This is a genomic window from Stenotrophomonas sp. 59, from assembly GCF_030291095.1.
Taxonomy (GTDB): Bacteria; Pseudomonadota; Gammaproteobacteria; order Xanthomonadales; family Xanthomonadaceae; genus Stenotrophomonas; species Stenotrophomonas maltophilia_Q.
Window position 1 is genome coordinate 4,059,227 of the sequence record NZ_CP127408.1, and the last position, 226,084, is coordinate 4,285,310.

At 66.7% G+C, this 226,084-nt stretch carries 207 protein-coding genes, 3 tRNA genes and 1 pseudogene (2 of these 211 cut by a window edge); 96 read left to right on the forward strand and 115 right to left on the reverse strand.

What is annotated here, in order from left to right; genetic code table 11:
- Together QP552_RS18630 and QP552_RS18635 are read left to right on the forward strand one after the other, a co-directional pair.
- Positions 1-2,186, forward strand: partial view of a multidrug efflux RND transporter permease subunit gene (locus QP552_RS18630; protein ID WP_286074327.1) — the 3' portion only. Its footprint begins 913 nt before the window's first position; the window shows 2,186 of its 3,099 coding nt (coding positions 914-3,099); the start codon falls outside the window, past its left edge; the stop codon is at positions 2,184-2,186.
- Entirely contained in the window at positions 2,183-5,248 is a 3,066-nt protein-coding gene (locus QP552_RS18635) for an efflux RND transporter permease subunit (RefSeq protein ID WP_286074328.1), read from the forward strand. Before QP552_RS18630 ends, QP552_RS18635 begins: the two co-directional genes overlap by 4 nt.
- A gap of 250 nt (positions 5,249-5,498) precedes the next feature.
- On the opposite strand, the gene QP552_RS18640 is transcribed toward QP552_RS18635, so the two are convergent.
- From QP552_RS18640 to QP552_RS18670, 7 genes and pseudogenes are all read right to left on the reverse strand, one after another.
- Entirely contained in the window at positions 5,499-6,572 is a 1,074-nt protein-coding gene (locus tag QP552_RS18640) for a 3-deoxy-7-phosphoheptulonate synthase (RefSeq protein ID WP_053509967.1), read from the reverse strand.
- A gap of 295 nt (positions 6,573-6,867) precedes the next feature.
- Positions 6,868-7,125 (reverse strand): hypothetical protein, encoded by a 258-nt coding sequence (locus QP552_RS18645; RefSeq protein WP_049426991.1) that lies wholly within the window; start codon positions 7,123-7,125, stop codon positions 6,868-6,870.
- Between the two features lie 90 nt (positions 7,126-7,215).
- Complete coding sequence (locus QP552_RS18650) at positions 7,216-7,554, reverse strand: DUF6616 family protein (RefSeq protein WP_286074329.1); 339 nt, start codon at positions 7,552-7,554, stop codon at positions 7,216-7,218.
- Between the two features lie 40 nt (positions 7,555-7,594).
- The gene (locus tag QP552_RS18655; RefSeq protein ID WP_286074330.1) at positions 7,595-8,341 is read right to left on the reverse strand and encodes a DNA alkylation repair protein; all 747 of its coding nucleotides are present in this window, start codon (positions 8,339-8,341) and stop codon (positions 7,595-7,597) included.
- Positions 8,338-8,832, reverse strand: coding sequence for a MarR family transcriptional regulator (locus QP552_RS18660; protein ID WP_106548917.1), 495 nt, complete (start codon positions 8,830-8,832; stop codon positions 8,338-8,340). The genes QP552_RS18655 and QP552_RS18660 overlap by 4 nt, the downstream gene beginning before the upstream one ends.
- Positions 8,833-8,904: 72 nt before the next feature.
- On the reverse strand, positions 8,905-10,203 hold the full coding sequence (locus QP552_RS18665) for a HAMP domain-containing sensor histidine kinase (protein WP_111113009.1): 1,299 nt from the start codon (positions 10,201-10,203) through the stop codon (positions 8,905-8,907).
- 32 nt (positions 10,204-10,235) lie between these two features.
- A pseudogene (locus tag QP552_RS18670) lies at positions 10,236-10,943 on the reverse strand (response regulator transcription factor).
- 106 nt (positions 10,944-11,049) lie between these two features.
- Here QP552_RS18670 and QP552_RS18675 point away from each other — a divergent pair.
- A complete protein-coding gene (locus QP552_RS18675) occupies positions 11,050-11,979 on the forward strand; it encodes an aspartyl protease family protein (protein WP_286074331.1) in 930 nt (309 codons plus the stop codon).
- 70 nt (positions 11,980-12,049) lie between these two features.
- On the forward strand, positions 12,050-13,213 hold the full coding sequence (locus QP552_RS18680) for a serine hydrolase domain-containing protein (protein ID WP_286074332.1): 1,164 nt from the start codon (positions 12,050-12,052) through the stop codon (positions 13,211-13,213).
- A 28-nt stretch (positions 13,214-13,241) separates the two neighbouring features.
- Here the strand turns inward: QP552_RS18680 and QP552_RS18685 are convergent, their stop codons facing one another.
- The 3 genes from QP552_RS18685 to QP552_RS18695 form a co-directional block, all read right to left on the reverse strand.
- Complete coding sequence (locus QP552_RS18685) at positions 13,242-13,853, reverse strand: DUF6445 family protein (RefSeq protein ID WP_111113006.1); 612 nt, start codon at positions 13,851-13,853, stop codon at positions 13,242-13,244.
- Positions 13,854-13,986: 133 nt separating this feature from the next.
- Complete coding sequence (gene groL / locus QP552_RS18690; protein ID WP_111113005.1) at positions 13,987-15,636, reverse strand: chaperonin GroEL; 1,650 nt, start codon at positions 15,634-15,636, stop codon at positions 13,987-13,989.
- An 83-nt stretch (positions 15,637-15,719) separates the two neighbouring features.
- Positions 15,720-16,007: a co-chaperone GroES gene (locus QP552_RS18695; protein WP_019338944.1), complete on the reverse strand. Its 288-nt coding sequence runs from the start codon at positions 16,005-16,007 to the stop codon at positions 15,720-15,722.
- Positions 16,008-16,365: 358 nt separating this feature from the next.
- Here QP552_RS18695 and QP552_RS18700 point away from each other — a divergent pair, with 358 nt between their 5' ends.
- From QP552_RS18700 to QP552_RS18720, 5 genes are all read left to right on the forward strand, one after another.
- A complete protein-coding gene (locus QP552_RS18700) occupies positions 16,366-18,156 on the forward strand; it encodes an endonuclease (protein WP_106548921.1) in 1,791 nt (596 codons plus the stop codon).
- 68 nt (positions 18,157-18,224) lie between these two features.
- On the forward strand, positions 18,225-18,563 hold the full coding sequence (gene cutA / locus QP552_RS18705; protein ID WP_286074333.1) for a divalent-cation tolerance protein CutA: 339 nt from the start codon (positions 18,225-18,227) through the stop codon (positions 18,561-18,563).
- A complete protein-coding gene (locus QP552_RS18710; protein WP_111113003.1) occupies positions 18,560-20,932 on the forward strand; it encodes a protein-disulfide reductase DsbD in 2,373 nt (790 codons plus the stop codon). Before cutA ends, QP552_RS18710 begins: the two co-directional genes overlap by 4 nt.
- Positions 20,929-21,492, forward strand: a complete 564-nt coding sequence (locus QP552_RS18715; protein ID WP_286074334.1) for a TlpA disulfide reductase family protein — start codon at positions 20,929-20,931, stop codon at positions 21,490-21,492. The genes QP552_RS18710 and QP552_RS18715 overlap by 4 nt, the downstream gene beginning before the upstream one ends.
- A 639-nt stretch (positions 21,493-22,131) precedes the next feature.
- Positions 22,132-24,654, forward strand: a complete 2,523-nt coding sequence (locus QP552_RS18720; protein ID WP_286074335.1) for a sulfite reductase flavoprotein subunit alpha — start codon at positions 22,132-22,134, stop codon at positions 24,652-24,654.
- A gap of 125 nt (positions 24,655-24,779) precedes the next feature.
- Here the strand turns inward: QP552_RS18720 and QP552_RS18725 are convergent, their stop codons facing one another.
- Entirely contained in the window at positions 24,780-27,320 is a 2,541-nt protein-coding gene (locus QP552_RS18725) for a methyl-accepting chemotaxis protein (protein WP_286074337.1), read from the reverse strand.
- 204 nt (positions 27,321-27,524) lie between these two features.
- On the opposite strand from QP552_RS18725, the gene QP552_RS18730 reads away from it, so the two are divergent.
- Positions 27,525-28,364 (forward strand): arylamine N-acetyltransferase, encoded by an 840-nt coding sequence (locus tag QP552_RS18730; RefSeq protein ID WP_111112998.1) that lies wholly within the window; start codon positions 27,525-27,527, stop codon positions 28,362-28,364.
- A gap of 65 nt (positions 28,365-28,429) precedes the next feature.
- On the opposite strand, the gene QP552_RS18735 is transcribed toward QP552_RS18730, so the two are convergent.
- The 3 genes from QP552_RS18735 to QP552_RS18745 are packed head-to-tail and all read right to left on the reverse strand — an operon-like array spanning position 28,430 to position 30,559.
- Positions 28,430-28,801, reverse strand: a complete 372-nt coding sequence (locus QP552_RS18735) for a VOC family protein (RefSeq protein ID WP_286074339.1) — start codon at positions 28,799-28,801, stop codon at positions 28,430-28,432.
- A gap of 22 nt (positions 28,802-28,823) precedes the next feature.
- The gene (locus tag QP552_RS18740) at positions 28,824-29,462 is read right to left on the reverse strand and encodes a response regulator transcription factor (protein ID WP_049429006.1); all 639 of its coding nucleotides are present in this window, start codon (positions 29,460-29,462) and stop codon (positions 28,824-28,826) included.
- Positions 29,459-30,559, reverse strand: a complete 1,101-nt coding sequence (locus tag QP552_RS18745; protein WP_286074340.1) for a histidine kinase — start codon at positions 30,557-30,559, stop codon at positions 29,459-29,461. Before QP552_RS18745 ends, QP552_RS18740 begins: the two co-directional genes overlap by 4 nt.
- Positions 30,560-30,720: 161 nt before the next feature.
- Here QP552_RS18745 and QP552_RS18750 point away from each other — a divergent pair, with 161 nt between their 5' ends.
- From QP552_RS18750 to QP552_RS18760, 3 genes are all read left to right on the forward strand, one after another.
- Positions 30,721-31,143: a DUF2141 domain-containing protein gene (locus QP552_RS18750; protein WP_286074341.1), complete on the forward strand. Its 423-nt coding sequence runs from the start codon at positions 30,721-30,723 to the stop codon at positions 31,141-31,143.
- Positions 31,144-31,169: 26 nt separating this feature from the next.
- Entirely contained in the window at positions 31,170-32,693 is a 1,524-nt protein-coding gene (locus QP552_RS18755) for a carotenoid oxygenase family protein (RefSeq protein WP_286074342.1), read from the forward strand.
- Positions 32,694-32,754: 61 nt separating this feature from the next.
- Positions 32,755-33,471: an ABC transporter substrate-binding protein gene (locus tag QP552_RS18760; protein WP_286074343.1), complete on the forward strand. Its 717-nt coding sequence runs from the start codon at positions 32,755-32,757 to the stop codon at positions 33,469-33,471.
- Between the two features lie 60 nt (positions 33,472-33,531).
- Here the strand turns inward: QP552_RS18760 and QP552_RS18765 are convergent, their stop codons facing one another.
- A complete protein-coding gene (locus QP552_RS18765; protein WP_286074344.1) occupies positions 33,532-34,431 on the reverse strand; it encodes a LysR substrate-binding domain-containing protein in 900 nt (299 codons plus the stop codon).
- 98 nt (positions 34,432-34,529) lie between these two features.
- On the opposite strand from QP552_RS18765, the gene QP552_RS18770 reads away from it, so the two are divergent.
- A complete protein-coding gene (locus QP552_RS18770) occupies positions 34,530-34,715 on the forward strand; it encodes a hypothetical protein (RefSeq protein ID WP_286074345.1) in 186 nt (61 codons plus the stop codon).
- Here QP552_RS18770 and QP552_RS18775 read toward each other — a convergent pair.
- Positions 34,712-36,259, reverse strand: a complete 1,548-nt coding sequence (locus QP552_RS18775; protein WP_286074346.1) for an alkaline phosphatase — start codon at positions 36,257-36,259, stop codon at positions 34,712-34,714. The genes QP552_RS18770 and QP552_RS18775 overlap by 4 nt on opposite strands.
- A 118-nt stretch (positions 36,260-36,377) precedes the next feature.
- Here QP552_RS18775 and QP552_RS18780 point away from each other — a divergent pair, with 118 nt between their 5' ends.
- On the forward strand, positions 36,378-37,172 hold the full coding sequence (locus QP552_RS18780; RefSeq protein WP_286074347.1) for a D-alanyl-D-alanine carboxypeptidase family protein: 795 nt from the start codon (positions 36,378-36,380) through the stop codon (positions 37,170-37,172).
- A gap of 6 nt (positions 37,173-37,178) precedes the next feature.
- Here QP552_RS18780 and QP552_RS18785 read toward each other — a convergent pair whose 3' ends face one another.
- Together QP552_RS18785 and QP552_RS18790 are read right to left on the reverse strand one after the other, a co-directional pair.
- On the reverse strand, positions 37,179-37,772 hold the full coding sequence (locus QP552_RS18785; protein WP_286074348.1) for a TetR/AcrR family transcriptional regulator: 594 nt from the start codon (positions 37,770-37,772) through the stop codon (positions 37,179-37,181).
- A 16-nt stretch (positions 37,773-37,788) separates the two neighbouring features.
- The gene (locus QP552_RS18790; RefSeq protein ID WP_111112989.1) at positions 37,789-38,385 is read right to left on the reverse strand and encodes an NAD(P)H-dependent oxidoreductase; all 597 of its coding nucleotides are present in this window, start codon (positions 38,383-38,385) and stop codon (positions 37,789-37,791) included.
- Positions 38,386-38,511: 126 nt separating this feature from the next.
- Between QP552_RS18790 and QP552_RS18795 the strand changes: the two genes are divergently transcribed.
- The gene (locus QP552_RS18795) at positions 38,512-39,045 is read left to right on the forward strand and encodes a hypothetical protein (protein WP_111112988.1); all 534 of its coding nucleotides are present in this window, start codon (positions 38,512-38,514) and stop codon (positions 39,043-39,045) included.
- 182 nt (positions 39,046-39,227) lie between these two features.
- Here QP552_RS18795 and QP552_RS18800 read toward each other — a convergent pair whose 3' ends face one another.
- Positions 39,228-40,055 carry an isocitrate lyase/phosphoenolpyruvate mutase family protein gene (locus QP552_RS18800; RefSeq protein WP_286074349.1) on the reverse strand — a complete coding sequence of 276 codons (828 nt, stop codon included), beginning with the start codon at positions 40,053-40,055 and terminating at the stop codon, positions 39,228-39,230.
- A 166-nt stretch (positions 40,056-40,221) separates the two neighbouring features.
- On the opposite strand from QP552_RS18800, the gene QP552_RS18805 reads away from it, so the two are divergent.
- The 5 genes from QP552_RS18805 to accC all read left to right on the forward strand — a co-directional run bounded on the left by QP552_RS18805 (position 40,222) and on the right by accC (position 44,206).
- Positions 40,222-40,950, forward strand: a complete 729-nt coding sequence (locus QP552_RS18805; RefSeq protein ID WP_286074350.1) for a DOPA 4,5-dioxygenase family protein — start codon at positions 40,222-40,224, stop codon at positions 40,948-40,950.
- A gap of 473 nt (positions 40,951-41,423) precedes the next feature.
- Complete coding sequence (aroQ, locus tag QP552_RS18810) at positions 41,424-41,873, forward strand: type II 3-dehydroquinate dehydratase (protein WP_111112985.1); 450 nt, start codon at positions 41,424-41,426, stop codon at positions 41,871-41,873.
- Positions 41,870-42,295 carry a lysozyme inhibitor LprI family protein gene (locus tag QP552_RS18815; RefSeq protein ID WP_111112984.1) on the forward strand — a complete coding sequence of 142 codons (426 nt, stop codon included), beginning with the start codon at positions 41,870-41,872 and terminating at the stop codon, positions 42,293-42,295. Before aroQ ends, QP552_RS18815 begins: the two co-directional genes overlap by 4 nt.
- Before the next feature lie 53 nt (positions 42,296-42,348).
- Complete coding sequence (accB, locus tag QP552_RS18820; RefSeq protein ID WP_010481080.1) at positions 42,349-42,828, forward strand: acetyl-CoA carboxylase biotin carboxyl carrier protein; 480 nt, start codon at positions 42,349-42,351, stop codon at positions 42,826-42,828.
- Positions 42,829-42,838: 10 nt separating this feature from the next.
- Complete coding sequence (gene accC / locus QP552_RS18825; protein WP_111197519.1) at positions 42,839-44,206, forward strand: acetyl-CoA carboxylase biotin carboxylase subunit; 1,368 nt, start codon at positions 42,839-42,841, stop codon at positions 44,204-44,206.
- Between the two features lie 141 nt (positions 44,207-44,347).
- Here accC and QP552_RS18830 read toward each other — a convergent pair whose 3' ends face one another.
- Both QP552_RS18830 and QP552_RS18835 read right to left on the reverse strand, forming a co-directional pair.
- Positions 44,348-44,722 (reverse strand): hypothetical protein, encoded by a 375-nt coding sequence (locus QP552_RS18830; protein ID WP_106551428.1) that lies wholly within the window; start codon positions 44,720-44,722, stop codon positions 44,348-44,350.
- Positions 44,719-45,684: a hypothetical protein gene (locus QP552_RS18835; protein ID WP_286075948.1), complete on the reverse strand. Its 966-nt coding sequence runs from the start codon at positions 45,682-45,684 to the stop codon at positions 44,719-44,721. The genes QP552_RS18830 and QP552_RS18835 overlap by 4 nt, the downstream gene beginning before the upstream one ends.
- Positions 45,685-45,848: 164 nt before the next feature.
- Between QP552_RS18835 and prmA the strand changes: the two genes are divergently transcribed.
- From prmA to fis, 3 genes are all read left to right on the forward strand, one after another.
- On the forward strand, positions 45,849-46,769 hold the full coding sequence (gene prmA, locus QP552_RS18840; protein WP_010481075.1) for a 50S ribosomal protein L11 methyltransferase: 921 nt from the start codon (positions 45,849-45,851) through the stop codon (positions 46,767-46,769).
- A gap of 42 nt (positions 46,770-46,811) precedes the next feature.
- Positions 46,812-47,582, forward strand: a complete 771-nt coding sequence (locus QP552_RS18845) for a DUF3426 domain-containing protein (RefSeq protein WP_286074351.1) — start codon at positions 46,812-46,814, stop codon at positions 47,580-47,582.
- A gap of 114 nt (positions 47,583-47,696) precedes the next feature.
- Positions 47,697-47,972 (forward strand): DNA-binding transcriptional regulator Fis, encoded by a 276-nt coding sequence (gene fis, locus QP552_RS18850; protein WP_005419706.1) that lies wholly within the window; start codon positions 47,697-47,699, stop codon positions 47,970-47,972.
- A 309-nt stretch (positions 47,973-48,281) separates the two neighbouring features.
- Here the strand turns inward: fis and QP552_RS18855 are convergent, their stop codons facing one another.
- Genes QP552_RS18855 through QP552_RS18880 form a run of 6 tightly spaced genes read right to left on the reverse strand, consistent with a single transcriptional unit; the run spans position 48,282 to position 54,082 of the window.
- Positions 48,282-49,277: a phosphatidate cytidylyltransferase gene (locus QP552_RS18855; protein WP_099474013.1), complete on the reverse strand. Its 996-nt coding sequence runs from the start codon at positions 49,275-49,277 to the stop codon at positions 48,282-48,284.
- Positions 49,274-49,903 (reverse strand): lysophospholipid acyltransferase family protein, encoded by a 630-nt coding sequence (locus QP552_RS18860; RefSeq protein WP_286074352.1) that lies wholly within the window; start codon positions 49,901-49,903, stop codon positions 49,274-49,276. Before QP552_RS18860 ends, QP552_RS18855 begins: the two co-directional genes overlap by 4 nt.
- A 13-nt stretch (positions 49,904-49,916) precedes the next feature.
- Positions 49,917-50,354, reverse strand: a complete 438-nt coding sequence (locus QP552_RS18865; protein WP_286074353.1) for a hypothetical protein — start codon at positions 50,352-50,354, stop codon at positions 49,917-49,919.
- A complete protein-coding gene (locus QP552_RS18870) occupies positions 50,351-51,655 on the reverse strand; it encodes a phosphatase PAP2/dual specificity phosphatase family protein (protein ID WP_286075949.1) in 1,305 nt (434 codons plus the stop codon). Before QP552_RS18870 ends, QP552_RS18865 begins: the two co-directional genes overlap by 4 nt.
- Positions 51,656-51,678: 23 nt before the next feature.
- The gene (locus tag QP552_RS18875) at positions 51,679-53,430 is read right to left on the reverse strand and encodes a bifunctional alpha/beta hydrolase/class I SAM-dependent methyltransferase (RefSeq protein ID WP_286074354.1); all 1,752 of its coding nucleotides are present in this window, start codon (positions 53,428-53,430) and stop codon (positions 51,679-51,681) included.
- A gap of 34 nt (positions 53,431-53,464) precedes the next feature.
- Positions 53,465-54,082, reverse strand: a complete 618-nt coding sequence (locus QP552_RS18880) for a CDP-alcohol phosphatidyltransferase family protein (protein ID WP_286074355.1) — start codon at positions 54,080-54,082, stop codon at positions 53,465-53,467.
- 223 nt (positions 54,083-54,305) lie between these two features.
- Between QP552_RS18880 and purH the strand changes: the two genes are divergently transcribed.
- Genes purH through purD form a run of 3 tightly spaced genes read left to right on the forward strand, consistent with a single transcriptional unit; the run spans position 54,306 to position 58,126 of the window.
- Complete coding sequence (gene purH, locus QP552_RS18885; RefSeq protein WP_106551183.1) at positions 54,306-55,889, forward strand: bifunctional phosphoribosylaminoimidazolecarboxamide formyltransferase/IMP cyclohydrolase; 1,584 nt, start codon at positions 54,306-54,308, stop codon at positions 55,887-55,889.
- A gap of 16 nt (positions 55,890-55,905) precedes the next feature.
- Positions 55,906-56,784, forward strand: a complete 879-nt coding sequence (locus QP552_RS18890; RefSeq protein ID WP_286074356.1) for a hypothetical protein — start codon at positions 55,906-55,908, stop codon at positions 56,782-56,784.
- Between the two features lie 58 nt (positions 56,785-56,842).
- The gene (gene purD, locus QP552_RS18895) at positions 56,843-58,126 is read left to right on the forward strand and encodes a phosphoribosylamine--glycine ligase (protein ID WP_286074357.1); all 1,284 of its coding nucleotides are present in this window, start codon (positions 56,843-56,845) and stop codon (positions 58,124-58,126) included.
- 145 nt (positions 58,127-58,271) lie between these two features.
- Here the strand turns inward: purD and rpoH are convergent, their stop codons facing one another.
- The 6 genes from rpoH to rhlB form a co-directional block, all read right to left on the reverse strand.
- Positions 58,272-59,147 (reverse strand): RNA polymerase sigma factor RpoH, encoded by an 876-nt coding sequence (rpoH, locus tag QP552_RS18900; protein WP_049428989.1) that lies wholly within the window; start codon positions 59,145-59,147, stop codon positions 58,272-58,274.
- Positions 59,148-59,425: 278 nt separating this feature from the next.
- Positions 59,426-60,139 carry a uracil-DNA glycosylase gene (ung, locus tag QP552_RS18905; protein WP_111203668.1) on the reverse strand — a complete coding sequence of 238 codons (714 nt, stop codon included), beginning with the start codon at positions 60,137-60,139 and terminating at the stop codon, positions 59,426-59,428.
- Between the two features lie 9 nt (positions 60,140-60,148).
- Positions 60,149-60,991, reverse strand: a complete 843-nt coding sequence (locus QP552_RS18910) for a response regulator (protein ID WP_106551188.1) — start codon at positions 60,989-60,991, stop codon at positions 60,149-60,151.
- Between the two features lie 7 nt (positions 60,992-60,998).
- Positions 60,999-61,946: a permease-like cell division protein FtsX gene (gene ftsX, locus QP552_RS18915; RefSeq protein ID WP_286074358.1), complete on the reverse strand. Its 948-nt coding sequence runs from the start codon at positions 61,944-61,946 to the stop codon at positions 60,999-61,001.
- A 3-nt stretch (positions 61,947-61,949) separates the two neighbouring features.
- Entirely contained in the window at positions 61,950-62,636 is a 687-nt protein-coding gene (gene ftsE / locus QP552_RS18920) for a cell division ATP-binding protein FtsE (protein WP_111112972.1), read from the reverse strand.
- A gap of 126 nt (positions 62,637-62,762) precedes the next feature.
- Complete coding sequence (gene rhlB, locus QP552_RS18925) at positions 62,763-64,487, reverse strand: ATP-dependent RNA helicase RhlB (RefSeq protein ID WP_106551110.1); 1,725 nt, start codon at positions 64,485-64,487, stop codon at positions 62,763-62,765.
- A 511-nt stretch (positions 64,488-64,998) separates the two neighbouring features.
- On the opposite strand from rhlB, the gene trxA reads away from it, so the two are divergent.
- The 3 genes from trxA to QP552_RS18940 all read left to right on the forward strand — a co-directional run bounded on the left by trxA (position 64,999) and on the right by QP552_RS18940 (position 69,089).
- Positions 64,999-65,328: a thioredoxin gene (gene trxA, locus QP552_RS18930; protein WP_005411275.1), complete on the forward strand. Its 330-nt coding sequence runs from the start codon at positions 64,999-65,001 to the stop codon at positions 65,326-65,328.
- 228 nt (positions 65,329-65,556) lie between these two features.
- The gene (rho, locus tag QP552_RS18935; protein WP_142806871.1) at positions 65,557-67,305 is read left to right on the forward strand and encodes a transcription termination factor Rho; all 1,749 of its coding nucleotides are present in this window, start codon (positions 65,557-65,559) and stop codon (positions 67,303-67,305) included.
- A 209-nt stretch (positions 67,306-67,514) separates the two neighbouring features.
- Positions 67,515-69,089, forward strand: coding sequence for a sensor domain-containing diguanylate cyclase (locus tag QP552_RS18940; protein ID WP_286074361.1), 1,575 nt, complete (start codon positions 67,515-67,517; stop codon positions 69,087-69,089).
- Positions 69,090-69,123: 34 nt separating this feature from the next.
- Here the strand turns inward: QP552_RS18940 and QP552_RS18945 are convergent, their stop codons facing one another.
- Together QP552_RS18945 and aceK are read right to left on the reverse strand one after the other, a co-directional pair.
- The gene (locus tag QP552_RS18945) at positions 69,124-70,011 is read right to left on the reverse strand and encodes an energy transducer TonB (protein WP_286074362.1); all 888 of its coding nucleotides are present in this window, start codon (positions 70,009-70,011) and stop codon (positions 69,124-69,126) included.
- A 66-nt stretch (positions 70,012-70,077) separates the two neighbouring features.
- Entirely contained in the window at positions 70,078-71,808 is a 1,731-nt protein-coding gene (aceK, locus tag QP552_RS18950) for a bifunctional isocitrate dehydrogenase kinase/phosphatase (RefSeq protein WP_106551117.1), read from the reverse strand.
- Positions 71,809-72,049: 241 nt separating this feature from the next.
- Here aceK and QP552_RS18955 point away from each other — a divergent pair, with 241 nt between their 5' ends.
- Both QP552_RS18955 and QP552_RS18960 read left to right on the forward strand, forming a co-directional pair.
- Positions 72,050-72,787: a KilA-N domain-containing protein gene (locus tag QP552_RS18955; RefSeq protein ID WP_286074364.1), complete on the forward strand. Its 738-nt coding sequence runs from the start codon at positions 72,050-72,052 to the stop codon at positions 72,785-72,787.
- 248 nt (positions 72,788-73,035) lie between these two features.
- Entirely contained in the window at positions 73,036-73,998 is a 963-nt protein-coding gene (locus tag QP552_RS18960) for a transposase (RefSeq protein ID WP_286074365.1), read from the forward strand.
- A gap of 214 nt (positions 73,999-74,212) precedes the next feature.
- Here QP552_RS18960 and QP552_RS18965 read toward each other — a convergent pair whose 3' ends face one another.
- From QP552_RS18965 to QP552_RS19005, 9 genes are all read right to left on the reverse strand, one after another.
- The gene (locus QP552_RS18965) at positions 74,213-74,572 is read right to left on the reverse strand and encodes a hypothetical protein (RefSeq protein WP_049424080.1); all 360 of its coding nucleotides are present in this window, start codon (positions 74,570-74,572) and stop codon (positions 74,213-74,215) included.
- A gap of 53 nt (positions 74,573-74,625) precedes the next feature.
- A complete protein-coding gene (locus QP552_RS18970; protein WP_049429000.1) occupies positions 74,626-75,042 on the reverse strand; it encodes a roadblock/LC7 domain-containing protein in 417 nt (138 codons plus the stop codon).
- Entirely contained in the window at positions 75,035-75,583 is a 549-nt protein-coding gene (locus QP552_RS18975) for an ATP/GTP-binding protein (RefSeq protein WP_049429001.1), read from the reverse strand. The genes QP552_RS18970 and QP552_RS18975 overlap by 8 nt, the downstream gene beginning before the upstream one ends.
- A complete protein-coding gene (locus QP552_RS18980) occupies positions 75,576-76,541 on the reverse strand; it encodes a hypothetical protein (RefSeq protein WP_106551114.1) in 966 nt (321 codons plus the stop codon). The genes QP552_RS18975 and QP552_RS18980 overlap by 8 nt, the downstream gene beginning before the upstream one ends.
- Before the next feature lie 365 nt (positions 76,542-76,906).
- Entirely contained in the window at positions 76,907-79,129 is a 2,223-nt protein-coding gene (locus tag QP552_RS18985; RefSeq protein ID WP_286074366.1) for an NADP-dependent isocitrate dehydrogenase, read from the reverse strand.
- Positions 79,130-79,686: 557 nt separating this feature from the next.
- Positions 79,687-80,199 carry a hypothetical protein gene (locus QP552_RS18990; RefSeq protein ID WP_099555121.1) on the reverse strand — a complete coding sequence of 171 codons (513 nt, stop codon included), beginning with the start codon at positions 80,197-80,199 and terminating at the stop codon, positions 79,687-79,689.
- Between the two features lie 45 nt (positions 80,200-80,244).
- Entirely contained in the window at positions 80,245-80,538 is a 294-nt protein-coding gene (locus tag QP552_RS18995; RefSeq protein ID WP_005411287.1) for a LysM peptidoglycan-binding domain-containing protein, read from the reverse strand.
- A gap of 171 nt (positions 80,539-80,709) precedes the next feature.
- Positions 80,710-81,528, reverse strand: a complete 819-nt coding sequence (queF, locus tag QP552_RS19000; RefSeq protein ID WP_111111623.1) for an NADPH-dependent 7-cyano-7-deazaguanine reductase QueF — start codon at positions 81,526-81,528, stop codon at positions 80,710-80,712.
- A 537-nt stretch (positions 81,529-82,065) separates the two neighbouring features.
- The gene (locus tag QP552_RS19005; RefSeq protein ID WP_286074367.1) at positions 82,066-83,385 is read right to left on the reverse strand and encodes a M20 family metallopeptidase; all 1,320 of its coding nucleotides are present in this window, start codon (positions 83,383-83,385) and stop codon (positions 82,066-82,068) included.
- Positions 83,386-83,572: 187 nt separating this feature from the next.
- Here QP552_RS19005 and QP552_RS19010 point away from each other — a divergent pair, with 187 nt between their 5' ends.
- The 10 genes from QP552_RS19010 (at position 83,573) to QP552_RS19055 (ending at position 100,222) form a co-directional block, all read left to right on the forward strand.
- The gene (locus tag QP552_RS19010) at positions 83,573-84,817 is read left to right on the forward strand and encodes an efflux RND transporter periplasmic adaptor subunit (protein WP_111113241.1); all 1,245 of its coding nucleotides are present in this window, start codon (positions 83,573-83,575) and stop codon (positions 84,815-84,817) included.
- A 74-nt stretch (positions 84,818-84,891) separates the two neighbouring features.
- On the forward strand, positions 84,892-88,125 hold the full coding sequence (locus tag QP552_RS19015; RefSeq protein WP_111113242.1) for an efflux RND transporter permease subunit: 3,234 nt from the start codon (positions 84,892-84,894) through the stop codon (positions 88,123-88,125).
- A 31-nt stretch (positions 88,126-88,156) separates the two neighbouring features.
- Positions 88,157-91,279: an efflux RND transporter permease subunit gene (locus tag QP552_RS19020; protein WP_286074369.1), complete on the forward strand. Its 3,123-nt coding sequence runs from the start codon at positions 88,157-88,159 to the stop codon at positions 91,277-91,279.
- Between the two features lie 271 nt (positions 91,280-91,550).
- Positions 91,551-93,614, forward strand: a complete 2,064-nt coding sequence (locus tag QP552_RS19025) for a TonB-dependent receptor (RefSeq protein WP_286074370.1) — start codon at positions 91,551-91,553, stop codon at positions 93,612-93,614.
- A gap of 186 nt (positions 93,615-93,800) precedes the next feature.
- Complete coding sequence (gene yccS / locus QP552_RS19030; RefSeq protein WP_106551069.1) at positions 93,801-95,978, forward strand: YccS family putative transporter; 2,178 nt, start codon at positions 93,801-93,803, stop codon at positions 95,976-95,978.
- A gap of 169 nt (positions 95,979-96,147) precedes the next feature.
- Positions 96,148-96,942, forward strand: a complete 795-nt coding sequence (locus tag QP552_RS19035; RefSeq protein ID WP_106551068.1) for an SDR family oxidoreductase — start codon at positions 96,148-96,150, stop codon at positions 96,940-96,942.
- Positions 96,943-97,081: 139 nt separating this feature from the next.
- The gene (locus tag QP552_RS19040) at positions 97,082-98,971 is read left to right on the forward strand and encodes an MFS transporter (protein ID WP_286074371.1); all 1,890 of its coding nucleotides are present in this window, start codon (positions 97,082-97,084) and stop codon (positions 98,969-98,971) included.
- Between the two features lie 181 nt (positions 98,972-99,152).
- A complete protein-coding gene (locus tag QP552_RS19045) occupies positions 99,153-99,440 on the forward strand; it encodes a CD225/dispanin family protein (RefSeq protein WP_005419784.1) in 288 nt (95 codons plus the stop codon).
- Between the two features lie 34 nt (positions 99,441-99,474).
- Positions 99,475-99,753: a CD225/dispanin family protein gene (locus QP552_RS19050; RefSeq protein ID WP_005411298.1), complete on the forward strand. Its 279-nt coding sequence runs from the start codon at positions 99,475-99,477 to the stop codon at positions 99,751-99,753.
- A gap of 43 nt (positions 99,754-99,796) precedes the next feature.
- A complete protein-coding gene (locus tag QP552_RS19055) occupies positions 99,797-100,222 on the forward strand; it encodes a DUF2752 domain-containing protein (RefSeq protein ID WP_106551066.1) in 426 nt (141 codons plus the stop codon).
- 491 nt (positions 100,223-100,713) lie between these two features.
- Here QP552_RS19055 and ampE read toward each other — a convergent pair whose 3' ends face one another.
- From ampE to QP552_RS19080, 5 genes are all read right to left on the reverse strand, one after another.
- Complete coding sequence (ampE, locus tag QP552_RS19060; RefSeq protein ID WP_099554100.1) at positions 100,714-101,601, reverse strand: regulatory signaling modulator protein AmpE; 888 nt, start codon at positions 101,599-101,601, stop codon at positions 100,714-100,716.
- Between the two features lie 134 nt (positions 101,602-101,735).
- On the reverse strand, positions 101,736-102,641 hold the full coding sequence (gene nudC, locus QP552_RS19065) for an NAD(+) diphosphatase (protein ID WP_111113247.1): 906 nt from the start codon (positions 102,639-102,641) through the stop codon (positions 101,736-101,738).
- Positions 102,642-102,801: 160 nt separating this feature from the next.
- Positions 102,802-103,194: an iron-sulfur cluster insertion protein ErpA gene (erpA, locus tag QP552_RS19070; protein WP_106550933.1), complete on the reverse strand. Its 393-nt coding sequence runs from the start codon at positions 103,192-103,194 to the stop codon at positions 102,802-102,804.
- Positions 103,195-103,225: 31 nt separating this feature from the next.
- Entirely contained in the window at positions 103,226-103,690 is a 465-nt protein-coding gene (locus tag QP552_RS19075) for a polymer-forming cytoskeletal protein (RefSeq protein ID WP_099554096.1), read from the reverse strand.
- Between the two features lie 4 nt (positions 103,691-103,694).
- Positions 103,695-104,438 (reverse strand): DUF6776 family protein, encoded by a 744-nt coding sequence (locus QP552_RS19080; RefSeq protein WP_100442148.1) that lies wholly within the window; start codon positions 104,436-104,438, stop codon positions 103,695-103,697.
- Positions 104,439-104,617: 179 nt separating this feature from the next.
- Between QP552_RS19080 and QP552_RS19085 the strand changes: the two genes are divergently transcribed.
- The 3 genes from QP552_RS19085 to QP552_RS19095 are packed head-to-tail and all read left to right on the forward strand — an operon-like array spanning position 104,618 to position 109,420.
- Positions 104,618-105,235 carry a DUF4126 domain-containing protein gene (locus QP552_RS19085; RefSeq protein WP_286074372.1) on the forward strand — a complete coding sequence of 206 codons (618 nt, stop codon included), beginning with the start codon at positions 104,618-104,620 and terminating at the stop codon, positions 105,233-105,235.
- Between the two features lie 44 nt (positions 105,236-105,279).
- Positions 105,280-107,172, forward strand: coding sequence for an EAL domain-containing protein (locus tag QP552_RS19090; protein WP_286074373.1), 1,893 nt, complete (start codon positions 105,280-105,282; stop codon positions 107,170-107,172).
- Position 107,173: 1 nt separating this feature from the next.
- Positions 107,174-109,420: a hybrid sensor histidine kinase/response regulator gene (locus QP552_RS19095; protein ID WP_286074374.1), complete on the forward strand. Its 2,247-nt coding sequence runs from the start codon at positions 107,174-107,176 to the stop codon at positions 109,418-109,420.
- 1 nt (position 109,421) lies between these two features.
- Here the strand turns inward: QP552_RS19095 and bfr are convergent, their stop codons facing one another.
- The 3 genes from bfr to QP552_RS19110 all read right to left on the reverse strand — a co-directional run bounded on the left by bfr (position 109,422) and on the right by QP552_RS19110 (position 110,973).
- Positions 109,422-109,892: a bacterioferritin gene (bfr, locus tag QP552_RS19100; RefSeq protein ID WP_005419804.1), complete on the reverse strand. Its 471-nt coding sequence runs from the start codon at positions 109,890-109,892 to the stop codon at positions 109,422-109,424.
- Positions 109,893-110,034: 142 nt separating this feature from the next.
- Positions 110,035-110,244 carry a bacterioferritin-associated ferredoxin gene (locus QP552_RS19105; RefSeq protein WP_049426881.1) on the reverse strand — a complete coding sequence of 70 codons (210 nt, stop codon included), beginning with the start codon at positions 110,242-110,244 and terminating at the stop codon, positions 110,035-110,037.
- A gap of 108 nt (positions 110,245-110,352) precedes the next feature.
- Positions 110,353-110,973 (reverse strand): RNA pyrophosphohydrolase, encoded by a 621-nt coding sequence (locus tag QP552_RS19110; RefSeq protein WP_005411310.1) that lies wholly within the window; start codon positions 110,971-110,973, stop codon positions 110,353-110,355.
- A 121-nt stretch (positions 110,974-111,094) separates the two neighbouring features.
- Here QP552_RS19110 and QP552_RS19115 point away from each other — a divergent pair.
- Both QP552_RS19115 and QP552_RS19120 read left to right on the forward strand, forming a co-directional pair.
- Positions 111,095-111,171, forward strand: a tRNA-Met gene (locus tag QP552_RS19115).
- Between the two features lie 55 nt (positions 111,172-111,226).
- Positions 111,227-111,301 (forward strand) — tRNA-Gln (locus tag QP552_RS19120).
- 322 nt (positions 111,302-111,623) lie between these two features.
- Here QP552_RS19120 and rpsI read toward each other — a convergent pair.
- Both rpsI and rplM read right to left on the reverse strand, forming a co-directional pair.
- Complete coding sequence (gene rpsI, locus QP552_RS19125; protein WP_005411311.1) at positions 111,624-112,016, reverse strand: 30S ribosomal protein S9; 393 nt, start codon at positions 112,014-112,016, stop codon at positions 111,624-111,626.
- Positions 112,017-112,018: 2 nt separating this feature from the next.
- On the reverse strand, positions 112,019-112,447 hold the full coding sequence (gene rplM / locus QP552_RS19130; RefSeq protein ID WP_005414692.1) for a 50S ribosomal protein L13: 429 nt from the start codon (positions 112,445-112,447) through the stop codon (positions 112,019-112,021).
- 198 nt (positions 112,448-112,645) lie between these two features.
- Between rplM and coq7 the strand changes: the two genes are divergently transcribed.
- Positions 112,646-113,290, forward strand: a complete 645-nt coding sequence (gene coq7 / locus QP552_RS19135) for a 2-polyprenyl-3-methyl-6-methoxy-1,4-benzoquinone monooxygenase (protein ID WP_286074376.1) — start codon at positions 112,646-112,648, stop codon at positions 113,288-113,290.
- A 56-nt stretch (positions 113,291-113,346) separates the two neighbouring features.
- On the opposite strand, the gene sugE is transcribed toward coq7, so the two are convergent.
- Both sugE and speD read right to left on the reverse strand, forming a co-directional pair.
- Positions 113,347-113,667 carry a quaternary ammonium compound efflux SMR transporter SugE gene (sugE, locus tag QP552_RS19140; protein ID WP_049435688.1) on the reverse strand — a complete coding sequence of 107 codons (321 nt, stop codon included), beginning with the start codon at positions 113,665-113,667 and terminating at the stop codon, positions 113,347-113,349.
- Positions 113,668-113,835: 168 nt separating this feature from the next.
- Complete coding sequence (speD, locus tag QP552_RS19145) at positions 113,836-114,630, reverse strand: adenosylmethionine decarboxylase (protein ID WP_005411315.1); 795 nt, start codon at positions 114,628-114,630, stop codon at positions 113,836-113,838.
- A gap of 149 nt (positions 114,631-114,779) precedes the next feature.
- On the opposite strand from speD, the gene crp reads away from it, so the two are divergent.
- The gene (gene crp / locus QP552_RS19150) at positions 114,780-115,469 is read left to right on the forward strand and encodes a cAMP-activated global transcriptional regulator CRP (protein WP_012481435.1); all 690 of its coding nucleotides are present in this window, start codon (positions 114,780-114,782) and stop codon (positions 115,467-115,469) included.
- Between the two features lie 54 nt (positions 115,470-115,523).
- Positions 115,524-116,285: a sulfite exporter TauE/SafE family protein gene (locus QP552_RS19155; RefSeq protein ID WP_054172646.1), complete on the forward strand. Its 762-nt coding sequence runs from the start codon at positions 115,524-115,526 to the stop codon at positions 116,283-116,285.
- 118 nt (positions 116,286-116,403) lie between these two features.
- On the opposite strand, the gene QP552_RS19160 is transcribed toward QP552_RS19155, so the two are convergent.
- The 6 genes from QP552_RS19160 to trpE all read right to left on the reverse strand — a co-directional run bounded on the left by QP552_RS19160 (position 116,404) and on the right by trpE (position 121,961).
- The gene (locus tag QP552_RS19160; protein ID WP_111113251.1) at positions 116,404-117,120 is read right to left on the reverse strand and encodes a haloacid dehalogenase-like hydrolase; all 717 of its coding nucleotides are present in this window, start codon (positions 117,118-117,120) and stop codon (positions 116,404-116,406) included.
- Positions 117,117-117,911: an indole-3-glycerol phosphate synthase TrpC gene (gene trpC, locus QP552_RS19165; RefSeq protein ID WP_049426871.1), complete on the reverse strand. Its 795-nt coding sequence runs from the start codon at positions 117,909-117,911 to the stop codon at positions 117,117-117,119. The genes QP552_RS19160 and trpC overlap by 4 nt, the downstream gene beginning before the upstream one ends.
- Positions 117,912-117,985: 74 nt before the next feature.
- Positions 117,986-119,017: an anthranilate phosphoribosyltransferase gene (gene trpD / locus QP552_RS19170; RefSeq protein ID WP_111113252.1), complete on the reverse strand. Its 1,032-nt coding sequence runs from the start codon at positions 119,015-119,017 to the stop codon at positions 117,986-117,988.
- A gap of 16 nt (positions 119,018-119,033) precedes the next feature.
- Entirely contained in the window at positions 119,034-119,621 is a 588-nt protein-coding gene (locus QP552_RS19175) for an aminodeoxychorismate/anthranilate synthase component II (RefSeq protein WP_012481439.1), read from the reverse strand.
- Between the two features lie 2 nt (positions 119,622-119,623).
- Entirely contained in the window at positions 119,624-120,418 is a 795-nt protein-coding gene (locus QP552_RS19180) for an SIMPL domain-containing protein (RefSeq protein WP_286074377.1), read from the reverse strand.
- Positions 120,419-120,485: 67 nt separating this feature from the next.
- The gene (gene trpE / locus QP552_RS19185; RefSeq protein WP_111113254.1) at positions 120,486-121,961 is read right to left on the reverse strand and encodes an anthranilate synthase component I; all 1,476 of its coding nucleotides are present in this window, start codon (positions 121,959-121,961) and stop codon (positions 120,486-120,488) included.
- Between the two features lie 462 nt (positions 121,962-122,423).
- Here trpE and QP552_RS19190 point away from each other — a divergent pair, with 462 nt between their 5' ends.
- Positions 122,424-123,368, forward strand: a complete 945-nt coding sequence (locus QP552_RS19190) for an IS481 family transposase (RefSeq protein ID WP_286074378.1) — start codon at positions 122,424-122,426, stop codon at positions 123,366-123,368.
- A 48-nt stretch (positions 123,369-123,416) separates the two neighbouring features.
- Here the strand turns inward: QP552_RS19190 and yegS are convergent, their stop codons facing one another.
- The 4 genes from yegS to QP552_RS19210 all read right to left on the reverse strand — a co-directional run bounded on the left by yegS (position 123,417) and on the right by QP552_RS19210 (position 126,160).
- Positions 123,417-124,352, reverse strand: coding sequence for a lipid kinase YegS (gene yegS, locus QP552_RS19195; RefSeq protein ID WP_286074379.1), 936 nt, complete (start codon positions 124,350-124,352; stop codon positions 123,417-123,419).
- Positions 124,353-124,600: 248 nt separating this feature from the next.
- Positions 124,601-125,083, reverse strand: a complete 483-nt coding sequence (locus QP552_RS19200) for a GNAT family N-acetyltransferase (protein WP_065178874.1) — start codon at positions 125,081-125,083, stop codon at positions 124,601-124,603.
- A gap of 12 nt (positions 125,084-125,095) precedes the next feature.
- Positions 125,096-125,773 carry a ribulose-phosphate 3-epimerase gene (rpe, locus tag QP552_RS19205; protein WP_010482664.1) on the reverse strand — a complete coding sequence of 226 codons (678 nt, stop codon included), beginning with the start codon at positions 125,771-125,773 and terminating at the stop codon, positions 125,096-125,098.
- A 57-nt stretch (positions 125,774-125,830) separates the two neighbouring features.
- Positions 125,831-126,160 carry a DnaJ domain-containing protein gene (locus QP552_RS19210; RefSeq protein ID WP_005411327.1) on the reverse strand — a complete coding sequence of 110 codons (330 nt, stop codon included), beginning with the start codon at positions 126,158-126,160 and terminating at the stop codon, positions 125,831-125,833.
- A gap of 141 nt (positions 126,161-126,301) precedes the next feature.
- Here QP552_RS19210 and QP552_RS19215 point away from each other — a divergent pair, with 141 nt between their 5' ends.
- From QP552_RS19215 to QP552_RS19250, 8 genes are all read left to right on the forward strand, one after another.
- Complete coding sequence (locus QP552_RS19215; RefSeq protein ID WP_029379835.1) at positions 126,302-127,228, forward strand: phosphoribosylaminoimidazolesuccinocarboxamide synthase; 927 nt, start codon at positions 126,302-126,304, stop codon at positions 127,226-127,228.
- Positions 127,229-127,670: 442 nt separating this feature from the next.
- Positions 127,671-128,156, forward strand: coding sequence for an Mpo1-like protein (locus QP552_RS19220; RefSeq protein WP_286074382.1), 486 nt, complete (start codon positions 127,671-127,673; stop codon positions 128,154-128,156).
- A 333-nt stretch (positions 128,157-128,489) separates the two neighbouring features.
- The gene (locus QP552_RS19225) at positions 128,490-131,321 is read left to right on the forward strand and encodes a monovalent cation/H+ antiporter subunit A (RefSeq protein ID WP_286074383.1); all 2,832 of its coding nucleotides are present in this window, start codon (positions 128,490-128,492) and stop codon (positions 131,319-131,321) included.
- A complete protein-coding gene (locus QP552_RS19230) occupies positions 131,321-131,713 on the forward strand; it encodes a Na+/H+ antiporter subunit C (RefSeq protein WP_049428077.1) in 393 nt (130 codons plus the stop codon). The genes QP552_RS19225 and QP552_RS19230 overlap by 1 nt, the downstream gene beginning before the upstream one ends.
- On the forward strand, positions 131,710-133,245 hold the full coding sequence (locus tag QP552_RS19235; RefSeq protein ID WP_111113273.1) for a monovalent cation/H+ antiporter subunit D: 1,536 nt from the start codon (positions 131,710-131,712) through the stop codon (positions 133,243-133,245). Before QP552_RS19230 ends, QP552_RS19235 begins: the two co-directional genes overlap by 4 nt.
- The gene (locus tag QP552_RS19240; protein ID WP_106551318.1) at positions 133,242-133,748 is read left to right on the forward strand and encodes a Na+/H+ antiporter subunit E; all 507 of its coding nucleotides are present in this window, start codon (positions 133,242-133,244) and stop codon (positions 133,746-133,748) included. Before QP552_RS19235 ends, QP552_RS19240 begins: the two co-directional genes overlap by 4 nt.
- Positions 133,745-134,029, forward strand: a complete 285-nt coding sequence (locus QP552_RS19245) for a K+/H+ antiporter subunit F (protein WP_005411334.1) — start codon at positions 133,745-133,747, stop codon at positions 134,027-134,029. Before QP552_RS19240 ends, QP552_RS19245 begins: the two co-directional genes overlap by 4 nt.
- On the forward strand, positions 134,026-134,418 hold the full coding sequence (locus QP552_RS19250; protein WP_106551319.1) for a Na+/H+ antiporter subunit G: 393 nt from the start codon (positions 134,026-134,028) through the stop codon (positions 134,416-134,418). Before QP552_RS19245 ends, QP552_RS19250 begins: the two co-directional genes overlap by 4 nt.
- A 66-nt stretch (positions 134,419-134,484) precedes the next feature.
- Here QP552_RS19250 and QP552_RS19255 read toward each other — a convergent pair whose 3' ends face one another.
- Both QP552_RS19255 and QP552_RS19260 read right to left on the reverse strand, forming a co-directional pair.
- Entirely contained in the window at positions 134,485-135,450 is a 966-nt protein-coding gene (locus QP552_RS19255; RefSeq protein WP_286074385.1) for a sodium:calcium antiporter, read from the reverse strand.
- A 75-nt stretch (positions 135,451-135,525) separates the two neighbouring features.
- Positions 135,526-136,152 carry a hypothetical protein gene (locus QP552_RS19260; protein WP_286074387.1) on the reverse strand — a complete coding sequence of 209 codons (627 nt, stop codon included), beginning with the start codon at positions 136,150-136,152 and terminating at the stop codon, positions 135,526-135,528.
- A gap of 125 nt (positions 136,153-136,277) precedes the next feature.
- Here QP552_RS19260 and QP552_RS19265 point away from each other — a divergent pair, with 125 nt between their 5' ends.
- Positions 136,278-136,817 (forward strand): hypothetical protein, encoded by a 540-nt coding sequence (locus QP552_RS19265; RefSeq protein WP_286074389.1) that lies wholly within the window; start codon positions 136,278-136,280, stop codon positions 136,815-136,817.
- 209 nt (positions 136,818-137,026) lie between these two features.
- Here QP552_RS19265 and hmgA read toward each other — a convergent pair whose 3' ends face one another.
- Together hmgA and hppD are read right to left on the reverse strand one after the other, a co-directional pair.
- A complete protein-coding gene (gene hmgA, locus QP552_RS19270; RefSeq protein WP_286074390.1) occupies positions 137,027-138,334 on the reverse strand; it encodes a homogentisate 1,2-dioxygenase in 1,308 nt (435 codons plus the stop codon).
- A 104-nt stretch (positions 138,335-138,438) separates the two neighbouring features.
- Positions 138,439-139,551 carry a 4-hydroxyphenylpyruvate dioxygenase gene (gene hppD, locus QP552_RS19275; protein WP_180836308.1) on the reverse strand — a complete coding sequence of 371 codons (1,113 nt, stop codon included), beginning with the start codon at positions 139,549-139,551 and terminating at the stop codon, positions 138,439-138,441.
- Positions 139,552-139,680: 129 nt separating this feature from the next.
- Here hppD and QP552_RS19280 point away from each other — a divergent pair, with 129 nt between their 5' ends.
- Positions 139,681-140,175, forward strand: coding sequence for a MarR family winged helix-turn-helix transcriptional regulator (locus QP552_RS19280; protein ID WP_010482680.1), 495 nt, complete (start codon positions 139,681-139,683; stop codon positions 140,173-140,175).
- A gap of 121 nt (positions 140,176-140,296) precedes the next feature.
- Here QP552_RS19280 and QP552_RS19285 read toward each other — a convergent pair whose 3' ends face one another.
- The 4 genes from QP552_RS19285 to QP552_RS19300 form a co-directional block, all read right to left on the reverse strand.
- On the reverse strand, positions 140,297-141,436 hold the full coding sequence (locus QP552_RS19285) for a hypothetical protein (RefSeq protein ID WP_106551205.1): 1,140 nt from the start codon (positions 141,434-141,436) through the stop codon (positions 140,297-140,299).
- A 180-nt stretch (positions 141,437-141,616) separates the two neighbouring features.
- The gene (locus tag QP552_RS19290) at positions 141,617-142,216 is read right to left on the reverse strand and encodes a thioredoxin family protein (RefSeq protein WP_286074393.1); all 600 of its coding nucleotides are present in this window, start codon (positions 142,214-142,216) and stop codon (positions 141,617-141,619) included.
- 19 nt (positions 142,217-142,235) lie between these two features.
- The gene (locus QP552_RS19295) at positions 142,236-143,735 is read right to left on the reverse strand and encodes an oligopeptide:H+ symporter (RefSeq protein WP_286074394.1); all 1,500 of its coding nucleotides are present in this window, start codon (positions 143,733-143,735) and stop codon (positions 142,236-142,238) included.
- Positions 143,736-143,916: 181 nt separating this feature from the next.
- Entirely contained in the window at positions 143,917-144,792 is an 876-nt protein-coding gene (locus QP552_RS19300; protein ID WP_106551202.1) for a tryptophan 2,3-dioxygenase family protein, read from the reverse strand.
- A gap of 335 nt (positions 144,793-145,127) precedes the next feature.
- Between QP552_RS19300 and pdhA the strand changes: the two genes are divergently transcribed.
- Genes pdhA through QP552_RS19320 form a run of 4 tightly spaced genes read left to right on the forward strand, consistent with a single transcriptional unit; the run spans position 145,128 to position 149,013 of the window.
- A complete protein-coding gene (gene pdhA, locus QP552_RS19305) occupies positions 145,128-146,210 on the forward strand; it encodes a pyruvate dehydrogenase (acetyl-transferring) E1 component subunit alpha (protein WP_286074395.1) in 1,083 nt (360 codons plus the stop codon).
- Complete coding sequence (locus tag QP552_RS19310) at positions 146,203-147,270, forward strand: alpha-ketoacid dehydrogenase subunit beta (protein ID WP_019338598.1); 1,068 nt, start codon at positions 146,203-146,205, stop codon at positions 147,268-147,270. The genes pdhA and QP552_RS19310 overlap by 8 nt, the downstream gene beginning before the upstream one ends.
- A 1-nt stretch (position 147,271) precedes the next feature.
- Positions 147,272-147,625 carry an SH3 domain-containing protein gene (locus QP552_RS19315; RefSeq protein ID WP_008265756.1) on the forward strand — a complete coding sequence of 118 codons (354 nt, stop codon included), beginning with the start codon at positions 147,272-147,274 and terminating at the stop codon, positions 147,623-147,625.
- The gene (locus tag QP552_RS19320) at positions 147,622-149,013 is read left to right on the forward strand and encodes a dihydrolipoamide acetyltransferase family protein (protein WP_286074396.1); all 1,392 of its coding nucleotides are present in this window, start codon (positions 147,622-147,624) and stop codon (positions 149,011-149,013) included. The genes QP552_RS19315 and QP552_RS19320 overlap by 4 nt, the downstream gene beginning before the upstream one ends.
- Before the next feature lie 111 nt (positions 149,014-149,124).
- Here the strand turns inward: QP552_RS19320 and QP552_RS19325 are convergent, their stop codons facing one another.
- The 3 genes from QP552_RS19325 to QP552_RS19335 all read right to left on the reverse strand — a co-directional run bounded on the left by QP552_RS19325 (position 149,125) and on the right by QP552_RS19335 (position 151,121).
- Positions 149,125-149,511: a VOC family protein gene (locus QP552_RS19325; RefSeq protein WP_286074397.1), complete on the reverse strand. Its 387-nt coding sequence runs from the start codon at positions 149,509-149,511 to the stop codon at positions 149,125-149,127.
- Between the two features lie 267 nt (positions 149,512-149,778).
- Entirely contained in the window at positions 149,779-150,486 is a 708-nt protein-coding gene (locus QP552_RS19330; RefSeq protein ID WP_049402781.1) for a YafY family protein, read from the reverse strand.
- Positions 150,486-151,121, reverse strand: coding sequence for an NAD-dependent dehydratase (locus QP552_RS19335; RefSeq protein WP_286074398.1), 636 nt, complete (start codon positions 151,119-151,121; stop codon positions 150,486-150,488). Before QP552_RS19335 ends, QP552_RS19330 begins: the two co-directional genes overlap by 1 nt.
- Positions 151,122-151,226: 105 nt before the next feature.
- Between QP552_RS19335 and QP552_RS19340 the strand changes: the two genes are divergently transcribed.
- A complete protein-coding gene (locus QP552_RS19340) occupies positions 151,227-152,765 on the forward strand; it encodes a GGDEF domain-containing protein (RefSeq protein WP_111113260.1) in 1,539 nt (512 codons plus the stop codon).
- A 64-nt stretch (positions 152,766-152,829) separates the two neighbouring features.
- Here the strand turns inward: QP552_RS19340 and QP552_RS19345 are convergent, their stop codons facing one another.
- Complete coding sequence (locus QP552_RS19345) at positions 152,830-153,756, reverse strand: DUF808 domain-containing protein (RefSeq protein ID WP_286074399.1); 927 nt, start codon at positions 153,754-153,756, stop codon at positions 152,830-152,832.
- A 165-nt stretch (positions 153,757-153,921) separates the two neighbouring features.
- Between QP552_RS19345 and QP552_RS19350 the strand changes: the two genes are divergently transcribed.
- Both QP552_RS19350 and QP552_RS19355 read left to right on the forward strand, forming a co-directional pair.
- Positions 153,922-155,613 carry an AarF/UbiB family protein gene (locus QP552_RS19350; protein ID WP_111113259.1) on the forward strand — a complete coding sequence of 564 codons (1,692 nt, stop codon included), beginning with the start codon at positions 153,922-153,924 and terminating at the stop codon, positions 155,611-155,613.
- Between the two features lie 244 nt (positions 155,614-155,857).
- Positions 155,858-157,963, forward strand: a complete 2,106-nt coding sequence (locus QP552_RS19355; RefSeq protein ID WP_286074401.1) for a phosphoglycerol transferase I — start codon at positions 155,858-155,860, stop codon at positions 157,961-157,963.
- A 229-nt stretch (positions 157,964-158,192) separates the two neighbouring features.
- On the opposite strand, the gene QP552_RS19360 is transcribed toward QP552_RS19355, so the two are convergent.
- Positions 158,193-159,107: an IS110 family transposase gene (locus QP552_RS19360; RefSeq protein ID WP_286074402.1), complete on the reverse strand. Its 915-nt coding sequence runs from the start codon at positions 159,105-159,107 to the stop codon at positions 158,193-158,195.
- A gap of 648 nt (positions 159,108-159,755) precedes the next feature.
- Positions 159,756-162,185 (reverse strand): DUF3772 domain-containing protein, encoded by a 2,430-nt coding sequence (locus QP552_RS19365; protein ID WP_286074403.1) that lies wholly within the window; start codon positions 162,183-162,185, stop codon positions 159,756-159,758.
- A 348-nt stretch (positions 162,186-162,533) separates the two neighbouring features.
- Between QP552_RS19365 and QP552_RS19370 the strand changes: the two genes are divergently transcribed.
- Entirely contained in the window at positions 162,534-163,478 is a 945-nt protein-coding gene (locus tag QP552_RS19370) for an IS481 family transposase (protein WP_286074405.1), read from the forward strand.
- Positions 163,479-163,895: 417 nt separating this feature from the next.
- Here the strand turns inward: QP552_RS19370 and QP552_RS19375 are convergent, their stop codons facing one another.
- Positions 163,896-164,144, reverse strand: a complete 249-nt coding sequence (locus tag QP552_RS19375; RefSeq protein WP_087923860.1) for a hypothetical protein — start codon at positions 164,142-164,144, stop codon at positions 163,896-163,898.
- Positions 164,145-164,326: 182 nt separating this feature from the next.
- Here QP552_RS19375 and QP552_RS19380 point away from each other — a divergent pair, with 182 nt between their 5' ends.
- From QP552_RS19380 to QP552_RS19390, 3 genes are all read left to right on the forward strand, one after another.
- Positions 164,327-164,821, forward strand: a complete 495-nt coding sequence (locus QP552_RS19380; protein ID WP_049460278.1) for a lipocalin family protein — start codon at positions 164,327-164,329, stop codon at positions 164,819-164,821.
- Positions 164,822-164,834: 13 nt separating this feature from the next.
- On the forward strand, positions 164,835-166,043 hold the full coding sequence (locus QP552_RS19385; protein ID WP_111111470.1) for an FAD-dependent oxidoreductase: 1,209 nt from the start codon (positions 164,835-164,837) through the stop codon (positions 166,041-166,043).
- A 126-nt stretch (positions 166,044-166,169) separates the two neighbouring features.
- Positions 166,170-166,652, forward strand: coding sequence for a hypothetical protein (locus tag QP552_RS19390; RefSeq protein ID WP_043034272.1), 483 nt, complete (start codon positions 166,170-166,172; stop codon positions 166,650-166,652).
- A gap of 84 nt (positions 166,653-166,736) precedes the next feature.
- Here the strand turns inward: QP552_RS19390 and QP552_RS19395 are convergent, their stop codons facing one another.
- Positions 166,737-167,171, reverse strand: coding sequence for a PepSY domain-containing protein (locus tag QP552_RS19395; RefSeq protein WP_043034271.1), 435 nt, complete (start codon positions 167,169-167,171; stop codon positions 166,737-166,739).
- Positions 167,172-167,321: 150 nt separating this feature from the next.
- On the opposite strand from QP552_RS19395, the gene QP552_RS19400 reads away from it, so the two are divergent.
- The 3 genes from QP552_RS19400 to QP552_RS19410 are packed head-to-tail and all read left to right on the forward strand — an operon-like array spanning position 167,322 to position 169,587.
- Positions 167,322-167,612, forward strand: coding sequence for a PepSY domain-containing protein (locus QP552_RS19400; protein WP_111111471.1), 291 nt, complete (start codon positions 167,322-167,324; stop codon positions 167,610-167,612).
- The gene (locus QP552_RS19405; protein ID WP_111111472.1) at positions 167,612-168,271 is read left to right on the forward strand and encodes a response regulator transcription factor; all 660 of its coding nucleotides are present in this window, start codon (positions 167,612-167,614) and stop codon (positions 168,269-168,271) included. The genes QP552_RS19400 and QP552_RS19405 overlap by 1 nt, the downstream gene beginning before the upstream one ends.
- Entirely contained in the window at positions 168,268-169,587 is a 1,320-nt protein-coding gene (locus QP552_RS19410; RefSeq protein ID WP_286074407.1) for a HAMP domain-containing sensor histidine kinase, read from the forward strand. Before QP552_RS19405 ends, QP552_RS19410 begins: the two co-directional genes overlap by 4 nt.
- Positions 169,588-169,675: 88 nt before the next feature.
- On the opposite strand, the gene QP552_RS19415 is transcribed toward QP552_RS19410, so the two are convergent.
- Positions 169,676-169,996 carry a DUF6122 family protein gene (locus tag QP552_RS19415; protein WP_005411369.1) on the reverse strand — a complete coding sequence of 107 codons (321 nt, stop codon included), beginning with the start codon at positions 169,994-169,996 and terminating at the stop codon, positions 169,676-169,678.
- A gap of 37 nt (positions 169,997-170,033) precedes the next feature.
- On the reverse strand, positions 170,034-171,923 hold the full coding sequence (gene speA / locus QP552_RS19420; RefSeq protein ID WP_106550827.1) for an arginine decarboxylase: 1,890 nt from the start codon (positions 171,921-171,923) through the stop codon (positions 170,034-170,036).
- Positions 171,924-172,113: 190 nt separating this feature from the next.
- Between speA and speE the strand changes: the two genes are divergently transcribed.
- Positions 172,114-172,965 carry a polyamine aminopropyltransferase gene (gene speE / locus QP552_RS19425; RefSeq protein WP_005414731.1) on the forward strand — a complete coding sequence of 284 codons (852 nt, stop codon included), beginning with the start codon at positions 172,114-172,116 and terminating at the stop codon, positions 172,963-172,965.
- 119 nt (positions 172,966-173,084) lie between these two features.
- Here the strand turns inward: speE and QP552_RS19430 are convergent, their stop codons facing one another.
- Entirely contained in the window at positions 173,085-173,993 is a 909-nt protein-coding gene (locus tag QP552_RS19430; RefSeq protein ID WP_111111473.1) for an aspartyl/asparaginyl beta-hydroxylase domain-containing protein, read from the reverse strand.
- A gap of 224 nt (positions 173,994-174,217) precedes the next feature.
- Between QP552_RS19430 and QP552_RS19435 the strand changes: the two genes are divergently transcribed.
- Entirely contained in the window at positions 174,218-175,168 is a 951-nt protein-coding gene (locus QP552_RS19435) for an alpha/beta hydrolase (protein WP_286074409.1), read from the forward strand.
- Between the two features lie 198 nt (positions 175,169-175,366).
- A complete protein-coding gene (locus QP552_RS19440; RefSeq protein ID WP_286074410.1) occupies positions 175,367-176,026 on the forward strand; it encodes an RIO1 family regulatory kinase/ATPase in 660 nt (219 codons plus the stop codon).
- A gap of 485 nt (positions 176,027-176,511) precedes the next feature.
- Here the strand turns inward: QP552_RS19440 and QP552_RS19445 are convergent, their stop codons facing one another.
- Positions 176,512-176,850 (reverse strand): P-II family nitrogen regulator, encoded by a 339-nt coding sequence (locus QP552_RS19445; protein ID WP_005411374.1) that lies wholly within the window; start codon positions 176,848-176,850, stop codon positions 176,512-176,514.
- A gap of 155 nt (positions 176,851-177,005) precedes the next feature.
- Between QP552_RS19445 and QP552_RS19450 the strand changes: the two genes are divergently transcribed.
- Positions 177,006-177,257 carry an accessory factor UbiK family protein gene (locus QP552_RS19450; protein ID WP_089237467.1) on the forward strand — a complete coding sequence of 84 codons (252 nt, stop codon included), beginning with the start codon at positions 177,006-177,008 and terminating at the stop codon, positions 177,255-177,257.
- A gap of 122 nt (positions 177,258-177,379) precedes the next feature.
- A complete protein-coding gene (arr, locus tag QP552_RS19455) occupies positions 177,380-177,814 on the forward strand; it encodes an NAD(+)--rifampin ADP-ribosyltransferase (protein ID WP_286074411.1) in 435 nt (144 codons plus the stop codon).
- Positions 177,815-177,818: 4 nt separating this feature from the next.
- On the opposite strand, the gene QP552_RS19460 is transcribed toward arr, so the two are convergent.
- The 5 genes from QP552_RS19460 to QP552_RS19480 form a co-directional block, all read right to left on the reverse strand.
- Entirely contained in the window at positions 177,819-178,253 is a 435-nt protein-coding gene (locus tag QP552_RS19460; protein ID WP_286074412.1) for a DUF4279 domain-containing protein, read from the reverse strand.
- 95 nt (positions 178,254-178,348) lie between these two features.
- A complete protein-coding gene (locus tag QP552_RS19465) occupies positions 178,349-179,062 on the reverse strand; it encodes a hypothetical protein (RefSeq protein ID WP_286074413.1) in 714 nt (237 codons plus the stop codon).
- Between the two features lie 81 nt (positions 179,063-179,143).
- On the reverse strand, positions 179,144-180,355 hold the full coding sequence (locus tag QP552_RS19470) for a hypothetical protein (protein ID WP_286074414.1): 1,212 nt from the start codon (positions 180,353-180,355) through the stop codon (positions 179,144-179,146).
- A gap of 358 nt (positions 180,356-180,713) precedes the next feature.
- A complete protein-coding gene (locus QP552_RS19475; RefSeq protein ID WP_286074415.1) occupies positions 180,714-181,043 on the reverse strand; it encodes a hypothetical protein in 330 nt (109 codons plus the stop codon).
- 213 nt (positions 181,044-181,256) lie between these two features.
- Positions 181,257-181,859 carry a DUF998 domain-containing protein gene (locus QP552_RS19480; protein WP_286074416.1) on the reverse strand — a complete coding sequence of 201 codons (603 nt, stop codon included), beginning with the start codon at positions 181,857-181,859 and terminating at the stop codon, positions 181,257-181,259.
- A 644-nt stretch (positions 181,860-182,503) separates the two neighbouring features.
- Between QP552_RS19480 and QP552_RS19485 the strand changes: the two genes are divergently transcribed.
- A complete protein-coding gene (locus QP552_RS19485; protein ID WP_286074417.1) occupies positions 182,504-182,860 on the forward strand; it encodes a hypothetical protein in 357 nt (118 codons plus the stop codon).
- Positions 182,861-182,907: 47 nt separating this feature from the next.
- Positions 182,908-183,384: a cold-shock protein gene (locus QP552_RS19490; protein WP_111113872.1), complete on the forward strand. Its 477-nt coding sequence runs from the start codon at positions 182,908-182,910 to the stop codon at positions 183,382-183,384.
- 156 nt (positions 183,385-183,540) lie between these two features.
- On the opposite strand, the gene QP552_RS19495 is transcribed toward QP552_RS19490, so the two are convergent.
- A complete protein-coding gene (locus QP552_RS19495; protein WP_111113873.1) occupies positions 183,541-184,356 on the reverse strand; it encodes a hypothetical protein in 816 nt (271 codons plus the stop codon).
- A gap of 234 nt (positions 184,357-184,590) precedes the next feature.
- Between QP552_RS19495 and QP552_RS19500 the strand changes: the two genes are divergently transcribed.
- Both QP552_RS19500 and QP552_RS19505 read left to right on the forward strand, forming a co-directional pair.
- Positions 184,591-186,090 (forward strand): YifB family Mg chelatase-like AAA ATPase, encoded by a 1,500-nt coding sequence (locus QP552_RS19500; RefSeq protein ID WP_286074418.1) that lies wholly within the window; start codon positions 184,591-184,593, stop codon positions 186,088-186,090.
- Between the two features lie 377 nt (positions 186,091-186,467).
- Positions 186,468-187,133 carry an Abi family protein gene (locus tag QP552_RS19505; protein WP_106550815.1) on the forward strand — a complete coding sequence of 222 codons (666 nt, stop codon included), beginning with the start codon at positions 186,468-186,470 and terminating at the stop codon, positions 187,131-187,133.
- Positions 187,134-187,238: 105 nt separating this feature from the next.
- On the opposite strand, the gene QP552_RS19510 is transcribed toward QP552_RS19505, so the two are convergent.
- The 3 genes from QP552_RS19510 to yidA form a co-directional block, all read right to left on the reverse strand.
- A complete protein-coding gene (locus QP552_RS19510) occupies positions 187,239-187,625 on the reverse strand; it encodes a hypothetical protein (RefSeq protein WP_345782968.1) in 387 nt (128 codons plus the stop codon).
- Positions 187,626-187,725: 100 nt separating this feature from the next.
- Positions 187,726-190,044 carry a TonB-dependent receptor gene (locus QP552_RS19515; RefSeq protein WP_286074419.1) on the reverse strand — a complete coding sequence of 773 codons (2,319 nt, stop codon included), beginning with the start codon at positions 190,042-190,044 and terminating at the stop codon, positions 187,726-187,728.
- 581 nt (positions 190,045-190,625) lie between these two features.
- Positions 190,626-191,459 carry a sugar-phosphatase gene (gene yidA / locus QP552_RS19520; protein WP_286074420.1) on the reverse strand — a complete coding sequence of 278 codons (834 nt, stop codon included), beginning with the start codon at positions 191,457-191,459 and terminating at the stop codon, positions 190,626-190,628.
- Between the two features lie 149 nt (positions 191,460-191,608).
- On the opposite strand from yidA, the gene QP552_RS19525 reads away from it, so the two are divergent.
- Complete coding sequence (locus tag QP552_RS19525) at positions 191,609-192,259, forward strand: exopolysaccharide biosynthesis protein (RefSeq protein WP_286074422.1); 651 nt, start codon at positions 191,609-191,611, stop codon at positions 192,257-192,259.
- 232 nt (positions 192,260-192,491) lie between these two features.
- Here QP552_RS19525 and QP552_RS19530 read toward each other — a convergent pair whose 3' ends face one another.
- The 3 genes from QP552_RS19530 to QP552_RS19540 form a co-directional block, all read right to left on the reverse strand.
- Positions 192,492-193,802: a sorbosone dehydrogenase family protein gene (locus QP552_RS19530; protein ID WP_286074423.1), complete on the reverse strand. Its 1,311-nt coding sequence runs from the start codon at positions 193,800-193,802 to the stop codon at positions 192,492-192,494.
- Positions 193,795-194,235 (reverse strand): DUF2231 domain-containing protein, encoded by a 441-nt coding sequence (locus QP552_RS19535; RefSeq protein ID WP_286074424.1) that lies wholly within the window; start codon positions 194,233-194,235, stop codon positions 193,795-193,797. The genes QP552_RS19530 and QP552_RS19535 overlap by 8 nt, the downstream gene beginning before the upstream one ends.
- Before the next feature lie 108 nt (positions 194,236-194,343).
- On the reverse strand, positions 194,344-194,754 hold the full coding sequence (locus QP552_RS19540) for a hypothetical protein (protein ID WP_286074425.1): 411 nt from the start codon (positions 194,752-194,754) through the stop codon (positions 194,344-194,346).
- 251 nt (positions 194,755-195,005) lie between these two features.
- Here QP552_RS19540 and QP552_RS19545 point away from each other — a divergent pair, with 251 nt between their 5' ends.
- Both QP552_RS19545 and QP552_RS19550 read left to right on the forward strand, forming a co-directional pair.
- Entirely contained in the window at positions 195,006-196,784 is a 1,779-nt protein-coding gene (locus QP552_RS19545) for a S8 family serine peptidase (protein WP_286074426.1), read from the forward strand.
- A complete protein-coding gene (locus tag QP552_RS19550) occupies positions 196,784-197,377 on the forward strand; it encodes a DNA breaking-rejoining protein (protein ID WP_345782969.1) in 594 nt (197 codons plus the stop codon). The genes QP552_RS19545 and QP552_RS19550 overlap by 1 nt, the downstream gene beginning before the upstream one ends.
- A gap of 221 nt (positions 197,378-197,598) precedes the next feature.
- Here QP552_RS19550 and QP552_RS19555 read toward each other — a convergent pair whose 3' ends face one another.
- The 5 genes from QP552_RS19555 to cyoA form a co-directional block, all read right to left on the reverse strand.
- A complete protein-coding gene (locus QP552_RS19555; RefSeq protein WP_286074428.1) occupies positions 197,599-198,297 on the reverse strand; it encodes an SCO family protein in 699 nt (232 codons plus the stop codon).
- A gap of 116 nt (positions 198,298-198,413) precedes the next feature.
- The gene (gene cyoD / locus QP552_RS19560; protein WP_005411473.1) at positions 198,414-198,746 is read right to left on the reverse strand and encodes a cytochrome o ubiquinol oxidase subunit IV; all 333 of its coding nucleotides are present in this window, start codon (positions 198,744-198,746) and stop codon (positions 198,414-198,416) included.
- Between the two features lies 1 nt (position 198,747).
- Positions 198,748-199,383 carry a cytochrome o ubiquinol oxidase subunit III gene (gene cyoC, locus QP552_RS19565; protein ID WP_286074430.1) on the reverse strand — a complete coding sequence of 212 codons (636 nt, stop codon included), beginning with the start codon at positions 199,381-199,383 and terminating at the stop codon, positions 198,748-198,750.
- Entirely contained in the window at positions 199,380-201,356 is a 1,977-nt protein-coding gene (gene cyoB / locus QP552_RS19570) for a cytochrome o ubiquinol oxidase subunit I (RefSeq protein ID WP_006474876.1), read from the reverse strand. Before cyoB ends, cyoC begins: the two co-directional genes overlap by 4 nt.
- A gap of 5 nt (positions 201,357-201,361) precedes the next feature.
- Positions 201,362-202,267, reverse strand: coding sequence for a ubiquinol oxidase subunit II (cyoA, locus tag QP552_RS19575; protein WP_010482114.1), 906 nt, complete (start codon positions 202,265-202,267; stop codon positions 201,362-201,364).
- 183 nt (positions 202,268-202,450) lie between these two features.
- Between cyoA and QP552_RS19580 the strand changes: the two genes are divergently transcribed.
- From QP552_RS19580 to QP552_RS19595, 4 genes are read left to right on the forward strand one after another with little or no spacing between them, the layout of a single operon-like run.
- Complete coding sequence (locus QP552_RS19580; protein ID WP_111112159.1) at positions 202,451-203,866, forward strand: PLP-dependent aminotransferase family protein; 1,416 nt, start codon at positions 202,451-202,453, stop codon at positions 203,864-203,866.
- Between the two features lie 55 nt (positions 203,867-203,921).
- Positions 203,922-204,200 (forward strand): hypothetical protein, encoded by a 279-nt coding sequence (locus tag QP552_RS19585; protein WP_005414763.1) that lies wholly within the window; start codon positions 203,922-203,924, stop codon positions 204,198-204,200.
- On the forward strand, positions 204,200-204,799 hold the full coding sequence (locus QP552_RS19590) for a DUF6436 domain-containing protein (RefSeq protein WP_286074431.1): 600 nt from the start codon (positions 204,200-204,202) through the stop codon (positions 204,797-204,799). The genes QP552_RS19585 and QP552_RS19590 overlap by 1 nt, the downstream gene beginning before the upstream one ends.
- A gap of 9 nt (positions 204,800-204,808) precedes the next feature.
- A complete protein-coding gene (locus QP552_RS19595) occupies positions 204,809-206,323 on the forward strand; it encodes a PLP-dependent aminotransferase family protein (RefSeq protein WP_286074432.1) in 1,515 nt (504 codons plus the stop codon).
- 189 nt (positions 206,324-206,512) lie between these two features.
- Here QP552_RS19595 and QP552_RS19600 read toward each other — a convergent pair whose 3' ends face one another.
- The 3 genes from QP552_RS19600 to QP552_RS19610 all read right to left on the reverse strand — a co-directional run bounded on the left by QP552_RS19600 (position 206,513) and on the right by QP552_RS19610 (position 210,859).
- On the reverse strand, positions 206,513-207,814 hold the full coding sequence (locus QP552_RS19600; protein WP_286074433.1) for an aminotransferase class V-fold PLP-dependent enzyme: 1,302 nt from the start codon (positions 207,812-207,814) through the stop codon (positions 206,513-206,515).
- The gene (locus tag QP552_RS19605; protein ID WP_286074434.1) at positions 207,814-210,216 is read right to left on the reverse strand and encodes a TonB-dependent receptor; all 2,403 of its coding nucleotides are present in this window, start codon (positions 210,214-210,216) and stop codon (positions 207,814-207,816) included. The genes QP552_RS19600 and QP552_RS19605 overlap by 1 nt, the downstream gene beginning before the upstream one ends.
- A 256-nt stretch (positions 210,217-210,472) precedes the next feature.
- The gene (locus QP552_RS19610; protein WP_111112164.1) at positions 210,473-210,859 is read right to left on the reverse strand and encodes a hypothetical protein; all 387 of its coding nucleotides are present in this window, start codon (positions 210,857-210,859) and stop codon (positions 210,473-210,475) included.
- Positions 210,860-211,048: 189 nt separating this feature from the next.
- On the opposite strand from QP552_RS19610, the gene QP552_RS19615 reads away from it, so the two are divergent.
- Genes QP552_RS19615 through QP552_RS19625 form a run of 3 tightly spaced genes read left to right on the forward strand, consistent with a single transcriptional unit; the run spans position 211,049 to position 213,695 of the window.
- The gene (locus tag QP552_RS19615) at positions 211,049-211,876 is read left to right on the forward strand and encodes an AraC family transcriptional regulator (RefSeq protein ID WP_286074435.1); all 828 of its coding nucleotides are present in this window, start codon (positions 211,049-211,051) and stop codon (positions 211,874-211,876) included.
- 13 nt (positions 211,877-211,889) lie between these two features.
- Positions 211,890-212,969, forward strand: a complete 1,080-nt coding sequence (locus QP552_RS19620) for an alpha/beta fold hydrolase (protein ID WP_286074436.1) — start codon at positions 211,890-211,892, stop codon at positions 212,967-212,969.
- 54 nt (positions 212,970-213,023) lie between these two features.
- The gene (locus QP552_RS19625) at positions 213,024-213,695 is read left to right on the forward strand and encodes a VOC family protein (protein ID WP_286074437.1); all 672 of its coding nucleotides are present in this window, start codon (positions 213,024-213,026) and stop codon (positions 213,693-213,695) included.
- Between the two features lie 9 nt (positions 213,696-213,704).
- On the opposite strand, the gene QP552_RS19630 is transcribed toward QP552_RS19625, so the two are convergent.
- Positions 213,705-215,549 (reverse strand): M3 family metallopeptidase, encoded by a 1,845-nt coding sequence (locus tag QP552_RS19630; protein WP_286074438.1) that lies wholly within the window; start codon positions 215,547-215,549, stop codon positions 213,705-213,707.
- 73 nt (positions 215,550-215,622) lie between these two features.
- Positions 215,623-216,135 (reverse strand): hypothetical protein, encoded by a 513-nt coding sequence (locus QP552_RS19635; protein WP_286074439.1) that lies wholly within the window; start codon positions 216,133-216,135, stop codon positions 215,623-215,625.
- Between the two features lie 81 nt (positions 216,136-216,216).
- Here QP552_RS19635 and QP552_RS19640 point away from each other — a divergent pair, with 81 nt between their 5' ends.
- The gene (locus QP552_RS19640) at positions 216,217-216,843 is read left to right on the forward strand and encodes a YiiX/YebB-like N1pC/P60 family cysteine hydrolase (RefSeq protein WP_111112169.1); all 627 of its coding nucleotides are present in this window, start codon (positions 216,217-216,219) and stop codon (positions 216,841-216,843) included.
- 54 nt (positions 216,844-216,897) lie between these two features.
- Here QP552_RS19640 and QP552_RS19645 read toward each other — a convergent pair whose 3' ends face one another.
- The 3 genes from QP552_RS19645 to ubiA form a co-directional block, all read right to left on the reverse strand.
- Positions 216,898-217,056, reverse strand: coding sequence for a hypothetical protein (locus tag QP552_RS19645; protein ID WP_014038817.1), 159 nt, complete (start codon positions 217,054-217,056; stop codon positions 216,898-216,900).
- A 274-nt stretch (positions 217,057-217,330) separates the two neighbouring features.
- Positions 217,331-218,755 carry a TIGR00366 family protein gene (locus QP552_RS19650; protein WP_180852542.1) on the reverse strand — a complete coding sequence of 475 codons (1,425 nt, stop codon included), beginning with the start codon at positions 218,753-218,755 and terminating at the stop codon, positions 217,331-217,333.
- 168 nt (positions 218,756-218,923) lie between these two features.
- Entirely contained in the window at positions 218,924-219,817 is an 894-nt protein-coding gene (ubiA, locus tag QP552_RS19655; RefSeq protein WP_106550626.1) for a 4-hydroxybenzoate octaprenyltransferase, read from the reverse strand.
- A 149-nt stretch (positions 219,818-219,966) separates the two neighbouring features.
- Here ubiA and QP552_RS19660 point away from each other — a divergent pair.
- Positions 219,967-220,043, forward strand: a tRNA-Arg gene (locus tag QP552_RS19660).
- 29 nt (positions 220,044-220,072) lie between these two features.
- On the opposite strand, the gene QP552_RS19665 is transcribed toward QP552_RS19660, so the two are convergent.
- The 4 genes from QP552_RS19665 to QP552_RS19680 all read right to left on the reverse strand — a co-directional run.
- A complete protein-coding gene (locus QP552_RS19665; protein WP_286074442.1) occupies positions 220,073-220,429 on the reverse strand; it encodes a hypothetical protein in 357 nt (118 codons plus the stop codon).
- Between the two features lie 94 nt (positions 220,430-220,523).
- On the reverse strand, positions 220,524-221,879 hold the full coding sequence (locus tag QP552_RS19670; RefSeq protein WP_286074444.1) for a Gfo/Idh/MocA family oxidoreductase: 1,356 nt from the start codon (positions 221,877-221,879) through the stop codon (positions 220,524-220,526).
- Between the two features lie 65 nt (positions 221,880-221,944).
- Positions 221,945-224,920, reverse strand: coding sequence for a TonB-dependent receptor (locus QP552_RS19675; RefSeq protein ID WP_286074445.1), 2,976 nt, complete (start codon positions 224,918-224,920; stop codon positions 221,945-221,947).
- 133 nt (positions 224,921-225,053) lie between these two features.
- Positions 225,054-226,084, reverse strand: the final stretch of a protein-coding gene (locus QP552_RS19680; RefSeq protein WP_286074446.1) for a TIM-barrel domain-containing protein. Its footprint extends 2,329 nt past the window's final position; the window shows 1,031 of its 3,360 coding nt (coding positions 2,330-3,360); the start codon falls outside the window, past its right edge; the stop codon is at positions 225,054-225,056.

Consider the following 226,084-nt stretch of genomic DNA (forward strand, 5'->3'; position numbering starts at 1 on the left):
CGCAGCTGCAGGCCACGCTACCCGCTGGCGTGCAGATGGCCGTGCTGAGCGACCGCACCGAATCGATCCGCGCGTCGGTGCGCGGCGTGCAGAAGGAACTGGTGCTGGCCATCGGCCTGGTGGTGCTGGTCACCTGGGTATTCCTGCGCAACCTGCCGGCCACACTCATTCCCAGCGTGGCGGTACCACTGTCGCTCATCGGCACCTTCGCGGTGATGCTGCTGGCCGGCTATTCGCTCAACAACCTGACGCTGATGGCGCTGACCATCGCCACCGGCTTCGTGGTGGACGATGCCATCGTGATGCTGGAGAACATTGCCCGCCATCTGGAAGAAGGTGAAAGCCCACGCGAGGCCGCACTGAAGGGTGCGGCCGAGATCGGCTTCACCCTGGTGTCGCTGACCGTTTCACTGATCGCGGTGCTGATCCCGCTGCTGTTCATGGCCGACCTGGTGGGCGCGCTGTTCCATGAGTTCGCGGTGACACTGGCGGTGGCCATCGGCATTTCGCTGCTGGTCTCGCTGACGCTGACGCCGATGCTGTGCGCGCGTTTCCTCAAGTCGCATGCAAAGGGGTCCGATCCCGCCAGGGCTCCGACCCCGAAACAGGATGTCTTCGACCGCATCATCGTCCTCTACGACCGCCAGCTGCGCTGGGTACTTCAGCGCCAGCCGCTGATGCTGCTGGCTACGGTCGCCACGCTGGCGCTCACGGTTGCGCTGTACTTCGCGGTGCCCAAGGGCTTCTTCCCGGTGCAGGATGCCGGCCTGGTCCAGGGCATCAGCGAAGCGCCCCAGGCCATCTCGTTCCAGGCCATGCGCGAGCGCCAGCAGGCGTTGGCCGCCGCCATCGAAGCGGACCCTGCCGTGGCCAGCGTCTCCTCCTACATCGGCGTGGACGGCAACAACGCCACGCTCAATACCGGCCGCCTGCTGATCGAGCTGAAGCCACACGGCGACCGGGATGGCGCGGCGGTGGTGATGGCACGCCTGCAGCAGCGCGTATCGAAGATTCCCGGCATCACCCTGTACCTGCAACCGGTACAGGAGCTGGGCATCGAAGACCGCATCAGCCGCACCCAGTACCAGTTCACCCTGACCACGCCGGATCTGGAAACACTGGAACGCTGGACCCCGGAACTGCTGCAGGCGCTGCGCCAGCAACCGGCGCTGCGCGATGTCGCCAGCGATCTGCAGATGCAGGGACGGCAGGCACGGGTGAACATCGACCGTGATGCCGCGGCGCGCCTGGGCGTAAGCATTGAAGCGGTAGCAGACGCGCTGTACGACGCCTACGGGCAGCGTCAGATCTCCACCATCTTCACCCAGGCCAGCCAGTACCGCGTGGTGCTGGAAGCCGACCCATCGCGGCAGCCGGGACCGGAAGCCATCAGTGGCCTGCGCGTGCGCAGCAGCGGCGGACAGACCGTGCCGCTGGGTGCGGTGGCACAGGTGGAACTGGGCCCGACCGCCCTGCTGCGCAACCATGTCGGCCAGTTCCCGGCTGCCACCCTGTCGTTCAATCTCGCACCGGACGCATCGCTGGGCGAGGCGATCGATGCCGTGCAGGCCGCACGCACGCAGATCAGCCTGCCCGGAAGCATCGAACTGCGCCTGCAGGGCGCCGCAGCAGCGTTCAGCAGTTCGCTGTCCTCCACGCTGTGGCTGATCCTGGCCGCGGTGGTGGTGATGTACATCGTGCTGGGTGTGCTCTACGAGAGCTTCATCCATCCGGTCACCATCCTGTCTACCCTGCCCTCGGCCACGGTGGGGGCGCTGGCGGCATTGTGGGTGAGCGGGCGCAGCCTGGACCTGATCGCGGTGATCGGCATCGTGCTGCTGATCGGCCTGGTGAAGAAGAACGCGATCATGATGATCGACTTCGCACTGGACGCGCAGCGCACGCGCGGCATGACCCCGCGCGAGGCGATCCACCAGGCCGCGCTGCTGCGCTTCCGGCCGATCCTGATGACCACGCTGGCCGCGCTGTTCGGTGCCGTGCCGCTGATGCTGGCCAGTGGTTCCGGTGCCGAACTGCGGCAACCGTTGGGCTGGGTGATGGTGGGCGGGTTGCTGGTCAGCCAGGTACTGACCCTGTTCACCACGCCGGTGATCTACCTCGCCTTCGACCGCTTGCAGCGCGGCCGCGCGGCAGCAACCACCGCCGCTGAAGAGGCCAGCGCGTGACCCCTGTGGAGCGCCTGGCACAGGCCTGCGTGCAGCGGCCGGTGGCCACGATCCTGTTGGCGGTCGCGCTGGTGCTGGCAGGCCTGCTGGCGCTGCGGCTGCTGCCCGTGGCACCGCTGCCACAGGTGGACTACCCGGCCATCGAAGTCAGTGCCAGCCTGCCCGGTGCTTCGCCCGAATCGATGGCGGCCACCGTCGCCACGCCGCTCGAACGTGCGCTCGGCAGCCTGCCCGGCATCTCGCGCATCGATTCGGCCAGCACCCAGGGCCAGACCTCGGTGGAGCTGAAGTTCGTGCTCGGCCGCGATGTCGACGAAGCCGCGCGCGAAGTGCAGGCCGCCATCAACCTCGCACGTGGGCAGCTGCCCAGTGGCATGCCCGGCATGCCGCAGTACCGCAAGGTCAATCCCTCACAGGCACCGATCCTGGCGCTGGCGCTGACCTCGGACACCTTGTCGCCCGGGCAGCTGTATGACCTGGCCTCCACCGTGCTGGCGCAGAAACTGTCGCAGGTACCGGGCGTGGGCGAAGTACAGGTCGGTGGCAGCGCGCTGCCGGCGGTGCGCGTGTCATTGGATCCAAACGCACTGAACCATGCTGGATTGGCACTGGAAGACGTGGCGCGGGCCATCGCACGCGCCAACGCAGTGCGCCCGCTGGGTGCGGTGGGCGATGAACGCCAGCAATGGCAGCTGGAAGCACCGCTGCAGCTGCGCCAGGCCACCCAGTACCGCGAACTGGCGTTGAAGGTGAGCGACGACCGCACGCTGCGGCTGGGCGATGTCGCCGCCGTCGCCGATGGCGTGGAGGACCGCTACGCCAGCGGCTTCCACAACGACCGCCCTGCCGTGCTGCTGATCGTCAGCCGCCAGCCCAATGCCAACATCATCGCCACCGTCGATGCCATCCAGGCGCAGCTGCCGCAGTTGCATGCACTGCTGCCTTCCAGCGTTGACATGCGCCTGGTGATGGACCGCTCGCCGGTGATCCGCGCCACGCTGCACGAAGCGGAGATGACGCTGGTACTGGCCATCGTGCTGGTGGTACTTGTGGTGCTGGGCTTCCTCGGCCACTGGCGTGCGGCGCTGGTGCCCAGCGTAGCGATACCAGTGGTGCTGTTCGGTACGCTGGCGCTGATCGCGCTGATGGGCTTCTCGCTCAACACGCTCTCGCTGATGGCACTGATCGTTGCCGCCGTGCTGGTGGTGGACGATGCGATCGTGGTGCTGGAGAACATCGCGCGCCACCGCGAACTGGGCGCCGACCGCTGGCAGGCGGCCGTGCGCGGTGCCTCGGAAGTGGGCGCGACGCTGATTTCGATGAACCTCGCCCTGGCGGTGGTGTTCGTCTCCATCCTGCTCCTGGATGACTTCGTCGAGCGCCTGTTCCGCGAGTTCTCGCTGACCCTGGTGACTGCGATGGCGGTATCGGTGCTGATCGCGCTGAGCCTGGTACCGATGCTGTGCGCGCGGTTGTTCGTCGATACCGCACAACAGCCTTCGCGCTGGCGGCGTGGTGGCAATGCACTGTTCGAACGCGTGCGCAGAGCTTACCTGCGCACCCTGCAGGCCAGCCTGCGCCGGTTGCGCTGGCCGTTGCTGGCCTTCGTTGCGGTCATCGCACTCAATGCCTGGCTGTTCCAGCAGGTACCCAAGGGCATCGTGCCCAAGCAGGACACCGCACAGCTGCGCGGTTTCGCCCGCGGCGACGATGGGCTCTCCTTCCAGGCCATGCAGCCGAAGATCGACGCGTACCGGAAACTGCTGCTGTCCGACCCGGCCATCGAGGACATCATCGGCTACATCGGCGGCAGCAACGGCGTGAACAACGCCTTCATCATGATCAAGATGAAGCCGCTGGCCGAGCGCAGGGTCTCCAGCCAGCAGGTGATCGACCGCCTGCGCGCGCGGCTGCCCAAGCTGCCCGGCGGCAATCTCTATCTGTGGGTGGACCAGGACATCCGCCTGGAAGGCGCCGGCAGCAGCGGCAAGTACGAATTCCAGCTGCTCTCGGCCGATACCGCGCCCCTGCGCGAATGGGCACCGAAGGTCGCCGCCGCACTGCGCGGCCTGCCCGAGCTGGTGGACGTGGAAGCACAGGGCGAAGCAGGCATGCGCCAGGTGGTGCTGGACATCGATCGCGAAGCGGCCGCGCGGCATGGCGTGGACCTGCGCACCGTCGCCAACATGCTCAACAACTCCTTCAGCCAGCGCCAGGTCGCCACCCTGTACGACAGCCTCAACCAGTACCGGGTGGTGATGGAGCTGGACCCGGAACACACCCAGGACCCGGGCACGCTGGCGCGGTTGCAGGTGATCGATGGCGATGGCCGGCGCATTCCGCTGTCGAGTATTGCCAGCTGGCGCTACGGCATGGCGCCGGACCGCGTGTACCACAGCGAACAGTTCGCCTCCATCTGGATAGAGTTCGCGCTGGCACCGGGGGTGGGCCTTGAGCAGGCCACGCGTGCCATCGACGACGCGATGGCGAAGCTGATGCTGCCACGTTCGGTGCAGGGCAAGCTGTCCGGCGAGGCCGGCGGCCTGGAGCAACTGCGTTCGCGCCAGCTGTGGCTGGTGCTGGGCGCCACGCTGGCGGTGTACCTGGTGCTGGGCATTCTCTACGAGAGCTTCCTGCAGCCGCTGGTGATCCTGTCGACGCTGCCGTCGGCGGGTGTTGGCGCGCTGCTGGCACTGTGGTTGTTCGGCAACGAACTGAACCTGATCGCCTTGCTCGGCCTGTTCCTGCTGGTGGGGGTGGTGATGAAGAACACCATCCTGCTGGTGGACTTCGCGCTGGCCGGTGAGCGGCGCGGCCTGACTGCGCAGGACGCCGTGATGGACGCGGCGCGGTTGCGCCTGCGGCCGATCCTGATGACCTCGCTGGCGGCGCTGCTGGGCACGTTGCCGCTGATGCTGGCCAACGGTGAGGGCTGGGAACTGCGGCAGCCGCTGGGCATCGCGATCGTGGGGGGGCTGCTGGTCAGCCAATGGCTGACGCTGTACACGACCCCGGCGATGTATCTGGCGTTGGCGAGGTTGCGCGCGAAAAAGGCCATGTAGCGTCGAGCCATGCTCGACTGCGCGTTGCAGGAATCCAACGCGCTTCGCGCGCAAGTCGAGCATGGCTCGACTCTGCAAAAACCGGCATCACCACCCCGGCGATGTACCTGGCGCTGTCGCACATACGCAGCGCCAGGCGCATCGCCGGTGCGGACGGATCGGCCTCCAACTCCGACCGACCCTGATCGCGGCCGCACCCCCGCAGGCGCTGGCCGCCATCCACACACGTGCCGCACTCAAGCGGCTTCCATCAGGCGGCTTCGGACACCTTCACTTCACGACGGGCGCGCACGGCCGCGGCCAGTCGCTCCAGCACCGTCACGGTGGTGTCCCAGTCGATGCAGCCGTCGGTGATGCTCTGGCCGTAGACCAGCGGCTGGCCTTCCACCAGTTCCTGGCGGCCGCCGACCAGATGGCTCTCGATCATCACACCGACGATGCGCTGTTCACCGTCTTCCAACTGAACGGCGATGTCCTCGATCACCTTCGGCTGGTTGTCCGGGTTCTTCAGGCTGTTGGCATGGCTGGCGTCGATCATCAGGCGGGTCGGCAGCTTGGCCTTGGCCAGCGCCTGGCAGGCCTCGGCAACGCTGCCCGCATCGTAGTTCGGCTGCTTGCCGCCGCGCAGGATCACATGGCAATCCGGGTTGCCGGTGGTCGACACGATGGCGGTGCCGCCCTGCTTGGTGACCGACAGGAAGTGATGCGGATTGGAGGCCGCACCCACCGCGTCGGCGGCGATCTTCACGTTGCCATCGGTGCCGTTCTTGAAGCCGACCGGGCACGACAGTCCCGAGGCCAGTTCGCGGTGCACCTGGCTTTCGGTGGTGCGCGCACCAATGGCGCCCCAGGCCACCAGATCGGCAATGTACTGCGGCGAGATCACGTCGAGGAACTCGACGCCGGCCGGCAGGCCCAGCTTGTTGATGTCGCGCAGCAGGCCACGGGCGATGCGCAGGCCCTTGTCGATCCTGAAACTGCCATCCAGGTCCGGATCGTTGATCAGGCCCTTCCAGCCCACCGTGGTACGCGGCTTCTCGAAGTACACGCGCATGACGATTTCCAGCTCGCCGGCCAGTGCGTCACGCAGCGGCTTCAGGCGCTGGGCGTACTCGATGGCGGCGTGCGGGTCGTGGATCGAGCACGGGCCGACCACCACCGCCAGGCGGTCGTCACGGCCATGCAGGATCTGGTGCAGGGCCGCGCGCGAGGCGCTGACGGTGTCGGAGGCTTCATCGTCACACGGCAGCATCGCCAGCAGCTGGGCAGGCGGTGTCAGCGGTTCGATGGTGCGGATACGCAGGTCGTCGGTGTGCGGGGGCATTGCGGGGGTTCTCCGGAACGTTGGGGGTCCCCAGCGTGGCGGCATGAAAAAAGCCGCCAGGTTCGCTGGCGGCTTTCGGGAATGCGTCTGAAGCTTTCTTCAGGGTGAGCGCAGTCCTTCCTCCGCCAGTGGCTTCGGAAAGTAATACCAGTAAAAGCTGGTGGGGGCCGCGTTCATGGGTTCTATTGATAGCACAGCTTCTGCGCAGTGCAAAATGTTTCATCCGCAACTGGGGGCGCGGTTCAGCGAGTCGCGCACCTGGGCCATCCATGCGGCGCCAGGCACGCGAAGTCGCTCATCTGCCATGCACTTCCACGTCCAGCAGCAGGCCTTCATGGATGTCGGCCCAGCGCTCCAGCACGCGCCCCAGTTCCTGCCGGGCCTCATCCAGCTGCTCGGGATTGAGCAGGGAACGGGCGGTGTAAAGGTCGGACACCAGCCGCCGCAGGAGCGGTTCCGGGATCGCCACCGACGGCCCTTCCACCTGCGGCAGCTGCAGCGCCGGGGTGTCGCCAAGCGGGCCGTACAGCGTTACCTGGAGCGTGCTCTGCATGATCGACTTCCGTGCGGATGGACAGGGGCAATGCACTGTTTACCGCGTCCGGGTGACAGGCGCATGTGCCATGCGCGTCCGGAGGCGCCGCTACAGGGCAGCCAGATCGGCCAGGTGCTGCCCCATCCCATCGTCCGCGCCGACGACATTGGTGGTGGCGAAGTAATGATGCCAACCGGTGGCGGCAATGCCTTCCACAAGGGCGTCGGCGTCCTCCTGGCTGGCGCACCTCCAGACAGCGTGGAACTGCTCGCTGCCGCCGTGCGCTGCATCCGCGGCCACGCGGCCCATCGCCACCGGCGTGATGCGGGCCGGATCGAACTGCTGCATGCCGGCACCGATGCGGGCGAAGAAAGCGGTGCGCTGGTCAGGCGGGAGCGCAGTCCAGGCAGGGGTGGCTGTGTAGAGTTCGATGAGGATGTGGGACATGGGGTTCTTCCTTGAGATGTCCGCCGGGCACGGCCCGGCGCTACCGGGGTTGGAGTGAGCGCAGTGCGCGCCTGCGGATGTAGGCGTTGGCGCTGCCGTCGTGTTCACGCTGCCAGCGCGCGCACAGATCGCGCAGCCAGCCCGGCTGGGTCTTGCCGGCATCGTTGAGCCAGTTGCCCACGGAGTCCTGCACGTAGCGCTGCGGGTCGTTGGCCAGTGCTTCAAGCAGCGGCGATGCAAGTTCCGGGTGCTGCTTGAACAGCGCGATATGGGTCGCCCAGACGCCGCGCGGGCGCAGCGCCTCGCAGGCGAAACGACGCAGATAGGGTGATGCGTGCTGCGTCCATGGCTGCAGGCACTCCAGCGCCTGCAACGGTGCAGCGACGATATCTGCACGCAGCGCGAGCCACGCCCACTCACGCACGCCGAAGTGCGGATCATCGGCCAGCGGACGCATCGCACGCAGCTTGGCCGGTAGCGTTGCGCTGGCATCGCTGCCAATCAGGTAGCAGGCCCAGCCACGCACGGTATCGGACGCATGATCCTGCCATTGCGCAGGATCGCCCTGCCCGCTTTCGCGCAGCAACCGGGCAGCCAGGGCCATGCGCTGGGTGATGCCCTTGCCTTCAGCATCGCGCATGCGGTGCAGCGCGTCATGTCCTAGTGCGGGTGCCACCGCCTGCAGCAGCGCAGCGAAATCTACCGCCAGGCATTCGGCCAGATGGCTGGCGGCGACGCTGCCGGTGTTGAGCGCATTCAATCGCTCAGCCGTCAGGGTCCCGCTCATGCCCCACGACCTGTATCGGTGTGCTGCCAGACCTTGTGCAGCAGCTGCGACAACTGCTGCTGTTCTTCCGCGTCCAATCCGCTGAACAAGCCGCCTATCCATTGCGTGTGCTGGTTGAACAGCGCCTCGGCCAGGCGTTTCCCCTGCGTGGTCAGAACGATCTGCAGGCGCCTGCCATCTTCGGCGTCACTGCGCCGCTGCAGCAGCCCTTCGCGCTGCAGGCCATCGATCAGGCCACTGATCGTGGCGCGGGTGACACCTGCGCGCTCGGCCAGTTCATGCGGTGGCAGCGTGCCACCGGCACCGTGCAGCAGGAAAAGCACGATGAATCGCCCTTCACTGAGCCCGTGCGGCGCCAGGCGTGTGGCGCAGTCGCGATCGATGGCCGATGACAGCGATAGCAGCTGGAAACACAGGCGCAGCTGCGCGACGCCGGTATGGCCGCGCCGTTGCGCTTCATCCAGAAGGGCACTGTGCTTGGCTTCCAGCATGGCTCCATCCAACATGATTAGGCGCCTAATCATATGCTAGCGCATAGGCGTTACGTCAATATCCCGGTGATATCAGGAAACCGGCCCCAGCAGCAGGCGTGCGATCAGTCCGCCGCCATCACGCTGCAGCAGCAGAAGCTCGCCACCATGCCGTCGTGCGACGTTGGCCGCCACCGCCAGGCCCAGGCCGGTCCCACCCGTGGCGCGGCTGCGCGAGCTCTCGCTGCGCTGGAAGGGTTGCAGCAGGCGTGCGCGGTCGTCCTCGGCGATGCCCGGGCCGCGGTCCATCACATCCAGCTGCATCCGATTGCCTGCCATGGCGGCGTGCAGGTCTACCGCACCGGCGTAGCGGTCTGCGTTGTCGATGAGGTTGTCGATCGCCCGCCGCAGCAGGAGCGCGTCACCCTGCCACGGCAGGGCATCCGGTCCCTCGATGGAGATTTCGATGCCGCGCAGCAGGGCACTGTGCACGCATTCCTCCAGCAACGCGGCCAGATCCAGCGGCCGCAACTGCAGTGGTTGCAGTTCGCCGCGTGCGTAATCGAGCACCTGCTCGATCATCGTATCCATGCGTTCGATGTCAGCCACCATCCGCGCGGCTTGTGCCGGCGGTGCGAACTCCGCACGCAGACGCAGGCCGGTCAACGGCGTGCGCAGGTCGTGCGCTACTGCGGCCAGCATGCGCGTCATGTCCTGGGCCTGTTCGCGCAGGCGCTCGCGCCCGGTGCTGATCGCTGCGGCCAGCATCTGTACTTCGCGTGGGCCGTCGTCCGGCAGTGGTGTGCCGTCCTGCAGTTCGACCTGTGCACTGGCCTCGGCCAGCCGCCGCAGCGGCCGTCCCAGGCGGACCGATGCCCAGGCGGCAAGGGGTGCCAACAGCACGGTCCCCGCTACCAGCGCCAGCACGACCTGCCGGCGCCACGCCGCCAGATCGCTGTGGTCGCTGCCGACCACCTGCCATCGGCCATCGGCTTGGCGCACCGCCAGTTCAAAGGGTGACCACTGCATCTTGGTCAGCACTGACACCTGCGCCTGCAACGCGTCCGTCCGTGCATTTCCATCGAGCTCCATGCCGCCTTCGATGACCTTCACATCAGGCGCCTTGCCGCGGCCACTCCAGACTAACCGCACGTGTTCCAGCGGCAGGCCCATCTGCGATGCAACCAGGTGGGTGAGCCAGCCATTGCTGCTGCCCTGCGGCGGCGACGCACGGGTTTCGAGATGCAGCCCCAGCGGCATGGCGGGCCGTTCGCCACGAACGACCTGCATGGCCTGGTCCAGCCGCATGGGGGGCGGTGCGGGTCGTGGCATCCAGCCCACCACCGCGACGCTGACCAGCGTGGCCAGCAGCAGGCTGGCCAGGGCCACCATCGCGATCCAGCGTGCAGTGGACCAACGAGCCCTCACAGCACATGTACCTCGGCGCCGAAGCGATAGCCTTCGCCGCGCAGCGTCTGCACAAGCGCTTCCGCGCCGGGAGCCGCCTGGCCCAGCTTGCGGCGCAGCCGGCTGATCGCCAGATCGACGGCGCGGTCGACGCTGTCGCTGTCTTCGCCATGGGTCAACTGCAGCAGCTGCTCCCGTCCCAGCACGCGTCCGGGGCGCTCGGCCAACGCCAGCATCAGGGCGAACTCCCCCCGGCTGAGCGCGAGTTCACGGCCATCGGGTGTGAACAGGCGGCGCTGATCGGGTAGCAATCGCCAGCCGGCAAACCGCAGCTCGCTGGCAACCTGGGCGCGCAGCTTGTCCTGCCGGCGCAGCAGGGCACGCACCCGCGCCAGCAGTTCGCGTGGATCGAAGGGCTTGGCCAGATAGTCGTCCGCTCCCATTTCCAGGCCGATCACGCGGTCCGGTGTGGCCCCCATCGCCGACAGCATCAGGATCGGGATGGCCCGCGCCTGCAGCCGGCGGCACACCGACAGGCCGTCCTCGCCGGGCATCATTCAGTCCAGGATGATGGCGTCCGGACGCTCGTTCAGCAGCAGGAGATCCAGGCCTGCAGCGTCGGCTGCTACGCGCACCTGGTAGCCATGCAGCAGCAGGCAGTCGGCGATGGCGTCACGGATGCTGGCATCGTCATCGACAACGATGACCCGGGCAGGAGTGTTCATGCGGCCAGTATCCCGCAGGCGTGTATCAGGACGGTATCAATGCCGATATTCCCGGGATACGCCGATGCGCGCCAATAGGCCTCCACTTCTACTCCGGAGATCCAACGTGCGCCTGTCCGTTCTGCCCCTGCTTGCCGCTGCATTCCCCGCGCTGGCCGCCGCCCCGCCTGTACACGTGCTGCCGATGTGGATGCAGGGCAACCATCCGGCAGTGGCCGTCTCACTGAACGGAAGCGCCGAACCGCTGCGCTTCGTGGTCGACAGCGCGGCTGGGGTCACCCTCGTCGACGGTCGGGTAGCCCGCCGCCACGGGCTGGAGGATCCCCGGTCCGCCACCACGCATGCGCAGGGGGCCAACGCCCAGAGCGCGCCACTGCAGCGCATGCACACGACCTCCTGGCGGATTGGCGGATGGCAGCTGCGCGTCAGCGGTGTGCAGGCCGACCTTTCCAATCTGCAGAAGGACGATGACCCCGCCGTCGACGGCCTGATCGGCAACGACCTGACCGGCCGTTGGGATACCCGCTGGGACTTCAGCCGTGGTGAGCTGGCGCTGTGGAAGCCCGGGCAGCTTGGCGTCGATGGTCGCCAGTGCCAGGCCAATGCACTGCCTGATCGGCGCGACGGCCTGGAACACTTCGCCTTCATTACCGTGAAACTGGGTGAGGCGGGAGTGGAAGCCATCGCGGTGGTCGACACCGGTGCCGCGCAGACCGTGCTCAATGCCGAAGCCGCCCGCGCACTGGGCCTGCGCATCGACGGCAGCGATGAGCGCCTGCGGGTCCGCGAGAAAGGCACGCAGGGACTTGGGGGCCAGCCGCAGGCGACGTGGTTGTACACCCTGTCCGGCATGTCCGGCACCGGTTGGCAGCACCCGGCGATGGAGGTCAGGATCAGCGAACTGTCGGTGTTCAGGTCCATCGGGCTGGAGGCTCGCCCCGCACTGATCCTCGGCGCCGACGCCATGGTCGCCAGCCAGGTGGACATCAGCGCCGGCGCCGCCCGGATCTGCCTGCGCCAGCCGGCGGTGACGTGACCCCGGCGTGCCATGACGCGGACCGCGGGCTGGCGTAGCATCGCGCCACGTCCCGCCAGGAGGTCCACGCATGCGCCGTGCTGCCCTGTTGTTGCTGACGCTGTTCCCGCTGGCCGTGCTGGCCGCACCACCCCCGGTACCCTCGCCGGCCCGCATCGATGCCGAAGTGCAGCGGCTGATGCGGGCCGCACAGGCGCGTGGCCTGGCGCTGGCGGTGATCGATGGCGGCAAGGTGGTGCACGTGGCTGCCTACGGCGAACGCAACGCCGCAGGCGAGCCGCTGCGCACCGATACGGTGATGTATGCCGCCTCGCTGACCAAGATGGCATTCGGCCATCTGGTCGCGCAGCTGGCGCAGGACCGCAGGATCGATCTGGATGCCAGCATCGCCACAGCGCTCGACAAGCCGCTGCCGGACTATCCGCCCGAAACGAAGAAGTACGCCGACTACAGCGTGCTGGCCGATGATGCACGCTGGCGCCAGCTCACCCCTCGCCTGCTGCTCAACCACGCCAGTGGCTTTGCCAACTTCGGGTTCCTCGAACCGGACGGCCGGCTGAAGTTCCACTTCGATCCGGGCAGCCGCTACGGATATTCCGGCGAAGGGTTGATCCTGCTGCAGTTCGTGATCGAGCGCGGGCGGCTGGGCGAGGATGTGGGCACGTTGATGCAGCAGCGGGTGTTCGACCGCTTCGGCATGACCCGCACCAGCATGATGTGGCGCGAGGACTTCGCCACCAACCTGGCAGACGGCTGGACCGTGGAGGGCACCGCCGAGCCGCACGATGAGCGCAGCCGCGTGCGTGCGGCCGGTTCGATGGATACCACCATCGCCGACATGGCCCGTTTCGCCGCTGGCTACGTGCGCGGCGATGGACTGTCAGCGGCGATGCGCAGGGAGCTGGTGCGGCCACAGCTGCCGATCACCACCGCCAGCCAGTTCCCCACCCTGCAACCGGAGCTGCCGAAGGCGCAGCAGCGCAAGGACCTGGCGGCGGGCCTGGGCGTGGTGACGTTCCGTGGCCCGCAAGGCGCGGGCTTCTACAAGGGCGGCCACGATGATGCGGTGGGCAACACGCTGGTGTGCGTAGAGCGGCAGCAGCGCTGCGTGGTGATCCTGGGCAACGATGTGCGCGCCGAAGCGACCTTCCCGGCGCTGGTGGCCTTCGTGCTGGGCGACACCGGCGTGCCCTGGCGGTGGGAATACGGCGCAGGAAAGGTGTTCGTGAAGTAGATCCATGCCATGCGTGGATGGCTTCTGCTCAACTCGCCTGCTCGAAGAACATCAGGTAGACCAGCCGCCCATTCTCCGGGCGGTCGCCGAAGGCCGGGCCAGCGGTATGCCAGAACCACGGGCGCAGGAGCACCAGCCGGTTGAAACGCATCGGGATGCGCATGGTCATCTCCCACTGGCTGTCGTCAATACTGTCGCGCTCGATGATGTCGCGATGCATGTCGCCGCCATTGGCGTAGCCCAGCGCGGCCAGCTCGTGGGCGTTCAGCGCCATGCGCTCGGTGTTGGTGCGGCGATGGCGGAAGAATTCGGTGCCGCCTTCGCAGTGCTCCGGAGCGCTGAGGTAGAGGATGCCGGACCAGTGCGAATGATCGGTGTGCACCTTGGCGCGACCGACATCGCTGGCCAGGGTCAGCCGGAACTTGCCGTGCGACTGCAGCGGATTGACCGGCCGCAGCGGCTCGTTGACCAGCCGCGATGCGGCCTCGGACAGGCCGTCCAGCTCCAGCCGTTCGAGCGAATTACGGCCGGGGAACGCGCCCTCCTGCGCCGGGTAGGTCAGGCCCAGGCCGGCCTGGCGCAGGCCGTGCGCATCGGCCGGAGAGAGGAAGTCGTCGACGACGATGAACGAGGTAGGCATGGTCGCCGAGCGTAGCGACGCGGCGCCATGGCGGCAACCGTGCAACAAAAAACCCCGCCTCGCGGCGGGGTTTTCCTTTGCATCGGGGAGACGCGCCGGCCAGGGCCGGCAACGTCCGACGCGGGCGTGGACCTTAGAAGTCCATGCCGCCCATGCCACCCATGCCGCCCATGCCACCGGCGCCACCCATGGCCGGCTCGTCCTTCTTCGGAGCTTCGGCAACCATGGCTTCGGTGGTGATCATCAGGCCAGCGATCGAAGCAGCGTTCTGCAGCGCCGAACGGGTCACCTTGGTCGGGTCCAGGATGCCGAACTGCAGCATGTCGCCGAACTCGCCGGTGGCGGCGTTGTAGCCGAAGCTGCCAGTGCCTTCCTTGACCTTGTTGATGATGACCGACGGCTCTTCACCGGCGTTGGCAACGATTTCGCGCAGCGGAGCTTCCATCGCGCGCAGGGCGATCTGGATGCCGTGGTTCTGGTCTTCGTTGGCACCCTTCAGGCCGGCCAGCGCGGTGACCGCACGGACCAGGGCAACGCCGCCGCCCGGGACCACGCCTTCTTCAACGGCTGCACGGGTCGCGTGCAGGGCGTCGTCGACGCGATCCTTCTTTTCCTTCATTTCGATTTCGGTCGAGGCACCGACCTTGATCACGGCAACGCCGCCGGCCAGCTTGGCCACGCGTTCCTGCAGCTTCTCGCGGTCGTAATCGGAGGAGGTGTCCTGGATCTGGGTCTTGATCTGGCCGACGCGTGCGTCGACGGCGACCTTGTCACCCACGCCATCGATGATGGTGGTGTTTTCCTTGGAAACCTGCACCTTCTTGGCGCGGCCCAGGTCCTTGATGGTGGCCTTTTCCAGCGACAGGCCAACTTCTTCGGAGATCACGGTGCCGCCGGTCAGCACGGCCATGTCTTCCAGCATCGCCTTGCGACGGTCGCCGAAGCCCGGTGCCTTGACGGCCACGACCTTGACGATGCCACGGATGGTGTTGACCACCAGGGTGGCCAGCGCTTCGCCTTCGACTTCTTCGGCAACGATCAGCAGCGGCTTGCCGGCCTTGGCGACGCCTTCCAGCACCGGCAGCAGGTCACGGACGTTGGAGATCTTCTTGTCGTGCAGCAGGATGAACGGGTCATCCAGGTCAGCGGTCTGCGACTGCTGGTTGTTGATGAAGTACGGGGACAGGTAGCCGCGGTCGAACTGCATGCCCTTGACCACGTCCAGCTCGTTGTCCAGGCCCGAGCCTTCCTCAACGGTGATCACGCCTTCCTTGCCGACTTCCTTCATCGCGTCGGCGATGATCTGGCCGATCGACTCGTCCGAGTTGGCCGAGATGGTACCGACCTGGGCAATCGCCTTGTCGTCGGCGGTCGGCTTGGAGATGCTCTTCAGCTCGGCAACAGCGGCCACGACGGCCTTGTCGATACCGCGCTTGAGGTCCATCGGGTTCATGCCGGCGGCAACAGCCTTGGCGCCTTCGCGGATCAGGGCCTGGGCCAGCACGGTGGCGGTGGTGGTGCCGTCGCCAGCGTCGTCGTTGGTGCGCGAAGCGACTTCCTTCACCATCTGCGCGCCCATGTTCTCGAACTTGTCAGCCAGTTCGATTTCCTTGGCGACGGAGACGCCGTCCTTGGTGATGGTCGGGGCGCCGAAGCTCTTTTCCAGCACGACGTTGCGGCCCTTCGGGCCCAGGGTGGCCTTGACGGCATTGGCGAGAACGTTGACGCCGCGCACCATGCGCGAACGGGCGTCTTCACCGAAACGAATATCCTTGGCAGCCATTGCAGTTACCTCATTGGTAGCGCCGGGCCATGCCCGGCGGCTGGGTGTTTGGAATCAGGGGATGAAGCAGGTCGCGCCGGGGCTCAGCCGATGATGGCGAGCACGTCGTCTTCGCGCAGGACCTTGTACTCGACGCCTTCGCTCTTGTACGAGCTGCCGGCGTACTGGCCGTAGATGACCTTGTCGCCAACCTTCAGCGACGGCGCGCGCACGTTGCCGTTGTCCAGCGGCTTGCCCGGGCCGACGGCCACGACTTCACCCTTGGTGGACTTTTCCTTGGCCGAATCCGGAATGACGATGCCACCGGCGGAGATTTCGTCGGCTTCGATCGGCTTGACCACAACGCGGTCGTGCAGCGGCTTGATGCTCATGAGAGACCTCTTAAGTTATTGATTGGTCTGAAAAAGTCTGGCGATGTTAGCACTCACCCCAGGTGACTGCCAGCATTGCTCGCGAAAAAGCCCGACGAATCGGGAGCAGGACAGAGATGGAGCTGCCCCCGGGCCTTTCAAGGCCGTCCCCGGAAAAAATTTCGGCGCGGCCAGGCCCGCACAGCGCGCCCCTGCATGAAGACGTTCAGCCCGGTGAAACGCATCCATTCGCTTCTCAGCGCCCTCGACTTTTGGTGATCCGCGTCGCACTGTCAGATATCTGACGTTCATTTACGACAAAGTGTCACTGGATCGGCCTTAGGCTCGGCCGCGCATTCCCAATCACAAGGAGTTGTCGATGCGATTGCTGTCCCCGCTTGCCGCCGCCTGCCTGCTGGCGCTGGCCGCCGCGCCGGCCCAGGCCGAGGTCTTCATCAACGAACTGCACTACGACGACAGCACCGCCGCCGGTGACGTCGGCGAAGCGATCGAGGTCGTAGCCACCGCCGGAGAGGACCTGTCCGGCTATCGGCTTTACCTCTACAACGGCAGCAATCCTTCGGCTGCCGCGGTCTACGCCAACAACCCGGTCCCGGCCGGCACCGCCGCAGGCTGCGGCAGCGCGACCATCGCCGTGGTCAACTACCCGACCAACGGCATCCAGAACGGCCCGAACGATGGCATCGCCCTGGTCGATGCCAGCGGCAAGGTGGTCCAGTTCCTCAGCTACGAGGGCGCCATCACCGCCTCCGGTGGCCCTGCCGCCGGCATGACCAGCCAGAACATTCCGGTGGCCGAGACCAACAGCACGGCCCCGGGCACCTCGCTGCAGCTGACCGGCAGCGGCAGCCAGTACGCGCACTTCACCTGGGCCGAGTCGGCCAGGCAGACCTTCGGCAGCTGCAACAACGGCCAGACCTTCAGCGGCGGCGGCACCCCGGGCCCGAACACGCCGCCGTCGGTGTCCACCACCACCCCGGCACAGGGCAGCAGCACCTTCCCGGCCGCGGCCGATCTGGAAGTGGTGTTCAGCGAGACGGTGAACCTGGCCAGTGGCGCCTTCGCGCTGAGCTGCGGCACCTCCGGCAGCGTGCCGCTGACCTTCCCGGCCAGCGGCCGCAGCGTGAAACTGTCCACCAACACTGCCCTGGTGGCCGGTGAAGCCTGCCGCTTCGACATCCGCGCCGCGCGCATCACCGACCTGCAGGGCGCGCATCCGGCGGCCGACAGCCGCATCGCGTTCACCGTGGCCAGCACCGGCGGCAATCCGGACCCGGGCAACCCGGGCGTGCCGGCCGGCTACTACTCCAAGGTGAACACCTCCAGCCCGAGCCAGCTGCGCTGCTCGCTGCACGCCACCATCAAGGGCCACACCGCCTACCCGTACAGCGGCTCGGGCACCAGCACCTGGACCATCCTGGAGATCGCCGACGAGGACCCGAACAACCCGAACCGCATCCTCGACGCGTATCGCAACCGCAGCTACGCCAAGGTGACCGATCGCGCCGGCAGCGGCAGTGGCCTGAAGTACAACCGCGAACATACCTGGCCGAACTCGCTGGGCTTTGCCAGCACCACCGGTGACAAGGGCCTGCCGTACGCGCCGTACACCGACACCCACATGCTGTACCTGACCGATGCACAGTGGAACGCCGACCGTGGCAACAAGCCGTTCGCCAAGTGCGACGCCAACTGCGGCGAGCGCGCCACCGAGGCCAACAACGGCCAGGGCGGCGGCAGCGGTGGCTATCCGGGCAATTCCAACTGGGTGCGCACGCCGGACGGCAACACCGGCACGTTCGAGGTGTGGGGCAAGCGCAAGGGCGACATGGCGCGTGCGGTGATGTACATGGCCATCCGCTACGAGGGCGGCAAGGATGCGGCCACCGGCCAGTCCGAGCCGGACCTGGAGCTGACCGACGACCGCAGCAAGATCGTCAAGACCAGCAGTTCGCCGGCCTACATGGGCCTGCTGTCCACGCTGATCGACTGGCACCTGTCCGACCCGCCGGATGATGCCGAACGTGCGCGCAATGACGTGATCTACAGCTTCCAGGGCAACCGCAACCCGTTCATCGACCACCCCGAGTGGGCGACCCCGGGCCTGTTCACCTCGGCCAAGCCGGCGACCTGCCAGCTGGCCAACTGACCGCGCAACGCAGCGGTCCACTGCCGCCGCCGGGCCCTGACCCGGCGGCGGCCCTATACTCGACGGCCATGTCGACCGTCGATCCCGTCCTGCTGCTGTTGACCACCTGCCCGGACCGGGCCAGTGCCGAGCGCGTCGCGCACGCGCTGGTCGGCGAGCGCCTGGCCGCGTGCGTGACCCGCCTCGATGGCGCACAGTCGACCTACCGCTGGCAGGGCGAGGTGACCACCGACGCCGAGCTGCAGCTGCTGGTGAAGACCACCGCAAGCCGCGTCGATGACGCGATTGCCCGGATCGTCGAACTGCATCCGTATGAACTCCCGGAGTGCATCGCGGTCGAAACCCGGGCCGGCCTGCCGGCGTATCTGGATTGGATCCGGGCACAGACCCGGGAGGACACTGATTGAAGACTCTGTTTGCGCGTGGCGCCGCCCTGTGCGCCCTGTTGTGGCTCTCGCTGCCAGCGTTCGCGCTGGATGAGAAGGACCTGCTGCCGGTGGACCAGGCGTTCGCGCTGACCGCCACCGCCCCCGAGCGCGGCCAGGTGCAACTGCAGTTCAAGATCGCCCCCGGCTACTACCTGTATCGCCACCGCACCAGCGTCAAGGCCGATCCGGCGTTCAATGCCGGCGCGCTGCAGATGCCCAAGGGCGACAAGCACCACGACGATTTCTTCGGCGAAGTCGAAACCTATCGCGAACGCCTGCAGGCCACCCTGCCCGGCACGCCGACCGACGCCGCCGGCACCATCAGCCTGGAAGTACGCTACCAGGGCTGCGCCGACGCCGGTGTCTGCTACCCGCCGCAGAAGCGCGTGGTGCAGGTCACCCTGCCCGGTGCCGGCGCACAGGCCGCGGCCCCTGCCGCGCGTGCCGGTGCCGCCAGCCCGTTCAACAATCCGCTGGCAGGTGCCGGCAACAGCGGCGGGCTGCGCCTGCCGGGTGCCGCCAGCAACAGCCAGGCGCTGCCGCTTCCGTCCGAGCAGGCGTTCGGCTTCGATGCCATCGCCAGCGACGGCAACACCCTGCTGCTGCGCTTCAGCCCGGCCCCGGGCTACTACCTGTATCGCGACCGCACCTCGCTGAAGCTGGAAGGCAGCACCGGCGTGCAGGCCGGCACGCCGCGCTGGCCGGCTGCGCAGTCGCATCGTGATGAACACTTCGGCGATGTATCGGTCTACTTCAACCAGGTGGAAGTACCGCTGCCGCTGCGCCGCTCCGTTGCCGACGCGGTTGACGGCACCCTGGTGGTGACCTTCCAGGGCTGCCAGACCGATGGCATCTGCTACCCGCCGATGACCCGCCGGGTGAAGCTGTCGATCCCGGCCGGCAAGGTCAGCGCCAGCGCCGACCAGGCGCCCCCGCGCAGCGAGGTGATCAGCCCGCTGGCCGGTGCACCGCGCGAAGCCGCCAACGGTGCACCGCTGCGCCTGCTGCCGACCGTGCCCAACACCGATGCGGCGGCAACCACTGCGGGTGACGTTGCCTCCGGCAATGAGTTCGCCGCCGATGCGCAGGGTGACAACGCACTGCGTACGCGCCCGCCGGCAACCACGCCGAACCCGGACCGCTCGTTCGTCTGGGTGCTGTTGTTGGCCTTGGCCGGTGGCCTGGTATTGAACCTGATGCCGTGCGTGCTGCCGATCCTGTCGCTGAAGGTGCTGAGCCTGGCGCAGAGCGGCGAGAGCCCGCAGCGCGCGCGCAGCCACGCGCTCTGGTACACGCTGGGCGTGCTGGTCGCCTTCGCGGTGATCGGCGCCTTGATGGTCGGTCTGCGCGCGATCGGCAACGCCGTCGGCATCGGCTTCCAGCTGCAGCATCCGGGCGTGGTGGCGGCACTGGCCTACATCATGTTCGCGGTGGGGCTGAGCCTGTCCGGTGTGTTCACCCTCGGCGGTGGCATCGGCAACCTTGGCCAGTCTCTGGCCAGCCGCAGCGGCCCGGCCGGTGACTTCTTCACCGGTGCGCTGGCCTGCGTGGTCGGCAGTGCCTGCGTCGGCCCGTTCATGGGTGGCGCGATTGCCTACGCCTTCATTGCCCCGCCGCTGAAAGCGATGACCGTCTTCCTGTTCCTCGGCCTGGGCCTGGCGCTACCGTTCCTGCTGATCGGCTTCGTGCCGGCGCTGGCGCGCCGCCTGCCCAAGCCGGGCCCGTGGATGGAAACGCTCAAGCACGTGCTGGCCTTCCCGATGTATGCCACCGCGCTGTGGCTGCTGTGGGTGCTGGGCAAGCAGCGTGGCGTGGACGGCATGGCGCTGGTGCTGGGTGGCCTGCTGCTGTTCGCCTTCGGCCTGTGGCTGTTCGAGCGCAACCGCTGGACCGGCTCGCGTGCAGTGACCCTGCTCGGCGTGCTGCTGGCGATCGGTGCATTGGTACCGGCCTGGGGCGTGACCCAGCTGGCACCGCCGGCACGCGCCGCACAGGCGGCCAGCGACAACGTGGTGGAATACTCGCCGCAGCTGCTGGACCGCCTGCGCGCCGACAACCGCGTGGTGTTCGTCAACATGACCGCCGACTGGTGCGTGAGCTGCAAGGCCAACGAACGCGCGGTGCTGTCACGCCCGGAGTTCAAGGACCTGCTCAAGCGCACCAACGCGGTGTACATGCGCGGTGACTACACCAACGTCGATCCGCAGATCACCACGTTCCTGGAAGAACACAAAGCCGTCGGCGTGCCGCTGTACGTGGTGTACGGCCCCGGTGCACCGCCGACCGTGCTGCCGACGCTGCTGACCCAGGCCGTGGTCGAGGAAGCGCTGCTGCGCACCGCACGATGAAGTGGCAACGGCCAGCGCTGCTGTGGACAGCGGTGCTGGCCGCCGGCCTTGGCCTGTGGGCCGGCCATCGATTGGCACCGGCGCCGGTGACGCCTGGGGCCGTGCCGGCGGCGCCTGCCGTTGCAGCTGCGGCGCCGGTCCTGCAGGTGGGCGACCGCCTGCCCGCGTTGTCGCTGCCCGATCTTGAAGGCCAACCGCTGGACCTGCGCCGGCGCTTCGCCGGCCGCCCGCTGCTGGTCAATGTCTGGGCCAGCTGGTGCGCACCCTGCGTGGAAGAAATGCCCGAACTGGCGCGTTTCGCGCATGTCCAGGGCGAGGACGGTGTGCAGGTGCTGGGTCTGGCACTGGATACCCCGGAAGACGTCCGCCGTTTCCTGCAGCAGGTGCCGGTGGATTACCCGATCGTGATCGAGACACCGGGCCCGCGCGACGCGAGCGTGCAGCTGGGCAACGCGCAGGGCCTGCTGCCCTACAGCGTGCTGTTCGATGCGCAGGGGCGGATGGTCAAGGCGAAGCTGGGGCCGTTCGCCCACGGCGAGATCGAACGCTGGGTGAAGTGAGGGTGTTTTTTGCAGGGCTTGCAGCCCTGCACCCGCTTCAGGCCAGAGCAACAGCCGAAGCAACAGCTACAGCGGGCTTTCCGTGGGATGGCGGGGCGATGTCGGAGTGCGGGGACGCTGCAAGTACGTCCCCGTAAGCTTGGCAGCCGCATCCATGCGGCTGACACCCCGCACTCCGACACCGCCCCACCTCTGACAGATTCCGATGGCTGTTGGTAGATGTCGACCTTGGTCGACACGGTAGATCCACGCCATGCGTGGATGGATCTCCATCGAAATCGAATATTCCGACAATTGAACGAAGAGCATCCACGCATGGCGTGGATCTACAGATCGCGGAGATCTGTCGAAGGCGGGGTGGGTCCGGTGGCGGGGGTGTCCGCGGCATGGATGCCGCGGCCAAGCCCCCAAGGACGGGTTTACGGCGTCCCCCGCCATCGGACCCACCCTGCCATCCCACGGAATGCACGCTGTTGCTGTTGCTGTTGCTGTTGCCCTAGCCTGAAGCGGGTGCCGGGCGCCGCCCGGCCGATACCCCCTGCTTGACCGCAGGCAGGGCGCCCCGGAGAATTCCGCGACTAATTCTCATTTGCTGTTGCGCAGGATGCGGGCGGCAGCCTTCCGGGCCCTCCTCCTCCGATGTTCAAGAACGTCCTGTTCCAACTGCACTGGCTGCTGGGCATCACTGCCGGTGCCGTCCTGGCCGTGATGGGCCTCAGCGGCGCCGTGCTGTCCTTCGAGGACGAACTGCTGCGTGCCGCCAACCCCGGCTTCGCCGAAATCGCCGAACACCACTCCGAAGGCCAGCATCCGCTGGCGCTCACTGAACTGGTGCCGCTGCTGCAGGCCGGCAGCGAGCGACCACTGCAACGCCTGCGCATCGATGCCACCGGACAGCGACCGTCAGTCGCACGGTTCGCCGGCGGCAAAGAGCACTGGGTGTACTTCGACCCGTACAGCGGCGAACGCTTCAGCGCGCTGCGCGGGCAGGCCTTCTTCGATTTCGTCGAAGACCTGCATCGCCACCTCGCTGCGGGCGAGCGCGGCAAATGGATCACCGGCAGCTGTGCCATCGCCCTGCTGTTCTTCACCCTGTCCGGCCTCTATCTGCGCTGGCCGCGGCGCTGGTGGCACTGGCGCAGCTGGTTGGCGGTGGAGTGGAAGCGCAGCGGCCGCGGGTTCCTGTGGAGCCTTCACTCGGTGGTTGGCACCTGGGTGCTGTTGATCTACCTGATGAGTGCGCTGACCGGCCTGTGGTGGTCGTTCGACTGGTACCGCAGCGCCGCCAACACCCTGCTGGGCGTCGCGCCGGCGGCCAAGCACAAGGTCGCCACCGACACGACGCTGGACCTGCGCCGCGTGGAAACCACCTTGTATGCGTTGCCCGGCGTGCGCACCGGTTTCATCGACCTGCGCCTGCCGGAAAAGCCCGGCCAGGTACTCAACGTGCGGGTGATGGCCGGTGATCCGTCTCAGCGCGGCGGCCACCATGACCGTGCACATGATCTGCTGCAACTGGATCCGGCCAGCGGGGCAATCCTCGATTCGCGCCTCTACGCGCGCCAGGGCACCGGCGGCCAGCTGGCCACCAGCGTGTTCGCGTTGCACTCGGGCAGCTACTTCGGCATACCCGGGCGCGTGGTGGTGATGCTCAGCAGCCTGGGCATGAGCCTGTTCTTCATCACCGGCTGGATGCTGTACCTGGACCGTCGCCGCAGCCAGCGCGCCGCGCGCGGGCTGCGCCAGTCGCTTCCGGTTGCCGCCGCCGATGATGGCCGCGCACCTTGGCTGGTCGTGCATGCCAGCCAGAGCGGGCTGGGCGAACAACTGGCCTGGCGTGCTGCCGCGCAACTGCAGGCCGCTGGCCATGCTGTGCAGGTACTGCCATTGGCCCGGGTCGATGCCACGCAGCTCGCGCGCACTGCGCAGGCCTTGTTCGTGCTGAGCACCTTTGGCGATGGCGAACCTCCGGATGCGGCGCGGGGCGCTGCGCGACGGCTGCTGGCACAAGCGCCCGATCTGTCGGGCCTGCAGTTCGGCCTGCTCGCCCTGGGTGACCGCCAGTACCCGCATTACTGCGGCTTTGGCCGCCAATTCGATGGCTGGCTGCTGGGCAACGGTGCACGTGCGCTGTTCGGGCGCATCGATGTCGATGCCGCTGCGGTACCGGCGCTGCGCCAGTGGCAGCAACAGCTGGGCGCGCTGACCGGCATCGCCACCGATGACAGCGTGCTGCCGGCCGCCACGCAGATGCACGAGTGGCGCCTGCTCGCCCGCGACCGCCTCAATCCAGGCAGCATCGGCGGTGCGATCTGGCGCATCCGTCTTGCGGCACCGGCCGAGGTGCAGTGGCAGGCGGGCGACATCCTGCATGTCGCGCCCCGCCACAACGCGCGGCACGCCGGTGCGGTACTGAAGGCACATGGGCTGGATCCCCTGCAGCCGCTGCTGATCGACGGCCAGCCGCGCACGCTGCTGGCGCTGGCCAGCGAGCGCGAGCTGCCCGATGCCGATGCTGCGCTGGCGGTGCAGGATGCGTGCCTGTGGCTGGCAGGGCTGTCACTGCTGCCGGGGCGGGAGTACTCCATCGCGTCCTGTACGGATGACGGTGCGGTCGAGCTGGTGGTACGGCTGGTCCATGACGAAGCCGGACGTACCGGCCTGGGCTCGGGCTGGCTGTCAGTGCATGCGCCGATAGGCGCCAGCATCGCCTCCCGCGTGCACCGCAATCCGGGTTTCCATCGAGTGACCGGTGCACCCATGGTATTGATCGGCAACGGCACCGGCATCGCCGGCCTGCGCAGCCTGCTGCGCGAAGCCGCCCATGCGGGAGAACATGGGCACTGGCTGCTGTTTGGTGAACGCCAGCGTGCGCACGATTTCCTGTTCGCCGACGAGATCGAGGCCTGGCAGGCCAACGGTCATCTTGTGCGGGTGGACCTGGCGTTCTCGCGCGATGGCGACGGCGGCTATGTACAGGATCGCCTGCGTGTGGCGGCCGATGCCCTGCGCGACTGGATGCAGCGTGGTGCCGTCATCCACGTGTGCGGTTCGCTGCAGGGCATGGCCGAAGGCGTGGACCGGGTGCTGCGTGAAGCGCTCGGTGATGAGGCGGTGGAAACACTGCTGGAGAGCGGGCGCTACCGTCGCGACGTGTATTGATTCCTGCCACCGCGCATTGGCGTGAGCCGAGCATGGGCTCGGCTCTACAGTGTTTCCCGGACCCGATGATGTAGAGCCGAGCCTGCACTCGGCTGATTCCCCGCCGGCCCACGGAACAGCACCGCCTAGGCCGCCGCGCGTGCCGCCCGCTGTTCCGGCTGCAGCCGGAACGCGCCCACCGCTTCGGCCAGCGTGTGTACCTGCGCCTGCATCTGCGCGGTGGAGGCACCGGCTTCTTCCACCAGGCTGGCGTTGCGCTGGGTGCTGGCTTCCATCTGCACGATGGTCTGGTTCACCTGCGCGATGCCGGCATGCTGGTCCTGCGATGCACTGCGGATACCGGCCAGCAGCTCGGCCAGCTGCTGCACGCTGCCAACGATCTCGCCCATGGTGGTGCCCGCCTGCTCGGCCTGCTGGTTGCCTTGCCCGACCCGCGCCACCGAATCCTCGATCAATCCCTTGATCTGCTTCGCCGCCTCGGCACTGCGCTGGGCCAGCAGGCGTACTTCTGCCGCCACCACGGCAAAGCTGCGGCCCTGCTCGCCCGCACGTGCCGCCTCCACGGCCGCGTTGAGCGCAAGGATGTTGGTCTGGAACGCGATGCCATCAATCAGCTGGGTGATATCGCCGATCCGGCGCGACGCCTCGCTGATGCCCTGCATGGTCGCCACCACCTGGCCCACCGCCTCACCACCGCGCTGTGCCACCGCAGCGGCACCCTTGACCAGCGCGTCCGCACGCCCTGCGGCATCCGCGTTGCGGCCGACGGTGTCGGTCAGCTCATGCATCGATGCGGCGGTCTCTTCCAGGTTGGCTGCCTGTTGTTCGGTGCGCTGCGACAGGTCGTGATGGCCGGCGACGATCTCGCCAACACCGGTATCGAGGCTGGCGGTAGCATGCTGGATGCGGGTGACGATGCGGCCCAGCTGCGCGACCGTCGCATTGGCATCGTCGCGCATGCGCGCGAACACCCCCTGCAGTTCACCCTCCATGCGCACGCTGAGGTCACCGCGGGCCAGCGCGGCAAGCAGTGCCTGCAGGTCGCCGAGATTGGTTTCAAAGGTCGCCAGCAGGCGATTGATGCTGGTCGACAGCGTGCGCACGAAGCCCTGCTTGCCCTCCAGCGCGATGCGCCCATGCAGGTCACCGTGAGCGGCGGCGTCGACCAGCGCGGCCACTTCGGTTTCCAACAGGGTTTCCAGCGCACGGCTGCGCCATTCCACCGCCACGCCAAGGAACTGGCCTTCGTCGATGATGGCGTTGGCAATCAGCTGGTAGCGCACCCCTGCATGGCCGATCTCGCGCTCCTCGCGCTGGCGCACGCTGACCAGGCTGCCCAGCGCTGGATGCAGGCGCACCGCGTCGCTGCCCACCAGCTCTTCGACCTGGCGCTCGAGCTGCAGCAGCAGTGCCGGGTTGGCGTAGGCAACCTGCCCTTCCGCATCGATCACCATCAGGCCGGTCTGCGCGCTGTCCAATGCCTGGCGCACGCGGGTGTTGCCGCGCGCCACCGCCCGCTCGGTCTCAATGCGCGCGCGCAGGCGCTGCTGCATGTCGACCAGGCGCTGGGCCAGCAGGCCGATCTCGTCGTTGGCGTTGTAGACGCGCAGGGTGGTGTCCAGGCGGTCGTCAGCGATGTCGCTGGCGAAACGCAGGGTGTCCTGGATCGGCTGGCGCACCGCGCGCAGGACCAGCACCAGGCTGGTGATCAATACACCGGCAACCAGCAGCAGCGTGAGTGCGAACAGCACGCTCATGGCGCGTGCGCCGGCCTGCTGGCGTGCCTGTGCACTGGCCAGCGCCGCGACCTGTGCCTGCTGGAATGCGGCCAGCGCCGGTGCCACGCCAGCGGCGGTTTCCAGCAGTGACTGTGCTTCCACATCCAGCCCGACACGCGCGGCGGTGTAGCCCAGCAACGCGACCTGGTAGCCCTCCATTCCGCTGCGCAGGGCGTCCTGCACATCGGCAGGCAGACCAGCCAGCGCCAGATCGAATGGCAGTTTTTCTTCGCTCGCACGATCGGCGTGCGTGGAATCACCATCGAGCAGCAACAGCGCCTCCTGACGGCGCATCTTCTGCAGGGACAGCGCCAGCGACGGCCGCTGCTGGGCGTCCACCTGGGTCTGCAGGGCATCGGCCGCCTGCTGCAGCTGCGCGGCAAGGCCAGCGTCGCCGCGACCCATTTCATCGACACGTTCGAACAGCGCCACCACACCCTGCGAGAACGCGTCAGCGGCCTCGGTCAGCGCCTGCAGGGCCTTGCGCCGGCTGGCATCCATCGGCATCGCACGCAGCGCCTGCAGATCGGCCTGCAGGGCTTTCTGGGTCACCAGCAACTGGTTGCGGTCGGCATCATCGAAACTGCGTGCATACTGGGTCTGCAGGCGGCGCGCTTCGGCCACCCGCGTGGCCAGGCTCGCAGCCAGATCGCTGCCGCGCTGGTAGCTGGCCTGGCTGCGTGCAGCCTGTGCGCTGGCGTGGCCGGTCCAGGCGTAGACGGCAGCGATCGCGACCAGGCCAAGCCCACAGACCCACAGGGTCGCCTTGAGCTTGTTGGCCACGCTGAGCCGATGCGGCTGCAGCCAGCGCAGCAGGCCGGGGGACGCCGAGCGCAACGTGCCAAGGCGCGCGCGCAGGGACCTGAGGTGGGGGACAACGGCCGACATGACAGACTCCAGGCGGAAGGACGCACCTGTATCGGCCGGATCTGACGCAACTTTAGGGATTTTTTTCGTTCGCCCACGCCGATCGCTGACGGACGCGGCCTTTGTACCGGGCACAGGCGACGGGGGGATGACATCGCCGCCGCGCTTGACCTCAACCCCGGTTGGGGGAGCACAGTGGACCTCCCTCCCCCGACCGGTGCCGCCATGACCACGCTCGATGTCCCCCGCTATCTGCAACGCCTGCAGCTGGATGCGCCACCACCGCTGACGCTGGACGGACTGACCCTGCTGCAGCAGCGCCACAACGCGCTGCTGCCATTCGAGACGCTCAGCTGCCTGCTGCGCGACGCGGTGCCGATCGACCTGGACAGCGTGCAGCGCAAGCTGCTCGACGAGCGCCGGGGTGGCTACTGCTTCGAACTCAATGGCGGACTGCTGGCCCTGCTGCAGGCACTGGGCTTCGATGCGCAGCCGCTGAGTGCGCGCGTCCTGCTGGCCGCACAGGACGGCGAGCTGACTGCACGGACCCACCTGCTGCTGCGCGTGCATGTGGAGGGCGATGATTGGCTGGTGGATGCCGGTTTCGGCAGCCTGACCCCGACCGTGCCGCTGTGCCTGCACGATGCGCAGCCGCAGGTCACGCCGCATGAGCGCTATCTGCTGCAGCGCCTGCCCGAGCAGGGCGACTTCGTGCTGTCAGCCGAATCCAGCGACGGCTGGCGGGCGATGTACCGCTTCGATCTGCAGGCACCTGCACCGATCGACAACGTGGTGGGCAACTGGTACGTATGCACCCACCCCGATTCCAGCTTTCCGGGCCAGCTGCGCGCCTCGCTGACCGGGCCCGACTGGCGCCGCACCATCGGCAGCGGCAACTACACCGAGTACCGCCCCGGGCAGGCGCCGGACAAGCGCCCGCTGCACGATGTCGGCGATGTCCGCGAGGTGCTGCAGCAGCGTTTCGGCATGCAACTGCCCGACGACCCGCGACTGGACCCGGCGATCAACGATTGGCTGCAGCGCTCGCGTGCCGCGACCCTGTAGAGCCGAGCCCATGCTCGGCTGAGCTTGGGCGGCTGGGCCAACAGCAGCCGAGCGTGGGCCCGGCTCTACAGAACTGCCCGGGCCTGCAGCGCGATGCGGTTGCCTTCACTGTCGCGGATCTCGGCCACGCGCCAGTCGCCGGCATCGGCCGGACCGAAGCGCAGTTCGGCACCTGCCTGCAGCGCGCGCGAGAGGCTGGCATCCAGATCATCCACGCCGATATAGATGCGCGCGCCCTGCTCGGAGGGCCGGTAGTCCGCACCTTGCACCAGCGCCATGCTGGCACCCTCCGCGTCATCCGAAAACGGCAGGTACGCCATCTGGCAGTCATGCAGCAGGATCGGCGCATCCACGTCCACCCGCAGCCATTGCTGGTAGAACGCGATGGCACGGGCCAGGTCACTGGCGGGGATTTCAACGTGCAGGATCGGGTTCATGCTTTTTCCTGGTGCCGGCAGCTCAGATGATGCGCAGGGTAATCGCCTTCAGCACCGCGCGGGTGCGGTCGCGGGTGCCGAGCTTGTCGAGGATGGCCGAGACATAGTTCTTCACCGTGCCCTCGGCCAGGAACAGGCTGCGCGCGATCTCCTTGTTGCTGTAGCCACCGGCCAGCAGGCGCAGGATCGCTACTTCGCGCTCACCGAAGGTATCGGTGGGCGGCGCTTCATCATGGAAGCGGTAGCGGGCGCGTACCGGCTCGGTGCTGACCGGCAGCAGCAGGGTCTCACCGGTGGCAACGCGCTCGATCGCCTCGCGCAGGTCGGCCGGTGCTGCGTCCTTGAGCAGGAATCCCTGCGCTCCTGCCTCGCTGGCGCGCAGCAGCAGATCACTTTCATCGAAGGTGGTCAGCAGCAGCAGCGGGGTGGCGTCACCGCGTGCACGCAGCTGGCGCAGCGCTTCGATGCCGTCCATCCCGGGCATGCGGATGTCACTGAGCACCACGTCCACCGGCTGGGTGGCCAGCGCATCCAGCAGCGCCTGGCCGTCTTCGGCCTCCAGCACCACCTCCACGCCCAGCCCCTGCAACAGCGCGCGCAGGCCGGCACGGACCAGCGCCTGGTCGTCGGCCAGGGCAACACGGATCGCGCCGCCGCTCATGCCGGCACCCACGCGGTCAGGTGCATGCCACCCTGTGCGGTGCGGGCCAGTTCCAGCTGGCCGCGCACTGCGGCCAGGCGCTCACGCATGCCGGCGATGCCGTTGCCCTCGCGGATGCGCTCGGCGCGCTGGCCGTCATCACGGATGTCGATACGCAACCGGGAATCCTCTTCGTTGATCGTCAGCCATACGGTGTCTGCGTTGCCATGCCGGGCGGCATTGGTCAGCGCTTCCTGTACCAGGCGCAGCACAGTCTCTGCCATCAGCGGGTCAGCCACGCGCACGCTCTCGCCGATCTGCAGCTGCAGCTTCGGGCGCGGGAACGGCGCGGCCAGCGCGTGCAGCGCAGTGGCCAGATCGAGGCCGCGATCATCGCGCATCGATTGCACCACCTGGCGGATGTCGGCCAGCAACTCGCCGGACAGCTGCTCGGCCAGCACCAGTCCTTCGCGCCCGGCCAGCACAGGGTCGGCCGCAAGGGCGCGCAGGTTCAAGCGCATCGCGGTGAGCTTGTGCCCGGCCACATCGTGCAGTTCGCGGGCCAGGCGCAGGCGCTCGGCATCGCGTGCACTGTCGGCCAGCAGTGCACGTGTCGCCAGAAGATCGGCATTGACGCGGGCCAGGTCATCGCGGGCCAACGCAGTGCTGCGCGCGTAGTGTGCGGTCAGTGCGGCAAATGCCTGGAAGCCGCCATACAGCAGCACCACCAGCAACGGCTGGGTGAAACCACTGTGGCGCAGCACGAGATACATGGCGAGGTTGGCCAGCAGTGCAACACCCAGCACGAAGCGCGGTGGCCAATGCTCGGCCAGCTGCGCCACCAGCACCACCAGCAGTACCGGCGCGGTTCCGGTGCGCGGCTGCAGGGCAACCAGTGTGATCGCCAGCACGGCCTGCAGCACCGCGGCCAGTGCACGCACGCGGATCGGCATTGCCGCCCATCCGTGCACCACGAACAGCAGCAGGAACGCGCCAAGCGACGCCTGGCTGAGGCCGGCACCGGCGCCCTGCACGCCGAATGACAGGCCCACCACCAGCACGGTGACCAGGCCGGCGAGGCTGAGGGGACGCAACAGGTGGCGGAACAGGCTGGGCATGACCTGATGCTGACGGCCGCGGCAGCAACCGGCAATGGGTCCAACGCAGAAAGTGACTTCTGGCACGTCGGATCGATGACCACTGGCCCTGAACCCACCAACGCGCCCCGCGCAGACTGGCTCCACACCGCAACACACCACCCACCTCCGGAGCCACCGCCATGATCCGCACCGCCCTGCTCAGCACCGCCCTGACTGCCCTGGCCCTGGCCAGTGGTGCCCACGCTGCCGATCTGGCAGTGACCGTACACGATGTCCGCGTGCAGACCGGCACCCTGCGCGTTGCACTGGTCGACAGCGCTGCCGCCTGGGACGGCAAGGCCAAGCCGGTGCAGGCGCAGCAGGTGACGCCCAGCGGCGACAGCGCCCACTTCACATTCAAGAACCTGCCGGCCGGCCGTTATGCCGTACTGCTCACCCACGACGAGAACGACAACGGCAAGCTCGACACCAACCTGGTCGGCATGCCGGTGGAAGGCTATGGCTTCAGCAACAACCCGCAGGTGATGCGCAAGCCGACCTTCGACGAGGCACGCGTCGACGTGCCGGCTGCCGGCGCTGCCATCGACATCACCCTGCGCTGATTCCTGCATCCAGACCCGAGGCCACCATGGACCGTCGCCGCTTCCTCCGTACCCTGCTCAGCAGTAGCGCCTGCCTGGCCCTGGGCACCACCGCACTGCGCAGCGCGCCCGCCTTCGCCGGTGACCCGGCCCGTTTCGCGCAGGGCCTGCAGGAGCACCCGTGGCTGCTGGGCTGGCGCGGCGTCACCAGCGAGAGCCTCGGCCCGGCCACCGTGCAGCTGCAGGGCCGGCTGCCGGCCGGCCTCGCCGGAACGCTGTACCGCAATGGCCCGGCCTGGACCGAGCGCGATGGCTTCCGCTACGACCACTGGTTCGACGGCGACGGCATGGTGCATGGCTGGCGCTTCAACGGCGATGGCAGCCTGACCCACCACGGCCGCATGGTGGCCACGCCGAAGTTCAGCCGTGAAAAGAAGGCCGGCCGCTTCCAGTACCCGGCGGCCGGCACAAGCGTCCCCGGTGCCCTGGCGGTGCGCAACAACGATGACGCCAACGTGGCCAACACCTCGGTGACGATGATCAATGGCCGGCTGTTCGCGCTGTGCGAGTCCGGCTCGGCGTTCGAAGTGGACCCCGATTCGCTGCAGACCCTCGGGCCGGTCACCTGGCGCCCGGATCTGGCCGCGCTACCGTTCTCCGCGCATCCGCTGCCGGACCGCGATGGCAGCGTGTGGAACTTCGGTTCGATCAGCCTGATGGGAGGCCACGGCCTGCTGGTCTGGCACATCGGCAAGGACGGCCAGCTGCGCGGTGCCAATGTGATTGAAACGCCGGAACATGGCTACCTGCATGCCTTTGCGATGACCGAGCAGCACCTGGTGTTCGTGCTGATGCCGTTCGACTTCAGCGGCACCGGCGGCAGCTTCTTCGAGCGCATGCAGTTCGCACCGCAGCGCCCCGCGCGCATCGCAGTGGTCGCCAAGGATGCGCCGGACAAGGCGCAATGGTTCCAGGCACCATTCGCGGCGATCTATCACTTCGGCGATGCCTTCAACCGCGACGGCGGCATCGTGCTGCGCGCGGTGCGCCACGACGACATCAGCGAAGCGCGCTCGCCAATGAAGGAAGCGATGGCCGGGGACGGCGCGCACGCTGCGAACAGTGGCGCCAGCCTGGTCGAGTTGCACCTGGACCTGCGCCGCGGACAGGCTCGCTGGGAAACCCTGGGCATCAGCGCGGTGGAGTTCCCGCTGTTCGATCCGCGTTCGGCCAACACCCGGGGGGCGCGCCTGTACGCGCCGACCATCGATGGCCCGGCCACGGCGCCGTACTTCAACGCAGTGGCTGCATTCGATATCGAGCGCGGGCGTCGCCAGCTGTGGCACTACGGGCCGGACATCATGGCCGAGGAGCACGTCTTCGTACCGCGCCCGGGCAGCCGCAACGCCGACGACGGCTGGTTGATCGGCACCCTGCTCGATCCGGTGAACAAGCGCAGCGGCCTGGCGGTGCTGGATGCGCGCCACCTGGACGACGGCCCGCTGGCACAGGCATGGCTGCCCTACGCGGTGCCGCTGGGCTTCCACGGCACGTTCGCCGCGCGCGGCTGATTCCACGCCGCGCGGACACCGGCGCTGGCATGCTGGGGCTCCCCTTCCTGCGGAGCCCTGCATGTCCCTGGCCGACCATCGAAGTGCGCTGGCACCACAGGGCTTCCTGCGCGTGGCGATCAACCTCGGTAATCCCGTGCTGGCACAGGGCGATGCACGCTCACCGCGCGGGCCGTCGCTGGAACTGGCCACCGCATTGGCGCAGCGCTTGGGCGTGCAGGCCCGCTTCACCTGCCACGACGCAGCGGCCTCGGTGGTTACTGCGGCCGCCGAAGATGCCTGGGACCTGGCCTTCCTGGCGATCGATCCCGCGCGCGCCGACCGCATCGCCTTCAGCGCGCCCTATGTGGAAATCGAAGGCACTTATCTGGTGCGCGAGGACAGCCCGGCGCAGCAGGTGGGCGATCTTGACCGCGACGGCCTGCGCATCGCGGTCGGCCGTGGCGCAGCCTACGACCTGTTCCTGAGCCGGGAGCTTCGCCACGCCACGATCGAGCGTGCGGACACGTCTGCGGCGGCGATCGACCTGTTCGACCAGCAGCACCTGGATGCGGCCGCCGGCGTGCGCCAGCCATTGGCGGCTTGGGCGCAGGCGCATCCCGGCCATCGCGTGCTGCCCGATCGCTTCACCGCCATCCAGCAGGCGGTGGCCGCACCGGCCTCGCGACCCGCCGATGCGCTGCGGGCGCTGTTCGAGGAAGTGGATGCGATCAAGGCCGGACCGTTGCTGGGCGAAGCGTTCGCCCGTGCCGGGCAGGCGGTCACGCTGGTGCGGTGACTGTAGCGTCGAGCCATGCTCGACTGCTTCTTCGAAAGACCAGTCGAGCATGGCGCGACGCTACAGATGCGCGTCTGCCATGTGCCGCACATGCTCGGCGGCCTGCGCGTGCAGCCAGTCGCGGAAAGCAAGGAAGCCGCGATGGCGGGCCGAGCGCTGCGGGTACACCAGCCAGTGCGGCCAGTCGGTCTTCAGGCGCTGGCTGGACAGCGCGACCAGCTGGCCGGAGTCCAGCAGCAGGCGCGCACGGGTGACCCGCCCAAGCGCCACGCCCACCCCGTCCAGTGCGGCCCTGTGGTGTGCCTCCGAATCATCCAGCACCGCCACGAAGCGCGACGGCGGCCTCTGCCCACTCAACGCAAACCAAGCCCCCCACGCCCCGTCCGGGTCACCGAGCAGCGGCCATTGGTCCAGCGGTACGCGGTCGATACCGCCCATGCGCTCGATCAACGCGGGGCTGGCCATCGGCAACAGCCACTCGTCGAACAGCGGCTCCACCACCAGCCCCGGCCAGTTTCCGGTGCCCAGCCGCAGTGCCGCGTCGAACTGCCGCTGGCGCTCGAAGTCGACCAGGCGTTCACTGGATTGCAGGTTGATCTCGATCTGCGGGTGCGCGGCGACGAAATGCCCCAAGCGCGGCACCAGCCAGGCCGAGGCCATCGACGGCACCGCGCTGATCGTCAGTACGTGCTCGGCGCGCGCCGCATAGGGTTGGAACGCCTCGTTGATCGCATCCAGGTGCGGGCCAACCTGGTCGAGCAGGCGCTGCCCCTCCAGAGTGAGGGTGACACCACGTGCCTGCCGGATCAGCAACGGCTGCCCGAGGCGCTCCTCCAGCTGGCGCATCTGATGGCTCAGCGCACTGACGGTGAGGTTCATCGACGCAGCTGCGCGCGACAGGTTGCCGAGGCGGGCAGCAGCCACGAAGCCCTGCAGTGCGTGGAGGGGCGGACGGGACATCAGACTTGAATCCTTCTCAAGGCCACCTTGCGGAAATGTCGCTTTTTGCCACCCCATGCTGCCCGTATCGTGCAATCCACTCAAGTGGAGGCACGCTCATGAACATCTTCGGCGGCTTGTTGTTCCTGCACGGCCACGTGGCCAGCGCCGAGCTGGCGCGCCAGCTGGCCAGCCCTTCCCCGACGCCGTCGCTCAGCGGCACCCCTGGTAGTGCCGGCCGCTGGGCGACAATCTCGCCGGCCAAGCATCCCGCAGCTGCCGGCCAGCGGCCGGCACGACCCTAGCGTTGCAGCGCTTGCTGCACGGCCGACGCGACATCGGTGTTGTCGATGTAGCTGCCGTCGTTCCAGCGCACATGCTGGCGGTAGCCGGCATCGACGCCCCGCACGCGCTGGCCCAGCAGCTCCGACCCCGCGCCCTTGGCCCACAACGGCACCAGCGCGTTGGAGTGGTTACCGGTGGGACGGAAGCTGATTCCCGGCATGCGTCCACGGCCGTTGTTGCGTACCGGCTGGAAGGCCACGGTCTGCGCGTCCGGGCCCATCGGCATGCTGTTGTCGTGGTCGGTGGTGACGATCAGCAGGTTGTGTTCCCAGCCGCCGTTGCGTTCGACCCAGTCGATCACCGCCGCCACCGCGTCGTTGAACTCCACGGTTTCCTCGATCAGGCGGCCGTACTGCGGCTGGTCAGTGCATTGGCCGTAGTGCCATTCGGTACCGCAGGCACTGGTATGGGCAGCCCAGTCGGTGGCACCGCCTTCCACCATCAGGAACAGGCCGCGGGAGGAACGCTGCTGCAGGAACTGCAGCGCGCCACGGGTCATCGTCGCCAGGTCAGGCACGCTGTCGATCTTCCGCACGCCGGAAGGGGTGCTCGCGTCCTTGCCCAGCACCTGCAGCTGGCGTGCCTGCTGCAGCGTATTGGCCACACGCGGCACGCCGATCAACGGACGATCAGCCGGCAGCCGGCCCTGCGCCAGTGCGGCGAACTCCTCCTTGCTGCGGATCAGGCGCCACGGGCCAGCCGGGTTTGCGCCGATCGTGCTGCCCGCTTCCAGCTGCCGCCAATCCTGCTGCGACACCCATTCCCACGGATTCGCGCAGCCCTCGGCCTTCGCGGCACCCCTGCCCTCGTCGCAGGCGTGGCCATCGACGCTGTACCCCGGGCCACCGGTGCCCATCACCAGGTCCATGTGACCCTGCGACAGCATCTGGTGGGCGATGGCGTGGTAGTTGTTACGCGATGCGTTCTGCGCCGCAAACGCAGCGGGCGTGGCGTGCGCGAACGGCACCGAGGTGACCACGCCGGTGGCCATGCCCAGGCGCTTGGCGCGCAGCGTGTTGAATTCAACAGCGTTGCCATCGTTGTCCACATTGATGGCGTTGTTGTAGGTCTTGATGCCCGAAGACAGCGCCGTGCCTGCTGCGGCGCTGTCGGTCGCCACCGCGGCCAGGTACTGGTAGCCGGCGAACGGCAGGTCCTGCGCCGGCACCGGCTCGGTATCCCAGGCCTTGCCCGCGTCGTAGCCGAGGGTCTGCGCGTTGTCGCCGGTCGGCTGGCTGCTGGCGTTCAACGGGAACGTGGTGACCGCCAGGCGCTGCGGGAAATCCGCATAGGGGGCGCCTTCGCGGCTGCCGTACTGCCAGTAGGCAGCGGCATCCCAGGTACCCCAACCCGCGCCGTCATTGATCATCACGATCACGTTGTACGGACGGACGTCACCGGAAGGAACGGCCTCGGCACGCAGAGCGGGCTGGCAGCCGCCAAGCCCGGCCAGCGCAAGCAGCAGCGAGGAATGGAGCCAGCGGCGTGGCGTACGTGCAGTCATTGAACAGTCCCCAGGCCATGGGCGGCCGAAATTACGGTACGTTATATCGTTTCAATATTGCAGCTTCATGCAGCCGCCGCGGACTATCCTGCATGCCTCCTTCGCCATCGCCGCATGCATGCCGTCTCCCACCTCCGCGCGCGACCCGCTCTCGTCCATCACCCTCGATGCGGCAACCCTCACGGTGATCCACCAGCACAACGCCGACATCGCACGACAGCCGGCGTCGCTGACCAAGCTGATGACCGCCTACGCGGCCTATGCATGCGTCGGGGAGTACGGCCACTCGTGGGACGAAACGATCACCATCGCTGACGACGATGTGCATGCCGTGGCCGACGACGAAACGCGCATGGGGCTTGTCCCCGGAGAGACCGTCACCCTGGGGCGTCTGCTGGAAGGCCTGATGATCGTCTCCGGCAATGACGCGGCACTGGCCATGGCACGCCATCTGGGCGGATCGCAGCCTGCATTCCTGGAACGCATGAACCAGCACGCGCGCCAGCTGGGCCTTCGCAGCACGTGGTTCGCCAGCGTGTCCGGCATCACCACGCCGCATCATGCGTCCAGTGCGCGTGACATGGCGGTGCTGGCCGCCTGCCTGCTGAACGATCATCCGCAGATCCTGGCGATCACCGCGCAGCGCGCGTTTGAACATGGCAGCTTCAGCCGCAACAACCAGAACGCCCTGCTGGGCGATGACGGCGTGGATGGATTGAAGACCGGCTATACCCGGGCTGCAGGCTTCTGCCTGGCGGCGACCGCGTGCCGGCCGGTACCCGGGCGTGCGCAGCCTGTGCGGCTGATCACCGTGACCCTGGGTTCTGAAAGCCGCGAGGCACGCGATGCACGGGTACGTGAGTTGTTGGCCGACGGTTTCGCTGCGCTGGCCGGCACCGCCATCGATGCCTGAGGCCGATCAGCGGCGCTTGACCGTAGCCACGATCAGGCGCTGCAATTCGGCTTCGGCGTCACCCTTGTCCAGCGCCCCGGCAACCACAGCTTCGGACAGGGCTTCGGCTGCACCGAGAATCGCCCAACGCCCCGCCAGCGGCACCGAGCCGTCAGCGGCGAACGGGCCCAGCCAGGCGTCGCAGTTGTCGATGAAGTCCTGCTGGTAGCGCCGGCGCACCTCATGCAGCTCCGGCGCGCCCACCAGCGCGGCGAGGATGCCCTGCACTTCACTGCCCTGGCTGAGGATGCAGTCGATGTAACCGGAGGCGATGGCGGCCGCACGATCAGCCAGCTGTGCCCTGGCGCGGCCGATACGCTCGTGGAAGACCACCGTCTGCCGTCCGTCGTAGTCATCGTAGAGCGCGGCCAGCAGACCGTTGCGGGTCACGAAGTGGTCGTAGGCCACCGGCTTGGTCACGCCCGCCGCTTCGGCCAGCCGCCCCAGCGTCAACGCATCGGTGCCCTCCTCGCCGACCAGCGTCCAAGCCACCTCCAGCAGCTGGCGGGCGCGTTGCTCTCGGGTCAGGCGGCGGCGCGTGGGAGCGACGTTGGCAGGCATCGGCGGAACACGGCGATCAGTTCATCGGAGTACCGATTTTACGGCCGATTTCCACCGCGGTCTGCAGGTGAGCCTGCGCGGCGCCACTATCGGCGTCGAGCAGCAGTTGCGATGACAATACGCGTGCACCGCAGTAGTCGAAGATGCCCATGTCGATCTGCGCCTTCATTGCGGCACCATAGCCACGCCGTTCGATCATCTCCGCGCCCGCACCACCGACGCCGACCAGGTGCACGCGCAGGCGCTGCAGCTTCTTCTGCACCTTGCCATCGGCGCCGTCCTGGTAGGCCCAGCCCTGGGTGAACACGCGATCGATCCATCCCTTCAGCAGCGCGGGGAACGACCACCAGTACAGCGGATAGACCAGCACCAGCGTGTCGGTGGCGCCCAGCCGTGCATGCTCGGCGGCCACATCGGCCGGCACCGCGCCGGTGCCACGGAACAGCGCCTGGTCCTGCGCGGTGAAGCGCGGGTCGAAGCCCTCGGCCATCAGGTCGGCGTGGGCCACGGTGTTGCCGGCATCGGTCGCAGCGATGGCCTCGCTGATGCGCTGGGCGATGGCGTGGGTGAGCGAACCGGGTTCGGGATGGGCGGTGACGATGAGGCTATGCATGCGGGGACGTTCCGGAATTCACTACCTACCAATGGTAAGTATCAATTCCCGGGATACCAGCGCCACCGGTGGGACGCTGTTTTCGCACCCCGTATAGTGCCGAGGTTGCCCGTGAGATGCCCGACGATGCGCCGATACCTGCTTGCTTCATTGATGTACCTGTTGCTGGCCACGACGGCACCGCCTGCCCTGGCCGGCGAGCTCACCGCGGCCGAATCGGCCGGCCTGCGCCAGGACGTACAGGCGATGTTGACCGCATTCGCCAAGGGCGATGCCGAGCTGATCATCGCCCGCACACATCCCAGCCTGAAACGTCTGGCCGGTGGCGATGAGACCTACGCCCGGTCGACCCGCGATACCGTCAAGGCATTGCACAAGGCTGGCGTCGTCATCATCAGTGACGAGGCCGGAGTACCCGGCCGCACCTATGCCGCCGGTGACGAAGAAGTCTGCTTCGTACCGCGGCAGTCACTGCTGCGTGTGCGCGAAACCGCTATCCGCAGCACCTCGTTCATGGTCGCTGTGCGCCACGTCGGCACTTCGCAGTGGCGCTACCTTGATGGCGCCGGGCTGATCGACAATCCAGCGATGCTCCGGCAGCTGTTGCCGGCACTGGAACCGGGCGTGATCCTGCCCAAGGGCGGAGTGGAAACGCTGTAGCGCACTTGCAGGGCGACGGTACTCTCCGGCGCATCCACCCACGCATGGCGTGGATCCATCGGCATGCGGGCGCTGCTCCTCGGTGGGTGCGTAGCTTGCTGCGCACCGGGCATCCTGCATCCACGCATGGCGTGGATCTACCGATGGCCTCCCATCCACGCATGGCGTGGATCTACTGTCCGCTAGCGGAACAACGCGTTCAATGCCGCGCCCGAGGCCGCCTGCTGCAGGCCGTCGAAACGGCCGTCGTGCACGATCGGCTGTGTCGCCTGCATCAAACCTCCCCACGCGGCGCGCGCCAGCGCCCCCCCCAGGCTGACCCGGCGCACGCCAAGCGCGGCGATGTCCTGCAGGCGCATCGGTGTCGGTCCACCGACCAGCAGGTTCACCGGCTTCGACCCCGCAGCGGCAACCACCGCGCTGATCTGCTCGCGCGTGCTGATGCCAGGTGCATACAGCACATCGGCACCGGCTTCGGCATAGGCGCGCAGGCGCTGCAGCGTGTCCTGCAGGTCGGGCACACCCACGAAGAAGTTCTCGGCACGGCCGACCAGCAGCACCTCGCCACCCGCACGGTCGATGGCCGCACGCGCCGCACGCAGGCGTTCGACCGCCTGGTCGATCGGGCGCAGCGGTGCATCGGCCACGCCACTGGCGTCCTCGATCGACAGCGCCGCGATGCCGGTATCGATCGCCGCGGCCACCGCCTCCCCCACCGCCTGCGGCGTGGCGCCGAAGCCATCACCGAAATCGGCATTCAATGGAAGTGCTGTCGCCGCCGCCATCAGCCTCAGGTGCTCCAAGGTGGCCTGCAGTGAGACCGCGCCGTCCGGTCGCCCTTCGCTCCAGGCGCAGCCGGCACTGGTGGTGGCCAATGCCAGGAAGCCCTGCCGCTGCAGGTAGCGCGCACTGCCCACGTCCCACGGATTGGGCAGCACGAAGCACCCCTGCGCGTGCAGCTGGCGGAAAGACGCACGCTTTTGCTGTGTGTCGGCATCGGGCGAGGTCATGGCAGGGCTCCGGGGCGGCAGACCTGCACCGTAGCCCGCCGTGCGGTCGCGCTCAATGGCATCCAAGCCGGCCTTGCATGAGGTGATGCTGCCTGCTTATTGGACGCCACCGGCCACACTACCCGAGCGTGCGTGCTTGCCCACACCTGCCGCCACGGAGCCCTTCATGCAGCCTGACCCGCATATCCTCATCGATGACGGCGACGATGACGCCCACTGGGCCGACCTGCTCTCGCCGGCACGGCGGCGCCTGATCGCCTCGGCCGGGCTGGCCGCCGGAGGCCTGGCCAGTGCCTCGACAGCCTCCGCATCGCCCCATGGCGGCGTTGCAGCGAACACCACCGAGCCCGGCCGTCCCGGCTTCCGTGCCATCGTGCCGCCGGCGCCGAAGGGGCGCAGTCCCTGGGGCCAGGCCACGGCCAGCGAACCCACCCCGCGGCCAGCCAGCGTGCGCCCCGGCGAAGCCACGCTGCCCACCACCCCGCGCGCCTATACCGACATCAAGAGCTATCACGCACATATCTACTTCGATGAAGACAGCTTCGAGAAGGCCGCCCTGCTGCGGCGCTGGGCGGCCGAACGTTTCCCGGTGGAACTGGGCAACTGGAACCTGGAGCCGCGCGGCCCGCATGTAACACCGTCGTTCTACTTCGGCTTCAACAACGACCTGCTGCCGGTGCTGGTGCCGTGGCTGCAGCTCAACAGCCTGGGGCTGACCATCCTGATCCACCCCAACACCGGCGATGGCCGCGCCGACCATCTGTACTACGCCCTGTGGGTGAACCGCGCGCAGCCGGTGAACGCCTACAACTGGCCGGTGCCCAAGCCGGGCGAGCTGGAGGCATTGGAAGAAGTGTTCCCGAATGTGGTGCCGACGGTGCCGCTGGAGACGTGACCCGCCTTTCCGGTGGGTGCGTAGCTTGCTGCGCACCTTGGGCCGCCCCTCCGGTGGGTGCGTAGCTTGCTGCGCACCTTGGGCCGCCCTTCCGGTGGGTGCGTAGCTTGCTGCGCACCGAACTTCCTTCATCCACGCATGGCGTGGATCTACCGAACTGCGGCCTGTCATCCACGCATCGCGTGGGTCTACCGACCGGTGGCCCATCATCCACGCATGGCGTGGATCTACCAGTGGCCCCCATCCACGCATGGCGCGGCAACCCCGGCAAGGCTCCTGCCGCCATCGTCGGCCTACGTGCACGCATCCCCCGCCCGGACGGCGTTCAGCGCGCCTTGATCTGCCGCCCCGCATAGGGCCACAAGCGCTTCGGCAGATTTCAAACAAACGATTGAAACGCAGCAAACTTCGCCGAACTGGACAGCATCCGCCGGTTCCGCCAGACTGCCGCCCTTTCCCGTCTTCCGGATCCCATGGCGAAGCTGCTGGTCCTGCACGGCCCCAACCTCAACCTGCTCGGCACCCGCGAGCCGGAGGTGTACGGCCATACCACGCTGGCCGACATCGACCAGGCGCTGGCCGCGCAGGCCGCCGCCGCCGGGCACGCCGTGGAGAGCCTGCAGTCCAACGCCGAGCATGTGCTGGTGGATCGCGTGCAGGCTGCGCGCAACGACGGAACCGCTTTCATCCTGATCAACCCCGCCGCCTTCACCCACACCTCGGTGGCCCTGCGTGACGCGCTGGCGGCGGTGGCGGTGCCGTTCATCGAGATCCACCTGTCCAATCCGCATACCCGCGAACCGTTCCGCCAGCACAGCTACTTCAGTGACAAGGCGGTGGGCGTGGTGTGTGGTTTCGGTGCCGACAGCTATCGCTACGCGATGGATGCGGCGCTGCTGCGCGTACAGGCGGCCGTCGCGTGAAGGTGCTGCCGCACGTGCTTGCCAGCATCCTGCTGTGGGCCGGCCTGTGCGGTGCCGCCGCGGCATTCGACCGCAAGGACGAAGGCATCGACTGTGCGCATCCGACCACCACGATGGAGAGCGACCTGTGCGCCTCGGACGTGGCCGCGGCCGCAGACGCCGAACTCAATACCGTATACGCCCTGGCGCGCAAGCAACTGCGCACGCCGGCCAAAGGCGGCAGCTGCAGTTACTGCGGCGATGCCGAGCAGCAGCTGGTGCTGGCGCAGCGCGCCTGGGTGCAGCTGCGCGACCACGACTGCAACGCGGTCTATGCCCTCAATTCCGATGGCACGGCACGCAACGGCGCACAGATGCGCTGCCTGATCACCCTCGCGCGCGATCGTACGCGTCAGCTGCGCGAGTTCTACGAACTGCTTTGACCCGAGCGCGCTGCGCTCCCCACCACACTGACATCAAGAGCAAAGAGGCCACCATGGATCTCCGCAAAATCAAGAAGCTGATCGACCTGCTGGAAGAGTCGAACCTGGCTGAAATCGAAATCAAGGAAGGCGAAGAGTCGGTGCGCCTGTCGCGCGCCCCGGTGGCCGGCTATGCCGCCCCGGTCGCCGCCCCGGTGTACGCCGCTCCGGCCGCCCCGGCACCGCAGGCGATGCCGATGCAGTCGCCGACCGAAGCCTCCACCGGCGGCACCGCCAAGCCGGGCCCGGCGCTGCCGGAAGGCCACGTGCTGCGCTCGCCGATGGTCGGCACCTTCTACGCTTCGTCCGCCCCGGACAAGCCGGCCTTCGTCACCGTTGGCCAGCAGGTCAAGGAAGGCGAGACCCTGGCCATCATCGAAGCAATGAAGATGTTCAACCCGATCGAGGCCGACAAGTCCGGCACCATCGTCGCCATCCTCGGCGAGAACGGCCAGCCGGTGGAATTCGACCAGCCGCTGTTCGTGATCGGCTGAGGGGCACGCCATGCTCGACAAAGTCGTCATCGCCAACCGAGGGGAAATCGCGCTGCGCATCCTGCGCGCGTGCCACACCCTCGGCATCCGCACGGTGGCCGTGCATTCCACGGTCGACCGCAACCTCAAGCACGTGGCCATGGCCGACGAGTCGGTCTGCATCGGCCCGGCGCCGTCGCCGCAGAGCTACCTCAACATCCCGGCGCTGATCGCCGCTGCTGAAGTCACCGACGCGCAGGCGATCCATCCGGGTTACGGCTTCCTGTCGGAGAACGCCGACTTCGCCGAACGCGTGGAAGAGTCCGGTTTCATCTTCATCGGCCCCAAGGCCGACACCATCCGCATGATGGGCGACAAGGTCGAAGCCATCCGCGCGATGAAGTCGGCCGGCGTGCCGTGCGTGCCCGGTTCGGGCGGCCCGCTGGGCGAGGACATCGTCGCCAACACCAAGATCGCCCGTGAGATCGGTTACCCGGTCATCATCAAGGCAGCCGGTGGCGGTGGCGGTCGCGGCATGCGCGTGGTGCATGCCGAAGCCTCGTTGAAGACCTCGATCGAAACCACCAAGAGCGAGGCCAAGGCCGCGTTCGGCAATGGCGAGGTCTACATGGAGAAGTTCCTGGAGAATCCGCGCCACGTGGAAATCCAGGTGCTGGCCGACGGCCAGGGCAACGCCATCCACCTGGGTGAGCGCGACTGCTCGATGCAGCGCCGCCACCAGAAGGTGGTGGAAGAAGCCCCGGCACCGGGCATCACCGCCGAACAGCGCGAGCAGATCGGCAAGGTCTGCACCGAAGCCTGCGTGCGCATCGGCTACCGCGGCGCCGGCACCTTCGAGTTCCTGTACGAGGACGGCCGCTTCTACTTCATCGAGATGAACACCCGCATCCAGGTGGAGCATCCGGTCACCGAAATGGTCACCGGCATCGACCTGGTGGCCGAGCAGCTGAAGATCGCCGCCGGCCAGAAGCTGTCGATCAAGCAGAGCGACGTGGTGCTGACCGGCCACGCGATCGAGTGCCGCATCAACGCCGAAGACGCCGAGACCTTCGTGCCGAGCCCGGGCACCATCACCGGCTTCCATCCGCCGGGCGGCCCCGGCGTGCGCGTGGATACCCACATCTACAGTGGCTACCGCGTGCCGTCGAACTACGACTCGATGATCGGCAAGCTGATCGTGCACGGCCCGGACCGCGAAACCGCCATCGCCCGCATGCGGGTGGCGCTGAGCGAGATGGTGGTCGACGGCATCAAGACCAACATCGCCCTGCAGCAGCGGATCATGCGCGACAAGGGCTTCCAGGCCGGTGGCCAGAACATCCATTACCTGGAAAAGCGCCTTGCCGAGCGCAAGAACAAGCCGATCGCACTGACCTGATCGGCAGCAGGTGCTGGACATGAAAAGGGCGGGGATATCCCCGCCCTTTTCGCGTTCTTGCGGTAGCGCCGGGCCATGCCCGGCGGCTTTCCATTGCCACCGTCCACCCGCCGGGCATGGCCCGGCGCTACCGGTGTGGCATCAGCGCTTGCCGGCAGCTTCGGCCGGGATCTGCGAATTCGCCAGCGGGCGAACACCATTGGGCGAGCTCGGGTCGACGATCACCATCGTCTCGGTGGACCCATCGGGCCATACCACCTGGAAGGTACTGCCTGCCGGCAACGAAGCAAACGGCATGCCGCTCTGCGCGCGATAGACCGCAGCGACCTGGCTGGCACCCACGCGGCGCACATCTTCCTGCGCCTTCACCGTGGTCAGTTCCACTTTTGACAGATGCCGGTAACGATCTTCATAGGTGTCGATCATCAACAGCCCGACCGCGCCGGCCGAATAGGCCACGAACAGCGCCACCCAGAACCAGAACTTGGCTCCATGCAGGAATCGACGGTAGTTCATTGCCCGCCCCTCTTTCCAACCAATCGCTTGATCCACTGCTTCATTTTCCCCGCACCTTGCCGCGAAACCGCAGCGTCATACACGAAATCCCGGAAATCCTGCGTCCCATCCTGCGAACAGATCCCTCCATTCGCACAAAAACTGTTGACCAGCACACTGTCGGCACCACACGGTAGACCGAGCTCGCAGGCCGCAACCCGCCATGCCAGTTCACTGAGCTGTTCTCCCGCCACCAGGCCAGTGAGCGCCTGGTCCCCCGCCGCGCGCACGCCCATGCCCGGTGCAATGGCCATGAAGGCCTCCGGATCGCGCGATGTACGCACCCGCTCGACCAGGTCACGGCGGTACTCGGGGCTGTCATGCAGCGGCTCGCCTTCGGCAAACAGCGATGCTTCCGCTGCGAGGTTGCCCTGCGTGGCCGCCTTGCGACGCTCGGCCAGCACCAGCGCAGACCCCAGCTTGTCGCCCGGCACGAAGCCGCCACAGCGCTGCGCCACGCGCTCGCGCGCCTGCACCATCGCCGGTGCAGCGGTCAGGCCCAGCCCGGCCAGCACATTGTTGTCCAACCGATAACCGCCCGGATCGATGGCGTACTGCGCGCAGTAGTCGTAGACCCGGCTGAGCATCCAGCGGGCTTCGTGGTTGCCGTCGTCGGCCTGCACGCGCAGGCGCTGCGCGTAGGCGTACAGATCGGTCGCATCCTCGATGTCCGCGCGCAGGTCCAGCGGCAGGCCCGAAGGCAGCGCGTTGCCGCGCTCGAACGCAGCCAGGCGACGCGCCAACGCTTCCGGCACAACCGGCAGGGGCGCCGCATCGTCCGCCGCAACCCGGGCCGTCGGCAGCTCGCCTGCGGTCACCGGCACCGTTCCGGCATGGCCGCTGGCCCGATACCCGGCCACGCCCAGCACGGCCACCGCCGGCAGCACGAGCAACCAGGTTTTCAGGGTCGGAGCAAAGGCCATTGGCGGCAGTGAGCGTTCACGGCGCACAGGAAAGCACCAAGTTTAACAAGGCCCGACAGGCCTGTCTGAACCGGTTCCGTTCATCTCCGAGCGGCATCTCAGGCAATACGGAGACGCTCCGATGGTCTAGCATGGCCCCCTTTCCCGCGATTGCCCCCACCGCCATGCCGTTCCTGGAACTGACCCTGCGTTGCACCGAAGCTACCCAGCCCCGCTATGAGAATGCGCTGGAGGACGTCGGCGCACTGGCCGTCACGCTGCTTGATGCCGAGGCCGATACCAGCAACGAACAGGCCATCCTCGAGCCGGGCGTGGGCGAGACCCCGCTGTGGGACACCCTGGTGCTGAGCGCGCTGTTCCCGGCCGACAGCAATGCGCTGCTGCTGTTGGCCGCACTGGAGTCCTTCGACCCGGAGCTGGACTGGAGCAGCGGAAGCTTCCGCGCGGTCGAGGATGAAGACTGGGAACGCGCCTGGATCGACCAGTTCCAGCCGATGGACTTCGGCAGCCGTACCTGGATCGTGCCGTGGAACCATGAACTGCCCGATGCCGCGCAGGCCGCCGATGCCGCCGTGGTGCGGCTGGACCCAGGCCTGGCGTTCGGTTCGGGCACCCACCCGACCACCGCACTGTGCCTGCGCTGGCTGGACCAGTTGGCAGTCGATGGCCTGCTGCAGGGCCAGCGCGTGCTCGACTTCGGTTGCGGCTCGGGCATCCTTGCGCTTGCCGCGCTGAAGCTGGGCGCCGCTGAGGCCATCGGCGTGGACAACGATCCGCAGGCGCTGGTCGCCACCGCCGACAATGCCGAGCGCAACGGCGAGCAGGCGCGCATGCACGTCTACCTGCCGCAGGACGAACCAGTCGCCACCTACCCGATCGTCGTCGCCAACATCCTTGCCTCGGCACTGGACGCGTTGGCCGAGCTGCTGGCCGCGCGCGTCGCTGCCGGTGGCCGCATTGCCCTGTCCGGCATCCTGCACGGCCAGGAAGGTGAACTGCTGCAGCGCTATGCCGCATGGTTCGATGACCTGCAGGCCACCCAGGATGGCGACTGGATGCGCATCACCGGCGTGCGCCGCGCCTGATCGTGGTTGAATGACTGCTGGATCCGAGCCCGCACCCTGAGCATGTCCGAGCCGAACCCACCGCGACGCCCCCTGGCGACCTTCCTGCGCACCGCGCCGGAAGGTGAGCCTGTGCCTGCGACCGATGCGCGCACGCAGGCCCCGGACGAACACGCGCCGCCTGCCATGCAGGTGCCAACCGGGCCTGCCGAAGCGGCGCATGTGGCGGCGGCAGAGATGCGGCACGACGATGCGCCTGTCATCGTTGATGAAACTGCGGCCGTCGCGCCGGCACAGGTTGCAGTGCCGGCAACGGTGGCTGCCGCTGATGCGCCGAGTTTCCTTGGCAGTGCGCGTCCCCGCAACCTGCCGGCACCCCGCTGGCACTGTCTGCTGGTTGCGGGGCTGGCGCTGCTGCTGCTGTTGCAGAGCGTGCTTGCCGACCGTGCGCGGCTGGCCGCCGACGCCGGCAACCGTGCATGGCTGGGCACGCTCTGCGGCGTCCTGCACTGCAGCCTGCCGGCCTGGCATGAACCCACCGCCTTCACCATGACCAGCCGCGAGATCCGGCCGCTGCCCGGGCAGGCCGGTGTGCTGCAGGTCCAGGCCAGCATCCGCAACGACGCACGCTGGGCACAGGCCTGGCCGGACCTGCGCCTGTCACTGTCCGATGCTGATGGGCGGGTGATCGGCAGCGGTGTGTTCACGCCTGCGCAGTACCTGGGCGAGAACCCCGGTGCGGCCCTGCTGGAACCGGGCCAGAGCGCGCGCGTTGCCTTCCGTGTGCAGGAGCCCGCCGCATCCACCGTCGCATTCACCTTCGACTTCCTCTGACCGTGAAAAGGCGACCGGCCGTGGCAGGCCGCGCACGCTCGCGCTAGACTGGCCGCCACCACCTCGTCCGGCCGCGCGCCCCGCGCGCACGGGCCAACCGAATCGGGAACCCCCTTGAACGCTGTCCTTTCTCGTCCTGACAACAGTCGTGGCGCTCCCCGGCCACCGCTGCGTGAACATGTCGCCCAGTCCGTGCGCCGTTACCTGCGTGACCTCGATGGCTGCGACGCGGACGATGTCTACGAGATCGTACTGCGCGAGATGGAAATTCCGCTGTTCGTGGAAGTGCTCAACCACTGCGAAGGCAATCAGAGCCGCGCTGCGGCGATGCTGGGCATCCACCGCGCCACCCTGCGCAAGAAGCTGAAGGAATACGGCATCAGCGCGTAAGCGCCGCCCGCCGGGCATGGCCCGGCGCTACCGATGCCGGGTCCACCCGGTTCCGGTGGATCCACGCCATGCGTGGATGAAGGCCCGGCGGGATCAGCCGCCCCCGCCCGTAGATCCACGCCATGCGTGGATGAAGGCCCGGCGGAATCAACCGCCCTCGCCCGTAGATCCACGCCATGCGTGGATGGAAGCCCGGCGGAATCAACCGCCCCCGCCCGTAGATCCACGCCATGCGTGGATGAAGGCCCAGCGGAATCAACCGCCCTCGCCCGTAGATCCACGCCATGCGTGGATGAAGGCCCAGCGCAGTCAGCCTCCCCCGCCCGCCTTCCAGTAATACCGCACCACATGGAAGAACACCGGTGCGGCGAAGCACACCGAATCCAGCCGGTCGAGCATGCCGCCATGGCCCTCGATCATGTGGCCCCAGTCCTTGATGCCACGGTCGCGCTTGATCGCCGACATCACCAGGCCACCCCAGAATCCCATCAGGTTGATCAGCAGCGACAGGCCGAACGCCTGCAGCGGCGTGAACGGGGTGATCCACCACAGCGCCGCGCCCAGTGCGCTCGCACTGAGCACACCGCCGACGAAGCCCTCCACCGTTTTCGACGGTGACAGCTTCGGTGCGATCAGGTGCTTGCCCAGCAGCTTGCCCCAGATGTACTGCAGCACGTCCGAGGACTGCACCACGATCACCAGGAAAGCAAACAGCAGCACGTTGCGCGACGGGTCGTGCCCGGGCACGTGCAGGTTCAGCAGCAGCGGTACGTGCGAGATGCAGAACACGCAGATCATCAGCCCCCACTGCACCTTCGCCGTGCGCTCCAGGTAGTGCGTGGTGTCGCCGCCGATGGTCGACAGGATCGGCAGGAACAGGAACGCATAGACCGGAATCAGCAGCGTGTACATGCCGTACCAGTCGATCCACACCAGGTAGTACTGCCACGGCAGCACGATGTAGAACGCGGCCAGCAGCGCGTAGTAGTCACCCGAGCGCGTCGGTGCCAGGGTGATGAACTCACGCAGCGCGAACAGCGAGATGATCGCGAACAGCACGATCACCCCGGCACGGCCGAAGAACAGCGCCAGCCCGACCACGATCGCCATCACCCACCACGCGCGGATGCGCGACACCAGGTTGGCGATCACTGCGCTGGGCCGGCCGCGCTGGCGCCATCGCAGCGTTTCGGCCACCAGCGTGGCCAGCACCAGCACCGCGCCGACGCCAGCGAACAGCAGGCCGGTCTGCTGGCCCACGCTCTGCGTTGCCAGGTCGCCTGACACATCGATCAGGAAACTCATGGGCGCCCCCCGTTCGGCGCCAGGTCCAGCAGCGCCTGCCGGCTGCGCGCCAGGAACGCAGCCTTGTCCTCGTCGGCCTGCAACCGCAACGGCGTGCCGAAGGTGGCCGTGCACAGCAAGGGCAGCGGCAGGAAGCGGCCCTTGGGCATCACCCGCTTCAGGTTGTCGATCCACACCGGTACGAATTCCAGCTCCGGGCGTTGCCGTGCCAGGTGATAGATGCCGCTCTTGAACGGCAGCAGCGGCTCATCGCCCACGTTGCGGGTGCCTTCCGGGAACAGGATCAGCGAGCAGTCTTCGTCCACCGCGTCGCGCAGCACCTGTAGAGGATCCTGCTGTCGATGGCCGGCCTCGCGCTCGACCAGCACGCCGTTGAACACCGCATCGATCAGGTAGCGACGCAGGCCGTCGCGCTGCCAGTATTCGGCGGCAGCAACTGGCCGCACCTGGCGCCGCAACGCAGGCGGCATCGACGACCAGATCAGCACGAAGTCACCATGGCTGGCGTGGTTGCCGTAGTACACGCGGCGCTCGCTGGACGGCGCGCAACCGATCCACAGCGCGCGTGCACCGGTTACTACATGGATCGCACCACTGCAGGCGCGGGCAATCAGTTCGGCGAACATTGGTCCCTCCCGTTCACATCTGCGGCCACAACACGGCCAGCACCAGCAGTGCGAACTGCGCCGCGGTCAGCAGGTACTGGCGCAGCAGCAGGCGACGCATGCCGGCCCAGCGCGCGTCCCAGCCCCGCAGGGGCACATCGGGCGACGCTGGGCGCAGGCCACTGTCCTGCAGCAGCTGATCGGTGCGGCGCGCAGCGGCATCGCCGTCCAGGCCCTCATCGCGCAGCAGCTGCAGCAGGCTGGCGTCCAGCGCCACCCGCCACGCGTGGTACGTCTGCGCCGCCCCCGCAAACATGCTGGCCAGCAACAACCCTGCGGCGATCATCGCCAGGCCCGGCTCGGTGCCGAGCAGTAGCAATGCCACCAGCAGCAGCCCCAGCGACAGGCATGCCGGCCAGCGCCCCTGCCGCAGCAGCAGCTGCATGGTCGCCAGATCGGGAACCGTACTCATGTGCGCGCTCCTGCCGCATCGGTGATGGCACGCAGATGGGCCGTACCCAGCACGATGCCAGGGCGCGCAGAACGCACGATCGCCACCGCCGTATCAGCGTCAGCCGCGCGACCACTGCGCAGCAGCCAGGCCGCCACGCTGGCAGCACTGCGCGAGTAGCCCAGCGCACAGCACACCAGCAACGGCCCCTGCGCACGCAGGCACTCGATGGCCTCGGCCGCCTCGCGCAGCTGTTCCGGCGTGGGCACCACCAGGTCCAGCATCGGCACACCGGCGTGCGCCGCACCCGGCGCGCAGCAGGACAGCTCGGCGCAGGCATCGACCACGCCCACCAAAGGTGCCGGCAATGCCGTGCAGGGAATCCGGCCCAGCCACACGCCGTCCAGCACCGGCACCGGCTGCGGCGCACGTCGCGTCCACAGCCGCGAGTTGATCCAGGCGGCGCCCAGGTATGGTGCCAGCAGCCAGCGTGCGGCCATCGTCAAGCGACCATCGGCGCGTTTCTGGAACACCGCCGTACCCAGCCCGGCATAGGCAAGCGCCACCAGCAGCAGCGACACCACCGGCCACAGCAGCCACAACGCCGCGCCACGCAGAAGCACCACCGGCACCAGCAATGCAGCGGCCCCCAGCAGGTACAGCGCAGCCAATCGCCAACGTCTGGCATCACGCGCAGTGCGCCAGGCGCGCAGCGGTGGCGTGCCCTGCTCCGGCCACAGCCACACGCACAACCAGCCGGCCAGCAGCCCGGTCGGGATGTCGATGAAATGGTGCTGGAACGTCGTCAGTACCGAGACACCGATCAGCAGCGCCCACACATGCAGCACCCAACGCCACACGCCGTGCAGGTACTGCGCGAACTTCACCCACAGCACGATCAGCAGCACGATGTGCAGCGACGGCGCCTGGTTGAACGGCTTGTCGAAGCCCAGCAGCACATCGAACAGCCAACCGAACACGCCGCCGATCTCCGGCCGCTCGAAGCTGAAGCGCAGCGGCCACAGCAGGAAGCAGGTCACCGCGATCAGCTGCGCACTGAACAGCCGCAGCGCATGCCGGTCCAGTTCCAACCGTTGCCGGCACAGGAAGAAGGAGACCGCATAGAACAGGTCGATCGACCAGTACGGCACGATCGTCCACGGCACGAACGGAATGCGCGTCTCCCAGGCGAACGCCATCACCGGCAGTTCGGCATGGCGTCCAGCCATCCAGTTGGCGAAGCCGTAGCTGGCGAAGAAGAACGGACCCAGCAGGGCCAGCCACAACAGGGCGCGCCGCCAGGGGCGCCCTGTTGTGGCCAGCGGTGTTGCGGCCAGCGTCACCATCACGCGGTCCGGCGTGCCAGCGACACGGTGAAGATGCCGAATTCGTCGATGCGCTGCGCCACCTTCGCGAAACCAGCCAGGCGCACCAGCTCATCCATCTCCTGCTGGGTACGGCGGCGCATCACCCACGCTGCGCCACCGCGGTGGCTGGTCAGCGCGCGCGCGATGAATTCCAGCTGCGGGTGCCACGGCTGACCGGTGTAGGCCAGGTAGCCTCCCACCGGCACCGTTGCGGCAATGCCCTGCAGCGAGCGCAGCACGGCGTCGTTGTCGGGGAACAGTTCGTACAGGCCCGACACCACCGCCAGTGTCGGTGCTGGATCGACCTTGGCCAGTTGCGCCGGATCGAACGCATCGCCCTGCTCGAAGCGGGCGATGTCGGCCGCACCGAGGCGCTCGATCAATGCTTGGCCCTGGGTCACGTTCAGATCGCTGAAATCACGCAGCACGATGCGGTCGGCGCGCTGTTCTCCCTGGCCCAGCGCTTCCAGCACATACCGGCCATGGCCGGCGGCCACGTCCAGCACACGCACCGGCGTGCCCTGCCCGCGCAGGCGCTGGGCAGCGTCGCGCAGCAGTTCCTGCAGGTGCTGGCCACGGATGCGGATGCCGCGCCAGCCGATCGCGTCCAGATAATTGCGGTCGACCATGCGGCCGAACGGCCCCTTGCCGCGCGCTTCGTCGCGATAGATGTAGTCGAGCGTGCTGCCGGAATCAAAACCGGTCTGCAGGCCCAGCGCGATGCCTTCGGACAGCGTGCCGCCGAAGCGCAGGCCGCCACGCACCACGCGCCAGCGCAGGTCGGCCAGGCTGTTGCGCTCCGGCGGCCAGGCCAGGATTTCAGACTCTTCAAACGTCGGCCCATGCCGATGCGCATCGCGTCGCGACAGCTCGCGCAGCGGCTCGGCGAAACGTGCCTGGATGAAACTGCGGATGCGCGCCAGTGCCGGCGCGCGATCACGCTCGCCCAGCGTGTCGTGGAAGAAGCCTGGCAGGTGCACGCGCTCCTTGATCGGGCTGGACAGGCGCTCGTAGAAGCGGTCCTGCGGGCCACGGTGCACGACGAAGTCCGAGCCGGACACCAGCAGCTGCACCGGCACGCTGATCGCCTGCGCATCGGCCACGATGCGGTCAGCCGCTTCGTACAGGCCCAGCAGTACGCGCACCGAGATCGGGCGGGTGATCAGCGGGTCGGTGCGGTAGCTTTCCACCCGCGCCGGGTCATGGGTCAGCCACTGCGGCTTGACGTAGCTGTTGACGAAGAAGTTTCCGCGCAGCTTCTGCATCAGGGTCAGCCCCGCACGTGCGAACGGCACGTACAGCTTCACCTTGAACGCCGGCGAGGCCATCACCAGCGCACGCAGGCGCGGTGCGTAATCGTGCACCCACGTAGCAGCAACCACGGCGCCCACGCTCTGCGCGATCACCACGATGTCTTCCACCGCGATACCGTGCTCGGCGCCGATGTGGGCAATGAAGCTGTCCAGGTCACGCACCAGCGCCGGGAAGCCCGGTGCATCGCCACGTGCACCCGGCGAGCGGCCATTGCCGCGCGCATCCCAGGCGAAGAAGGCGGTGTCGGGCAGGTCCAGCTCGTCGACCAGGTGAGTGACGCGGCCGGAGTGCTCGTGGCCGCGGTGCAGCAGCACGATGGCCTTGCTGGCCGGGGCTGCGGTGGTGCCCGGCCAGTACCGGTAAAACAGCGGTACCTGGTCGAAGCTGTGGAATTCCCGTTCCTGCGCCTGACGCATGCAATCTCCTGATTGTCTTTTTGTATCTGCTTGATTAATTCGGCGAAACCGCCGCTTCCCGCAGCCCGCGCCGTACGCGATTGATCATCGTCAGCATGCACAGCACTGCCATGGCTGCGGCCACGCCGCTGACCGTCATCGCACCACCCCAGCCGAACGCCAGCAGCAGGCCCAGCACGCCGATCAGGAAGGCGCGGTCGCTCTTCCCCATGGGGCCGTCATAGCGACGGCTGGCCCCGACCATCAGCCCCAGCACGCCGGCGTATTCGCTCAGCGCCGCGGTCCAGGCCAGCAGCCACAGTGCCTCCGGGCGCACGGCGGGGACGCTGAGCAGGCTCAGGTACAGCGCTGCATCAGCGATCACATCGCACAATTCGTTCAGATAGGCGCCCAGCCGCGATTGCTGGCCGAATTCGCGCGCCAGCATGCCGTCCACGGCGTTGAGCGCCATGCGCAGCAGCATCCACAACGGCAGCAGCAGGTACAGCAGAGGCTGGGCAGGCGCGCAGCACCACACGGCCGCGGCCACCAGCAGCGAGACCACGGCAGCGGCCACGGTCACCGTATTGGCGGTGATGCCGAGGCGGTAGAGCCCGCGCACGGCCGGACGCAACAGGTCCTGGAAACGTCCTTTCAATGCATAGATCGACATGATCCGTACCCGCTGATCCTTGGCAGTGCGGGCACAGCCTACCCCATCGTCGGCTGATTCCGACAACCCGGCGCCGGTCCGTGGCCCAGCCCCCTGATCGGGCCGGATCAATGTGCCCAACCCGGTCCTGGGCCGATTGCTGCGGCAAATTACCCCTTCCGGCACCCGCCACCGGCCCCCACCGCCTACAATATCGGCCCCGCTCCGCTGCCGATTCTGTCCCATGACTGCTGATCTGTTGCCCGTCCGCCGGGCCCTCCTCTCCGTTTCCGACAAGACCGGTCTGGTCGAGCTGGCCACTGCGCTGGCGGCACGCGGCGTGGAGCTGCTGTCCACCGGCGGCACTGCCAAGGCGATCCGCGATGCGGGCCTGGCCGTGAAGGACGTGGCCGACGTCACCGGCTTCCCGGAAATGATGGACGGCCGGGTCAAGACCCTGCACCCGATGGTGCACGGCGGCCTGCTGGGCCGCTCCGGCCTGGATGACGCAGTGATGGCAGAGCACGGCATCGGTGCCATCGACCTGCTGGTGCTGAACCTGTACCCGTTCGAATCGGTTACCGCCAAGGCCGACTGCACCCTGGCCGACGCGGTCGAGAACATCGACATCGGCGGCCCGGCCATGCTGCGTTCGGCAGCCAAGAACTTCGCCCGCGTGGCGGTGGCCACCGATCCGTCGCAGTACGCCGAGCTGCTCGCCTCGCTGGACGCCAACGACGGCCAGCTGACGGCTGCCACCCGCTTCGCGTTCTCGGTGGCCGCGTTCAACCGCGTTGCCCAGTACGATGCGGCGATCAGCAACTACCTGTCGGCGGTCACCGCCACCGACGCCGCCGTGCCGGCCCGCGCCGAGTACCCGGCGCAGATGAACTCCACCTTCGTGAAGGTGATGGACCTGCGCTACGGCGAGAACCCGCACCAGAGCGGCGCCTTCTACCGCGACCTGTACCCGGTGCCGGGCACGCTGGCCACCTTCCAGCAGCTGCAGGGCAAGGAACTGAGCTACAACAACCTGGCCGACGCCGATGCGGCGTGGGAATGCGTGCGCCAGTTCGATGCGCCGGCCTGCGTGATCGTCAAGCACGCCAACCCGTGCGGCGTGGCCGTCGGTGCCGGCAACGGCGATGCCTACGAGCTGGCCTACGCCACCGACCCGACCAGCGCCTTCGGCGGCATCATCGCCTTCAACAAACCGCTGGACGCCGCCACTGCCAAGGTGATCCTGGACCGCCAGTTCGTCGAAGTGCTGATCGCCCCGGACTACGAGCCGGCCGCGCTGGAATACGCACAGAAGAAGGCCAACGTGCGCGTGCTGCGCATCCCGCACGGCGACGGCCTGAACAACTTCGACAGCAAGCGCGTCGGCTCGGGCCTGCTGCTGCAGTCGTCGGACAACCGCGGCATGACCCGCGACGAACTGAAGGTGGTCAGCAAGCTGGCGCCGACCGACAAACAGTTCACCGACCTGCTGTTCGCCTGGAAGGTGGCCAAGTTCGTGAAGTCCAACGCGATTGTGTACGCCAAGGACAACCGCACGATTGGCGTGGGCGCCGGGCAGATGAGCCGCGTCTATTCCGCGCGCATCGCCGGCATCAAGGCGGCCGATGCAAACCTGGTAGTCGAGGGTTCGGTGATGGCCTCCGATGCGTTCTTCCCGTTCCGCGATGGCATCGATGCCGCAGCGGCCGCCGGCATCAAGGCGGTCATCCAGCCGGGCGGCTCGATGCGCGATGCCGAAGTGATCGCCGCCGCCGACGAACATGGCCTGGCCATGGTGTTCACCGGCGTGCGCCACTTCCGTCATTGATCCTGGAGCGACACGGATGTCCACAGTTTCGATGAAATCGCTGGCCATGCTCGCCCTCGCGGGCGCGGCCGTGCTGGCCGGCTGCAAGCCTGCGGCCGCCCCGGTGCCTGCGTCGTCGCAACAGGCCGCCACGTCGGCCCCTTCCGAGCCGACGGCGCACGTGAGCCGCACCGCACGACTGCAGGCCTTCCTGGTCCAGCGCTACGGCAAGAACGCCAGGCTCTCCGGTGAATGGCACGGCAGCTGGAACGACGACGGCGAAACCCGCCCAATGGACTGGCACGTCTGCGCCGAGCAACCGGTGGTGAGCGGTGACAGCTGGCAGCAGTTGCTGGCGGTCTGCGGTGCTTTGTCCGAAGGCGCGCACATCGACGCAGGCACGATCGACTTCTTCGTGCTGCGTCCGAAGGGCGATGGCTTCGACGTGACCAGCGAGCTGACCGGCGAACGCTTCGGCAGCGGTGGCCAGCCCGGCACGGTCAGCGTCATCCGCGCCGGTAGCGACTTCCATGGCTTCCGCGTCGAGGACGGCTGGTTCGGGCAGGGCTTCTCGCTGCTCTCGCAGTCGCTGATCCTGCCAGGTCCGAACGGCCTGGTGGCCAGCGGCAGCGTCCGCAGCCATATCGACAATGATGCCCAGTACGAGTGCGACAACCTGGGGGCCAGCAGCGACCCGGAGACCGTCGAGGACTGCCGTACCCGCCGCTTCAGCATCGATTTCGCACTGCGCTTCGACGACAGCGATCGCAGCGCGCGCATCTGGCCGCTGCTGATCGAGGAAACCGGCACCACCTGTGGCGGCAAGCAGGTCCGGCAGGAACACCGCTTTACCCTGGACCCGAAGACCTGGGCCTATTCCTTCCCCGAATCGCTGCGACGCGAAGGCTGCGAGTGAGACACGCCCGCCGCCGGGGATATCGATCTTCCCTTCCCACGCAATCTGGAATCTCGTGATGAACGTACTTGTCATCGGCTCTGGCGGCCGCGAACACGCCCTGGCATGGAAGCTGGCCCAGTCCTCCCGTGTCACCGAAGTGATCGTGGCACCCGGCAACGCCGGCACCGCCAGCGAAGACAAGTGCCGCAACGTGGCGGTGAAGGTGACCGACATCGACGGCCTGCTGGCGCTGGCCCAGGCTGAAGGCGTGGCGCTGACCGTGGTCGGCCCGGAAGTACCGCTGGTGGCCGGCGTGGTCGACCGCTTCCGCGCCGCCGGCCTGCGCATCTTCGGGCCGACCGCCGCTGCCGCGCAGCTGGAAGGCAGCAAGGCCTACGCCAAGGACTTCCTGGCCCGCCACAACATCCCCACCGCGTTCTACGCCGTGCACACCGACGTGGACGCCGCCCTGTCCTACATCCGCGAGAAGGGCGCACCGATCGTGGTCAAGGCCGATGGCCTGGCCGCCGGCAAGGGCGTGATCGTGGCAATGACCCTGGCCGAAGCCGAGGACGCGGTGCGTGACATGCTCTCGGGCAATGCCTTCGGCGATGCCGGCGCCCGCGTGGTGATCGAAGAGTTCCTCGATGGTGAGGAAGCCAGCTTCATTTCGATGGTGGACGGCGTGCATGCGCTGCCGATGGCCACCTCGCAGGACCACAAGCGCGTCGGCGACGGCGACACCGGCCCGAACACCGGCGGCATGGGTGCCTATTCACCGGCCCCGGTGGTGACGCCGGAGGTGCATGCACGCGTGATGCGCGACGTGGTGAACCCGACCGTGCAGGGCATGATCGCCGACGGGATCCCGTTCACCGGCTTCCTCTATGCCGGCCTGATGATCGACGCCAGCGGCGCGCCGAAGGTGATCGAGTTCAACGTGCGCTTCGGCGATCCAGAAACCCAGCCGGTGATGCTGCGCCTGCAGTCGGATCTGGTCGAACTGGTGGAAGCGGCCATCGACGGCCGCCTGGACCAGATCGACGCACAGTGGGATCCGCGGCCGTCGTTGGGCGTGGTGCTGGCGGCGAAGCCGTACCCGGAAGCGCCGATCACCGGTGACGTGATTTCCGGCCTGGATGAAGTGCCGGCCACTGCCAAGGTATTCCACGCCGGTACGGCATTGGATGCACAGGGCCAGGTGCTCAGTGCCGGCGGCCGCGTGCTGTGCGTGGCAGCGCTGGGCGACAGCGTGCGTGATGCGCAGGCCAATGCCTACGCCGGCGTAGCCAAGGTGACGTGGGCAAACGAGTTCCACCGCAACGACATTGGTTGGCGCGCGATCGCACGCGAAGGGTGAGGCCCACGCGGCATCAGGGCATCCACGCATGGCGTGGATCTACCCAGCGTCAGTAGATCCATGCCATGCGTGGATGAGAACGCCGCGAAAAACAAAAAAGGCCCGGGAATGCCGGGCCTTTTCATTGCTTCAACGCCATCCCGCCTTACGCGGTGAACAGCGCCTTCATCTTCTTCAGCGCGTTCGCTTCAACCTGGCGGATGCGCTCGGCCGACACGCCGTACTCGTCGGCCAGCTCCTGCAGCGTCACCTTGCTGTCGGCATCCAGCCAGCGGCGGCGGATGATGTCGCGCGAACGGGCATCCAGCTCAGCCAGGCCTTCGCGCAGCAGCTGCATCTGGTTGTCTTCGCTGTCGGCACGCTCGTACGCCATCGACGGATCTTCGTCATTGGCGACCAGGAACGCGGCCGGCGACGGCGGTGCGTGTTCGTTGTCTTCGTCGGTCGGCGCATCGAAACCGATATCGCGACCGGACAGGCGCGACTCCATTTCCATGACCTCGCGCTCGGACACGTTCAGGTCCTTGGCCACCGCGCTGACCTCAGCCGCGTTCATCCAGCCCAGGCGCGTCTTCGACTTGCGCAGGTTGAAGAACAGCTTGCGCTGCGCCTTGGTGGTGGCGACCTTCACGATGCGCCAGTTCTTCAGGATGAACTCGTGCATCTCGGCACGGATCCAGTGCACGGCGAAGGAGACCAGGCGCACGCCCATCTCCGGGTCGAAGCGCTTGACCGCCTTCATCAGGCCGATGTTGCCTTCCTGGATCAGGTCGCCCAGGGCAAGGCCGTAGCCGTTGTAGCCGCGGGCCACGTGCACCACGAAGCGCAGGTGCGAATGCACCAGCTCGCGGGCGGCGTCCAGATCGTTGCCGTCGCGGAAGCGACGGGCCAGGTCCTGTTCGTCATCGACCGACAGCACCGGGATCTGGTGCACGGCACCGATGTAGGCGTCCAGCGAACCGAGCGCACTGGGAATCGGGAGATTGTTTGCCACAAGGGCAGTAGAGGTGTTCTGGCTCATAGGCACCCATCTTAGCAGTCCGGGATTTGGACTGCTAAAGGAGGAAAAAGTTCCAGCATCCTATTGATGCAACACTGGTCCCAAACAGAGCCCTACCGTAGCGCGATTTGATGACAGTGGCGAGCACGCTTTTCGGGATTCACAATCCCTTGGAATTCAAGCAATTACCCACCGGAAACCGGCCGATTCCGGTCAAGCGGAGCTGAACGGGTAGGCCAGGAGGCCCATTCAGGGCCGAAAACGTTGCCCGGTGTTCAGCCCCGGACCGGCACCGGCGCTCAGAGTGCCGAACGCGGCGGCAGCGACCAGTCGATCGGGGCCTGGCCGCGGCGCTGCAGGTACTCGTTGGCCATCGAGAAATGCCGGCAACCCAGGAAGCCACGGTGTGCCGACAACGGCGACGGGTGCGGCGACTTCAGCACGCGATGGCGACGGGTATCGATGACCTTGCCCTTCTGCTGCGCATAGGCACCCCAGAGCATGAACACCAGGCCTTCGCGTTCGCGGTTGAGCACGTCCACCACGTGGTCGGTGAAGCCCTCCCAGCCACGGCCCTGGTGCGCGCCGGCCTTGCCCTCTTCCACGGTCAGCACGGCATTGAGCAGCAGCACGCCACGTTGTGCCCACGGAATCAGGCAGCCGTGGTCCGGGCGCGGGAGGCCGAGATCGCTCTCGATCTCCTTGTAGATGTTCAGCAGCGACGGCGGCACCGGTACGCCCGGCGCCACCGAGAAACTCAGGCCATGCGCCTGGCCGCGGCCGTGGTACGGGTCCTGGCCGAGGATCACCACCTTCACCTGCTCGAACGGCGTGGCATCGAACGCGGCGAAGATCTGCGGGCCGGGCGGGAACACCGCCGCGCCACCGGCCTTGCGCTGGCGCAGGAAGCTGGACAACTCGCGCATCTGCGGCTGCAACAGGTAATCGCCGACATGCTGCTTCCAGCTCGGTTCCAGCTGGATCGTCGGGGTGTCCGCTACTTCATCAATCATTGCGCCACTTCATCGAATCAGGGGTCCATCGTTCAACCGGGCCAGCCGCAGCTGGAACAGCACCTTGGTGACCAGCAGCCGTTCTTCGATCGGCTTGAGCACCAGGTCGTTGGCACCGGACTGCAGCAGCCCGGTCTGGTTGTGCGGGTTGCCGTCGCCGGTCATCACCAGCACCGGCAGGCGGCGCTTGCCGTAGCCGAAGTCCACGCGCACGCGCTGCACCACGTCGCGGCCGCTCAGTTCACCCTTCAGGGTGACGTCGGTCAGCACCAGGTCGATGCGGTGGCGGCTGCGGCCCAGCGACTCGGCAGTGAGCAGGGTGAACGCCTCTTCGGCGCTGACCACGTGCAGCACGTTCAACTGCTGGCGTTCCAGCATGCGCTTGGTGGCCTCGGCCACCACGCGGCTGTCCTCGATGTAGAGGATGGTGGCGCCGGGAATGGTCTGCGGCTGCACATAACCGCGGATGAAGGTCGCCAGCGCCTCGTGGCCGAGCGATTTGTCGAAATAGTCGGTGACGTACTCGGTGAAGCGACGCTGCTCCAGGTGCTGCTGTGCATCGCCGGACACCACGATCACCGGCACATAGGCCTGCCCCGCGGCTTCGCGCACCATCCGCGCCAGTGCCAGGCCGTCGCCATCGCGCAGGGTCAGCGAGGTGGTCACCAGGTCCACCGGACCCTGCGCCAGCGCCTGCTGCGCGTCCTCGATGCTGTCGCAGCCGATCACCTCCACGCCGGGCAGGTCGCGCTTCAGGACATCGGCGATCAGCTTGCGCACCAGCTTCGAGCCATCGACCACCATCACCCGCGTCGCGGGCCCTTCCAGGTGCTTCAGCGCTTGCGGTTGCATGCCGGTCTCAGGTGTCGGTCGGGCGCGTCTGGCGCAGGAAGTGGCCGGTCACCAGCCACGCGCCCAGCCAGCCCAGCAGCAGTGTGCCGAGCAGGACCAGGCCGCCATGCAGCAGGTCCAGGCCGTGCAGCACGAACGGGCTGCCGTAGCTGCGGGAAAGTTCAGCCAGCGGCAAGCGCAGCGCGGCACCGGCGGCGCCGATCAGGGCCAGCGCCACCGCACCGGCACCCAGGCCGTACCACGCGCCCAGGTACAGGAACGGGCGGCGGATGAAGCCGTCACTGGCACCGAGCAGCTGCAGCACGCCGATCTCCTCGCGGCGGGCCTGGATGTCCAGGCGCACGGTGTTGCCGACCACCAGCGCGGCGCCGACGCCGAGCAGCACCGACAGCACCTGCACCAGCCGCGCACCGAACGCCAGCCAGGCATCCAGGCGCTGGCGCCACAGTGCATCGTGCTGCACCAGGTCGGCCTCGGGCAGGCTCTCCAGCGCGCGTGCCAGGCGTGCATCGTCCTTGCCCTGGCCGGGGGTGATCACCAGCAGCGAGGGCAGCGGGTTGTCATTGAGTGCGTCGATCGCCTCGCCGAGGCCGGCATCGCGCAGTTCCTGCAGGCCCTGCTCGGGCGTGCGCACGTTCACTTCGGCCACGTCATCGCGGTCGCGCAGCTGGCCGGCCAGGCGCAGCGCGCCGGGGCCATCGACATTGCCCTTCAGGAACACGTTGATGTCGCGCGACTGCTGCACGCTGCCGGCGAACTGCTTGAGGTTGTCCAGCGCGATCGACAGGCCCAGCGGCAGGGCCAGCGCCAGCGCCATGACCATCACCGTCAGCAGGGTCGCCCACGGCTTGCGGAAAGCACGGCCGAGGCTGAACACCACGCTGTGCACGTGGTGCTGGAACCAGACGCCCACGCGCGAGGGGGCGGCGGCTTCGCTGTTTTCGTTCTTCGCCATGGGTTACTCCGCCAGGTCCTGCGGCGAGATGTCATCCACCAGCCGGCCGTGGTCGAGGATCAGCACGCGCTTGCGCATGCGGCGCAGCAGCGGCAGGTCGTGGCTGACCACCAGTACGCTGGTGCCGCGCGAGGGCAGTTCGGCGAACAGGGCCATGATCTCCGCCGCCAGGGTCGGGTCGAGGTTGCCGGTCGGCTCGTCGGCCACCAGCAGCTTGGGTTCGCCGACGATGGCGCGGGCGATGCCGACGCGCTGCTGCTCGCCGGCCGACAGCTGCGAAGGCAGCGCCTTCTCGCGATGGCCCAGGCCCATCCGCTCCAGCACCGAACGCACGCGCTTGCCGATATCGCCACGGCGGGTGCCGCGCAGGATCAATGGCAGCGCCACGTTCTCGGCGATGGAACGGTCCATCAGCAGGCGGTGGTCCTGGTAGACCGCGCCGACCGCACGCCGATGGCGTGGGATGTCGCCGCCGCGCACCTTCAGCAGGTTGCGCTCGTCGAACACCACCGCGCCGCGGCTGGGCCGCTCGTCGAGGTGGATCAACTTGAGCAGGGTGCTCTTGCCCGCACCGGAATGGCCGGTGACGAACAGCATCTCGCCCGGCGCGACCTCGAAGCTGACATCGGTCAACGCCTCGTGGCCACCGGCGTACTGTTTGCTGACATTGTCGAAGCGCAGGACACTCATGCCCCGATTATGCAGGAGCGGCGCGACGGATCGGTAGCGCCGGGCCATGCCCGGTGAAAACCTTCCGGCATCGCGGCCCCGGACGGAGGCCGCTTCGCTCGCCGGGCATGGCCCGGCGCTACCGGCTTAGTTGCCCGACAGCATCCGGCGGATCTTGCGGCCGATGCGGGTCAGGAACGAATCGCCGGTATCAGCGGCCGTGCGCACCGGCTTGGCCACCACCTGCACCGGGGTGACCGGGCTGGCGCCGTTGCCGGTATTGGCCTGCACGCCCTCGGCACCCTCGACCGGACGGCCGTGGCGACGACGACGGCGCTTGCGCGGCTTGTGCTCGCCGTCCACCGCACCTTCCGGTGCGCCTTCGGCACGCGGCGGGCGCGGCGGGCGCGGAGCCTGGGCGGTGGCGCCTTCGACGCCGGCGGCCGGGGCGGCAGCGCCCTGCTCGCCTTCCACGCGTGGCTTGCGCGGGCCACGCGAACGGCGTTCGCCGCTGCGCTCACCGTCACGGCCACCACGGCCACCACCGCCGCCGGAACGGCCGCCACTACGGCCGCCACCCCGACGCTCTTCCTCGGCGGCACGGGCTTCGCGCGCTTCGCGGAAGATCTGGCCGACGCTTTCGTTGTCCTCGCCTTCCTCGCCTGCAGCCGGTGCCGGGCGTTCCGGGCGCGGCAGCGGCGTCAGCAGTTCCTTGGTGACCGGCTCGGACGGAATCTTCTGCTCGATATAGGCCTCGATGTCCGGCAGGCCCATGGCGTAGCGCTCGCAGGCGAAGCTGATCGCGTCGCCCTCTTCACCCAGGCGCGCGGTACGACCGATGCGGTGCACGTAGTCTTCGGCATCGAACGGCAGGTCGTAGTTGTAGACGTACTTGATGCCGTCGATGTGCAGGCCGCGCGCAGCCACGTCGGTGGCCACCAGGATTTCCAGCTGGCCCTTCTGGAAGCGGTTGAGCAGGCTCTCGCGCTTCTTCTGCGGCACGTCGCCGGACAGCACGCCCACGCGGTAGCCGGCCTTTTCCAGCGAACGCGCCACGCGCTCGACGAACACCTTGGTGTTGACGAAGACCATGGTGCGCGCGCCTTCGCTGCGCGACAGCAGGCCGAGCAGCAGCGGGATCTTCTCGTCGTCGGCCGGGAAGTAGATGCGCTGGCGCACGCGGGCAGCGGTGATGGTCTCGGCTTCGACCACCAGCTTCTGCGGCTCGTTCATGTGCTCGTAGGCCAGCTCCAGCACGCGATGGCTGAGGGTGGCACTGAACAGCAGGGTCTGGCGGGTGGTGCGCTCCGGCATGCGGCGCAGCAGGAAGCGGATGTCCTTGATGAAGCCCAGGTCGAACATGCGGTCGGCTTCGTCCAGCACGCAGATCTCGCAGGCGTGCAGCGAGACCACCTTGTGCTGCTTGACGTAGTCGATCAGGCGGCCCGGGGTGGCGATGATCACGTCCACGCCCTGCTGCAGCAGTTCGCGCTGCTTGTCGTAATCCACGCCGCCGTAGACCAGGGCGAAGCGCAGGCCCAGGTCGGAACCGAACTTCACCGCATCCTTGTGGATCTGGATGGCCAGTTCGCGGGTCGGGGCGAGGATCAGCGCGCGCGGATCTTCCGGCTTGCGGTCGGCCAGCGCCGGACGCGTCAGCAGGCGGTTCACGACAGCGACCAGGAAGGCCAGGGTCTTGCCGGTGCCGGTCTGGGCCTGGCCGGCAACATCACCGCCGGGCAGCGCGACCGGCAGGGTCAGCGCCTGGATCGGGGTGCAGCGGGTGAATCCGGCTCCTTCAAGCCCGGCCTGCAGGGCCGGATGCAGCTCGAAGGAGGAAAAGGTCAAATCGGTCAGCGGTTTGTCGCTCATGAGTCCGTCTTGGTATGGCCGCCGGCCCGTGGGGCGGCTGGCACTTCATCGTCTAGGGGCACCGTCGCAAACTGCGGCCCCTGCGGCGGGTTGGCAGGCTGGGACCACCCGGTCCGTGCGCCGCACAATGGCCCAGTTTAACGCACTCGGGCCGGCAAACCGGAATGCCCTGTCTCACCAACCAGAGAGACGGCAAACCTTCACCCAGCCACACGGGACTTGAACGCCCCCGCCGGGCCCGCTGGTGTCGCCCGCTGCCACCCCCATCTCCAGGAAGACAGTGAAATCCGACACATACCGAGCTTCGAAGCGATCACGATACGCTGGGTTCCAGCCGGCGCCTGTCCCCGCCCTGCGATAGGGGTACACTGCCGGCCGTGAGCGTCCAGGCATCCCGCCGAACGCACCGCGGCAGTGCGCCGCGAGGCAACGACGAGGGTCGCGCCACCGGGCATGGCCCAGTTCACCCACCTCCGGCATGGCCGGGTGCAATCCAAGACGAGAAACCAAGATGAGCGACAAGGTTGTACATGTCGGCGACGCCGACTTTGATAGCGCAGTGCTGAATTCCAAGGAACCGGTGCTGGTCGATTTCTGGGCCGAATGGTGTGGCCCGTGCAAGATGATCGCCCCGGCGCTGGACGAACTGGCCGACGCCTACCAGGGCCGCGCCAAGATCGCCAAGGTCAACGTCGACCACAACCGTGCGCTGGCCGCCAAGTACCACGTGCGTTCGATTCCGTACCTGGTCGTTTTCAAGGACGGCGAGAAGGTCGGCGAGCAGATCGGTGCGGTGGGCAAGGCCCAGCTGGCCGGCCTGCTGGACAAGGCCCTGGCCTGATCCTGCTGTTTTCCGGCAGCCGCCGCCCGCGGCTGCCGGCGGGCGCCCCGCGTCCATGATGAATGCTGTTCCCGGCAGCCCTTGCACGGCGCCGCAGGCCGATGATAGTGTCGGCACATCCGGCCGCGTTCGCGTGCCGCACCCTCTGGACGCAGTTTCTTCCAGACCCATTCCCAACGTTCGCCGCCCCAGCCGGGCGCTCGCACCTTCAAGCGAGGAATAACGCTCTTGTCCGATAACACTTCCGAAACCGGCAGCGCCGATGCGCCCGCCGAAAAGCGCGTGCGCAAGCCCCGCGTGAGCAAGGCCGCCGCTCCGGCAGCCGCCGAAACCAGCGCCGCTCCGGCGCAGCCGACCCTGCCGCTGGCCGCCGCGCCCGAGGCACCGGCCCCCGCCCCCGCACCGAGCGCGCCCGCCGCCGAGGCCCCTGCCAGCAGTGGCGGTGGCGAAGGTGGTGAGGGTCGCGAATCCGGCCAGCCGCGGCAGCAGAACCACCAGGGGGGTGGCCAGAACCAGGGCCAGAACCCGTACAACCAGAACGGCCAGCAGGGCCAGGGGCAAGGCCAGGGCAACCGCCGTGACCGCTTCCGCAACCGCCGCGACCGTGACCGCAACAACAACAACCGCTTCCGCGACGACGGCATGCCCAATGACGGCGGCGAGCAGCAGCCCTTCGTGCCGCGCCCGCATGCGAACGTACCGGAAGGCTTCCCGGTCTATTCGCTGAGCGACCTCAAGCGCATGCCGGCACAGAAGCTGCTGGAAATCGCCGAGCAGCTGCAGATCTCCGAAGGCGTGGCGCGCGCCCGCAAGCAGGACGTGATCTTCGCCCTGCTGAAGGTGCTGACCCGCCATGGTGACGGCGTCGCCGCCGACGGCGTGCTGGAAATCCTGCCGGACGGCTTCGGCTTCCTGCGCGCGGCCGAAGCCAGCTACCTGGCCGGCCCGGACGACACCTACATCTCGCCCAGCCAGATCCGCCGCTTCAACCTGCGCACCGGCGACCACATCTCCGGCCGCATCCGCTTCCCGAAGGACGGCGAGCGCTACTTCGCGCTGAACATCGTCGACACCATCAACGGCGAGCCGATCGAAGCGTCGAAGAACAAGGTGCTGTTCGAGAACCTGACCGCGCTGTTCCCGCGCCGCCGCTTCACCCTGGAGCGTGGCAACGGTTCGTCGGAAGACATCACCGGCCGCATCCTCGACCTGATGGCACCGCAGGGCAAGGGCCAGCGCTCGCTCATCGTGTCCCAGCCGAAGGCCGGCAAGACGATGATGATGCAGCAGGTCGCCACCGCCATCACCACCAACCATCCGGACGTGCACCTGATCGTGCTGCTGATCGACGAGCGCCCGGAAGAAGTGACCGAAATGCAGCGCACCGTGCGCGGCGAGGTCATCAGCTCGACCTTCGACGAGCCGGCCGCGCGCCACGTGCAGGTGGCCGAAATGGTCATCGAGCGCGCCAAGCGCCTGGTCGAGCACAAGAAGGACGTGGTGATCCTGCTGGACTCGATCACCCGCCTGGCCCGCGCCTACAACAACGTGGTGCCGAGCTCGGGCAAGGTGCTGACCGGTGGTGTGGACGCCAACGCCCTGCACCGCCCGAAGCGCTTCTTCGGTGCCGCGCGCAACGTGGAAGAAGGCGGCAGCCTGACCATCATCGCCACCGCGCTGGTCGATACCGGCTCGAAGATGGACGAGGTGATCTACGAAGAGTTCAAGGGCACCGGCAACAGCGAAGTGCACCTGAGCCGTCGTATCGCTGAAAAGCGCGTGTTCCCGGCCATCGACATCAACCGTTCGGGCACCCGCCGCGAAGACCTGCTGATCGAGCCGGAGCTGCTGCAGAAGATCTGGATCCTGCGCAAGCTGCTGCATCCGATGGATGAAATGGCCGCGATGGAATTCCTGCTCGACAAGATGAAGAACACCAAGTCCAACGACGAGTTCTTCGGTTCGATGAAGCGCTGATCCACGGCATTGCATCGAAAAGAACCTGCCGCTCGCTGCGGCAGGTTTTTTTTTGCCTGCAGGGCGACCCACTTCACTTCACCGCCGCCCGGTTTTGGCGATAATCCGCCCGATGCCCTGCCCGGCCCCGAGGGCGTGGCCACCGATTCCCGCTGTCGCCCCTTCCGGAGAACCGGTCGGGTCCAGCCTCCTGCCGGATCCGTCGACGCATGCGAACGCTGTCTCCCCGCCTCAACCTGGGCAAGCTGATCCTCGCCCTGGCCCTGCTCAGTGCGGTCATCGCGCTGGCCAACACCCTGCTGGCCAGCTACCGGGTGCAGCGCGACCAGCTGGTCGGCAACACTCTGGAAGCCAACCGCGTCTACGCCACCAAGCTCGCCGAGACGACCCAGAACTTCCTGCTGGCCGCCCAGCAGGAACTGGCCTACGCCGCCACCCGGCTCGGCCAGGGCAATCTCGATCCGGCGCAGGCCCAGGACGAAGCCAGCCGCCTGCAGCTGCAGACCAACAGCTTCAACTCTTCGCTGGTGGTGGATGCCGACGGCCTGGTGATCGCCACCTCACCGCAGACCCTGCAGCTGCAGGGCGAAGTGCTGCACAGCGTCGGCAACAACGCCGCACTGGCCGCGCGCCAGCCGATGATCAGCGACCCGTACCAGTCGGCCACCGGCAAGCTGCTGGTCTCGCTGTCGCACCCGATCTTCGATCGCCAGGGCCACTACCGTGGTTACGTCAGCGGCACCCTGTACCTGCGCCAGCGCAGCGCGCTGCACACGCTTCTGGGCAAGCACTACTACCGTGATGGTTCCTACCTGTACGTGGTCGACCGTCATGGCCGCCTGCTGTACCACGCCGACGGCAAGCGGGTGGGCGACTACGTGGTCGGCAACCCCGCGGTGAAGGCCGTGGTGCGTGGCGAGCGCGGCGCGCAGCAGGTGCGCAACAACCTGGGCGTGTCGATGCTGGCCGGCTACGCACCGGTGGCGGCCACCGGCTGGGGCATCATCGCCCAGCGCCCGACCGAGGCCACGCTGCAGCCGCTGTCGCGGCTGATGACCGCGGTGATCTGGAACGCGATCCCGCTGGGCCTGCTGTCGCTGCTGATCACCTGGTGGTTCGCGCGCCGCATCTCGATGCCGCTGTGGCAGCTCGCGCGCAACGTGCAGGGCGGCGAAGACACCGGCAACGCGATCAACCACGTCAGCGGCATCCGCGCGTGGTACTTCGAGGTCGCCCAGCTGAAGCAGGCGGTACTGCACAGCTTCAATGCGCTGCAGGACCGCATCGGCACGCTCAACCGCGCCAGCCGCACCGATCCGCTGACCGGCCTGCTCAACCGCCGCGGCCTGCAGCAGGCACTGGATGCCCTGCAGGTACAGGGCATCCCGTTCGCGATCCTGGCGCTGGACATCGATCGCTTCAAATCGATCAATGACAACCACGGCCATGATGTCGGCGACGCCGCCATCGTCCACATCGCCGACCAGATGCGCCGCTACTCGCGCGACAGCGACATCCTCTGCCGCGCCGGTGGCGAGGAGTTCCTGCTGCTGTTGCCGGGCATCAGCGCCGAGTCAGCGCGACAGGCTGGCGAGCGTCTGCGCCAGCACATTGCCGACCATCCGTTTGAACCGGTCGGCACCATCACCGTCTCGCTGGGCGTGGCCCATTTCCCAAGCTTCCACATCGACGCCGAGCAGGCCCTGCGGCTGGCCGACAAGGCGCTGTACCTGGCCAAGGAGCAGGGCCGCAACCGGGTGGTGGTCTACCCCTACGCCGATTGACGCGGAGCCGGTCTGGCCGGCTCCGCAGTGATCGTCAGCCCTGCTCCAGCGGAGTCAGCAGGCGCAGGCCGCGCTTGGCGCCGTCCACCATGTAGATGCCACCCTCGGGCAGCAGATCGCCACCGGCCTGCTCGATCGGGTCCGCCTTGCGCCACGGCACGGTCTGCCGCGGGCCCGGGATGAAGGCACGCCAGCGGCCATAGCGCTCCGCTCCATTGGGATCATCGTTCAGGCCGAAATTCACCGGTATGCGTACCGTCCAGCTGTCGCGGGTGCTGGCTTCGCCGGTGGTCGGCGGGTTGAACGTCCACTTGCGGGCACTGCTGACGGCGGCCCTGGCCAGGATCTCGCGCATCTTGGCAAGGGTGCGCTCGCGTCCGACCAGGGTCATGTTCACCTGCTCGGCAACGACATCGGCCACCGTGCCGTCACGCGCGATCCTGACCACCAGCAGCACTTCACCCTGCCCACCGCTCCGATAGACCTCTTCCGGATAACGCGGGGGTGTCATGCGCCCTTGGGTCACCGAATCGGTGGCCTTCTCATCGTACTCGCTGAAATTGACACTGGTCATGCTGACTTCGTAGCCACCATCGGCCATCGCCTTGCCCCGCAGGCGCACCCGCAATGGCGCACGTGCGGCCACCGCCTTGCCATCGCGCAGGGTGGGTTCGAAGCGCCAGCCTCCGATGGTGCCCTCCACGAAGGACGCGATGCTCGGAGACAGCATCGACTTCTGGTCCAGTACCAGCGAGCTGACCGCGCCCTCGGGCGTGACCTCGATCTGGCCAGAGAGCACCATGCTCATCTCCGCGGTCGCACGCACCGCGCGCGTGGTCTGTGCGCTGGCATCGCCAGCAAGCAGGGGAGCGCCGGCACCGATGGCCAACGCGAGAGCGAGGAACAGGGGGGGACGCATCATTGCCGGATCCTTGGTGATGAGTGCCGAGCGTAGCGCAGTCTTCACATCCGCGACAGTTCGGCCTGGCTACGCCAACCGGTGCGCGCCAGCATAGGGCGGTGTATCCGGATAGTCACCGCGGGCGAAGCGCTCCTGCAGGCCCTGCCACCACGCCGGATCGAACAGATGCCGGTAGTGCTCGCGGACCGCGGCCAGTTCACCCGCCGGCAGGCCCATGAACGGGCCGAAGCGTTCGGGGAACACATCGCGCGGCCCCACATGGAACCAGGGTTCGTCAGCCAGTGCTTCCTCCGGTGTGCGCGGCTGCGGCCAGGCGCGGAACACGCAGTCGCTGACCAGGCACAGTTCGTCGTAGTCGTAGAACACGGCCCGGCCGTGCCGCGACACACCGAAGTTCTTCGGCAGCATGTCACCGGGGAAGATGTTGTTGCGTGCCATGTCGGTGATCGCCTGCGCGTAGTCGAGCACCGCTGCACGCACCGCCTCCCCGCCCTGCTCGCGCAGGTACAGGTTCAATGGACGGAAACGGCGCTGCACGTAGCACAGTGCGATCTCCACCTCGTCGCCATCGACGCGCACGCTCTGTGCACACTGCTGCAGCAGTTCGTCCAGCAGTGCAGGAGCGAAGCGGTCGCGCGGGAAGCGCAGGTGGCGATAGGGCTGCGCGTCGAGCAGGCGGCCGACGCGATCGAGGTTGAACACCAGCGCGTACTTCTCTTCCACCTGCTGCCGCGACATCGCCTTGGGCCATGCGAAACGGTCGCGGATCAGCTTGAAAACCAGCGGATAGCTGGGCAGGGTGAACACCGCCATCACCATGCCCGGCGTGCCTTCGGCATGCACCAGCCGCTCCTGCGGATGCTCGTTGAAGTGGCGGAAGAAGGTGCGGTAGCGCTCGGTCTTGCCCTGCTTGGCACGGCCCAGCACGGTGTAGATCTCATCAATGGGCTTGCCCGGCAGCAGACTGCGCAGGAACACCACGGCATCACCTACCGTGGCCAGGTTGGCCTGGAAATAGCTGCGCGATACGCCGAACAGGTGGGCCACGTCCCGGCGCCGGGTCAGCACCGCATCGGCGCGCAGGCCACGTTCGTCGTTGACCAGCGCGATCACGCACGGCGAGAACCGATGCTCGCCGAACACGCGGCCGACCAGGTAGGCGCGGCGCTCGCGATAGAACACGGTGTCGAGCAGCTCGATGCTGCGCACCGGTGTATCGCCCCAATGGGCAAGGTCATCCTGCAGGCGCACCGCGATCGCCGCCGCACAGCGCAGCTGATGTACGTAGGGAATGTCGAACCGGTAGTCGGCCAGCACGCGCTGCAGCGCCTCCACCGGCCGCGTCGGCGAAACCGCGTAGGTATGTCGCGCGACCGGATGGGTGATGGCATCGGAGGGCTCCACATCGAATGCGATGAACTCCAGCGCCGGATCCACGCCGCGGGTGGCGAACATGCGTCGCGACAACGTGTTGTAGAAGGTCTTGTACAGCTCGGCGTCGATCAGCCCCTGCAGCAGCGCGCTGTACTGCGCATGCACCTGCAGCCATAGCGCACGTTCGCCGATCGCCTCGCCGGCAAGGCGGCGCAGTGCATCCATCTGCTCGGCCACGCACAGGTCGTACAGCGCAATGCGCTCGACCGCATCCTGCCGGGCACCGGCCCAGTCGCGCTGCTCGAAGCGCTGCCGCGCGCGGGCGGTCACGCCTGCGAATCGAGCGTGGTAATCCTCGAAGCCATCGCGGATGGCCACCGCGATGCGCGGTGCCAGCTCGGCAGCAATGTGAGGCTCGGACATGCAGGACTCACCCGGTGGGACCGGCTTCACCATACGCTGGCGTGGGGTTGCTTGTGTAGAGCCGGGCCCATGCCCGGCCCGGTTCACCGCAATCTGCCCGAAGCACAGCCGAGCGTCGGCCCGGCTCTGCAGGGGCAGGCCCATTGCGTCCCACGAAAACGCAACGATTCCTACAGACCCCGGTCCACCGCGTTGCCTACCCTTCCAGGCTCACAACGGCACGAGGTGACGCATGCAGCAAATGACCCTGATCCCACGCATGGAGGAAGGCAACGTAATCCCGCAGCGGGTGCGAGACGGCTACATCAGCGCCACCGCGCTGTGCCAGTCCGTGAACAAGCGCTGGTCCGACTACCGGGCACTGAAATCGACGGAGGAGTTCCTGCAGGAGCTCACCCTCCAGACCGGGCTGGCCGAGCACGAACTCATCCACGTGGTCTCCGGCGGAATCCCGACCATGCAGGGCACCTGGATCCATCCCTATCTGGCCATCAACCTGGGCCAGTGGCTGTCCCGCAAGTTCGCGGTGAAGGTGGCGCAGTGGGTGGTGGAATGGCAGCAGGGTCGCGCCAACGCGGTGATGCCCGCGCATATCGAGCGCTACATGCAGAACCGGGCCAGGGTGCCGTACACCCACTTCTCGATGCTCAACGAGCTGACGTTGAACCTGATTGCACCGCTTGAACAGGCTGGCTACACCCTGCCGCAGGCGCTGGTGCCGGACATTTCCGAAGGGCGCCTGTTCTGCAAGTGGCTGAGGGACCAACGGGGTGTCGACACCGATGCACTGCCGACGTATGACCACACCTACCCGGATGGGCGCACGGTGCCGGCCAAGCTGTACCCCAACGAGTTCTACGAGGACTTCCGCCGCCACTTCAATGAAGTATGGCTCCCCGAGAAAGCACCGGCGTACTTTGCAGCGCGCGACAGCAAGGCGCTTTCGTTCGTGACCGCGCTGCTGCTTCCGGCGCCGTGACTACGGCTGGAAGCAGCCGAGCATGGCTTGTATGTTCCTCCCGGCTCCTACGAGGTATGTAGGAACCAGGGTGGAGGGACCGTCAACATGATATCTGCGGGTACCAGCCGACAGACGAGCCGAGCGATCCCCATCCCGCACCTTAACGTCGATAAAGGATCTAGCGGCCTTTGAGGACCGCCGATGTAGGCAAGCCAACGTGGTGCGGTACCACCCCAGCCCCTCAACAATAGCTGGGAGTTGCGCAGATGTCAGATCGTTTGGCTGTCGGTATCGATGCCGACTCAAAGAGCTTTGTGGTGGCACGCCATGGCACCAAGGGCAGCACTCGAATCGCCAATTCAGCATCGGCCATCGATAAGTGGCTGTCTGGCCTGCCGACCAGGTCTCGCATTGGGGTGGAGGCGACCAATCGCTACCATGAGCTTGTGGCTCAATCTGCCCAGAAGGCCGGCCACGCCGTCTTTGTGCTTAATCCGCGCGACATCAAGCATTACGCCAAAGGGGTGGCTTGCCGCGGCAAGACCGACTCTGGCGACGCACAGGTTATCGCGCGCTACATCGCGAAGGAGGCCGACAATCTGCACGAGCATGTCGCCCGTTCGCCTGCGCAGGAGCGGCTGCATGTACTGCTCCAGCAACGTGACAGCCTGGTCCGGAGCAAGGCGAAGCTCACTCTATCGCTGGGTCCGGATGCACCACGGTCTGCCAGCTTCGCGCATATTTTCAGCGCTCTGAAAGAGGCCATCGCCTCGCTGGACCAGCAGATCCAGCAGCTGTGCCGCACGGGTGAACAGTGCGACCTGTATCGGCGGATCATGACCATCCCGGGGATCGGACCGACGGTGGCCGCCTTCATCACCCATCACATCACACGCTGGCCCTTGGCCAGCGCAGATGCCTGGATTGCCTGCACCGGCCTGGATCCGCGACCCAACGAGTCCGGCGCCCGCATCGGCAGACGGCGTCTGTCCAAGCGTGGCAGCGCCAGCCTGCGCCAGATTCTTTACATGGCAGCCATGGGCCTGACCCGCTCGAAAGGGGGCAAACCTCTTTACACCGCCATCCGCGAGCGCGGCCATAGCAGCACCGCCAGCTTCAACATCCTGGCCAGAAAGCTGGCCAAGATTGCGTGGGGCGTCTTCAAAAGTGGTCGGGATTTCGATCCAGCCATGCTGAAAGTGGGTCAAGCCTGCTTCCAGCGGGCTTGACCGCGAACATAGGATCTCGGCTCTACAGATGCAAAGTGCAGCCGAGCATGGCCCGGCTCTACAGATGCGAAGCACAACCGAGCATGGCTCGGCTCTACAGATGCGAAGCACAACCGAGCATGGCTCGGCTCTACAGATGCGAAGCGCAGCCGAGCATGACGTTTCGTTCTCCTGTGGAGCCGAGCCCATGCTCGGCTCCACAGAAGCCGGCGGTTCAGATCGCCAGATCGGCCTCCACGTCCTGCACCTTGCGCCGGGCCAGGGCCAGGTTGGACTTGGTACGGTCGAGCACGATGTAGAAGAACAGCCCCTTCTTCTTCGCCACCGGGCGCATGATGTGGTACGCCTTGCCCAGCGAGATCAGGATGTCCTCGATGCTGTCGTTGAGATTCAGCGATGCGGCGGTCTTCATCTTGGCGCGGATCACTTCGGTGTTGCCGGCGGCGGCCACTTCCATGTCCATGCCGGCACCGGCCTCGCCCAGCAACATGCCGCTTTCGTAGTCGACCAGCGCCACTGCCTGCGCGCCGTCGATGCCCATCAGTGCGTTCAACGATTCATTCAATCCAGCCACGTCGCACCCCTTGTCGATGTTGGTTCGAGCCCCTCGTTCCCCTGCGGCCGGGCTCACGATCCGCCGAGTTCAGCCAGGATCGCCTGGCCACATTCCCTGCTCTGCCACAGCACCTGGCCGATCACGCTGCGCTGGTCGCAGGCCGCCATCAGCAGCAGCGGCGCGCGCCCTTCGGCCTGGATCGCCAGCATCAGCACCTTGCCGCCCGCGGCCTCCAGCATCAGCGTCTGCAGATCACCCAGCACCAGTTCGCGCCCCACCGCTGCGGCCAGCGCCAGCATCGCGCTGGTCATCGCTGCCAGGCGTTCACCACGCCCTTCGGCACCGGCACTGACCAGGGCGAAGCCATCGACACTGGCCAGCACCACCGTGCGTACGCCTTCCACCCGCTGCCGCAGGTCCTGCAGCAGCGGCTGCAGGCGCTCACGCTGGCCGGCATCGGGCAGTACCGCCACCTGCCCGTCAGCCATGCGCGGCCACCAGTGCATGCGCTTCCATCTCGCCCATCAATACATCCATCAGCAGCAATCCCTGTTCGCGGTCGCGGGCATCCACTGCCAGCAAGGGCAGCGGTTGATCATCGAGGCTGGCGCGTGCGGCCCAGTCGTCCAGCGCGGCATGCGGTGCCTGGTCGAGATGGGTGACGGCCACCACCAGCGCCAATGACGATGCGAACGGCCGCAGCACCTGCAGGTAATCCTCCAGTTCGGCAACCACGCCCGCGCGCCGCGCATCCAGCAGCAGCACGGCGCCGCGGGCGCCCTGCAGCAGGATCGGCCAGAGGAAATCGAAACGCTGCTGGCCCGGCGTGCCGTACAGGCGCAGGCGCTCGCCATTGGGCAGGTCGATATCGGCATAGTCCAGGGCGACGGTGGTGGACGCCTTGTCGGCACCGACGCGGTCACTGTTGGCCACATCGGTATCGATCACCGCCCCGGCCGCGATGCTGCGCACCAGGGTCGACTTGCCACTGCCCATGCCACCGAGCACCACCACCTTGTGCTCACGCATTGCGCTCGCTCCCGCGCAGGTGCCGCCACAGGCGGGCGAGCAGGCCATTGTCGGTCGCGCCGGCCGCACGCGCCGCTACCGGTGCCGCGGCGGATGCCTGCAGCTGCGCGTAGCCGCACAGGTAGGCGGCATGGATGAAGTCGCGCACGGCAGCGGCTGGCAGCTCGAGCAGCATCGCGCACTCGTCCACCGTGCACGCGCGCTTGAGCAGCAGCGAGCACAGCCGGAAGCCATCGTGGTCATGGCCCAGCACACGGAAGTCGGGCCAGCGCAGCAGCTTCACCGAAGCACCACGCAAGCGCTCGTCCAGCGCCTGCCAATGGCGGCTGCGCTGTGCCCACTGCCACAGCAGGGGCCGCAGCGGCTGCCGCGGCCGATCAGCGGCCAGGGCCTGCAGGCGCGCCGGCGTGAGCGCATCCAGCTGCAGGCGTTCGAAGGCATCGGCCAGGCGTTCGACCAGCGCAGCGGCAGGCTCCTGCAGCAGCACCGCCTGGTCGTGCTCCAGGTCCATCAGCAGTACCGGCTCTCCGGCATCGCAGAGCAGGGCCTGGCCCTGGCGCAACGGCAGCCGCTCGCGCAGGAGGCGGGTGATGGCGTGTGCACCATCGGCCAGGCGGATCGGTGCGGGTGCGTGCATGGCCAGGGGCTCCACTGCCAACTGCATCCCGCGCAGCGCGCGGCCGATGGCTCCGTCATCAAGTACGTCCTGGTGGCCATCGCCGTCGCGCAGCTGGCCCCCCAGATCCTCTATCCAGCACTGCAGTCGCGGGCGTTGCTGGCGCATGCGCAGGGCTGCATTGCGCAGCGCCGGCGTATCGCGGATGACCAGCAGGTCGCAGTCGTCCAGGTCCTGGCTGCGACGGATCTGGCCATCAGGCAGGGCCGAGGCCAGGCGCAGACGCTGCAGCAGAGCCTGTTCGCCCTGGATGTCGGTTCCCACTACCAGCACGCGTGCCATCGGTGTTCCCCGTGCGACCACCTCCCCGGTGGTCTCGCGTCGCCAAGGCTAGGGCATCGCTGGAGGCAACCGTCGTGATCGATTGCTCAGATTGAAGGCGGCTGCAAACCCGTGCCGATCCATTCTGCGACCGCCATCGTGGGCAAGTTTCATGCCCTCTTGACGACATTACGCCGGTTGACGGATTTCACGGTTCTGGCCGCTGGGGGGATGGGGTCGGAGCCCTCTGCGGGCAGAGGGATCCGCCCCCCAAAGCAGATTGGGGTCAGATCCCTCTGCGCGCAAAAGGGATCTGACCCCGGAGGAGGCAAAAAGAAACCCGCGCCGAGGCGCGGGTTCCGGTGTCACGACCAGGCGGCGATGGATCAGCCGCGCAGCTGCTCCAGCGCGGCGTTGAAGGTCGCGCTCGGGCGCATCGCCTTGCTCGCCTTGGCCACGTCCGGGCGGTAGTAGCCGCCAATGTCCACGGCCTTGCCCTGCACAGCGATCAGCTCTTCGACAATCTTCTGCTCGTTGTCGGTCAGCGCCTTGGCCAGCGGTGCGAAGCGTGCCTTCAGGGCAGCATCTTCGTCCTGTGCGGCCAGTGCCTGGGCCCAGTACAGCGCGATGTAGAAATGGCTGCCACGGTTGTCGATGCCACCCAGCTTGCGCGACGGCGACTTGTCGTTGTCCAGGAACTGGCCGTTGGCTTCGTCCAGCGCCTTGGCCAGCACACGGGCGGCAGCGTTGTCGTAGCGGTTGCCCAGGTGTTCCAGCGACGCGGCCAGGGCCAGGAACTCACCCAGCGAATCCCAGCGCAGGTAGTCCTCTTCGACGAACTGCTGCACGTGCTTCGGGGCCGAACCACCGGCGCCGGTCTCGAACAGGCCGCCACCGGCCATCAGCGGCACGATCGACAGCATCTTGGCGCTGGTGCCCAGTTCCATGATCGGGAACAGGTCGGTCAGGTAGTCGCGCAGCACGTTGCCGGTCACCGAAATGGTGTCCTCACCCTTGCGGATGCGGTCCAGCGAGAACGCGGTCGCTTCCACCGGCGGCAGGATGCGGATGTCCAGGCCGTTGGTGTCGTGGTCCTTCAGGTACTGCTCGACCTTGGCGATGACCTGTGCGTCGTGGGCACGGGCGGCATCCAGCCAGAACACGGCCGGGGTGCTGCTCAGGCGGGCGCGTTCGACGGCCAGCTTCACCCAGTCCTGGATCGGCGCGTCCTTGGTCTGGCACATGCGCCAGATGTCACCGGCTTCCACGGCGTGTTCGAACACCACGTTGCCGGCATCGTCGGTGACCTTGACCACGCCATCGGCGGCGATCTGGAAGGTCTTGTCGTGCGAACCGTATTCTTCGGCCTTCTGCGCCATCAGGCCGACGTTCGGCACCGAGCCCATGGTGGCCGGATCGAAGGCGCCGTGCGCCTTGCAGTCGTCGATGACGGCCTGGTACACGCCAGCGTAGCAGCGGTCTGGAATGACCGCCTTGGTGTCCTGCAGCTTGCCTTCGGCGTTCCACATCTTGCCGGAGTCGCGGATCATCGCCGGCATCGAGGCGTCGACGATCACGTCGCTCGGCACGTGCAGGTTGGTGATGCCCTTGTCCGAATTGACCATGGCCACGCCCGGACGCTGTGCGTACTCGGCGGCCAGGTCGGCTTCGATCGCGGCGCGGGTGGCTTCCGGCAGCGACGGCAGGCGCGCGGCCAGGTCACCGATGCCGTTGTTGGCGTCGAAACCGGCCTGCTTGAGCACGTCGGCGTGCTTGGCCAGCACGTCCTTGTAGAACTCGTTGACCGCCACGCCGAACATGATCGGGTCGGAGACCTTCATCATGGTCGCCTTCAGGTGCAGCGAGAACAGCACGCCCTGGGCCTTGGCATCGGCGATCTGCTCACCGATGAAGGCGGCCAGTGCCTTGCGGCTCATCACCGCGGCATCGACGATCTCGCCGGCCTTGACCGCGGTCTTTTCCTTCAGCACGACGGTGCTGCCGTCCTTGCCGTGGAAGGTGATCTTCAGCGAACCGGCATTGGCCAGGGTGGCCGACTTCTCGCTGCCGTAGAAATCGCCGGCGGCCATGTGCGCGACATGCGACTTCGAATCCGACGCCCAGGCGCCCATGCGATGTGGGTGCTTGCGCGCGTAGTTCTTCACCGACAGCGGTGCGCGGCGGTCGGAGTTGCCTTCGCGCAGCACCGGGTTCACTGCACTGCCCTTGACCTTGTCGTAGCGTACCTTGTAGTCGCGCTGCTGGTCGTCAGCCGGGGTTTCCGGGTAATCCGGCAGCGGGTAACCCTGATCCTGCAGTTCCTTGATGGCCGCCTTCAGCTGCGGCACCGAGGCGGAGATGTTCGGCAGCTTGATGATGTTGGCGTCCGGGGTGGTCGCCAGCTGGCCCAGCTCGGCCAGGTCATCGCTGACCTTCTGCGCATCGGACAGCAGTTCCGGGAACTGCGACAGGATGCGGCCGGACAGCGAGATGTCACGGGTTTCCACCACGATGCCGGCGGTGGCGGTGTAGGCGTCGACGATCGGCAGCAGCGACTGGGTCGCCAGGAACGGGGCTTCGTCGGTCAGCGTGTAGAGAATCTTGGACATGGGGGACTTGGACTCTGTAGCAATGCTCAGGGGAAGGCCGGCGCCAGCGCCGGGCCACGTGCAACCGTGTCGCTTTCCCCCGTCGCCGTCAGGGTGGGCGCGCGGCGGGGAAACCCCTGCATTGTCGCGTTTTCAGCCGCGCGGGGCAAAGCCGCGCCATACGCGGCGGTACTGCACGGCGGCAACGCTGTGATCCATCCACGCATGGCGTGGATCTACGCAGACGCCACCGTCAACAGATCCACGCCACGCGTGGATGAAACCCAGCCCCAGCATCAGTAGATCCACGCCACGCGTGGATGAAGCCCGGCCCCAGCATCGATAGATCCACGCCACGCGTGGATGAAACCCGGCCCCAGCATCAGTAGATCCACGCCATGCGTGGATGAAACCCGGCCCCAGCATCAGTAGATCCACGCCATGCGTGGATGAAGCCCGGCTCCAGCATCGGTAGATCCACGCCATGCGTGGATGAAGCCAACCATCGCCCAATAAAAAAGGACGCAGCCTCGCGGCTGCGTCCATCGTGAGTCCTGTCGGGAGAGAGTCGGCAGGACTTACTTGACCTCGAACTCCTGCGGCGTTCCGGCCGCCTTGCCATCGACCATGACCTCGGCGCGGTACTTGCCGGCCGGCCAGCCCTTTGCATTCTTGAACGTGACGTTGGTGGTCTCCGCGCCGCTGGCATTCAGGGTCGCGGTCTGTTCGCCGGCCACCTGGCCGTCCTGGAAGGTCAGCTTGGCGCCGACATTGACGTTGTTGGCAGCGCCATCGGTCTTGACCGAGACGATGACGTCATCCTTCGGCGAGAACAGTGCAGCCGGGGCGACCGACTTGTCGGCGGCAGCGGTCTTGCCCACGGTGACGGTGGAAACGCTGACCGCAGCAGCTTCCGCCATCGGCGGCGGTGCACCGGTCATCGGCGCCGGCGCTGCCGGCTCGGCCGGAGCCGTGGCGGCCGGAGCGGCGTTGGTGTCGGTCGACTCTTCCTTCTTCTTGCAACCGACCAGGGCGACGCTGCCCAGCAGGGCGGCGATCAGGGCGGTCTGGAGCGGGGTGGTCTTGATCATTCGGGGTTCCTCCCAGGGATTGTCGGACGGCGTTCGATCGCCGGCTTACTTCGGCGGCAGCTTCAGGGTCTGGCCCGGGAAAATCTTGTCCGGGTCGTCAAGCACATCGCGGTTGGCTTCGAAGATCTTCTTCCAGGCGTTGGCGTCGCCCAGATGCTGCTTGGCGATCTTCGACAGCGAGTCGCCCTTCTGCACGGTGTAGGTGCCGCCGCTGACGATCTCGGCGGTACTGTCCACCGAAGCGCTGACGCCGGAGAAGTCCGCCTTCGGCACCTGCTCGGCGGTACTGTCGACGCTGGCACTGACGCCGGAGAAATCGGCTTTCTTCTCGGTACTCATCCACAACTCCCGTCTGCATGACTACGTGGCTCGCACGGTGCCATGGCGGTTGTTAAACGGGGATGGTGCAGATGTGAAGCCGCCCCGGGGGGCGGCTGAACAAACGGGGCGGAAGGTGGCCGCTGCGCTCGCCGGGCGTGGCCCGGCGCCACCCGTAACCGCCTGCGGCGGTTACTGGCGCAGTTCGCGGTAGGTCGCGGCCGGGGCAGCGATGCCGGGGCTGGCGCGCCACGGGTTGATGTCCAGGCCGCCACGGCGGGTGTAGCGGGCTTCCACTTCCAGCCATTGCGGCTGGCAGCGCGCAGACACCTCGCTGAAGATTCGCTCAACGCATTGTTCGTGGAACTCGGCATGCTCGCGGTAGCTGACCAGATAGCGCAGCAGGCCGGCACGGTCGATCTTCGGCCCGTAGTAGCGCAGGCTGACCGTGGCCCAGTCCGGCTGGCCGGTGACGGGGCAGTTGGACTTCAGCAGTGCCGAGACCAGGGTCTCCTCCACCACCTCATCGGCATTGGCCGAGAGGAAGTCTGCCTGCGGCGGGCCGTAGCAGTCGATCTCCAGTTCCAGCCCGTCGATGGACTCGCCGAGCGGCGTCTCGCGCAGGCCCGGCAGGCCGAACTCGACCTGGACCGGCGCACCGGCACAATCCGACAGATCCGCCACGATGCGCGCGCGCAGTGCCTCGGCGCTGTCGATGCGGGTGCTGTTGAGGGAGTTGAGGTACAGCTTGAACGACTTCGATTCGATCAACCGCGGCGAAGTGCACGGCACCTGCACGGTGGCCACGGCCACCTGCGGCTTGCCGCGCGGGTCGAGCCAGCTCAGCTCGAAGGCATGCCAGCGGTCATGGCCGACGAACGGCAGCGCGGCGTCATCGAGACCGATCTCGGCGCGAGCGCCGCTGCGGGGGATGGGAAACAGCAGGCCGGGATCGTACTGCGATGGGTAACTGACCTCGCGACCGAGGCTGGAATCCTGTGGGGTGTTCATGGTGGGCATTGTATCGCGCGGACGGCGGGCCTTCGGCCGGGCCGGCCAACGGCGGAGCCCCTCCGTGGTGGTTGTGTTGCCGGATGCCGGGGTTGGCCGGGAGGGTGGCTTGGCTGGGGGACGCCGTGAATCCGTCCATGGAGGCTCGGTCGCCGCATCCATGCGGCTCACGCCCCCAGCCAAGCCACCCTCCCGGCCACGGACAATTTCCCGCGCCACCACGGGAAAGATCAGAAAATCAAAATCAAAATCAAAATCAAAAGCCGATCCTTCAGACGTTCATGACGTCCGCCGTGTCGACCAAGGTCGACACCCACCAAAGCAGGATGTCGTTCCGGCAGCCCGCGGGAAACTGTCGAAGGCGGGGTGGGTCCGGTTGAGGGGGTGTCCGCGGCATGGATGCCGCGGCCAAGCCCCCAAGGACGGGTTTACGGCGTCCCCCTCAACCGGACCCACCCCGCCATCCCACGGAATGCCCACTTTTGACGTTGACGTTGATTTAGGCGGGTGCAGGGCTGCAAGCCCTGCCGGCACCCCTCACCCCGCAGGAGTGCCGGTACCGTGCAGGTAATCCAGGCTCACCTGCAGCAACGCCCGCAATCCCACATCCAGCGCCTTCTCATCCAGCAGGAACTTCGGCGAATGATTCGCCGGCGCCGTCGCCGGGTCGATGCCCACACTGGTGGAACCGACGAAGAAGAACATGCCCGGCACTTCCTTCGCGTACAGCGAGAAATCCTCCGCGCCCATCTGCAACGGCGGCTCGTACACGTTGTCCTTGCCCACCACCGCCTGCAGGCTCGGCAGCATCTTCGCGGTCAGCGCCGGGTCGTTCACCGTGGCCGGGTTGCCTTCCGACTCGTAGATGTCGGTTACCGCCTTGGCACCGTGCGCGGCGGCGGTGTGCTCGGCCACGTTGCGCAGGTCGGCGAAGATCTGCTGGCGCATGCCCTCGTCGAAAGTGCGGATGGTGCCGACCATCTCCACCTCATCGGGAATGATGTTGTAGCGGATGCCGCCGTTGATCGCGCCAAAGGTCAGCACCGCCGGTTGCTTGGACAGGTTGGCGCGGCGGCTGACGATGGTCTGCGCGGTGCCGACCAGATCGGCGGTGGCCACGATCGGGTCAACGCCGTTCCACGGCGCCGAGCCGTGCGTCTGGCGACCGATCACCTTGATCCCGAAGCGGTCCGAGGCAGCCATCAACGGGCCACCGCGCACCGCGATCTGCCCGGCCTGCACACTGGAGAACACGTGCAGGCCGAACACCGCCTCCGGCTTGAAGTCGGCGAACAGGCCTTCCTTCAGCATCAACGCGGCGCCACCCTCTTCCGGCGGCGGCGCGCCTTCCTCGGCTGGCTGGAAGATCAGCATCACCTGGCCCGGCAGGTCCTTCTTCATCGACACCAGCGCTTCAGCCACGCCCAGCAGGGTGGCGGTATGCGCGTCATGGCCACAGGCATGCATCACGCCCACGGTCTGGCCGCGGTACTGGTCGGTGGCCTTGGAGGCGAACGGCAGGCCGGTCTGCTCGGTCACCGGCAGCGCGTCCATGTCCGCACGCAGGGCGATCTTCGGGCCAGGCTTGCCGCCCTCGATGATCGCCACCACGCCGTGATGGGCGATGCCGGTCTTCGGCTTCAGGCCCATCGCACGCAGGCGCTTGGCGACCTCGGCCGAAGTGCGCGCCTCGCGGTTGGACAGTTCCGGGTGCTGGTGGAAATCACGGCGCCATTCGACCACCCGGGCCTGCAATCGCTGTGCGGCGGCGGTCACTTCCGGGCGCTGCCCGTCCTGGGCGTTGGCAAGGGCCGGCAGGGCCAGCAGCAGGGCGGACAGCAGCAGCGAACGGCGCATCGCAATCTCCACGGCAAAGGGTTCCAGCTGAATGTAGGGCAACACCGGCGCCACGGGAACCTCCCGCTCTGGATCCGGTCTTAGCGCCCGTCCCATCCGTAATGCAGGAAACGTGATGTGGCACAGGTATGCTTTGCGCATTGCCAACCGGGGTCGCGCCCCGTCCAGCCCTCTTGGAGTCCTCGTAATGTCACGTGTTTGGAAGATCGTGCTGCTGGTCGTGGCGGTTCTGGTGCTGGCCGTGGTCGGCCTGCGCGTCATCGGCGGGGGCAAGGACAAGGCTGGAAAGCCGGCGGCGGGAGCGCGCCAGGGTGGCGAAGACCCGGATGCCGGCCCGGTGCCGGTGACCGTGGTCGAGGCCACGCGCCAGGACGTACCGGTGTATGCCAGCGCGCTGGGCACGGTGACGGCAATGAACACCGTCACCGTCAGCCCGCAGGTCGGTGGCCAGCTGATGAGCCTGAACTTCCGCGAAGGCCAGGAAGTGAAGAAGGGCGACGTGCTGGCAGTGATCGATCCACGCACCGCCCAGGCCAGCTACGACCAGGCGGCGGCGGCCAAGCGCCAGAACGAGGCGCTGCTGGCCACCGCGCGCTCCAACTACCAGCGCTCGAATGCGCCGGAGTATCGCCAGTTCGTCGCCAAGACCGATCTGGATACACAACGAAACCAAGTGGCACAGTACGAGAGCGCAGTCGCGGCGAACGATGCCAGCATGCGCTCGGCACAGGTGCAGCTGCAGTACACCCGGGTCACCGCTCCGATCTCCGGCATCGCCGGCATCCGTGCGGTCGACGCGGGCAACGTGGTCAGCGCCGGTACCGCCCTGGTCACGCTGACCCAGGTCCACCCGATCCATGTGCTGTTCAACCTGCCCGAACGCCAGCTCGGCGACGTGCGCCAGGCGCAGGCCGCCGGTGCGGTGCCGGTGGCAGCGCTGGACCGCGCCGATTCGCACGTGCTGTCCGGTGACGGCAAGCTGGACGTGGTCGACAACCTGATCAGTGCCGACAGCGGCACGTTCAAGGCGCGCGCGCTGTTCGACAACACCGACAACGGCCTGTGGCCGGGCCAGTTCGTCAACGTGCGCATGCAGCTGCGCACCATCGGCGGTGGCGTGGTCATTCCGACCCAGGCCGTGCTGCGTGGGCCGGACGGCGAGTACGTCTACGTCGTGCAGGGCGACAACACGGTGAAGATGCAGACCGTGCGCAGTGGCGTGGAAGTGGGCGACAGCCAGGTGCAGATCGCTGAAGGCCTGAAGGGCGGCGAGCGGGTGGTCAGCGAAGGCCAGTTCCGCCTGAAGCCGGGCAGCAAGGTCACCGCGCTGAAGCCGGGCGAAACCCCGGCCGCACCGACCGAGGCCGAGCTGAAGGCGGCCGAGCAGAAGAACGGTGGCGGCGGTGGCCGTCGCGGTGGTGGTCCGCGCTGAGCGCAGGCCACGGTTCTCCCTCGCGCCGGCGGACCTGCCGGCGCCGACATTGAAGTGCCAGCAAGGATCAGTCCGTGGGCTTTTCGACGATCTTCATCCGCCGCCCGATCGCTACCTCGCTGTTGATGGCGGGCCTGTTGCTGCTGGGCATTCTCGGTTACCGCAAGCTGCCGGTGTCGGCGCTGCCGGAAATCGATGCGCCCAGCCTGGTGGTCACCACCCAGTACCCCGGCGCCAACGCCACCACCATGGCCTCGCTGGTCACCACGCCACTGGAGCGCCAGTTCGGGCAGATCTCCGGGCTGGAACTGATGACGTCGGACTCGTCGGCCGGGTTGTCGACGATCATCCTGCAGTTCTCGATGGACCGCGACATCGACATCGCCGCGCAGGACGTGCAGGCGGCGATCCGCCAGGCCACTCTGCCCTCGTCGCTGCCCTACCAGCCGGTCTACAACCGGGTGAACCCGGCCGACGCGGCCATCGTCACCCTGAAACTGACCTCCGACACGCGCCCGCTGCGTGACGTCAACAACTACGCCGACTCGATCCTGGCCCAGCGCCTGTCGCAGGTGCAGGGCGTGGGCCTGGTCTCGATTGCCGGCAACGTGCGTCCGGCCGTGCGCATCCAGGTCAATCCGGCCCAATTGTCGAACATGGGCCTGACCCTGGAGCAGCTGCGCAGCGCGCTCACCCAGGCCAACGTCAATGCGCCGAAGGGCTCGTTGAACGGCAAGACCCAGTCCTACAGCATCGGCACCAACGACCAGCTGGCCAGCGCTGCCGAGTACCGCGACACCATCATCAGCTACAAGAACGGCCGCCCGGTGCGGTTGTCCGACGTGGCCGAGGTGGTCGATGGCGTGGAGAACGACCAGCTGGCGGCCTGGGCCGATGGCAAGCCGGCGGTGCTGCTGGAAGTGCGTCGCCAGCCGGGCGCCAACATCGTGCAGACCGTCGAGCGCATCCGTGCGATCCTGCCGCAGCTGCAGGGCGTGCTGCCGGCTGACGTGCACCTGGAGATCTTCAACGATCGCACCGAGACCATCCGCGCCTCGGTGCATGAAGTGCAGTTCACCCTGATCCTCACCATCGGGCTGGTGGTGGCGGTGATCTTCGTGTTCCTGCGCCGGCTGTGGGCCACGATCATTCCTTCGGTGGCGGTACCGCTGTCGCTGGCCGGCACCTTCGCGGTGATGGCCTTTGCCGGCATGTCGCTGGACAACCTGTCGCTGATGGCGCTGGTGGTGGCCACCGGCTTCGTGGTCGACGATGCGATCGTGATGATCGAGAACATCGTGCGTTACATCGAGCAGGGCAAGAGTGGCAAGGAAGCGGCCGAGATCGGCGCACGCCAGATCGGCTTCACCGTGCTGTCGCTGACGGTCTCGCTGGTGGCGGTGTTCCTGCCGCTGTTGCTGATGCCCGGCGTCACCGGCCGCCTGTTCCACGAATTCGCCTGGGTGCTGAGCATCGCGGTGGTGCTGTCGATGCTGATCTCGCTGACGCTCACCCCGATGATGTGCGCCTACCTGCTCAAGCCCGACGCCCTGCCCGAGGGTGAGGACGCGCACGAACGCGCAGCGGCGGCCGGCAAGCAGAACCTGTGGACGCGCACCGTGGGCCTGTACGAGCACAGCCTGGACTGGGTGCTGGGCCACCAGCGCCTGACCCTGGCCGTGGCCGGTGGCGCGCTGGTACTGACCGTACTGCTGTACGTGCTGATTCCCAAGGGGCTGCTGCCCGAACAGGACACCGGCCTGATCACCGGCGTGGTGCAGGCCGACCAGAACATCGCCTTCCCGCAGATGGAGCAGCGCACCAAGCAGGTCGCCGAAGCACTGCGGCACGATCCGGATGTGACCGGCGTATCGGCCTTCATCGGCGCTGGCAGCATGAACCCCACGCTCAACCAGGGCCAGCTGTCGATCGTGCTGAAGGAACGCAGCCAGCGCGACGGCCTGGATGAGATCCTGCCACGCCTGCAGAAGGCGGTGGCCGGCATTCCGGGCGTGGCCCTGTACCTGAAACCGGTGCAGGACGTGACCCTGGATACCCGCGTGGCCGCCACCGAGTACCAGTACTCGCTGTCGGACGTGGACAGCGCCGAAGTGGCCAAGCAGGCCACGCGCCTGACCGAAGCGCTGCGCAAGCGCCCGGAGCTTGCCGACGTCGACAACAACCTGTCCAACCAGGGCCGTGCGCTTGAGCTGAACATCGACCGCGACAAGGCCAGCGTGCTGGGCGTGCCGATGCAGACCATCGACGACACGCTCTACGATGCGTTCGGCCAGCGCCAGATCTCGACCATCTTCACCGAGCTCAACCAGTACCGCGTGGTGCTGGAAGTGGCACCGGAGTTCCGCACCAGTACCGCACTGATGGAACAGCTGGCCGTCGCCTCCAACGGCGCCGGCGCGCTGACCGGTACCAACGCCACCAGCTTCGGCCAGGTCACCTCGTCCAACTCGTCCACCGCCACCGGCATCGGCGCGCAGAACACCGGCATCACCGTCGGCGCCGGCAACATCATCCCGCTGTCGGCGCTGGCCGAAGGCAAGGTCAGCAGCGCACCGCTGGTGGTCAGCCACCAGCAGCAGCTGCCGGCGGTGACCGTGTCGTTCAACGTGGCGCCGGGCTATTCGCTGTCCGAAGCGGTGCGTGCGATCCAGGAAACCAAGGACAGCCTGGACATGCCCACCCACCTGCATGCCGAGTTCATCGGCAAGGCCGCCGAGTTCACCGGCAGCCAGACCGACGTGGTGTGGCTGCTGCTGGCCTCGCTGGTGGTGATCTACATCGTGCTGGGCGTGCTCTACGAGAGCTACATCCACCCGATCACGATCATCTCCACGCTGCCACCGGCCGGTGTCGGCGCGCTGCTGGCGCTGATGCTGTGCGGCCTGAGCCTGTCGGTGGATGGCATCGTGGGCATCGTGCTGCTGATCGGCATCGTCAAGAAGAACGGCATCATGATGGTGGACTTCGCGATCGAGGCCCGCCGCGCCGGAGCCAACGCGCACGAGGCGATCCGCCGTGCCTGCCTGCTCCGCTTCCGCCCGATCATGATGACCACCGCCGCGGCCATGCTCGGCGCGCTGCCACTGGCGCTCGGCACCGGCATCGGCTCGGAACTGCGCCGCCCGCTGGGCATCGCCATCGTCGGCGGCCTGCTGCTGTCGCAGCTGGTCACGCTGTACACCACGCCGGTGATCTACCTGTACATGGAGCGCTTCTCCGAGTGGCTGGCGCGCCGCCGCGAACAGCGCGCGCTGCGCAATGGTTCGCTGCAGGAGCCGCAGGCATGATCCACGCCCCGCTGCTGCGGGGGACCGCACGATGAACCTGTCCGGCCCCTTCATCCGCCGCCCGATCGGCACCGCCCTGCTGGCCATCGGCCTGTTCATGGTAGGCCTGATCTGCTACCTGCGCCTGGGCGTATCGGCGCTGCCGAACATCGAGATCCCGGTGATCTTCGTGCATGCCAGCCAGTCCGGCGCCGATGCGGCGACCATGGCGTCCACGGTCACCGCGCCGCTGGAACGCCACCTTGGCCAGCTGCCGGGCATCGACCGCATGCGCTCGTCGAGCTCGGAAGGCAGCTCGCTGGTGTTCATGATCTTCCAGAGCGGCCACAACATCGATTCGGCCGCGCTGGACGTGCAGACCGCGATCAACTCGGCGCAGGCCGACCTGCCTTCGGGCATGGGCTCGCCGATGTACCAGAAGGCGAACCCGAACGACGACCCGGTCATCGCCATCGCGCTGACCTCGCAGACGCAGTCGGCCGACGAGCTGTACAACGTGGCCGACTCACTGCTGGCGCAGCGCATCCGCCAGATCAGCGGCGTTGCCTCGGTCGACATTGCCGGCGCCTCCACGCCGGCGGTGCGCGTGGACGTCAACCTGCGCCTGATGAACGCGCTCGGCCTGACCGCCGATGACCTGCGCAACGCCGTGCGCGCGGCCAACGTGACTTCGCCCACCGGCTTCCTCAGCGATGGCAACACCACCACCGCGATCATCGCCAACGATTCGGTGGCACGCGCCGCCGACTTCGCCGATCTGGTGGTCAAGACCCAGGGCGATGGCCGGGTGATCCGCCTCAAGGACATCGCCAACGTCTACGACGGCCAGCAGGACGCTTACCAGGCGGCCTGGTTCGACCACAAGCCAGCGGTGGTGATGTACGTGTTCACCCGTGCCGGCGCCAACATCGTGGAGACCGTGGACCGGGTCAAGGCACAGATCCCGACCCTGCGCGACTACCTGCAGCCGGGCACCACGATGACGCCGTACTTCGACCGTACGCCGACCATCCGCTCCTCGCTGCATGAAGTACAGATCACCCTGCTGATCAGCCTGGCGATGGTGGTGCTGACCATGGCGCTGTTCCTGCGCCGGCTGGCACCGACGCTGATCGCCGCGGTGACCGTGCCGCTGTCGCTGGCCGGTGCCGCGCTGGTGATGTACGTGATGGGCTTCACCCTGAACAACCTGAGCCTGCTGGCGCTGGTGATCGCGATTGGTTTTGTGGTCGACGATGCGATCGTGGTGATCGAGAACATCATGCGCCACCTCGACGAGGGCATGCCGCGCATGCAGGCCGCGTTGACCGGCGCGCGCGAGATCGGTTTCACCATCGTCTCGATCACCGCCTCGCTGGTGGCGGTGTTCATCCCGCTGCTCTTCGCCAGCGGCATGATGGGCGCGTTCTTCCGCGAGTTCACCGTCACCCTGGTGGCGGCGATCGTGGTGTCGATGATCGTCTCGCTGACGCTGACCCCGGCGCTGTGCAGCCGCTTCCTCAGCGCCCACGATCACGCTGCGCCGCCGTCGCGCTTCGGCCGCTGGCTCGATGCCGGCCACGAACGCATGCTGCGCATCTACACGGTGTTCCTCGATTTCTCGCTGCGCCACGCGCTGCTGATGTCGCTCACCCCGCTGATCCTGATCGGCGTCACCGTCTTCCTGTTCGGCGCGGTGAAGAAGGGCGCGTTCCCACCGCAGGACACCGGCCTGATCTGGGGCCGGGCCAACTCCAGCGCCACCGTGTCCTTCGAGGACATGGTCGCCCGCCAGCGACGCATCACCGACATGCTGATGGCCGACCCGGCGGTGAAGACCGTGGGCGTGCGCCTGGGCAGTGGCCGCCAGGGCTCCAGCGCACAGTTCAACATCGAGCTGAAGTCGCGCAGCGACGGCCGCCGCGAAACCACCGCGCATGCGCTGGCACGGTTGAGCGCCAAGGCCGACCGTTACCCCGACCTGCAGCTGCGCCTGCGCGCGATCCAGGATCTTCCCAGCAACGATGGCGGCGGTTCCAGCCAGGGCGCGCAGTACCGCATCTCGCTGCAGGGCAACGACCTGGCATCGCTTCAGGAATGGCTGCCAAAGCTGCAGGCGGAACTGAAGAAGAACCCGAAGCTGCGCGACGTCGGCACCGACGTGGACAACGCCGGCCTGCGCCAGAACATCGAGATCGACCGCGCCAAGGCCGCGCGCCTGGGCATCACCGTCGGCGCCATCGATGGCGCCCTGTACGGTGCGTTCGGCCAGCGCCAGATCTCCACCATCTACTCCGACATCAACCAGTACAGCGTGGTGGTCAACGCCCTGCCCTCGCAGACTGCCACACCGGCGGCGCTGGACGAGGTGTACGTGCGTGCGCGCAACGGCGACATGGTGCCGATCACCGCAGTGGCGACCCAGGTGCCGGGCCTTGCGCCGTCGCAGATCACCCATGAAAACCAGTACACGACGATGGACCTGAGCTACAACCTGGCGCCGGACGTGAGCATGGGTGAAGCCAAGGCGATCATCGATGCCACCGTGGCCGGCATGCGCATGCCGGGCGACATCCGCCTGGCCGATGACGCCGGCTTCGGCTTCAACTCCGACCCCAGCGACATGCTGATCCTGGTGCTGGCGGCGATCCTGACCGTGTACCTGGTGCTGGGCATGCTCTACGAGAGCCTGATCCATCCGGTCACCATCCTGTCCACGCTGCCGGCCGCGGGCGTGGGTGCACTGCTGGCGCTGTTCGGTACCAACACCGAGCTGTCGGTGATCTCGATGATCGCGCTGGTGCTGCTGATCGGCATCGTCAAGAAGAACGCGATCATGATGATCGACTTCGCGCTGGTGGCGCAGCGCGAGCATGGCCTGGCACCACGCGATGCTGCGCGCGAGGCCAGCATCGTGCGCTTCCGCCCGATCATGATGACCACGATGGTGGCGATCCTGGCGGCGGTGCCGCTGGCGATCGGCCTGGGCGAAGGCTCCGAGCTGCGGCGCCCGCTGGGCATCGCGATGATCGGCGGCCTGCTGTTCTCGCAGAGCCTGACCCTGCTCAGCACGCCGGCGCTGTACGTGATCTTCTCCTGCCTGGCCGAACGCTGGCGGGCACGTCGCGCACGCAAGCGCGAAGCGAGGCTGCTCAAGCGCGCGCAGCGCGCGTGATGGAAGGTGCCGGCCAGCGGCCGGCACTACCGCGGAACGCCATCCACGCATGGCGTGGATCTACGGGTAGAGCCGGCCGCTGGCCGGCTGCTTGGCCCTCCGGGTTTGACGCGCCGTAACGAAAAGAGAACAATTCTCATCCAGCCATGGTCCTGCGCCCCTCCGCGGCGCCCCGCTGCCATCTCCGGCCAGCCTGCGTGATCCCAGCCACTGCCCCTTCCCCCACCTGTGGGCGGATGGCCTGTGGCCCCCCGCCGAGGATCACCGAACCATGCCATCGCACCTGCTGTGCCGCCCGGCCCTGCTTGCCATTTCCCTGTCCGTGGCGTGTGCCGCGCACGCTCAATCCGCACCGGACCGCGGCAACCGCAGTGCCACCGAACTGGATGCGGTCAAGGTCACCGCCGAACGCACCCACGCCGACGCCGGCGCCCTGGGTGATCGCGCCCTGCGCGACACCCCGTTTGCGATCACCGCCGTGGGCCGCGAGCAGATCGAACAGCGCCAGGTGGTCTCGTTGGGCGAAGCGTTCCTGCTCGACCCTTCGGTCACCACGCAGGTCAGCGCCTATGCCAGTGGCTGGAGTTCGCCGATCCGCAACCGTGGCATCGACCTGAACTTCGACAGCTATCGGGTCAATGGCCTGCAGGTCTCTTCCTGGGGCACCGAATGGCCGCTGGAAGTGATGGAACAGGTCGATCTGCTGAAAGGCCCGGGCGGATTCCTTTACGGTTTCGGCGCACCCGGTGGCATCGTCAACTACATCACCAAGAAGCCGACCGATACACCCACCTTCTCCGCCCAGCTGGGCTGGCGCGAGCAGGGCATCGTCAGTGGCGGCATCGATGCCGGTGGTCGCTTCGGCAACGAGCAGATGTTCGGCTACCGTTTCAACGCCTACCGGGAAAAGGGCGAGACCTTCAACGGGGGCCGCGTGGACCGCAAGGTCGGCGCACTCGCTTTGGACGCACGGCTGACTGATCGCCTGACCTGGACCCTGGATGGCGTCTTCCAGTCGCGCGATCTCAGCGGCGAAGCGCCGCAGTACTACTTCCGCGGCCTGACCTCGGCGCCGCGCCCGATTGCCGGCGACGTCGACAATGGCGTGCCCGGCACCTACTACGACACCCGATCGAGCCTGCTGTCGACGGCACTGAACTGGCAGATCAACGGCAACTGGAAGGCCAATCTGAGCTACGGCGTCACGACTTCGTGGAACGACGTCAACAAGATCTTCGCCTACATCGATGATCTCAACGGCGACTATGACGTCAACGTCTACGAACTGGGCGGCAAGAGCGAGTGGAAGCTGGCCCAGGCGATGCTGCAGGGCAGCTTCCGCACCGGTCCGCTGCAGCATCAGGTGGTGGCAGGCATCAGCCACCAGACCGGGCTGGGATGGGACCGCCCCTACGAGTGGAACCCCATCGGCCGCGCCAACCTGTACCAGCGCCACGCCATCCGCCACGACGCCGTCGGTTCACGAGTGATGACCCGTGGCGACGAGACCGTGCAGCAGGCGGTGTTCGCAAGCGATACGGTGAACCTCGGTGGCGGCTGGTCGGTGCTGGCGGGCTGGCGCTACAACGACTTCGAAACCAAGGGGCGTTACCACACCTACCCGGTCACGCCGACCTACGCCGTGATGTTCAAGCCCAGCGAGGCGGTCACGCTGTATGCCAGCTACATCGAATCGCTGGAAGCCGGCAGCCGCGTAGGCAGCAGCTACATCAACGCGGGCGACGTGCTCGACCCGACCATCAGCAAGCAGTACGAGATCGGCGCGAAGGTCGAGGCAACGCGCTGGAACGCGAACCTGGCAGCGTTCCGGCTGGAGCGTGGCGCCAACATCGATGAGCTCACGCCTGCCGGCAAGCGCCTGGTGCAGGACGGCATCACGCTGTACGAAGGCATCGAAGCCAGTGCCGACCTGCACCTCAACGATGCCCTGACGGTCGGCGGTGGCGTCACCTGGCTGGACCCGACCTACGACAGGCTGTCGCCGGCCAGCGCCGCACAGGAAGGCAACCGTACCGCCGGTGCCGCGCGCTGGAGCGGGGTCGTGCACGCCACCTACCAGCTGCCGTGGGTGGACGGCCTGGAAACGTATGCGGCCGTGCGCTACTACGGCGATGTCTGGTACGACGCCGACAACACCCTGAAGCTGCCCGACTACACGCTGGTGAATGCCGGCGTCGGCTACCGCCTGCTTGCCTCGGGCCACCCGGTGACCCTGCGTGCCAGCGTCGAGAACCTGGCCAACCGGAAGTACTGGTCCAACGCCGGCGCCGGCCTCCCACGCACCCTGGCTCTGAGCGTGCGCTGGGAGATGTAACCCAACCCCGGTAGCGCCAGGCCGTGCCCGGCGGTTTTGCCTGTCCGCCGCTCATGGCGCGGCGCTACCGGATTCGGTGGGTGCGGACCGTTGGTCCGCACATCGGTCGGCACATCAATCAGCACGCGGCCCCCCATTTCACGCGCCCCCCGCAATAATGGTGGGAGATCCTTCCACCGAGCCTGCATGTCCGCCCGCCAATCCCGCCTCAGCCGCCTGTGGGCCCACGAGAAGGCCAGTTATGGCCTGCGGGTGTTCATCGCCCTGACGGCGGCGCTTGCCGTGTGCTGGCATCTGGACGCGCTCACGGCGCTGCCCGGCGTGTTCCTCGGCATCATCGCCAGTGCCATCGCCGAGACCGACGACAACTGGTGGGGCCGGACAAAGGCGGTACTGCTGTCGCTGCTGTGTTTCTGTATCGCTGCAGCCTCGGTGATCTGGCTGTTCCCGTGGCCATGGATCTTCATCGGCGCGCTGGCACTGTCCACCTTCTGCCTGACCCTGCTCGGCGCGCTCGGCGAGCGCTACGCATCCATCGCCCAGGCCACGGTAACGCTGGCGATCTACACCATGATCGGCCTGGAGCAGCATGGCGCCACCGATCTGCACAGCGCGCTGGACGCCGTCAGCCACCTGCTGGCAGGTGCCGTCTGGTACGGACTGCTGTCGATCCTGTGGACCGCACTGTTCGCCAACCGCCCGGTGCGTGAGCGCGTGGCGCGGCTTTACATCGAACTGGGCCGTTACCTGCAGCTGAAGGCCGCCCTGTTCGAGCCGGTACGTGAGGCCGACCTGCAACGCCGCCAGCTCGATCTGGCCGAGCAGAACCGGCGCGTGGTCGGCGCGTTGAACGAGGCCAAAACGGCGATCCTGGCCCGCTTCGGCCGCTCCGGCAGGCCCGGGGTGAACTCAGGCCTGTACCTGCGCCTGTACTACATGGCGCAGGATTTCCACGAGCGCGCCAGCTCCTCGCACTACCCGTATGGCGCGCTGGTCGACGCCTTCTTCCACAGTGACGTGCTGTACCGCTGCCAGCGCCTGCTCGACCTGCAGGGCCAGGCCTGCGCGCGGCTGGGCGAGGCGATCCGCCTGCGCCGTCCGTTCGTGTATGGCGAAAGCAACCAGCAGGCCGGGCGCGACCTGGCCGATGCGCTGGCCTACCTGCGCGACCAGCAGCGCCCACAGTGGCAGCGCCTGCTGGGTTCGCTGGACCTGCTGGTGCACAACCTGCGCAGCATCGAGCGCCGCCTGCTGGACGCCGAACGCTCCGAGGCCAGCCTCGACAATGTCGATACGCGCCTGCGCGACAGCAACCCGCACACCCTGCGCGAGATGGGCGTGCGCCTGCGCCAGCAGCTCACGCCCGGCTCGGTGCTGTTCCGCCATGGCCTGCGCATGGCGCTGGCACTGATCGCCGGTTTCGCGGCCATCCGGCTGTTCAACGCACAGAACGGCTCGTGGGTGCTGCTGACGATCGTATTCGTGTGCCGGCCCAACTTCGGCGCCACCCGCCAGCGCCTGGCGCAGCGCATCGTCGGTACCGTGGCCGGCCTCGTGCTCACCTGGGCGCTGCTGCAGCTGTTCCCGCAGCTGCACGTGCAGCTGCTGATCGCGCTGCTGTCGGCGCTGCTGTTCTTCTTCACCCGTACCGATCGCTACCTGGTGGCATCGGCGGCGATCACCGTGATGGCCCTGACCTGCTTCAACCTGATCGGCGATGGCTTCGTGCTGATCGTGCCGCGCATGGTCGATACGCTGCTGGGCTGTGCGATCGCCGCCGCCGCCGCGTTCCTGATCCTGCCCGACTGGCAGGGCCGCCAGCTGCATCGGGTGCTGGCGCGGGTGCTGGATACCGCCGCGCGCTACCTCGATTCGGTGCTGGGCCAGTACCGCAGCGGCATGCGCGATGACCTGGCCTACCGCATCGCCCGCCGCGACATGCACAACGCCGACGCCGCGCTGTCCACCGCACTGTCGAACATGCTGCGCGAACCCGGCCACGTGCGCCGCAACCTGGATGCCGGCTTCCACTTCCTGGCGCTCTCCAACACGCTGCTTGGGCACTTGTCGGCGCTGGGTGCGCACCGCGACCAGGTGGACAGCTACGCCGGTGATCCACTGGCCCTGGCTGCCGGTGATCGCGTGCGAAAGGCACTGCAGCAGCTGGCGGCGGCGCTGGCCGCCCGACAGCAGGTCGCGGAAGATGACAACGACGCTGATCGTGCGGTGGCCGCCGAGCTGGAACAGATCGATGAGGCGATGCCGCCGAAGCTGCAGCTGATCCGCACGCAGATGGCGCTGGTGCTGCGCCTGCTGCCGAAGGTGCGGGCCGCGGCCAATGAGGCGGTGCGTACGCTCACCTGACATCGGTAGCGCCGGGCCATCCCCGGCGGATGCCGGTTCCGGCAACGTGGCGAGGCCGCCGGGCATGGCCCGGCGCTACCAGCAACGCAACAGCGCGTTGCGCCTGGCGCTGCATCCCGATCACGTTCCCGCGCGGATACTGGGTGATCCCCTGCTCCTGGACTCCCCCATGAAGATCGAACTCGCCGGCCGTACCGCGCTGGTCACCGCTTCCACCGCCGGCATCGGCCTGGCGATCGCCCAGGGTCTTGCCGCAGCGGGTGCGCGGGTCATTCTCAATGGCCGCAGCACCGACAGCGTCGAACGCGCCCGCCAGCGCCTGCTCGCCGCCGTTCCGGGTGCCGAGGTGATCGGCGTCGCCGCCGACCTCTCCGATGCAGCCGGCGTCGATACCCTGCTGGCCGGCCTGCCCAAGGTCGACATCCTGGTCAACAACGCCGGCATCTTCGGCCCCGAGGACTTCTTCGAGACCGAAGACGCCACCTGGGAGCGCTACTGGCAGACCAACGTGATGTCCGGCGTGCGCCTGTCGCGGGCGCTGCTGCCGGCGATGGTGGCAGCCGGTTGGGGCCGCGTGTTGTTCATTTCCTCCGAATCGGCACGCAACATTCCGGCCGACATGATCCATTACGGGGTCAGCAAGACCGCGCAGCTGTCGCTGTCGCGCGGCCTGGCCAAGCGCGTGGCCGGCAGTGGCGTCACCGTCAATGCGGTGCTGCCCGGCCCAACCCTGTCCGACGGCTTCGCGGCGATGTTCGAAGATGAACGCCAGCGCAGTGGCAAGCCGCTGGAGCAGATCGGCCGCGAGTTCGTCATGGCACACCGGCCGTCTTCGGTGATCCAGCGCACTGCCACGGTCGAAGAAGTGGCCAACATGGTGGTGTACCTGGCGTCCCCGCAGGCTTCGGCCACGTCCGGTGCGGCACTGCGCGTGGATGGCGGCGTGGTCGACGATATCGTCTGAGATCGATGGAGGTGTGCGGACCAACGGTCCGCACCCACCGCCATGGGGTCTGGGTAGATCCACGCCATGCGTGGATGCGCCCCACCGCAGTCCCGACACACGGGCAGGAATGCTAGGCTGCGCCGGTCAAGGAGGTTCCATGTCCGGTCACAACCAGTTCGCCCTGCTGCGCCAGCGCCGTTTCCTGCCGTTCTTCGTCGTCCAGGCGCTGGGTGCGTTCAACGACAACGTGTACCGGCAGGCGATCATCAGCATGTTGCTGTTCATGGCCGTGCCGGAGGAAGAACTGGGGTTGTACGCCACGCTGGCACCGGCCATCTTCATCCTGCCGTACTTCCTGTTCTCGGCACTGGCCGGGCAGATCGCTGACAAGCTGGAAAAATCGCGGCTGATCGTGATCACCACCACCATGGAGATCGTGATCATGTCGCTGGCCGCTACCGGCTTCCTCACCCAGAGCCTGCCGGTGTTGCTGGTGGCGTTGTTCTGCACCGGCATGCAATCGACCCTGTTCGGCCCGGTGAAATATTCGGTGCTGCCGTCGGTGCTCAAGCCCGAGGAACTGACCGGTGGCAATGGCCTGGTCGAGATGGGCACCTCGATGTCGATCCTGTCCGGCATGATCGTCGGCGGCCTGGTGTTCACCGTCGCCGGCAGTCATGGCACGGTGGTGGCCGCGTGCGCGATCATCGCGCTGGCGATCTGCGGCAACATCGCCGCACGGCTGATTCCCAGGGTCGATGCCGGCGATCCCAACCTGAAGATCAACTGGAACCCGCTGCCGGAATCGCTGGCGGTGCTGCGCATGGCGCGCCAGCAGAAAGCGGTGCGCAATTCGATCCTGGGCGTGTCCTGGTTCTGGTTCGTCGGTACCGTGCTGACCTCGCAGTTGCCGGCCTACGCAGTCACCAATCTGGGGGGCGAGCCGACCCTGTACATCTTCGCGCTGGCCCTGTTCTCGGTCGGCACCGGCGTCGGCTCGCTGCTGTGCGAGAAGCTGTCGGCACGCACGGTTGAAATCGGCCTGGTGCCGCTGGGTGCGTTCGGCATGACCGCCTTCCTGCTTGACCTGTACTTCGCCCGCAGCGGCGAGGCGACCGCGCACGGGCTGACCGTCGGCACGTTCCTGCAGCAACCCGGCAGCATCCGTATCGTCATCGACCTGATCGGCATCGGCCTGTTCACCGGCATCTTCGTGGTGCCGCTGTTCGCGCTGATCCAGAGCCGCACGCCGAAGGCGCAGATGTCGCGTGTGTTCGCCGCGCTGAACATCCAGAATTCCGGCTTCATCGTGGGTGCGGCCCTGCTGTCGCTGGCCGCGCACAAGCTGCTGCACTGGACCATCCCGCAGCAGTTCCTGGCGCTGGCCATCGCCAACGCGCTGGTGGCGATCTACATCTTCACCATCGTCCCCGAATTCCTGATGCGCTTCCTCAGCTGGCTGATGGTGCGCACCCTGTACCGGCTGCGCCCGCACGGCATCGAGGCCAACGTGCCCGACGAAGGCGCCGCGCTGCTGGTCTGCAACCATGTCAGCTACATGGACGCACTGATCCTGTCGGCGACGATCCCGCGCCCGGTGCGCTTCGTCATGTACTACAAGATCTTTAACATCCCAGTGATGCGCTGGATCTTCCGCACCGCCAAGGCGATCCCGATTGCCGGTGCACGCGAGGACCCGGCGCTGATGCAGCGCGCGTTCGATGAAATCGACGCCGCGTTGGCGGAAGGCGAGCTGGTCTGCATCTTCCCGGAAGGCGCACTGACCCGCGACGGGCAGATGGCCCCGTTCAAATCCGGCGTCGAGAAGATCCTCGAACGGCGCCCGGTGCCGGTGGTGCCAATGGCCCTGCGCGGGATGTGGTCGAGCATGTGGAGCCGGCGCGACAGCCGCCTGGGCCGCATGCGGGTGCCGCGCCGTTTCCGCGCCACCGTCGAAGTGGTGGCGGCACCGGCCGTGGATGGCCACACCGCCAACGCCCAGGCGCTGGAAGCCCAGGTGCGGGCCCTGCGCGGCGATCACGCCTGACGGAATCGGCCCGCCAGGCGACCCTGCGGCCTGCCCCGCATACGCCACCGTCCAGTGGCGAACACGGCATGCCGTGCGTGTAAACGCATACATGCAACGCCGGTTGCGGTAGATTACGCACCCACAGGGGGGAGGTTCGGCCGATTCACCAAGGCCGGCCACCAAGGAATGGAGTCTCGCTTTGAATCAACCACCACCGCTCAGCCGTCCGGTCTACATCCCCAACCATCTGGTCTGGGCGATCCTGACGACGCTGTTCTGCTGCCTGCCGTTGGGCGTGGTGTCGATCGTCTATGCCTCCCAGGTCGATGGCCGCCGCGCGGCCGGCGATCTGCCCGGGGCTTACAGCGCGTCGCGCAAGGCGGGCTGGTGGGCGGTGGCTTCGGCCGTGGCCCTGCCGGTCCTGTTGTTGTTGTGGTTCGGGCTGTTCGGCGGCTTGGCCGTACTGGGCGCTCTTTCCGACCAATGATTCACCACCACCACCCATCAAGGAGCTTGAACCCATGAATACCGCCACTCCGCAGGTCCCGAACAACCTGGTCTGGGCGATCCTGACCACCCTGTTCTGCTGCCTGCCGGCCGGCATCGTGTCGATCGTCTACGCCGCCCAGGTCAACGGCAAGCTGGCCGCTGGCGACATCGCCGGCGCTCAGGACTCCGCCGCCAAGGCCAAGAAGTGGGCCATCTGGTCGGCCATCGCCTGGGCCGTGCTGGTCGTGCTGTACGTGCTGTTCTTCGTTGTGCTCGGCGGCATGGGCGCGATGAGCAACAGCGGCTACTGATACGCCTGGACGGATCCGGCGCCTGCGCCGGATCCGTTGTTGCATGTCCGCGCTTCCCATCCGTTCCCGACTCGCCCGCTGGGCGCCGCTGCTGGTTTCCGCCGGCTTGGCCGCAGGTGCCACGGTGGTGCTGCGCAACGTCAATCCGTATGTCGCCGGCAATCCGCTGCCGAGCTGTCCGCTGTACGCGCTGACCGGCCTGTACTGCCCGGGCTGTGGCAGCACGCGCTGCCTGTATTCCCTGGTCCACTTCGACCTGCCCGGCGCGATGGCGATGAACCCGTTGCTGGTCATCAGCCTGCCGTTCCTGTTGTTGATGCTGCTGAACATCGCCGGCATCCGCCCACGCGTGCTCGACCCGCTGATGCGGGTACTGGCCAATCCCACGTTCTGGCTCTGGGTACTGCCCGGGTATGCGCTGCTGCGCAACCTGCCGTGGGCACCGTTCACCGCGCTGGCACCGGTCTAGGATTCCAGCCAACGGCGCAGCCCCTCGTGGTGGGCGGCGTTTGTCGATCATGGGATTGGCCGGGCGGGTGGACTGCGCAGGGGTCGCTGCAAGTACGTCCATGTAAGCTCGGTCGCCGCATCCATGCGGCTCACGCCCCTGCGCAGCCCACCCACCCGGCCACGGACAGTTTCCGTGTACGTCCACCACGGAAAAGAAAGAGAAGATCAAAAGCGGAAGCGGATGGCTTCGCTCTGCATCCACGCATGGCGTGGATCTACCGTGTCGACCAAGGTCGACACCTACCAACAGCCGCCGGAATCTGTCGGAGGTGGGGCGGTGTGGGGCTGCAGGACCGTTGGCGCCATGGATGGCGCCATCGAGCCCCCAGGGACGGGTTTACGGCGTGTCCTGCAGCCTCACACCGCCCCGCCCAATCAACAGCAACCCAGAGCCGCTGTTGCTGTTGCTGTTGCCTCTGCAGGTGCAGGGCTGCAAGCCCTGCAAAGCAACTACGTCACCCAGCCTGCAATCACCAGCAAGGCAAGGATCGCCAGCCACAGCAGCAGCATCCGCCACACCAGGCTCATCGCATCCCGCAGGTCCGGCAACCGCTGCCACACCGGCAACAGCCCTGCCTCGGTGTAATCGTGCGCGTCTTCGCGCAGTTCGGCATTGACGCTGGCCCGCGCCACCGCGCCCAGGAAGCCGATGTTGCCTGCCAGGCGCTCACCGTGCGCCTGGCGCCAGGCCTTCCACGCCGTATCGAAATTGCCGACCAGCGCCATCGAGAACGCCATCAGCTGCGCCACCGGCCACTCGATCCAGCCCAGCAGGCGCTGCGCCAGCGCCAGCGGCTCCACCGGCACGCGTGCGCGCATCGGGCTCTCCGCCATCAGCGCCAGCAGCCGGTAACCCAACGCGCCGGCCGGGCCCAGCAGCAGGAACCAGAACAACACCGCGAACCAGCGCCGCAGTGCGTTGAGCACCGTCGCCTCGACCAGCGACGGAATGTCTTCGCGCAGGCTGCCGCCGGCCGACTGCAGGTTGCGCACTGCGGCCTGCCGCGTCGCTGCATCGTCGGCATCGATGATGGCCTCGATATCGCGGTCCAGGTCACGCGGGCCCCAGCACCAGGCCAGCACCGCCACGCCCAGCAACAGCGACGGCAGGCCGAACAGTACCCCGCGCAGCAGCCAGGCCAGCAGGCCCATCAGCAGCAGCGGCGGCAGCAGTGCCAGGGCAACGCCCGCCGGCCCCTGCCAGGCCTTTCCACCACGCGCATCCAGCCAGCCCAACCAGCGCCGGAAGCCGTCGAAACGGCGCAGCGAGGCAGCAGCAGCCGGAGCGACATGGCCCAGGGCCAGTGCGACCAGCACGGCGGCCAGAGTGGTGAACATGGCGGGTCTCCCTACGAAACAGATCGCTCGGCGTCGCTACCTTACCTGTCGCAGCGGCGCCCTCAGCGGTGAACCGGACTGTAACCCGTGCCGTGTTCAGGTGGCGGCAATACAGGCGCCCCCACCGGCCTGGCTCAGCCCTTCTGCTGCCGGTACCAGTGCTCGATCAGCCCTCGCGAAATCGAGATCGGCGGTGACAGGCGGATACCCTCGCCATCGTCCAGGTCATCACGTGCCAGCGCGGCACCGACCTCCTCGGCACTGAACCAGCGCGCGTCCTCCAGTTCACCATCCACGGTCGGCAGATCGGCGTGCGCCTGAGCGCGGAAGCCAACCATCAGCGCACCCGGGAATGGCCAGGGCTGCGAACCGAGGTACTGGCAGGCGGTCACCCGCACCTTGCTCTCCTCGTGGACTTCGCGCACCACGGTCTGCTCGAAGGTCTCGCCCGGTTCGACAAAGCCGGCCAGCACCGAGTAGCGACGTGGCGCCCAGTTCGACTGGCGGCCGAGCAGCAGGCGGCCCTGGTTTTCAACCGCCACGATCACAGCGGGGTCGACACGCGGGTAGTGCTCGGTGGAACACTGCGCGCAACGCCCCACGAAGCCGCCGCGGGCGAACGCCACGGCACCACCACATACGCCGCAGAAACGGGTGCGCGAGTGCCAGTAGGACATGCCACGGGCGTAGCTGAAAGCGGTCGCATCAGCCACCGGCCACAGCAGGGCGGCCTGGCGCAGGTCGAGGCGACGTGGTGCGGTGACGGTGACGCTGGCGGCTTCAACCGAGAACCACGCTTGTTCCCCGCGCAGGCCGAGGAAGATCGCGGAGCCGGGACCGCCACCGATGTCGGCGCCGGTCAGCGCCAGCGGCTGGTCGTCATCGCCGGTGAAGGCGCTGCCGTCCTGATCGAGCACCAGAATGCGCGCGCCCGGCCACAGGCGCGCCAGTGCATCGGCATCCTCGCGCAGGGCATCGGCGCGCTCCAGCGGTTCGCCCACGAAGGCGAAACCGGAAAGCGGCGAAGGAGTATTGGGCATCCGGCAAGCGTGCCGCCAATCGATGCAGGTGGCAAGATCGGCACTGTGCGCAATCGGCTGTTGTGGGCGCGGAGGCACAGAGCATCCACGCATGGCGTGGATCTACTGATCCGCTCTGGTGGGTGCCAACCTTGGTTGGCACATCCCGGCCACAAGGCTCTTACATGCTGAAGCTGCTGCCGCAGCCGCAGGTGGTCTTCGCGTTCGGGTTGCGGATCACGAACTGCGCACCGGTCAGGCTCTCGGTGTAGTCCACCTCGGCGCCCATCAGGTACTGCAGGCTCAGCGGGTCGACCAGCAGGGTCACCCCGCTGGTCTGCACCGCCAGGTCATCGTCGGCACGGTTCTCGTCGAACTCGAACCCGTACTGGAAACCGGAACAGCCGCCGCCTTCGATATACACGCGCAATGCCAGGTCGGGGTTGCCCTCTTCCTGGATCAGGGATTTGACCTTGGCGGCCGCCGACTCGGTGAAGTTCAGCGGGCGCTCCAGCGACTGGTAATCGGGCGCGGCGGCCGGGGTGGCGCCGGGCAGGGAGACTAGCGTGCTCATGCCGTCAGCATGGGGGCGCCGACGATGGCTTTCAAGCCATCGCTTCGGCCAGCTTGCGGCGTGCGGCAGTGTCGCCCTTGCCACCATTGGCGTCGTCGCCTTCCGGGGCCGGCAGGGCCGCCATCGGCGCGCTGGCATGGATCAGGCGGCCGTTCAGCTGGGCGCCCGCATTCATCTCCACCACCTGGTAATGGACGTTGCCGTTGACCCGCGCGCTCGGAGTCAGCTCGACCTTCTCGGTGGCATGCACGTCGCCATCGAGGCGACCGCTGATCACCACCACCTGGGCGCGGATCTCGCCCTCGATCACGCCATGCTCGGCGACCGTCAGGGTCGCGCCGCTGGCGCCTTCGGCGGCGATCACCTTGCCGTGGATGCGGCCTTCCACGTACAGGCCACCACTGAATTCCACATCGCCGCGGATCACCACCTGGTTGCCGATCAGGGCATCCACCACCAGCTGGCCTTCACGGTTGGATTTGCTGCTTCCGAACATCTGCCTACTCCCCTTTGCTGGCCGGCGCACCGGCTTGTTTCCAGTCGAATACCTGGGTGGTACCCCCCGTACCACTCCCCAATGTCACCCGCACGCGTTGCGGGGTGAAGTCAGCCGGCAGCATCACGCTGCCGGTGATCTGCTGGAAGTACCGGAACGAGTAATCCTGTCCCGGCACCTTGCTGCGCTGGTGCAGATCATCCCAGCTGATCGTGGCCAGCTTGCCGTTCTTCACGCCTTCCACGGTGAAACGCATCTGCCCCTGGCTGATGGCACCGCGGTTGAGGTTCTGGGTCAGCACGGCGGTGTACTGCCAGGTGCCGGCCGCTTCCGGGCTGAACTCGATCGAATGGGTGTTCAGGCCCTTGCGCTGGCTGGTCGAGCCCACCAGGCGCTCATAGAAGGCGACGTCGGCACGCAGGCCGGCGATTTCCTCATCGCGCTCGGCCAGCGAGGACTGCACCTCGGTATTGGCGGCGCGGCTGATGCGATCGGAAGCTTCCAGCGTGGCCTGCTTCTGGCGCAGTTCGGTCAGCTGTGCCTGCAGCGTCTCGGCGCGCTTCTCGGCGGCCTGCAGGCGTTGGCCCTGCGCATCACGCGGCGTGGCCATCCAGCAGCCGCCCAGTACCGCCAGCACCAGGCTGAGCAGCCAGATGCCGCCGATCACCAGCAGGCGGCGGCGGTCGGCCGGCGGTTGTGGCGCGCCGGGCAGGCGGACCTGCACGCGCATGGGAGGACGGTTGGTCATGGGTGAATTCCGGGGCATCGCGAGGGCGACACCGGTACGGCCCCTGTGGCAAACGACGGGCTAGTGTATGACAGGACGGGCAGGTTTCCTGCGCACTGGCCGGCCACGGTCTGTGGCGTTCAGGCACGCCATCGCCGATAGTGTGGCCCCCTGCACAGTTCCGTCGCCGGAGCACCGCCATGACCGAAGCCCACCTGTTCGTGATCGGCATCCTGCTGGCCTGGCTGGCCGGCATCCGCGTCTACCTCACCGTGTTCGGTGTCGGTCTGGCCGGCCTGCTCGGCTGGGTCGACCTGCCACCGGCCCTGCAGGCCACCGAATCGTGGTGGGTGCTGGGCACGTCTGCGGCACTGGCGGTCACCGAGTTCTTCGCCGACAAGATTCCTGGCGTGGACTCGGCCTGGGACCTGGTACAGACCCTTGCGCGCGTGCCCGCCGGTGCCTTCCTCGCCGCGGCCACACTGTCGCCGGACGGCCAGCTCGGCACCGGTGCACTCGCCGCCGGTGCGGGTGTTGCGCTGGCCAGCCATGGCTTGAAAGCCGGCACCCGTGCCCTGCTCAACACGTCGCCGGAACCGGCCAGCAACTGGGTAGCCTCCGCCGCCGAGGACACCGTGGTGATCGGTGGCCTGGCCCTGGCCCTGGCACACCCGTGGATCGCGCTGATCGTGGTGCTGGCCTGCAGCCTGGCCGGCGCGCTGCTGGTGTGGCTGGTCTGGCGCGCCCTGTGGAAGGGCGTGCGCTGGCTGGCACGCACGGCGTCGCCCGACGGTCCGCGCCAGCCCGGCACCGGTTGATCGCCGGGCTTGTCGCATAATGGACGCGAACACCAGGAGCACCGATGGCCGCAAACGAATCCCCCGCGGGCGCCCGCCCGGGACGCGCTGAAACCCCTCCGGCCGATCATTGGCAACGCTGGACAGCTGAACCGGCGAGCGCCGTCGCCGCAGCGCCGGCAGCGGTTCCGCCGCTGGCCGGCTCCGACGCACCCGCATCGATCGGCAGCGCACCGCCGCCGCTGCCCGGCCCATCCCTGCTGGCCGAGGCCGGCGGCAATGACCCGGCACCGCTGCACTCCGATTCGCCCTACCGCGTGCTGATCGTCGAGGACGACCGCGCCCAGGCCCTGTTCGCACAGAGCGTGCTGCACGGTGCCGGCATGCAGGCGATCGTGCACAGCGATGCCGATGACGCGCTGCAGGCGATCAAGGAACATCGCCCTGACCTGATCCTGATGGACCTGCACCTGCACCTGCCCGGCCTGGACGGCATGCGCCTGACCGCGCTGATCCGCCAGCAGCCCGGCCTGCAGCTGCTGCCCATCGTGTTCCTCAGTGGCGACCCGGACCCGGAACGCCAGTTCGAGGTGCTCGACAGTGGCGCCGACGACTACCTGAGCAAGCCAATCCGCCCGCGCCACCTGATCGCCGCCGTGGCCAACCGCATCCGCCGCGCGCGGGCGCAGGCCGCAACCCTGCCCGGCGTATCCGGCACCCCGGCCACCAGCAATCCGGAAACCGGGCTGCCGACGCGGCATCACGTGCTGCAGCAGCTCAACGCCGCGCTCGCCCACCGCGACCAGGGCGGCGTGCTGTTCGTCGAGATATCCAGCGCACTGGGCCTGCGCGAGCGCTATGGCTATGCCGCCTTCGAGCGCCTGATGGTGCAGGCCGGGCAACGCCTGGCAGAAGCCGGCCACCCGCACCTGCTGGCGCGCCTGAACGACAACAGCTTCCTGCTGCTTGCGCGCAATGTCAGCGAGGACAGCCTGGAAGGCATTGCCGCTGCACTGCGCGAGCAGTTGTCGGCGCGGGCCTTCGTGATCCGCGATGACGAATCCGTGCACCTGCGCGGCGTGGTCGGCTATGCACCGCTGTCGCCGGGCTTCGACGATGCCAACAGCGCGCTGGAAGCGGTCGAGCGCACCACCCTGCAGGCACGCCTGCTCAGCGCCGGCGTGGCCGGCCACGTGCACCGCGACGTGATCAGCGAGCAGGAACACCTGGCACTGCTGGAAGGCCAGCTTGAACTGGCCTACCAGCCGATCGTCGCCGTCGCCGGCGGCAATACCGCGCAGTACCAGCTGCTGCTGCGCCTTCGCCAGGCCGACGGTACGCTGCTGGCGGCAGGCCAGGTGATTCCGGCCGCAGAGGCTGCCGGGCGCATCGCCGATCTCGATCAGCAGGTGATGGACCATGCACTGGGGCTGCTCGACCTGTACCGGCACGCGACGCAACCGCTGAACCTGTTCGTCTCGCAGTCACTGCGCACGCTGCAGCGCGATGCCTTCGCCGACTGGCTGCTGGAATCACTGCAGCAGCGCGGCCTGCCCGGCAGTGCGCTGGTGATCGACGTGCGCCTGCCGGATGCGCTGATCCACACCGTGCCGCTGCAGCAGTTCTGCGAACGCATGGCAGGGGCCGGCGTACGTTTCTGCCTGAGCCAGTTCGAACCCGGGGGCGAAGCCGATGCGCTGCTGACGCAGCTGCCGTTGTCGTTCGTGCGCATGGCCGCGCGCTTCTCCAGCAGCCATTCCAATCCGGCCACCCGCGAAGAGCTGCGCCGGGCAATCGAGCGGGCGCACGCCGCCGGGCAGCAGATCATCGGCCAGCAGATCGAAGATCCGCAGGCCGCCGCCGCGATGTGGGTGGGCGGTGTCGACTACATCCAGGGCAACATGGTGCAGTCTGCCGGCAGCGATCTGAACTTCGACTTCCACAACGCGGTGCTCTGACGTGCCGATGTGGGTCGCGCTGCTGGTTGCCCTTGCCGCGGCCTCCATCACGGCGCTGCTGTTGGGCCTGCGGCTGCGCGCGCGCAGCCATGCACTGGCCCTCCTGCAGCGTGAGCGCAGCGCGTTGGCCAGCGAACGTGACCAGCTGCGCCGCACCACCGAACGCCAGGAGCAGCTGGAACAGCAGCTGCTGCAGGCCAAGCAGGCCGCCGAGGCAGCGGTGCTGGCAAAGGGTGAGTTCCTGGCCACGATGAGCCACGAGATCCGCACGCCGCTCAACGGCATCCTGCCGATGCTGGAGCTGATCGCGCGTGGCCCGCTGGGCGAGGACCAGCGGCAGATGCTGGCCACCGCCTCGGCCAGCTCGCAGCAGCTGCTGCGCATCGTCGACGACATCCTCGACTACTCGCGGCTGGAAGCGCAGGCACTGGAACTGGAGATCACCAGCTTCAACCTGCGCGACCTGCTTGATGGCGTGGTGCAGCTGATGCAGCGCGCCGCCGACGCCAAGGGCCTGTCGCTGGGGCTGCAGCTGGACCCGTCGGTGCGCCTGCCGGTGCGTGGCGACCCGGTACGACTGCGCCAGGTGTTGAGCAACCTGCTGGCCAACGCGATCAAGTTCACCGCACGCGGCCAGGTGCAGCTGCGCGTGCAGCGCCTGGGCGAAGGCGTGGCACAGCACCAGCTGCGCTTTGAGGTCATCGACACCGGCATCGGCATCGACGAGGCACTGCAGGCGCGCCTGTTCCAGTCCTTCAGCCAGGCCGACGCCTCGACGACCCGCATCTACGGTGGCACCGGCCTGGGCCTGGCGATCTGCAAGCGCATCATCGACCTGATGCACGGGCGCATCGGCGTGCAGTCCACGCCCGGCCAGGGCGCCACGTTCTGGTTCGAGATCCCGTTGTTGAAGGTGCCCGGCGACCTGCCGGCCATGGCGCGCACGCCAGACTCGCTGCTGCTGTTCAGCAGCGATGCAATCCTGCTGGCACGCATCGAGCGCATCGCGGCCCATCATGGACTGCTGGTGCACGCCATGGCGCAGCTCGATGCCGTGGTCGAGCGCCTGCGCGCGATGCCGAGGCCGGGGCAACCGGCACCGGCGTGGCTGCTGGTCGATGCACGTGCCCGCCGCATCGGTGAAGCGACGCTGCAACAGGCGTTGGCCGAACGTGGCGAGGACGACGCCCTGCAGGTGCTGTGGCTGCAGGACGATGCCCTTCCGGCGCACCCGCGCCAGCGGCAGCTGCCCTCGCATTTCGACGACGCTGCGCTGCATGCACTGCTGGCTGCACCGGCCGCGCATGCGCGCCCTGCCGCGCTGCTGGCCAATGCCGAACAGGGGCAGCCCACGCCCACGCTGCCGGCGCTGCACCTGCGCGTGCTGCTGGTGGAGGACAACACGGTCAACCGCATGGTGGCCGAGCAGCTGCTGCGCGTGTTCCAGTGCGAGGTGCGCAACGCCACCGATGGCGAGCAGGCATTGCTTGCCCTGCGCGAGAGCGACGTGGATGTGGTGCTGATGGATTGCCAGATGCCGGTGCTGGACGGTTATGCCGCCACCCGCCGCTGGCGCGCCGAGGAAGTGGAGAGCGGGCGCCCGCGCCTGCCGATCATCGCGATGACCGCCAATGCCATGGCCGGTGACCGTGAGCGCTGCCTGCAGGCTGGCATGGACGACTATCTGTCCAAGCCGATTGCACGTGCCACCCTGCATGCGCTGCTGCAGCGCTGGGGGGGCGGGAAAGCTGCATCACCTGGGCGGCCTTCTGTAGAGCCGACTGTAGAGCCGGGCCATGCTCGGCTGACGGCCAACGACAGTCGTACTCCATCCGCCGAGCATGGCTCGGCGCTACAGACCCCGGAAAAACAGGTGGCGCTGCCACCGCAACCGGTACTGGACCGCGACGTGCTGGACGAGCTGCACGCGGCGATCGGCGATACCGCCATCCAGATCATCTCGGTATTCCTGGAGGATGCGCCGGCGATGGTGCAGCAACTGCAGCAGGCCGCGCAGGCCGGCGACGAGCCCCACCTGCAGGCCGTCGCGCACAGCCTCAAGTCATCCAGCGCGAACGTGGGCGCACTGTCGCTGTCGGCAGTCGCGCAGCGCATCGAGCACGAAGCCCGCAGCGGCAGCCTGCAACGCCCCGCAGTGGCGGTGGCGCTGCTGGTTGCGGAATTCGCCCGTGCGCGCGTGGCACTGACGGGCTACCTGGCACAGCATCGCGCCGGCCAGGCCGGCTGACTCACTCTTCCAGCTTGCTCAGCAGGTACTTCGGTTCGCCGATGCGCTCGATCAGGTCCAGCTGGGTTTCCAGCCAGTCGATGTGCTCTTCTTCCGAATCGAGGATCTTCACGAACAGCTGGCGGCTGACGTAGTCGCCGACCGAATCGGAATAGGCCACGGCCTCGCGCAGGGTGACCACGCCATCGCGTTCCAGCGACAGGTCGCACTGCAGGATCTCGGTCGGGTTCTCGCCGATGCGCAGCTTGCCCAGCGCCTGGAAGTTCGGCAGGCCTTCGAGGAACAGGATGCGGTCGGCGAGCATGTCGGCATGCTTCATCTCGTCGATCGATTCCTTGTACTCGTGTTCGGCCAGTTCCTTGATGCCCCAGTTCTTCAGCATCTTGGCGTGCAGGAAGTACTGGTTGATCGCGGTCAGCTCGTTGTAGAGGACCTTGTTGAGGAATTCGATGACCTTGGTGTCGCCCTTCATGGGGATGCTCCTGCACGCTGAAAACGCAGGCACTTTAACGCCTTGCGTGCGGTCGTGAAGGAACGCGAATCGTGCGCATTGGCCTGTGCGGCCGCACGTGAAGGATGCGGAAGCGCGGCGTCAATGCGCCGCGAAGAAGCGATCAGGCGACCTGGGCCAGGCCCAATACCGGCAGCGGCAGATCGTGGGTGGCACGCGCCTTGGCCAGCAGGTCGCCGGCCATGTCCAGGCAGGAACCACAGGTAGCGCCGCAACCGGTACGCATGGTCAGTTCGGCCACCGAGGTGACGCCATTGCTGGCGGCTTCGCGGATCTGGTGGTCGGTGACTCCGTTGCAGATGCAGACGTACACAGGCGTGGACCGGGCTGACAGGCCAGAAGCGGCCTGTTGGCTATTCCAATGGAAACGAGAATGGTTGTCAATCAGAGACCTGAACCATTCTCGATACCGTTCAGCCCGTCAGCTGGCCGGGCCATCGCCCGTGGCTTTCTTCGGCCAGTAGCCGCGGGTCCGCGGGCGCTTGCGTGGGCGGTCATGCCCGGCGGTATGGCCCGGCATCCAGGCCTCGGCGGCGCTCTTGGGCATGGCGGTGACCCCCTGCCCGGCCACCCCGCGCGCCAGCGGCGCCAGATGTCGCAACGCACGCGCATAGACGCCACGCTTGAACATCACCACATGCTCCACCGGGTACCAGAAGTCCACCCAGCGCCAGTGGTCGAACTCGGGCGAGTCGGTGTGATCCAGCTTCACGTGGGATTCGTCGCCGGTCAGGCGCAGCAGGAACCAGACCTGCTTCTGGCCGATGCAGACCTGCCGCTCGTTGCGGCGGATGGCCCGCGCCGGCAGCTTGTAGCGCAGCCAGCCGGGTGTCGCCCCGAGCACTTCCACATGCTCAGGCAGCAGGCCGGTCTCTTCCTGCAGTTCACGATACATGGCCTCGACAGGCGTCTCGTCGGTGTTCATGCCACCCTGCGGGAACTGCCAGCCATCCCGGCGCACGCGTCGTGCCCAGAACACCTGGCCGTCCTGCCGCATCAGCACGATGCCGACGTTCGGTCGATAGCCGTCCGGATCGATCACGATGCGGACTCCTAAGAAAATCTACTGGCCGGGACTATCCCATGCCCTCTGTCGGCCCACAAGCACGACACAAAAGTGTTGACAGCGGAGATACACATCCGCAGAATAGCGGGCTCACCAAGGCTATGTAGCTCAGCCGGTTAGAGCACAGCACTCATAATGCTGGGGTCGGTGGTTCGAGTCCACCCATAGCCACCACACTGAAAATCAAGTTGTTTTTCAGTGTGAAAAGTGAGAAAATAGTTGCACGTTTTGCCCCGTCGCCAAGCGGTAAGGCACCTGACTCTGACTCAGGCATTCGGTGGTTCGAATCCATCCGGGGCAGCCAAACAAAAAAGAAAGAAGCCTGATCGAAAGATCAGGCTTCTTTCTTTTTTGTTTGGTCACGCATCCCACCTTATCCCCGCGCCTGTCGGCGCGCCCCCTTGAACATCAAGGGGGCTCTCCTACAGACAGAACTCCAGGGTCGGATCCTTTTCCGCAGGAGAGGTTCTGCCCCACCCTCTCGATATGCGGAACCATGGGTAGTGCCGGCCGCTGGCCGGCAATGTGGAAATCCACGATCCCGAAACGACAAAAGCCCGGCCGAAGCCGGGCTTTTGCTTTTCCATCCAGCGGGCTCCCGAAGGAGCCCAACCAGGCGCGGTAAATCAGCGCTTGGAGAACTGGGTGGCGCGGCGGGCCTTGTGCAGACCGACCTTCTTACGCTCGACTTCACGGGCGTCACGGGTCATGAAGCCAGCCTTGCGCAGCTCGGACTTCAGGGTTTCGTCGTACTCGACCAGAGCACGGGCGATGCCCAGACGGATCGCACCGGCCTGGCCGGTGGTGCCGCCGCCAGCGGCGGTGACCAGGATGTCGAAGCTTTCGGTGTTCTTGGTCAGCTCGAGCGGCTGGCGCACGATCATGCGCGCGGTCTCACGACCGAAGAACTCGTCCAGCGGACGGCCATTGACGGTGATGTTGCCCGAACCCTTGCGCAGGAACACGCGAGCGGTGGAGGACTTGCGGCGGCCAGTGCCGTAGTTTTGAGTGATAGCCATGATTAGATATCCAGAACCTGCGGCTGCTGTGCGGCGTGCGGATGCTCAGTGCCGGCGTAGACCTTGAGCTTGCGGTACATCTGGCGACCCAGCGGGCCCTTCGGCAGCATGCCCTTCACGGCGATCTCGATCACGCGCTCCGGGTGGCGCTCCAGCGCCTGGGCCAGGGACTCGGTCTTCAGGTTGCCGATGTAGCCGGTGAAACGGTGATACATCTTGTCCTGCAGCTTCTTGCCGGTGACGGCAATCTTTTCTGCATTGATGACGACCAGGTAGTCGCCGGTATCAACGTGGGGGGTGTAGACCGGCTTGTGCTTGCCGCGCAGACGGCGGGCCAGCTCGGTGGCGAGACGGCCCAGGGTCTTGCCCTCGGCGTCGACGAGGTACCAGTCGCGCTGGACGGTCTCGTTCTTGGCAGTGAAAGTGCTCATGAAGAACTCTAGGTTAGGTCGGGCTCATTGCGGCGAAAGGCTCGCCGGAACTCTGCCACGCGTTGTGAAAAGGTGAAGCGTAAGAGGCGGGATTGTACTCACCTTGCCGGGAGCGCGCAACCCGCCCCCTGGGCCGGGTTGGCAGAGGCGCGGGGCCGGGCGAGAATCGGGGGGTCTTCCGCCCCACCGCGTACTGCCATGACCGTGCTCCGCCAGACCACTCCGCTGGACCACCTGCTGACCGAGGCGCAGCGCGCCCTGGACACGGTGTTCGGCAATCCGCCGGCGGCCCGCCCCTACCCGGCGGCGGACACCGACGAGCCAGGCATGGACCGCGCCGAGCGGCGCCATGCCGCAGCCCTGATGCGGATCAACCACGTCGGCGAGGTCTGCGCGCAAGGCCTGTATTTCGGCCAGGCCGCCGTGGCCCGCGACCCGGCCACGCGCGAACACCTGCTGGAAGCGGCGCAGGAAGAGACCGACCACCTGGCCTGGTGCGCCACCCGCCTGGGCGAGCTGGACAGCCGTCCGAGCCTGTTCAACCCGCTGTGGTACGCCGGCAGCTACACCATCGGCACCCTGGCCGGGCTGCGCGGCGACGGCTGGAACCTGGGCTTCGTGGTCGAGACCGAGCGCCAGGTGGAGGCCCACCTGGACGAGCACCTGGTCGACCTGCCGCCCGGCGACCTGCGCAGCCGCGCGGTCATCGCGGTGATGAAGGAAGACGAGGCCCGCCATGCGGACCACGCCGAGCAGGCCGGCGCACGCCGCCTGCCGTTCCCGATTCCGGGCGCGATGGCGCTGGCCTCCAAGGTCATGAAGACCATCGCCTACCGGCTGTAAGCACGGCGTGGGGTCGGATCCCTTTCCCTGCGGGAAAGGGATCCGACCCCATCATGTCAGTTCGGCGAGACCAGCTTCAGGCCGATCACGCCGGCCACGATCAGGCCAACGCAGGCCAGGCGGGCCGGCGATGCGCTGTCGTTGAACAGGTAGATGCCCAGCACCGCCACGCCCAGGGCGCCGATGCCGGTCCAGATCGCATAGGCCGTGCCGACCGGGATGCTCTTCATCGCCTGGCTCATCAGGTACAGGCTGATCAGCGCGGATACGACCGTGGCAGCGGTGGGCAGGGGTTTGCTGAAGCCTTCGGAGTACTTCATTCCGAGGGCGAAACCGATCTCGAACAGGCCGGCCAGCAGCAGATAGATCCAGGGCATGGGTGGGGGCTCCTTACCTTTTTTGAGAAAAACGAAACGGCCCGGTGTTTTCACACCGGGCCGTGGGTCGGTACATCACCGTGGAACTGTAACGCGTGCGGGGCACTGGTTCCACGGGGCGGGTCGTCCCGCCTGGGTGGCGATGCCTGCGGGCATCGCACATGGGGCTTACTCGGACAGGTTCCGGCCGTGGAACAGCTCTTCGATCTCGCGCTTGAGCAGCGCTTCGATCTTCATGCGTTCCTTGAACGACAGGTTCTTGGCCTTTTCCTCGAACAGGTACTGGTCCAGGTCGAAGTCCTTCAGGTGCATCTTCGTGTGGAAGATGTTTTCCTGGTAGACGTTGACGTCGAACATCTCGTAACGCGACTTGATGTTCTTGGCCAGGAAGTTCTGGATCGAGTTGATCTTGTGGTCGATGAAGTGCTTCTTGCCCTTCACATCGCGGGTGAAGCCACGGACGCGGTAGTCCATGATCACGATGTCCGACTCAAGGCTCTCGATCAGGTAGTTCAGGGCCTTCAGCGGGGAAATGACGCCACAGGTGGCCACGTCGATATCCGCGCGGAACGTCGCGATACCTTCCTGCGGATGGGTTTCCGGGTAGGTGTGGACAGTGATGTGGCTCTTGTCCATGTGCGCGACCACGGCGTCGGAGATCAGCTCCTTGCCGGCCAGCTTCTTGTCGATCACCGGCTCTTCGGAGATCAGGATGGTCACCGAGGCACCCTGCGGGTCGTAGTCCTGGCGGGCCACGTTCAGGATGTTGGCGCCGATGATCTCGGCGACATCGGTCAAGATTTGAGTCAGCCTGTCGGCGTTGTACTCTTCATCGATGTATTCAATGTAACGCTGACGCTCCTCTTCGGTGCGCGCGTAACACACGTCATAGATGTTGAAGCTCAGCGCCTTGGTGAGGTTGTTGAAACCCTGCAGCCTCAGGCGAGGCAACGGCTTGACCACGGCGGTCGATTCCTGTGTAAGAAGGGAAAGGGGGAATTATGGGGCAAACTGTCCCCGGGGGGAACGTGAAGACGCAAGAGTTCTGGCACACTGTTTGCCCTTAACAATTGCGCTGGTTAAGCTCCGCTATCGACCCCGTGAATCCGTTCATGCGCAGAGGGAGCGCCCCTATCGTGTCAACCGTGCGCCTAGCTAGCAGTCCACTGGCCTTGGATATCGCCACCATCGATCGTTTCCTGGCGCACAGCCACCGGCGGCGATATCCCACCCGTACCGACGTCTTCCGACCCGGTGACCCGGCGGGAACCCTGTATTACGTTGTCAGCGGCTCGGTTTCGATCATGGCCGAGGAAGATGACGATCGCGAGCTTGTGCTGGGCTACTTCGGTGCCGGCGAGTTCGTTGGCGAAATGGGCCTGTTCGTCGAATCGGACCGCCGCGAGGTGATCCTGCGGACCCGTACCGCCTGCGAACTGGCCGAAATCAGCTACGAACGCCTGCACCAGCTGTTCCTCGGCCCGCTGTCGGCCGACGCCCCGCGCCTGCTGTACGCGCTGGGCCAGCAGATCTCCAAGCGCCTGCTCGATACCAGCCGCAAGGCCAGTCGCCTGGCATTCCTGGACGTTACCGATCGAATCGTGCGCACATTGCACGATCTGGCGCAGGAACCGGAAGCGATGAGCCATCCGCAGGGCAGCCAGCTGCGCGTGTCGCGCCAGGAACTGGCCCGCCTGGTCGGCTGCTCGCGCGAAATGGCTGGCCGCGTGCTGAAGAAGCTGCAGACCGACGGCCTGCTGCATGCACGCGGCAAGACCGTGGTGCTGTACGGCACCCGTTGAGCCCCGGTGGGTGCGGACCTTGGTCCGCACTCCTTCGCGCGCTAGGCTCGGTGCATGGAACTGAGCAGCGAATTCTGGTGGTTCATCCTCATCGGCCTCGGCGCACAGCTGGTCGACGGCGCCTTGGGCATGGCCTTCGGCCTGGTGTCCTCGTCGGTGATGCTGAGCATGGGCCTGCCACCGGCGCAGGTCAGCGCCAGCATCCACACCGCCGAAGTGTTCACCACCGGTGCCTCGGGCGTGTCGCACCTTGCCGCCGGAAATGTCGATAAACGCCTGTTCCTGCGCCTGGCCCTGCCCGGTGCGGTGGGCGGCGCGGTGGGCGCCTACGTGCTCACCCAGATCCCCGGCGACATCATCCGGCCACTGATCTACCTGTACCTGCTGGTGCTGGCGATCATCATCCTGGCCCGCGCCGCCGGACGCTGGATGCCCAAGGGCGAGATCCGCCGGGTACCGGTGCTGGGCTTCTTCGCCGGCCTGCTGGACGCCAGCGGCGGCGGTGGCTGGGGGCCGGTGGCCACGTCCACCCTGCTTGCCCGCGGCGGCCAGGCACGCACCACCATCGGCACGGTCAACGCGGCCGAGTTCATCGTCACCCTGACCATCTCGGCCACCTTCCTGCTGTCGATGGGCGTACAGCACCTGCAGATCGTTGCCGGCCTGCTGATCGGCGGCATGATGGCTGCGCCAGTGGCGGCCATCCTGGTCAAGCGGGTGAAGGAGCGCTGGGTGCTGGTGGCCGTTGGCGTGCTGGTGCTGGGCATCAGCCTGTTCCAGATCGGCCATGCGGTGTACGGGCACCTGTATCGCTGATCGCTCGCCGGGCATGGCCCGGCGCTACCCGCGCCTGTTCCGGTAGCGCCGGGCCATGCCCGGCGGATCATTCACCGTGCGATGGGGTCAGAGCCCCTTCGGGGATCTGACCCCTGGCTCAGGCCTTGTCACCACCACGGTCCACGCAGCCCCAGTTGAGGATGCGGGTGCCGGCCGGCAGCACGCTGCGGAAGAAATCCACCTTGGAGCGCTTCGGGTTCACCACCACCGGCGCTTTCGCGGCCAGCAGCAGCGGCAGGTCGGCAGTGCTGTCGGAGTAGGCGATATCGATGTCGCCGTAGCCGCGCTCACGCAGCATGCGCATCTTCTCTTCGTTGTGGCAGTGGCGGGTCGGGCCGACGCCGCCCAGTCGCGGGCCGACCTCGGTGCCGATCACCGGCACGTCCTGGTGGGCCACGAAGGCCAGGATCGCGCGGGCCAGTTCCGGCGGCGCACCGGTGGCGACCACTACACGGTCGCCCTTGGCGCGATGCGCCGCAAAGACGTCCAGCGCCTGCGGCAGCAGCTTGGCACGCATCTGCGCCTCGTTGCGCAGCACGTAGGCATCGATCACCTTGTTGAAATCACGCGCCCGGTGCAAGCCGAAACTGCCGATCCACACGTAAACCGAAATACCCGTTCGGCGGGTCGGCAGCATCGCCACCAGCGGCCCGGCGATCGGCGTGACCAGCAGTGCGGCCAGCATGCGCAGCGGGTTGCGCTTGATCAGCGAGGCGAACAGGTGGGTGCCCGAATCCCCGTCGTAGAGGGTGTGGTCGAAGTCGAAGACCACCAGCGGCGCATCCTCGCGCGGCGTTGGATAGTGCGTTGTCATGCCGCGAAGAATAGCTGACGCAGGCCCTCGCCCGGCTCTTCGACGCGCATGAAGGCCTCGCCGACCAGGAATGCATGGATGCCGGCATCGCGCATCAACGCAACGTCCTGCGGGCCCAGGATGCCACTCTCGGTGACCAGCAGGCGGTCACGCGGCACCGCCTTCTGCATGTCCAGCGTGGTCTGCAGCGATACCTCGAAGGTGCGCAGGTTGCGGTTGTTGATGCCGATCATCGGCGCGGGCACCTGCAGCGCACGCTCCAGTTCGTCGATGTCATGCACTTCCACCAGCACGTCCATGCCCAGCGACAGCGCCAGTTCGGACAGCGTGGCCAGCTGGGTGTCGTCCAGCGCGGCGACGATCAGCAGGATGCAGTCGGCGCCCAGCACGCGCGCCTCATACACCTGGTAGGCGTCGATGACGAAGTCCTTGCGCAGCACCGGCAGCGTGCACGCCTCGCGGGCCTGCTGCAGGTAAGCGTCGGCGCCCTGGAAGAAATCGACGTCGGTCAGCACCGACAGGCAGCTGGCACCGCCGAATTCATAGCTGACGGCGATGTCGGCCGGGCGGAAGTCCGGACGGATCACGCCCTTGGAGGGGCTGGCCTTCTTCACCTCGGCAATCACCGCCGGGTCGCCGTTGGCCACCGCTGCCTGCAGCGCGCGCACGAAGCCACGTACCGGCGGGGCGCTGGCCAGTGCGGCCTGCAGCTCCTCGAGCGGGCGCTGGGCGCGGCGCTGGGCCACTTCTTCGGCCTTGCGGGCCAGGATCGTCTGCAGGATGTCGCTCATCGTCTTCGGTTCGGTGCGGGGGCGGTGAGGACGGCCATTATCGGCCATCAAGGGGGTCAGGCTGAACCGCGCGCTCAGGCAACCAGCGCGCGGGTGGTCTCGACATACTGCTGCAGGCGCTGGCGGGCGCTGCCGTTGGCAATGGCGGCACGGGCGCGGGCCAGGCCATCACCGATGTCGCTGGCCACGCCGGCAACGTACAGCGCGGCGCCGGCATTCAGCGCGACGATGTCCAGCGCCGGGCCGGGCTCGTTGTCCAGCACGGCGCGCAGCATCTGGATGGACTGCTCCGGGCCGTCCACGCGCAGGTTGCGGCTGGCCGACATGGCGATGCCGAAGTCTTCCGGGTGGATCTCGTACTCGCGCACCTTGCCGTCGCGCAGTTCGCCGACCAGGGTGCCGGCGCCCAGCGAGATCTCGTCCATGTTGTCGCGGCCCCAGACCACCATCGCACGCTCGGTGCCCAGCTCGCGCAGCACGCGTGCCTGGATGCCCACCAGATCGGGATGGAACACGCCCATCAGCACCGAAGGCGCGCTGGCCGGGTTGGTCAGCGGGCCGAGGATGTTGAAGATGGTGCGCACGCCCATTTCGCGGCGCACCGGCGCGACGACCTTCATCGACGGATGGTGGATCGGCGCGAACATGAAGCCGATGCCGGTCCGCTCGATGGCCGCGGCCACCTGGTCAGGCTGCAGTTCGATCACCGCGCCCAGCGCTTCCAGCGCATCGGCACTGCCGGACTTGGACGACACGCTGCGGTTGCCGTGCTTGGCCACGCGTGCGCCGGCGGCGGCGGCGACGAACATCGAACAGGTGGAGATGTTGAAGGTGTGCGAGCCATCGCCACCGGTGCCGACGATATCAACCAGGTTGGAGGTATCGGCCACCGGCACTGGCCGGGCGAATTCACGCATCACGGTGGCCGCCGCGGCGATTTCGTCCACGGTCTCCTTCTTCACGCGCAGCCCGGTGAGGATCGCGGCGGTCATCATCGGCGAGACATCGCCGCGCATGATCTGCCGCATCAGGTCGACCATTTCGTCGAAGAAGATTTCGCGGTGCTCGATGGTGCGATGCAGGGCTTCCTGGGGGGAGAAGCTCATGGGAATGCTCCTTGGATCAGGCCGCCGGGCGCTGCAGGAAATTGCGCAGCAGGGCGTGGCCGTGTTCGGTGAGGATGGATTCGGGGTGGAACTGCACGCCTTCCACCGGGAACTGGCGGTGGCGCAGGCCCATGATCTCTTCGATCGAGCCGTCGTCGTTCTCGGTCCAGGCGGTCACTTCCAGGCAGTCGGGCAGGCTGTTCTTGTCCACCACCAGCGAGTGGTAGCGGGTGGCCTGGTAACGGTCCGGCAGGCCGGCGAACACGCCCTTGCCTTCATGGCGGATCGGCGAGGTCTTGCCGTGCATGATGTTGCCGGCACGGATCACCGTGCCGCCGTAGACCTGGCCGATGCCCTGGTGGCCCAGGCACACGCCGAGGATCGGCGTGGTCGGGCCCAGGCGCTCGATCAGTTCCAGCGATACGCCAGCTTCGTTGGGCGTGCACGGGCCGGGCGAGATGACGATGCGCTCGGGTTTCTGCGCGGCGATCTCGTCCACGCTCATCGCATCGTTGCGCACCACCTTCACCTCGGCGCCCAGCGTCTGCAGGTACTGCACGAGGTTGTAGGTGAAGCTGTCGTAGTTGTCGATCATCCACAACATGGTCAGGTTCCGTCGCTTATCAGGAAAATGGCGTATACGTTTTCGGTGTAGGTGATGGGCGCGGCCACCAGCAGTTCGCCAGCCGCCGGCGCCGCGCGGCTGCCAGTGACCTGTATCCGCTCCAGGGCGGTGCTATCGCCGTCTGCATAGCCGTCTGCGCCTGCGGCCTGGCCTGTAGTCGGCCAACTGCCTGCCTGCACGCCGTAGGCGAAACTGGGAGCCACATCGGAGATGCTGTAGAGGCCGGTGATCTTCGCGCCATAAGCGCCGGCCAGCCCCTTCGCCGATGCGCGGGTCTCGGCAGCGGCCTCGGCCTTCAGTTCGGCGCGCAGACGTGCCGCGTTGGCATAGGTAGGCACGGCCGTGCTCACCTGCACTTCGCGGCTGGCCTTCAGATCACCCAGGAAGTCCTTCAGTGCTTCGGCACTGGCAAACGATGCCGTCAGGCTGCGGCTCGCCTCGATTCCGTTGAACACTTCTTCATCATCGCGGTAACGCGTCGACGGCGTGATGCTCAGGTTGTCCGCACGCACGCTGTCCTTCAGGGCGCCGTGCTTCTCGAAGAGCTGCAGCACCCGTTCGGTATTTCCCTGCACACGCTGGCGGGCAACGCTGGTCTGCATGTCGACCGACGCCAGCGCCACCTTCACGGTGAAGCGGTCTGGCATGACGGTGCGGGTGGCACTGCCCTTCACCAGCAGGTGCGGCTGCGAGGGAATGGTATTGGCCTGCGCCCACGCAGATGGGGCCATCGTGGCCAGCAGTGACGACCACAGCAATGCGCTCAGCAGCTTCATGCGGTACTCCCTGTCTTGAATGGGAACAGCAGGAGGTGCCGCGGCGCAGGCCACGACACGGAAAGGCTTACAGGCCCTTGGCGGCCTGGGCGACGGCGCGGAACAGCGCACGGCCCTTGTTCATCGTCTCGTCCCATTCCTTGTCCGGGTCCGAGTCGTAGACGATGCCGGCGCCGGCCTGCACGTACAGGCGGCCGTCCTTGATCACCGCGGTGCGGATCGCAATCGCGGTATCGGCATCGCCGTGCCAACCGATGTAGCCGATGCTGCCGGCGTAGACATTGCGCTTGATCGGCTCCAGCTCGCGGATCACTTCCAGCGCGCGGATCTTCGGCGCGCCGCTTACCGTGCCGGCCGGGAACGTGGCGCGCAGCACGTCGGCATAGCTCAGGCCCGGCTGCAGCTGCCCGGTCACTTCGCTGACGATGTGCATGACGTGGCTGTAGCGCTCGATCACGAACTGCTCGCCCACTTCCACGGTGCCGGCCTTCGAGACGCGGCCGGCATCGTTGCGGCCGAGGTCGATCAACATCAGGTGCTCGGCGCGCTCCTTCGGATCGGCCAGCAGCTCGGCTTCCAGCGCCAGATCCTGCTCGACGGTGGCGCCGCGCGGACGGGTGCCGGCAATCGGGCGCACGGTGACTTCGCCATCCTGCAGGCGCACCAGAATTTCCGGCGAAGAGCCGACCACCTGCAGGTCGCCGACATCGAGGAAATACATGTACGGCGACGGATTCAATGCGCGCAGCGCACGGTACACATCCACCGGGCGTGCCTTGAACGGCACGCTCAGGCGCTGGCTCAGCACCACCTGGAAGATGTCACCGGCGCGGATGTATTCCTTGCTGCGCTGGACCGCATCGACGAAGCCTTCGCGGGTGAAACCGGAGACGAAATCGGATTCGTCCAGCACGTCGCTGTTGAGCGGGGCGGGATAGCCGGCACCTGGTGCGCGCAGCTTGGCGGTCAGTGCGTCCAGGCGCGCCTGGGCCTGCTCGAACGCGCCTTCGATACGCGGGTCGGCGTGCACGATCAGGTACAGCCGGCCCTTGAGATTGTCGAACACCGCCAGCTCGTTGGAATCCAGCAGCAGGATGTCCGGCGTGCCCAGCTCATCGCGGCCGGCCGGCGGCGCCAGGCGCGGTTCGATGTAGCCGATGCACTCGAAACCGAACCAGCCGACCAGGCCGCCGGTGAAGCCCGGCAGGCCGTCCAGCTTGGGCACCGAGTGGGCGCTGCGCAGCGCCTCGACCTCGGCGAACGGGTCGGCCACCTCGCGGGTGTCCACCACCTGGCCGTCCTCGCGCACGGTCAGCGTGTGGCCGTGGAAGGCGTACACGCGGCGCGCCGGCAGGCCGATGATCGAGTAGCGACCAAAGCGCTCGCCGCCTTCGACGGATTCAAACAGGTAGGTATTGGGGCCGTCGGCGAGCTTCAGGTAGACCGAAAGCGGCGTGTCCAGGTCGGACAACACTTCGCGGACGACGGGAATATGGGTGTGGCCTTCAGCGGCCTGCAGCTGAAACTGAGCGTGCGAGTTCAAGACGACTTTCCTTCCGGGACACAGCGTTATGGGGGCGGACGACGGCAACGGGCCACCATCGCCACCAACGGCGTGCGGAAGAAAGGGTATGCGGGGTCGTCAGGCTGGACACCCCTTGACTGTATCGCAGGATCGGCGGGAGGGGAACCCTGGGAAACTGAACCACGGCAAGCACGGGGCCGGTGATGGGGGCCTGTGTCGCGGACCGCGGCGGCGGCCCGTCCGGGAGCGGCGGCGGGGTCGCGGCGACTACCGGCGCGGGGACCGGGACGGGCCCGGTGGCGGCGACCGGGATGCCGACCGGTAGAGTCGACTGTTAGTCGACTGCTCTTCGTCCCGACGGCGTAAAACCCCGCGCTGCGCGCGTCAGTCGACTAACTGTGATCTCTCTGTAGGTTGTTCATCCGGGACATCTTTGGAAAATGGTGGTTACCACACCTCTCCAGACCCCAAAGAGCCCGGATGAACCCCCATAAAAATGCCCGTTTGACCGTCCATAGTCGAGCACTTCTTGTTCGCCGCATCCTCCACGAGGGCCTGCGCCCAGAGGAAGCAGCCCAAGCATGCGGCGTAAGTGTGCGTACGGCCTACAAATGGCTGGCCCGATTCCGGGAATTGGGGGTGTCAGGACTGGAAAACCGCAGCTCACGCCCTCACCGGACACCACATGCCACATCTGCACCGGTGGTCGAGCAGATCAAGGAGTGTCGCCGTAAACGGCAGACCTATCTGACCATCTCCAAAGCCTTGGGGATCGGCCACAGCACCATTTCCAGGCTGATGCGCGCCCACGGCCTCAATCGTTTGTGCCGGCTGGATCCGCCTAAGGAGGTCATCCGATACGAATACGATCAGCCCGGAGGGCTGCTACACCTGGACATCAAGAAGCTGGGCAACTTCCAGCGGCCGGGCCATAGAACCGACGCCAAGCGCCGAGGAAATGCCGGTGGCGGAGGCTGGGGCTACGTGCACGTGGCTATCGACGATCACTCCCGCATCGCCTACAGCAGCGTTCACCCCGACGAACAAAAGGACACGGCCTGCCAAGCACTGCTTGGTGCCTTGGAGTACTACGCCAGCCTGGGAATCACCTTCAAACGAATTCTGACCGACAACGGGGCGTGCTATCGCTCCACTGCATTCGCCAAGCTACTTAAGTCCCTTGGGATCAAGCACATGCGGACCAAACCGTACACCCCGCGCACCAACGGCAAAGCGGAGCGCTTCATCCAAACCAGCCTGCGTGAATGGGCCTACGCCCGCGAATACGCCTCCTCGGACCAGCGCAATTCCGTGCTGACCCAATGGCTGCACCACTACAACTGGCACCGCCCTCACATGGGGATCGGTGGTCAGCCACCTATTTCCAGAGTCCTGCTGAACAACGTGGTGGGTTTACACAACTAACAGTCGACTCTACCCAGTCGACTCTACCCGTCGAATCACCCAACGGCGCTACCCCTGCCCGCCCAGCAGCGGGCAACCGGCCGGCAGATGCATCCGCACCCTGCCCGGCACGCACTCGATGCGGAACCGCTGGGCCTGCACCGGTTCACCGTCCAGGTTGAGCGTCAGCGGTCGCTGCGATTCGATCTGCAACCACGGCAGCCGCGCGCGCGTGGCCAGCTGTTCCAGCGCAGCCTGGGTGCCGGACTTCAGCATCTGGCCAAGGGTGGCGGTGACTTCGCCTTCCAGCTCCGGCAGCACCGTTACATCCAGCAGGCCATCGTCGATCAGCGCCTGCGGGCACAGCTGCTGGCCGCCACCGGCCTGGCGACCGTTGCCGATGCCCAGCGCGATGAAGTCGCCTTCCCACGCGAAATCCGGTCCCGACAGGCGTGCGTTGATCGGCTCGATGCGGCCGAGCTTGGCGATGCCGGTGATCACATAGGCCAGCCCGCCCAGCATCTTTTTCAGGCCAGCGTCGGTCTCCACGGTGACCTGCGTGCCGAAGCCACCGCTGGCGAGATTGGCGCACCACCACGGCGTGCCATCGGCGTCCACGCGCAGCAGATCGATGGCACGCGGCGCGGTCTGCCCGATCAACGCGAAGGCCTCCTTCGGTTCGGTGGGAATGCCGGCGGCAGTGGCGAAATCGTTGGCGGTCCCCATCGGGATCAGCGCCAGCGAGGGCAGCATGTCCGCCGCCTCCTCGCGATGCGCCAGCGTCTCGGCCACCGCGCTGAGCGTGCCGTCGCCACCGGCAGCGACGATCACGTCCACGCCATGCTCGATCGCCTCGGCCACGTAGCGCTCGGCGTCACCGTCCTCCCAGGTCACCCGCACTTCCAGCTGCACGCCCTGCCCGCGCCAGTGGCCAACAGCCTCACGCAGGTCATCGTTGCCTGCGGATTTGCCGTTGAGGATCAGGCGCCAGCGCGGGGTGGTCATGCGGTGCTTCCGTGAAGGGGTTGCACAGGCTAGCAACGTGCTGTTTGCCCGCGGTGAATGTCACGCAGGTGTCATTCAGCTGCTGGAGAATGGAAGGCCATAGCAGGGACGACGGATGGAGGCAGGATCAGCCTCCCACGCATGCAGCGAGGCCACGCCAGTGATTGGCGTGGCTTTTTTTTCGAGGTCCGCAGGGAGTGCGAACCAAGGTTCGCACCCACCGGGTTGGGTTTGCCCCACCACACACCTCAACCGTTGGCGAAATCGTGCAGCGCCTGGCCCTGCAACCGGTACACGGTCCACTCGTCCTGCGGCTTCGCACCTGCAGCGGTATAGAACTCGATGGCCGGAGTGTTCCAGTCCAGCACCGACCATTCGAAGCGGCCGCAGCCCTCGGCCACGGCCTGGCGCGCGATGTACTTCAGCAGTGCCTTGCCGGCACCAGCGCCGCGCTTTTCCTGGCTGACGTAGAGGTCTTCCAGGTAGATGCCCTTGCGGCCCAGCCAGGTGGAGTAGTTGTAGAAATACACCGCATAACCGATGGCCTCGCCGTCGGCTTCGCAGATCAACGCGCGTGCGGTCGCATCGGCGCCGAACAGGCTTTCGGCAATACCGATCTCGTCGGTCTGCACCGAATGCTCGGCCTTCTCGTAGATGGCCAGCTCGCGGATGAAATGCAGGATCAGGCCGGCATCGGCCACGGTGGCCGGACGGATGTTCAACACGGCCACCGTACCCATGGCTCAGCCCCTTGCCGCAGCAACGTTCGCGCGCATCTGCGCGATCACGTCCTGGTAGCTGGTCTTGGCGTTGAAGATGGCCGAGCCGGCGACGAAGGTGTCAGCGCCGGCGGCGGCGATCTCGCCGATGTTGTCGGCCTTCACGCCACCGTCGATCTCCAGGCGGATGTCCTTGCCGCTGGCATCGATCATCTTGCGCACCACGCGCAGCTTGTCCAGCGCCGATGGGATGAACGCCTGGCCGCCGAAGCCCGGGTTGACCGACATCAGCAGCACCAGGTCCAGGTCATCCAGCACCCAGTCGAGGATGTCCACCGGGGTGGCCGGGTTGAGCACGATGCCCGGCTTGCAGCCCAGCGAACGAATCAGCTGGATGGTGCGGTGCACGTGGCGGCTGGCCTCCGGGTGGAAGCTGATGTAGGTGGCACCGGCCTCGGCGAAATCGGGAATGATGCGGTCCACCGGCTCGACCATCAGGTGCACGTCGATCGGCGCGGTCACGCCGTGCTTGCGCAGGGCCTGGCAGACCATCGGGCCGATGGTCAGGTTCGGCACGTAGTGGTTGTCCATCACATCGAAGTGGACCCAGTCGGCGCCAGCGGCGAGGACGTTGTCGACTTCCTCGCCGAGACGGGCGAAGTTGGCGGAGAGAATGGACGGGGCGATGAGGCAGTTGGACATGGCCGGGGCCTTCGGAACGGGGAAAAGGTTCTCCCGCCCGCAGGCGGGGCTCAGGGGTCAGCGCTTGCGCAGGGTCTTGATGCGGTCGTAGGCGGCGTTGATCCGCCGCGACTTCTGCTCGGCCTGCTGCTGCAGCTCGGGGGCGGCACCGCCCAGCTTGTCGGGGTGGTACTGGGAAATCAGCTTGCGGTAGGCGCGCTCGACCTCGGCATCGGTGGCCTCCGAGGTCAGCCCCAGCTCCCGGTACGGGTTCTCCTTGTTCAGGCGGAACCAGTCCGAGTCGAAGGCATGGCCGATCAACAGGCCGACCACCGCGCCAAACAGCGGATTGGGCCGGAACAGCAGGGCGCCGGCGATGAATCCGAGCAGTTTTCCGTACCAGCGCATGTCGCTCCGGGGGCGGCCGACGAAATGGACGCTCATTTTACGTCACAGCGGGCCCGGACGGCTTTACACTAGGCCGCCCGCTGGTCAGCGGGCCCGCCGGGTCCGTTGGGCAGCCGTATCGACAACGCCCCAGGAGTGCCCGTGCCAACCACGCTGTTGCAATCCGATCTCCCCGGCCTGCCCTTGCGCCATCGCGGCAAGGTGCGTGATGTGTTCGATATCCCGCGCGAGCGGCTGCCCGCAGGGACCCCGCCGGGCGACTACCTGTTGATGGTCGCCACCGATCGCCTGTCGGCGTTCGACGTGGTGCTGCCCGACCCGATTCCTGGCAAGGGCGAGATGCTCTGCCAGGTGTCCAACTTCTGGTTCGCCAAGACCGCGCACCTGATGCCCAACCACCTGACCGGCATCGACGTGGCCAGCGTGCTGCCCGAAGGCGTGGACCCGGCCCTGTATGCCAAGCGCGCGGTGGTCACCCGCAAGCTGAAGCCGGTGCCGGTGGAAGCGATCGCCCGCGGCTACCTGATCGGCAGCGGCTGGAAGGACTACCAGCGCACCGGCAAGGTCAGCGGCATCGACCTGCCCGATGGCCTGCGCCAGGCCGAGCAGCTGCCGGAGCCGATCTTCACCCCCTCGACCAAGGCCGCCGTCGGCGACCATGACGAGAACATCGATTTCGATGCGATGGTGAAGCAGGTCGGTGCCGATCTGGCCGAGCGCGTGCGCGATGCCACCCTGCGCATCTACAAGTTCGCCGCCGACTACGCCCGCGAGCGCGGCATCATCCTGGCCGATACCAAGTTCGAGTTCGGTACCGACGCCGATGGCCGCCTGTACATCATGGACGAGATGCTGACGCCGGATTCCTCGCGTTACTGGCCGGCCGACGAGTACGAAGTGGGCACCAGCCCGCCGAGCTACGACAAGCAGTTCGTGCGCGACTACCTGGAGACGCTGGACTGGGGCAAGACCGCCCCGGGCCCGACCATCCCGGCCGAGATCATCGAGCGCACCCGCGCCAAGTACGCCGAGGCGCTGCAGCGCCTGGCCGGGATCAGCGTCGATTGATCCGCCTGCGCCCCCGGCCGGAAAGGCTGGGGGCGTTCTGAAGGTGCGGCCGCCGACGGGGTGCATCGGTTGGGATGCGTTCGACTGGGATGAAATCGGCCGCGATACGGTCGACTGGGTAGAGTCGACTGTTAGTCGACTGCTCTTCGTTCCGACGGCGAAAATCCCCGCGCTGCGCGCGGTAGTCGACTAACAGTCGACTCTACCCGGTCGGTCCCACCCATCGGCCCCACCCCGTCAGCCCCACCCGTCAGCCCCACCCGTCAGCCCCGCCCCATCGGTCCCACCCATCGGTCCCACCCATCGGCCCCGCCCCATCGGTCCCACCCATCGGCCCACCTGGTCGGCCGCACCTCATCGACCCCACCCGTCGGCCCCACTCGTCGGCGCCAGCCATTCGACGCCCCTCACCGCCTAGCCCCGGCGGGAGTATGCTGGCCGCATGCAGACCTCCACCGAGCTTGCGCGGCCGATCGACCGCTATTTCGCCAGCTACTCCGACGACCACCGCAATGTGATCAACCAGCGCATCCACGTGGTGGCGGTACCGGCGATCCTGTGGTCGGTGGTGGCCCTGCTGTGGTGCCTGCCGCCGCTGATCACCTGGTTCCAGTACGGCATCTGGTCGGCGTTCGCGATGTTCAGCGCCTGGTGCTTTTACAACAAGCTGTCGCGCCCGCTGGGCATCGGCATGCTCATCCAGTTCTTCGTGTTCGGCTGCCTGTGCCGCCTGCTGGAGGCCGAGATCGGCCTGCAGACCTTGCGCTGGCTGGCGGTGGGCGTGTTCGTGGTGGCCTGGATCGCGCAGTTCATCGGCCACAAGTTCGAGGGCCGCAAGCCCAGCTTCCTGACCGACCTGACCTACCTGCTGATCGGCCCGGCGTGGGTGATGGCCAAGTTCTACCGCAAGCTCGACTGGCGCTACTGACACGCCGGCAGCCGACAACGGCCGTCGTTTCCTGAACGGGCAGATCCCGTCACCCGCACTCCACGGCAGCCCTGCCAGCCTGCGCCGGTGATCCGCTCCCCATCGCCCGCCCGTCGACGGCAGCCCCTGTGCGACAGGGCCTGCGGTCTCCCTGCGTGGGTGCAGGGTGTCCTCCGAGGGCAACCGGGGAGGGACCACAGGAACGTGATGCTGCGCCGCAGAAAAAATGAATCAGCGGACGTTACATGCAATTGATCGCTGTTCGATGGGTTTCGGCGACATTTCGCAGCCTGTTATCCTCCCTGACCTGCTCGTGAATCATGGATTCCCTGCATGCTCCCCAGCCTGCCCCTGCTGCTGGCCCTGCCGTTCCTGATGGCAGCGGCCGTTGCGGCCTTCCCCCGTAGTTCGCGCTCGACTGCTGCCTGGCTGGCGGCGCTGGCGCCGTTGGGCGGATTGGCCATCCTCGGCTGGCTGACGCCCGCTGTACTTGATGGCCAGGTGGTCCGCACCCTGGTGCCCTGGTTGCCGCAGATCGGGCTGGACTTCACCCTGCGCCTGGACGGGCTGGCCTGGATGTTCGCCGGGCTGGTGCTGGGCATCGGCGCGCTGGTGGTGCTGTATGCGCGCTACTACCTGAGCCAGCAGGACAACGCTCACCGCTTCTACTGTTACCTGCTGCTGTTCATGGGCGCCATGCTGGGCATGGTGCTGTCGGGCAACCTGCTGTTGCTGATGATCTTCTGGGAAATGACCAGCATCAGCTCGTTCCTGCTGATCGGTTTCTGGTCGCACCGCCAGGACGCCCGCGAAGGCGCGCGCATGGCGCTGGTGATCACTGGTGGCGGCGGCCTGGCCCTGCTCGGTGGCGTGCTGCTGATCGGTCGCATCGTCGGCAGCTTCGACCTGGATGTGGTGCTGGCCGCCGGCGAGCAGATCCGCGCCAGCGCGCTGTATCCGTATGCCCTGTTCCTGGTGCTGGCCGGCATCTTCACCAAGAGCGCCCAGTTCCCGTTCCACTTCTGGCTGCCGCACGCGATGGCCGCGCCCACCCCGGTCTCGGCCTACCTGCACTCGGCCACCATGGTGAAGGCCGGCGTGTTCCTGCTGGCGCGCCTGCATCCGGCGCTGGCCGGCAGCGACCTGTTCTTCTACACGGTCAGCGGCATCGGTGCGATCACCCTGTTGATCGGCGCCTGGAACGCGATCTTCCAGCACGACCTGAAAGGCCTGCTGGCCTATTCGACGATCTCGCACCTGGGCCTGATCACCCTGCTGTTCGGCCTGTCCACACCGATGGCGGTGGTGGCCGGCGTGTTCCACATCCTCAACCACGCCACCTTCAAGGCCTCGCTGTTCATGGCCGCCGGCATCATCGACCACGAGACCGGCACCCGCGACATGCGCAAGCTGGGCGGCCTGCGCAGGCTGATGCCGTTCACCAGTGCGCTGGCGATCATCGCCTCGCTGGCGATGGCCGGCATTCCGCTGCTCAACGGCTTCCTGTCCAAGGAAATGCTGTTCGCCGAGGCACTGACCGCCGGTGGCGGCCCGGGCGCGATGCGCACCGCGGTGTCGATCGCCGCGCTGCTGGCCGGCGTATTCGGCGTGGCCTACAGCCTGCGCTTCGTGCACGACACCTTCTTCGGCCCTGGCCCGCATGACCTGGACCGCGTGCCGCACGAGCCGCCGCGCTGGATGAAGGTGCCGGTGGAACTGCTGGTGGTGATCTGCATCGCAGTGGGCGTGGCGCCGGCACTGACGGTGGCGCCGGTGCTGCATGCCGCTGCTGCCTCGATCCTCGGCAACGCCATGCCCGAGTACAGCCTGGCGGTGTGGCACGGCTTCAACCTGCCCCTGGCGATGAGCGCGATCGGCGTGGTCGGCGGCGTGGCGCTGTACTTCGGCCTGCGCAGGCTGATCAACCTGCACGCGGTGGAAACCCGCACCACCGGCCGCAACGTCTTCCACGCGCAGCTGGATGCGATTTCCGCGCTGGCCATGCGCCTGACCAACGGCATCGCCAATGGCAGCCTGCAGCGCATGCTGCTGGGCCTGGTGCTGGTGGCCATCACCGTGGCCGCCGCGCCCTACATCGCCAACCCGGCCTCGCCGAACTGGACCAAGCCGCAGCCGATCCCGCTGCTGGGCTGGGCGCTGTGGCTGGTGATGATGGCCTGTGCGGTCGCCACCCTGCGCGTCTACAAGCAGCGCCTGCTGGCGGTACTGCTGGTCGGCGGCGTCGGCCTGATGGTGGCGCTGACCTTCGTGTTCCTGTCCGCACCCGACCTGGCGCTGACCCAGCTGCTGGTCGAGATGGTCACCCTGGTGCTGATGCTGCTGGGCATGAACTACCTGCCCGCGCAGTCCGGGCCGGAGCGGCCGCGCTGGCGCAAGCGCCGCGACGCGGTGATCGCGATCATCGCCGGTGCCGGCCTCGGTGCGCTGGCCTATTCGGCGATGACGCTGCCGCCGAACACCATGGCCGGCGAACTGCTCGCCCGTGCCCTGCCCGAGGCGTACGGCCAGAACGTGGTCAACGTGATCCTGGTCGACTTCCGCGGCTTCGATACCTTCGGCGAGATCACCGTGTTCGGCATCGCCGCGCTGGTGGTGCATGCGCTGCTGCGGCGCACGCGGATGGCCCCGGAGCAGATCATGCCCGGCCCGCCGATCAAGCTGCCGGTGCCGGCCGACCTGGCGCAGATCATGTTCCCGCTGACGCTGACCGTGTCGATCTTCCTGTTCCTGCGCGGCCACAACGCACCCGGTGGTGGATTCATCGCCGGCCTGGTGCTGGCGGTGCCGCTGCTGATCCAGTACGTGATCCAGGGCACTGCCTCGGTGGAATCGCGCTTCGGCTTCGACTACATCCGCTGCATCGGCATGGGCCTGCTGATCGCCCTGCTCAGCGGCAGCGCCTCGATGCTGTTCGGCGTACCGTTCCTGACCAGTGGCCACCTCGACCTGCACCTGCCGCTGATCGGCGAGGTGCCGCTGGCCAGCGCGATCGGCTTCGACATCGGCGTCTATCTGGTGGTGTTCGGCGGCGCCATGCTGATGCTGTCGATGATGGGCACGATCAAGCCCTCGCGTACCCGCACCGCCCGCAAGGGTGAGATCGACCTGCAACGCCGTTCGGCCCGCACCGGGGAGATGCACTGATGGAACTGGCCCTGGCTACCGCGATCGGCGTGCTGACCGCCATCGGCATCTACCTGCTGCTGCGTGCGCGCAGCTTCGACGTCATCCTCGGCATGACCTTCCTGTCCTACGCCACCAACCTGCTGATCTTCGCCGGTGGCCGCGTGGTGCTGGGCAAGGCGCCGGTGCTGCAGGAAGGCGTGGACAGCCACCTCGGCAACTACACCGACCCGTTGCCGCAGGCGCTGGTGCTGACCGCGATCGTGATCGCCTTCGCGATGACCGCGGTGAGCATCGTGCTGGCCATGCGCAGCCGCAGCGACAACCACAGCGACCACGTGGACGCCCACGAGCCCGACGACGACCTGCAGGATGAGAGCGTGCCGCCGCGCCAGGGCGAGGACCGCGCATGAACCATCTGGTGATCCTGCCGATCCTGATTCCCCTGCTCGGCGCCGCGCTGTCGCTGTTCGTCGAACATCGCCGCTACGGCCCCAAGGTGCAGCGCGCGGTGGCGTGGACCTCGCTGTCGGCGCTGGCGCTGGCGGTGGGCCTGCTGTTCGCCACCACCGCCAGCGGTGACATCAACGTCTACCTGCTCGGCGACTGGCCGTCGCGGCTGGGCATCGCGCTGGTGGCCGACCGGCTGTCGGCGTGGATGCTGCTGACCACCCTGCTGCTGGCCATTCCCTGCCTGCTGCATGCCTGCTCAGGCTGGGACCGCCGCGCGCCGCATTTCCATGCGCTGTTCCAGTTCCAGCTGGTCGGCCTGAACGGCGCGTTCCTCACCGGCGACATCTTCAACCTGTTCGTGTTCTTCGAGGTGATGCTGATCGCCTCCTACGGCCTGCTGCTCAGCGGTGGCCGCGGCCTGCGCATGCGCATCGGCCTGCACTACGTGGTGTTCAACGTCACCGCCTCGACCCTGTTCCTGATCGCGCTGGGCCTGCTGTACGCCTCGCTGGGTTCGTTGAACATGGCCGAGCTGTCGCAGCGCATCGCCGAGGTGCCACCGGCGCAGCTGACCTTGGTGAAGGCGACGATGGGCCTGTTGCTGCTGGTGTTCTGCGCCAAGGCCGCACTGATGCCGCTGTACCTGTGGCTGCCGGAAGCCTATTCGCGCGCACCGGCGGCGGTGGCCGCGCTGTTCGCGATCATGACCAAGGTCGGCCTGTACTCGGTGCTGCGCATCCAGATGCTGTGGTTCGGCGACGATGCCGGCGCGATGGCCGGCTATGGCCGTGACTGGCTGCTGTGGGCTGGCGTGGCGACGCTGGTCCTCGGTGGCCTCGGTGCGCTGGCCGCGACCCGCCTGCGCGTGCTGATCTCGTACCTGGTGATCGTCTCGGCGGCCACGCTGTTCATCGCCTTCTCGGTCGGCACCCCGCAGGTTCTCTCGGCCGGCCTGTACTACCTGCCGCACAGCAGCTTTGTCGCTGCCGCGCTGTTCCTGATCGCCGACCTGATCCGTCGCCGCCGCGGCGGCGCCAGTGACCGCAAGGAAGTCGTCGCGCCGATGCCGGGCAAGGAAACGCCGGCGGTGCTGTTCCTGATCGGCGCGGTATCGGTGGCCGGCCTGCCGCCGCTGTCCGGCTTCCTGGCCAAGGCCGCCCTGCTGGCCGGCATGCCTGCGCAGTACATCGGCCCGGTCTGGACCGCGGTGCTGGTCAGCAGCCTGCTGGTGATCATGGGCCTGACCCGCGGCGGCATCCGCCTGTTCTGGCGCGTGCCGCCGGTCGATCCGGAGGCACCGAAGCCGCGCAAGGCACGCCTGCGCCGGGTCGAGTTGTACGCCGCCTGCATCCTGCTGGGCTACGGCATCGGCATGACCCTGGCCGCCGCCCCGCTGATGCGCTACACCGACGCCACAGCCGCACAGCTGCTGCACCCCAGTGAGTACGTGCAGCAGCTGCGCGCGACCACGCCGGAGATCCGCCAGCCATGACCGCCCAGCGCTCCCTGTTCCGCCGCATCATTCCCTCGCCGATGCTCAGCATCATGGTGGTGGCGTTCTGGCTGTTGATGTCCGACAGCTTCACGCTCGGCCAGATCGTGCTGGGCCTGCTGCTGGGCGTGGTGGTGCCGCTGTTCGCCGCACGCCTGGACCGCGAGTTCGCCCGCATCGGCACGTTGCGGCCGCTACCCAAGCTGCTGTGCGTGACCCTGTGGGACATCCTGATGTCCAACATCCGCGTCGCCCTGCAGGTGCTGGGCCCGGAAAAGAACATCCACCCGGGTTTCATCTGGCTGCCGCTGGACATCGCCAACATCCACGGCATCGCGGCGCTGACCAGCATGATCACGCTGACTCCGGGCACGGTCTCGGCCGCGCTCAGTGACGACCGCAAGTACCTGCTTGTGCACGTGCTGCACCTGGAGGACCCGCAGGACCTGATCGATACGATCAAGCGCCGTTACGAGGCGCCGTTGATGGAGATCTTCCCATGACCGGTTTTGAAGTCATCCAGACCACGCTGGTGGTGTGCATGCACGTGGTCGGCCTGGCGATGCTGCTGGCCACCTGGCGCCTGCTGCGCGGGCCGACCGTGCCCGACCGCATCCTCGCGCTGGACACCCTGTCGGTGACCGCGATCGCCGAGCTGATGCTGTTCGGCATGTACCTCAACTCGCCGATCTACTTCGAGGCGGCGCTGATCATCGCCATGCTCGGCTTCGGCAGCACCGTGGTGCTGAGCAAGTTCGTGCTCCGCCGGGACATCGTCGAATGATCACCGCGATCCAGATCGGCCTGTCGATCCTGCTGCTGTTCGGCTGCTTCTTCATCCTGGTCGGCGCACTGGGCCTGGTGAAGCTGTCCACCTTCTTCAAGCGCCTGCACGCACCGACCAAGGCCAGCACGCTGGGCGTGGGCTGCGTGCTGGTGTGCTCGGTCTGCTACCACATCTTCCTGGGCCAGGACCCGCAGCCGCGCGAGCTGCTGATCACCGTGTTCCTGTTCATCACCGCACCGATCAGCGCGCACATGATGGCCAAGGCCGCGCTGTCGCTGCTGATGGAAACCCGTCCCAGCCTGCCCGGCAACGAGCCGGCTGCTGAAGAACAGATGCCTCCGCCGGAACCGGTGCGCGAGGAAGAAGAGCACGCGCAGGGCCGGTAACCCTGTACGGGTGGGTGCCGACCGTTGGTCGGCACGGCACCAACCGCATCCACGCATGGCGTGGATCTACATGGCCGGGGCGCCCACCAGCAGCATTTCCAGCACGAACCAGCCGACGAACGCGACCAGCAGGATCGCGCCTTCACCGCGGCTGACCTTCAGGTCGCCACGCAGCATCGGGTACAGCACCAGCGCGAACGCCAGCAGCGCAGGCAGCTCCAGGCGCACGAACGAGGCCGGCAACGCCAGCGGCTGCAGCACTGCCATCGCACCAATCACCAGCAGCAGATTCACCACGCTGGAACCCAGCACGTGGCCCAGCACCATGTCGCCATGCCCGCGACGCGCGGCGGCGATGGCGGTGGCCACCTCCGGCAGTGCGGTGCCGATCGCCACCGGCAGCAGGCCGACCAGCAGGGGCGTCCAGCCCAGGGCTACGCCGAAGTCCGCGGCGGCGCCCACCACCAGGCGCGCGCCCCAGTACAGCGTCAACGCGGCAATCAGCACGCGCAGCACGTTCAACGGCAGGCTCGTGCGGCTCAGCGCGGATTCGGCAATGGCTGCCTGCACCTCCGCGCCTTCGCTGCGGCCACGGCGCAGCAGCACCACCTGCACCACGATGAAGCCGGCCACCAGCACGCCACCTTCCCAACGCACCAGACGGCCATCCAGGCCGAACAGGATCAGCAGTACGCCAGCCGCCAGCAGCGACCACCACAGCACCGTCTGCAGGCGCGCGCGCAGCAGCAGCGGTGCGGCGATGGCTGCCACCGCCAGGGTCAAGCCCAGGTTGACGATGCTGCTGCCCACCGCATTACCCAGTGCCAGCTCCGGTTGGCCCACCGCCAGCGCGCGCGCGTTGACTGCCAGTTCCGGCAACGAGGTGGTCACCCCGAGCAGCAGCAGGCCGGCGGTGAACGGGCTGGCCCCGAAGCGCTGGGCCAGGCCGGACACAGCCTTGACGATGGAGTCCCCGCCCAGCGCCAGCAGCAGCAGGCCAAGCAGGAACCAGGCAATGGCAATGGCGATCATCGAGCACTCCCCCAGCGGTCGTGGCGCGATTCTACGCGTGGCCCACCCGTTGCGGGTGAGCCACGCTTGCGGTGGTCACAGGCAGCCTTCCACGTAGTCCACCTGCGGGGTCTGGCCGACCCGCCATCCGTCAACCTTGCCGTCGCGGGACAGCGAGAAGTCGATGATGGCCGCGCCGTCCTGTGCCGGGCGCACGCGCAGGTGCTGGGCCTTGTCGTCGTACTTGTCGGGACCGACGTCGGCGCGCTCGGGATACAGCAGCTGCAGTTCACCCAGGGTCATGCCGACCTTGCCGCCGCCCGGGGCGACAATGCCGGTGCTGGTCACTTCGTAGCGCACCAGCTTGCGGCCCTCGATCATCAGGCGCGGGTCCTCGGCCCCCTGCGGGTGCAGGTAATAGCACTCGTCGCTGCTGTCGTCGGCCGGCAGTGGCTTGCCGGCCGCGTCAGTGCCCAGCCCCTGCAGCGGCGTGCCGAAGCCGGTGCGGACCTCGGCGATGCCGGCACCCAGCTTTGCGCCAGCGAAGCCGTCCAGGCGCGCCGGGCCCTGTTCTGCGGCCGGTGCAGGCACGGCAGGAGCAGGAGCGGCAGGAGCAGGAGCGGCAGGTGAGGGAGTCGCATCAACCACGGCGGGCGCCTCGGCGGTGCGGTTGCAAGCGGCAAGTGACAGCAACAACAGACCGGCAATCGGAAGATGCTTCATCGGTGCGGTTCCTTGGCACGAAGGTGGCTGCACGCTAGCGCAATGAGCGTGCAGGCGCTGCATTGTCATCGCCGTTTCATCGCCCTCGTTCAGGCTCGGCGTGCACCGACTTGGCTGTCCCTTCCATGCAACCGCGCAAGACCGATCTCGCCCGAACCGCGCTGCAGGCCCACCGCGCGCCGCTGGACATGCGCCAGCGACGGCTGCTGATCCTGTGCGACGGCCAGCGCACTGTTGCCGACCTGACCGGCCTGCTCGGCCAGGAGGCCCCGGCGATGGTGATCCAACTGGTGCAGGCGGGCTATCTTGCGACCGGCACGGCAACGGTGGCGGCGCCCCTTCACGCCGTTGCAGAACCGGCCAATTCGGCACCGGTGAAGGTGCCAGCGACCACCACCGCCACGCCGGTCGAACGTCGCCGCTCGCTGGTAGCGGCGCGCATCTACGTGCTGGGCATCCTGGAAATGCAGCGGCATCCACAGGCAGCGGCGCTGTTCCGTGACCTGCAGCAGGCGCGTGCGGAGGATGAGGTACTGCAGCGGCTGCAGTCGGCAATGCAGTTGCTGCCCGCGCTGACTTCGGATGGCTATTGCCAGCGCGTGCGGCAGCGCCTGCTGGAGGCATTGCCATTGGAGCATTGCGACGCGTTCGCCGAGGTGGCGTAAGCGTAGGATACGGCGGCAATCATCCACGCATGGCGTGGATCTACTGCTTCATATCCCGACCGCCTTTCGGTAGATCCACGCCATGCGTGGATGCGGTCAGCGCCCGTGCCGACCAACGGTCGGCACCCACCGGGAGCGGCGACCGGTAGATCCACGCCATGCGTGGATGCGGTCAGGATCCGTGCCGACCAAGGTCGGCATCCACCAAGCTAGCGGGTTGACCGGAAATTGTTGCGCAGCCCGTTCCAGCACTGCTGGTAATCGCTCTGGCGATGGCCGGCAGCCAGCGCCTGTGCGGTCGGGCGGATCACCCCGCGGGTCTCGAACATGAAGGCCATCGTGTCCTTGATCACATCGGCCTTGGACAGATCGGCATTGGACGCCTTGTCGAAGGTCGGTGCATCCGGGCCGTGGCCGCTCATGCAGTTGTGCAGCGATGCACCTCCGGGCACGAAGCCTTCGGCCTTGGCATCGTACGCGCCATGCACCAGGCCCATGAACTCGCTGGCGATGTTGCGGTGGAACCACGGCGGGCGGAACGTGTTCTGCGCCACCAGCCAGCGCGGCGGGAAGATCGCGAAGTCCATGTTGCTGGTGCCCGGCGTGTCGCTGGGCGAATGCAGCACCAGGAAGATCGACGGGTCCGGGTGGTCGTAGCTGATCGAGCCGATGGTGTTGAAGCGTCGCAGGTCGTAGCGGTACGGCGCATAGTTGCCGTGCCAGGCCACCACATCCAGCGGCGAATGGTCGATCGGCGCACGCCACAGGCGGCCTTCGAACTTGGCGATCAGTTCGAAGTCGCCGTCGACATCTTCGAACGCCGCATGCGGGGTCTCGAAGTCGCGCGGGTTGGCCAGGCCGTTGGAGCCGATCGGGCCCAGGTCGGGCAGCTTCAGCAGCGCGCCGTAGTTCTCGCAGATGTAGCCGCGGCTCGGGCCATCGGGCAGCTCCACGCGGAAGCGTACGCCACGCGGAATCACCGCGATCTGCTGCGGCTCGATTTCGATCACGCCCAGCTCGGTCAGCAGGCGCAGCGCGCCCAGCTGCGGCACGATCAGCAGCTCGCCATCGGCGTTGTAGAAGTAGCGGCCGACCATATCGCGGTTGGCGGCGTAGAGATGGATGCCAACACCCGCGTGTGCATCGGGCGAGCCGTTGCCGCCCATCGTGTACAGGCCCTCGACGAAGTCAGTCGGCAGTTCCGGCAGTGGCAGCGGGCTCCAGCGCAGCTGGTTCGGCGAGGCCGGCTGTCCGCCGAAATCACACTGCAGCTGCGACTGCGCGAACGGGGTGAACTCGCCATGGGTCACCGCCGGGCGGATCCGGTACAGCCAGCTGCGGCGGTTGCTGCCGCGCGGCGCGGTGAAGGCGGTGCCGGTCAGCTGTTCGGCGTACAGGCCGTGGGCCACCTTCTGCGGCGAGTTCTGCCCGACCGGCAGCGCACCGGCGACGGCCTCCGTGGCGAATTCGTTGCCGAAGCCGGACTGGTAGCCGCGGGCGGTGATGGCGGGGGACATGAGGGCTCCTGGGTACGGCGAGACCGGAACGGAAAGCAGCCGAGCATGGCTCGGCTCTACAGATGAGCAGGCGCCGGGACCTGGCCCGGCGCTACCGTTGAACGTTACAGCACGCCGCGGCGGATCTGGTCGCGCTCGATGCTCTCGAACAGCGCGGTGAAGTTGCCTTCGCCGAAGCCTTCGTTGCCCTTGCGCTGGATGATCTCGAAGAAGATCGGGCCGATGCAGTTCTGGGTGAAGATCTGCAGCAGCTTGCGCTGGTGGGTTTCCGGATCGGCATCGATGAGGATCTTGTTCTTCGCCAGGCGCGGCACGTCTTCACCGTGGTTCGGCACGCGCTGGTCGATCACGTCGAAGTAGGTCTCCGGCGTGTCGAGGAAATCCACGCCCTGCGCACGCATGGCTTCAACGGTCTCGTAGATGTTCTCGGTGAAGCAGGCGATGTGCTGGATGCCCTCGCCCTTGTACGCGTCCAGGTACTCGTTGATCTGGCTCTTCGGGTCCGACGATTCGTTCAGCGGGATGCGCACAATGCCGTCCGGCGCGGTCATCGCCTTGGACACCAGGCCGGTCTTCAGGCCCTTGATGTCGAAGTAGCGGATCTCGCGGAAGTTGAACAGGCGCTCGTAGTAATCCGACCACTGCTGCATGTTGCCGAAGTACAGGTTGTGCGTCAGGTGGTCGATGAAGGTCAGGCCGAAGCCGAACGGATGCAGGTCGGCACCGGCGATCGGCTCGTAGTCGCCATCGAAGATGCTGCCGGCCGCACCGTAGCGGTCGACCAGGTACAGCATGCAGTCGCCGATGCCCTTGATGACCGGGGCACTGACCGCCTTGCTGTCCGGCTTGAAGGCGATGGCTTCGGCGCCGTTGCCCAGCGCGGTCTGGTAGACCTCCTGGCCCGGCTTCTTGAAGCGGATGGCGAAGCCGCAGGCGCACGGACCATGCTTTTCGGCGAAGTCGGCGGCGAACGAATCGGGGTCTTCGTTGACCAGGAAGTTGACGTCGCCCTGGCGATAGACGGTAATCGGACGCTGCTTGTGCTTGAGCACCGCGCTGAAGCCCATCTTCCGGAAGTACTCGTGCAGCTCCTGGCCACGGCCGGCCGGGGCGGCGAATTCGACGAACTCGAAGCCGTCGATGCCCATCGGGTTCTCGAAGGTGGTGACCTGCATGCCGGGGTTGGGGTGCGAGGCGGTCGGGACTGCGGTATTCATGGCGTGGCTCCGAATCGGTACCGCATCGGTACAAACCAGGTGCGGGCAGGTAGGGACCCGGCGAGAATGCAGGGTCTGGACCCACCCCTTATAGTTACACTTGAAACCACCAGCAAGGTGCACCGCAACATGAGCCCCGCCGATCCTGCCTCGACCCGCCTGCGTGCCTCGCACGTCCTGCTCGACCTGGAACAGTTCCTGCCGTACCGGCTGAGCGTGCTGTCCAACCGGGTCAGCGGCAACATCGCCAAGCTATACGGCGATCGTTACGGTCTGGCGATTCCCGAATGGCGGGTCATCACCATCCTGGCGCTATACCCGGGCTCCTCGGCCAGCGAGGTCTCCGACCGCACGGCGATGGACAAGGTGGCGGTCAGCCGCGCCGTGGCCCGCCTGCTGGAGCGCGGCTTCATCAAGCGCGAAACGCATGGTGACGACCGCCGCCGCTCGGTGCTGGCGCTGTCGGCGGCTGGCTTCGAGGTGTACGAGACCATCGCGCCAATGGTGATCGAGATCACCCGCAAGCTGATGTCGGTGCTGAGCGAGGAGGAGGAGCAGCTGCTGGAAAAGCTGATCCTGCGCCTGGCCGGCGACGGCCTGGAACGGATGGGCGAAGGGGTGTAACCACGCCGAGCGCGGCGATTGGTAGATCCACGCCATGCGTGGATGGCGACACAACGGTGCAGCTTCGGTGGGGTCAGAGCCCTTTCCTGCGGAAAGGGATCCGACCCCGGGGTGCGCGGGGTCAGCTCAGATGCTTGCGCCGTGCGTGGATCCACGGCACGGCCAGCGCCGCGATGGCGCCACCGGCGAAGCCGAGCGAGGCGGCAACCGTGGCCGCTTCGACCGCCCCCGGTAGCGCCAGTGCCGCAGCCACCAGCAACAGTGACGGCAGGCCGACGAAGGTGCCGAGGAAGAAGTGCCAGCGCGGTGACCAGGTGTTGAGCTGCAGCAGGCTGACCGGCTGCCAGGCTTCCGACGCGGCGTCCTCGGCGATCTTCGCCACTGCCTTGGCCAGGTCCACTTCCGGCAGCGCGCGTCCCAGGCGGACGGTGGCCAGCAGTTCGGCCACGGCCTCCACCGGCGGGAAGCTGGACGGCCACGCCACCGGTGCCGGCACGCCGTAGGCGGTCAGCAGCGGAACACTCAGCCAGGGCGCCACCAGCGGGCGCATGCGACGGCGGCCATGCACGCACCAGATCTGTTGCTGGCCGTGTGCGGTAACGCTGTACAGCGCCAGCTCGTTGGCGGGCGGATAGCCCAGCATGGTCACCCGTGCCGCCAGGCTGTCCTGCCCCATCGCACGCAGGAAGCCCGGGCGGCTGCGCCCTTCCTGCATCCACGCCAGGCCCAGTGCCCCAACCAGATACGCCTCGGCCACGTCCTTGCTGCCAGCGGTGGCGCGTTCGTCACTGGCCAGGTACCAGGCCAGCGATTTCGGTTCGGCGACGTCGTCCAGGCCCCAGCGGCTGTCGTCACCCAGCACATGGCGCACCGGCAGGCGCGCCGGAGCGGTCTCACCGCGCTCGCCCGGCTGCAGGAACGGCAGCACGCCCTGGATGAAGGTGGACAGCTCGATCGCACGCACGCCGTGGCCCTGCCATTCCGGCGGCAGCAGCCCGGCCAGCTGGCCGTCGGCGGCCAATGCATCGAGCCGGGACTTCTGCTCGACCAGCTTCTGTACCGCGCCCTTCAGCACCACGTTGTCGGGCAACGCGATCTGCGGCAGGCGGTGGCGTGGCGGCGCCAGTTCAACTGCGTCCTCGCCGGTGCCGGCGTCATCCAGCAGGGCCTCCTGCGGCGGCAGGGTCACGCCCTCGCCTGCCCCACCCTCGGCCAGGTCGCTGGCGGGTTCGGGCAATCGTTCGGCGTGGTCGCTGTGCATGGGCGTTCCGGTAGGGTGCATCGACGGGATGTCGACTGAGATCCTTGCCGGTAACGGCGAGCGCGTTGCGATATTGAGATACCGATTCCGGGAATGTGACCGCAACCACAGTAGATCCACGCCATGCGTGGATGCGACCCGGCATCCGTGCCGACCAGCTCTGCCGGCCAGCGGCCGGCACTACCGGTCAGGTGCCCATTGCTTCAGGAAGGCGCTCACCCGCGCAGGCTGGAACGCCTCGCCCCTGCGCAGCTCATCGGTGGCCTGCGAGACCAGCAGGCTTCCATCGGCATCGAGCACCAGCAGGCGCGGATAGTCGCGCTCCATCACCGGGAACTGGGCGAAGAAGGCGGTGTTGGGCTGCTCGTCGCTGGCGTTGACCTTCACCCACACGTAGTGGGCATCGCGGAAGCGGCGCAGGTCGCCGTTGCCTTCCACGATCTCGTCCAGCGCATGGCAGCGGTCGCAGGCGGCATTGCCGACTTCCAGCAGGATGCGCTTCTTGCCGCGCTGGGCTTCCACCTTGGCGGTGGCCAGGTCATCGGCGGGGTCGCGGGCCGGGTCGAACTGAGCGCCGAGCCCGGCGATGGCGGCGATGTCCGCCGCCACCGGGGTGTTGCCCGAGGCCACCGGTTCGCTGGGGTCAGCGACCGGTGGCTCGGTGGGCCGGGTATCCAGGGGCTGCGTGGGCTCGGCGGCGGCAGGCGGTTGCGGTTGGGAACAGGCGCCGATCAGCGCCGCACAGACCACCACCACTGCTCCACCGAGCTTCATGCGCATGCCATCTACCCTCTCATCGTTACTTGACGCCGTGCATCAGCTTGTTGATCAGCGGGGCGATCAGGAACAGCACCACGCCGGAGCCGATCAGGGCCCAGAACCCGAAGGTATACCCCTTCAGGGCCGACTCGACCGTCATGCCGCCTTCACCACTGACCACGCCGGCGAAGATGCCCGACAGGTTGTTGCCGATGCCGGTGGACAGGAACCAGCCACCCATGCCGAAGCCGACCAGGCGCACCGGGGCCAGCTTGGTCACCATCGACAGGCCGATCGGCGACAGGCACAGCTCACCCACCGACTGGATGACGTAGACCATGAACAGGGTCCAGAACGGGATCTTGCCGTCCACGACCATCTGCGACAGGGCGAACATCAGCAGCGCGAAGGCGGCGCCGTTGAACAGCAGGCCCAGGCCGAACTTGCGCGGGATGGACGGATTGGAACGACCCATGGCCACCCAGATCCAGGCGATGATCGGCGCCAGGGTGATGATCGCCACCGAGTTGACCGACTGGAACCACGCGGTCGGGAAGGTCCACTCACCGAACTGGCGGTTGACGATGTTCTCGGCCAGGAAGGTGAACGAGCTGCCGGCCTGTTCGAAGAACATCCAGAACATCACGTTGAAGGCGAAGATGATCAGCATGGCGATCACGCGGTCGCGCTGCACCTTGCCCTCGCGAATGCCCTCGATCAGCAGCACCACGGCCAGCGCGGTGAACATCGCGCCCAGGATCCAGGCCAGCGCGGTGGCGCCGGTGGCCAGCAGGAAGTAGGCGATCGGAATGGCCACCACGGCACCGATCAGCACCATGATGATGCGGCCGAAACCTTCAGCGCCGGCCGGCGGTGCGCCGATGCCCTTCAGGCCGGCACGACCGATGTAGAACCACACCAGCGAGATCAGCATGCCCACGCCCGAGGCGATGAACACGACCTTGTACGACGGCATTTCCGAGGTACCGAAGACCTTGCGGGCCAGGTACTCGGTCAGCACCGGGGCGATCATCGCGCCGATGTTGATGCCCATGTAGAAGATGGTGAAGCCCGAATCGCGGCGCTCGTCCTTCAGGCCGTACAGCTTGCCGACCATGGTCGAGATGTTCGGCTTGAACATGCCGTTGCCGACGATGATCGTGGCCAGGCCGAGCTTGAAGATGTGCTCCTGCGGCAGCGAGATCATGAACAGGCCGGCGGCCATGATGACCGCGCCGGTCAGGATCGAACGCTGGTACCCCAGCACCCGGTCGGCCACGTAGCCACCGAAGATCGCCGCGGCGTACACCAGCGCCAGGTAGGCACCGTAGATGCGGCTGGCGTCGCCTTCACCGGCGGCGTTGCCGTTGTAGAACTGGGCGACGATGTACAGCACCAAGGCCCAGCGGATGCCGTAGAACGCAAAGCGCTCCCAGAACTCGGTCATGAACAGCATCCACAGCGGGCGCGGATGGCCCAGCGTGGTCTTGAAGTCCGGCAGGGCCGGCTCTGGGGTGTTCGCAGTGGCGTTTACGCTCATGCGGGTTTCCTGGTTCGGTGGATGACGAGCACGTCCGCTGTGCAGTTGGAGCAACGCGCGAGGATCACCGACTTCTGGCTTTCACGTCAAATACACGCCGTTTGAGGCAGGTGCCGGCCTGCTCGCTGAACTTGCATCTGAAACGATCCAGCCCGCGGCCGGGATCCAAGCTGAATACGGATCAGCCCTGTTCTGCCGGGGGCCCGGCCTGCAGGCTGGTGCGCACCTGGAACAGCTCGGGGAAGAAGGTCAGCTCCAGCGCCTTGGCCAGGAAGCCCACCCCGGACGAGCCGCCGGTGCCGCGCTTGAAGCCGATCACCCGCATCACCGTGCGCATGTGGCGGAAGCGCCAGAGCTGGAACGCGGTCTCCAGGTCCACCAGGTCTTCGCACAGCGAATACTCGCGCCAGTAGCGGTCGGTGTCCTGGTAGATGCGTTCGAAGACCGGCTGCAGTGCGTCGTCGGCCACATGCGGCTGGGTCCAGTCATGGGCCTCGTAGACCGTCGGGACAGCATGGCCGAAGCGGGCCAGGTACTTCAGGAACTCCTCGTACAGGCTCGGCGCCTCCAGCACGGTACGCAGCTGCGCCTGCCCGGCCGCATCATGCTCGAACACCTGCAGCATCTGCGCGTTCTTGTTGCCCAGCAGGAACTCGATGTAGCGGTACTGCAGCGACTGGAAGCCCGACGAAGGGCCCAGCACGTCGCGGAAGCCCATGTACTCGGACGGGGTCAGCGTTTCCAGCACCGACCACTGTTCGGTCAGCTGGCGCAGCACCTGCTTGCTGCGCGCCAGCACCTTGCGGCACTGCCAGACTTCATCGCGCTGCAGGAAGCCGATTGCGGCACGCAGCTCGTGACCCAGCAGCTTCAGCCACAGCTCCGAGGTCTGGTGCTGGATGATGAAGAGCATCTCGTCGTGGTGCGGCGGGTTGGACAGCGGCTGCTGCGCGCTGAGAAGCTGGTCCAGCCGCAGGTAGCCGCCGTACGTCAGGCGCCCCTGCAGGTCGGTGTGGATGCCGGCTTCGAGATCGCGTTGGTTGTTGTCGACGGACATGGGTGCGGCCAGATCGGGGGCGGCAAGGGTAGCGCGTTGCCGCCATGCTGGCAGCCGCCACGTCCATACCGGGGCGTCCGGTTGGCCGTGGAGCATCGGCCGATGCCGGGCCTGCGCGTGGAACCCCATATGCCGTTGTACTGGCGGTCAGCCAGAGGCGTATTCTGATGCTTTGCAGCAACGACTGAATACGTTGTTGTTATTGGCCCCCCACCCGCCGGCAGGGGTAAAACGGGGAATCGCCGTGTTGCGGCGCAGGAAGGCTATTCCGTACGCGTTCCTTAACATGGCGATTCATATCATTTGTAACTTCTCTGTCGAAGGTGCAGTACGCAATGACGGTTGCCGCTGAATTCAAGATCGAATACCTGCAGTACCTGGACGCGGACGGCAAGCTCGTCCGCGATGACCTGCCCGCGTCGCTGCGCGACCCCAAGGTCCTGGTACCGCTGTTCAAGCAGATGCTGTACGTACGCACGTTCGACAGCAAATCCATCGCGCTGCAGCGCACCGGCAAGCTCGGCACCTATGCCGCCTGCCTGGGCCATGAAGCCGCGCACGTGGGCATCGGCGCTGCGATGCAGAAGGACGACGTGTTCGCACCGTCCTACCGCGAGTACGGCGCGATGTTCATGCGTGGCGTGCGTCCGCACGACGTGCTGATGTACTGGGGCGGCGACGAGCGCGGCAACGACTACGGTGGCAATGCGGCCAAGGACTTCCCGTTCTGCGTGCCGATCTCCACCCAGTGCCTGCATGCCGCAGGCGCCGCGCTGAAGTTCAAGCTCAACAAGGAACCGCAGATCGCGGTGGCGGTGTGCGGCGATGGCGGCAGCTCCAAGACCGACTTCTACGCAGCACTGAACTCGGCCGGCGCATACAAGCTGCCGCTGATCCTGTGCATCGTCAACAACGGCTGGGCCATCTCGGTTCCGCGTTCGGCCCAGACCGGTGCCGAGACGCTGGCGCAGAAGGGCCTGGCCGGCGGCCTGCATTGCCTGCAGGTGGACGGCAACGACCTGATCGCGGTGCTGGCAGCCATGGAGCAGGCGCGCGAACGTGCGCTGGCCGGCGACGGTGGCACCGTGCTGGAACTGATGACCTACCGCCTGTCCGACCACACCACCGCCGATGACGCGCGCCGCTACCGCGACGACGCCGAAGTGAAGGATGCCTGGCAGCGCGAGCCGATGCTGCGCCTGCGCAAGTACCTGACTACCGCCGGCGTGTGGAGCGAAGAAGAAGAAACCGCCTGGATCGCCGAGTGCGGCACGCGCGTGGACGAGGAAGTGAACCTGTACCTCAACACGCCGGTGCAGCCGGTCGAGGCGATGTTCGACTTCCTGTATGCCGATCCGCCGCCGGACCTGCTGGCCCAGCGTGCCCAGGCGATCGCCCTGGAGAAGCGCCATGGATGAGATCAAGAACGGCGCGCCCGGCGCGCACACCAACGCCGCCGACAGCGCTGCTGTCGCGCGCGGAGAAGAGAGCATGACCACCACGCCGATCACCCTCATCGAAGCCATCACCCAGGCGCTGGCCTGGGAGCTGGAGCACGACCCGTCGGTGCTGGTGCTGGGCGAGGACGTGGGCGTCAACGGCGGCGTGTTCCGCGCCACCGCCGGCCTGCAGCAGCGCTTCGGCTCCGAGCGCATCCTCGACACCCCGCTGGATGAAACCACCATCGCCGGCCTGACCATTGGGCTGGCCGCGCAGGGCATGAAGCCGGTGGCCGAAGCCCAGTTCGATGGCTTCATGTACCCGATGGTCGACCATATCGTCTGCCACGCCGCACGCCTGCGTTACCGCACCCGTGGCCGCCTGCACTGCCCGATGGTGCTGCGCGTGCCGTGGGGTGGTGGCATCCGCGCGCCGGAACACCACAGCGAAGCCAACGAGGCGATCTTCACCAACGTGCCGGGCCTGCGCGTGGTGCTGCCGTCTTCGCCGCAGCGCGCCTACGGCCTGCTGCTGGCCGCGATCCGCGAGCCGGATCCGGTGATCTACATGGAGCCCAAGCGCATCTATCGCCAGTACAAGGAAGTGGTCGTCAACGACGGCGAAGCCTTGCCGCTGGACGTCTGCTTCGTGCTGCGCGACGGTACCGACGTGACCCTGGTGACCTGGGGCGCGCAGGTGAAGGAAGCGCTGGAAGCGGCCGACAAGCTGGCCGGCGAAGGCATCAGTGCCGAAGTCATCGACGTGGCCACGCTGCGTCCGCTGGACTTCGCCACCATCGCCGAATCGGTGGCCAAGACCGGCCGCTGCGTGATCGTGCAGGAGGCTCCGAAGACCGCGGGCTTCGGCGCCGAGATCGCCGCGCGCCTGGCCGAGGAATCGATCTACGACCTGCTGGCCCCGGTCGAACGCGTTACTGGCTACGACACCCACATTCCGCTGTTCCGCCTGGAAATGAAGTACCTGCCGAGCGTTGAGCGGATCGTGGCTGCAGCCAAGCGCGCGGTGGCGGCCGGCTGACATGCGGGCCCGCCTTCTGGGGGCTTACCGCAGCCAGTATCCCAACCCGCTCCGGTTCCACACCGGCCAGATCGTCGAAGTAGGTGTCCGTGACGAGGAATGGCCGGCGTTTGCCTGGGTACGCACCAACGATGGGCGCGCTGGATGGGCGCCCGTCGCCTGGTTGCAGCTGCTGGACGAGGGTCGCGCCGAAGCACTGTGCGACTACGACGCCCGCGAGCTGGATGTGGAAAGCGGCGAGATGGTGAAGCTTCATCACGAACACGGTGGGTGGTGGTGGTCCGAGCGCGCCAATGGCGCGACGGGCTGGCTGCCGGCCCGCGAACTGGAACTGCTGGAAGAGAACTGCAAATGAGCCAGACCAAGAACTTCAACCTGCCCGACCTGGGCGAAGGCCTGCCGGACGCGACCATCGTCGAGTGGTTCGTCAAGGAAGGCGATGTGATCAAGCTGGACGAGCCGCTGGTCTCGATGGAGACCGCCAAGGCTGTGGTGGAAGTGCCCTCGCCGTTCTCCGGCAAGGTGCTGAAGCTGTCCGGCGGCGCCGGCGACATCATCCCGACCGGCTCGGTGCTGGCCAGCTTCGAACTGGACCCGAACCTGCCGCAGCGCGCTGATGGCCAGGACACCGGCCACAGCCATGGCCACGCAGCGCCGGCCGCGCCGGCAGCCGCACCGACCCCGCCGCCGCTGCCGGCTGCGCCGGTCGCTGCGGAAGAAGCCAAGCCCGCCGCTGCCGAACGCGATGACGCCGGTACCGTGGTCGGCGCGATGCAGAGCTCCAATGCCGTGCACGCCGAACAGGCGCTGGCCGTCGGTGGCGTCAAGGCCGTGCCGGCCGTGCGTGCGATGGCGCGCAAGCTGGGCGTGGACCTGAGCCGCGTGCCGGCCACCGGCACCGATGGCGCCGTGACCATGGCCGACGTCAAGCAGGCCGCCGCCAACGGCAGCGCCAAGCTCGGCGCTGCTCCGGCGCCGGTCGCTGCCGCCGCGTATGCCGCACCGGCCCCGGCGCAGGTGTCTGCCCCGGTGCAGAGCGAAGCCCGCACCCCGCTGTCTGCCGCTGGCAAGCCGATGCGCACCCAGCCGCCGGGCGTGGTGGCCAAGGGCCAGCCGGAACCGCTGAAGGGCGTGCGCCGCAACATGGCCCGCGTCATGGCCGATGCGCACAGCAAGGTCGTGCCGACCACGCTGAACGACGACGCCGACATCCACGCCTGGCTGCCGGGCAACGACGTCACCGCGCGCCTGGTGCGTTCGATCGTGGTGGCCGCGCAGAAGGTGCCGGCGATGAACGCGTGGTTCGACGGTGAAGCGCTGACCCGCACCCTGCACGCGCAGGTCGACATCGGCATCGCCGTGGACACCGACGACGGCCTGTTCGTGCCGGCCCTGCGCAACGCCGACATGCTCGACGCACGTGGCATCCGCGAAGGCGTCAACCGCCTGCGCGAGCAGGTGGAGTCGCGTTCGATCGCCGCCTCGGAACTGAGCGGCTACACCATCTCGCTGTCCAACTTCGGCATGTTCGCCGGCCGCTACGCGACCCCGGTCGTGGTGCCGCCGTGCGTGGCCATCGTCGGTGCCGGCCGTGCCCGCCACCAGATGACTCCGGTGATGGGCGGCGTGGAAGCGCACAAGGTCATCCCGCTGTCGGTCACCTTCGACCACCGCGCAGCCACCGGCGGCGAAGCCGCACGCTTCCTGCGCGCGATGATGGACGACCTGGCGCTGGCCAGCTGATCGGTGGGTGCCAACCTTGGTTGGCACATGAACTGGAAAAACGCCGGGCACTGCCCGGCGTTTTTTTGTGCCCGCATCCACGCATGGCGTGGATCTGCCAAATGCCTGCGATCAATCGCGAGCGACCATGCCCTCGGCGCGGCTGTAGACGCGCAGGCGGTGCCCGTCAGGATCCGCTCCGACGAAGGTGTGGCCGAACTCCAGCGTCACCGGCGCCTGCAGAATCTCCACACCGAGAGCGCGCCACGCATCGTGCGTCTGCTGCACGGCGACGGGGTTGGCGACCACCATCGCCAGTTCCGCGGCACCGGCCTGCGCGGACACCGGTGGCTGCACGTCATCGCGCTGCCACAGGCCCAGCGCCGCGCCATCGCCGAGCAGGAACAGGGCAAGACCGGGTGATTGCTCGACTGGCGGCTTGCCGAGGATGCCGCTGTAGAAGGTGGCGCTGGTGGCGACGTCGCGCACGTACTGCAGCAGGGTGCTGGGCTTGAACATGGGGAAGCTCCGTTGTTGGGAGCGATCATGGTGGTATGGGCCTGCTGACAGTTTCTGTCAGCAGATTCGACTGTCGGTAGAGTCGACTGTTAGTCGACTGCTCCTCCTTCAGCCTGCATAAAACCTCGCGCTGCGCGCGACAGTCGACCGTCGGTAGAGTCGACTGTTAGTCGACTGCTCTTCCTTCAGCCTGCTTGAAACCCCGCGCTGCGCGCGATAGTCGACTAACAGTCGACTCTACCCCCCCGCTCCCCGCTGTTGCTGTGGCTATGAGCGATCCAGCCAGTCCGGGGCAATGCCCTGCGCCTTCTGCCAGCGCCGCAGCAGGGTGGCGCGTGGCACGAGGTAGTGATCCTCCAGCACGCGCACTTGGCGGATGCGGTCCAGCCTGAAATGGCGGAAGTCCTCGCGGCCCTCGCACCACGCCGCCAGCATCGGTACTTCATCGAAGTAGGCCAGCGCGAACGGCCACACAATGCGCTCGGTGCGCTGGCCGTGCGCGTCCTGATAGCCGAACTGCAGCCGTTGCTGTGCACTTACCGCTTCGCGCACTGCCTGCAGACGAGCCGCGGGAACCTTGGCCGCAGCGCGCGAAGGGCCAACACGCAGGCCGCTGTCACGCAAGGCTTCCCGGCGCGCTGCTGGCAACACGTGCGCGATACGCGCCAGGGCGTCACGCGCAGCCTCGGCCAGCGCAGGCTCGGTGCGGGCCGCGACCCAGCGCAGGCCCAGCACCAGCGCGTCGATCTCGGCCGGTGGCAGGGTCATCGGCGGCAGGGTATCGCTCGGCGCCAGCTGGTAGCCGACGCCGGCCTCACCGCGCAGATCGGCGCCCTGCTCGCGCAGGGTCTCGATATCGCGGTACAGCGTGCGCAGGCTGATGCCCAGCGCTTCGGCCAGCGCCTGCCCGGCCACCGGCCGTCGATGACGGCGCAGCAGCTGCAGCAACTGGGTCAGGCGCAGCGCACGTGACATCAGCCGACCAGCGCGCTCGATGCAACCACGTGCTCACCCGGTTGCGGGGCCAACGCGGCCTCGACCAGTGCCCTGGCGATTTCGCTCGCTGGGTTGATCCGCCATGCCCGTGGCAACACCGGCCCCAGCACGCCGAGTACCTTCAGTGCCAAGCGCTCGCCGCGGCGGACCTCGTTGCGCTCGCCCCCGATCAGCCCTGGGCGGACCAGGGTCAACGAACTGAAGCCCAGCGCACGAAGGTCGCGTTCCAGTTCGCCCTTCACCCGGCTGTAGAAGATCGACGACTGCGGGTTGGCGCCGGCCGCGGAATTGAGCACATAGGTCCGGGCGCCCTGTGCCTGTGCGAGCCGTGCGAACGCCAGCGGGTAGTCATGGTCGATGCGGTGGAAAGCCTCGCGGCTGCCGGCCTGGGCAATGGTGCTGCCCAGCGCGCAGATGATCGCGTCCACGCGCGCCCATTCGGGCGAAGTGGGCAACGCGTCGAAGGCCAGCACCGGGTTCTCCAGCTTCCCGTGGGTCAACGCCAGCGGGCGGCGGGTCGGGGCAACCACAGCGCTGCAGCGCGGGTCGTCCAGCAGCCGGGACAGGGTCAGCCCGCCGACCAGGCCGGTCGCCCCCAGCAACATCACGCGCATCACCACCTCCACTGCGGCATCCTGTCGCCCATCGTAGCCGTTCAAGCCATCGGCAGCCGCGCCGATATGCTGGAACCTGCCCCTGCCAGCCCCAGGATTCGCTCCATGACGGACCAGCCCGACCACCGCCCTGCCCCCGGTACTGCCCTTGGGCCGCCGGCACGCGTGCGTGCGGTGGTGGACGATGGGCTGGGTGACCGCGTGGTGCTGCAGGGCGGCGGTGGCGTGGCCCTGCAGCAGCTGTTCGCAGGCGCAGACGCGCCGGAACCGCTGTTGGCGGCGTTCGCCAACGGCATGGCCACGCTGCCCGGCGAACTGGGTGACATGGGTGACCGCCTGCAATCGGCGCAGGCCAGCGCCGATTGGCCGCGCTACGGCCGCGCGATGCGGCAGCTGATCGACAAGTACATCCGCACCATCGAGCAGCATTCGCCGGACGGCCAGCCGGAAAGCCTGCGCCTGTCCGAGCAGCTGCGGCTGCTGCTGGGTGGGGCGGTGGTAGCCCTGCTGCAGCACGACCCGGACCTGCGCGAGCAGGCACAGGCGCTGGCCATGCGCCTGCGCCAGTGGCAGCCGGGCACGGCACTGGAACCGATCGAACAGGGCGTGCGCGAGCTCGGCCACCAGGTCGGCGTGCGCGCCGAGAGCTGGCAGGAGCAGCAGGCACTGCTGCTGGAACTGTTCGCGCTGCTGCTGGAGAACGTGAGCGAGCTGCTGGACGACCGCAGCTGGCTGCAGGGCCAGATCGCCGCGGTACGCCAGCTGCTGGACGGGCCGCTGGAGGCCGAGGCCGTCGAGCGAACCCGCGCCGAGCTGCGCGAAGTGATCTACAAGCAGGGCCTGCTGCGCCAGGGCATCGACGATTCGAAGGCCGCGATGCGCGGGCTGATGGGCGAGTTCATCGAGCGCATGGATGGCATGGCCACCAGCACCGGTGAATACCACGACCGCATCGGCAGTTACGCGCTGCAGCTGCGCGAAGCGCGCAGCATCGCCGACCTCAACCAGCTGCTGCAGGACGTGATGCGCGACACCGGCAAGGTCCAGCAGCAGGCTGCACAGGCCCGCGATCACTTGGCCAATGCGCGGCAGGAAGTGGAACGTGCAGAGCAACGCATTGCCGAGCTTGAGCAGGAGCTGCGCGCCGCCGGGGACCTGGCACGTATCGATCCGTTGACCCAGGCACTGAACCGCCGCGGCCTGGACGAACTGCTGCAGCGCGAGCTGGCGCGCGCCGCGCGCAACAACTCACCACTGGGCGTGGCGGTGATCGACCTGGATGACTTCCACCAGACCAACGACGCGCACGGGCATGCCGGCGGCGATGCGCTGCTGCAGCACCTGGTGTCCGTGTGCAAGCTGCTGCTGCGCGCCACCGACGGCATCGCGCGGCTGGGCGGCGATGAATTCGTACTGGTACTGCCGGAAACCCAGGGTGCCGACAGCATGGCCACCGTGCAGCGCCTGCAGCGTTCGCTGGCACATCGCGTGCTGACCGTGCAGGACCAGCGCGTGCCGGTGCATTTCAGCGCTGGGCTGGCGCAATGGCAGCCCGGCGACGATACCGAGACCCTGCTGCGCCGCGCCGATGACGCGCTGTATGCCGCCAAGCGGCTGGGCAAGAACCGGGTGCAGGCGGGATGATCGTGGAATGGGGTCAGATCCCTTTTCCAACGGAAAAGGGATCTGACCCCGATGATCAGCGAGGTTACTTCCCGCGCAGCTTCTGGAACCCGGTCACCGCCGCCAGCACGATGGCGCCGGCGATGATGCCGACCACCATGTTGCCCACCGCGCTGACCAGCCAGCCCCACGGGCCTTCGCCCCCCATCGCCTGCACCGCGTGGTGCAGCGCCGGCACGTTGTGCACCAGGATGCCGCCGCCCACAAGGAACATGGCGATGGTGCCGGCCACCGACAGGAACTTCATCAGCCACGGTGCCGAGGCCACCAGGCCACGGCCGAAGGCAGCGATGGCGCCGCCCTTGCGCGACAGGTACAGGCCGACGTCGTCGAGCTTGACGATGCCCGCCACCAGCCCATAGACGAAGACCGTCATCGCCAGTGCAACCACGGCCAGCGTGACCACCTGGTTGGTGAACGGTGCGGTGGCGATCACGCCCAGGGTCAGCACGATGATCTCGGCCGAGAGGATGAAGTCGGTGCGGATCGCGCCCTTCACCTTGTCCTTCTCCCACGCCACCATGTCCACCTGCGCGTCGGCCAGCGCCTTGCGCCGCTCGGCCTGGCGCTCGGCATCGTCATCGGACGAATGCAGGAAGCGATGTGCCAGTTTCTCAACGCCCTCAAAGCACAGGAACGCGCCGCCGATCATCATCAGCGGCACGATCAGCGGCACGTTCCAGCCACGGCTGTGCAGCCAGGCCTCCAGCGCGCTGATCGCCAATGCTGCGGGCACCAGAATCACCTTGTTGACCAGCGAGCCCTTGGCCACTGCCCATACCACCGGCAGTTCGCGGTTGGCGTTGACCCCGGTAACCTGCTGCGCGTTCAGCGCCAGGTCGTCGCCCAGCACGCCGGCGGTCTTCTTCGCCGCGACCTTGGTCAGGACCGAGACATCGTCGAGCAGGGAGGCGATATCGTCGAGCAGGGCGAACAGGCTGGCACCGGCCATGGGGCGTCCAAGAAAGGGAATGAGCGGATTCTGACCGATTCGGCGTTGACTGCGGAAGAGATCGGGTTCACCACGTGACGACCCCTCCCCGGCCAGACTGGAGCGTGATCCCGTTTCGCCGGGCATGGCCCGGCGCTACCGGCCGTCGTCCGCAAGGAGTCCCGCTTGAGCAACCCGCCCACCGCCAATGGCAATCCTCCGCTGGTCAAAGGCATGAACCGGCGCAGCCAGATCCTGCGCCTGCTGATGCGCTATCGCCATTCAGGCGTGTTCTCGGGCATGAACCTGGATGCCGCAGGCAATCCGGCCGACGTTCCCGCAGATGGCAACCCGGAACAGTTCGTCAGCGACCTGGAAGCGCTGGGGCCGACCTTCGTCAAGCTGGGCCAGATGCTGTCCACGCGCCCGGACATGGTGCCGGTGGAGTTCGCCACAGCCCTGGAGCGCATGCAGGAAAAGGTGGCCGAGATTCCCGTCGAGCGCATCCACGCGATCGTCGAGCAGGAGCTGGGCGCACCGGTAAACAAGCTGTTCGCCTCATTCGATCCCGAGCCGCTGGGCTGTGCGTCGATCGCGCAGGTACATCGCGCGGTGCTGCACGACGGACGCCAGGTGGCGGTGAAGGTGCAGAAGCCTGAAGTCGCTGCACAGCTGCGCTCGGACTTGGAGGCGCTGCGCAGCTTCGCGCTGGCCGCCGACCACCTGACCCAGGTCGGCCGCCGTGTGCGCCTGCGCGACTGGCTCAACGAGTTCGCCAAGACCCTGATGCAGGAGCTGGACTACCACGCCGAGGCCGAGAACCTGGCCCGCTTCGGCCGCCACCTCAAGCCGTTCCGCCGCCTATGGATTCCGCAGCCGCTGTGGGATTACAGCAGCCAGCGCGTGCTGACCATGGAACTGGCCACCGGCGTGCGCGTGGACGCGATTCCCGATGTGCGCCGCACCGAACAGTCGATGGATCCGCTGGCGGCGGCGCTGATCCGCGGCTACCTGGACCAGATCTTCGTGCATGGCGAGATCCATGCCGACCCGCATCCGGGCAACCTGAGGGTGATGCCCGATGGCCGGCTGGCGATCTTCGATCTGGGCATGGTCGCGCACATGCCGCCGCGCCTGCGCGAGCGCCTGTTGAAGATCCTGTTCGCCGCCGTCGATGGCCGTGGCGAGGAAGTGGCCGATGATCTCATCAGCATCAGCACGCGGCTGGAGGCGTTCGACGAGGAACGCTATCTGCGCGAGACCGGCCAGTTGATCGCGCGTTACGCCGCCAGCGGCACTTTCTCCGAAGGCCGCGTAGTGCTGGACATGGTGCGTATCGCCACCGCCTGCGGGCTGCGCACGCCGCCGGAACTGAGCCTGCTGGGCAAGGCACTGCTCAACCTGGAAACCGTATGCCGCTTGCTGGCACCGGAGCTGGAAACACGTCGCATCGTCGAGCGCCAGCTGCAGCACGTGATGCGCGCACGCCTGAAGAAGTCACTGTCCGCGGCCAACATCGCCAGCGAGGCGATGGAGCTGCAGCAGCTGCTGCGCGATGGGCCGCGCAAGCTCTCGGACATCATGGCGCTGCTGGCCGAAAACCGCCTGCAGATGAAGGTGACCGGGCTGGAGGAATCGCGGCTGATGGAGAACCTGCAGAAGATCGCCAACCGCGTGGCGGCCGGCATCATCAGCGCGGCACTGATCATGGCCGCGGCGATGATGATGAAGATCGACACCGGCTGGCACCTGTTCGGCTACCCGCTCATTGCGCTGATTCTGTTGTTCATCGGCGTGGTGCTCGGCCTTGGCATCGTGACCAGTGCATTGCTGTTCGATCGTCGCGCACGGGCACGCGAAGAACGCGGGCATCGCTAGCGCATCAAGGAAAACACCCGTATTCACGCGGTTTTTAATGCAATCCAACGGAGCCTTTCACGCTCGTTTTACCTTCTGATCGCGATCTCGCGCGCGTCATTTCAACAAACATTTCAGTCAGGTTCGTGCATGCACTATCGGGTCATCGGCCTGTCACATGCATGTGCTTGCGGCAGCGCCGGTCGGATGGACACGCGTCGGTACGACGTCCATCACCACCACCCCGTCACTGCCGAAGCTGCCTATGCTCTGGATACTGCTGCTGTCGTTGTTGCTGCTGTGCTGGTTGTTCCTCGCGTCCGACAAGTGGGTGTGGTGGAAGGCCAGTGCGTTCTCGCTGCTGCTGCTCACGCTCAGTGCGTGGTGGCTGATCGACAAGCTGTCCGGCGATGGGCTCAATGCCGCCACCCTGTATCACCTGGGCGCCGACATGGAAGGCGCCGGCATCTCCGACTTCAAGGGCTATATCGCTGGCTTCATCGTGCTGGCGCTGGTCTCGCTCCTCCCGCTGTTCGCCACACGGGTGAAGCGCTGGCGCCGGCCCGGCCATGGCGGTGCCTGGTTTGCCGGCTTCACCGCAGTATGGGTGGCCACGATCATGTTCAGCCCGTTGGCCCGCGATGGCCAGCGCCTGTATCAGCAGCTGCGGCCGGTCGATTTCGCCCGCATCGCACCCGAGTACCAGGTGCCGACGCAGCCACTGCAGCGTCCGCGCAACATCGTCTGGATCTATGGCGAAAGCCTGGAACGCACCTACCTGGACGAGGCCGTGTTTCCCGGCCTGATGCCCAACCTCAACCGCCTGGCGTCCCAGTCGCTGGACGTGCGTGGCCTGGCCTCGGCCGAAGGCAGCGGCTGGACCATCGCCGGCCTGGTGTCGTCAATGTGCGGCGTGCCGCTGACCACCTCGCAGGGCGACGAGAACAGCATGGACCGCATGGGCAGCTTCCTGCCCAAGGCGGTGTGCCTCGGCGACTACTTGAAGCAGCAGGGCTACACCAACCACTATCTGGGCGGTGCCAACGGCCAGTTCGCCGGTAAGGGCCAGTTCCTGGCCAGCCACGGTTTCGATGAAGTGCATGACCTGGCCTGGTTCAAGCAGCAGAAGAAGATCGGCCGCATCCATTACTCGGCCTGGGGCGTGCACGACGACGTGCTGCTGGACACCGCCTACCAGCGCTTCGAGCAGCTCTCGCGTGCCGGCTCGCCGTTCATGCTGACCACGCTGACCATGGATACCCACCACCCTGCCGGGCACCTGCCGGTGTCGTGCAAGGGCGAGCGCTACCAGAGCCAGTACGGCAACATCGGCCTGCTCAATGCACTCAAGTGCACCGACCGCCTGATCTCGCAGCTGGTTGAACGCATCCAGGCCAGCCCGTATGGCAAGGACACGTTGATCGTGATCGCTTCCGATCATCTGGCGATGCCCAACGACCTCAGCCATGTGCTGGCCAAGCAGCAGCGCGAAAACCTGCTGCTGTTCCTCGGCGACGGCGTGGCGCCTCGCCAGCTGGCGGTGGAAGACGGTTCAACGCTGGATTCCGGCGCCACCCTGCTCAGCCTGCTCGACCCGAACCTGCAGACCATGGGTTTTGGCCGCTCGCTGCTGGATGACAAGCGCGCACCGAGTGCCAGCGTGGCCGCGCACCGCGACGGTGGCCGCGACTATCCACAGTATCTGGCGTTCGCCCGCTCGCTGTGGCTGGGCGAACCGACCCGTGAATTGAAGATCGACGGCGACGACCAGGTGGTGGTCGGCCTGCAGCACGTGCAGCCACCGGTGCTGCTGGAGTACGACAAGGACTGGGGCCTGAAATCGGTGTACCTGGAGAACACGTCGCGCCAGTTCGATGATGCCGACCCGGACAACACCCTGGCCTATGTCGATCGCTGCACCGCGTTCGAGGACGGCTCGGCCGACGGCGACTGGTGCGCCCTGCTGGTCAACCGTGACAACGGCATCAAGCTGTACCGCGACAACGACCTGCGTGGCGGCATCGCCGTGGATGCGCCACTGGATGCGTTCCAGGGCCCGCGCCCGAGCGTGCGCCAGGCGCACATGATCACGCAGAAGGGCCGCCGCACCCGTGCCGGCCAGTACATGCTGCAGCTGGTGGCGAGCACGCGCCCGGATCGCGGTTTCTGGATCGAGGCGGTGTCATCGCAGCGCAAGGTGGTGCTGGCCCAGCAGTGGGTGCAGCCCGATGCCAATGGCAAGATCAACGTGTCGTTCGGGCTGGACCACGAAGTGGATGATCTGGAGATCCGCGCGTGGTTGAACCATGCCGAGAAGCTGGCGGTGGATACGTTCGCACTGGTGCCCTCGCGCAGCCGACCACGGGGATAGGGTTCTTTGCAGGGCTGCGCCCTGCACCCGCTGCGAGCAGAAGCAAAGGCAAAGGCAACGGCAACGGCGTGCATTCCGTGGAATGGCGGGGCGGTGCCGGAGTGCGGGGACGCCGCAAGTACGTCCCTGTAGCAACTGTGTTGCCGGGGAGGCCTGGCCCTCTCCGGCAGACAGGCACGGTAGTGCCGGCCGCTGGCCGGCAGCCTCCGGAGGGACGCCGCGACTGTCCTTAGGCGGGGATCGGTCTGCTTCGGGCGTCGCGTACGCGGGCGTTGAGAATCACCAGCATCTTGCGCATTACCGCCACGATGGCCACTTTTCCTTCCTTGCCGCGAGCCCGCAGCGACTGATAGAAATCGCGCAGTCGAGGTTCATGCCGCATGGCCGACATGGCGGCCATGTAAAGCACTTGGCGGATCTCGGCCCTGCCACCGTGGATGCTTCGTTTGCCGCGCATGGTCCCGCTGTCGTGGGACATGGGTGCTACACCGACCAGGCTGGCGATGGCCTTGCCGCTGATCTTCCCCAACTCGGGAAGATAGCTTGCCAATACCGCCTGCAGGCCAGAGCCAACGCCTTTCATCGACTTCAGGACAGCCAGTTGAGGCTGTTGGGCAACCTGCTCGGCAATTTGCTTTCCCAGACGTTCAACCAGCGTCTGCAAGCGGGTGATGTTGGCCTGCAGTAGCCGGCGCAATTCACGATCACCGACCATTTCCTGCTGCTGCCGCGCGATGGTCAGCGCGTGCATCGCCTGTCGACGTGCCCGCACGAATTCCCGCATTTTCTGCTGCCAAGGCTCCAGCGGTTGGTAGGCGGGCAGTTTCACCAAGGCTGCCATCTGCGCCAATGCATAGGCATCCAACCGGTCGGTCTTGGCCATCTGGCCCATCCCCTGGGCCAGCCTGCGGGCCCGCAGGGCATTGGCGCGGACCACCGGATGGCCCGCTGCGTGCAGAAAATCCAGCACCGGCCGCTCGTAGCCGCCGGTGGCCTCCAGCACGATCTGGCTGACCGGACGCTTCTTCAGCCAATCATCCAATTCAGAAAAGCCGGAGCGGCTATTCCAGACCTGCAGGATCTCTCCGTCCGTCGTGCCGACATCCAGTTGGCGCTTGCTGACATCAATCCCGATCCCGTTCATTACCGGACTCCGTATAGTCTGGAAGGGTCGAGAGCTCCCCCGCTTGCCCAGTCTTATCACTGCGAGTGTCAGCTCCAGCAACTGTTCGGGCGGATCAAGGGAGATTCCGGCGTGGGCGCCAAGCTACATGGCGATCGTCGAGATCCAGGCTTGTACGGCGGCCCACGCCGGCTCTCGGCACCTACGCTGCCAGATTCCGATCAGATAAGGCTTGGCAGCCGCATCCATGCGGCTGACACCCCGCACTCCGACACCGCCCCACCTCTGACAGATTCCCAGCGTCTGGTAGATCCACGCCATGCGTGGATGAATCTCCATCGAAATCGAATATTTCGACAATTGATCGAAGAACATCCACGCATGGCGTGGATCTACGTGTCGACCAAGGTCGACACCCACCAAGAGCACGCCATGTCATTCCAACAGATCGCGGAAAACTGTCGAAGGCGGGGTGGGTCCGGTTGCGGGAGTGTCCGCGGCATGGATGCCGCGGCCAAGCCCCCATGGATGGGTTTACGGCGTCTCCCGCAACCGGACCCACCCCGCCATCCCACGGAATGCGCGCTGTTGCTGTTGCCGTTGCTGTTGCCGTTGCTGTTGCTTCGGCCGTTGCTTCGGCGGGTGCAGGGCGCAGCCCTGCAAAGCCCCCTACTCCTGCGAATCGCGGGTGATGTGGATATCGGTCGGGGTCGACAGCGGGATGTTCCGCTCGGCCAGGATCTGCAGCAGGCTGAAGTACAGATCGCTGCGGGTGGCGTAGACCTGCCGCGGGCTGGCCACGTACGCGAAGCTGTTGATGGTGATCTGGCCACCGGCAATGCTGTCGATGTAGACCGTGGGCGCCGGTTGTTTCAACACATTGGTGTGGGCCGCATAGGCCTGCAGCAACGCATCGCGCAGGCTGCCGACATCAGTGCTGGGCGGTACCGCGAACTGGATCTGGATGCGGCCCTGGTTGTTGCCCATCGTCATGTTGCGCACGGTCTTGGTGACCAGCTCGGAGTTGGGCACGATCAGCGTCGACTTGTCGCTCACCTGGATCTCGGTCGAGCGCAGGCTGATGCGGCGGATGTCGCCTTCCTGGTCGCCCAGCTTCACCCAGTCGCCGATCTTCACCGGGCGCTCGGCCAGCAGGATCAGGCCGGAAACAAAGTTCTGGGTGATCACCTGCAGGCCGAAGCCGATACCGACCGACAATGCACTGACCAGCAGCGCGAGCTTGGTCAGTTCCAGTCCCATCGCTGTCAGCGCCCAGATCACCGCGATGATGATGCCCAGGTAGCGGGCGACGGTACTGACCGAATTGCGCGCACCCAGGTCCAGCTCGGTCTTCGGCAGGTAGGTGTCGGTCAACCAGCGCTGCACCAGCTGGGTCACCGCCAGGCCGGCCAGCAGCACGGCCACCGCCAGCACGATCCGCATCGGCTTCAGCGTGGTTCCGCCCAGCGGAATGCCGGTCGTGAGCAACGAAGCGAAGCGCTCCACCACCGCACCGATGTTGCCAAACGGCGCCACCAGCGCCAGCAGTGCAAGCAGCACGATCACCGTACGCAGCGCTGCCGACAGCAGCACGCCGGCCTGCTCCAGCCGCGACACGCTCAGGCCGGTGCTGAGCAGGATGGTCTGGCCAACCTTGCTGTCGGCGTTGAGCATCCAGGTGCTCAGGTCATCGACGAACTTGAACAGCAGCGTCGCCGCCAGCACCACGATGCTGCCGCCGATCAGCTGCTGGTTCACGAACTTGGCGAAATTCAGATAGCCCAGCAGCGTGGCGATGATCGCTGCCACCACCGCGATGTTGCCTGCCACGCGCGCCAGCACCAGCCAGCTGCTGCGGCGCACCGGCGTACTCGGGCCCTGCCCGTCGGCCTGCGCTTCCAGCTTGGCTTCGGCCTCGGCGGTCTGCCGCCGGTGCAGGCGCGCCAGCGTCACCAGCATGGCCATGATCAGGCCGAGGTAGGTCAGTGCAATCAGGCCATCCAGCGCCACGGTGGTCACATCGCTGGTGCGCGTGGCCTGATCGATCGCCACAAGCACCGTGCTCAGCCAGGCCAGTGCCGCCGCGCCCCAGGCGTACTTGCGCAGCTTGAGCGCAGCGGTGTCGTCCAGGTTCAACAATCGCCATGACGGGCGCTTGGGCACCAGCAGGCAGGCGCTGAGCGCAGCGATGAAGGCAGCGCGGAAGGTCGCGGTTTCCAGACCATCGGCCACCACCTGCAGGCGCGGTGCGATCGCATCAACCGCATCCAGCGCCGCCATCAGCACCACTACCGCATAACCGGGCAGCAGCGTCCCCACCAGCAGCAGCCACATGGCCAGGCCAGATCGGCGCAGGCGACCATCGGGCGCTCGGTCGGACGCGGCGAACTGCCGCCCCAGGCGGCGCAGCCACAACCGCAGCGGGAACATCATCACCAGTGCGGCCACCAGGCCCAGCAAGGGCGTGCCCCAGCCATTGGTGCGGATACCGGTGATCAGCGTGTCACGCCCCTGCTCGGCCAGCGGCGCAACGCGCGCGATATCGATCGGCAAACGCTCGGCCACCTTGCTCCACAATGCAGGCGACAACGGCGAGGCGACCTTCCGGCCCAGCTCCTCGGTGCGTTGCGCGGTGCGCTGCTGGTCGATGTCGGTCGCCAGCTGCTGGGCACGCACGGCACTGGCCTTGGCCTGCGCTACCGACGCGGCCAGGCCGTCGCGCTGTTTGGTGATGGTGCGTCGTTGCGCTGCCAGTTCCGGCGGCTCGGTCGTGCCTTCCGCAGGCGTGCCCAGCTGCGCCAACTGTTCGTCGAGGCGATCCTTTTGCGGCTGCAGCGCCTTTTCCAACGCCTCGGCGTCACGCCGGGCCTTCGAAGCGTCCTCGGACAGCATGGCCAATGTTTCGATGGCCGCGGCATCGCCACGCTTGCGGTCGACTTCCTTCAGCTTCGCATCGATATCCGCCAGCTGCTGCTTCGGCGTGGGGTCCTCATCCTGTGCCAGCACCGGTGCGGACAGCAGGAAGGCAGTGCACAGCAGCAGGGCCAGCCAGGGCCCCCGTGCACGGATCGATCGCAGGAAAGAAGACACGCCAGCCACACCGTTTCGCGCGGACCACCGCGCCTGCGCGCGACTATACGGCACAGACGGTAAAGGCCGGATGGTGGCGCGGAGGACTACACCCGCGTGGATGGGGCTTCGACGGGGTGATGGCGGCGGGGTGATGCCGCTGGGCGATGACGGCCTGGCGATTGCGGCGAGGTGATCGTGGCCGGGCGAATCGACTCGGTAGAGTCGACTGTCAGTCGACTATCGCGCGCAGCGCGGGCTTTGCACAGCTTCCAGCGAAGAGCAGTCGACTAACTGTGATCTCTCTGTAGGTTGTTCATCCGGGACATCTTTGGAAAATGGTGGTTACCACACCTCTCCAGACCCCAAAGAGCCCGGATGAACCCCCATAAAAATGCCCGTTTGACCGTCCATAGTCGAGCACTTCTTGTTCGCCGCATCCTCCACGAGGGCCTGCGCCCAGAAGAAGCAGCCCAAGCATGCGGCGTAAGTGTGCGTACGGCCTACAAATGGCTGGCCCGATTCCGGGAATTGGGGGTGTCGGGGCTGGAAAACCGCAGCTCACGCCCTCACCGGACACCACATGCCACATCTGCACCGGTGGTCGAGCAGATCAAGGAGTGTCGCCGTAAACGGCAGACCTATCTGACCATCTCCAAAGCCTTGGGGATCGGCCACAGCACCATTTCCAGGCTGATGCGCGCCCACGGCCTCAATCGTTTGTGCCGGCTTGATCCGCCCAAGGAGGTCATCCGATACGAATACGATCAGCCCGGAGGGCTGCTGCACCTGGACATCAAGAAGCTGGGCAACTTCCAGCAGCCGGGCCATAGAACCGACGCCAAGCGCCGAGGAAATGCCGGTGGCGGAGGCTGGGGCTACGTCCACGTGGCCATTGACGATCACTCCCGGGTCGCCTTCAGCAGCGTCCACCCCAACGAACAGGGCGAAACCGCCTGCCAGGCGTTGCTGGGCGCTCTGCAGTACTACGCCAGCCTGGGAATCACCTTCAAGCGGATCCTGACAGACAACGGTGCCTGCTATCGCTCCACCGCCTTTGCCAAGCTGCTCAAATCCCTTGGGATCAAGCACATCAGAACCAAGCCCTACACGCCGCGGACCAATGGCAAAGCCGAGCGCTTCATCCAGACCAGCCTGCGCGAGTGGGCTTACGCCTGCGAGTACGCATCCTCGGACCAGCGCAATTCCGTGTTGAGCCAATGGCTGCACCACTACAACTGGCACCGTCCCCATATGGCGATCGGCGGCCAGCCACCTATCTCCAGAGTGCCGCTGAACAACGTAGTGGGTTTACACAACTAACAGTCGACTCTACCCAGTCGGTTTGCCCCGTCGGTTTGCCCCGTCGGTTTGCCCCGTCGGTTTGCCCCGTCGGTTTGCCCCGTCGGTTTGCCCGTCGATTTGCCCCGTCGATTTGCCCCGTCGATTTGCCCCGTCGATTTGCCCCGTCGGTTTGCCCCGTCGGTTTGCCCCGTCGATTTGCCCCGTCGATTTGCCCCGTCGGTTTGCCCCGTCGGTTTGCCCCGTCGGTTTGCCCCGTCGGTTTGCCCCGTCGGTTTGCCCCGTCGGTTTGCCCCGTCGGTTTGCCCCGTCGGTTTGCCCCGTCGGTTTGCCCAGTCGGTTTGCCCCATCGGTTTGCCCCGCCGTTCATCCCGTCGGTTTGCCCCGTCGATTCACCCAGCCCACGTTTCCGCGCGCCCGCACGCCACGCCGGCGGAATCAGTACTTCAGCCGCAGCTCTTCCACCATCGGCTGCTGCAGCGCGTACCAGTCCTGGAACTCTTCCTCGGTGATCTCATCGGGCGCATACACCGCCACCGGGTGCCAGTCGTGGTCGGTCGGCAGTGGCTGGCGCGGGCCGGCACGCAGGCTGTAACTGACGCCCTCGTAGTCGACCAGGTCATCAACCTGCGGCCACTGCTCGCGTGCGAACGCGGATTCACTCTTCAACAGGATCACCTGGTACATCGGCACCTCCACTTCGGTTGGATCAGGAAAACACGGCGCTGGCGGCAGCATACCGCCGCACCGGTGACAACGGGCACGCCGCAGCGGCGACGGAACGTTCTGGACACGGCCATCGCCCCGGCTTCACCCGCCCATGGCAAGGCCATCGGCATCGTGTAGGCCCCCCCCTGCCACGACTGCCGATGACCGACCACCCGCCGCTGAAGACCGTCGCCGGCCTCAAGCTGCCCCGCTACCTGGGCACCTGGTACGAGATCGCACGCCTGCCGATGCGCCACGAGCCGGAGGGCTGTACCGACGTGTCGGCGCACTACACCCTGCTCGACAACGGCAACGTCGGCGTCACCAACCGCTGCCGCATGGACGGCGAGGTCGAGGAAGCCAGCGGCGAAGCCTGCGCCGTGGACAACGACAGCGCGCGGCTGGAGGTCAGCTTCCTGCCCAAGGGCCTGCGCTGGCTGCCGTTCGCCAAGGGCGACTACTGGGTGATCCAGGTCGCCCCGGACTACAGCGTCGCACTGGTCGGCAGCCCGGACCGCAAGTACCTCTGGCTGCTGGCGCGCGAGCCGCGCCTGGACGCCACCGTGCAGGACCATTATCTGGCGACTGCCCGCCTGCAGGGCTTCGATCTGTCCGAACTGATCCACACCCCGCACACCGGTCGCCCGACAGCCTGAGCCGCGCACGCCCATGGACCTGAAGAGTGGCTACCCGTGGTGGGCGGTGCGCAACGGCCTGATCCTCGCCTTCCCACCGCTGGAAAAGGACCTGCGCTGCGATGTGCTGGTGGTGGGTGGTGGCATCACCGGTGCGCTGATCGCCGACGAACTGTCCGCCCACGGCCAGGAAGTGGCGGTCATCGAGCAGCGCGACATCGGCTGGGGCAGCACGGCTGCCAGCACCGCGCTGCTGCAGTACGAGATCGACACGCACCTGCTGGACCTGACGCAGCGCTATGGCCATGACGCCGCCGCACGGGCCTACCTTGCCTGTGCCGAGGCCATTCCGGCGCTGGGTAGCGTGGCGCGCGGCCTGAAGGACGTGGATTTCCAGCGGATGGACAGCCTGTACCTGGCCAGCCGCCATCGCGACGTGCCGCGCCTGATGGCCGAGGGCGATGCCCGTCGCGGCATCGGCCTGGATGCCCGCTGGCTGGGCCCGGAGGCACTGCGGGAACGTTTCGACGTTGAGGCCGGCGGCGCCCTGCTGACCCGGCAGGCGGCCCGGGTTGATCCGTATCGGCTGACCTATGCGCTGCTGCAGCGCGTGCGTCGGCGCTGCGGCCACGTGCATGACCGCAGCGTACTGCACAGCCTCGATGCTACCGCGCGCGGGGTGACCGCCCGTACCGAAGCCGGTGCCACGGTCCGCGCACGCCACGTCGTGCTGGCCATGGGCTATGCCAACCAGCGCTGGCTCGGCCAACGCGTCGCCCGCAACCGCAGCAGCTATGCCTTCATCACCGACCCCATCGATGCGGACGTGCTGGGCCGGCTGCGCAACACGATGGTCTGGGAGAGCGCACGCCCGTACCTGTACCTGCGCGCCACCGGCGACCGGCGCCTGCTGGTGGGTGGGCTGGACGACGCCATCGACATCCCGGCCCGCCGCGACCGGCGCGTGCAGCGCAAGGCCGACCAGCTGATGAAACAGCTGCTGCGCTGGTTCCCACGGCTGAACCCGGTGCCGGCGTTCTCCTGGGGCGGCACCTTCGCCGAGACCGCTGATGGCCTGCCGTTCTTCGGCCCGCACGAACAATGGGGCCCACGGGTGCACTTCGCCATGGCCTACGGCGGCAACGGCATCACCTATTCGATGATCGGCGCGCAACTGCTGCGGGCCAGGATCGAGCGGCGCACGCATCCACTGGCGGGGCTGTTCGGGTTCGGGCGGTTGTGACCTGCAGCCAGGCATGGCCTGGCTCTACCCCAATCCGGTGCCGACAGGCATCATTCAAGCAGCCCCTGCTAGCGTCGGCCTGTACCGCCGCGTGTTGCGTGGCCACCTGTCCGCTGGAGCGCCGTCATGATCCGCCCCCTGACCCTGCTGCTGTGCCTGGCCCTGCCGGGAACCGTACTGGCCCAGTCTGCCGCCGGCGCCACCGCGCCGCAGGCCGCCGGCCTGGACCTGACGCTGCCGCAGGCGCCGATGCGCTACCTCAACGATGCGAGCCTGAAACAGGATCCGCCGGGCACGTACTACGGTGACAAGAGCGGTCCGCGCGTGCACGACGACGCCAAGATCGCCGACGTCACCGACGACAAGGTCAAGGTGTCCGGCAGCTTCACCACCGGCATCGGCTATTCCAAGAATGGCGGCAACAGCCACTACAACGCCGCCACGCTGAACCTGAGCAAGAACTACACCACCGATGAGGGCAAGACCCACGGGGTCAACGTCAACATCCACGTGAGCGAGGGCAAGGGCCCGGGCTTCTTCGGCCCGTATGGTGGCTACTACGGCCGCGGGCCGGGCTACTGGGACTACCCGCCGCCGTTCGGCTGGTAAAAGCCTGCGTGTAGCGCCGGGCCATGCCCGGCGGCTTGATGCATCCGCTGCGCTCGCCGGGCATGGCCCGGCGCTACCTGGGCGTCAATCCAGCCAGCCATCGCGCTCGCTGTGCAGGATGCGGCCGTCATAACCGCTCAGGCGCACTTCCACCTTCTGGTTGCGGGCATTGCGCGCTTCCAGCGACCAGGTGGCACCATCGCGTTCCAGCGAATGGATCTCGCGCAGGCCATGTGCCTGTGCCCGTGCCAGCACCTGCTCGGTGGTCAGCAGCGCGCGCCCGTTGTGCTCGTCGAAGATCTCGCCGGTCTTCGGGTCCACGTAGACCTCGCTGAAGCGGCCATCGGCGCGGCTCACGTCCGCTTCCCACAGGCTGTCATCACGCTCGATCTCGTGGATCTGGGTGTAACCGGCCTTGCGCAGGGTCTGTTCAACCTGGGCCATGCCCAGCGGTGCGGCCTGAGCGGCCGGTACGATGGCCAGGGCAGCGACGGTGGCGAGGGCAAGCGACTTCAACATGGGGGTTCTCCTGTTCGTGTTCATGGCCGGACCATCCCGGCAACGCCACGATGCACGGGGTGGTTAACAGCCCCTTAGCCGACGCTGTTAGCCCGCTGTTAGTCGGCCGCTGCACACTCACGCCTGGTCCCCTTCCCTTACACGCCCGCGATGCTCGCCTCCCTGCCCCTGCTGCTGGCCCTGGCCAACGCCCCGACCGCCGCTGCACCCGTGCAGGATCCGGCGCAGCAGGTCGCGCGTCGTGCCGTGCAGCAGGGCCGTTACGTGCCGCTGGAAAGCGTGGTGCGCGATGCGCTCAAGCGCTACCCGGGGCAGCTGCTGGAAGTGGAGCTGGACGACGGCGTCTACGAAGTGGAGATCCTGCGCGGCGATGGCGTGGTGGTCGGGCTGGACTATGATGCGCGCAGCGGAAAGCTGCTGAAGACGGAGCTGGACGACTGATGCGCATCCTGTTGGCCGAAGACGATGCCGCGCTGGCACAGCGCCTGGTGCCCCTGCTTGAGCAGGCCGGTTACGTGGTGCACCAGGTTGCCGACGGGCGCGAGGCCGAGGAAATCGGCCAGATCGAGGACCTGCAGGCGGCCATCGTCGACCTTGGCCTGCCCGGCCTGGACGGACTGAGCGTGATCGAACGCTGGCGCGGCAACGGCCGCACCTTCCCGGTACTGGTGCTGACCGCGCGCGGGCGCTGGCACGACAAGCTGGCCGGCTTCGATGCCGGTGCCGACGACTACCTGACCAAACCGTTCCAGGCCGACGAGCTGGTGCTGCGGCTGCGCGCCCTGATCCGCCGCAGCCACGGCCACGCCAGCCCGCGCCTGCACTGCGGGCCACTGCAGCTGGACGTCAACGCCGGTCGCTTCGAACTGGACGGGCAGCCGCTGGCGCTGAGCCCGCAGGAGTTCCGCCTGCTCAGTTACTTCATCCACCACAGCGGCCAGGTGATCGGCCGCGATCGACTCGGCGAACAGGTGTTCGAGGGCGGGCTGGATCCCGACTCCAACGCGCTGGATGTGCTGCTGGGGCGCGTGCGCCGCAAGCTCGGTACCGAACTGATCCAGACCGTGCGCGGCCAGGGTTGGCGGCTGGCGGCGCCGTGACGCGGCAGCCCTCGCTGCGGCGGCGCCTGCTGCTGGCCGGTGGCGTCGGCCTGCTGCTGGTCTCGTTGCTGGCCAGTGCGCTGCTGGGCGAACTGTTCAAGCGCAGCGCGCGTGATCGGCTGGACCACGAACTGCAGCAGGACATGCTGACCCTGGTCGCGCAGATGGAAGTCACCCCCGACAACCAGCTGCAGCTGCGCCAGGAACCCAACGATGCGCGCTTCCAGCGTGTGTTCTCCGGTGCGTACTGGCAGATCGCCGGTGCAGACGGCGACGTGCTGCTGCAGTCACGCTCGTTGTGGGATGAAACGCTTCCCGCCACGGCCATTGGCCCGGCCACGCGCAACCTGACCGGCCCCCTGCAGCAATCGCTGCGCGCACGCGTGCAGCAGGTGCGCCTGCCACGCGCCAGCGAACCGTTCGTGGCCGTGGTCGCCACCGACCGCAGCGCGCTGGATGCCGATGTCGCCGCGTTCCGCCAGCGCACCGCCATTGCGCTGGGTGTGCTGGTTGCGGCGTGGCTGGCGGTGCTGGCCAGCCAGGTGCACTTCGGCCTGCGCCCGTTGCATCGCCTCGGTGCACAGCTGGAACGGGTGCGACGCGGTGATGCGCAGCGCATCGAAACGCGCGGTTTGGGCGCCGAGGTCGCGCCCCTGGGTGAAGAACTCAACGCACTGCTGGAACACCAGCAGCGCATGGTCGCGCGGGCACGCACCAGTGCACAGGATCTGGCGCATGCGCTGAAGACTCCGCTGAGCGTGCTGGCTACCGAGGCCGACGGCGACGGTGCGCATTGGCGTGCCACTGTGCGCGAACAAAGTGCGCGCATGCAGGCCAGCGTCGACCGTTACCTGGCTGCCGGACTGGCCGCCGACCATCGCCAACGCACCGACGTGGCGACTGTCGCGCAGGCGCTGTGCCGGTTGATGGCACGCGTGCATGGCGAGCGCGGCATTGCGTTCACGGCGGAAGGCATCGATCCGGCGCTGCAGTTCGCCGGTGCCAGTGCGGATCTGGAAGAGATGCTGGGCAACCTGTTGGACAACGCGGGGCGCTGGGCGCAACAGCAGGTCACTGTCGAAGCGGGCTCCAGCGAAGGCCAGTTGCGCATCGAAGTCCGCGATGACGGCCCCGGGCTGGCTGCAGATGCGCTGGAACGGGTCACCCAGCGCGGCGTGCGTCTGGATGAGCGCGAGGGCAGCAGTGGATTGGGGCTGGCGATCGTGGGCGATATCGCAGCCAGTTATGGCGGGCGCGTGGCGCTGGAGAATGCGCGGCCGGGGTTGCGGGCGACGGTGTGGTTGCCGGCGGGGTGAGGCACCGCTGCGCTCGCCGGGCATGGCCCGGCGCTACTGGTTCACGTGCACCCGGTAGGTGTCGACCTTGGTCGACACGCACCAGGCATCAACGGTGATGCATCCACCAGCAATCAATCGCGTCCAGCACGATGTGGATGATCAAACCGATGCCGAACAACCGCGTTTTCTTCGGCACGCACAGCCCCGCGTAGACCGCGATGGCCGGGGCAGTATGCAGCGGGTGGAAACCGATGCTGCAGCGGTTGGGCGCGTAGATCGGATCGGCCAGCAGGTGGTCCAGATCGATGATCCAGCCCAGCAGCATCAGCAACCAGGCCGAGGCAAAGCGCTTGCGCCAGAACAGCCATGCCAACAGGGCTGGCACGGCGGCATGCAGGAACAGGTGGAAGATCGCGCGTGCGCTCATCGGCAACGGTGGCGCCGGGCAGGCCCGGCGCCGTCCATCAGACCAGCGGTTCGTCGGACAGGTAGGTGTAACCGGTCAGGCCGGCTTCCAGTGCTTCGGACAGCTCCTGCGCGCGTTCCGGTGACAGCTGCGCCTCGGCCACGCGCTGCGCATAGGTGGCACGCAGCTCGTCCAGGCGGTAACCCACGTAATCCAGCATCACATCGGTGGTGTCGCCACGGCGCTGCTGGGTGATGGCGTAGCCATCGGCATCGGCCAGCACTTCCACCGCGTCGGTATCGCCGAACAGGTTGTGGATGTCGCCCAGGATTTCCTGGTAGGCGCCGACCATGAAGAAACCGATGCGGTAGCTCTCACCCGGCTTCATCTGGTGCAGCGGCAGCGAGCTGTCCAGGCTCTCGTTCTCGACATAGGTTTCCACCATGCCGTCCGAGTCGCAGGTCATGTCGGCGATGATGCCGCGGCGGTCCGGGGTTTCGTCCAGGCGCTCGATCGGCACGATCGGGAACACCTGGTCGATCGCCCACACGTCCGGGATCGATTCGAACACGCTGAAGTTGACGAAGTACTTGTCGACCAGGCGTTCGTTCAGTTCGTCCAGCACCGGGCGGTGGCTCTTCTCGTCGTAGCTCAGGCGCGCACGCACACCGTGGGCGATGGCGTAGAACAGGTCGTCGATGCGCGCACGCTGCGGCAGGTCGATCTGGCCCAGCGCGTAGCTGGCCAGGCCTTCGGCATGGAAATGCTGCGCTTCCTGGAACAGTTCCACCGCCGGGCGCACGTCCAGTTCGTCGTGGATTTCGCGCAGGTGGCGGATCGCCGCCGGCTCGTCGTCGTGCTGGTCCGGCACGCGGCCTTCCTGCGCCTCTTCCACTTCCGAGACGTTGGCGATCAGCACCGCGTGGTGCGCGGTCATCGCGCGGCCGCACTCGGTCACGATGCGAGGCGGGGTCAGGCCGAACTCTTCGCAGGCATTGGCCAGCGGCTGCACGATGTTGCTGGCATAGGAATGCAGGCCGTAGTTGATCGAGCAGAAGCTGCGCGAACGGGTGCCTTCGTAGTCCACGCCCAGGCCGCCGCCCACGTCGACGTGGGTGATCTTCGCGCCCAGGCGCGACAGCTCCACGAAGTAGCGGGTGGCTTCGCGCATGCCGTTGGCGATGTCGCGCACGTTGGAGATCTGCGAACCCATGTGGAAGTGCAGCAGGTTCAGGCAGTCGGCGTACTCGGTGTCACGCAGCGACTTCCAGAGGTCCAGCAGCTGGCGCGGGGACAGGCCGAACTTGGCCTTGTCGCCACCGCTGTTCTGCCACTTGCCGGCGCCCAGCGAGGCCAGGCGCATGCGTACGCCCAGGCCCGGCTTCACGTCCAGCGCCTTGGACTCTTCCAGCACCAGCTTCAGCTCGGACGGCTTCTCGATGACGATGAAGGTCTGCAGGCCCAACTTGCGGCCGATCAGGGCCAGGCGGATGTACTCGCGGTCCTTGTAGCCGTTGCAGACGATCAGGCCGCCCGGGCGCGACAGCGCCAGCACGGCCATCAGCTCGGGCTTGCTGCCCGCTTCCAGGCCGAAGCCCTCGCCGTGGTGGCTGGCCAGGGTGCCGGCCACGCCGCGGGTCTGGTTGACCTTGATCGGGTACACGGCGGTGTAGCCGCCGCTGTACTCCCAGTCCTGCTGGGCCTGGGCGAAGGCCGCCTGCAGCTTGCCCAGGCGCTGGCCGAGGATGTCCGGGAAGCGCACCAGCAGCGGCAGCTTGGCACCGGCCGCGCGCGCAGCATCGACCACCTTGGGCAGCGACACCACCGGGCCGTCCGCCCCGGTCGGTCTCACCACCATGTGCCCGGCCTGATCCACGTCGAAGTAACCGTCCGCCCAATGCGGGATCGAGTAGGTCTTGCGGGCTTGGTCGAGGGACCAATCGGTCATTTCAGTCGGCCTTGTTGGCAATAAAAGGGGGGGCATGATAACGCCTATATGCCCACAGGTTCGTTATCATGCGCGCCCGCGCCCGTGACAGGTTTCAACCTGAACGGGCCGATCCGTCCGGATGTGGCATCTGTGCCACGCGGCCCCGCCCGCCAGCCCGGCTTCACCCCTCCGAACAGGACTGTTTTCAATGACTGACAGCAACAACTGGTACATCGAACACTTCGAGCGCACCGGCTCGGCCATCGGCTACCGCATCACCGGCAAGCTGGACGAGGTGCAGTCGCCGTTCCAGAAGATCGAGATCTTCCAGACCACCGACTGGGGCAACCTGATGACCATCGACGGGGCCATCATGCTGACCAGCAAGGACAACTTCTTCTACCACGAGATGATCAGCCACCCGGTGCTGTTCACCCACGCCGCGCCCAAGCGCGTGGTGATCATCGGTGGCGGCGACTGCGGCACCCTGCGCGAAGTGCTCAAGCACACCGGCGTGGAAAGCGTGACCCAGTGCGATATCGACGAGCAGGTCACCGTGATGGCGCGCAAGCACTTCCCGGAACTGTGCGATTCCAACGACGACGCCCGCGCCGAGCTGCTGTTCGACGACGGCGTGGCCTACATGGCCAACTGCCCGGCCGGCAGCGTGGACGTGGTGATCGTCGATTCGACCGACCCGGTCGGCCCCGGCGAAGGCCTGTTCAACAAGGCGTTCTACGAGAGCTGCTTCAAGGCCCTGAAGGACGACGGCATCCTCGTGCAGCAGTCCGAATCGCCGCTGATGCAGCTGGAGCTGATCAACGAGATGCGCGCCGAGATGGGCAAGGCCGGCTTCGGCTCGTTCAAGACCCTGCCGTTCCCGCAGCCGTGCTACCCCACCGGCTGGTGGAGCGTGACCATGGCGCGCAAGGGCGACAGCAGCTTCGACTTCCGCCAGGCCGACTCGGCCGCCAAGACCTTCAACACCCTGTACTACACCGCCGCGCTGCACACCGGCGTGCTGGTGACCCCGCCGTTCGTGCAGGCGGCATTGAAGTAAGGCGTGCCGACCAACGGTCGGCACCCACCCAATGAAAAACCCGCGCTGGCGACAGCGCGGGTTTTTTCATGTTCCGGTAGTGCCGGCCGCTGGCCGGCAACCTCATGAAGCGCCGGGAATCAAAGCGCCCAGATACCGGCAATCACCGCCACCACCAGGCCCCACTTGATGACCTGGTAGGCCACCACGCTGCGCTCGCGCAGCGCCTTGGCCTTCAGGCGCACCTTGTACAGGCCACCGAACGCCTTGTTGACGCCACCGGTCGGGTCACCCGGCAGATTCGGCGAGGCACCACCGGCCAGCAACGTGGCCGCCACCGCACGGTTGAACAGGCCCGGCAGGCCGAAACGCAGCGGGCGGGCGATGTCGCAGAACAGGATCACGCGATCCTCCTGCGTCTCGTTGTGCGCATGGTGGATGTAGGTCTCGTCGAACATCATCCACTCGCCATCGCGCCAGCTCTTCTTGATGCCGTCCACTTCGATGTAGCAGCCATCGTCGTTGGGCGTGGTCAGGCCCAGGTGCAGGCGCAGCGAACCGGCGAACGGGTCGCGGTGCGGGCGCAGCTCGCTGCCCGGCGGCAGCTGCGCGAACATCGCCGCACGCACGTCCGGAATCGATTCGATCAGCGCCACGGTCTTCGGGCACAGCGTCTTCGCCGACGGGTGCGACGGGCCGTACCACTTCAGGTAGAAGCGCTTCCAGCCACGGCGGAAGAACGAGTTGAAACCCGCATCGTTGAAGCTGCTGGAAGCAGCGATCTTCTGCGCATCGCGCAGCGCCAACGCCTCGTCGCGGATCATCTGCCAGTTCTGGCGCAGCGGTTCCAGCTGCGGGAACTCCTTGCCCGGGTCCAGGAACGGCGTGGTCGGCACCTTCGAGAACATGTACATGACCACGTTGATCGGGGCCATGAAACTGGAATGGTCCAGCAGCTGGCGCGACCAGCGCGCGCGGACCTTGCCACGGAAGTGGATGTACAGCACGCAGGCCACGAACAGCACTGCCAGTACGATCTTGATAGTCAAAGCACTTTCCTCCAGCCGCGGCCGGATCGGGAAACGGGGGCGATGCACGGCCAGGCGGCCAGCACCGGTGGGGAACGCGGCAGGGGACGGGGACGTGCCATGGAGGGGCGGCCGCCGATGTCGCGAATTAACAGCTTATGGTCGGCAGGCCGTGCGCCGGGGTCAAGTTGCCCGTGCACCTTGTTCAGGGTCGCGTTCCTGAACAGCAGGCCTAGACTGCCATGATGACTGCACGTGACACCGCCCCCTACCCTGCCCTGAGCGCCCGCTACGGGGACTTTTTCCCGGACCAGCCCGCCGCCAGGCCGCGCAGCGAATGCTTCGGCTGGGGCGGCGGCGTGCTGCAGGTGGATCGCCACGGGCCACCCGACGCAGGCGTGACCGTCGTTCTGGTGCATGGTGCCGGGGGCTACGGCCGCATGTTCGCGCCACTGGCGGCGGGGCTGGCGGCCGCCGGGCATGAAGTACTGGCGCCCGACATGCCCGGCTACGGCTTGAGCGCGGCGGCCTGGCACCAGGTCGACTACGGCGCCTGGAAGCGGGCACTGCTGGCCCTGATCGAGGCCGAATACCGGCATCGGCCCCGTCCGATCGTACTGCTGGGTGCCAGCATCGGCGGCTATCTCGCCTACCTGGTAGCCGCCGAATCAGCGTGGGTGCGGGGGCTTGTGGCCACCACCCTCGCCGACCCGCGTGACCCCGTGGTGCAGGCCGCCCTGGTTCGCCAGCCGTGGATGCGCGCCGCGCTGTGGTCGCTGCGCCCGTTGAGCCACCTGACCCGAAACCTGCGCGTACCGGTGCGTTGGTTCACCCACATGCAGCGGATGTCGCGCGATCCGGCATTGACCGCGCTGGTCTGTGCCGACCCGCTGGGTGGCGGCAACCGAGTGCCGCTGGGCCTGCTGGCCTCGCTGTTCGACACCGCCCCGGCACTGGAGCCGGAGCAGTTCCTGCGCTGCCCGGTGCTGATGGTGCATCCGGCCTGCGACGACTGGACCCCGGTGTCCATCAGCGACCGCTTCTTCCAACGCCTGGCCGCACCGAAGCAACGCGTGCTGCTGGCCAACTGCGGCCACTTCCCCATCGAACAGCCCGGCCTGGACCAGTTGCGCGACGCACTGCTGCCATTCGTCCAGCGCATCGCCACCGACGTTACGTCCAAGCCATTGACGTAGAAGAAATATCCCCTAAGTGAGACAAAATTGTCCGATTCTGCGTGACGAACTGTTCCAGCCACGGCGCCGACATTTCTCCGACAAATCGTGGAATAGCGAACTGGCGAGTACTAAAATTAACAAAACATTAGTACTTCCCCCGCACCACCGGTTCGCTTGACGCTCAGCGCCGCCCACCGGGTCGTCCGAGACCCCGACATGTACCTCCCTGCTACTCCCCCCTCCTCCTGCGGCGATGACGCCGCTGCGCCGCTGCTGCTCAAGCGTGGCGAGCGTTTCCTGGCCCCCGATGTCTACCGCACCTGCCTGGACGGGCGCGAGGCGGTCATCAAGGACTACTCCCGTTATCGCGGCACCCCGCTGTCGCCCGTCGCGCGGCTGATGGTCCGCCGCGAGGCGCGCATGCTGCAGCGCCTGGGCGGCTGGAAGCACGCCCCGGCCCTGCTCGGCACCCTCGGTGGCTTGGCGCTGGGCATGGAATTCATTCCCGGCCAGACGCTCAGCAGCGCACAGGCCGTGGGCAATGACGTGTTCGAGCAGCTGCAGCACGCGCTCAGTCGCCTGCATGCCGCCGGCATCACCCACAACGACCTGCATGGCACCAACGTGGTAGTCAGCGGCGGCGTGCCGGTACTGCTGGACTTCACCTCGGCCTGGCGCGCCCCGCGCTGGCTGCGTCGCAACCCGCTGAGCCGGCAGATGCGCCGCAGCGACATGAAGAACCTGCTGAAGATCCGCCAACGCGTGACCGGCCAAGCGCCGAGTGCCACGCAGGCCGCACTGGTGGCCGACCCGGGCTGGGTGGCGGCCGTGCGGCAGGGCTGGAAGCGGTTCTACACGTGGGCGAAGCGGCGGTAAACGCCGCGTCTTTCGGGCGGGATGGTTCGCCCGATGGGATGGGACAACCTCGTTGGGGCTGCGTGCGCCCGACGGGGATGATGCCTCGGGGGCTGCGTGCGCCCGATGGGGATGATGCCTCGGGGGCTGCGTGCGCCCGATGGGGATGATGACTCGGGGGCTGCGTGCGCCCGATGGGCATGACGACTCGGGGGCTGCGTGCGCCCGACGGGGATGATGCCTCGGGGGCTGCGTGCACCCGATGGGGATGATGACTCGGGGGCTGCGTGCGCCCGATGGGGATGATGACTCGGGGGCTGCGTGCGCCCGATGGGGATGATGACTCGGGGGCTGCGTGCGCCCGACCAGGTAGAGTCGACTGTTAGTCGACTGCTCTTCGTTCCGAAGCAGGAAAACCCCGCGCTGCGCGCGCAAGTCGACTAACAGTCGACTCTACCTCGTCGCGTCCCGGCATCTCATTCGGGTGCCCGCGGCCCCCGGCGCGCTTACAGCGCGTCCGCGTCCAACTCACCGGTGCGGATACGCACCACGCTGCCCAGGTCGTACACGAACACCTTGCCGTCGCCGATCTTGCCGGTGCCGGCCGCTTTCACGATGGCCTCGACCACCGCCTCCACCTGATCATCGGTCACCGCCACTTCCAGCTTCACCTTCGGCAGGAAATCGACCACATACTCCGCGCCACGGTACAGCTCGGTATGGCCCTTCTGGCGACCAAAGCCCTTCACCTCCGTCACCGTGATCCCGGTAACCCCACGCTCGGCCAGCGCTTCGCGCACGTCATCGAGCTTGAACGGCTTGATCACCGCCATGACCATCTTCATCGTCTATCTCCTGTCTTCCGGCGTGGAGGATAGCGCCTGAACGCGGCCCGTGCGAAGCCGCGAATGCCTGTCCGGGCAGTGGGTGCCAGCAGTATCCTTGTGCCCGATCGGCCTGCCCGCGCCGGATGCACGGGCCCAACCCCACGGAGCACCCCATGATCGACCTGAATCAAATCGATGACCTCGCCCGTCGCCTCAGCGACCTGGTGCCGCCGGGCCTGCGCGAATCGCGCGAGGAACTGCAGGCCACGTTCAAGAGCGCCCTGCAGGCCGGCCTGGCAAAGCTCGACCTTGTCACCCGCGAGGAGTTCGAAGTGCAGCGCGCGGTGTTGTTGAAGACCCGCGAGAAGCTGGATGCGCTGGAAACAGCGGTGCGCGAGCTGGAAGGCCGCAGCAAGGCAGAATGAAAAAAGGCGCATCGCGCCTCCCACTACAGAGTATTTCCCGGATGGGGCCTTGCAGCAAGGCCCTGCCGGCGCCCTAGACTCGCCGGCCTGTCGATCCGGCAGGACAGGTAGGGGCAGTGCCGATGGCACAGGACACCGAATGGACACCCGTTTCGCATGACACCTGCGACCAGGTCGCCGGGCCGTTCTATCACGGCACCCGCGCTGACCTCGCGGTGGGCGAACTGCTGAGCTCGGGCTTCCGCTCCAACTATCGCGACAATGTGGTGATGAACCACATCTACTTCACCACCATTGCCAAGGGCGCCGGGTTGGCTGCGGAGATGGCTAGAGGTGAGGGGCGGCCACGCGTGTATGTAGTGGAGCCGACCGGGCCGTTTGAAGACGACCCGAACGTGACCAACAAGAAGTTTCCGGGGAACCCGACGCGGTCGTATCGGAGTGCGCAGCCGTTGCGGGTGATTGGTGAGATTTTGGAGTGGGAGCTCTACGACGCGGAGTTCGTTCGGCAGTTGAAGGCGTTTGTTGCTTCGGGGAGTGGGGAGATCATCAATTGATGACCTACTGACGTTGGGCGTTGCGCACTTCTTCATCGGCTTCATAGATGTCCAGCCCGAGCTCAATGCCGCGCTCACCCAAGGCGAGCAGCGCGCGAGGCGAAAGCGAGACACCACCGTTGCTGCTGCCCATGAAAAGACCGCAGAACAGATCAGGCCGGAAGCGTGCCAGAGACTGCCATACGGCGAGATCGCCGGTGAGCTGATCGAGGATCTCGAAGATCTGAGCGTCCAGATCTTCAGGCTCACGACGCTCCGCATCAAGTTGCCAGCTGCCAGTCCTGGCGATACGCACGGTGCCTGATCGGCTGCCTCTGAGTTCCTGGCCCTTGTGATGCGATGCGATCGGGGTCGCCCCGAGCAAGGCACTGACTTCTTCGGGCAGGAGGTCATCCCCGAAGAATCGGAGGGTTACCAGGGAATGATCGAATGCGGCCATTGGGATCCAGTTGTTCTTCTCGGGCCTCTCTCAATACACGCGTCTCATCGACGTTAGGTCAGCTATCGGCTACGACAGGACGCCAAAGGTACAATCTACTTCTCGTCCATTCCTGAGCTCTCGTTCTCTGGAGGCCGGGTGATCACCTCGTGAAGCAAGGCGTCGAATCGTTGCCCGCGCTCGCCTCCTGACATCTCGAAATCAGTCGGCCACAGCACAACTTCACCCGGAAAAATATCATTCTCAGATTCTGGCGTAAGTCGAAGGTTTCCAATGGATGTATCCTCAGGGGACAACCGGAACGACGCGTAGGAAGCACGACTGCCGTTAACAATGTCCCATACGACGCCTTGAAAGGTCCCAGTGATACCGACCTTCCCATCGACCATGACCCTCGACCACGGAGCAAGGGCGTGTTCCGCCATGTATGCCGAACGAATCTCGCCACGATACTCGCCGTGGCCAAGGTACTCGATGTCGAACTGTATAACTCCCTCATCGGGAGGACGAGCACTGTCGCCAACGATGTTCCGCCCCATCCACGAGTTAGGATCACTTGAGAAACGCCCAACGTACTTCTGATAGCCGATCGCCGCGTTGAGCGTAGTTTCCTTTGCCGGCGCGTAGTTATCAGAGAAGGAAGCGATCTTGGCTGGCAGTTCGAGCACACCAATAAACGCGGCAGCTATCCAGCCGGAGCCCCAAAAAAACCAACGCCCCCAAGTTGGCCATCTCGACTTCTTCTGATTCGCAGGCGTACCCGCCGGCATCCTGCCGTCAGGCTCCCGTCTATTCTTTCTCTTGGGCACGTCCCCTCCAACTTCTTGATAACCACATCGGTAGCCTGAGGGGCGACATTCTAACTAATCGCTCTTAGATACTCGATCTGGTCAGCGCTTCTGCTTGAGAATCGTGTTTGCGAGGTTCGACAGTTGTGCCAGTAGGTTGCCGGTATCTTCGTCTTTCTCCCCTGGCGCGCCCATGGCATCGGAGAACAAACTCCTAGCCACCTCAGTCTTGACCTCCTCTGCTTTCTTCGGATCGAGCAAAGCAAGGTACGGCTCAATGGTTGTCAGAATATGCTGCCGACGGCGGTTGAGCACCTCGTTGTTGCGGTGCCGGCTAGATTCCTTGGCCAGATAAACCGCTGGCGCAAACAAGACAAGAGAGAAGGGCAGGCGGTACAGCGCATTTTGCCAATCAACGCTGTAACCTCCGACCACTTGGCCAACATGCCAAAGCTCCGGCAAAAACAAGACCATAGCTGCTACGACCATCAGACTGATCGCCAGCCGCCGATAGGTGTTGGCACTAGCCTTCTCCTCATTTGCATAGGAAGCGTACGCGCCTGCCTGTGAGGTGTTGACCACTGACCCAAGCACCTTGCCCGCCTGCCCTTCATAATCAGCCAGCACGACGAGTCCTGCTGCATACTTCTTTGCGAACTCAGAGAATGCCTCATCGGTCTTGGCATGCTGCGTTTCCTGCCATTTGTCGTAGCGCTCTGCGCGTGACGCCTCGGCTTGGGTGAAGGTTTGTGTGAAGGTAGACATCTGATTTTGGAGCTGGGCTTCAAGTGCGGTCATGCGCTCGATAAGCCTATCCATGGCGAGGTTCGACTCCGCCGAACGGGCGTCGACCTGTCCAACCACCTTGCCCAGGTCTTCGAGCTGGGAAGAAGCGCTGCGATGCCAGTCGGCCACGTACTTGCCAAGCGAATTTGCTGCAGCAACTACCGCGGGCGAACCAATAGAAGGCACTGTGTAAGCGTACCGCTGAACGTGGGTGGCAAGAGCATCGACCTGTCCGTTGGCATTCCGAAGGTGGGCCACATTCCTGTTACCGAGGAATGCCTGCACCTCAGACAACGCTGCTTGTGCGTGTGCCTGCATGCTGCCAAGCACTTCAAAGTTCCCCAATTCCGGGTCGACTGCTGCCAACGTGGAATCCAGTTGGGCAACGAACTTCAAGAGTCGAGCAAGTTCCTCGGCATCATTTAAGGGCACACCGTCAGGAACGGCAACGCCAGCCACCGTACTTGCAAGTGATTGCCAAGTTCCGTGGAAAGGGTGTGCAGCGTACTGATCAGTCCATCGTGACATTGCACCTTTCCTTCATGCCAGTTTTGCACCGATATTACGGCTGTATACGAGGACTGAACAGTTCCGATTTCAGTCACGCATATCGGGAAGGGCCCCCTAGGTCGAACACGGACTGAGGCACTACTGGTGGCAGGGCCGCGAGTGTCCACTTTCGGCTAGGCGCGGACATCAATCGCAAAAGCCCTACTTATCGCGGAATACCAGCGCGAGAGTCTGAGCTCCATCACGCCGGCCGGATAGGCGATGCGCGACCCTCAAGCTCGACCCTTGCCACACTACATCAAGGTGATTACCGGCTGGCGGCTTTGGTCTCTGGGGCACGTCCATGCCAGAACCAGGCATCTACTCCAGCGATTCGTCACTCCCGCCTTTCCGCCTGGATATGGATAGACGAAACACCGGAAACCAGGGAATGGCTGGACCAAGCATCCAGCTCTTCTGCAATTGAGCCACTCAAGAGCCATCCGCGGCCGGTGGATTGAGCCGAAGCCAGGGCAAGAACCACAAATTCAGGCCACGACTGAGCTGCATGACTGGAGCGGGTACTCACCATGAAGCCGCCCTTGTGATATGGCTCGACGTGGAGATTGCTGACGCCAAGACCAGCTTGTTCAAAAGTTCGCGCCGCCACCTTGAGAGCGGCCTGTTGCGATGTGCAATTGGTGAACAAACGCCAGTACAACTCCATGAGTCCACAATCCTCCCGAAGGCCCTCAGGGCGCGATTGCGCTACTTATAGCAGAAGGCGCGCGCGACCATTCCCCTCTTGCCACCCGTGGTGAGCGCCCACGGCCTGAACATTGAGAACCGCGGCATGAGCCCCGAGAAGATCACCTTGAGCCGGGGCCCGGGAATCGAGAAGTTCTCGGCTGGACCTGTCCGCTCCTGTCGTGCGCCCCCATCAATGCACAGGCCGCGTCCGCAGCGTGCTTGAACCCCTGCGCACCAGATACAGCGCAACCAGGAACGGCCACAGCGAGTTGATCGACGAGAACAGCCGCTGGGTCAGCCCCCTGAAGCCGTCCGGGTCCGCTCCCACCACGTTCAACCAGAGATAGACGATGCTCGCGATGCTCACCAACGCGGTCACGGCATACGCCCTTCGGTTGGCAGACCATGCGCTCAACTCGATGTGCGACATCGCTGGTGCAATGATGTTGGCGATACCGATGGTGTAGAAGCCATGCATCGGATGGCCCATGGGCCAGAGCCCGTTGGTCAGCATGGAGATGCCAAAGATCATCCAGCAGATCGCGCCTAGGGCAATCCGGCGGCCGGACTCCCGCCATGCCCCGATGGCAAACGCCACGAATCCCACACCGGAGCCGATAGCCGCGATCCTGCCGCAGATGCTTGCAAGCGTTGGCGCTTGCAGCAGTTCGCTGGCGTGCTGCGCAAGCGGGTTGTAGCCCGGCGCGAACACGGCGGCAACGCTGGTCCAGAAAAGGAACCACGGAAGCGGGATCAGACCCGCACAGAGAAGCAGTCGGCTGCGGCGTTGCACGTACAGTGCTCCTTGTATTGGCCTGAGCCAGTGGGGGGAATCCGTTCAAACGCTGCAGAACCTTGCTGCTGCGGGCAGGATGGTCTTGAGTGACTACAGCGGTAGTCAGATTGCGCGCGGCACTGGGTAGGTTCAATAGGCAGGAAGTCATTTAAACCATCTAGCCGGTGTCACAGCGGTTCGGTTGCATGAGCGATCACGCATGCCCGATGGGCGAGTGCTGTCGCTTTTGCCGCGCTTGGCGTCTCTGGCGGAAGAATTTGAAGACTCCATTCCAGAAGTGCCGCTGCGCCAAGCACGCCAAGGCTCTCGCCTCTTTCGGCGCTATGCGACAATGCCGAAAGCGTCTCGGGTTTTGGCGGCATTGCCCCCTACCCGTTGGCATTCCGAACAACAGCCGGTAATCGTTACTGCGCCACCGTGCATCGGTGGTCGGGACTCGAAAGCCCGTTTTGTTGGGAAGTAGTTTGCGCTTGCCAGCCGGCACCACCGCGCGTGGTGCCGGCTGGCAATCCGTCTGCCGGCTATGGCGGGCGGAGCGTGGGGGTCTTGTACCCGCCGGTTCCCAACATCCGGTTTTCGAGCCACGCCCCGTCCGCCACCTTTATCGGTGGCGGCTTCCGCCTGCTTGCACGGAGCCAGCCATGACCACGCCGCACTCCCCGCCCCCGCGCCCCATCCTGGAAGCGCCCTCGGCCGCTCCGGCCCTGGACCCCAACAGCCTCATCGCCATCCTGCACGCCATCGGCGCGGGCGCTGCGGCTGACGGCCAGCCCTGGCCCGAGCGACATCACCTGCGCAGCCGGCAGATGCAGTTATCCGACGCCGACTGCGCCCTCACCGGGCAGCGCATCGTGCAGGAGATCCTGCTGGCCGCAGAACGCACGCGCCAGAACGGCGATCCAGAGCAGTACGTGGGCGACCGGGTGATGGAGGGGTTGGTGATGGCCGACCTGGCACTTACCGCTTTCATCCACGAGCGGGTTCGGCCACAGGACTGAGGACGCGCTCGTGGGCGTGACGTTCTGCTTTTTGTGCGGGGTGACGAATGAAGAAGCATGGCCTTGCCGCTGCGATGGTGTGTGCCTCGATCATGGGGGCGGTGTGGGTGGGATGGCCCGAGCCTGCGGGCGATCAGGTGTGGGCCTACCAGAAGCTGCAACCGGCCGATTACCGCCTGCTGCACAGTGATGCGCTCGGCTTCGTGACCGCGAAGGCCCAGGAAGGCTTTGAACTGCACACGCGCTATACCGGGGTGACGTCCTTCGAGATCCGCTGCAAGGGCGTCCTGGTGCTGGACGTGGAGAACGCGCCCTCGCGCGTGCTGATCCGCATGCCTGCCGATGCCCTGCAGCGGGCGCCGGATATCGAGCGTCTGCGTATCAGCTTCGAGCGTTGGCTGTTCGTCCAGCAGAGTGAGGGACGGGTGCTGGTGGACAGTGCGGGGCCATCATGGATTGAGGCGCGGTTGAAGCGCTTCGATGGCTCGATGCCGGATAAGCAGAGGTGTCTGTTTGGGAATTGAATTACAGATCGCCGCGCTACTCAGAACCTGAGGACCGTCGCATGCATACCGCTCGCTCCGCGCCTGCGGGAAGTACTTCATCGGCGCTCCCAGCACTTGATCCTCTCAAGTGTTGGAGCCTGGGGGAACTCCGAGGCGCTTCACAATGCCCATAGCCTATTCTGGCGTAGCACAAGGCCATAGCTTGGCTCCCCTCAGCTTCGCGGACAGAATCGCCGCGACCACATCCCGCCTGATGAGAATGGCATTGGAGGACTGGTGACCTGCTCCAAGGAACTGCTCGCTTCGGAAGATGGGAAGGTCTGGAGCCTCCACTGGCGCCGGGAGGAATGCTCTCTCTGGGCCCATGTAGCGAACCTGTCCGCATTTCGGACAGCGAACTCCCACATTCTCCTCCATCCGCAATGCCACGCTCGTGTCAGCACGCAGCTGCACGATGTGATCAAGAACATGCCCCTTCGTATCCTCAACCGGCCACGTTTCAATGCGGAGCGGAGCAAGGTGTGCTTGCCAGACATCCCTATGCATGAAGATCGCATCTTCAACCCAGAACAGTTTCAGGAAGGCATTACGCCCCCACTTCAATGACTTCCGAACACGGAAAGGCGCAATTTGTGCAGCCCCGGCTCCGCACTCATCACAGTACCTGGAAGTATCATAACTCTGCGCCAGGAAGCCAAAGTCATCCTCTGGCTGAGGATACCCATTTGCATGAGTAACCAGCAGCTCACAGTAATCAGCAGCGGCAATCTCAGCGACAGAGAACTCCGTCGTCACAAGGGAAGAGCCGCCCCATCCCCTGATCAGCGAAGAAATACCTGCCCATTCCGGAGCCCCTTCTACCGAATGAACGACACCAATGATGCAATCGCCATTGAAATCAGACGGGGGATCAACAGTGGCGCCGAACTGCTCGAGCTCTAGCGCTCGCCCGGCTGTCCAGCCAAAGGTAAAACGATACTTTACCTTCATGAGGAAATTTACCTTGGAGGCCTAGTTGCTCAGAGGGAGGATGGATAAGTGACAGGATCGAGCTCGTACACCTGTAGCAATTGAAGTTTGAGCAACCAGGGGTAACGGCGTTCTTCTGGTGAAGCGCGCCGTTGATTGTCTGGCCGAAATCCTAGCCGTTTCACCGGCAATTTCCGATGGTGCCCCGCAGAACGCCTGTCGCACCATCAAACGTCCCTCTGCAGGAAACCACACATGAGCCTGGCGCTGGTCCACAGCCGCGCCCGCGCCGGGGTTGATGCCCCGCTGGTGCGGGTGGAAGTGCATCTCTCTGGCGGCCTGCCTGTCACTCAGATCGTGGGCTTGGCCGAAACCAGTGTGCGCGAATCGCGCGAGCGTGTACGGGCCGCCCTGCTCTGCGCGCGCTTCGACTTCCCGCAGCGGCGCATCACGTTGAATCTCGCGCCCGCCGACCTGCCCAAGGAGGGCGGGCGTTACGACCTGGCCATCGCATTGGGCATTCTGGCGGCCAGCGGCCAGGTCGATCCGCAATCGCTGCTGCAGTACGAATTCCTGGGCGAGCTTGGCCTGACCGGTGAGCTGCGGCCAGTGGCGGGTGCACTGCCCGCCGCAATTGCCGCCGCCGAGGCTGGGCGCATTCTGGTGGTGCCGCCGGGGAATGCCGCAGAGGCTGCGTTGGCCGAGCACGCCGATGTGCGTGTAGCGCGTACGTTGCTGGAGTGCTGCGCTGGGTTGGGGAACCCACGCCTGCTGCCGCCAGTAGAGCGTGTGGACACAACGCCGTTGCCACTGCCGGATCTGGCCGACGTGCGCGGGCAGGCGCATGCGCGGCGCGCGTTGGAGGTCGCCGCTGCGGGTGGGCATCATCTATTGCTGATCGGTAGCCCTGGCTGCGGCAAGACGCTGTTGGCCTCGCGGCTACCCAGCCTGTTGCCGGATACCGAGGAGGCAGAAGCATTGCAGCTGGCCGCGATTGCTTCGGTCAGTGGCGAAGGATTGAACCCAGGACGATGGCGGCAGCGTCCCTTCCGGGCACCGCACCACAGTGCCAGTGCGGCGGCGCTGGTCGGTGGCGGCAACCCGCCCTGCCCCGGTGAGATCTCGCTGGCCCATCACGGTGTCCTGTTCCTCGACGAGCTTCCAGAGTGGAACCGCAGCGCGCTGGAAACCCTGCGTGAGCCGCTGGAATCCGGCCACATCCGCATCGCCCGCGCGGCGCGCAGTGTGCAGTATCCCGCGCGCTTCCAGTTGGTGGCGGCCATGAATCCCTGCCCGTGCGGCTGGGCCGGTGACCGCAGCAACCGCTGCCTGTGCAGTGATGAGCGCATCAACCGCTACCGCGCACGTGTGTCCGGCCCGCTGCTGGACCGCATCGATCTGCATATCGGCGTAACGCGAATGGACGCGATTGAGCTGCGGGAGAGCACGCCGCTCGGTGAGCCCAGCGCACCGGTGCGTGAGCGGGTGGAGGCCGCCCATGCCCGACAACAGGCGCGTGGAGGGCTCAATGCGCATCTGCCGCCGGCAGCGCTGCGTGCCTGCACCAAGCTGAGCGAGGCCGATCAAGACTTGTTGGAGCAGGCCATCGAGCGACTGCAGCTATCCGCACGCGCCATGCACCGCATTCTGCGGGTGGCGCGCACGATTGCCGATCTGGCGGGTTGCGAGGTGATCCAGACGGCGCATCTGGCTGAAGCGATTGGCTATCGGCAGCTGGACCGGGGAAAGCCTTAGAAGCACCGGTTGGAGAGGGCGTTGGTAGAGTCGACTGTTAGTCGACTCGCGCGCGAAGCGCGGTTTTCTGCGGAGCGGATGAGTAGAGCAGTCGACTGACAGTCGACTCTACCAACAGCGGGCCATGGCTGCGGATGGTGCGATTTGCGAAACGGTCCAGACCGCGCATATGGCGGAGGCAATTGGCTACCGGCAGTTGGATCGAGGGAACCTATGAACCTGATTGAGAGATTCGCCATGGAGCTGTGGTCATCACGCGAAAAAATACCCCGGCCGCGTGCCCAGAGGGACAGAGACGGTACCGGGGTGTACATGACCACCGTAACCCACAGGGGCAGCGCATTGCAATCGGCATCAGTGGAGGCGTCCAGGCAGCGATGAGCCATGACAGATTCGAAGAAGCCCTTTCCCTGGAGCGCTTTGGCCGCTACCTGGATTGGGCGGGCGGCGACCGCAGCCGGGCCATCGCCCTGTATGGATGCAATACCCACGTGTCTGAAAGCCTCTACGCACCGCTACAGACCTTGGAAGTGGCACTGCGAAACCGCATCCACACCGTTCTCACCCAGGCAAAGGGCGAGGCGTGGTACGGCCGAGGCGCTGGCGCCCTGAAGGTTGCTCACCAACTCGAGCAGGTCGCCAAAGCCGTCAACGAATTGGTCAGAGCGGGAAAGGCGGTGACAGCAGGCGGTGTAGTCGCCAGTCTCACTTTTAGTTTCTGGACAACAATGTTCAATAAGGACTACGAGGCTCTTTGGCAGCAGATCCTTCATCGGATTGCGGACCCCAGTGCGCCCAAGGGACTGAAGAGGAAGAGCTTTTCGGGACCGCTGACTCGCATACGCGTGTTGCGCAACCGCATCGCCCATCACGAACCGATCCTCGGCTGGAATCTGCACAGGCACCACGATGAGATTCTGACGCTGATCGAGTGGCTGTCGCCACCGGCCGCGACATGGTGTCGTGAGAACAACCGATTTCCGCAGGCATACCCGAAGGAAGGCATCACACTGGCCTATGCGCCCGGGTCGGATGGACGCTGACTGCGCGTGCTCTCCTACAGCCGTGCGCGAAGAGCAGTCGACTGACAGTCGACTCTACCAACGTCTACAGCGGTCGACTGACAGTCGACCCCACCAAGGGCGGCATTACGCCGCTGTCCCCATCCGCCCACGCCTGGCCAGCAACGCCACCCGACGGCTGACCAGCGCGTGCAGCTCCGCCAGCTCCGACGCCCGGTCAGCCGTCATGTTCCCGCCAAACAGCACCCGCGACAACGCCGCCTCGTCGCTGTCGTCCGGGTGCTGCCACCGGTCCCGGTACACCTTCTGGCACACCAGCCAGGCCAGTCGCAGCCCCCCACCGGGCAACGGACGGACCACGCGCTCGTATACGTGCCAGAACTGGTACTCGGCCTGCAGGTCGATCACAGGCGTCACGGACGGCGCCTGCCGGGGCCATCCTGGGCCCCGGATGTCGAACAACGGTGATCGCGGGTTGTACTGAGCCATGCGTACAGGATGACCCAGCAACATTGTGGGAACCTTGCGTCGCTGCCAGAAAACCCCTGTTGATTGCCCAAGGCGGGTTTCTTGGCGGGTTTGGGTCAACTATCCACGCATGGCGTGGATCTACCTAGAAGGTTAGCGACGTGCTGAACATCAACTGCCGGGGCGCGCTGCGCTGCAGGGTCTGGTAATCCCCCGAGAACGACGAGCCGGCGATGGTGGCGGTGCCGATGTTGTGGCGGTTGAACAGGTTGCTCACATCCAGCCTCAGCTCCAGCCCGGGCACGGCACTGTCCGCACCGAACCGATACGCCGCATAGGTATTGACCTGCCAGAACGTGGGCACGCGGATGTCGTTCTCGTAGGTGAAGGGCTGGCGCAGGTAGGAGGTGCTGGTGGCACCAAAGCGCCAGTCGCCAAAGTGGGCGGACAGGTCGCTTACCAGCGAGATCTGTGGGTAGCCCGGCTGGGCATTGCCCTTGATCGGGTACACCGTGTCGCCCACCACGAAATCGCTGTCGTAGTACGAACGGGCCACGGCCACGCCCTGGTAGAACTGCAGATGGTCGGTCAGGTCGGCGGTGATGCCGAGGTCAGCACCGATCACATGCATCTTCGGCATCAGCCGCACGGTGTTGATCTGCGCGAACTGGGTGCCGATGGCGGCCGACAGCAGGCGGTTACGGATGTCGTTGTAGAACACGTCGCCGGTGATCGTCAGCCGGTCGAAGCGATGCGATGCGCCCAAGGTCAGGTTCCAGTTCTTCTCCGGGCGCAGCGTGCCGGCCACGCGGTCGAACTCTTCCTGATCGGTGATGGTCCACGCCGAGGCGGTGTAGCCGATGTTGCCGCGCTGGGCCACGCGGTAGCCGTTCATGGTGTTGGCCAGGTCGATGAAGACGTCGGTGGATTCGGTGGGGCTCCAGAACAGCGAGACGTGCGGCAGGAAGTTGCTCTTGGCGCGCAGCGTGCCGTTCACCGGACGATCCTCGGCATCGCCAAGGCCGCCACCACTGGTACGGAAATCCACGGCTTTGAAGCCGACGCCCAGCTTCAGCGTGTCGTTCAGCACGATGTCGTCCTGCAGGTAGAACTGGCGCGAGCGGGTAACCCAGCTCGACGCGTTGTCGGTCTTGAACGCGGGACCATACACATCGAATGGACCGGTGGCCTTCAGCGGCGGGCCCTCGCCCAGCAGTGGCTGCTGGTACCACTCGGTCTTGGCCGCAGCCTTGCTCTTCTCCTGCCAGAAACCGGCAGTGAAGGTGTGCGCGCCGGTCTCGAACTGCAGGTTGACCATGCCCCCCAGGCGGTTGAGGCGTGGCGTCTGCACCTGTTCGGAGAACGGCGCACCGTTGGGCGATGGCACGGTCGGGTCGGTCAGCGTGGCCTGCGTGTGGCTGTTGGCGTTGTACAGCTGCACGTTGCCGCTCAGCGCCGGTGTGATCTGGAAGCGATGATTGATCGAGGACACGCGGTCGCGGGTGATCTGGCCGGTGTCGTACGGAATCAGTTCGGACAGCTCACCGCAGGTGTAGGCGCCGCAGGACTTGTCCGCGTTCTCCGGCGAAGCCACGTACCAGGCCCAGGCGTAGTCCGGATAGAAGATGTCGGCCTTCCAGCCCAGCTTGCGGATCATGTCGAAGGAGATGTTGTTGTAGCCCCACACCTTGGCCTTGCTGTCGGACAGGAACACGGTGAAGTCGCCCCAGGCCACGTCCTGCTGCAGCTTCAGGTCGCCGCGCAGGAAGTTCTGCGTGCCTTCGCCCTGGTACTTGTCGGCCGATACACGCTGCAGGTCGACCAGTACTCTCGGGCCGTGCTCGCCAAGCTGGCCGCTCTGGCCGGACACAGTGGTGACCAGCGTGCTGTTGCTGCCCACGCCCTGCTTCACGCGCAGGCCGGGCGTGTCCTGCAGGTCGCGCAGACGGTATTCCAGGCTGCCACCGTTGACGCTGCTGGAGAACAAGCTGACCGGTGCAGCACCGGGGCTGACCGTGATCGCGCCGATGCCGTCGGGCACACCGACATTCACCACGCTGGTGCCGGTGAGCGAGAGGAAGCCGTTGTCGTTAAGCGGCACGCCCTCGAAGGTGATGCCCATTTCGTTCATGCGGAAGCCACGCACGAACAGGCTGGTGGCCGAGATATCCAGGCCCAGCCCGTCGGTGGCGGTGTAGCTGGCACCCGGCACCTGCTTGAGCATGGCCAGGCCGTTGTTGCCGGTGACCATTGCGTCGAGGTCTTCGGCCTTGATGATGTAGCGGTTCGGGCCAACCACCTGGGTCGGTGCAACGGCGGCGCCGCGCGGCGTGGCGATCACCTGCAGGGCGTTGAGTGTGGTGGGCGTGTCGTGTGTGGTCTCGGCCGAGTCGGAGGCATACGCAGGGGCGGCAATGGCGGCGAGGATCGCCAGGGCGAGGCGCGTCGTGGGCGGGGTGTTCATGAGCAGATCCAGGGTGCAGGGGGAGAGCGGCGCAGGCGCACGCCCAGCGCGATGCAGCGCCGGTGTGGGCGCCCTGGCTGGCGATGCGATTGCGTTGAGGGGATGACCGCGCGGTGCGCGCCGGTCAGTGGCAGACGAGGACGATCATCTGCCGTGGGATTCGATGGCGTGATTTCGACGTGCGAAAGTCTTGCATCGGTTTGCCGCATTCGCCATCGCGCCGTGGTACAGCGCCGATGGCGATGGGGATGTATGGGCTATACGCAGGTATAGATCCTGGTCGGCGCTTGACGTTTGCGTGTGCCAACCAAGGTTGGCACCTACCGGGGTCTGCGAGGCATGGTAGAGGCCGACCTTGGTCGGCGCTTACGGTCTGCGTGTGCCAACCAAGGTTGGCACCTACCGGGGCCTGCGAAGCATGGTAGAGGCCGACCTTGGTCGGCGCTTACGGTCTGCGTGTGCCAACCAAGGTTGGCACCTACCGGGGCCTGCGAAGCATGGTAGAGGCCGACCTTGGTCGGCGCTTACGGTCTGCGTGTGCCAACCAAGGTTGGCACCTACCAGAGCATGGAGACCCGGGGTTACTGCAGAACGAAGCGCTCAATCGCGCGCGCCACGCCTTCATCGGCGTTGCTGGTGGTTTCAAATCGCGCCACCGCCTTCACCGCATCGATGGCATTGTCCATTGCTACGCTGGTGCCGGCGTACTGCAGCATGGTCAGATCGTTCTCCTGGTCGCCGATGGCCATCACGTTGGCGCGGTCGATGCCCAGGTGCTCGGCCAGCTTCTGCAGGCTCGGGCCCTTGCCAGCACGGCGGTCGAACACTTCCAGGAAGAACGGTGCACTCTTCAGCACCGCGAAGCGCTCGGTCAGCGCGCTGGGCAGGCGCGCGATGGCGGCGTCCAGCACCTCGGGCTCGTCGATCATCATCAGCTTGATGAAGGACATCGACCGATCCATGTCGGCCACGCGGCGATACGACAGCGGCATCCGCGAAAGATGCGAGTCGGCCACGGTGTAGTAACTGATGTCCTGGTTCGGTGTGTAGATGCGCTGGCTGTCCAGCGCCTGGAAATGAATACCCAGTTCGCGCGCCACCTGCTCGCAGAACAGGAAGTCGGCGAAGCTGAGCGGATACTCGACCACGGTTTCACGGGTGCCGATGCGCTGCACCAGGCCGCCGTTGCAGGCGATGCAGTAGTCGTCGTCGCCGGTGATGCCCAGCTCGTGCAGGAACGGTGCCAGGCCCGGAACCGGGCGGCCACTGGTCAGCACGATGTGCACGCCCAGCGCGCGCGCCTGGGCGATCGCCTGTTTGGCCCGGGCGGTGAGCCGATGGGCTGGGTCCAGCAGGGTGCCATCCATGTCGATGGCGACCAGTTCGATGGTCGATTGCCTGCGGCCCATGTCCATTGCGTTCAACTCGTGCGGGGCACGCCAGTTTACCCCCTCATGCCCGGTTCACCTCTTTGCCCACGCTGGCCGGGATACTTCAGGAGCCTGTGCGTCCCCCACCGCAGGACGGCCCACTGACCGCCCTTCCCTGGAGAACCTTGCGACGCATGACCTACCGTGCCCCCGAAACCAACGACAGCGCCCCCCTGGCCAAGCAGATCGAGCAGATGATCGACGAGCTGCCCGGCGAACAGGTCAGCGTCGGTACCCTGCTCAGCGCGCTGGGCGATGAAGGCCTGCTGCTGATCGTGATCCTGCTCTCGGCCATCTTCATCATTCCCGTATCGATTCCCGGGCTGAGCACCGTGTTCGGCGCCTCGATCCTGCTGATCGGCCTGAGCCGGGTACGCAACCGCCCGCTGTGGGTGCCGCAGAAACTGGCGCGCCGCGAGATCGCCACCGACAAGCTGAAGGCCAACCTTGGCCGTGCACTGAAGTGGGTGCACCGCATGGAGCGGCTGTCGCAGCCGATGCGGCTGGCGGTGATGGTGCGTTCGAAGAAGATGATGCGCCTGAACAACCTGGCGCTGGTCGTGGCCACCCTGCTGCTGATGGCGCCGGCCGGGCCGATTCCCTTCAGCAACACGCTGCCCGCACTGGCGCTGATGTCCTTTGCGATCGGTTTCATCCAGCGCGATGGCGCAGCGGTGGCGGCCGGTTACGCCTTCGTGGTGGCCACGATGGTGTATTTCGGCGTGCTGCTGGGTGGCGTCGGGTTTGCCGCCGAGTCGGTGTTCAGCGGGTTCCGCACACGCTGAACCCGGCGGTTGGGCCGACAGGGTAGAGTCGACTGGTAGAGTCGACTGTTAGTCGACTGCTCTCCGCTGCTCACCGGGAAGCACGCGCTGCGCGCGTGAGTCGACTGACAGTCGACTCTACCGGTTGTCCTGCGGCTCTTCGCTGCTCACCCGGAAGCACGCGCTACGCGCGCGAGTCGACTGACAGTCGACTCTACCGGTTGTCCTTCGGTCACGGCTCAACGCTAGACAGCTACTTCGCCGATACCCGCCACACCACGTCGCCCACGTCGTCGGCCACCAGCAGTGCACCTTCGGCGTCCATCGCCATGCCCACCGGCGCGCCCATCAGGGTCTTCTCGTCCTTCGAGGCGAAGCCGCTGACCACGGTCTGCGGCCGTCCGGTCGGCTTGCCGTCCTTGAACGCTACGTAGACCACTTCATAGCCGCTCAGCGGCGAACGATCCCAGCTGCCGTGTTCGCCGATGAAGGCACCGCCGTGGTACTCCGGAGGCAGCGCCTGGCCGGTGTAGAACAGCAGCCCCAGCGGTGCCACGTGCGAGCCGATGGCGTAGTCCGGCACGATCGCCTTGGCCACCAGATCGGGCCGCTGCGGCTGCACGCGCTCGTCCACGTGCTGGCCGTAGTAACTGTAGGGCCAGCCATAGAAGCCATCTTCCTTCACCGAGGTCAGGTAGTCCGGCACCAGATCGGCACCGATCTCGTCGCGCTCGTTCGCCACCGCCCACAGCTTGCCGGTGCTCGGCTCCCAGTCCAGGCCGGTGGGATTGCGGATGCCCGACGCGTAGATGCGGCTGCCACGCGTGGCCACGTCCACTTCCAGCACCACCGCGCGGCGGTACTCGACCGCCAGGCCGTTCTCGGTGATGTTGCTGTTGGAACCCACCCCCACGTACAGCTTGGTGCCATCGCGGCTGGCCAGCAGTTCCTTGGTCCAGTGGTGGTTGATGGTGCTGGGCAGGTCGGTGAACTCGCGGCCCTTGTCGGACATGCGGGTTTCGCCGGGCACGTAGTGGTACTGCAGGATGTTGCCGGTGTTGGCCACGTACAACGTGTCACCGATCAACTGGATGCCGAACGGCGAATGCAGGCCCTCGATGTAGACGTGCTGGGTCCAGGTGTTCGTTCCCGGCGTGCGGCGCAGCAGGGTGACCCGGTTGCCGCCCTTGCCGGCCTTGCCCGAACGCGCCTTAACCTTGCCGGCGATCCACTGCTTGGGCGTAGTGACCGGCTCTTCGCCAGGGCCATTGCCTTCCACCACCAGCACATCGCCGTTGGGCAGGGTCAGCAGGCGCCGCGGATGCAGCAGGTTGGCGGCGATGCGCTCGATTTTCAGGCCCTCGGCCACCGTGGGTGACTGTCCGTCGGCCCAGCCCACGCCGCGCGGCACCTGCATCGGCGGCATCAGGAAGTTCTTCGGTGCCGGCAGCGGTGGCTTCGCACCGGACTGATCGGCGGGGTGGTATTCGGCCTTGCCCGCGCAGGCCGACAGGGTGACGACCAGTGCCAGCGCGCCCATGGTGGGCAGGATGTGCTTAGCCATGACGACCTCCCTGCAGCACCGGCGGCTGCAGTGACAGCAGGACCAGGCCCAGGGCGATCAGGCCCACGGTCAGCGCCGACAGGATCGTGCCCGGCACTGCAACGGCGTACGCATCGCGGCTGTGCACGAAAGCGTTCCAGATCGCCAGCACCACCGCGACCAGGTTGAGGAAGAAGTCGATGCGGTCGATGCGGGTGGCGGTGCCATTGCGGCGCCAGACCGCGAACAGGTTGATCAGCCGCGGCAGGACGGCGATCAGCAGGCCGAAGGTGATCAGCCAGGCAGCAGCCTTGCCCCACATCACCTCGGCGCTGTTGAGGTAGATCGCGTCGAAGATCAGTGCGCCGACGAAGAAGCCGAAGGGTATCGGGTTCAACAGGCTGAACAGCGTGGTGCCGAGGCCGCGGTGGGCCTGGGCCAGGGGATTGACCATCGTCCTGCTCCGATGCGGAAGGGTGCATGGGCTGTAGTAGCACAGCCGCATGTGAAGTCGCGCGATGATGCCCCGGCTGGGCTGTCCCCCCACCGGACAGGCGCCGCGCTACGCCGATTCGCCCTCGCGCACCTCGTGGAAGGGCAGCATCGTCTCGAAGCCGAATTGGTGTTCCATGCTGGTACGGACCAGGCCGCCGATGGCGTAGTAGCTGGTATTGGCGTGTACATCGATGCCACAGGGACCATCCTCAGCCAGCAGGTGCAGTGTCTGCGCCCTACGCATCTTCACTCTCTCCTCCTGCAGCAGCGCGCGCCGGTGCCGCTTCATCAGCAGGCGCAGCTCTTTGATGGTGGTGATGTTGAATGCGGCGAGCACCGGCAGCAGCTCGGCGATATCCGCGTCGGTCCAACAGTCGTGGCGACGGTGATAGATCGACAGCACCACCTTGCGGATGGTGGCAACCGAGAGCGGGGTCTGGTCCGCGCGCGCACGGCCACGCTGGCGTTTGTTCTTCATGTGTGTCTTCACCTGCGTGTGATTACCCAAGTTTCCTGCATCCCGAAGCAAGCACGCGAAGACGGCGTGAAGGCATTCGAGTGCCCAGTCATAACTTGACGTACTAAGTGTTTGTGACGCAATTGGCACATCTGCAGATTGCTTGTGTGAAGAGGTAGGGGGTTGTTCGTTGTGTCGCGTTTGGCTCGTTGCGATGGGGCAGATCCGCCCCGCCGTCCTGCCATGCCGATTCACAACAGAAGGATTCGTGTATGAAGCGACACACGCAACGCTCCGCGCCACCGCGCTCCGCGCGCCTGGCCCTGGCCACTGCCCTTGTACTGGGCAGCCTGGCCGTCACCGCCCAGGCCCAGCAGGCCGATCCGCTGGCCGGACGCCAGTGGCATCTGCTCAACACCGGGCAGGCCGTACTGGGCGATACCCTGCCGGTGGCCGGCAACGATCTGAACGTGGATGGCCTGTTCCGCAATGGCATCCGTGGCCAGGGCGTCACCATCGCCATCGTCGATGACGGCCTGCAGATTGCCCACCCGGACCTTGCCGCCAACGTCGCGGCAGTCGCGGGCAAGAACTTCGCCAACCAGAGCAACAACCCCTCACCGTCCAATCCCGACCGCGACAATCACGGCACCATGGTCGGCGGCATCGCCGGTGCGGTGGGCGCCAACAACCTGGGCGTGCGCGGCGTAGCCTCGGCCGCCACGCTCAAGGGCTTCAACTTCCTGGCGTCCAATGCCCAGGGCAATTCGAATTCCAACATCGAGTACTCGTGGTGGGATGGCGCCGAGGTCGCCGACGTGCAGGTCTTCAACAACAGCTGGGGCTCCAGCCCGGGCAACCCGAGCCTGCCCCTGGCCTACAGCCAGAACGACATCACTGCCTATGAGCAGGCCATGTCCGGCACACGTGGCGGGCGCGGTGGCATCTACGTGAAAGCCGCTGGCAACAACCACGACAACGGGTACTGGCAAGATAACCTCGGCAATGGTTACGAAACCTGCTCGAATGACACCAAGAACCGCAACACCGGTTGCGTTCCGGCCGGCCGCGATCCACGCAACAACCTGTTCAACGTGATCACCGTGGGTGCGGTGCGCGCCGATGGCGTGCGCTCGTCCTACTCATCCACCGGTTCGGCGCTGTGGGTTTCCGCCTTCGGCGGCGAGAACGGCTGGCAGCGGCAGATCGTGCCGGGACAGCTGGCGATCCGTTACGACCCAGCCATCCTCACCACCGATGTCACCGGCTGCGCGCAGGGCAGCAACAAGAACGCGAGCCTGCGCAACACATTGGACGGCGACCAGTCGGCAATCGACAGCACCTGCAACTACACCGGAAAGATGAACGGTACCTCGGCGGCGACGCCGATGGTCTCGGGCGTGGCGGCATTGGTGCTTGAGACCAACCCGAACCTTTCCTACCGCGATGTGAAGTACATCCTGGCCACCACCGCCACCCGCAACGATCCGAATCGCGCCGCCGTGACACTGGCCGATGGACGCGTGCTGGTGCCGGGCTGGACAGTGAATGCCGCCGGCCGCGCCTACAGCAACTGGTACGGCTTCGGTGTGGTCAACGCTGCGCGTGCAGTGCAGGTCGCGGAGAACTTCCAGTCGCTGGGTGCACTGGTCGACAGCGGCTGGCGCACCACAACGCGCACCGTGGCCATCGGCAATACCTCGGCCGCTGCGGCGCGGCTGACTTTCCAGGTCGCCAATGGTGCGCGCAACATCGAGAGCGTGCAGCTGGGCTTCCGGGTGAACCACAGAAACACCCGCCAGCTGCAGTTCGTGCTGATCTCGCCCAGTGGCACGCGCAGCGTGGTGCAGCCGGCGTTCACCGGGATCGGTTCGGGCACCGGTGGGGTGCAGCGCAATTTCACCAACTGGGACCTGTTGTCCAGCAATGCCTTCCTGGATGAGAACGCCACGGGCACCTGGACGCTGGAAGTCACCGACCTGGGGCAGGCCGCGAATGCTGCATCGCGTGGCAACCTCGAATTCTTCAAGATCCGCGTTCTGGGGCACTGATGATGAAGACAACCATTCTGTTGAGCACCCTCGCCCTCGCGGCGATGACCACCACCGCCTGGGCCCAGAGCTCGGGCCAGACACCACCGGCGAAGACCTTGTCGACGGTAGACGCGCAGCAGTTGAAGGCGGAGGCCACTGGCCGTTCGTTCAATGTGGGCGGCTCCCGCTTCCAGCTGGCACCGTCGGCCAGCGTGCAGCAGGCCAGTGGCGGCCAGTTCAGGATCACGACCGGTGCTGATGCCAGCGCGGCAGCCGTCGGCACCCGCAGCAAGCGGTCCACGGATGCATCTACTGGCGTGGCCGCACGTGCGGATGCTGGTGCCAGCAAGTTTGCGGCCGCTGTCTCCAACGATGGCGCACCGGTAGTGGCGACCTCGCGGGTGAAGGTGTTCTTCACCGATGCGGCCTCGGCCCAGCGTGCAGCCACCGCTACCGGCGGCACCGTTGTGAAGGTGTCCAAGGCTGCCGGCCGCGCGATCGTCGAGTACCCGTCGGTGAACGCGGCGCTGGATGCCACCACCAAGCTGCTGTCGACCGCCGGCATCAAGGCGGCCGAGCCGGACGTGGTGCAGTGGGAAGAAACCAAGTAAGGCGTTGAGTGGTGCCCCGGCCGGCTGGCTCTCCTGGCCGGCCGGGGATTGATGGATGTGCCGACCAACGGTTGGCACCCACCGGATTCACGCATCGCGTGTCGACCAGGGTCGACACCTACCTGGGCGGCTCTACAGCTGTGCCAACCAAGGTTGGCACCTACCAACAGCAGATCCGGACGTGCCAACCCACCAGGAGCAGTGGTCGGCACACACCAGCGTCAGCGGGCGGCAAGCGTGTCGCTGTGCTTGAGGCTGCAGCTGGCCAGCGCGTCATTGCCTGCCGCCGGATGTGCCGGCTCCAGCAGCAGGCGCTGTACGTCGGAGAACAGCTTGTCCACCGGCATGCCGTAGGGCGCGAACAGGCGCAGGCGGCCCTGGCGATCGAACACGTAGCCACCGGCGATGTGGCTCATGGTGTAGGTATCCGGTACCTGGCCGGGCTCTTTCTCGTAGAACGCCTTGAAGTCACTGGCCATCGTGGCCAGCTGTGCTTCGTTGCCAACCAGGGCGATCGCCTTGGGGTCGAAGGCTTCCACATAGGTGCGCGCCACCTCCGGTGTATCACGCGCCGGGTCGACGCTGACGAACACCACCTGCAGCTGGTCGGCATCCTTGCCCATCAGGTGCTTCACCTGGCTCAGCTCGACCATCGTGGTCGGGCACACATCCGGGCAGCTGGTGAAGCCGAAGAACAGGTAGGTCACCTGCCCCTGCAGGTCCTTCGGGCCACGCACCGTGCCGTGGCTGTCGGGCATCGACCAGTGCTGGCCGAGCTCTTCGCAGGCGATGTCCTTGGAATAGAAGTCCATGCGCGACTGCGCACTGCAGCCGGCCAGCAGGCCGACAGCCAGGCCGGACAGCAGCGGCAGGCGGAAACGGGGAGAGAGCAACGAACGGGCAACAACGGCAAGACGCATCACGGGTACCACCAACGCAGGCGCGGGCGGGGTCTCGGTCAGGCCTGCCCTTGGGGGAAAAGAGGGCTGAGGTGCCGGGGTGATCGTGCGTTCCATGCCGATCACCCCGGCCACGGTCAGTTGATCATCATGTGGTAGTGCATGCTCCAGATGATCCACACCGACAGCGCGACGATGATGAACAGGATCACCAGGGTGAACACGAAGCTGGCCAGGTTCCAGCCACCTTCGGACTTGCGGTCCATGTGCAGGAAATAGACCAGCTGCACCAGGATCTGCGCCACCGCGAAGCCGACCAGCAGGAACAGCGTGAGTGGCCGCGACAGCACCGGGTTCATCACCAGCGCGAACGGCACCACGGTCAGCAGCGCGCACAGCACGAAGCCGATCAGGTAGGACTTGGTGGAGCCGTGCGCATTGCCGGCGCGCGAGGTTTCGACGTGGGCCATGTCAGAAGGCTCCGATCAGGTAGACGAAGGTGAAGACGCAGATCCACACCAGGTCCAGGAAGTGCCAGAACAGGCTCAGGCACGACACGCGGGTGATGTTGGTCGGGGTCAGGCCACGGCTGTAGACCTGGTGCATCACCACGGCCATCCAGATCAGGCCACTGGCTACGTGCAGGCCGTGGGTGGCAACCAGCGCGAAGAACGCCGACAGGTAGGCACTGGTGCTCGGGCCGGCACCTTCGTGGATCAGGTGCGAGAACTCATAGATCTCCATGCCGATGAACGAAGCGCCGAGCACGAAGGTCACGCCCAGCCAGCGCAGCACCGCCGATGCATCGTGGCGATGCATCGCCAGCACGGCCTGGCCGTAGGTGATGCTGGAGACCAGCAGCAGGAAGGTCTCGGCCATCACGAACGGCAGCGAGAACAGGTGCTTGCCGGTGGGGCCGCCGGCGTAGGCGGTGCTGAGCACCGCGTACGAGGCGAACAGCGAACCGAACAGCACCAGGTCGGACATGAGGTAGACCCACATGCCGAACACCTTCATGCCGCCCTGTTCGTGGCCGTGGTCGTGCTCGTGGTGGTCCTCGTGCGCCTGCGTGTCGCTGGCCAGCTCGGGGCGGGTCAACAGGTTCATGCGCGTACCTCCTTCAGCTTGGCAAGGTTGGCCGCTTCGGTGCGTGCCACCTCTTCGGAACTGACGTAGTAGTCCACGTCCTCGTCGTAGGACCGCACGATCAGGGTCACGATCATCGCGATGAAGCTGGCCGCAGCCATCCACCAGATGTGCCAGACCAGGGCGAAGCACAACACCAGGATCCAGATGTTGAGGATCAGCGGCACGCCGGTGTTCTTCGGCATGTGGATCGGCGCGTATTTCTTCGGCGGCGGCGGCAGGCCACGCTTCTTCGCTTCGTGGAAGGCGTCCAGCTCATCGGCCTTGGGCACCACGGCGAAGTTGTAGAACGGCGGCGGCGACGGCGTGGCCCATTCCAGCGTGCGTGCGTTCCACGGGTCGCCGGTCAGGTCCAGGTTGCGCTTGCGGTCGCGCACGCTCACGTAGATCTGCACCAGCATCAGGATGATGCCCGCGAACACGAACAGCGCACCGATGAAGGCGGCGATCAGGTACGGCGTCCATGCCGGGTTGTCGTACTGGTTCATGCGGCGGGTCATGCCCATGAAGCCCAGCATGTACAGCGGCATGAAGGCCAGGTAGAAGCCGATCACCCAGCACGCGAACGACCACTTGCCCAGGCGCTCGTTGAGAGTGAAGCCGAACACCTTCGGGAACCAGTAGGCGAAGCCGGCCAGGTAGCCGAACAGCGCGCCGCCGATGATGGTGTTATGGAAGTGCGCGACCAGGAACAGGCTGTTGTGCAGCAGGAAGTCCGCGCCCGGGATGGCCAGCAGCACGCCGGTCATGCCACCGATGGTGAAGGTGACCAGGAAGGCGATGGTCCACAGCATCGGTACGCTGAACTCGACACGGCCGCCGTACATGGTGAACAGCCAGGTGAAGATCTTCACGCCGGTGGGGATGGCGATGATCATCGTCATGATGCCGAAGAAGGCATTGACGCTGGCACCGGAGCCCATGGTAAAGAAGTGGTGCAGCCAGACGATGAACGACAGGATGCCGATTGCCAGCGTGGCGCCGACCATCGACTTGTAGCCGAACAGCTTCTTGCGCGCGAACGTGGCGGTCACTTCGGAGAAGATGCCGAACGCCGGCAGCACCAGGATGTACACCTCCGGATGGCCCCAGGCCCACACCAGGTTCACGTACATCATCGGGTTGCCACCCAATGTGTTGGTGTAGAAGTTGAAGTCCAGGTAGCGATCCAGGGTGAGCGCGCCCAGCGCCACGGTCAGGATCGGGAAGGCGGCGATGATGATCACGCTGGTGACCAGCACGGTCCAGGTGAACACCGGCATCTTCATCAGGGTCATGCCCGGCGCACGCATGCGCAGGATGGTGATGAACAGGTTGACGCCGGTCAGCAAGGTGCCGATGCCCGAAGCCTGCAACGCCCATATGTAGTAGTCCACGCCGACGCCTGGACTGAACTCGATGCCCGACAGCGGCGGATAGGCCACCCAGCCGGTCATGGCGAATTCGCCAACGCCCAGCGAGATCATCATCAGCGCCGCGCCGACCACGAAGATCCAGAAGCTGAAGGCGTTGAGGAACGGGAACGCCATGTCGCGCGCACCGATCTGCAGCGGCACGATGATGTTCATCAGGCCGACCACGAAGGGGGTGGCCACGAAGAAGATCATGATCACGCCGTGCGCGGTGAAGATCTGGTCGTAGTGCTCGGGCGGCAGGAAACCGTCACTGCCCGGCCCGGCCGCGGCCAGCTGTGCGCGCATCATCAGCGCGTCGGCAAAGCCGCGCACCAGCATGACCAGCGCCACCACCACGTACATGATGCCGATCTTCTTGTGGTCCACGGTGGTGAACCAGTCGCGCCACAGCGGGCCCCACAGCTTGAAGTACGTCACTGCGCCAAGCAGCGCGAGGCCACCCAGCACCATGGCCGCCAATGTGACCACGACGATCGGCTCGTGCAGCGGCACGGCCTCCCACGTCAATTTACCCAACATGTTCGTTACTCCTGGGAAACCTGGGCACCACCGGCAGCGCCCGCCGGGGTAGCAGCAGCGGTGTTCTCACCGACGCCGATGAACTGGTCGATGACCTTCTTGAACAGCAGCGGTTCAACACTGGAGAAGTGCTGCACCGGTGCGTTCTTCGATGGCGCGGCCAGCGCCTTGAACTGCGTGAAGCTGAGCGCGTCGGGCGCGCTGCGCACCTCGGCCACCCAGCGCTCGAAGTCTTCGTTGCTGCTGGCAGTGGCGATGAACTTCATGTTCGAGAAGCCATGCCCGCTGTAGTTGCCGGACATGCCGCGGAACTGGCCCGGCTCGTTGGCGATCAGGTGCAGCTGCGTGCGCATGCCGGCCATCGCGTAGATCTGCCCACCCAGCTGCGGGATGAAGAAGGTATTCATCGTCGAGTTGGAGGTGATGTTGAATGCCAGCGGGCGGTTGGCCGGGAAGTTGAGCTGGTTGACCGTGGCGATGCCCAGGTCCGGGTACACGAACACCCACTTCCAGTCGGTGGCGATCACGTCCACGTGCAGCGGCTCACCGGCCACGTCCAGCGGCTTGTAGGGGTCCAGTTCGTGGGTGGACTTCCACACGATCACCGCCAGCACCGCGATGATGATCAGCGGCACGCCCCAGACCACGATCTCCACCTTGGTGGAGTGCGACCAGTCCGGCGTGTATTTCGCTTTGGTGTTGCCGGCGCGGTAGCGCCACGCGAACACGAAGGTCAGCACGATGGCCGGTATCACCACGATCAGCATCAGGCCGATGCAGATCAGGATCAGGTCGCGCTGGGCGAGCCCGACCATGCCCTTCGAATCCAGCAGCACCCAGTCACAGCCCGACAGGCCGACGCAGGCCAGGGCGACCAGCGCCAGGCGGATGCGGTTCCAGCAGATATTCATTGGAGGTCAACCCTGTTGAAGAAGCGCGCTTGACCGGCTCGCCTGCGCGCAGCGCCCGGGCGTGGAGCGGCTACACTGTGGGTACGAGGTCGCCTACAAGCAGGCGAACCACTCCAATCAAGCCCATACAAGATACAGCATTGTATGGACTTGTGCATCTGCACGTATGGAAAAATCTGACCGATGACGCCACCTGCCGCCGGCCGCCGCCTGAAACACCCCAATCGCACCTGGGTCCGCCCCTTCCGCGAGGGCGCCGGCCCGCTGTACCTGCAGATTGCCCAGCAGGTGCGCGAGGCAGTGGATGACGGCGTGCTGCGCCCGGGCGACCGCCTGCCGCCACAACGCGACCTGGCCCAGCAAGTGGGCGTGGACCTGACCACGGTCACCCGCGCCTTTGCCGAACTGCGCCAGGCCGGCCTGCTCGACGCGCAGGGCGCGGGCGGCACCTTCATCGCGCTGTCGGCCGGCAACCGCAGCACCTCGGTCGACCTGAGCATGAACATCCCGCCGCTGCTGGGCAGCGCGCCGTTCGCACAGGGCATGGAGGCCGGCTTCCAGCACGTGGGCCAGCAGCTGGGCCAGGGCGAACTGATGAGCTACCACGTCGGCGCCGGTACCCGCGAGGACCGCGCCGCCGCCGTACAGTGGCTGGCACCGATGCTGGGTGCGATCGGCACCGACCAGGTGGTGATCTGCCCCGGTGCGCAGACCGCGCTGTGCGCATTGATCCTGGCCCGCACCCAGCCGGGCGAGCTGATCGCCGCCGAACAGCTGACCTACCCAGGCCTGCTGGCCGCCGCGCGCGTGCTGCAGCGGGGCGTGGTGCCGGTGGCGATGGACGCCGAAGGCATGCTGCCCGAGGCTCTGGAAGAAGCCTGCCAGCTGCGCCGCCCGCGCCTGCTGTACCTGGTGCCGACCATCCAGAACCCCACCACGGCAACGATGTCGGCTCAGCGCCGGCAGGCCCTGCTGGATGTCGCCAAGCGCCACGATCTGACCGTTATCGAAGACGATCCCTACTGGTTGCTGGCCGGGGACGCCGCGCCGCCGCTGGCCGCGCATCGCGACGCCGGCTGCCCTGTCTACTACATCTCCACCCTGTCCAAGTGCCTGGCGCCCGGCCTGCGCACCGCCTACCTGGTGGTGCCGGCCGGCGAACCGATGGAACCCGTGCTGGACGCCCTGCGCGCGATCGCCCTGATGCCGACGCAGTCGATGGTGGCGGTGGCCTCGCAGTGGATCCGCAGTGGCCAGGCCCAGGACATGGTGCAGCGCTTCCAGCAGGAACTGCGCGAGCGCCAGGCCATTGCCGCCCGATATCTGCCCGCCCGTGCCCAGGCCCATCCGGCCGGCCTGCACGTGTGGCTGCCGTTGCCGCCACGGCTGGACCAGTACCGGCTGATCCAGGCCGCGCAGGAGCAAGGGCTGGGCATCGCCAGCTCCGACGCCTTCAGCGTGGAGGAGCCGCCACCGGGCAACGCGATCCGCCTGTCGCTGGGCGGCGCGGTCGACCAGGGCGCGCTGGCCGGGGCGCTGGCGAAGCTGAATGAGATCCTGTCTGAAGCGCCCGAGGCCCGGCACAGCGCCATTGTCTGAGTCATCCACGTGGCACGACATCCATACAAGGTGATATTTTGTATGCAATGTATGGATGAAGGGACGTGCATCGATGCGCGCCGAGAAACTGAAGTTCCACCTGGTGATGGCCGGTTGCGGCGGCTTTGTCGTGCTGATGCTGGCCGCGCTGGCCTGGGTCTGCCTGCAGCCGCAGACCGTGGACGTGCAGGCCGCCGAGCGCCACGCCATCGAGCAGTGCGTGCAGCGCAGCGAGGATCCGTCGCGTAGCGAGATCCAGCGCCGCGCGCAGGCCGATTCCTGCCGCGAGATGCGCAAGCAGTACGTGCACAAGTTCGGCCGGGAAGACTCCTGATGGGCGCAGCCGCGCCGTGCCGCCGCTTGCTGCTGCCGACGATGATCGCCCTCGCCTGCCTGTTCATGGCAGGCGTGGCGGCTGCACTGTGGCAGTACTTCGGCTACAGCGCGCAATCCACGTTCACCGAACAGGCCATCGTCTTCGACGACTCGCAACTGCGCCTGCCAGCCGATCTGGCCGGTGATACCGGCCGCATCCGCGTGGTGCATTTCTGGGACCCGGCATGTGCGGTCTGCAACCGGGAGACCGGTGCACACCTGAGCTACCTGATCAGCATGTACCGCCGCGCCGGCATCGACTTCTACGCGATCCGCCGCCCTGGCACGCAGGGCGAACTGCCCGAGCCGCTGCGCAACAAGGTGATCAACCTGCCGACCATCGACGGCATCGAGCACATCCCGGCCAGCCCTGCGGTGGCGATCTGGGACCGGCAGGGCCATCTGGCCTACGCCGGGCCGTACAGCATCGGCATGGTCTGCAACTCGGCCAACAGCTTCGTCGAACCGCTGCTGGACAGACTGGTGCGCGGTGAAACCGTGCGCCCCAAAGGACTGCTTGCCGTGGGCTGCTACTGCCCGTGGCAGGCCAAGCGCTGAGGACGCGCAATGACATCACTGGCTCTGGGTGGCGCGACCGCCGCAAACAACAACGGCGGTCACCTGTCCGAACCGACCGATGGTTATGGACAGGCTCCCGCCGTTGGAAGCAACGATACGCCCCGACATGCTCCGTACATGCCGCGACCGGATGTCGCAGCGCGCGAGTGGGTGCAGGACGTGCTCGCGCACAGCGGGCCGATCTACCTGCGCATCGTCAACTCACTGGAACGCACGGTGCGTCGCGGTGGCCTCGCCCCCGGCCAGCGCCTGCCCTCGCAGCGTGCGTTGGCGCAGCAACTGGGCATTGACCTGACCACGGTCACCCGCGCCTTCGATGAAGCACGCAAGCGTGGCCTGATCGAAGCGCGCGGACCGCAGGGCAGTTTCATCGCACCGCCCAAGGCCGGCTTCGACCAGGTGGTGGACCTGAGCATGAACGTGCCGCCGGTGCCTGATGCCGACGCGCTGGCGGAGACGCTGCGCCGTGGTGCCGCCGCCGTGCTTGCGCGCAGCAACGCACCGAACCTGATGACCTATCACCTGGGTGGCGGCAACCCCACTGATCGCCATGCCGCGGCACGCTGGCTGCAGCCGATGCTCGGCGCGGTGGATGACGACTGCCTGCTGCTGACCGAAGGCGCGCAGGTGGCGTTGGCCGCTATCCTGGTCAGCCAGGGACGCGATGGCGATACGATCCTGTGCGATGCGCTGGTCTATCCGGGGCTGCTGCAGGCCGCAGCGGCGCTGAGACGTCGGCTGCTGCCGGTGGACAGCGACGAACACGGCATGTGCCCTGAAGCGCTGGCAAGGCAGGTGCGTGACAGCGGCGCGCGGCTGGTCTATCTCAACCCCACCTGCCAGAACCCGACCGCGCTGACCCTGCCGCTGCAGCGGCGCGAGGCACTGGCGCGGGTGCTGGAACGCGAAGGATTGCTGGCGATCGAGGATGATCCGTACTGGCACCTTGCCGAGGACGCGCCAACACCGCTGGCGACACTGGCGCCACGCCATGTGTTCTACGTGGCAACGCTGTCGAAGGTGATCAGCCCCGGCCTGCGTACTGCCTTCGTGCACTGCCCAGGCGCCGCACACGCCGAGGCGATGACAGCCGCGCTGCGGGCAACGCGGTTGATGGGCCATCCGCTGGTGTCGGCGCTGGCCAGCCAGCTGCTGCTGGATGGCTCGGCACAGTCGCTGCTGGCGCAGGTACGCAGCGAGGCACGTGAGCGCATGCGGATGGCGCGGTACCTGCTGGCGCCGTCGCTGCTGCAGCGTGCCGAGGGCCTGCATGCCTGGTGCCGGATACCGGCGCCGTGGACCGATGCGACCCTGGTGCGTATCGCTCAGCTGCAGGGGCTGGCGATCGCACCGTCATCGGCATTCTGCCCGCCAGGCGTGTCGCACCCGAATGGCGTGCGGCTGTCGCTGGGGCTGGCAGCGGACCGCAGGCAGCTGGAAAGCGCGTTGCGTCGGATCGACAGGCTGCTGTTGTCTGATGCGTTGCCGGCGATTGATCGGTAGCGCCGGGCCATGCCCGGCGGAATCAGGGATCGCCCCGGTAGATCCACGCCATGCGCGGATGGAATGTGCCAACCAAGGTTGGCACCCACCAGACCGGCCGAGGTTAGGTAGCGCCGGGCCATGCCCGGCGGAAGATTCCCCGGCACGGTCGGAACGTGCCAACCAAGGTTGGCACCTACCAGCGCGGGGTCAGGCCAGGGCAGAGAGGGCCTGCACCAGCGCATCCATCTGCGCCGGCCGGGTGAACACCGACGGCGTCACCCGTACACAGGCACCCGATTCCAGGCCATCGCGATACGTGGTGAAAATCCGATGTTCATCCAACAGGCGCTTCTGCAGTGCCTGGTTCTGTTCCACCGAGGTATGGCCGCGCAGGCGGAAACTGGCCAATGCACTGGCCAGCGCCGGGTCCGGCGAAGACAGTACTTCGATATGCGCCATCTGCCGCGCAGGCACCGTCCAGCGCTCGCGAAGAAAGCGCAGGCGCGCCTGCTTGTTGGCCACGCCGATACGCTGGTGCAATGCGATCGCTTCCGGCAGCGCCAGGTAAGCCGCGAAGTTGACCGTGCCGGTGTGCACGCGGCTGCCGACACGGCCATCGTCGGTCTCGCCCATGTACGGATCCAGGTCCGTCACGCGTCCCTTGCGCACGTACATTGCGCCGACACCGACCGGCGCGCCGATCCACTTGTGCAGGTTGATGCCGACGAAATCAGACTTCAGCTGCGGCACCGCATAGTCGATCTGGCCGAACCCGTGCGCGGCATCGACGATCACATCGATACCGCGCGCACATGCACGTTCGGCAATCTCGGCCACCGGCAGCACCAGCCCGTGCCGATGGCTGACCTGGGTCAGCAGCACCAGCTTCAACCGTGGCAACCGCGCGAATGCGGTCTCGTAGGCCTGCACGATCTGCGCGTGGTCGGGCACCGGCGGCAGCGCGATGTGCTCGACCTGCACGCCACGACGCTGCTGCAGCCAGCGCATCGCGCCGATCATGCTGTCGTAGTCGATATCGGCATACAGCACCTGGTCGCCGGGCTGCAGGCGGTTGTAGCCGCCAATCAACGCCAGCATCGCCTCGGTGGCCCCCCGCGTCAGTGCGATCTCATCAGCACCCACACCCAGCAGCTCGGCCACCTGCCGCTGTACCGCCATGTACTGCGCCGGAAACGCGCGGCGCCCATACCAGGCATTGCCACGGTTCACCTCGGCGGTATGGCGCTGATAGCTGGCCAGCGTCTCGTGCCCCATCGCGCCCCAGTAGCCGTTCTCCAGATGGTTCACTTCGTCGGTGATGTCGAAGTGGCTGGCCACGGCGGCCCAATGGTTTTCATCGCGGGCCAGTACTTCCGGCGCCACGGTCGTCGCGGGAATCTCCATCGGCGAAGCGTAACGCGCAGCGGCGCTGGCCGGCAGTGAAGGCAGCGCCGCTGCGGCCGGCAGCAATGCACCGGCGCGCAGCAGGGAACGACGACGAGCGTCCATCAGAAGGTCAGCCGGTACTGCGCGTACAGGTTGGCACCGTCGGTGTCGTACGGCGCGTTGCGCGAGTAGACCAGGCCACGGCTGGCCTGGAACGTGGCCTCATCCGGGTAGCGATCGAACACATTGTCGGCGCCCACGCGCAGGCTGTGGTGCTCGTTGATGCGATAGCCCACGGCCAGGTCGAGGAAGCTCATCGCACCGAAGCGCTGGTAGATGTCGCCCACCGCGTTGCCGCTGGAATCGGTCCAGGCGCCGTAGTAGCGCATGCGCGCCATCAGCGACCAGGCGCCGATGTCCCAGCTGCCGGTCAGACTGCCCTTGTGCTCGGGCAGGCGGTCCTCGAACAGCACGCGCTGGGTTTCGTTGGTGGCCACCGAGGTGCTGCCGTTGTCCACACGGGTGCGGTTGTAGTTGTAGGCCAGGGTCAGCGTCATGCGGCCGGCGCCGAGATCGCGCAGGTAGTTTCCAACCACGTCCACGCCGGTGGTGGTGGTATCGAAGTCGTTGGTGAAGTAGTTCACCGAGGTGTAGCCCAGTGGATTGGGCGTACCGGCCGGAATGGCGAAGCTGGCCGACTGGCTGAAGCGATCGGTGAGCTTGATCTGGTAGACGTCCACCGAGCCGGACAGGCCGAGGTCGGTGCGCCAGGTCAGGCCCAGCGAGGCGGTACGCGATTCTTCCGGCTTCAGCGGCTTGGCACCGAGCAGCTGCGCCAGCGGATCGTTCGGCGACAGGCGGCCACTGGTGAAGATCTGCAGCGTGCGCGTGTCCAGGCCCTGGCTGGTGCTGGTGGTGTTGAGCTGCGCCGGCGTCGGTGCGCGGAAGCCGGTCGACACGGTGCCGCGCAGGGCCACGTCCGGGGTGATCGCAAAGCGCGCCGACAGCTTGCCATCCAGCGTGCTGCCGAAGCTGGAGAAGTCCTCGTAGCGGCTGGCCGCGCCGATGCTCCAGCGCTCGCCCAGCGGCACTTCCATGTCCACGTAGGCGGCCTTGCTGCGCTGGCTCCACTGCCCGGCCTGGCTGGCCGAGAAGCCGGGCGCACCATTGGAATTGGCCTCCAGGCCAGCGGCCGCGCCCGGGCCCACCGCGTACGAGGCCGGATCACCGGCGCGCACCTGGTAGGTTTCCTGGCGGAACTCGCCACCAAAGGCGACGTTGATCGGCTTGGACAGCGCCGCCACGTCCCACTCGTAGTTGAAGTCGGCGTTGGCGTTCTTCTCGGTCTGGGTCAGGCGGCCGAGATCGAACGCGGTGGGGCTGGCCGGGCCGAGCGAGGCATTGATCGAGTTCTTCAGACTGTAGTCGATGGCGTTGCGACCATACGAAGCACTGACATCCCAGCGCAGCTTCGGCGTGATCTCACCGCGCAGGCCGCCGACCAGCTGCAGATCGTTCTGCACATTGCCGTACTGCGGGCTGAAGCCCACCGGATACAGCGAGCGCAGGTTCCAGCCGGGGAAGATCGTGGTGGTGCGGTAGGCACCGGTCGTGGTATCCGGGTTTCGCCAGTTGAAATCGCTGACGCCGTCGCTGTGGCTGTACAGGCCGAACGCATACAGCTCCAGTGTGTCGCTGGCGTTGGCCTTCACGTTGAAGCCGACGCGGCGGCTTTCCAGTTCCGGCTGGCCCCAGCGCTGCACCGGGTTGGGTACCTCCAGCTCGGGATGCGCGGCCTGGAACGCGATGGCATCCGGGCGCTGGCGGGTGCGCGAGGTGGCATCGGAATTGGACGATTCGGCGAACAGCACCAGGCTGCCGTAGTCACCCAGCGACCAGCCGGTGCGCGCACTGAAGTCGCGCGAGGCACCATCGCCCTGCGCATACTGCGAGTAACCGGCGGTGATCTCGGCGCCGGGGCCGTCTTCGAGAATGATGTTGATGACGCCGGCGATGGCATCCGAGCCGTACTGCGCCGAAGCACCATCACGCAGCACTTCGATGCGCTTGATCGCACTGGTCGGAATCTGCGCCAGGTCGGCGGCCTGCGCGCCGCGGTTGCCGAGCAGCGCACTGCGGTGGAAGCGGCGACCGTTGACCAGCACCAGGGTCTGGTCCGGCGACAGCCCGCGCAGGGTGGCCGGGCGCACGAACACCTGGCCATCGGCCATCGGCAGGCGCTGCACCACGAACGACGGCACCAGCTGCGCCAGCACGTCCTTCAGGTCGGTGGATTCAACGGACTTGATGTCTTCCTTGGTGAACACATCCACCGGCGCCAGCGTTTCGAACTGGGTGCGGTTGGAGGCCCGGGTGCCGGTGACCAGCATCGCATCGAGCTGGGTGGGCACGGCGCGGCTGCCACTGCTGGCATCGACCGCATCGGCCTCCGCTGCGATCGCGCCTCCTGCGCTGGCCATGGAAAGGGCAAGGAGGATGGAACGCGAAAGCTTCGAACGATGCACGGCAGGGCTCCGGGAGGACACGACAGGGCCAGTACCTGTGCGGACACAACAGGTCTGGACAAGGCGCGCAGTCTCGGCGCGATCTGTGAAGGAGGCATGACGTCAGTGCGACAGCTTGATGCGCGATCGCGCATCGGTGCGAAAGGCATCCACGCATGGCGTGGATCTACTGGCAGGTCCCGCATGTGCCGGCCCAGGCCGGAGTAGTAGATCCACGCCATGCGTGGATGAGCGTTGGCGCCTCGCGGTGTGGGGGCTAGCCCGTGCCCTTGCCTCCGAAGCCAAGGCGGGCCGGACGTGCCGTCCGCAGTGGAAAGAACAACATGCCAATGGACACCATCTGGAAGGGCGTGAACAGGAACCAGATGTTGTCGGTGCCCACAGCCAGGATGTTGAAGTCGAGATCGCCGATCCACTCCAGCCGCAGCAGCACTGTCACCAGTCCTCCAATGGTCGGAACCGGCAGAACGCCGTGACCGGCCAGCATCAATGTCGGTGTCAGCAGCCCGGCCAGGAGCGCGAAGCCGGCGCGGTACACCCAGGCATTGCCCTTCCAGCACGGCGCGCAGCGCCACATCAGCAGCAGCAATGCCAGCGTCAACAGCCAGGGCAACAGCCACTGTTCAAGCACCATGTCCATCATCGGCTCGGGTCCACAGGCCTGGCATCCCACGTCGTCGATCGCATGCCCCTTGCCTCCCACCTTCATCCATGGTGCGGGCATTGTTGCCGGTATGCAGGCACACGCAAAGCCCAGCCAGCGCAAGAACTGCTAAACGCCGTGACTGCCGATCCGCTACTGTGCCGGGCACTGGATGCGGGGAACGGCAGGATGAGCGCGGCAGGCAAGGCGTTGTGGTACATCGAAACCCATGCGGATCGACCGCTGGCACTGGCCGATATCGCCGCTGCGGCGGGACTGTCGCCGTTCCACCTGTCGCGCCTGTTCCAGGCCCGAACCGGCACGTCGGTGGTGCGCTACCTGCGTGGACGGCGCCTGACCGCTGCCGCGCAGCGGCTGGCCGACGGGGCGGATGACATCCTGCAGGTGGCGCTGGGTGCGGGCTACACCACCCATGCAGCGTTCACCCGTGCCTTCAGCGAACAGTTCGGACAGACACCAGAACGGGTACGCGAGCAGGGCACCCATGGTCTGGCACTGGTGCACGCGATCCGCGTGGATGATGCGCCAGCTCCCTGCTGTGAAGCGCCCCGCCTGCTCGACACGCCCGCCTTCCAGCTGGTGGGCATCGGCATGCGACATACCCGCGATAGTGCCGGCGCAATACCCGGACAGTGGGCACAGCTCAACCGCGAGTGGCCGACGCCGGCGCCGATCAGTTTCGGCGTGTGCTGCAACAGCGACGATGACGGCGGCTTCGACTACATCGCCGCCCTGCCGGTGGGTTCGCTTCGCGCCGTGCCCACGCATTGGCAACGCGTGGACGTGCCCGCACGGCGCTATCTGGTGGCCTGGCATGGTGGGCATATCTCGGCCATCCGCTCGACCTGGTTCTGGCTGCTGGACCACTACCTGCCAGGCTCCGGCCTGAGCCTGGCCGACGCACCGGACCTGGAACGCTATGACACCCGCTTCGATGAGCACACCGGCAACGGCGGCGTGGAGATCTGGTTGCCGGTGGACGAGCGTCCCTGCTGACATGGACTTGAAGATGCGTATGAACACCGCGATTGTCGGGCTGCTGCTGATGGCATCGGCGCTGTCCGCCCGCGCAGACGGCAGCTGGACGGCCGGCGAGCGCCATGGCACCACCACCGTGGCCAGCGCCAGCGTGCGCGATGCGCAGCACGGCGACACCCTGCGCTACACGGTGTGGTACCCGGCGCCGGCCGCGAGCCGGGAAACCGCACTCCCCATCGGCCCGCCCGCAGCGCCGCTGTTCGATGTCGGCCGCTCGGCGTTGGAGGCGCCGCTCGCCGGCACTCGCCTGCCGACGCTGCTGCTGTCGCACGGCAACGGCGGCAGTGCACGCATGATGGGCTGGTTGGGCACGGCGCTGGCGCGGGACGGTTATCTGGTGATCGCGGTCGATCATCCTGGCAACAACGGCGCCGACGAGATGACGCTGACCGGCAGCACGCTGAGCTGGCTGCGCGCGGATGACCTGCGCGCTGCGCTGGCCGCGGTGCAGGCCGATCCGATTCTGGGCCGGCACGTCGATCCTGCGCGGCTGGGTGTGGTCGGCTTCTCGGCCGGTGGCTATACCGCGCTGCTGGCCGCCGGTGCACGGCCCAACCTGCAACGGCTGCTGGCGTTCTGCACCGCACACCCCGATGACGGCGTCTGCCAGCCGCAGCAGGAGGCCGCCACGCACACGATGCAGGCGCGCCTGGCCGCTGCGGCTTCGCCCGCGCTTGCCCCCTGGATCGCCGAAGCTGACGCACAGCGCGCGATTCCCGGCGTACGTGCCGTGTTCCTGCTGGCGCCCGCCATCGTGCAGGCGTTCGCGCCCGCACAACTGTCCGCGTTGCAGCAGCCGGTGTCGATCATGTTGGGCGAGGCTGACACGATTGCGCCGCCGGAAACCAATGGTGCGGCCGCACAGGCGCAGATCCCGCACGCCACGCTGCAACGCCTGCCGGACGTGGGTCACTACGACTTCCTGGCGGCCTGTACCGCTGTCGGTGCGCAGAGGCTGCCCGAGCTATGCAACACGTCTGCCCCCAGGGCGAGAACCCACCAGGAGGCGGTGGATGCAGCCGTGCGATTCTTCGCAGACGCATTGCGCTAGTGGTCGCCGGGCATGGCCCGGCGCTACAGTGGTCGCGTCCACGGAGGAACGATCATGCGCCTGCTGCACCTTGTCCTGCCGGTCTCCGATGTCGATGCCGTCGCCGCCTACCTCCACGATGTGCTGCAGCAACGCGTGGTCGGCAACCATGTGCACAGCGGCTGGAGCACGATTGAACTGCAGCCCGCTGAAGGACGTCCGCTCGGTGGCGTGCACCTGGCGTTCAACGTGCCGGACAACCGCTTCGGCGAGGCGATGACCTGGTTGCGCGAGCGCACACCGTTGCAATGCAACCCGGCCGGACTGGACTACTTCGCGCTGGAGAGCAGCTGGCAGTCGCAGTCGGTGTACTTCACCGGCCCCGATGGCCTGATCCTGGAACTGATCGGTCGCCGCCGCCTGCCGGCCAGCACGCGCGAAGGCGTGTTCCATGGCAGCGAGCTGGTCTGCCTGAGCGAAGTCGGCCTGCCCAGCCACGATGTCGACGCCGTGCGCGAACAGGCCAGCCAGCACTTCGGCCTGCAGCCGATCAGCCCACCCTCGCCGCAGTTCGCGCCGATGGGCGACGACGAAGGCCTGCTGATCGTGGTGGCGGCGGATCGACGCTGGTTCCCCGAGCAGAAGGACCTGCCCAATGCACGGGGGCTGACGCTGCAGGTGGGCGACGTGACAGGCCGCGGGGAACTCCGCGACGACGCACAGGGCTGGCAGGTAGCCGCGATCTGACGCGGCGCGCTACGGCGCGGACGGGTTGTGCGCCACTTCGATCCGCGCGTGCAGCGCCTGCAGCTGCGCGGCCGCCTGGTTGAACACCTGCAGATCGGCGTCCACCAGGGCCGTCCAGTCAGGCGTGTGCCCCAGCAGCTGTGCCACCTGTTCGTTCGGCGCGCGGTCGAAGCCTTCGCCAAGCACGGCGAGATAGCGCTCACGGAATCCTTCCGGGTCACGCTGGTCCTGCACATAGAACTGCACCGCCAGCAACCCCGCATACAGGTAGTTCACCAGATAGTTCGGGTCGTCATACATCAGGCGCTTGGCGATCCAGCTGTTGCGCAGCTGCGGGTAGCGCTCCGGTTGCTGGCCGAAGCGTGCCAGCACCTGGCCGGTCAGCTCATCCAGATCGTCGGCGGTGCCCAGCGTGCTGTTGGCCACGCCCTGGTAGATCGACTGCTCCAGCTGCGCCTCCTCCGATGAGGTGAACAGCTGCATCACCATGTCGTCCAGCAGCGACTTCAGGTAGTAGGCCTTTGCACGCGGATCCTGTGCCTGCTGGTACAGCTGGTCGCGGAAACGCAGCTCGTTGTAGATGGCGAACGCCTCGGTCAGCCATGGGCTGCCATTGCGCTGCAACGGCGAGGCATGGCCACGCTGCATCCACTCGCCGTGCAGGGCATGGCCGGCTTCATGGGCGATCTCGACATCGCTTTCCAGATCCCCGCTGCGCACACCAACGAACAACATCGCCGGCACACCGGGAGCGCTCACCGAGAACGCGTCCTGGCTGCGGTCACCGCGTTCGGTGGCCAGATCCATGCGCTGGTTGGCCGGATCGAGCAGCGCGCGCAGTTCGGCGACGTACGCAGGCCCCAGATGCAGCATGGCGTCGGCAGCGGTGTCGCGCAGCTGCGCCAGCGTCAGCACCGGCGGCGCGTAACCGGCATCGGGCACCGTGGCATCCCAGAGCTGCGGCACGTCGATGCCTGATCGCGCGGCGTGGCGCAGCAGCATGTCCTGGTAGGCGCGTCGATCTCCTGCATGGTGTTCGATCGCCAGCAACGTGGCGTCTACTGTCGATGCATCCAGGCCCATGTGCTGATAGCCACGTGCCGGCGCTGGACCGTCGCCCTGCAGGCGCGAGGCCGCGTCGTTCACCTGCACCAGGCCCAGCAGCACCGAGGCCATCGGTTCGCGGCGCGATTGCAGGCCTTGCCAGTAGCCCTTCCAGCCCGCCTCGCGCAAGGCGCGGTCAGGCTGCCGGGCCAGTGCCTGCCTGTCGCGCCCCGTGTCCCAGTGCTGGCCGCCGCGCTCGATCTGCGGGTACTCGGCCGTGCGCAGGATCTGCCCGCGCAGGCGCGCGAAACTGTCCAGCGCCGGATCAGCCAATGCATCCACCGCCTCTTCCAGCGTGGCATTGGCTGGGGCGGCGGCCTCCTTCAATGCGCGCGTGCGCAGGAAGGCATACGGTGCGGACCAGGCCGCGTCCGCAGGTGCCTCGCGCAGCGCGGCGCGACCGGTGCGGGCAATGCGGCTGCACAGCGCCATCACCTGGTCCAGCGCCTGTGCCGGACGATGATCGCGCGCGTTGCGGGCGGCCTGCAGGTGCAGGTAGCTGTGATGGCGCAGGCACTGCGCCTCCATGACCTCGGCCTGCTGGAAACGTTCCGCGGGTGCGATGCCCGCAGCGTGCTGCAGGGCCTCCAGCTGCCTGCCCAACGCATCACGCGCGGTCTGTTCGGCTGCTGCGCTGGCGAAGTAGGCGCGATCGTCGGCGTGCAGCGGCTGCGCATGCAGGCCGGTGAAGGGCACCATCGCCAGCAGTGCGGCAATGGCGGTGGTGCTACGCATCCTGCGAATCTGCATCGGCCTCTCCCTGCCTGGGTCAGGCCTCGAGCCTAGCAGCCGCTCCCCTATCCTGCCTGTGCCGAGTGAGGCATCAGATCGACTCATCCTCGCGCTTGACCAGCGTCCAGCACGGCGCCTGCGCGAAGGTGTAGGTCTGCTGGTCACTGCTGTCCGGGGTGCGGATCTGCACCTGGCGCTGCCCATCGGCCAGTGTGTTGACCTGCAGCTCGCGGCCCTGCCCGGCCAGTGCGGCGGGATCCGGCATCACCGGCCACTCGACATCGGCCAGCGCCAGCCGGCTTTCCACCTTGCGTGGCTCCGGCTCGGCCTCGGCATCGATATAGCTGTCCAGCAGCGGGTCGGCGGTGGCCTTTTCCTGCAGCGTGATCTCGTTGCCGAAATGCTTCAGGAAGGCATCGAAGTCCGGGTAGGGGCATTCGCTGCGCGCGGGCACCGGAGCCGGCGTGATCACCGCAGGCGTAGTGGCCGGCGCCGGCACAGCAGGTGCGGCGGCGGTGGGTGTGGTCTGGGGCGCAGGTGCGCACGCAACCAGCGTCACGCTGCAGGCGAGCATCAGCACGGCAGGGGAACGGTATCGACGCATGGGCTCATCCTGAATCCGGTCCGGTCGCTCCATGCTACCGCTCACCCTACAATTCCGGCATTCCGCCTGTCCGAGATGCCCATGCGCCGCCTCCTTCTCCTGTTCGGCCTGCTGCTGCCTGCACTGTGGCCCGCGCATGCCATGGCCGTCGATGTCCGCGAAGGCGACCTGCTGTTCGTCACTGCCGGCCATAGCGGCCTGAGCGCGGCCATCGACGATGCCACCGGCAAGCAGGGGTCGACCAGCTTCGACCATGTGGCCCTGGTGGCCTCGGCGCCGAAGGGCTGGGAGGTGCTGCACGCGGACGAGAAGGGATCGCGCCGGCAGTCGCTGGCCGAGTTCCAGCAGGAAGCCCAAGCCAAGCAGCGGCAGATCGTGGTCTATCGCCTGCGCGCGCCGCAGCGGGACGCGATCAAGGACGCGGTCGCCAGCGCGCGCACGATGCTGGGCAAGCCCTACAACACGTCGTATGTGTTGAACGAGGACAGCTACTACTGCTCGGACTTCATCGAACGCGCCTTCCGCGCGCATCACGTGTTCGCGCTGCAGCCGATGAACTTCCGTAATCCGCAGACTGGAGAGATCGCCCAGCACTGGGTCGACCTGTACCGTGGGATGGGCATGGACGTGCCGCAGGACCAGCCTGGCACCAATCCCAACGATATGTCGGCGGCACCGGTACTGCAGCGCATCGGCGTGCTGGAATAGGCGAAGCCCCGCACAAGGCGGGGCTTCACCGGTCACACCGCGTGTGCGGCGAGGTCATTCTTCTTCGTCGTGGCCGCCCTGCTGCTGGTTGCGCTCTTTGCGCTGCTGATCCTGCTGCTGTTGCTGCTGCTGGTCACGGCGTCCCTGCTGCTGATCCTGCTGGTTCTGCTGGCCCGGCTGCTTCTGGTTCGGGTTCTGGTTCTGCTGTGCCATGTCCGTTCTCCGAAAGCCACTCGCGGAATGCGGTGGACGCGGCCATCGTCTGCAGCGATTGGTTAATCACGCGTGGGTGGGCGGCTACATTCGTGTGTACGGCTGTGAATGAACGCGCCCGGCCCCTTGCGGCACAAGCCTCTGAAGGATTCATGTGGGTTCGGCATGTGCTCATGCCGTGGTCAGTGAGACGCGCATTCATGGCATCCGCTGGCGGAAACACGCGCTGAACGAGGCTGGCTCGCCTGCCCGCGCAGGAAAGCCAGCCCTGCATTCAGGGCATCACCGGTGGCACATAGGCCAGCGTCATGCCCAGCAGCCACAGCAGGCCCAGCACCAGCGGAATGTGCACCAGCAGCTGGATGAACGTGAAGCCGACGATGTCACGTGCCTTCAGGCCGAGCACGCCCAGCAGCGGCAGCATCCAGAACGGATTGATCAGGTTCGGCAGCGCTTCGGCGGCGTTGTAGACCTGCACCGCCCAGCCCAGGTGCGCCTTCAGTTCGTTGGCGGCCTGCATCACGTACGGTGCCTCGATGATCCACTTGCCGCCACCAGAGGGCACGAAGAAGCCCAGTACCGCCGAATAGACACCCATCACCAGCGCGAAGGTATCGGTGCTGGCCACGTGCACGAACAGGCTAGACAGCCGGTGCGCCAGCGTCTGCCCATCACCGCCAGCAGCATGGGTGAGGATCATCGCGATGCCACCGTACAGCGGGAACTGGATCAGCACGCCGGTGGTGCTGGGCACCGCCTTGGCCACCGCGTTGAGGAAGCTGCGCGGGCGCCAGTGCAACAGCAGGCCCAGCGAAATGAACAGGAAGTTGTAGGTGTTGAGATTGGCGATGGCGGTGACCACCGGCTTGTTGGCGAACTCGTTGAACAGCCAGCCGAACGCCAGCAGCGAAAGCAGCACGGTCAGCAGCGGGCTGTATTCCAGCCACTCGCCCGGGCGCGTGCGGCGCTGCAGCGGCTCCGGCTCGGCCTGCGCGGCGCCCGGGAAATCCTCGGCAGTACGCGCACTGGCGGCGGCCGGCGCGGTCAGCCAGGCGATCAGCAGCGAGACCAGGATCAGCACCGCGGTCAGCGCGATCGACTGCCACAGGAAAATGGTTTCGGTGAACGGCAGTACGCCGGTGATCTCGACCAGCCCCGGCGGCATGCTGGCGGGGTTGGCCTGCAGCTGCGCGGCCGACGAACTCAGGCCCATCGCCCACACCGCGCCCAGTCCCAGATAGGCCGAAGCACCGGCCGCGCGGTAGTCCATGCGCAGCTCGGTGCGGCGTGCCAGCGCGCGCACCAGCAGGCCGCCGAACACCAGCGAGAAACCCCAGCTGAGCAGCGAGGCGAGCATGCTGACCAGGCCCACGTACACCACCGCACCGCGGCCGGTGCGCGGTACCCGGGCCAGGAAGTCGATGAAGCGCGCGACCACCGGTGCGGTCGCCACGGCGTAGCCACCGATGACCACGAAGGCCATCTGCATGGTGAAGGGGATCAGGCTCCAGAAGCCGTCACCGAAGGCGCTGGCGGTGGCCTGCGGAGTCGAACCGAAGCCCATCGCGGCAAGTGCGACGATGACCACGCCGAGCACCGCGAACACATACGCATCGGGGAACCATTTTTCCGCCCAGGCGGCCGAGCGCAGCGCTGCACGCGCCATCCAGCCGTCCTGTACTGCTGCCGTCGAGGCCATCGCCTACCCTCCCAGGTTCGATGGCCCGATTCTGGGCGGTGGGATGCGGGCTGTCTGCCACCTATTGGTCGTAGGTGGCGGATGGCGGTAGTGCCGGCCGCTGGCCGGCAACCTCGGGATGGCATGCGTGTGCAGCCGGCCAGCGGCCGGCTCTACCGTGCCTTGGGCTCAACGCAGCGCCAGGTCCACGGCAATGCCGGCAAACAGCGCGGCACCCACCCAGTTGTTGTGCAGGAACGCCTTGAAGCACGGGCCGCGCTCGCGGTTGCGGCAGATCCAGAACTCGTAGACCACCAGCGCGGTGGCCACGGCCACGCCGGCCAGGTAGTAGCCGCCCAGCCCGCCGCGCACGCCGACCAGCGCCATTGTGGCCAGGAACAGCGCGTACAGCACGCCCTGGATGACCAGGTCCAGGTCGCCGAACAGGATCGCGGTGGAGTGCGAGCCCATCTTCAGGTCGTCCTCGCGGTCGACCATGGCATACCAGGTGTCGTACGCGGTGGACCACAGGATGTTGCCGGCATACAGCAGCCAGCCCAGCATCGGCACTTCGCCCTGCACGGCGGCAAACGCCATCGGGATGCCCCAGCCGAACGACATGCCCAGGTAGACCTGCGGCAGATGGGTGTAGCGCTTCAGGTACGGATAGCTGGCGGCCAGGAACACACCGATGAAGCTCAGGCCGATGGTCAGCCCGTTCAGGGTCAGCACCAGGCCGAACGCCACCAGCATCAGTACCGCGAACAGGGCGAGCGCGGCGCGGCCACTGATCGCGCCGGTGGCCAGCGGACGCGCCTTGGTGCGTTCCACATGCGGGTCGAGCCAGCGGTCGGCATAGTCGTTGATGACGCATCCGGCCGAGCGGGTCAGCCACACGCCGGCGGTGAACACGAACAGCGTCCACAGCGGCGGCAGGCCGCCCGCGGCCAGCCACAACGCCCACCAGGTGGGCCACAGCAGCAGCAGCGTGCCGATCGGGCGATCAGCGCGCATCAGACTCCAGTAATGCCGCCAACGCGGCGTCGCCGGCGACTGCGGCGAAATGAGGGGGGTATCAGCCATGGCGATAGGATACTCCTGCCCCTCCGGCAGGGCTTTGCCCGTGGGGGGAGATTTGTTCGGCGAAACTGGATAGAATGCCGGTCCCGCACCGCCTCATGGCGCTGCGATGCCCGCCCCGGCACTGGTCGGTGGCGCGGCGGTTCTACAACGCGCCCGTAGCTCAGCCGGATAGAGTAGTGGCTTCCGAAGCCATTGGTCGGGGGTTCGAATCCCTCCGGGCGCGCCATTTTTCCCTGCTCCACCCCGTCCCTGCACCTAGGGCATGCGTCGAGCGTAGCTTCGATTCGGATCCGGTGTGGCGCGCACGATCGGACTTCGTGCGTGCCTGATCATGCCGGGCAACCAGCACAGCACCGACAGCAGGGCCAAGATCGCGGCCAGCCAGAACCATCGACCCAGGGTGTAGGCCCAGATCACGGGAAACACAGCCAGCATGGCGATGAACTGTGTGTACAGCAGATAGAACGTGTGCATGCCCAGACGTGGGTCCGAGCGCAGCACCACGCCACACCCGCGGCAGGTCGTCCTCGCTTGGCGTTTCCCTGCGGAGTGCAGTGGAAACCGCTGGCCTGCGGCGGCGCAGAGCGGGCAGGTGAAGGTCATCAATCGCATGCGCTGTCTGCCCTTGCACATCCTGATGGATGCCACAGCATACGGCGGATGCAGCAACGCCGGGCATGACCCGGCGTTGCCGTTGGTGCGCAGATCAGTATTTACCGTCGAACGCAAAGATCGGCTTGCGCTGCTTCCACGCGCCGGCGGTGAAGTCCGGGAACTCCAAGGTCTGGAAGCTGTTGGCGATCGACTGCTCGCTCAATGGGGTGATCGCGCTCCAGGTCACCGCGTCGTAGATGTCGATCGGCATCGGTGCCTTGGCCTTCAGCGCTTCAACGAAGGCGTGGATGACGAACCAGTCCATGCCACCGTGGCCGGCGCTGGCGGCGGTGTCGGCATTCTGCTTCCACAGCGGGTGCTCGTACTCGTCCTGGTACTTCTTGAACTCTTCCCACTGGTGCGGCGGGCTGCGGCCTTCGATGTGGATCGAATGGTTCACATCCATCCACAGGCCCTTGGTGCCCTGCACGCGGAAGCCCATCGAGTACGGTCGCGGCAGTGAAGTATCGTGCTGCAGCAGGATGGTTTCGCCGTTCTCGCAGGCCAGCGTGGTGGTCACGATGTCACCCAGCTTGAACTTCACCTTGGTGCTGGGGTGGGTGGTGCCGCCGCTCTTGGCCACGGTGTATTCGTGCAGGCCGCGTGCCTTGGTCGCGAAGGCATTGATGTGGGTGAAGCGGTTGCCACGGTTGATGCCGGTGTACATCGCGCACGGGCCGATGCCGTGGCTGGGGTACAGTTCGCCATTGCGCTCCACCGAATGCTCGGTGCGCCAACGTGCTTCGCTCCAGCCCTTGGGACCGAATTCCACGCCGCTGTCGTAGGGCTGGTTCGGGTCGCCGGAATTGAACTTCACGCCGCGCAGGTCGTGCTGGTAACCGGCCTGCAGATGCACCAGCTCGCCGAACAGGCCCTGGCGCACCATCTGCAGCGTGGCCATCACGTCGCGGCGGTAACAGACGTTCTCCAGCAGCATGTACGGGGTGCCCGTGCTCAGCTGGGTCTTCAGCACGTCCCAGTGGTCCTGCAGGGTGATGCCGGCCACCACTTCGCAGCCCACCGCCACCCCGGCCTGCATGGCGGCAATCGCCATCGGTGCGTGGTATTCCCACGGCGTGGCGATGATCACGCCATCGACGCCCTTCTGTTCCAGCAAGCGCTTCCAGGCGTTGGTATCGCGGTCCTGGCCGTAGGTCTTCGGGGCCGGCTTGCCGGCCTTGGCCACCATGTCCATGGCACGGCCGAGCATGATCGGTTCGATGTCGCACAGCGCGACCACCTCGACGTCGTCGCGGCGCACCAGCTCCTTCAGCAGCACCAGGCCACGCATGCCGGTACCGATCATGGCCAGGCGCACCTTTCGGCCACGCGCCCAGACCGGGGTCTGCGGCAGCAGGCTGCTGGCGGCGACAGCGGCACTGGCCGCGATGAATTCCCTACGCTTCATGGCAAACATCTCTCCTCTTGGCAGCGAGCCGGCCGTAGCCGGCCCGCCGGGTCACGCAAACGGGATTACTTGAAGCGGTAGCCGATGGTCACACTGTAACCACGGCCGAAGATGGTTGCGTAGTCACTGGAGTCACCCAGGAAGCTGTTCGGATCGTAGAACGGCAGGCGGTTGAACAGGTTCTTGACGGTGAAGCTGAGGTTCCAGGCATCATCCGGGCGCCAGGTGACGCTCATGTTGGCGGTCCACCACGACGGCGCACCATCACACTTGCTCTTCTGCAGGGCCAGGTAGCCGCCGGTGCAGGTTTCCTTGTTGTTGCTCACTTCATCGACCTGGTCGGTGGCCCACTTGGTGCCGCCCACGTAGTTGACGAACATGCTGGTGGTGACCTGCTTGTAGGTCCAGTCGGTATTGAGCGTGGCACGCAGGCGCGGGTTGTTGTAGTAGCCCACTACGTCGCCGTAGTACCAGCCGTTCTCCGCATCCATGTAGAAGCGGTTGCGGTTGGCAATGGTGGCGGCCAGGCCGATGTTCAGATTGCCCCAGTCGCCCAGCGAGAAGCGGCTGCGCGCATCGATGTCGAAGCCGTCGATCAGGGTCTTGCCGCGGTTCTTGTACTGGCCCACCACGCTGGCCACGTTGCCGGCCGAGTAGCCCGGCAGGTTCGCCGGGCAGCTCACGCCGCTGGCCGGGTCGGCGCACATCGCCGCCAGCTGCGCCAGATTGGCGCGGTCGCTGTCGGTGATCGGCGAGCGCGACATCGAGATGATGTCTTCCATGCGGCGATAGTCCGGCGCGACGATTTCATTGTTGCGGTAGATGAACCAGTAGTCAGCCGACACCGACAGCCAGTTCGCCGGCTCGTAGACGAAACCGAGGGTGGCGATCTTGGCCTTTTCCGGCTTCAGGTCCTTGTTCGGCTGGGTCATGCGCGCCACGGTGCGGCTGCAGTCCACGTTCAGCAGAGTCTTGCCCAGATCGACGTCACCCGGGCGCTGCGAGCGCAGCAGCAGGTTGGCGATGGCGTTGGTCTCGTTGCAGCGCAGCTCGTCGCGGAAGCCACCCAGCTGCGCGAACACGCCACCGTTGCCGGACTCGGCCAGGCTGGGTGCACGGAAGCCGGTGGAATAGGTACCGCGCAGCATCAGCTGGTCGAAGGCCTGGTACTTGAAGCCGATCTTCGGTGCCACGTTGGCGCTGAAGTTCGGGTACTTGTCCACGCGCACCGCCGCATCCAGTTCCAGCTTGTCGGTGATCGGCGCCACGGTCTCGGCGAACAGCGCGTAGGTGTTGCGCTTACCGTCGAACCAGGAGCCACCCTGCTGGGAGATCAGGCCGTTGGCCGCATCGGCGTTGCCCGGCGTGTAGAAGGTTTCGCGGCTGGCGTTGAAGCCGAAGGCCGCACGCATCTCGCCGGCCGGCAGCTGGAACAGCGGACCTTCGATCTTGCCGTCGAGGGTGTGCAGGCGGGTCCACGACTGGATGTCGAAGGTCGGGAACGCTTCTCGGATCAGTGCGGCGTTGGCTTCGCTGATCTCGCCGAACTTGTACGCCGGGTGGTCGGAGATGATCACGCGGCCGGTGCCCGGATCGATCGAGTACGGGCCGAACGCCTTCTCGAAGCCCTTGATGTTGACGTTGATCGTCTGGTACGTGGTGGAATGCGTACCCGCGCTGGCGAACGCGGTTTCCCAGTTCCAGTCACCGCGGTTGCCACGCGCACCGGCCAGCACGCGGTAGCTCTTGTCGGTATTGCGCTGGCCGAAGTAGTTCGGGCCGGCATCCTGCAACAGGTAGTTCAGGCCGACCACGCCGCCCATCATTGCCTTCATCTGCGGGCTGGCGTGGTTGTACTCGTTGTTCGGGCCCAGGAACGGGTACAGGAACTGGTTGACGGTGTTGCCGGTATTGCGCGAGAACCAGCTGGTGGGGTTGCCGGTGGTGGTGCCGTAGGTGCGCGGCGTACCGCCGTTGGCGCGCAGGTCGATATCGGTGTAGGTCGCCTCGGCGAAGATCTCGGTGCTGTCGCCCACCAGGAAGGTGCCGTTGAGGTAGGCGGTGTTGCGCTCGGATTTGGCGCCGGCATCGATCTCGTTGTTCATCCAGGTTTCCCAGACGCAACGCGGGCCGGCCGCTTCACTGGTCAGCACGTTCTTGCAGCCCGGCGCGGCTTCCTGCACGCGGCGGCCGGTGACCGGATCGAACGCGAAGTAGCTGCCCGGGTTGAACTCACCCGGCTTGCTGCCCACGCCCAGGCGCAGGTTGTTGAGGTAGTTCGGATTGTTGACGTAGTACTGCTCGGGCCGCTTGTCGTAGAAGTCGCTCAGCGGAATCGCGTCGCGGCGGTACATGTTCACCGCGCCGTAGATGTTGAAGCGGTTCTCGGCCAGGTCACCGAAGCCGGCGGTGATGCTGGCCTGGCGCTCGCCGTAGGAGTCGATGCGCGAGGAGGTGTCGTTGGTGAAGCTGACCTCGGCACCCTGGAAGTTGCGCTTGGTGATCACGTTGATCACGCCGGCCACCGCGTCGGTGCCGTACACCGCCGAGGCGCCGTCGGTCAGCACTTCCATGCGCTCGATGGCGGCGGCCGGGATCGCATCGATGTTGACGAACTGGGTCTGGAATCCGGCCGGTGCGCCGTAGTACGACAGGCGACGGCCGTTCAGCAGCACCAGCGTGCCCTGCGCACCGAGCCCGCGCAGGTTGGCCTGCGAAGCGCCATCGGAACCGGTGAACAGCGAACGCGCATCCTGCTGTGCCGGGCGTGCGGCGGGCAGGTTGTCGAGCACCTGCAGCAGCGTGCGCGCACCCATGTTCTGGATGTCCTGCTTGCTGATCACCTGCACCGGCGAGGCGGTTTCAACGTCGGTGCGGCGGATGTTCGAGCCGGTGACCTCGATGCGGGCCAGGTCGGTGGCCTTGTCCTTGCTCTCCTGGGCGAAGGCAGGAACGGCGACCGACAGCAGCACGCCGGCGATGGCCAGCGACAGCGGAGCGATCGAACGACAGGGGGGGCGGTGGTGGCGTGCGGGCAACATCGGGGTTCTCTCCTGGCAGGGGTGCAGCGCAATAAGTGAGCGCGTGGGCGTTCGGCGGGCAAAACGCTCCCGGGCCACGGCCATGAGGGCCGTAGTCGGAATGGGCGGGGGGAGGAGCGGTGTTACGAGGGGGTCATGGGGCGACGATGCTGGCGGAGTCGCCCTCCTGGCCGATCAGCACGGCGTTGGCCCAGTTGGCGCAGACCTGGGCGGGTTGGCTGCCCTGCGCACCCAGCGTGCGCAGGCTCAGGGTGGAAAGGCCACGGATGTCCAGCTCCGGCTTGACCACGCCGGGCGCCTTCACCAGGCCGCTGTCGTACAGCAGGCGGTTGTCACCCCAGACCTGGAACTGGAGTCCACCAGCGCTGCGGCACGCGTCGTCGATGCCGAGGTCGGCACGCAGCAGGTGCCAGCCCCCCTGCAGGCGCAGGTCGATGCGGCTGTTGGCACCCACGCCCAGGCCACGGCGGAACTGCAGGCCGTTCATGCGCATGCCGGCATCGCCACGGAACGACTGGTCGGCGCGCACCTGGCTGGCCAGCGCGGCCGGCACCGGCAGCTCGGAGAGATAGCGCTGCCGGGCCGGTCGCTCCGGTTCCTGGTGTTCGAGGATGTGGAAGGTGGACAGCGCGATCGGGCCGACGTCGCGCGGCTGCAGCGCATCGAAGGCACGGGCGCTGCCCTGCGCTGCCGTAACCATCGGATCGGTGCTGCTGGCGCCGTCGCCTTCGGGGTTCTGCACGCTCAGCACGCGGAAGCGCAGCAGGCGGCCGGCGTGGGCCGGGAAGTCGATGCGCTGCACGCCTTCCTTCAGCTGCAGGCGGCCGCGGGCGATCGGCTCACCCCACTCGCCATTGCTGTCACCCAGGTACACCTCGTAGTCGCGCACCTGGCCATGCTTCCAGTTCTTGTCGTTGCGCGGCGCGATGTCGATGCCATCGATCATCTTCCGCTCACCGAACCCGATCACCCACTCATGCGCTCCGGTGCGCACGGCCTGGTTGCGCACGCTGCGGAACCAGGTACCCGGGTCATCATCGAAGGCGTTTTCCAGGGCGTGGCCGGGCTCTTCGGCCGGGCGGTTGACCACCAGCAGGCTGTCGGCGGGCAGTTCGCGGCCGAGCACCGGTGCCGCCGGATACACATCGTCGGCAGCCGCAGCGG

Bases quoted from the DNA above. Each gene is read 5' to 3' on its own strand.
- QP552_RS19540 (WP_286074425.1), bottom strand. From the start codon at position 194,754: ATGAAGAACAAACGCCAGCGTGGCCGTGCGCGCGCGGACCAGACCCCG.
- QP552_RS19340 (WP_111113260.1), top strand. From the start codon at position 151,227: ATGACGGACCAGCCCGACCACCGCCCTGCCCCCGGTACTGCCCTTGGG.
- QP552_RS19230 (WP_049428077.1), top strand. From the start codon at position 131,321: ATGGAACTGGCCCTGGCTACCGCGATCGGCGTGCTGACCGCCATCGGC.
- QP552_RS18945 (WP_286074362.1), bottom strand. From the start codon at position 70,011: ATGATGCGTCCCCCCCTGTTCCTCGCTCTCGCGTTGGCCATCGGTGCC.
- QP552_RS19335 (WP_286074398.1), bottom strand. From the start codon at position 151,121: ATGCGCGTGATGTTGCTGGGGGCGACCGGCCTGGTCGGCGGGCTGACC.
- QP552_RS19265 (WP_286074389.1), top strand. From the start codon at position 136,278: ATGCAACCGCGCAAGACCGATCTCGCCCGAACCGCGCTGCAGGCCCAC.
- QP552_RS19180 (WP_286074377.1), bottom strand. From the start codon at position 120,418: ATGAAGCTGCTGAGCGCATTGCTGTGGTCGTCACTGCTGGCCACGATG.
- QP552_RS19615 (WP_286074435.1), top strand. From the start codon at position 211,049: ATGAGCGCGGCAGGCAAGGCGTTGTGGTACATCGAAACCCATGCGGAT.
- QP552_RS18940 (WP_286074361.1), top strand. From the start codon at position 67,515: ATGCGAACGCTGTCTCCCCGCCTCAACCTGGGCAAGCTGATCCTCGCC.
- QP552_RS18955 (WP_286074364.1), top strand. From the start codon at position 72,050: ATGACCCTGATCCCACGCATGGAGGAAGGCAACGTAATCCCGCAGCGG.
- QP552_RS18800 (WP_286074349.1), bottom strand. From the start codon at position 40,055: ATGACCTCGCCCGATGCCGACACACAGCAAAAGCGTGCGTCTTTCCGC.
- QP552_RS18775 (WP_286074346.1), bottom strand. From the start codon at position 36,259: ATGACTGCACGTACGCCACGCCGCTGGCTCCATTCCTCGCTGCTGCTT.
- QP552_RS19260 (WP_286074387.1), bottom strand. From the start codon at position 136,152: ATGAAGCATCTTCCGATTGCCGGTCTGTTGTTGCTGTCACTTGCCGCT.
- QP552_RS18715 (WP_286074334.1), top strand. From the start codon at position 20,929: ATGAAGTGGCAACGGCCAGCGCTGCTGTGGACAGCGGTGCTGGCCGCC.
- QP552_RS19580 (WP_111112159.1), top strand. From the start codon at position 202,451: ATGACGCCACCTGCCGCCGGCCGCCGCCTGAAACACCCCAATCGCACC.
- QP552_RS19255 (WP_286074385.1), bottom strand. From the start codon at position 135,450: ATGATCGCCATTGCCATTGCCTGGTTCCTGCTTGGCCTGCTGCTGCTG.
- purD (WP_286074357.1), top strand. From the start codon at position 56,843: ATGAACGTACTTGTCATCGGCTCTGGCGGCCGCGAACACGCCCTGGCA.
- QP552_RS18760 (WP_286074343.1), top strand. From the start codon at position 32,755: ATGTCCCTGGCCGACCATCGAAGTGCGCTGGCACCACAGGGCTTCCTG.
- QP552_RS19175 (WP_012481439.1), bottom strand. From the start codon at position 119,621: ATGTTGTGGATGATCGACAACTACGACAGCTTCACCTACAACCTCGTG.
- cyoA (WP_010482114.1), bottom strand. From the start codon at position 202,267: ATGAATATCTGCTGGAACCGCATCCGCCTGGCGCTGGTCGCCCTGGCC.
- QP552_RS19610 (WP_111112164.1), bottom strand. From the start codon at position 210,859: ATGATGGACATGGTGCTTGAACAGTGGCTGTTGCCCTGGCTGTTGACG.
- QP552_RS19300 (WP_106551202.1), bottom strand. From the start codon at position 144,792: ATGTCCGTCGACAACAACCAACGCGATCTCGAAGCCGGCATCCACACC.
- QP552_RS18860 (WP_286074352.1), bottom strand. From the start codon at position 49,903: ATGTTCGCCGAACTGATTGCCCGCGCCTGCAGTGGTGCGATCCATGTA.
- purH (WP_106551183.1), top strand. From the start codon at position 54,306: ATGACTGCTGATCTGTTGCCCGTCCGCCGGGCCCTCCTCTCCGTTTCC.
- QP552_RS19285 (WP_106551205.1), bottom strand. From the start codon at position 141,436: ATGCACAGCGACCACGCCGAACGATTGCCCGAACCCGCCAGCGACCTG.
- QP552_RS18865 (WP_286074353.1), bottom strand. From the start codon at position 50,354: ATGAGTACGGTTCCCGATCTGGCGACCATGCAGCTGCTGCTGCGGCAG.
- QP552_RS19310 (WP_019338598.1), top strand. From the start codon at position 146,203: ATGGATGAGATCAAGAACGGCGCGCCCGGCGCGCACACCAACGCCGCC.
- QP552_RS19080 (WP_100442148.1), bottom strand. From the start codon at position 104,438: ATGACCAACCGTCCTCCCATGCGCGTGCAGGTCCGCCTGCCCGGCGCG.
- QP552_RS19025 (WP_286074370.1), top strand. From the start codon at position 91,551: ATGCCATCGCACCTGCTGTGCCGCCCGGCCCTGCTTGCCATTTCCCTG.
- QP552_RS18980 (WP_106551114.1), bottom strand. From the start codon at position 76,541: ATGGCACGCGTGCTGGTAGTGGGAACCGACATCCAGGGCGAACAGGCT.
- ftsE (WP_111112972.1), bottom strand. From the start codon at position 62,636: ATGAGTGTCCTGCGCTTCGACAATGTCAGCAAACAGTACGCCGGTGGC.
- QP552_RS19450 (WP_089237467.1), top strand. From the start codon at position 177,006: ATGATCGACCTGAATCAAATCGATGACCTCGCCCGTCGCCTCAGCGAC.
- QP552_RS18785 (WP_286074348.1), bottom strand. From the start codon at position 37,772: ATGCCTGCCAACGTCGCTCCCACGCGCCGCCGCCTGACCCGAGAGCAA.
- QP552_RS19355 (WP_286074401.1), top strand. From the start codon at position 155,858: ATGCTCTGGATACTGCTGCTGTCGTTGTTGCTGCTGTGCTGGTTGTTC.
- cyoC (WP_286074430.1), bottom strand. From the start codon at position 199,383: ATGAACCTGTTGACCCGCCCCGAGCTGGCCAGCGACACGCAGGCGCAC.
- QP552_RS18985 (WP_286074366.1), bottom strand. From the start codon at position 79,129: ATGTCCAAGATTCTCTACACGCTGACCGACGAAGCCCCGTTCCTGGCG.
- QP552_RS18845 (WP_286074351.1), top strand. From the start codon at position 46,812: ATGTCCGAGCCGAACCCACCGCGACGCCCCCTGGCGACCTTCCTGCGC.
- QP552_RS19475 (WP_286074415.1), bottom strand. From the start codon at position 181,043: ATGGAGTTGTACTGGCGTTTGTTCACCAATTGCACATCGCAACAGGCC.
- QP552_RS19220 (WP_286074382.1), top strand. From the start codon at position 127,671: ATGCAGACCTCCACCGAGCTTGCGCGGCCGATCGACCGCTATTTCGCC.
- rplM (WP_005414692.1), bottom strand. From the start codon at position 112,447: ATGAGCACTTTCACTGCCAAGAACGAGACCGTCCAGCGCGACTGGTAC.
- QP552_RS19050 (WP_005411298.1), top strand. From the start codon at position 99,475: ATGAATACCGCCACTCCGCAGGTCCCGAACAACCTGGTCTGGGCGATC.
- QP552_RS18805 (WP_286074350.1), top strand. From the start codon at position 40,222: ATGCAGCCTGACCCGCATATCCTCATCGATGACGGCGACGATGACGCC.
- trpD (WP_111113252.1), bottom strand. From the start codon at position 119,017: ATGAGCTTCTCCCCCCAGGAAGCCCTGCATCGCACCATCGAGCACCGC.
- QP552_RS19210 (WP_005411327.1), bottom strand. From the start codon at position 126,160: ATGCGCTGGTACGGAAAACTGCTCGGATTCATCGCCGGCGCCCTGCTG.
- QP552_RS18780 (WP_286074347.1), top strand. From the start codon at position 36,378: ATGCCGTCTCCCACCTCCGCGCGCGACCCGCTCTCGTCCATCACCCTC.
- QP552_RS19295 (WP_286074394.1), bottom strand. From the start codon at position 143,735: ATGAGCGTAAACGCCACTGCGAACACCCCAGAGCCGGCCCTGCCGGAC.
- cyoD (WP_005411473.1), bottom strand. From the start codon at position 198,746: ATGGCCCACGTCGAAACCTCGCGCGCCGGCAATGCGCACGGCTCCACC.
- QP552_RS19155 (WP_054172646.1), top strand. From the start codon at position 115,524: ATGGAACTGAGCAGCGAATTCTGGTGGTTCATCCTCATCGGCCTCGGC.
- QP552_RS19320 (WP_286074396.1), top strand. From the start codon at position 147,622: ATGAGCCAGACCAAGAACTTCAACCTGCCCGACCTGGGCGAAGGCCTG.
- QP552_RS18755 (WP_286074342.1), top strand. From the start codon at position 31,170: ATGGACCGTCGCCGCTTCCTCCGTACCCTGCTCAGCAGTAGCGCCTGC.
- speA (WP_106550827.1), bottom strand. From the start codon at position 171,923: ATGACCGATTGGTCCCTCGACCAAGCCCGCAAGACCTACTCGATCCCG.
- QP552_RS18835 (WP_286075948.1), bottom strand. From the start codon at position 45,684: ATGGCCTTTGCTCCGACCCTGAAAACCTGGTTGCTCGTGCTGCCGGCG.
- QP552_RS18740 (WP_049429006.1), bottom strand. From the start codon at position 29,462: ATGAGCGGCGGCGCGATCCGTGTTGCCCTGGCCGACGACCAGGCGCTG.
- groL (WP_111113005.1), bottom strand. From the start codon at position 15,636: ATGGCTGCCAAGGATATTCGTTTCGGTGAAGACGCCCGTTCGCGCATG.
- QP552_RS19385 (WP_111111470.1), top strand. From the start codon at position 164,835: ATGGACCTGAAGAGTGGCTACCCGTGGTGGGCGGTGCGCAACGGCCTG.
- QP552_RS19325 (WP_286074397.1), bottom strand. From the start codon at position 149,511: ATGTTCAAGCCCAGCACCCTGCTGCAGTACGTGCGCGACGTCGCCACC.
- QP552_RS18795 (WP_111112988.1), top strand. From the start codon at position 38,512: ATGCGCCGATACCTGCTTGCTTCATTGATGTACCTGTTGCTGGCCACG.
- QP552_RS18770 (WP_286074345.1), top strand. From the start codon at position 34,530: ATGAACATCTTCGGCGGCTTGTTGTTCCTGCACGGCCACGTGGCCAGC.
- QP552_RS19555 (WP_286074428.1), bottom strand. From the start codon at position 198,297: ATGCGTCTTGCCGTTGTTGCCCGTTCGTTGCTCTCTCCCCGTTTCCGC.
- prmA (WP_010481075.1), top strand. From the start codon at position 45,849: ATGCCGTTCCTGGAACTGACCCTGCGTTGCACCGAAGCTACCCAGCCC.
- yegS (WP_286074379.1), bottom strand. From the start codon at position 124,352: ATGACCACCCCGCGCTGGCGCCTGATCCTCAACGGCAAATCCGCAGGC.
- QP552_RS19650 (WP_180852542.1), bottom strand. From the start codon at position 218,755: ATGGCCTCGACGGCAGCAGTACAGGACGGCTGGATGGCGCGTGCAGCG.
- QP552_RS18995 (WP_005411287.1), bottom strand. From the start codon at position 80,538: ATGAGTACCGAGAAGAAAGCCGATTTCTCCGGCGTCAGTGCCAGCGTC.
- QP552_RS18880 (WP_286074355.1), bottom strand. From the start codon at position 54,082: ATGTCGATCTATGCATTGAAAGGACGTTTCCAGGACCTGTTGCGTCCG.
- nudC (WP_111113247.1), bottom strand. From the start codon at position 102,641: ATGCCCAATACTCCTTCGCCGCTTTCCGGTTTCGCCTTCGTGGGCGAA.
- QP552_RS18720 (WP_286074335.1), top strand. From the start codon at position 22,132: ATGTTCAAGAACGTCCTGTTCCAACTGCACTGGCTGCTGGGCATCACT.
- QP552_RS19530 (WP_286074423.1), bottom strand. From the start codon at position 193,802: ATGGCTAAGCACATCCTGCCCACCATGGGCGCGCTGGCACTGGTCGTC.
- rpe (WP_010482664.1), bottom strand. From the start codon at position 125,773: ATGTCCAACTGCCTCATCGCCCCGTCCATTCTCTCCGCCAACTTCGCC.
- QP552_RS18990 (WP_099555121.1), bottom strand. From the start codon at position 80,199: ATGATCAAGACCACCCCGCTCCAGACCGCCCTGATCGCCGCCCTGCTG.
- QP552_RS19090 (WP_286074373.1), top strand. From the start codon at position 105,280: ATGGCCGCAAACGAATCCCCCGCGGGCGCCCGCCCGGGACGCGCTGAA.
- QP552_RS18665 (WP_111113009.1), bottom strand. From the start codon at position 10,203: ATGGTGGCCCTGGCCAGCCTGCTGCTGGCCACGCTGGTCAGCGTCGCG.
- QP552_RS19620 (WP_286074436.1), top strand. From the start codon at position 211,890: ATGCGTATGAACACCGCGATTGTCGGGCTGCTGCTGATGGCATCGGCG.
- QP552_RS18745 (WP_286074340.1), bottom strand. From the start codon at position 30,559: ATGCCCAGCCTGTTCCGCCACCTGTTGCGTCCCCTCAGCCTCGCCGGC.
- QP552_RS19630 (WP_286074438.1), bottom strand. From the start codon at position 215,549: ATGCAGATTCGCAGGATGCGTAGCACCACCGCCATTGCCGCACTGCTG.
- QP552_RS19010 (WP_111113241.1), top strand. From the start codon at position 83,573: ATGTCACGTGTTTGGAAGATCGTGCTGCTGGTCGTGGCGGTTCTGGTG.
- QP552_RS18645 (WP_049426991.1), bottom strand. From the start codon at position 7,125: ATGCAGAGCACGCTCCAGGTAACGCTGTACGGCCCGCTTGGCGACACC.
- QP552_RS18730 (WP_111112998.1), top strand. From the start codon at position 27,525: ATGACCACGCTCGATGTCCCCCGCTATCTGCAACGCCTGCAGCTGGAT.
- QP552_RS18660 (WP_106548917.1), bottom strand. From the start codon at position 8,832: ATGCTGGAAGCCAAGCACAGTGCCCTTCTGGATGAAGCGCAACGGCGC.
- QP552_RS19625 (WP_286074437.1), top strand. From the start codon at position 213,024: ATGCGCCTGCTGCACCTTGTCCTGCCGGTCTCCGATGTCGATGCCGTC.
- coq7 (WP_286074376.1), top strand. From the start codon at position 112,646: ATGACCGTGCTCCGCCAGACCACTCCGCTGGACCACCTGCTGACCGAG.
- QP552_RS18970 (WP_049429000.1), bottom strand. From the start codon at position 75,042: ATGGCTGACGGGCAGGTGGCGGTACTGCCCGATGCCGGCCAGCGTGAG.
- ubiA (WP_106550626.1), bottom strand. From the start codon at position 219,817: ATGGCTGATACCCCCCTCATTTCGCCGCAGTCGCCGGCGACGCCGCGT.
- yccS (WP_106551069.1), top strand. From the start codon at position 93,801: ATGTCCGCCCGCCAATCCCGCCTCAGCCGCCTGTGGGCCCACGAGAAG.
- QP552_RS19535 (WP_286074424.1), bottom strand. From the start codon at position 194,235: ATGGTCAATCCCCTGGCCCAGGCCCACCGCGGCCTCGGCACCACGCTG.
- QP552_RS18700 (WP_106548921.1), top strand. From the start codon at position 16,366: ATGCGATTGCTGTCCCCGCTTGCCGCCGCCTGCCTGCTGGCGCTGGCC.
- QP552_RS18855 (WP_099474013.1), bottom strand. From the start codon at position 49,277: ATGAGTTTCCTGATCGATGTGTCAGGCGACCTGGCAACGCAGAGCGTG.
- QP552_RS18650 (WP_286074329.1), bottom strand. From the start codon at position 7,554: ATGTCCCACATCCTCATCGAACTCTACACAGCCACCCCTGCCTGGACT.
- QP552_RS19665 (WP_286074442.1), bottom strand. From the start codon at position 220,429: ATGCGATTGATGACCTTCACCTGCCCGCTCTGCGCCGCCGCAGGCCAG.
- QP552_RS19290 (WP_286074393.1), bottom strand. From the start codon at position 142,216: ATGCGCATGAAGCTCGGTGGAGCAGTGGTGGTGGTCTGTGCGGCGCTG.
- crp (WP_012481435.1), top strand. From the start codon at position 114,780: ATGCGCAGAGGGAGCGCCCCTATCGTGTCAACCGTGCGCCTAGCTAGC.
- QP552_RS19415 (WP_005411369.1), bottom strand. From the start codon at position 169,996: ATGAGCGCACGCGCGATCTTCCACCTGTTCCTGCATGCCGCCGTGCCA.
- QP552_RS19360 (WP_286074402.1), bottom strand. From the start codon at position 159,107: ATGAACGGGATCGGGATTGATGTCAGCAAGCGCCAACTGGATGTCGGC.
- QP552_RS19280 (WP_010482680.1), top strand. From the start codon at position 139,681: ATGAGCCCCGCCGATCCTGCCTCGACCCGCCTGCGTGCCTCGCACGTC.
- accC (WP_111197519.1), top strand. From the start codon at position 42,839: ATGCTCGACAAAGTCGTCATCGCCAACCGAGGGGAAATCGCGCTGCGC.
- yidA (WP_286074420.1), bottom strand. From the start codon at position 191,459: ATGGACATGGGCCGCAGGCAATCGACCATCGAACTGGTCGCCATCGAC.
- QP552_RS19500 (WP_286074418.1), top strand. From the start codon at position 184,591: ATGAGCCTGGCGCTGGTCCACAGCCGCGCCCGCGCCGGGGTTGATGCC.
- QP552_RS19345 (WP_286074399.1), bottom strand. From the start codon at position 153,756: ATGGCCGGTGCCAGCCTGTTCGCCCTGCTCGACGATATCGCCTCCCTG.
- aceK (WP_106551117.1), bottom strand. From the start codon at position 71,808: ATGTCCGAGCCTCACATTGCTGCCGAGCTGGCACCGCGCATCGCGGTG.
- QP552_RS18680 (WP_286074332.1), top strand. From the start codon at position 12,050: ATGCGCCGTGCTGCCCTGTTGTTGCTGACGCTGTTCCCGCTGGCCGTG.
- rpoH (WP_049428989.1), bottom strand. From the start codon at position 59,147: ATGAGCCAGAACACCTCTACTGCCCTTGTGGCAAACAATCTCCCGATT.
- QP552_RS19405 (WP_111111472.1), top strand. From the start codon at position 167,612: ATGCGCATCCTGTTGGCCGAAGACGATGCCGCGCTGGCACAGCGCCTG.
- QP552_RS19160 (WP_111113251.1), bottom strand. From the start codon at position 117,120: ATGACAACGCACTATCCAACGCCGCGCGAGGATGCGCCGCTGGTGGTC.
- accB (WP_010481080.1), top strand. From the start codon at position 42,349: ATGGATCTCCGCAAAATCAAGAAGCTGATCGACCTGCTGGAAGAGTCG.
- cyoB (WP_006474876.1), bottom strand. From the start codon at position 201,356: ATGTTGGGTAAATTGACGTGGGAGGCCGTGCCGCTGCACGAGCCGATC.
- QP552_RS19040 (WP_286074371.1), top strand. From the start codon at position 97,082: ATGTCCGGTCACAACCAGTTCGCCCTGCTGCGCCAGCGCCGTTTCCTG.
- QP552_RS18910 (WP_106551188.1), bottom strand. From the start codon at position 60,991: ATGCAACCGCAAGCGCTGAAGCACCTGGAAGGGCCCGCGACGCGGGTG.
- QP552_RS19370 (WP_286074405.1), top strand. From the start codon at position 162,534: ATGAACCCCCATAAAAATGCCCGTTTGACCGTCCATAGTCGAGCACTT.
- QP552_RS19635 (WP_286074439.1), bottom strand. From the start codon at position 216,135: ATGCGTCGATACCGTTCCCCTGCCGTGCTGATGCTCGCCTGCAGCGTG.
- QP552_RS19235 (WP_111113273.1), top strand. From the start codon at position 131,710: ATGAACCATCTGGTGATCCTGCCGATCCTGATTCCCCTGCTCGGCGCC.
- QP552_RS19395 (WP_043034271.1), bottom strand. From the start codon at position 167,171: ATGTTGAAGTCGCTTGCCCTCGCCACCGTCGCTGCCCTGGCCATCGTA.
- erpA (WP_106550933.1), bottom strand. From the start codon at position 103,194: ATGAGCACGCTAGTCTCCCTGCCCGGCGCCACCCCGGCCGCCGCGCCC.
- QP552_RS19640 (WP_111112169.1), top strand. From the start codon at position 216,217: ATGCGCCGCCTCCTTCTCCTGTTCGGCCTGCTGCTGCCTGCACTGTGG.
- ung (WP_111203668.1), bottom strand. From the start codon at position 60,139: ATGATTGATGAAGTAGCGGACACCCCGACGATCCAGCTGGAACCGAGC.
- QP552_RS19675 (WP_286074445.1), bottom strand. From the start codon at position 224,920: ATGTTGCCCGCACGCCACCACCGCCCCCCCTGTCGTTCGATCGCTCCG.
- hmgA (WP_286074390.1), bottom strand. From the start codon at position 138,334: ATGTCCCCCGCCATCACCGCCCGCGGCTACCAGTCCGGCTTCGGCAAC.
- QP552_RS18655 (WP_286074330.1), bottom strand. From the start codon at position 8,341: ATGAGCGGGACCCTGACGGCTGAGCGATTGAATGCGCTCAACACCGGC.
- QP552_RS18750 (WP_286074341.1), top strand. From the start codon at position 30,721: ATGATCCGCACCGCCCTGCTCAGCACCGCCCTGACTGCCCTGGCCCTG.
- QP552_RS18725 (WP_286074337.1), bottom strand. From the start codon at position 27,320: ATGTCGGCCGTTGTCCCCCACCTCAGGTCCCTGCGCGCGCGCCTTGGC.
- QP552_RS19490 (WP_111113872.1), top strand. From the start codon at position 182,908: ATGAAGAAGCATGGCCTTGCCGCTGCGATGGTGTGTGCCTCGATCATG.
- QP552_RS19085 (WP_286074372.1), top strand. From the start codon at position 104,618: ATGACCGAAGCCCACCTGTTCGTGATCGGCATCCTGCTGGCCTGGCTG.
- QP552_RS19460 (WP_286074412.1), bottom strand. From the start codon at position 178,253: ATGGCCGCATTCGATCATTCCCTGGTAACCCTCCGATTCTTCGGGGAT.
- QP552_RS19005 (WP_286074367.1), bottom strand. From the start codon at position 83,385: ATGCGCCGTTCGCTGCTGCTGTCCGCCCTGCTGCTGGCCCTGCCGGCC.
- QP552_RS18975 (WP_049429001.1), bottom strand. From the start codon at position 75,583: ATGCGTGAGCACAAGGTGGTGGTGCTCGGTGGCATGGGCAGTGGCAAG.
- QP552_RS19600 (WP_286074433.1), bottom strand. From the start codon at position 207,814: ATGGACGCTCGTCGTCGTTCCCTGCTGCGCGCCGGTGCATTGCTGCCG.
- QP552_RS19495 (WP_111113873.1), bottom strand. From the start codon at position 184,356: ATGAAGGTAAAGTATCGTTTTACCTTTGGCTGGACAGCCGGGCGAGCG.
- QP552_RS19315 (WP_008265756.1), top strand. From the start codon at position 147,272: ATGCGGGCCCGCCTTCTGGGGGCTTACCGCAGCCAGTATCCCAACCCG.
- QP552_RS19225 (WP_286074383.1), top strand. From the start codon at position 128,490: ATGCTCCCCAGCCTGCCCCTGCTGCTGGCCCTGCCGTTCCTGATGGCA.
- trpC (WP_049426871.1), bottom strand. From the start codon at position 117,911: ATGAGCGACATCCTGCAGACGATCCTGGCCCGCAAGGCCGAAGAAGTG.
- QP552_RS19035 (WP_106551068.1), top strand. From the start codon at position 96,148: ATGAAGATCGAACTCGCCGGCCGTACCGCGCTGGTCACCGCTTCCACC.
- QP552_RS19470 (WP_286074414.1), bottom strand. From the start codon at position 180,355: ATGTCACGATGGACTGATCAGTACGCTGCACACCCTTTCCACGGAACT.
- hppD (WP_180836308.1), bottom strand. From the start codon at position 139,551: ATGAATACCGCAGTCCCGACCGCCTCGCACCCCAACCCCGGCATGCAG.
- QP552_RS19390 (WP_043034272.1), top strand. From the start codon at position 166,170: ATGATCCGCCCCCTGACCCTGCTGCTGTGCCTGGCCCTGCCGGGAACC.
- QP552_RS19585 (WP_005414763.1), top strand. From the start codon at position 203,922: ATGAAGGGACGTGCATCGATGCGCGCCGAGAAACTGAAGTTCCACCTG.
- QP552_RS19550 (WP_345782969.1), top strand. From the start codon at position 196,784: ATGATGAAGACAACCATTCTGTTGAGCACCCTCGCCCTCGCGGCGATG.
- QP552_RS19240 (WP_106551318.1), top strand. From the start codon at position 133,242: ATGACCGCCCAGCGCTCCCTGTTCCGCCGCATCATTCCCTCGCCGATG.
- QP552_RS19440 (WP_286074410.1), top strand. From the start codon at position 175,367: ATGTACCTCCCTGCTACTCCCCCCTCCTCCTGCGGCGATGACGCCGCT.
- QP552_RS19330 (WP_049402781.1), bottom strand. From the start codon at position 150,486: ATGTCACGTGCGCTGCGCCTGACCCAGTTGCTGCAGCTGCTGCGCCGT.
- QP552_RS18830 (WP_106551428.1), bottom strand. From the start codon at position 44,722: ATGAACTACCGTCGATTCCTGCATGGAGCCAAGTTCTGGTTCTGGGTG.
- pdhA (WP_286074395.1), top strand. From the start codon at position 145,128: ATGACGGTTGCCGCTGAATTCAAGATCGAATACCTGCAGTACCTGGAC.
- QP552_RS19190 (WP_286074378.1), top strand. From the start codon at position 122,424: ATGAACCCCCATAAAAATGCCCGTTTGACCGTCCATAGTCGAGCACTT.
- QP552_RS19020 (WP_286074369.1), top strand. From the start codon at position 88,157: ATGAACCTGTCCGGCCCCTTCATCCGCCGCCCGATCGGCACCGCCCTG.
- arr (WP_286074411.1), top strand. From the start codon at position 177,380: ATGGCACAGGACACCGAATGGACACCCGTTTCGCATGACACCTGCGAC.
- QP552_RS19485 (WP_286074417.1), top strand. From the start codon at position 182,504: ATGACCACGCCGCACTCCCCGCCCCCGCGCCCCATCCTGGAAGCGCCC.
- queF (WP_111111623.1), bottom strand. From the start codon at position 81,528: ATGAACACCCCACAGGATTCCAGCCTCGGTCGCGAGGTCAGTTACCCA.
- QP552_RS18765 (WP_286074344.1), bottom strand. From the start codon at position 34,431: ATGTCCCGTCCGCCCCTCCACGCACTGCAGGGCTTCGTGGCTGCTGCC.
- rpsI (WP_005411311.1), bottom strand. From the start codon at position 112,016: ATGGCTATCACTCAAAACTACGGCACTGGCCGCCGCAAGTCCTCCACC.
- QP552_RS19515 (WP_286074419.1), bottom strand. From the start codon at position 190,044: ATGAACACCCCGCCCACGACGCGCCTCGCCCTGGCGATCCTCGCCGCC.
- QP552_RS19380 (WP_049460278.1), top strand. From the start codon at position 164,327: ATGACCGACCACCCGCCGCTGAAGACCGTCGCCGGCCTCAAGCTGCCC.
- QP552_RS18735 (WP_286074339.1), bottom strand. From the start codon at position 28,801: ATGAACCCGATCCTGCACGTTGAAATCCCCGCCAGTGACCTGGCCCGT.
- QP552_RS18790 (WP_111112989.1), bottom strand. From the start codon at position 38,385: ATGCATAGCCTCATCGTCACCGCCCATCCCGAACCCGGTTCGCTCACC.
- QP552_RS19250 (WP_106551319.1), top strand. From the start codon at position 134,026: ATGATCACCGCGATCCAGATCGGCCTGTCGATCCTGCTGCTGTTCGGC.
- QP552_RS19245 (WP_005411334.1), top strand. From the start codon at position 133,745: ATGACCGGTTTTGAAGTCATCCAGACCACGCTGGTGGTGTGCATGCAC.
- speE (WP_005414731.1), top strand. From the start codon at position 172,114: ATGACTGACAGCAACAACTGGTACATCGAACACTTCGAGCGCACCGGC.
- QP552_RS18640 (WP_053509967.1), bottom strand. From the start codon at position 6,572: ATGCCCCCGCACACCGACGACCTGCGTATCCGCACCATCGAACCGCTG.
- bfr (WP_005419804.1), bottom strand. From the start codon at position 109,892: ATGAAGGGCGACACCAAGGTCATCGAATTCCTCAACAAGGTCCTCTAC.
- QP552_RS18695 (WP_019338944.1), bottom strand. From the start codon at position 16,007: ATGAGCATCAAGCCGCTGCACGACCGCGTTGTGGTCAAGCCGATCGAA.
- QP552_RS19670 (WP_286074444.1), bottom strand. From the start codon at position 221,879: ATGAAGCGTAGGGAATTCATCGCGGCCAGTGCCGCTGTCGCCGCCAGC.
- QP552_RS19595 (WP_286074432.1), top strand. From the start codon at position 204,809: ATGACATCACTGGCTCTGGGTGGCGCGACCGCCGCAAACAACAACGGC.
- QP552_RS19445 (WP_005411374.1), bottom strand. From the start codon at position 176,850: ATGAAGATGGTCATGGCGGTGATCAAGCCGTTCAAGCTCGATGACGTG.
- QP552_RS19400 (WP_111111471.1), top strand. From the start codon at position 167,322: ATGCTCGCCTCCCTGCCCCTGCTGCTGGCCCTGGCCAACGCCCCGACC.
- QP552_RS19075 (WP_099554096.1), bottom strand. From the start codon at position 103,690: ATGTTCGGAAGCAGCAAATCCAACCGTGAAGGCCAGCTGGTGGTGGAT.
- ampE (WP_099554100.1), bottom strand. From the start codon at position 101,601: ATGTTCACCACTCTGGCCGCCGTGCTGGTCGCACTGGCCCTGGGCCAT.
- QP552_RS19545 (WP_286074426.1), top strand. From the start codon at position 195,006: ATGAAGCGACACACGCAACGCTCCGCGCCACCGCGCTCCGCGCGCCTG.
- QP552_RS18890 (WP_286074356.1), top strand. From the start codon at position 55,906: ATGTCCACAGTTTCGATGAAATCGCTGGCCATGCTCGCCCTCGCGGGC.
- QP552_RS18685 (WP_111113006.1), bottom strand. From the start codon at position 13,853: ATGCCTACCTCGTTCATCGTCGTCGACGACTTCCTCTCTCCGGCCGAT.
- QP552_RS18875 (WP_286074354.1), bottom strand. From the start codon at position 53,430: ATGCGTCAGGCGCAGGAACGGGAATTCCACAGCTTCGACCAGGTACCG.
- QP552_RS19505 (WP_106550815.1), top strand. From the start codon at position 186,468: ATGAGCCATGACAGATTCGAAGAAGCCCTTTCCCTGGAGCGCTTTGGC.
- trxA (WP_005411275.1), top strand. From the start codon at position 64,999: ATGAGCGACAAGGTTGTACATGTCGGCGACGCCGACTTTGATAGCGCA.
- rhlB (WP_106551110.1), bottom strand. From the start codon at position 64,487: ATGAGCGACAAACCGCTGACCGATTTGACCTTTTCCTCCTTCGAGCTG.
- QP552_RS19645 (WP_014038817.1), bottom strand. From the start codon at position 217,056: ATGGCACAGCAGAACCAGAACCCGAACCAGAAGCAGCCGGGCCAGCAG.
- QP552_RS19525 (WP_286074422.1), top strand. From the start codon at position 191,609: ATGACCTACCGTGCCCCCGAAACCAACGACAGCGCCCCCCTGGCCAAG.
- QP552_RS19375 (WP_087923860.1), bottom strand. From the start codon at position 164,144: ATGTACCAGGTGATCCTGTTGAAGAGTGAATCCGCGTTCGCACGCGAG.
- QP552_RS19435 (WP_286074409.1), top strand. From the start codon at position 174,218: ATGACTGCACGTGACACCGCCCCCTACCCTGCCCTGAGCGCCCGCTAC.
- cutA (WP_286074333.1), top strand. From the start codon at position 18,225: ATGTCGACCGTCGATCCCGTCCTGCTGCTGTTGACCACCTGCCCGGAC.
- QP552_RS19055 (WP_106551066.1), top strand. From the start codon at position 99,797: ATGTCCGCGCTTCCCATCCGTTCCCGACTCGCCCGCTGGGCGCCGCTG.
- ftsX (WP_286074358.1), bottom strand. From the start codon at position 61,946: ATGGCGAAGAACGAAAACAGCGAAGCCGCCGCCCCCTCGCGCGTGGGC.
- QP552_RS19590 (WP_286074431.1), top strand. From the start codon at position 204,200: ATGGGCGCAGCCGCGCCGTGCCGCCGCTTGCTGCTGCCGACGATGATC.
- aroQ (WP_111112985.1), top strand. From the start codon at position 41,424: ATGGCGAAGCTGCTGGTCCTGCACGGCCCCAACCTCAACCTGCTCGGC.
- QP552_RS18960 (WP_286074365.1), top strand. From the start codon at position 73,036: ATGTCAGATCGTTTGGCTGTCGGTATCGATGCCGACTCAAAGAGCTTT.
- QP552_RS19510 (WP_345782968.1), bottom strand. From the start codon at position 187,625: ATGTTGCTGGGTCATCCTGTACGCATGGCTCAGTACAACCCGCGATCA.
- sugE (WP_049435688.1), bottom strand. From the start codon at position 113,667: ATGCCCTGGATCTATCTGCTGCTGGCCGGCCTGTTCGAGATCGGTTTC.